The organism is Cupriavidus cauae (assembly GCF_008632125.1).
Taxonomy (GTDB): Bacteria; Pseudomonadota; Gammaproteobacteria; order Burkholderiales; family Burkholderiaceae; genus Cupriavidus; species Cupriavidus cauae.
On sequence record NZ_VWRN01000053.1, the window covers coordinates 112058 to 337278 of the forward strand.

A 225221-nucleotide genomic window follows, 5' to 3' on the forward strand; every position below is an offset into this window, starting at 1 on the left:
CGGCAGCAAGCGGTCCTTGTCGAACTGCTGCTCAAGTCCGTATTCGCGCTTCGACAACTCAGACCGCCGGTCCGCCAAGCGCAGCTGCTCCTGGTAGATCTCCTTGGTCAGAGGCCGGGCACGGTCATCCACTTCCTCAAAGAAGCGCTGCAGCTCACGCTCCATACCCGTTTCGACGAGTTCGTCGTGGGGCAGAAAGGTGCCCGCTTCGATGTTCGATATCCAGGCCCGGTCAGACAGGTTGGCAGACCCGATGTAGGCACCGGCATCCACCCACCAGATGATCTTGGCGTGCAGGATGTCGGGCACGAGCTTGCAGTCGTAGTTCGGGCTGGCCTTGTCGAGAAACCACTTCAACACGGCGGGATCGACAGCCACCGTGTGGTCGTAGCGGCCAAAGAACTCCAGGGGCTTCAGGTGCTGCGCGCAGGCCTCGAACAACTTCATGTTGTCGCGGCTGGCGTAAGCGACGGCCGCGCGAACGCGCGTGCAGGATTCAATCACCTCGCCCAGCAGGTTTTGTAGCAGTTGTTTGTTGAGCGGGCCGGCGATGAAGCGCATTGCAGCAGATCCTTTTGTTATTGCATCGTCATCGGGCATGACCGCTCGGTTTGCGGGAGAGCCGCTCAACGGATGCGCCATCTGCATCGCCTATCTGGCGTTGCTCGATCGTGCGCCAACCCGGGACATGTGCACTCATCAGCGCCTTGAACATCCTCCCGTGGTTCGCGTAACGCAGATGAAGCAGTTCATGAACGATGACGTAATCCTGGAAAGGCTCATCCTGGTCGAGCAAGTCAGTGGCCAAGGTGACGGTTCCCGCCGATGAACAGGAACCCCACTTCCTGCGCATCTCCTGCACCCGAACCACGCGGGGATTCACCTTCAACTTGACCGCCCAGGCCAGTGCGCGGCGTCGCAAGTCCTGCGCCGGGTACAGGGACGATTTCATTCGCCACCCTCCGTGAGCAGCAAACGCACAACGAGATCGACGACCCGTGCCCGCTCGTCCTGCGCCAGCGCGAGGAGGGGCTTGTAGAGCGACGCACGGAGCCGTCGCTGCTCGTCGGCGTTGACCGAGGCATTCGGGAAACGCCCGAGCAACTCTTCGGCATCCTTGGCCAGTGTCATGGGGTCGATGCCCGCTGCCTTGACGGCCGCATCCTCACGCAGTACCCAGGCGACTGCAAAGGCACGAGCAGACAGGCCGCTGTCGCGCGCCGCCTTCATGGCCGCTTCCTTCTCGGCAGCCAACGCCGCCAGTTGGTCCATCGCCGCCAGACCGGTCGTCTTGCGCTCTTCCAGATCCTTCAGGATGCGCTCGGCACGATCTTTCAGCGGTTGCAGCACCGGTGCTGCGGCAGGGTCCTCGTCAATCTCGTGCTGCAGACCGCGCACAAGGTTGAACACTTTGCCCTCATCGGTCCCATCCTCACTGCGCAATGACTTCAGGGTCGCCACATCAAAGGTCACGGTCTTGGTCAATCGTCCAAGACCATGTTGCTCGGCGCTTTCCTCGATCAGACGCCGCGTCTTGTAGGCCAGGTCAGCCACGAACCCGACTTTTTCGGCGTAAGCATTGCGCACGGCCGCATATAGCTGACTGAGCTGCTTGTAGGTCGCGATGTGGTCACGCAGCGCCGGGTCGGGCGAGAGGATCTCCCACAGCGCCTCGACCTCCTTGTAGCTCTCGAAGAAGGTCTTACGCGCCTCGGGCGTCAGGAAGCGTCCGAACACCAGGCGCTCCAGCCGCTCGTCGGGGGTGCCGCCGGCGTCTGACTCCAGGTAGTCCTTCTTGGCCTGCTCGATGCGTTGCAGGAAGTCCTGCAGCAGCACGTCGAGGTCCTCAATCACGCCGCTGACGTCGCTGGAATCGAACTGCAGCGCCTTTTTTAGCTCGCGCAGCACACCGACAAAGTCGACCACCAAGCCGACGCGCTTCTGCACACCGTTCGCGTCTACATAAGGCCGGTTCACCCGTGCAATCGACTGCAGCAGGACATGGTCGCGCATCGGCTTGTCGAGGTACAAGCAGTAAAGCGGCGGCGCGTCGTAGCCCGTGAGTAGCTTGTCAGTGACGATCAGGATCTTCGGGTTCTCGGTGGGCTTCTTGAACAGCAAGCGCACCTGCTCTTCGGCGTCGTCTGAGAGCTGCAACTCGGCCACCAGCGGCCGATCCACCACATCGGCGGAGTTCTCGGTATAGACCGGCGCCGTCCACTCGGGCGGCAGCAGCTTGTCCAGCGCCTTCTTGTACTTGGCACAGGCCTCGCGGTTCACCGCCACCACGAAGGCCTTGTAGCCCAAGGGCAGCACGTTCTCCTTGAAGTGCTCGGCGATGAAGGCCGAAACCTTCTCGATCCGGTCGTCGGCCGTGAGGAAGGTGCGCAGGCCGACCGCGCGGTCGAGCACCTTGTTCAGTTCCTCGACATCGGTCACGCCCTCGCTCTCGGCCAGCGCGAAGAACTCCTTGTCCAGCCGTTCGGCCGGCACCGTCATCTCGCTCGGCGCCATCACGTGCTTGATGGGCAGCGTGGTCTCGTCGGCGATGCTCTCGGCGATGGAGTACTTGTCCAGGTAGCCCAGCTCATCCTGCGTGCCGAAGATCTTGAAGGTGCCTTCGCCCTGCGAAGTGCGCGCGATGGGCGTACCGGTGAAACCGATGATCGTGGCCTTTGGCACGGCGGCCATCAGGTAGGTGCCGAGATCCTTGGCCACCGACCGGTGCGCCTCGTCGATGAACACGTAAACGTTGTCGCGCAGGCAGCTGTCTTTGCGGATAGCCTCGAACTTGTGGATCATCGAGATGATCAGGCCACGGAAGTCGGCATCCAGCAGGGACTGCAGTTTGGCCTTGTTGTTGGCCCTCTCGACCGCGATGTCCTGCTGCTGCATCTCGCCCAGCAGGCGCTCCACCCAGCCTTTCAACTGGCCTTCCAGTTCGGTGCGGTCCACCACCAGGATCACGGTCGCATTGGCGTAACGCGCCTTGTCCTCAAGGATCTGACGCGCCGCCGTCAGCAGCGTGAAGGTCTTGCCCGATCCCTGGGTGTGCCACACCAAGCCGCGTGTCTTGGCCGGGTCGGCGCAGCGGTCCAGGATGGCGTCGATGGCGCGCCGCTGGTGCTGGCGCAGCACAGACTTGCGTGTCTCGCCATCCTGCACGTAGAACAAGATCCAGTGCTGCAGCGTGCGCAGGAAGTCGGTCGGCTCGAAGAAGGCTTGCACCGCAAAGCGGTAGGTTTCCTCCGGCGCCTGTTTCCAGCGCGCCATGTCGCGCCGGTTGGCGTTCCAGGTCACGCCGTACCAGTAATCGAGCAGGTGCGTCACGTTGAACAACTGGGCCGTCGCCAGCAGCTCCGGCGTTTCGAGCTCGTAGCGGCGCAATTGCTTGATCGCGCGCTCGATGGCGTCGCCGTCCTTCGGGTTCTTGTGCTCGACGATCACCACCGGCACGCCGTTGACGACAAACATCACGTCGGCCCGGTTGCCTTTGCGCGCGGGCGGCTTGATCTTCCACTCCCAGGTCACATGGAAGACGTTGTCCGCGACGTGCTCGAAGTCGATCACCGTCACTGGTCGATGGCGCTTCTCGGCCTCATCGTACCACTGGCGTTCGCCGCGCAGCCAGGCCAGCAGCTCGCGGTTGCCCTCGATGGTGGCCGGCAGCGCGTCCAGGGTTTCCACCACCGAGCGCACAGCGTCGGCGGACAGCCAGGGGTTGAATGCCGCGAGCTTGGCTTCCAGCACGTCGCGGAAGAAGGTGGCGTGCCTCACAAGGGGTGGACGTGCGTTGACGTCGTCGACTTGCGAGCCGATGGCGGTCCGGCAGACGAAACCGATTACGCCACCTGCCAGATGTGCGGCAACGAGAAGATCCGCTACGTCCACATCATGGAGCATCCGGATCTGGACGAGCACTTCGACGTCGGGTGTGTCTGCGCCGGGAAGATGAGCGACGACTACGAGGGACCGAGGCGCCGCGAGGCAAGGCTGCGTAACCGGGCGGCGCGCCGGACCCGCTGGCTGCAGCGCAAGTGGCGGGTCTCCGCCAAGGGGAACAGCTTCCTCAACCTCGAAGGCTACAACCTGGTGGTCTATCCGACGAAGACGAAGCGCTGGGGCTTCAAGATCGGGGACCGATTCGGTCCGAGGACATACCCGACAGCCAACGAAGCCAAGCTGGCGCTGTTCGATGACTTCTGGGCGGCGACCCAGGATGATGACCGACTGTGGTCATCTGACTGATCTGCGGACGCGGGTTCAATTCCGCAAACGGGAATCGAACTGGCGTCCTGCACGATGCACTTGTCTGGTGACCCCGGCCGGGCAGAACTGGTAGGATTGTTGGCAGTTGGGGCTGGATTCCGCACCTTTCCGCAGGAGTTCGCAGCGGTTCTAAGGCGCTGAGTTACACAGGTTTGGCGCAGGGTTCCATCCCACCCAGACCCCGCAGGAGTTCGAATCTTTCCGCATGAACCCGCAGGAACCCTCACCAGCCCGCACGGCCTGATGCTAGGGCGTTGATTTTCAACAAATCGCTCGATCGATCCGCGCTTGCGGACTGCGGACTTCCAATGGGCCAGAAATCTGGCTCGTCCAGACGGCTCTCGGGACCGACACGTTGCAAACAGTCGGTACTTCTCGATAACTACCCGACGAATCGGAACATCTCAGCTCGCCCTAATGTTGCCCCTGCTTGCTGACGCAGCTTGGAAGTTCTGGCTGCAATATCGCCCCCCCAATCGCTGTGGAAGGTAGCTCCCTGGGCAAGTGCAATTGGAGGGGGACGCTGCGTAGGGCCGTGTGACCCCATCCTGCAGCATGACCTGATTGGGTCAAGGTCGAGTTGTCATGCAGGCAGTTTGGCTGCAAGCAGTTCGACCTTCTCGATATTGGGCGGAGAACTGAGCAAGGTCGCTGCGTTGGCGATCAAGGCCGCGGCGATCTGGCCGTTCAGATGTGCCTGGCGACCTGCCTCATCGGCAAAGGCATCGAACACACCAAACGTCGAAGGGCCAAACTTCAATGCGAACCAGGCAGTGGTGCCGGACTCGGCGTTGGCGAGCGGCAGTGCGCTGGCCAGGAAGTCGGCAAGCGCAGCCTCCTGGCCGGGTTTAGCTTCGAGGCGAACAAACAGGGCGAGCTTGGTCATGCTGTATTCCTTTGGGTAAATGGAAAAGTGGGTGAAGGGATCGAAGAGACTGCAGTCTAAGTCTTCATGACAGACATCTCTATAGGCAATAATGACAACATTGATATCATTATTGCCATGAAACTCCACCTCCTTGTTTGTGATGGCGTGTTTGATCTGGGGCTTGCGGCGCTCACTGACACAGTGGGCTTAGCCAATGCGATGGCGGGCTCGCTGCCACAGACTCCCGCGCACATAGAGCTCACGCTGGTGGGCGTGCGGCGTTGCATCCGAACTGCGCAAGGCTTGACGGTCCCCGTGGTCCCTGCGCATGGTGTGCCCGAACCAGACGTCGTGCTCGTGCCCGCGTTTGGAGACAAGATGCCTGACACGCTCTCGGCTCGTCTCACACGCCCCGATGTGCTCGACGCGGTCGCGGCGCTACAGCAGTGGTCCACCGCTGGCGCGCACCTTGGTGCCGCTTGCTCCGGTAGTTTCTTGCTTGCAGAGAGTGGCCTGCTTGATGGGCATCGTGCGACGACGTCATGGTGGCTGGGGCCGATGTTTCGGCAGCGCTATCCGAACGTCAAGCTGGACGAATCACGCATGATCGTGAACTCGACACGCTTCACCACCGCGGGTGCCGCTTTGGCCCACGTCGACCTGGCCTTGCGCATCATCCGGGGGCGCAGTCCAGCGCTGGCGGCCCTGGTGGCACGCTATCTGCTGGTCGAGGCACGCAGTTCGCAAGCCGAGTTCGTGATTCCCGACCACCTTGCACATGCCGACCCGATGGTGGAGCGCTTCGAGTGCTGGGCCAGAAGTCAGCTCGCGAAGGGGTTCTCGCTGGCCGAGGCGGCCAGCGCCGTGGGCACAAGCGAGCGCACCTTGGCGCGGCGGCTGCAAAGCGTTTTGGGCAAGACACCGCTGTCGTATTTCCAGGACCTGCGCGTGGAGCATGCCGTGCATCTCTTGCGCACCGGAAACGCGAGCGTCGACCAAGTCGCCGCACAGGTCGGGTACTCGGATGGGGTGACCCTGCGGGCCCTGTTGCGCCGCAAGCTGGGCCGGGGTGTCAGGGAGTTGCGACGCGGTGGATGACCAGAAGCGTTTGGTGTATGTACGGCTGGAGACCGCCGGGAAACTGACGCAGGCCAAACGGCGCATTTGGACCTGACAAAACTACTGCCCGCCACGGCGCGCAAGCTCCAGTTTGACCCCGGACAAAGTTTTGCTGGCAATGTCGTGGTTGAGCAAATCAATACCTTGATTGAGCAACGCTGTGCACTGACGATTCGGCGGCTCACCGACCCCGCCGCCGACAATGACGCAGCCGCCGAGCCCACCGTTTGAACTACCGTGCGGACACGGGTTCGATTCAGGGTTTGGGAATTGAACCGACATCCCATCGCAGACGAGTTTGATGCCCGTTTCCGGCGACTGAATCGCCCAGATGGCCGGCGGTGCCGCCGACGTTGCAAATCGTCGGTACTTGTCGATATCTACCGACGAATCGGAACATTTCTCAGCTGACACTGACCTGGGCCACCACGGTCTTGGTCGAGGTCGCCAGGCACGACTCCTCGTATGCCTCAATGTCGGCCTGCCGGTAGAGCACGCGCCCGCAGAGCTTCAGAAACTTGGGGCCGATCCCCGCGCTGCGCCAGCGCTCAAGGGTGGCCTCACTGATACTCCAGCGGGCAGCGAGTTGTTTTTGATTGAGGTGAGCGACTTCCATCTTGGTCTCCGTCCGAACGAGTTGGCAGGAGTCCATGAAGGCGCTGTTCCGGCCGCGAGCCAAGGCAATTCCAGGAAGTGCCGCTACTCGGGCAGATCATTCAGCTCGTAGCTGGTGCTACGCCCGCCGGCATCCGATTTGCGCAGCACGCCCCGCGTCAGCAGATCGTTGATGTCGCGCAGTGCCGTGTCCGGCGAGCATTTGGCGATGGCCGCCCACTTGCTGCTGGTGAGCTTGCCCTCGAAACCATCGAGCAGCTTGCTCAGCAATTTCACCTGCCGCTCGTTCAACGGGGTCGTCGCCCAGCGCTGCCAGAACCGCGCTTTCGTCAGGACAGCGTCCAGCGTGTGCTGGGCCTGGTCGACGGCGCGATGAAGCGTGTCGAGGAACCAGGCAAGCCACTCGGTGACATCCATCGACCGCTTCTGCGTCCTCTCCAGGATGTCGTAGTAAGCCTTGCGTTCGCGCTGGATCTGCGCCGACAAACTGTAGAAGCGTTGCGGGCTGCCATCGGCACGCGCCAGCATCAGATCGCCAATGGCCCGGGCGATACGGCCATTGCCATCATCGAATGGATGCAGAGTGACGAACCACAGATGGCCAAGGCCTGCCTTGAGCAGTGGCGGTTCGTTTGATGTGCCATTCAGCCAGTCGAGGAAGCGGCTGGTTTCGGTCTCGAGGCGATCGGCCGGCGGTGCTTCGAAATGCACCCGCTGGCGGCCGATGGGTCCGGACACCACCTGCATCGGGCCGGTGGCATCGTCGCGCCAGCCGCCGACGTTGATCTTGGAGAGCCCAGAATAGCCGGTAGGAAACAGTGCGGCATGCCAGCCGAACAGACGCTCACGCGACACCAGTGCCTGGCAGTTGGCGGTGGCATCAAGCACCATCTCGACCACGCCTTCGACATGCCGATCGACCGGAGCGAGCGCGCCGATGTCAACGCCCAACCTGCGGGCGATGGACGAGCGCACGGATTCAACGTTGAGCTGCTCGCCTTCGATCTCGCTGGTCTTGACTACGTCCTCGGTGAGCGCCGCGAGACTCGCTTGGTCACGCAAGGCCATGCCGACGTCAGCCAGACGCCCCATCAAGAGCCCTTGGGCACGACTGACCTCAGCCATGGGCTCGGCCAGCGCCGCCAGGTCGAAGCGCCAGTTTGGCCAGTCACTGGCCTGCCAGATGTATTTGTATTCGCCGCTATTCATGCGGAGATTATGGGCTGCAATCTCCGCTCGCGCAAGTCAATCGCCGCGCATTGTGCGGTGAATTTGGTCACCATTCGCCGCATGACGGATCGCCTTGCCCCAGGAATGGGTGTAAATGGGTGTGTTATTGGCTGTGGCAACGGACGCGGGTTCAGTTCCCGTTTCGAGAATTGAACTGGCCACGGAAAGCAGACGAGGTTGAGGCCGTATTCCGACTACCAATCAGTCCGAAAAACCTGCTTGATCGTCCACTGCCGAAGGGCGTACCGACTGGCTTTTCGATCGAGTTCGCACTGGTTCGCAGCAACCCGCAGCGCTTCGATTCCGTACTTTCAATAGTCGTTTGATACGGGGTACCATCCCACCTTCAAGGGACAAATGGCCGAAACGGTGGACTTTGGGCCAAAACCGGGGACATTTGTTCGGACTACGAAGTGGAATCGAACTGTTCTCTGTCCAGTTCCCGGGCGAGTTCATGCCATAGTGGCACGCGCGATGGCGGTGCAGGCTCTGGCTCCGTATCTGGTTGTCGGGGTGCTTTGGGCTCCGGCGGCCGTCCGACAGTGCTGTGGTTTTGCTCCCATTCCCAGAGGGCTTGCAGCGAGAAGCGGACGCTGCCAACCAAGGCCAGATGTGGAACCTGCTTCCTGGCACGGTATTCCGGGGTTGTGAACCAGTGTTTGGGCAGTCCGGTCGCCTCAATCACATCCTGGGCCGTGACGTAGAACGCCCCGGCATCTTCTTCCGTTTCAGGCTGTTCCTGCGGCCGAGTCACGACTTTGGGCACGCGTTCACCGTCACCAAGAATCGCTGACCAGTGCTGCGCGCTCTGTCGCTCGAAGCCGAGGATGTCGGCTTCGTGGTAACGGACATACTGGAACAATTTGTGCCAGGTGGGCCCTTCGTTGTCAGAACGCCAGCGTCGCAAGGTTTTCAGGCTGATCTTCCAGCGGGCGGCAAGCTGCCTTTCGGTCATCACGGGGTAATGCATCTTCTTCTCCAAGACTGATGCCCCCATGACAACGCTGTTCCTTGTAGAAGCCAAGCTCAGTGTTCGATGATTACCCTGCGGCCGTCTCCGCAATCAGCACGTCGGCCGGGATGCCCAGGCTCTTGTGCAGCCTGCGGATCATGGCCAGCGTCAACGGGCGCTTGCGGCTCAGGACTTCGTAGACGCGGTTGCTTTTGCCAATCATCGGCTCGAGATCTTTAACGGACAGACCGCTTTGATCCATCCGGAATTTGATGGCTTCTACTGGATCAGGCGCAGTGATGGGCACGTGCTTGGCCTCGTAGGCTTGCACCAGCGTGGCGAGGATATCCAGGCGATCCCCCTCCGGCGTGCCCAGATCAGGGTCGGACTCCATCAAGGCCGAAATCTCTTTAAGCGTGGCCTTGTAGTCTGTTTCGGTGTGGATAGGGCGGATGTCCATGTTTTCCTCCGTGGCCGGTCAGGCCATTTCAACGGTTTCTGCGTCCACTGCGTCGTACTCCTTGTGGGTGCCGACGAACTTCACGTAGACGATCTGCAACTTGTACGCAACGGCCACGATCAGCCGGTAATCATTGCCTTTGATGTTGAAGACCACGCGACGGTTCTTCAGCACGCTGGCGCTGCGGTACAGCGCCTTGATGTCTGCGGGCTGAGTCCAGGTCGCATTCGTTGCTTCCTCATACCAAGCCTTCAGCGGCTGCTCGGCGTCGGGATGGCGCTCCCAGAAGGCTCGAAGGGTGGACACAGCAATCACTCGCATTGGTCGGAGTTTAGTCCCATTTTGGGACTATTGCAACGGCAGGCTGGCCCAACAGGGGGTTCCCACGATGCAAAACGGCCATTTGATAGAGGCGAGCACCCTCAAGATCAGTGCTTTTCTAAAGAACCTCATATGCGGGCGCGGGTTCGGTTCCGTATTCCGCCACCAGTATTCCGTCCGACGACATCCGCAAATCGATGTCCTGAAACCCGCGACAGCGCAAGCTCCGCGGGTTTTTGTTTTTCAGCTTTGCGGACCCAAACCATCCAGATCGACGGAGCGATGGCATTATCGCGGCAATCACTCTTCACATTTCATCGAAGCAGAGCGAAACCGATGACCGCCTTCCACCCCGTCCCCCTGCAATACGCCAGCCGCCTGATCAACCATGGCCCGACCGTGCTGGTCACCAGCAGCGACGGCAGCCGCCGCAACGTGATGGCCGCCGCCTGGTCGATGCCGGTCGAATTCACGCCGCCGCGCATTGCGATCGTGATCGACAAGCGGACCTTCACGCGCGAGCTGGTCGCGGCCAGCGGCAGCTTTGGCATCTGCATCCCCGGCGCGGCCGCCATCGATATGACCTACGCGGTGGGCAGCGCCACGGGCCGCGACGTCGACAAGTTCGCGCAGTTCGGCATCGCGGCCATCACCGGTCCCGAGCTTGGTCTGCCGCTGATCGAAGCGGGCTGCAGCGCGTGGATGGAGTGCCGGCTGATTCCGGAGGCGCATACCGAGGATACCTACGACACCTGCTTCGGCGAGGTCGTGGCCGCGGCCGCGGATCCGCGCGTGTTCGCCAATGGCCGGTGGAAGTTCGATGCGGGCAACGAGGCCCTGCACACGATCCATCATCTGGGCGGCGGCAATTTCGTGCGTTCATCCTCGACAATCGTCGCCAAGCCGATCGGCTGACCCAATCGCTCGACCGAACCCGAGCGCGATCGTGTTTGCCGCCAAGCCAGTCGCCAGACCGATACCCTGAGCCGAACGCGAGCGCGATCGGGATCGCCGCCCAGCCGACTGCCCGAACCAAACCCTGAGCCGAACGCGAAGCCGAGCGCGATCGTTCAGCGCTCCTTCCCCGCCCGCGACGGGCGCATCGGCGCCCGCGCCCCCAACGACCGCAACGATAACGACGCCGCCTGCCGCACCGCGCGCGTGACGGCGTCGAGCGCCGGCGAGCGCAGCCGCCATCGGTGCCAGTACAAGGGCACGTCCAGATGCCGGCGCGGCGCAAATTCGGCGAGCGTCCCGTGCGCCAGCGGCTCGCGCACGAAGGGCTCGGGCATCATGCCCCAACCGAGCCCACGCTGGGCAAACGCGACGAAGCCGGCGGTCGAGGGCACGTAGTGAATCGGCGGCATCGGCTGCTCGGCATCGGGCCCGATCAGCAGCGCGATGAAGCGCGCCTGCAGCGCATCCTTGCGATTGAAGGCGAGCATCGGCGTGCGCGACAGGCTGGCGGCGTTGACGCCCTTGGCAAATGCCTGCGCGATCAACAGCGGCGAAGCCACGGCGAGATAACGCATGATGCCGAGCGGTTCGACCGTGCAGCCCTGCACCGGCTCGGCGCTGGCGCTGACCGCCGCCATCACCACGCCCTCGCGCAGCAGCGTCGCCGAATGGTCCTGGTCTTCGACGCGCAGATCGAACACCATCGCGGGCTCGGCCGGCAAGGCGTCGAAGCTGGCGGGAAACCAGCTGTCGAGCGAATCGGCATTGACGGCCAGCGGCACGCGCAGCGGCATCCCGCTCGTGCCCCGCAGGCCATTGCCATCGGCATCGCCCAGTTCGGCCAGCGTTTCCGCTTCCAGCAGCGCCAGTTGCTCGGTATAGCGCGCCAGCGTGCGGCCGGCCGCGGTCGGCTGGCAGGGGCTGCCTCGTTGCAGCAGCACCTGGCCGAGCCGCTCCTCGAGCTGGCGCATGCGCTGGCTGATGGCCGAGGGCGTGACATGCAGGCGCCGGGCCGCGGCCTCGAAACTCCCTTCCTGCAGCACGGCGGCGAAGGCGGCCAGCTGGCCGTTGTCGATTTTCATCATTAGTGTTTCTAATCCAGGACAAGGAAGTTTAGTTTTTCTTTTGACCACGGCAAAGCTAAGGTGAGGGCCTTCCAACTTCCCGGTCCCCTCCCGATGAAGATCGACATGCCCCTGACGGCCGGCTTCCTCTCCAGCCTGGCGCTGATCATCCCGATCGGCGCGCAGAACGCCTTCGTGCTGCGGCTCGGCATCCGGCGCCAGCATCGCCTGCCGGTGGCCCTGCTGTGCGCCACCTCCGATGCGCTGCTGATCGGCGTCGGCATCGCCGGCCTCGGCGCGCTGCTGCACGCGCATCCCGGCTGGCTGACGCTGACGCGCTATGGCGGCGCGGCCTTCCTCGCGGTCTACGGCCTGATGGCGGCACGCCGCGCCTTGGATGCCGGCAAGGTCGAGCTGCAGGCCGCGGCCCCATTGCCGCTGGCGACCGCGCTGGCCACCTGTCTTGCCTTCACCTTCCTGAATCCGCACGTCTATCTCGATACCGTGGTGCTGCTCGGCGCGCTGGCGAGCCAGCATGGCAGCGATGGCCGTTGGTTCTTCGGCCTCGGCGCCGCGCTGGCGAGCCTGTCGTGGTTCCTCGCGCTGGCCTACGGCGCCGGACTGCTGGCGCCGCTGTTCCGCCGGCCGATGGCATGGCGCTGCCTCGACGGCGCCATCGCGGCGGTGATGATGGGCCTGGCGTTGACGCTGGTGCTGGGCTAGCGAGGGCGACCACAAGACCGGCAAAGGCGCTTCCCCGCTTTCAATGCGGCCGAATTCTGCGTTGCACAAATTTGTGCGATGTAACACGGAACTCACTTTCGCCGCGGCTGGACGAAGAGTTGTTCCGCCGTACGGCACCGCGACCGTGGTGCACTGATGCAGTGCACTACGACATCGACTCGCCCGCAGTTCACGCTGGCGCAGTGCACGAGGTCCTCGGCGGCCGTCACCATGCCAACCGTCCGCCAGCAGGGAGCCACCATGGAAGTCGCCAAACGCCTGATGCTAGAGAACCGCGCCTGGGCCACCGAAGTGTTGTCACGCGATCCCGACCGCTTCAAGCGTCTGGCGGTGCGCCAGGCGCCGGACGTGCTGTGGATCGGCTGCTCGGACAGCCGCGTGCCCGCGGAGCTGATCACCAATGCCGACCCCGGCGATCTGTTCGTGCACCGGAACATCGCCAACCTGGTGTGCGAGGACGACCCCAATCTGATGAGCGTGCTGCAGTACGCGCTCGAGGTGCTGCGCGTGGGCAACGTCATCGTCTGCGGGCATCAGGGCTGCGGCGGCGTGCGTGCGTCGCTGGCGCGCGTGCCGGAGCTGCCCCACGTCGATGCGCGGCTGGACAAGATCCGGCAGGTCTATCGCGCGCATTGCGGCGAACTCGATCGCCTCGACAACGACGACGCGCGCACCGCGCGGCTGGTCGAACTCAATGCGATCGCGCAGGTGCGCAAGCTGGCCGGGATGCCGCTGGTGCGCAAGGTGTGGGACAGCGGCCGCGCGCTGCGCCTGCATGCGTGGATCTACTCGCTGGAAACGGGCCTGCTGGAAGAGCGCCTGTGCCTCGATGGCACCGACGCCGACGCGTCCCCGGAACCGCTGGCGGCCTGACACATTGGCGCGCTGACGCCGCCCCAAATACAGAGCACACAGGGTCTACGAAACGCTGCAGCAACTCGCTGTTGCCGCGGCGGCATCGTCGTCCCACCGTCGTCGTCGCGAACGCCGGACCCGGCGGCTGACATCGAGCCGCTCGGCCCCGCGTTCGTGGCGGCGATGAGCCACCCTTTCGTCCAACCCTCCATCGCATCGACCCCTATGAACACGGCGCCCCCTACCCCGACCGTCTCCATCCCGTCCTTGCGCGACGCCTATCTGCGCCACCTCGGCCGCGACATTCCCGCCGGCGTGGTGGTATTTCTCGTTGCCCTGCCGCTGTGCCTGGGCATCGCGCTGGCCTCCGGCGCACCGTTGTTGTCGGGCCTGCTGGCCGGCGTGATCGGCGGCGTGGTGGTCGCCATGCTGAGCGGCTCGCAGTTGAGCGTCAGCGGCCCCGCGGCCGGCCTCGTCGTGATCGTCGTCGGCGCAATCTCGACGCTCGGCGGCTTCTCCGCCTTCCTGGTCGCGGTGATGCTGGCCGGCGCGCTGCAGATCGTCTTCGCGTGGCTGCGCGCCGGCGATATCGCGGCACTGGTGCCGTCGGCCGTGATCAAGGGCATGCTGGCCGCGATCGGCCTGCTGCTGATCATCAAGCAACTGCCGGTCGCGCTCGGCCTGCCCTCGTCGGCGCCGCTGGACAGCCGGCTGGTCGACGAGGCGGGCCTGGCGGAGGCCGCTCAGCAGGCGCTCGGCATGGTGTCGGGCAGCAACCTGACGGTGGCGGCAGTGGCGCTGGCGATCCTGGTGCTGTGGGATACCGATTTCATCCGGCAGCGTCGCGCGCTGCGGGCTTTGCCGGCACCGCTGCTGGCGGTGCTGTGGGGTGTGCTGTACCAGCGCTTCGCCCTGCATGCGAGCCCCGATGCCGCGCTGGCTCCTGACCATCTGGTGCAGCTGCCGGCCATCGATGGTCCGGCGTCTCTGCTGGCCGAACTGGCGCGCCCCGACTTCTCGGCGCTGGCCAATCCCGATCTGTATGTGGTCGCGCTGACGCTGGCGATCGTCGCAAGCCTGGAGACGCTGTTGAGCCTGGAGGCCGTCGACAAGCTCGACCCGATGCGCCGCGTGGCGCCGCCCAACCGGGAGCTGTACGCGCAGGGCGTCGGCAATATGGTCGCCGGTCTACTCGGCGCGCTGCCACTGACCGCGGTGATCGTGCGCAGCTCGGCCAATATCAGCGCGGGCGGACGCACCAAGGTGTCGGCGGTCGTGCATGGCGTGCTGCTGCTGGCCAGCGTGCTGTTCCTGTCCGACCTGCTGCGCTGGATTCCGCTCGCGGCGCTGTCCGCCATCCTGCTGCACGTGGGCTACAAGCTGGCCAAGCCCGCGCTGTTCGTCGAGGCCTGGCGCAAGGGCCCGGCACAGGCGCTGCCATTCGTCGTCACGATCGCGGCCATCCTGGCCACCGACCTGCTGTTCGGCATCGCCATCGGCATGGCGGTGGGGATCGCCTTCACGCTGCGCCATCACGCGCGGAGCGCGATCTCGCTGACGCGCTACGAGGACTGCTATCTGCTTCGCCTGCACAAGGACGTGTCGTTCTTCCACAAGGCGCAGCTGCGGCGCCATCTGGCGAAGGTGGAAGCCGGCGGAAAACTGATCATCGATGCAACCCGTTGCGAGCGCATCGACCACGATATCCAAGAGACACTGACCGACTTCCAGCGTGCGGCGCGGGTCGCCGGCATCGATGTCACGCTGCGCACGCCGGGGCCGGCGTCGCGCCTGCCGGCGGCATTGGCCGCCGCCGGGTCGTAGCGGCCGCCCGCGTCGCGACGCTGGCGGCGGGCGGCGGGGGTGGTCGATCAACCGTCGATCAACCGTCGATCAACCGTCGATCAACGACGATCAACCGACGATCAGCCCACGATCAATCGGCCACCAAATCGGCCATCAATCGGCCTTGACCGGCTCGATCGACATCTCCTTGAGCTTGAGCTCGACCGCCTTGCCCTTGCGCGCGCGCTTGCCGACGTACGGCAGCAGGTTCGCGCCGGCCAGCTTCTGCGACGACGCCTTGCCGCCTCGGCCCTGCCCGGACACCATCAGTCCGGGGGCACCCACCGCGGCGACCTGCTGCAGCGTTTCCTTGGGCTCCAGCTCCATCAGGATCACGCCGCGTCCGCCGCCGGACAGCACCTTGATCTCGTCCAGCGCGATCAGCAGCAGGCGGCCGTTGCCGGACAGGCAGGCCACGTGCGTCGCCTCGTCGCCGATCGGCGCGGGCGCCAGCGGCGCGTCGCCATCGTCGAGCGTCAGGAAGGACTTGCCGCCCTTCTGCCGGCTGATCATGTCGCCGATCTTGCTCTGGAAGCCGTTGCCGCCGCGCGTGGCGATCAGCATGCGCTGCTCGGCCGTGCCGGCGAAGGTATGCGCGATCTGCGTGCCCGCCTGCAGCTCGACCAGCGTGGTCAGCGGCACGCCGTCGCCGCGGCCGCCGGGCAGGCCCGCGACCGGCACCGAGTAGACGCGGCCATTGGTACCGAACGCCAGCAGCACGTCGATGGTGCGGCATTCGAAGGTGCCGTACAGCGCGTCGCCCGCCTTGAAGGCGAACTGCTGCGGATCGTGGCCATGGCCCTGGCGCGTGCGCACCCAGCCCTTCTGCGAGACCACCACGGTGACCGGTTCGTCGATCACGCGCAGCTCGGCGGCGGCGCGGCGCTCCTCCTGGATCAGCGTGCGGCGCGGGTCCTTGTCGGCCGGGCTGTATTGCCTGGCGTCGGCCTCGATCTCCTTGATGATGCGACGGCGCATCATCGTCTCGGACTTCAGCAGCACGTCCAGGTCGGCCTGCTCTTCGCGCAGGTCCTTCAGCTCCTGCTCGATGCGGATCGATTCGAGCCGCGCCAACTGGCGCAGCCGGATTTCGAGGATGTCCTCGGCCTGGCGCTCGGACAGGCCGAACGCCTGCATCAGCGCCGGCTTGGGCTCGTCGCCCTCGCGGATGATGCGGATCACCTCGTCGATATTGAGCAGCACCAGCATCCGGCCTTCGAGGATATGGATGCGGTCCTCGACCTTGGCCAGACGATGCCGGCTGCGGCGGGTCACCGTCTCGAAGCGGAAGGCGATCCATTCGCGCAGGATCTCGATCAGGCCCTTCTGCCGCGGACGCCCGTCGGTGCCGATCATCACCAGGTTGATCGGCGCGCCCGACTCCAGGCTGGTATGCGCGAGCAGCGTCTGCGCGAACTCCTGCTGGTCGATGTTCTTGCTCTTGGGCTCGAACACCAGCCGCACCGGTGCATCCTTGCCGGACTCGTCGCGCACCGCGTCGAGCACGCCCAGCATGGTCTGCTTGAGCTGCAGCTGTTCCGGCGTCAGCGACTTCTTGCCGGCGCGCACCTTCGGATTGGTCAGCTCCTCGATTTCCTCGAGCACCTTCTGCGCCGAGGTGCCGGGCGGCAGCTCGTTGACCACCAGCTGCCACTGGCCGCGCGCCATGTCCTCGATGATCCAGCGCGCGCGAACCTTCAGGCTGCCGCGGCCGCTCTCGTAGATCTGCGCGATATCGGCCGGCGAAGAGATGATCTGGCCGCCGCCGGGATAGTCGGGGCCCGGCATCAGCGCCAGCAGCTCGGCCAGCGTGATGTTCGGATTGCGGATCATCGCCACCGTGGCCGCCGCGACCTCCCGCAGGTTGTGCGGCGGGATTTCGGTGGCCATGCCGACCGCGATGCCGGACGCGCCGTTGAGCAGCACAAAGGGCAGCCGCGCGGGCAGCAGCCTGGGCTCTTCCATCGAGCCGTCGTAGTTCGGCGCGAAGTCGACCGTGCCCTGGTCGATCTCGTCGAGCAGCAGCCGCGCGATCGGCGTCAGCCGCGCCTCGGTGTAGCGCATCGCCGCCGCGCCGTCGCCGTCGCGCGAGCCGAAGTTGCCCTGGCCGTCGATCAGCGGATAGCGCAGCGAGAAGTCCTGCGCCAGCCGCACCAGCGCGTCGTAGGCCGACTGGTCGCCGTGCGGGTGGAATTTGCCGAGCACGTCGCCGACCACGCGCGCCGACTTGACCGGCTTGGCGTCGGCGCGCAGCCCCATCTCGTGCATCGCGAACAGGATGCGGCGCTGTACCGGCTTCTGGCCGTCGGCCACTTCCGGCAGCGCGCGGCCCTTGACCACGCTGATCGCGTAGTCGAGATAGGCCCGTTCGGCGTAATGGGCGAGCGTCAGCGAATCGGCCGGCTCGTCGGGTTGAAACGTAATGTCTTGTTGTTCCATGGATGCTCAATACCTGCCGTCGGCGGCCGTCAGATGTCGGCCACGACTTCGTTGCCGCGTTCCTCGAGCCAGTTGCGCCGCTGCGCGGCCTCGCCCTTGCCCATCAGCATGTTCATCACGCCGACCGTCTTCGGCAGGTCGTATTCGCCCAGCGCCACCGGCAGCAGCCGGCGCGTGTCGGGGTTCATCGTGGTCTCCCACAGCTGCTCGGCGCTCATCTCGCCCAGGCCCTTGAAGCGCGAGATCTGCCACGCGCCTTCCTTGACGCCGTCCTTGATCAGCTTGTCCTGGATCGCCTCGAGCTCGCCGTCGTCGAGCGCGTACAGCTTCTGCGCGGGCTTCTTGCCGCGCGCCGGCGCGTCGACGCGATACAGCGGCGGGCGCGCGACGTAGACGTTGCCCTGCTCGATCAGCTTGGGGAAATGGCGGAAGAACAGCGTCAGCAGCAGCACCTGGATATGCGCGCCGTCGACGTCGGCATCGGACAGGATGCAGATCTTGCCGTAGCGCAGGTTCGACAGGTCGGGCTCGTCGTCGGGGCCGTGCGGGTCCACGCCGATCGCCACCGCGATGTCGTGCACCTCGTTGTTGGCGAACAGGCGGTCGCGCTCGGTCTCCCAGGTGTTCAGCACCTTGCCGCGCAGCGGCAGGATGGCCTGGAATTCCTTGTCGCGGCCCATCTTGGCCGAGCCGCCGGCGGAGTCGCCCTCGACCAGGAACAGCTCGTTGCGCGACACGTCGGTCGATTCGCAATCGGTCAGCTTGCCGGGCAGCACGGCCACGCCGGAGCCCTTCTTCTTCTCGACCTTCTGCGCGGCGCGCGTACGCGCCTGGGCCTGGCGAATCACCAGCTCGGCCAGCTTCTTGCCGTAGTCGACATGGTGGTTCAGCCACAGCTCCAGCGCCGGGCGGCTGAAGGTCGAGACCAGCCGCACCGCGTCGCGGCTGTTCAGCCGTTCCTTGATCTGGCCCTGGAACTGCGGGTCCAGCACCTTGGCCGACAGCACGAAGGAGGCGCGCGCGAACACGTCCTCGGACATCAGCTTGACGCCCTTGGGCAGCAGCGCGTGCATCTCGATAAAGCTCTTGACGGCCTGGAACAGCCCCTCGCGCAGGCCGGACTCATGCGTGCCGCCGGCCGGCGTGGGAATCAGGTTCACATAGGATTCGCGCACCGGCGCGCCTTCCTCGGTCCAGGCCACCACCCACGAGGCGCCCTCGCCCTCGGCGAAGCCTTCCTCGCCGGCATTGGCGTCGGGATCGGCGAAATGCTCGCCCTCGAACATCGGGATCACCAGCTCGGCGCCGCTGCCTTGCGCCAGCGCCTCGATCAGATAGCCCTTCAGGCCCTGGTCGTACTGCCAGGTCTGCACGGTCGGCTCCTGGCCGCCGCTCTTCTCGATGACCAGCGTGACCTTGACCCCGGGCAGCAGCACCGCCTTGCTGCGCAGCAGCCGCTGCAGCTCGGCCAGCGGAATCGTCGCCGAATCGAAGTACTTGGCGTCGGGCCAGACCTGCACGCGCGTGCCGTTCTTCTTCTCGCCGCGCTCGATCTTGCGCGTGGTCAGCGGCGTGGTCACGTCGCCGCCGGAGAAGGTCAGCGTGGAGAAATTGCCGTCGCGCCAGACCGACACGTCCAGCCGCGTCGACAGCGCATTGGTCACCGACACGCCGACGCCGTGCAGGCCGCCCGAGAACGCGTAGGCGCCGCCCTTGCCCTTGTCGAACTTGCCGCCCGCGTGCAGCCGCGTGAAGACGATCTCGACGACCGGCACCTTTTCCTCGGGGTGGATGCCGACCGGAATGCCGCGGCCGTCGTCCTCGACGCTGACGCTGCCGTCGCGATGCAGGGTGACGACGATCTCGCTGCCGAAGCCGCCCAGCGCCTCGTCGGAGGCGTTGTCGATGACCTCCTGCACGATGTGCAGCGGGTTATCGGTGCGGGTGTACATGCCGGGTCGTTGCTTGACCGGCTCCAGTCCTTTCAGGACGCGGATGGAAGATTCGCTGTACTGACTGGGTTTGCTCGCCATGGAGTCGTTACGAAAGTGGGAATCGCGGCCGTCGGACATCCGCATCGGGAGGGCCGGCCAGGCCGGGCAGCCTGCATTGTAATGGAACGCCGGCGCCGCCAATCCCGTATCAAGCGGGGAATTCTGCCCCTTCCGGCGCGGCCGGCGTGCCTGCTTGCGGCCGCGGCGGACCCTCGCCCGCGCGTCCGCCGCGTCACCCCGCCGGCATAAAACCCTGGCCGGCCGGGTGAATTTCGCGACGGCCGACGCGCGTTTTCGATGCGGAGTACACTCGCCAGCACGATTGCCCGGCAGGGCAAGTCGACGGCGACGACCAAGACAACAAGCACAACAACGACAACAGCAATACCCTCCGAACCGAGCCCGACAATGCCAAGAAAAGAACTCTCCCTGACCACCGTGCTGATCTGCGGCGGCCTGCTCGTCACGCTGTCGATGGGCATCCGCCACGGCTTCGGCCTGTTCAACCTGCCGATCACGCAGGCGCACGGCTGGAGCCGCGAAACCTTCGCCTTCGCGCTGGCGCTGCAGAACCTGATGTGGGGCGTGGCGCAGCCCTTCGCCGGCGCGCTGGCCGACAAGTTCGGCTCGGTCAGGGTGATGCTGGTCGGCGTGGCGCTCTATGTCGCCGGGCTGGTGGTGATGGCGCTCGCCTCGAGCGGCACGGCCTTCGCCTCGGGCGCCGGCATCATGATCGGCATCGCGCAGGCGGGCACCACCTACAGCGTGGTCTACGGCGTGATCGGTCGCGTCGCCAGCCCCGAGAAGCGGGTCTGGGCGATGGGCATCGCCGCCGCGGCCGGCTCGTTCGGCCAGTTCCTGATGATCCCCGTCGAGCAGGGTCTGATCTCGGCCATCGGCTGGCAGAACGCGCTGTTCGTGCTGGCGGTGATGGCCTGCATGATGCTGCCGCTGGTCGTCGCGCTGCGCGAACCGCAGCAGGGTGGCGGCACCTCGGGCTTCCAGCAGACCATCGGCCAGGCGGTGAAGGAAGCGTTCGGCAACCGCAATTTCCAGCTGCTGACGCTGGGCTACTTCGTCTGCGGCTTCCAGGTGGTCTTCATCGGCGTGCACCTGGCGCCGTACCTGAAGGACCGCGGCTTCACCGATCCCAAGGTCGCCACGGTGGCGCTGGCACTGATCGGCCTGTTCAATGTGTTCGGCACCTATACCGCCGGCGCGCTGGGCCAGCGCATGCCCAAGCGCTATCTGCTGTCGTTCATTTATCTGAGCCGCTCGATCGTGATCGCCGCCTATCTGCTGCTGCCCCTGTCGGCGTTCAGCACCTGGGTATTCGCCGCGATCATGGGCGCGCTGTGGCTGTCGACCGTGCCGCTGACCAACGGCATCATCGCGCAGGTGTTCGGCGTGCAGTATCTGTCGATGCTGTCGGGCGTGGTGTTCTTCTCGCACCAGATCGGCAGCTTCCTGGGGGCGTGGCTGGGCGGCTATCTGTACGACCGCACCGGCGCCTACGACATCGTCTGGGGCATCGCGATTGCGCTCGGCGTGGTGGCGGCCCTGGTCAATCTGCCGATCCGCGAGCAGGCGCTGGTGCGCCCGCGGGCGGCGGCCGCCTGATCATGACGACCCGCGCGCTGCGGATCATGGGCGCCGCCACGCTGGCGGCGGCGCTGGTGCTCGGCTTTGTCGGCTATCTGCAGCCGGGGTTCATGGTCGACCTGACCAATATGGTGCTGGCGTGGTGCGGGTAGGCAATCGAGGCGCCGATTACCGTCTCGCCACTCTTCCGCAAGCGTGAGAGAGTCAGCGGAGACGGCGTTCCCTTGGGTCCTGCCCTAGCCTTCTCCGCGGCTCTTCGCCTCCAGCACTTCCCAGCGTTCCAGCGCTTCCAGCAGCTCCATCTCGATCTCGTCGAAGCGCGCCGCCAGTTGCGCGGCGCGCGGCGGATCGCTGGCGTACAGCGATCCGTCCTCGAGCTGTCCGCCGATGGTCTTCTGCTCGGCCTCCAGCGCGGCGATGCGCTCCGGCAGCGCGTCCAGTTCGCGCTGCTCCTTGTACGACAGCTTGACGGTCCGATTGGCGCCGCGCGCGTCGCGGCCCGCGGTCTTGACGGCTTCGTCGCCGCCGGCGGCCTTGCCGGTATCGTTGCCCTTGCCGGTGTCAGCGCCCTTGCGTTCGGCGCCCTTTTGGGTCGGTGCAGGCGCCTGCGCGGCCGCGCCGCGCTCCGACTGCCGGACCCAGTCCGAATAGCCCCCGACATATTCGCGCCAGCGGCCCTCGCCCTCCCATGCGATCGTCGAGGTCACCACGTTGTCGAGGAAGGCGCGGTCGTGCGACACCAGGAACACGGTGCCGCCGTAGTCCTGCAGCAGTTCCTCCAGCAGCTCAAGCGTCTCGATATCGAGGTCGTTGGTCGGCTCGTCGAGCACCAGCACATTGGCCGGCCGCGCGAACAGCCGTGCCAGCAGCAGGCGGTTGCGCTCGCCGCCGGACAGCGACTTGACCGGCGAACGAGCACGCTCCGGCGCGAACAGGAAATCGCCCAGATAGCTCATCACGTGCTTGCGCTGGCCGTTGACCTCGACCCAGTCGCTGCCGGGGCTGATGGTGTCGGCCAGCGACGTCTCCAGATCCAGCTGCGTGCGCATCTGGTCGAAGTAGGCGACCTGCAGGTTGCTGCCGTTCCTGACCACGCCGGCGTCGGGCGCCAGTTCGCCCAGGATCAGCCGCAGCAGCGTGGTCTTGCCCGCACCGTTGGGGCCGATCAGGCCGACCTTGTCGCCGCGCATGATGGTGCCGGTGAAGTCGCGCACCACGGTGCGGTCGCCGAAGGACTTGGTCACGTCGATCAGTTCGGCGACGATCTTGCCCGAGCGCTCCGCCTGCGAGACCTCGAGCTTCACATTGCCCTGCACCTCGCGCCGCGCCGCGCGTTCCGCGCGCATCGTCACCAGCCGCTGGATGCGCGCAACGCTGCGCGTGCGGCGCGCCTCGACGCCCTTGCGGATCCAGACCTCTTCCTGCGCCAGCAGCTTGTCGAACTTGGCCTGCTCGACCTGCTCGGCGGCCAGCATCTCGGCCTTGCGCGTCTGGTAGGCGGCGAAATTGCCAGGGAAGGACACCAGCTTGCCGCGATCGAGCTCGACGATGCGCGTGGCGACGCGATCGAGGAAGGCACGATCGTGGGTGATCAGCAGCACGCTGCCGCGAAAGCCCAGCAGCAGATCCTCGAGCCAGCGGATCGCTTCGACGTCCAGGTGGTTGGTCGGCTCATCGAGCAGCAGGATGTCGGGCTCGGCCACCAGCGCCTGCGCCAGCGCCACGCGCTTGCGCGTGCCGCCGGACAGCGCGTCGACGCGCGCCACCGGATCGAGCCCGAGACGCGCGAGCGTCGTCTCGACGCGCGTGCGCAGTTGCCAGGCATCGGCCGCGTCGAGCTCCGACTGCAGCCGATGCAGTTCGGCCAGCGTCGCCTCGTCGTGATGCTCGGCCAGCCGGTTGGCGGCATGTTCATAGGCGACCAGCAGATCGTGCGCGGCGCCCATGCCCTGCGCGACCGCATCGAACACCGTGATGTCGGCCGCGAACTCCGGTTCCTGCGGCACGTAGGCGGTGGTGATGCCCTGCTGGCGCGCGATCAGCCCGTCGTCGGGCGCGGCCAGGCCGGCCACGATCTTCAGCAGCGAGGACTTGCCCGAGCCGTTGCGGCCGATCAGGCCGACACGTTCGCCGGCCTCCAGCGAAAAGTCGGCGTGGTCGAGCAGCGCCACGTGGCCAAAGGCAAGCTGGGCATCGGAAATGGAGAACAGGGCCATGACTGCGAAGGAAGAGCGAAGGAAGGAGGCGCGGGATGAAGGGTCGCGAGCGCCGAGGCGGGCACGAAGGACGCGGCGTCAGCGTGGCACGGCCCGCATACGGCCGGATCGGCGGCGAGCCGGCATTGTAGAGCATGGCGCCGCGACGGCGCGGTCCCTCGCCGACGGACGGCCAGTGCGGACGTCCAACGCGGACGTCCAACGCGGACGGCCAGCGCGGAAGGCTAGCGCGGACGGCTAGCGCGGCATCGCCGGCAGCCGCAAGCGGGCCTGGGCGCCGCCCTCCGGCCGGTTGCCCAGCGTCAGCTCGCCACGGTGGAGCAGCGCCACCTCGCGGGCGAAGCACAGGCCCAGCCCGGTGCCCTTGTCGCGACCGCCCGGCCGCGGCAGCGAGTAGAAGCGCTCGAACACCCGCGGCAGCGCGTAGTCCGGGATGCCGGGACCGTTGTCCGCCACCGTCACGGCGAGCACATCGCCGTGTTGGCCGTGGCCGCCATGGTCGCCGTGGCCGCCGCGCTCGCGGCGCAAACCCAGCGCGACGGTACTGCCTGCCGGCGCGAAGTCGACCGCGTTCTCGACCAGATTGGCGAGCGCCTGCCGCAGCAGGAACGGATCGCCGAGGACTTCGGCGGACCCGGCATCGGCCTCCACATGCGGCGACAGCACGACGCCGCGCTGCCGCGCGCGCGGCTCCAGCTCGGCCGCCAGTTCCGCCAGCAGCGGCGCCAGCGCGACCGGCCGCGGCGCCTCCAGCTGCTGGCGCTGCTCGACCTCGGCCAGCGCCAGCAGCTTGGCGACCATCTCGGCCAGGCGCCGCGCCTGGTTGTCGATATTGCCGACGAAGCGGGCGCGGTCGGCAGCCGGCATGTCCTCGCGCAGCAGTTCCGCCGCGCCGCGGATCGCCGCCAGCGGGCTCTTCATTTCGTGCGTCAGCGTGTGGATGTAGTGCTCGACGTACTGCTTGTCCTCGAGCCGCAGCCGCATGGTTTCCATCGCCCGGCCCAGCTCGGCCAGCTCGCCGGCCCCGGACAGCGGCATCGCGGCGCGCTCGCCGGCCGCCACCGCGCGCGCATAGCGCCGCAGCCGGCGCAGGCCGTTCGCCAGCCACAGCGTGCAGGCCAGGCCGATCGCCGCCGCCACGCCCATCAGCAGCAGCCCGTGCAGCAGGATCCGGTGCTGGCTGCGCGCGATGACCGGCGCCATCACCGCGTTGGGCTTGGCCACCGTCAGCACGCCCAGCAGGCGCTCGCCATCGCGGATCGGCGCCGCGACGTACATCACCGTGCTGCCGTCGTCGTCGGGATCGCTGCGCGTGCTGCGCGCGCCGTACTTGCCGCGCAGCGTCAGGTAGACGTCGTTCCAGCGCGAATAGTCCTGGCCGACCGCGGTGCCGGCCGAATCGAAGCGCACGATGCCGTCGGTGTCGGTGACATAGACGCGATAGCCGATTTCGCGCTTGCGCAGGCCCCACAGTTCGGCATCCAGCGGCGCGTCGCGCAGGCCGGTCAGCTGGCGCGCAAACGCGCCGTCGGCGATGCGGCCCTCGCGCATGTCGTCGACCGCCAGCGCGGCAAGCGCGTGCGCGGTATCGATCAGCGTGTCCTCCATCGCCTGGCGCACGCCCGGCTTGACCTCCTGCACGAACACGCGCAGCGTCAGCCAGGCCGCCAGTCCGACGATCAGGAAGAAACCCAGGAAGATGCGCAGGCCAATCCGCACGCGTGCCGGTCCCGCTCAGATCGCCAGCGAATAACCCATGCCGCGATGGGTGCGGATCGGGTCGTCGTCGCCGGCCGCGCGCAGCTTGGCGCGCAGCGTCTTGATGTGGGTGTCCACGGTGCGGTCGCTGGTGTCGAGCGCATCGTCCCAGACCAGGTCCATCAGCTGCGCGCGCGAGTAGATGCGGCCCGGATGGTCGGCCAGCAGCGCGAGCAGCCGGTATTCGTAGCGGGTCAGGTCGAGCCACTGGCCGCGGTAGGCCAGCCGGGCGCCGTCGCGATCGTGCACGAACGGCGGCGCGGTGTCCTGCGCGGCCTTCTGCGCGGGGACTGGCGCCGCGCCCTCGCTCCGTCCGCGCATGCGACGCAGGATCACGCGGACGCGCGCCGCCAGTTCGCGCGGCGAGAACGGCTTGACCACATAGTCATCGGCGCCGATCTCCAGCCCGACGACACGGTCGATCTCCTCGTGGCGCGCCGTCAGGAAAATCACCGGCACATCGGAAAAGGTCCGCAGCGTACGGCAGACCTCGAAGCCGTTCAGGTCCGGCAGGCCCACGTCGAGGATCACCAGGTCGACCGGCTGCGCGCGCAAGCGGGCGATCGCCTCGCTGCCCAGGGCGCAATGCTCGACCTGCATGCCTTCCGTGCGCAGCGCATAGAGGATCGTATCGGCAATGGCGGACTCGTCGTCGACTACCAGGATCGAGGGGACATGCGTGGCGTTGGCTTGCATGGAAGGGCTTGCAGGCGGCTGCGGCGGAAAATGGGAGGCGGGAAGCGGGTCCGTCATTCTAGTCGAGCGCGCCGACGGGGGCCCCGCCCTGCCGCTGGCGCCGGCGATGGAAGTAGAGCCGCTGCGCGGCCCAGCGCAGCGGCCGGGAATACAGCATCCACTCGAACAGGCGGTCGGACTGGCAGCGGTCGAACAGCCAGCGCAGCGCGCGCTTGGCGCGAAAGCGCGGGGTTGCGCGCGGCACGGACCGCTCGGGCGCCGGCCCGCCCTCGCGCAGATGCGCGGCGATGGCCGTGCCGATCGTCTCGCCGTGCTCCCACGCCGAATGGATGCCACCCGCGGTGACCGGCGACACCACGCCGGCCGCATCGCCGGCCAGCAGCACGCCGTCGCGGCCCAGCGGCAGCACCGGTCCGCCGCAGGGAATCAGGCCGGCGCGCGTCGAGGCCGGCACCGCGTCGTCGGGCACGTCGAGCAGATGCCGCACGCGGGCGAGAAAGCCTTCGATATCGGGCGTACGCGGACCGCGTCGACGGCGCCGCAGCGCCAGGCCCATCTGCACGCCGGTGGGCGTCTGCGCAGCCCAGCCGAGATAGCCGGGCGCAAAGCGCTTGCCGACGAAGCAGTGCAAGGCCCCCGGCTCGGGCAGGGTCAGGCCGTCGAATTCGTACTCGATGCCGTACAGGAAGTCGCGCGGGCCCGGCAGGCCAAGCCAGGCCGCCACGCGCGACTTCGCGCCGTCCGCGCCGACCAGGTAGCGAGTGCGGCCGATGCCAGGAATGCGCCAGCGATCGCCGTCGCGCATCGCCTGCACGAACGGCGTGCCGAGGTGCACCGTCACGCCATGCCGCACCAGTTCGTCGACCAGCCAGCGCATCAGTGCCGGGGTATCGGTGGTCAGGAAGTAGTAGCCGGGCGCGTCCAGCCGCAGGCTGCGCAGCGCCGGCGAATAGAGCCGGACCTGCTCGACGCGGCGGAAGCAGTGCGCCGGCGCGCGGCCCAGCCAGGTGCGCTCGGCCGCCTCCTTGACGACGATGCCGGTGGTATGGAGCTTCGCGCCCGGATCGCGCTTGCGCTCGAGCACCGCCACGCGCAGGCCGGCGCGCGCGGCCGCCAGCGCGCAGGCGGCGCCGGCAAAGCTGGCGCCGACGACGATCACGTCGTAGTCGGTCATGCTCGATGCGAGCGGAAAGACGGTGCGTGCGGAGTCCGAAGCGGAGGCGGAAGCCGGGCCGCGAGCGGAAGCAGGGTCGGAACCAACAGCGGGGTCGGAAGCGGAATTCGGGACGGACACTGCGGGACGGGATGGCATCATGCCGGGCTCCTGTTGCGTCGGTGACAGGCAGCGCAGTGTCGCGGGCGAATGTGAAGGCGGCGTGGGGTTTATGTGTGGCGGGAAGCCACCGAGGTTCCGCCGGTGCCGATCGCCGGCCCATAAAAAAGAACAGCCCGCGACATAGGCGGGCTGAAGAGTCTCTCCTCGGTGCCCTGCTCCCAAGGCACGGCCTCACTGTATCGGGACGGCGGCGCTCGCTCCAGTCGGACAAATCCGTAAGGGAAAACGCCTGTAGGCCGGCGGCGGTCCCCTTCCCACGTCGACGGCGGCCCGCAGCGCCGCGTCGACGATGCCCCGCGCTCGTGCGAAGATGTCGCCCTCAACGCACTGCAGGCCCGGTCGCCAGCGCATCCTTGCATTCCGGTTGCCGTGACCAACGCCGCTGGTTGCCGATCTCCGCGACGCCGGTTGTCCACCCCGATATGCGACCGGCCGCACCGACCGAACCGAATCGCCATGCCCTCCGCCACGCTCAAACTCACCGATCTTTCCGTTTCGGCTTTCGTCGCCGGACTGGTCGCCATGCTGACCGGCTACACCAGCTCGCTGGTGCTGATGATCCAGGCCGGACAGGCCGCGCATCTGAGCGACGCGCAAATTGCCTCGTGGATCTGGGCGCTGTCGATCGGCATGGGCGTGACCACCATCGGGCTGTCGCTGCTCACGCGCGTGCCGATCGTGATCGCATGGTCCACGCCGGGCGCGGCGCTGCTGATCGCCAGCCTGCCGGGCGTGCCGTACGCCGAGGCGATCGGCGCCTTCCTGCTGGCCGCGCTGCTGATGACGGCCGCCGGCCTGACCGGCTGGTTCGACCGGCTGATGCGCGCGCTGCCGGCCAGCATCGCGGCGGCGCTGCTCGCCGGCATCCTGTTCCGCATCAGCATCGACGTCTTCGTGCAGGCACAGCACCAGACGCTGCTGCTGTTGCCGATGTTCGCGGCCTATCTGCTGGGCAAGCGCTGGTGGCCCCGCTATGCGGTGCCCGGTGTGCTGGTGATCGGCGTAGCGCTGGCCGGCGTGCTGGGCCAACTGCATTTCGAGCAGTTCCACTTCGCGGTGGCTGCGCCGGTGTGGACCACCCCGGCGTTTTCGCTGCAGGCCTTCGTCAGCATCGCGATTCCGCTGTTCATCGTCGCGCTGGCATCGCAGAACATTCCCGGCCTTGCCGTGCTGCGAGCCGACGGCTATCACGTCAAGGCGTCGCCGCTGATCACCGTGACGGGCCTGGCCTCCGCGGTGCTGGCACCGTTCGGCTCGCACGGCATCAACCTCGCCGCGATCACGGCGGCCATCTGCACCGGCAGCGAGGCGCACCCGGACCCGGCGCGGCGCTACACCGCGGCGGTGGTCTGCGGCATCGGCTACCTGGTCGCCGGCACGCTGGCCGCCAGCATCGCGGCGCTGTTCGCCGCCTTCCCGCAGGCGCTGGTGATCGCCGTCGCCGCGTTCGCGCTGCTCGGCTCGATCGCCAGCGGCCTGACCACGGCGATGCAGAACCCCGGCGAGCGCGAGGCCGCGCTGCTGACCTTCATGATCACGGCGTCGGGCATGACGCTGGCCGGCATCGGCTCGGCGTTCTGGGGCGTGGTGGGCGGGATCGTGGCGCTGTGGGTGCTGCGGCCGCGGCAAGGCCGTTGAACGTCAAGCCCATCGTGGCACGTCACGGCTGGCCGGACGCGTAAGACAACGGCGCATCCGATCCCACCACGCCCTCTTCTTGATAGCTTTCGTCGACTCAGCACAAGCGCACGATCCCTTGGCGATTTAGCGTAGTAGCAAAAATCTTGTTCAACGTATTTTTTGCTACTACAATAATCCATGGAAATCGAGTTCGACTGCGCGAAGGACAGCAGGAACGTGTGCCAGCACGGCATATCGTTGGCCGACGCGGGGCTGATGGATTTCGACAAGGCGTTGATTGCAATAGACGACCGGAGGCAATACGGCGAAACGCGCTACATCGCTTACGGCCCCATCGGGGCCCGCCTGCACTGCCTGGTCTTCACCATACGAGGCGACACGCTGCGGGCCATCAGTCTACGCAAGGCCAATTTCCGAGAGGTGCGAGACTATGAACAGGAAATCTAAGCTGACCCTGCCGAGCGCCGACGAGGACGCGGCGATCGCGCGTGGCATCGCGGGCGACCCAGATGCGGTCGAACTGCCTACCGAGCGAATCAAACGCATGCGGCCCGCTCGTGAAGTGTTGGCCGAAGTGCTTGGCGAAGAAAAGGCCGAGTCACTGACCAAGCGGCGCGGACGCCCTGCGCTGCCGGCTGCCGAACGCAAGGTCAGTCAAACACTGCGGCTCGACCCCGACGTTCTGCAGGCGTTCAAGGCCACCGGCGAAGGCTGGCAAACCCGTATCAACGATGCGCTGCGCGCCTATGCCAAGTCTCATCGAATGCTGCCGCGAGGATGCTGATCCCCGCATGACATTACGAGACCAATATCTGCAATCGGTCCTGGCTTGGGCAGGCGCCACGGACGCGGTGCTGGCGTTGATCCAGACCGGTTCGCTGGCACGCCAGGATGATTCCGCGGACGAGTATTCGGACCTCGATATCGAGATCATTTCGCCTGACTCGGATACCTTGGCCAGGGACGACGATTGGCTACACCGGATTGGTCCGCTGATCACGGTGTTGCGTCTCGAAGCCGGCAGCGATCAACCGTGGCCGACGCGGCTGGCGATATACCAGGGCGGCGTCAAGATCGACTTCACCGTCGCCGGCATCGAACGCCTGCGTCGAATGACCGCTCCAGACGGTCTGGACGACCTCTATGCGCGCGGCTATCACGTCCTCCTCGACAAGGCGGGGGTGGCCGCATCGCTGCCGCCTCCGCCATACCGCTTCCCTGTTGAACCTCTGCCTTCACAGCGGGAATTCCAGACGAGTGTCGAAGAGTTCTGGTTCGAGGCATTTCATGTCCCGCGCTATCTGGCGCGTGGAGAACCATGGCTGGTCAAGCAGCGCGACTGGACGATGAAGACGCTGCTGCTGCGCATGGCGCAATGGCACGCGCAGGCGCTGCATCCGGGCCAGGTCGATGTCTGGCACAACGGCCTGCGCATGGACCAGTGGGCCCATCGCGATACGTGGCATGCCATACAGCAGATATTCGGACGTTTCGACGCCGCGGACGCACGACGCGCCTTTGAAGCGACGGTCCGGCTGTACGGGCGCCTGGGACGAGAAGTGGCGGAGCGCGCGGGCCTGGAATATCCAGAAGCCTGCGAAGATCAGATCCAGGCGCTGAATCGGGCGGTGCTTGAGGCCGCGAACTAGCGCTTCGTCACGTCGCCCGCGAACGACTGGATCTTCCGTGTCGGGCCCGACACGATCAGCAGATCGCCGGGCAACACGCGCGTGCTCGGCGTGGCGTGCTGGAAGTCCTCGTTGGCGCGCTTGACGCCCACCACGGTGACGCCCGACTTCTCGCGCACGCCGGATTCCGCCAGCGTCTGGTTGTGGGTCGACGCCGGCGCATGGACCTTGGCGATGGCGAAGCCGTCGTCGAACTCGATGAAATCCATCATGCGCCCGGTGATCAAGTGCGCGACGCGCTCGCCCATATCGGCTTCCGGATAGACGACGTGATGCGCGCCGATGCGCTGCGCGATCTGCCCGTGCTCGGCCGACATCGCCTTGACCCAGATGTCCTTGATGTCCAGTTCGGTGAGCGCCATGATCGTCATCAGGCTGGCCGCAAGGTCCGAGCCGATGCCGACGATGGCATGGGCGAAGTCGGCCACGCCGAGCTGGCGCATCACGTTGACGTTGGTCGAATCGGCCTGCACCGCATGCGTCAGGTAGTTGCCCCAGAGCTGCACGGGCTCCGCATCCTTGTCGAGGCCCATCACGTCGTGGCCCAGACGCATCAGCGACTGCGCGACCGAGCTGCCGAAGCGGCCCAGGCCGATCACGACCACGCTGTCGCCCTTCGAGAAGGAGAACTGCTCGGTAAACAATCTAGCCAACAATTGGGTGCTCCTCTGGATAGCGGAACGGCATGCGGCGCTCGCCCAATACCAGCGATGCCGCCAGCGTGATGGTGCCCACCCGGCCGGCATACATCAGCAGGATCAGCGTCAGTTGGGCCGGCACCGGCAGATCGCCGGTGATCCCCGTGGACAGGCCGGTCGTTCCGAAGGCGGCGATGACCTCGAAGATGATCTGATCAGTCGGCACGTCGGTCGTGCGCAGCAACACCAGTGTACCGAGGGTGACCAGCGCGCTGCCGAGCACCAGCACCGTGATGGCCTGGCGCTGGGCCGAGGCGCCGAGTCTGCGGCCGTATGCCTCGCAGTCGCTTTGCCCGCGAATCTCTGCGATCACCAGCAGGACCAGGATGGCGATCGTGCCCACCTTGACACCGCCGGCGGTGCTCGCGCTGCCGCCGCCGACGAACATCAGGAAGTAGTGCAGCGCCCACGTTTCGGGCGTCAGCAGGCTGATGTCCAGGGTATTGAAGCCCGCTGTCCGTGCCGCGACCGAGGCGAAGGCCGCGGACAGCAGCTTGTCGGCGGCGGACATCGGGCCCAGCGTATTCGGATTGGTCCATTCGAACAGCAGCACCCCGGCGAAGCCCATCGCCAGCAGTACCGCCGTGCCGGCAAGGGTCAGCTTGGTATGCAGGGACCAATGATGCGGGCTGCGCGCCTTGCGCCGGACATCGTGCAGCACCGGGAAACCGATGCCGCCGACCACGGTCGCCAGCATCACCGGAATCAGGATCAGCGCATCGGCGGCATAGCGCGTCAGGCTGTCCGCATGGATCGAAATGCCGGCATTGTTGAAGGCGGACACCGCATGGAACAGTCCGCTCCACACGGCATCGCCCCATGGCAGGTCATGCGCATGGCGAAGCCGCAGCGTCAGCAGCGTCGCGACGATGGCCTCGGACGCCAGCGTCACCGCCAGCACCAGCCGCGCCACGCTGGTCACGTCCCCCATGCCCAGCGAGCGCGTCTCGACCTGCGTGATCAGCCTGGTGCGCAGCCGCAGCGAGCGGTTGACCATCAGCCCCAGCAGGGTGGCTGCAGTCATCATGCCGAAGCCGCCGATCTGGAACAGCACCAGAATCACGGCCTGGCCGAAGCCGGACCAGTAGGTACCGGTGTCGACGACCACGAGGCCCGTCACACAGACGGCAGAGACCGCGGTGAACACGGCCGTCAGCCACGGCACGGGCCGCCCGTCCGCCTGGGAAATCGGCAGCACCAGCAGCAGCGTGCCGGCCGCGATCGCCAGCAGGAAGGCCAGCGCGACGACGCGTGGCGGATGCGCGATGGATTTCATTGGTCGGCCATTGGCGAATCGACGGTGCGGGTCTCGTGCATGCAGGACATCGCTTGTTGTTGTCCGTCCATATTGTCGACTCCGTGAGGGCACTTCACCACGGCGCCAGGGCCTGTTTCCGCGCTACGGCAAGAGCGCCGCCGATTCTACAGGCCCTTTCGCATCGAACCTCCATGGTCATGCTGCCCCGCCATGCAGGCAAGCACCTCGCTCACCATTGCGACCTTTTTACCGTTGCCACCGTTGCCACCGTTGCCACCGTTGCGCGCGTGGTTGTAAGCCGCATTGGCGCGGATGACAAGGCTCGTTAATCACCGTTGCAAAATCGAACAGAATGTCAGACGCCTCGCCGCTACAGTGAACCTTCCCTTGCCTGTAGGCGTTTTATGGAGGTACACGAATGAAGCAACATCTGGCGAAATCCCTGTTGATGGCTGGCGCGATGATCGCGTCGTACCCGCTGCTGGCGCAGCAGTCCCAGCCGATGCAGTCGACTCAGCCGATGCCGGCCGCGCAGACGATGCAGCCGATGCAGTCCGCCCAATCCTCGCCATACGCGCCATCCGCGCCGTCCGCGCAACCCCCCCAATCGATCCAGTCCGCGCCCGCCGCGCAGGCGATGCCGTCGGCTCAGCCGATGCAGGCGATGCCCGCGGCAACGTCGCCGGCTCAAGCCGCCGCACCGGTTGCCGGCGACCCGTACGCGCAAGCTGCCGCCCCCGCTGCTCAGCCGGCCATGGCGCCCGCCGATCCCACCCTGGTGCGCAGCACCGACCCTGCCATCGATCCGGCCAGCATGAGCCTGCCGCGCGATGCGCTCGGCACGCGCCTGGGCCAGCGCAGTCTCTTCCTCGACGGCGCCTGATCGTCGCAGGCCATTCCAGTCGTGCCGGACGCCGCCGCTCGGCCATCGGAGCACGAGCGGCGTCCGGCTTCCGGCGTCGCGGGCGCAGGCGCGAAGCGCCAAGCGCGAAGACGCGACGTGTAGGGGGGCCGCCAAGCGCGGAGATGCAACGCGTGGGGACCGCCAAGCGCGGAAATCGCGAAGCGCGGCTGATGCGAAATCGAATGGGGAGAGTGGTCCCGCCGACAGGAATCGAACCTGTATCTAGCGCTTAGGAGGCGCTCGTTCTATCCATTGAACTACGGCGAGCGGATAGCCGGGCATCGCTGCGACGCCCTGGGATGCGGCCACCGCTGAACCGGTGCAACCGCGCGCGCGGCCATTGGCCGAGGCAGGGGCGGAGTATAGCAAAGTCACTTGGCGGGGGGCGTCTCGCCGGCACCCGGAAATGTGCGATTTCGCGCCCGGAGCCGCGTCGGAGGTGCGATTTCACGCGCGGAACCGCGTCGCGGGGGCGATGTCGCGCGGCGGAGCCGCGTCGTCGAACCGACCCTCGCAGAAATGAAAAGCCCGCCAATGTCCTGGCGGGCTGGCTGCGGACGGGCCGGGCAGTCTAGGTCGACGCTGGCGGCATCGCCACAAGCCACGGTGCAGGTCCTCTTCCTCATGGTTCCGCCGATGTCGCGGCCGCCCATCCGGACCACCCGGACAGTCGGAGGAAGAAGGCGCTGGCGTGCATTGCGGAGATGCCGATGGCGAACAGCGAGGCACTCGCTGAAGACGGCCATCGGGTGGGAGGGTTGTCCGCATCCGTGCCGGCACTTGGTGTCGACACTGCGAGTATAGGGCGGGGGTTCGGGGATGCAAGAGACGTGGACTCGTGACGTGACTCGCGACCTGCCGGCGTCCGTGCCGATGTCCGCCCGAAGGCGCTTGCAGACAATATTTTCGCAGCGCAGCAATATTTTTCGACTTCTGCTAGAATGCGCCCCGTGAGTTCGCAATGCGAGCCGTGCACCCGCCGACCAGCCCCCAAGGCCAGAGGCGATGCCGCTTCCGCTCTCAAGCTCTGTCGCTCGGTTCTCCGGTCGTTTGTTTCAAGTCTTCGACCACACCCGCCGCTTGCCAGAACGCCATCTCACTTGACGCCGCCTCGTCTCCGATCCTGTTGAACAGCCTCGTCGCTGTTTGCCTGCCAGGGACCCGGCTTCCGGTCTTGCACCGGTCGCCCCCTGCCTGCCGCCGTACTGCCAGCTGAGTCTGTCGTCACGGCCTTCCGATTGGCGCCGAAGCCTTTTTAAGACTTTGCACTGCGCCCACCCTCTTGCCGATGGCAGGGGTGCCATGCATCAAGACCCTTACGACATGACCCAGCACGAATTCCGTGCGGAGCAGCCTATTGCCTCCGCCAACGATATTTCCAATACGACCGCGCCGAGCCCGCTGGACCGCCTGCAAGCGATCCTCGAGCCGCAGGACGCACCCGAAGCCGCCGCCTCGGCGGCCGACGGTTTCGCCGCGCTCGGCCTCGATGCCGCGATCCTGCGCGCCCTGACCGAACTGAACTACACCGTGCCGACCCCGGTGCAGGCCCAGGCCATCCCGGCCTTCCTGGCCGGCCGCGACCTGCTGGTGTCGAGCCAGACCGGTTCGGGCAAGACCGCCGCCTTCATGCTGCCGGCGATCCAGCGCATTTCGGAGCGTCCGGCACCGAACCGCCCGCGCGCCGACGAGCCCATCAAGCGCATGAAGGGCAAGCGTCCCCGCCCGGCCCCGGCCCAGCCGTCGCTGCTGGTGCTGACGCCGACCCGCGAACTGGCGCTGCAGGTCACCGAAGCCGCCGCCAAGTACGGCCGCCATCTGCGCCGCATCATCTGCGCGAGCATCCTGGGCGGCATGCCCTATCCGAAGCAGCTGGCGATGCTGTCGAAGATGCCGGACATCCTGGTGGCAACGCCGGGCCGTCTGCTCGACCACATCGACGCCGGCCGCATCGACCTGTCGCAGCTCGACATGCTGGTGTTCGACGAGGCCGATCGCATGCTGGACATGGGCTTCTCCGACGACATCGACGCGATCGTCGCGGCGACGCCGGCCACGCGCCAGACGCTGATGTTCTCGGCGACGGTCGACGGCCGCATCGCGCAACTGGCCGCGCGCCAGCTGCGTGACCCGCAGCGCATCGAGATCGCCGCGGCGCGTGCCGACCAGAGCAACATCGAACAGCGCCTGCACTTCACCGACGACATGTCGCACAAGGAGCGTCTGCTCGACCATCTGCTGCGCGACGCGTCGCTGAAGCAGGCGATCGTGTTCACCGCCACCAAGCGCGACGCCGATTCGCTGGCCGAGCGGCTGTCGGACACCGGCTTTGCCGCCGGCGCGCTGCACGGCGACATGACCCAGGGCGCGCGCAATCGCACGCTGACGGCGCTGCGCCGCGGCAATCTGCGCGTGCTGGTGGCCACCGACGTGGCCGCGCGTGGTATCGACGTGCCCGACATCACCCACGTGGTGAACTTCGATCTGCCCAAGCAGGCCGAGGACTATGTGCACCGTATCGGCCGTACCGGCCGCGCGGGCCGCTCGGGCGTGGCAATCAACCTGGTCAACCACAACGACGCCTTCCAGTGGAAGCGGATCGAGCGCTTCACCAACAACCGCATCACCGCTTCGGTGATCGAGGGCCTGGAACCGCGCCGTACGCCCAAGCCGCGCGCCGGCTTCGGCGGCAAGCCGGGCGGTGCCCGTCCGGGTAACGGTGGCGGCGGCTATCGCGGCGGCGAGCGCAAGTTCGGCGGCGGCGAGTCGCGCGGTTACGGCAACGGCGGCGGCAACGGGGGCGGCTATCGCGGCGACCGCGAGCAGGCGCCCCGCAGCTTCGGCGGCGGCGAATCGCGTGGCTACGGCGGCAACACTGCCGGCGCCGCTGGCAACGGCAATCGCCCGTTCGGCGAGCGCAGCTTCGGCGACCGTCAATATGGCGACCGTCCGTTTGGCGACCGCAAGCCGGCCGAGCGCAGCTTCGGCGATCGCGACGGCAATCGTGGCGGCAATCGCGACGGTGCCCGCAGCTTCGGCGATGGCAACCGCAGCAGCTACGGCAATCGCCATGGCGGGAACGGCGGCGGCTACGGCGGCCAGCGTCAGGGCCAAGGCCAGGGCCGTTCGCGCTTCTCGCGTTAAGCCGGATCGGGGCTCGGCCCCGAGCCGAAAGAAAAGGACGTCTTCGGACGTCCTTTTTTCTTTGCGGAAGCGCCAAACAAAAACCCGCGCCCGCGTCCTCACGCTGCGCGGGTCGTGTTGCGGCGGGCCGATATGTTGGCCGCCTGTTGGTTGCAATCAGTCGCTACCGCTCGCGATCGGTGGCTTCGTTGGCGTCGGCGCCGTGGCGCGCTATTGCACGCTTATTGCCCGCTCATTGCCCCGTCACGACGCGGGCGATGGTGCCGTTGCGGGTCGAGACCAGCAGGAACTCGTTGCCGATGCCAACCCACTGGTGCCCCTTCGGTGGGCGCTCCAGCTGAAACGACTTCCAGTCGTCGATCACGTACTGACGGTCCCGATAGGCGGTCGGCAGGCGATCGCCCTTCTTCCATTGGCCCGGCGCATAGGCATACGGCGAAGCCGAAGGTCCCGGGCCGCCGGGCGCCATGCCGGGAGGCATGCCGCGCGCGTCGCGCGCCGACGGACCGCCGCGCTCGCCGGGTTGAGCGGCTGGTCCCGACGGACCGCCCATCTGGGAGCTACCCCGTTGCGAACCGCCCATCTGCGAGCCCGTCTCCGAGCCGCCCGTCTGCGGCCCGCCCATCTGCGAGCCACCCCGCTGGGACCCGGGTTGGTCCGCCGCGCCTGTGCCGTATCCGCCGGCACCGGCCGAGCCGCCACCGGAGCTGGACTGCGCCAGGCCAACCGATGAACCGAGCACGCCCGCGGCCACCAGCAAACCCATCAACATGTGGTTCCTCTTCATCGAGATCTCCTTGTTGGTTGGGACAGCGATGGCAAGTTACACCCGGGGGCGCGAGGCGGCAACGCAGCTTTGTATCTGGATATTTCGCTTGTGCGGCCTAAGAGACGCGCGGCAACAAGCCCGCGTCGGCCGTATCCGCAGCCGCTACAGGAAGCGGTCCAGCAGCTTGCGGCTGGCCTTGTCCAGCGAATCCAGGCTGCGGATCAGATAGTGGATGCCGTGGCTGTCCGAGATCAGCAGCGTGGTGCCCGCCAGCCGGCGGATGTCCTCCTCGCCGCGCAGCACCAGCCGCGTCGGGCCCCGATCGGTCTCGACCTGCCAGGTGCTCGGCGTGGCGAAGGTCGACACGCTGACGATGCGGCGGATCTCGGGCATGAACTCGCGTCCGGCCAGCTCCTCCTCGACGATCGCGCGCACGGGCGCCGGCAGGTCTTCGAGCCGCTCGATCCAGGCCAGTTCGTGGCCATCGGTGCTGACCAGCGCGATGCCGTCGTCCGGCGCGGTGATCGGGAACGCGCGCACGGCCACCACGCCTTCATGCACGCCGCCGTCCGCGGTCCTCATCACGAGACGGCCGAAGGGATTGCGCGACAGTTCGAACGGGAATGCGACCGCAGTCGTCGATTCGCTTGCTTGCATGATCGGACTTCCTTATTGCACGACCACGGCGCCGGCCGTGACATGGGGCGCGACGGTATTGACCTCGACCGGATCGTCCGGGTCGGTATCGACGTTGCGCGCCTGCGCCTGGTACAGCTTGTAGTAGGCGCCCTCGCGCGCCATCAGCTCGTCGTGCGGGCCGACCTCGACGATGCGGCCGCGGTCCATCACCACCAGCCGGTCGGCCTTTCGCAGCGTCGACAGGCGGTGCGCGATGGCGATCGTGGTGCGGCCCTGCACCAGGTTGTCGAGCGCCTTCTGGATTTCCTTCTCGGTCGCGGTATCGACCGACGAGGTCGCTTCGTCGAGGATCAGGATGCGCGGATCGATCAGCAGCGCGCGCGCGATCGAGATGCGCTGGCGCTCGCCGCCCGACAGCGCCTGCCCGCGCTCGCCGACCAGCGAGTCGTAGCCGTGCGGCAGCCGCAGGATGAACTCGTGCGCATGGGCGGCGCGCGCGGCGGCGATGATCTCGGCGCGCGTCGCATTGGGCCGCCCGTAGGCGATGTTCTCGGCGATGGTGCCGAAGAACAGGAACGGCTCCTGCAGCACCAGGCCGATATGGCGGCGATAGTCGGCCACCGCGAGCGAACGGATATCGACGCCGTCGACGCGGATCGCGCCCTCCGACACGTCGTAGAAGCGGCAGATCAGATTGACCAGCGTGCTCTTGCCCGAGCCGCTGTGGCCGACCAGGCCGATCATCTCGCCCGGACGAATCTGCAGGTCGAGCCCGCGGATCACCGCGCGGCTGCCGTAGCGGAAGCCGATATCGCGCAGCTCGATCGCGCCGCGGACCTGCGGCAGCTGCGTGGGCCGCACCGGCTCGGGCACGCTCGATACGTGGTCGAGGATGTCGAAGATCCGCTTGGCGCCGGCCGCGGCCTTCTGCGTGACCGAGACAATCCGGCTCATCGAGTCCAGCCGCGTGTAGAAGCGGCTGATATAGGTCAGGAAGGCGACCAGCACGCCGACCGTGATGGCATCGCGCGAGACCTGCCAGATGCCGAAGATCCAGACCACCAGCAGGCCCACCTCGGTCAGCAGCGTCACGGTGGGCGTAAACAGCGACCACACCGCATTGACGCGGTCGTTGATCGCCAGGTTGTGCCGGTTCGCCTCGCGGAAGCGCTCGACCTCGCGGCGCTCCTGCGCGAAGGCCTTGACCACGCGGATGCCCGGGATGGTGTCGGCCAGCACGTTGGTGATCTCGGACCAGTTGCGGTCGATCTTCTCGAAGCCATGGCGCAGCCGGTCGCGGACCTGGTGGATCATCCATGCGATGAACGGCAGCGGCACCAGCGTGACCAGCGCGAGCCAGGGGTTGATCGAGATCAGGATGACCGCCGTCATCACGATCATCAGCACGTCGGTGAAGAAGTCGAGCAGATGCAGCGACAGGAAGACGCAGATGCGGTCGCTCTCGTTGCCGATGCGCGCCATCAGGTCGCCGGTGCGCTTGCCGCCGAAATACTCGAGCGACAGCTTCAGCAGGTGTTCGTAGGTGGTGGTGCGCAGGTCCGCGCCGATCCGCTCGGACACCCGCGCCAGCAGATAGGTGCGCGCCCAGCCCAGGCTCCAGGCGATCAGCGCCGCGCCCAGCAGGCCGCCCAGATAGAGCCGCACCAGGCCGTAGTCGATCGGCACGCCGTTCTGGTAGGGGATCAGCACCTTGTCCATCAGCGGCATGGTCAGGTACGGCGGCACCAGCGTGGCGCCGGTCGACAGCAGCGTCAGCACGAAGCCGGCGAACAGCTGCATGCGGTACGGCCGCGCGAAGCGCCACAGCCTCAGCAGCGCCCAGGTCGACGGCGGCGTCTCCAGTTCGCGGCTGCATTGGGGGCATTCGTCCTCGCCCGGCGGCAGCGGCGCGCGGCAGGTCGGGCAGACGCCCTCGACCTCGATGGCCTCGCGCGCGGCCGCGCCGGCGGCCAGACGATCGCGCTGGGCATTGAACGTGTCGAGCAGGCGCAGCGCGGCGGGATTGTTGCCCAGCGTGTAGTGCCAGGCGGCCAGCCGGCCGCTGCGATCCTGCAGCTCCAGCGTGCCGACGCCGGCGTGGTCGCCATGGTGCAGCGTCAGTTCGGCGCCGATGGGCCATTGCCGCCAGCCGCCCTGCCCGTTCCCCGCGTCCTGCGCGTTGTCCCTGGCCAGCACGCGGCGATCGGTGACAACCACCACGCCTTCTGTAAAATGCAGCCGCCGGTCGAGATCGACCTCCAGCCAGGCCAGCACCGTTTCAGCGGGCATGCCTGGGCGGGAGGCGAGTTCGGCCTCCAGCGAGACGCGCCAGGGGTCAGGCAGCGTGGGGGTCGATGATACGGAGGTGGCAGCAAGGGTCATGGTCGGCACAGCGGGCGTCGTTTCGTCGGGCTGCGCGAGCATGGCGCAAGCGGTCGGCCGACGGTCGAAACGACATGTCTTGATACAAATAAAAATGGCGGGCGCTGCCGGAATGCCGATATGTCGCAGACAATTCGGCGCAAGTGCGGTGCAAGCGCGGCGCAAGTATACATAAGCCACATCCGCGCGGCGGCGTCTGTCGCGGCGCACAAACGCTTTTTCGTCGGGAAGTCAACCAGGTCTACGCTGTAACGTTATTGAAAGGTTAGACTTCCGCCCCACGGGCGCATCGCCCATGCCTCAAGCTAATTCAATGAAGAAAAAGGACATTGAGATATTCGATGTCATGTCGCTGCGCGGCCCCAATATGTGGACATATGGGCCGGTGCTGGAGGCGTGGGTCGATATCGGAGAACTGGAGGAATACCCCTCCAACAAGATCCCCGGTTTCTACGAGCGCCTCTCGGCCTGGCTGCCTTCGCTGATCGAGCACCGGTGCAGCATCGGCGAACGGGGCGGCTTCCTGCAGCGGCTGAAGGAAGGCACCTGGCCCGCCCACATCATGGAGCACGTGACGCTGGAGCTGCTGAGCCTGGCCGGCATGCCCGGCGGCTTCGGCAAGGCGCGCGAGACCCCGCTGGTGGGCGTCTACAAGGTCATCGTGACGGCCTGGGACGAACGCGTGGCGCGCGCCGCGCTGTTCCTCGCGCGCGACCTGGTGATGGCCGCGATCGAGGACCGCGCCTTCGACGTCGACGCGGCGGTGGACGAACTGCGCGGCCTGATCGATCGCCACTGGCTGGGCCCGAGCACGGCCTGCATCGTCTATGCCGCCGACGACCGCCGTATCCCCGCGCTGCGCCTGTCCGACAGCAATCTGGTCCAGCTGGGCCATGGCGCACGCCAGCGCCGCATCTGGACCGCCGAGACCGATCGCACCAGCGCCATCGCCGAAAGCATTTCGCGCGACAAGGACCTGACCAAGTCGCTGCTGGAATCGTGCGGCGTGCCGGTGCCCGAGGGCCGGCTGGTGCAGAGCGCCGACGACGCCTGGGAGGCCGCCGAGGAGATCGGCGTGCCGGTGGTGGTCAAGCCCTACGACGGCAACCACGGCCGCGGCGTGTTCACCAACCTGATCAGCCGCGAGGAAGTGCAGACCGCCTATGCGGTCGCCATCGAGGAAGGCAGCGGTGTCATCGTCGAGCGCTTCGTCCCCGGCAACGAACACCGCCTGCTGGTGGTCGGCGGCCGGCTGGTGGCGGCGGCGATGGGGGAATCGGCGAGCGTGGTGGGCGACGGCAAGTCGACCATCGACGAGCTGATCGAACTGCAGATCAACTGCGACCCGCGCCGCGGCAACACCGAGGATCATCCGCTGAACCGCGTGCGGCTCGATTCGGCCGCCCGTCTCGAACTGAAGCGCCAGGGCTTCACCGCGGAGTCGGTGCCGCCCGAGGGCCGCCATGTGCTGATCCAGCGCAACGGCAACGTGGCGTTCGACGTCACCGACCGCGTCCACCCGAGCGTCGCCGCGCATGCCGCGCTGGCGGCGCGCGTGGTGGGCCTGGATATCGCCGGCATCGACCTGGTGGCCGAGGACATCTCCCGCCCGCTCGCCGAACAAGGCGGCGCGATCGTCGAGGTCAATGCCGGCCCCGGCCTGCTGATGCATCTGAAGCCCGCCGCCGGTACGCCGCGTCCGGTGGGCCGCGCCATCGTCGATCATCTGTTCCCGCCCGCGGCCGACGGCGACGCCCCGGCCGACGACGGCCGCATTCCCGTGGTCGGCATCACCGGCACCAACGGCAAGACCGTGGTCGCCAAGCTGGTCGCGCGCCTGCTGCAGCTGTCCGGCCGCCATACGGGCCTGGCCTGCAGCGACGGCCTGTATCTGGATCGACGACTGGTCGAAGGCGGCGATCGCGCCAACTGGGAGGCCGCCACCCGCGTGCTGAAGAACCGCGCCGTCGAGGCGGCCGTGTTCGAGAACGACAGCGGCACGATGCTGTCCGAGGGCCTGGCCTACGATCGCTGCCTGGTGGGCGTGGTCACCAATATCGATACCCCCGACCACCTCGGGCACTACTACATCGAAGACGCCGAGAAGATGTACAGCGTGTTGCGCACGCAGGTCGACGTCGTGCTCAAGCACGGCGCCGCGGTGCTCAACGCGCGCGATCCGCTGGTGGTCGAGATGGCCGAGCTGTGCGACGGCGACGTGATCTTCTTCGGCGCCAGCGCCGAGCTGCCCGCGATCGCCCAGCACCGCGCCGCCGGCAAGCGCGCGGTGTACGTGCGCGACGGCCGCATCGTGCTGGCCACCGGCAACAGCGAGCTGCCGCTGGCCGACGTCGCGGCGATTCCGCTGACCTATGCGGGCCGCGTCGGCTTCCAGATCGAGAACGTGCTGGCGGCGGTTGCCGCGGCGTGGGCGCTGGGCATCTCGCACGAGCTGATCCGCGCCGGCGTGATGACCTTCGACGTGGGCCAGCTCGACGTGCCGGGCCGCTTCACGCTGTTCGAGCGCAACGGCGCCACGGTGATCGTCGACGACGCGCACAACGCGCCGGCGCTCGAGGCACTGGCCAAGGCGCTGGACCGCTTCCCGTCCGAACGCCGGCTGGCCGTGTTCGGCGCCGGCGTCGACCGCCGCGACGCCGACCTGATCGAGCAGGGCAAGGCGCTGGGCGCCGCCTTCGATCGCGTGTTCCTGTGCGAAGACCGCAGCGTCACGCGAAAGTTGCCCGACAGCGAGGCGCGCGCGCTGCTGAAGAAGGGACTGTACGAAGGCCGCCGCGTCAACAAGATCATCGACCAGGGCAGCCGGCGCGAGGCCGTCGAGGCCGCGCTGTCGCAGCTGGTGGCGGGCGATCTGCTGGTGCTGCAGGCCGACGAGGCCGACATCGGCACCACGCTGGACCAGGTCCACCATTGGCTGGGCCAGCCGGCCCGGCGCGGTTGACCGGCCGGCATCGATGGTCAGAGGCAAGGCGCCGAGGCTCCGACACTCTGAAGCGCTGAAGGATAGAACGGTCGCCTGCCGCGGGGTCGCGCCCCGCCCGGCCGGCGACCGACCGATAGGAAACTGATTGATGGAAGTCTCACGCATCCGCGCGCTGCGCGGTCCGAACCTGTGGTGCCGCCACACCGCGATCGAAGCGATCGTCGCGTGCCCCGACGAAGCCGGCACGATCGAGGACCTGCCGGGTTTCGAGGAGCGCCTGCGCGCCCGCTTCCCCGACATCGGCCCGCTGCGCCCCGACGATGCGCACGGCGATGCCTCGCTGGCCCATGCGCTCGAATGCGCGACGCTGCGGCTGCAGGCCGCCGCCGGTTGCCCGGTGACCTTCAGCCGTACCTCGCCCACCGTCGAGCCCGGCACCTATCAGGTGGTGGTGCAGTACAGCGAGGAAGAGGTCGGACGCCTCGCGCTCGATCTCGCCCAGCAGCTGTGCCGCGCCGCGCGCGACGACACGCCGTTCGATCTGGACGGCGCGCTGGCCCGCCTGCGCGAGCTCGACGAGGACGTGCGCCTCGGACCGAGCACCGGCTCCATCGTCCATGCCGCGATCGCGCGCGGCATCCCCTATCGCCGCCTCACGCAGGGCAGCATGGTGCAGTTCGGCTGGGGTAGCCGCCAGCGGCGCATCCAGGCTGCGGAAACCGACATGACCAGCGCGGTCGCGGAATCGATCGCGCAGGACAAGGAGCTGACCAAGAGCCTGCTGCATGCGGCCGGCGTGCCGGTGCCGCAGGGCCGCTCGGTGTGCAGCGCCGAGGAAGCCTGGCAAGTCGCGCAGGAGATCGACGCGCCGGTGGTGGTCAAGCCGCGCGACGGCAACCAGGGCAAGGGCGTGGCCGTGCGCATCCGCACGCGCGAGGAAGTGATGGCGGCCTATGAGGTCGCGGCCGAGATCAGCAGCGACGTGATCGTCGAACGCTATATCCCGGGGCACGATTTCCGTCTGCTGGTGGTCGGCAATCAGCTGGTCGCCGCGGCCCGGCGCGATCCGCCCCAGGTCATCGGCGATGGCGTGCATACCGTGCGCCAGCTGGTCGACGAGGTCAATCGCGATCCGCGCCGCGGCGAGGGCCACGCGACCTCGCTGACCAAGATCCGCTTCGACGATATCGCGCTGGCCACGCTCGCCAAGCAGGGCCTCACCGCGGAATCGGTGCCGCCCAAGGGCACGCGCGTGATCCTGCGCAACAACGCCAACCTGTCGACCGGCGGCACCGCCACCGATGTCACCGACGACGTGCATCCCGAGATGGCGGCGCGCGCGGTGGCCGCGGCGCAGATGGTCGGCCTCGACATCTGCGGCGTCGATGCGGTCTGCGAGACCGTGCTCAAGCCCTTCGAGGAACAGGCCGGCGGCATCGTCGAGGTCAATGCCGCGCCGGGCCTGCGCATGCATCTGCAGCCGTCCTACGGCAAGGGCCGCGCGGTCGGCGAGGCGATCATCTCGACGATGTTCGCCGACGGCGACGACGGCCGCATTCCGGTGGTCGCGGTGTCGGGCACCAACGGCAAGACCACCACGGTCCGGCTGATCACCCATCTGCTGGCCGGCAGCGGCCTGCGCATGGGCATGACCGGCACCGACGGCGTCTACATCAACGGCCAGCGCATCGACACCGGCGACTGCAGCGGCCCGCGCAGCGCGCGCAACGTGCTGATGCACCCCGACGTCGACGCGGCCGTGTTCGAGACCGCGCGCGGCGGCCTGCTGCGCGAGGGGCTGGCGTTCGACCGCTGCGATGTCGCGGTGGTGACCAATGTCGGCGAAGGCGACCACCTCGGGCTGTCCTATATCAGCACGGTCGAAGACCTGGCAGTGCTCAAGAGCGTGATCGTGCAGAACGTCTCGCCGCAGGGCATGGCCGTGCTCAACGCCGCCGATCCGATGGTCGCGCGCATGGCCGACGCCTGCCCCGGCGCGGTGACCTTCTTCGCCCGCGATGCCGAGCACCCGGTGCTGGCCACGCATCGCGCGCAGGGCAAGCGCGTGGTGTTCACCGACGGCGGCGATCTGGTCGCCGCCGAGGGCGACACGCAGGTACGCATCGCGCTGAAGGACATCCCGCTGACGCGCGGCGGCAGCATCGGCTTCCAGGTCGAGAACGCGATGTCGGCGACCGCGGCCGCGTGGGCGCTGGGCATCGACTGGTCGGTGATCCGCCGCGGCCTGGCGACCTTCGTCAGCGACGCCGCCAGCGCGCCGGGCCGCTTCAATCTGTTCGACTACCGCGGCGCCACGCTGATCGCCGACTACGGCCACAACCCGGACGCGATCCAGGCGCTGTGCAACGCGATCGAGACGATGCCGGCGCGCCGCCGCATGGTGGTGATCAGCGGCGCCGGCGACCGCCGCGACGAGGACATCCGCCGCCAGACGCAGATCCTCGGCGGCGTATTCGACGACGTGGTGCTGTACCAGGACCAGTGCCAGCGCGGACGCGCCGACGGCGAGGTGCTGGCGCTGCTGCGCGAGGGGCTGGAAGGCGCCACGCGCGCCAGCGCGGTCGAAGAGATCCGCGGCGAATTCCTCGCCATCGACACCGCGCTGGGCCGCCTGCAGCCGGGCGACCTGTGCCTGATCCTGGTCGATCAGGTCGAGGAAGCGCTGGACCACATCGCGAAGCGGATCGCGGAAGCCGCTTGAGGGGTTGGCGCTCTCCCCCGAGCGGGAGAGGGCTGGGGAGAGGGCAATTGCGCCCCGTCTCCCCTACCCCGCCTCAATGCCGCCCCGGCAACGACAACCTGCGCTCCAGCAGCCGCTGCACGAACGACAGCAGCGTGCTCAAGACCCAGTAGATCGCCGCCGCGGCCAGGTAGAGCGGCAGCGGCTGGTAGGTCGCGGCAATCAATTCCTGCGTGGTGCGCAGCAGTTCGGTGACCGTGATGACCGACACCAGCGAGGTGTCCTTGATCAGGCTGATCAGGCTGTTCGACAGGCTCGGCACCGCGATGCGCAGCGCCTGCGGACCGACCACGTAGCGCAGCGTCTGCGCCGGCGTCAGCCCGAGACTATAGGCCGCCAGCCATTGCCCGCGCGAGATGCCCAGGATCGCGCCGCGCATGCTCTCGGACAGATAGGCGCCGACGTTCAGGCTCAGCGTCAGCACCCCCGCCGGGGTCGGTTCGAGCGCGATGCCGATGCCCGGCAGGCCGTAATACACCACGAAGATCTGCACCAGCAGCGGCGTGCCACGCATCACGCTGACATAGACGCGCGCGATCGCCCGCAGCACGCGGTTGTGGCCGATCCCCATCAGCGCGACCACCAGCCCGATCACCAGCCCGAAGGCCATCGACGACAGCGCGAACTTGATGGTCAGCACCATGCCTTGCAGCAGCACGGGCAGCGAATCGATTACCAGTTGGAGGGATGGCATGGCAGGCGGGATCAGGGGCGCAAGTGGCCGCGCAAGAGAGCGCGCAAAGTCGGAATCATAAAGTGGTGCCCCAAAAAACAAAACGGCAGTGCGATTGCACTGCCGTCTGCCTTTCGGCGATCCGTCGGCTTACTTGACCGGCTTGGTCACGTCCGCGCCGAACCACTTGACCGACAGCCTGGTCAGCGTGCCGTCCTTGCGCAGATCGTCGAGCGCGCGGTCGATGGCCTGCGCGAACTTGGGGTTGTCCTTGCGGTACGGGATCGCGACCTCGGTATCGCCGCCCTGCACCACCGCGCCGGCGCGCAGCGGCAGATTCGACGTCTTGATCAGGTAGTTGACCATCAGCCGGTCGTTCAGCGCGGCATCGACACGCTGCGCGGCCAGGTCGCGCAGATATTCGGGCGCGCCGGGATACGTCTTGACGTCGATGCCCGCCACCGACTTGGCCAGCTCGTTGTAGTTGCTGCCGAGGCTGACGCCCAGCCGCTTGCCCTTCAGATCCTCCAGCGACTTGAATTCGCGCTTGTCGTCCTTGCGCTGGATCAGCTGCGCGGCCGAGTAGACGTAGGGCTTGGAGAAATCCAGCACCTGCTTGCGCTGCGGCGTCACGTTGACCTGATTGACGATCACGTCGAACTTGCCCGCCTGCAGGCCGGCGATGATGCCGCTCCATTCGGTGGTGACGAACTCCGGCTTGACGCCCAGCTTGCCGGCCACCGCGCGCGCGACGTCGACGTCGAAGCCCTCGAGCTGGTTGTTGGCGCCGCGATAGCCGAACGGGGGATAGGTGCCCTCCAGGCCGATCTTCAGCACGCCGGCCTGCTTGACGTTGTCGAGCAGATCGGCGGCATGGGCGCCGGCCATCGCCATGGCGAGCAGCGGCGCCGCGATCAGGGGGCGAATCCAGCCAGCGGGAAACCAGGTCATCGAGTTCTCCAAACGAAGTTGATGGACGGCATGATAGTGCATGCGCCTGACGGCGCTTCGGCAGCGTTTCGGTAGCGCTTCGGCACGCCATGCGTACCGGCACAGAGTAAGTCAACCGCTATCGAATCAAAAATAACAATTTATTATGGCTATATAACGACCGATCCAGGCGGCGTTCCGTTCTCATTGACAGTCCGCATCGGCCTGCACCATCATCGAAGCGCCCCTCCGGCCTCAAGCCACCGGCCCCTGCCGCCATCGCCATGTTCGTCCTGATCCTGCTGCTGCTGATCCTGATCAGCGCCTTCTTCTCGATCTCCGAGATCGCCCTGACCGCCGCGCGCCGCACCAAGCTGCAGACGCTGTCCGAGCGTGGCGACCGGCGCGCGACCAAGGTGATGCTGCTCAAGGAGGAGCCGGGCAACTTCTTCACCATCGTGCAGATCGGCGTCAATACCGTCGCCATCCTGGCCGGCGTACTGGGCGAGAAGCATCTGTCGGACTTCGCCTTCGCGCTGCTGTCGCCCTATTTCACCGACACGGTCGCGCAGCGCATGGCCAATATCGGCTCCTTCCTGCTGGTCACGCTGCTGTTCATCCAGTTCGCCGACCTGATTCCGAAGCGGATCGCGATGAGCTTCCCCGAAACGTGCGCGCTGGCGGTGATCGGGCCGATGCTGTGGCTGCTGAAGGTCCTCAAGCCGCTGGTCTGGCTGTTCAACGCCGCCGCCGACGCCGCGCTGAAGCTGCTCGGCCTGCCGACCAAGGCCGTGGAGCAGATCACGTCCGAAGACATCGCGGCGATGGTCGATGCCGGCGCCGAGGCCGGCGTGCTGCTCAAGCACGAGATCCATCTGATCGAGAACGTGTTCGAGCTCGACTCCAAGAGCGTGACGGCGATCATGACGCCGCGGGACGAGGTGGTGTACCTCGCGCTGGACGAAAGCCCCGACAGCCTGCGGCGCAAGCTGGTCAAGTATCCGCACGCGCAATATCCGGTCTGCGACCACGACCTGGACGACGTGCAGGGCTTCGTCGAATCGCAGGACATCCTGCGCTCGATGCTGGCCGACGAGGCGGATTCCGCGATCGCCAACCTGGCGCGGCACTACGACAAGAACGTGCTGGTGATTCCCGACACGCTGACGCTGTCCGAGGCGATGACGCGCTTTCGCGAGATGCACCAGAGCTTCGCGGTGGTGATGAACGAATACGGGCTGGTGGTCGGCATCGTCACGCTCGACGATATCGTCGGCGCGCTGATGGGCGACATCCTCTATTCGTCGGAGGACGAGCAGATCGTGCGGCGCGACGAGGACTCGTGGCTCGTCGATGGCGTGACGCCGCTGGTCGACCTGAAGAAGGCGCTCGATCTCGACACGCTGCCGGCAGAGGACTATGTCGACACCGCGGCCGGACTGGTGATCTACACGCTGAAGCGCATCCCGAAGAAGTCGGAGTTCATCGAGACCGCGGACTACCGCTTCGAGGTGCTCGACATCGACCACCACAAGATCGACCAGCTGCTGGTGTCGCGGCTGCCGGCGGGGCGCGGCACTGGCACTGGCACTGGCACCGGCACTGGTACTGGCACCAGCACCGGCAGCGCCGCTGGTCCTAAGCCGGCGCAGGCATCGCCGCAGCCCGTGGCGCCGGCGGTCGCGCCGCCGGCCGGTCCGGCGGCCGATCCAGCCGCGCCGGACTCCGCTCCATCTCCGGCCTCGGCCCCGGCGCCGGCACAACGGGCACGGCCTTAGCGGCGTCTCGATAGCGCTCCACGTTGTGGGGCAGATGATAGACCGCGACCCAGGCGCCCGCTGCCAGCGCGGCCGCCGCGGCGACGCCGGCCAGCGGCGCCGGCGACAGCCTGGCCGGCACATGCAGCGTCAGATAGGCGGTGGCCAGCATCACGATCCACGCCATGCCGAGCGCGTAACCGGCCACCACGTCCGACAGCCAATGCATGCCCAGATAGAGCCGCGACAGGCCGATGGCGACCACCACGGTCGCCGTCACCGCCAGCACCGGAATGCGCACGCGCCAGGGCTGCCGCACGCAGAGCAGGAACGCCAGGAAGCCGTAGGTGACCATGCTGCTGGTCGCGTGGCCGCTCGGAAATGAAAACGACTCGACGCCGCCGTAGATGCTGGCCGGGCGGCCGCGCGCCAGGCCGTACTTGAGCACCAGCACGCAGGCACGCGCGCCGATCAACGCGATCGTCCAATAGATCGCGGCGGCCCACGCGCGGCGCCACGCCAGCCAGCCGAACACCGCGATGCCGATCGCCACCGCGATGCGCGCGCCGCCGAATTCCGTGATGGCGGTCATCGCGACGTCGAGCCAGTCCTGCCGGCCCTGCTGCAGCCACGCGAACACCGCCTGGTCGACCCGCACCAGCGGCGTTTCCGCGGCCACCGCCACCGCAAGCCAGATCAGCAGGCCGCCGCTGCCAAGCAGCACCGCGGCCGCGAGCACGACCAGCAGGATCTCGGCGACCTCGCGCTCCAGCAGCTTCAGCACCCGCGGCCAGCGCTCGCCAGCCCGCGCGTGCAGCGCATCGCGCGCGACGTGCCGCAGCGAATCGAGCAGCCGTACCACCGGATGGATCAGCACCAGCGCGATGCGGACCAGGCAGAGCCCCAGCACGGCCAGCACGACGAACAGCAGCAGGCCGCCGATCAGCAGGCCGGGCGTGGGCTGCTCGAAGCGCAGCCAGGCAGGCCAGGCCGCGATCAGCTCGTCCATCGTGGCCTCTGGCTCGTGCTCGATCTCGTGCTCGATCTGGTGCTCAATCTCGTCATCCGTTTCGTCGCCATTGGTGGCATGGGCAGGTTCCGTGTTTTCGTAATTCTCGCGGCAATGACCGTGTCATCCGGGCCGGGTACAACACCGCGTCAATCCGCATGATAGAACGCGCGCCGTGCGGATCGCGCCCGCGCCGCCGGGTCGCGCCCACGCTGCCGGGTCGCTCGCGCCCGCGCCGCAATCAGGCAGCGATCGCACTGAACTCACGCTTGAAAAATTTGCAGTGGCCGCGCCGGCACGAAGCCGTTAGGCTATGCAGCGAGCGCGACGAGGAGACAACCCCGATGCCCCGCGACGATACCCCACCCCTGCAGCATCTGCATCCCAAGCTGCGCCAGGTCAGCAACGGCAGCGAGCCGGTCAACCAGCTGCGCGCGCAATATTCGCAATGCGTGGTGACCCGCAAGTCCGCGCTGCCCGAGCCGGCCGAGCGACGGCTGGCGATCGAGCAGCAGGAACGCGACCGCTTTGCCGCCGGCCTCAGCGACTACAGTTGCCTGACCGTGCATCGCGGCCGCGTGACGCGTCCCAAGCAGCAGGCCATGCCGGTGGCCGACGACGTCTTCATCAACGTGATCGTCGAGACCGAGCCGCGCGAGCCGGGCGCACCCGACGATACCGAGCACGTGCTGCGCGCGATCGACCGCATGCTGGCCGAGGCCGGCCATCGTCGCCGGCCCGGGCAGCAGCCCGCCACGCCGCTGCTGCATCGGCGCAATTTCATCGCGGCCACCGTGCCGATCTCCACGTTGCGCGGTCTGGCCGCGCTCGAGGGCGTGCGCTACGTGCACCGCAGCGAAACGCTGTCGCTGCGGCTGCCGCGCCCTGATCGCGGCCCGGCCGCAGCGGCGGCGATCGCACCGACGCCGCGGCGCGTCGCGGTCGATGGCCAGGCGCAGAGCGGCGCCGGCGTGCTGATCGGCATCATCGATGTGGGCGGCTTCGATTTCTCGCATCCGGATTTTCTCGATGCCGACGGCAATACGCGCTTCCTGTCTATCTGGGATCAGGGCGGCGATTTCCGCCCGCCGCCGCAGGCCTTCGGCTATGGCGCCGAGCTGACGCGCGAGCGCCTGAACGCGGCGCTGCAGGCGGCGCGCAAGGGCGGACCGCCCGCCACCGAGCTGGAGCGCCAGTCGCAGCAGGAGCCCGGCTCGCATGCGACCCATGTCGCCAGCATCGCGGCGGGCAACCAGGGCCTGTGTCCCGGTGCGCTGATCGCCGGCGTGCTGATCAGCGTCGAGCCGCCCGGCGACGACTATGCCGCGCGGCGCTGGACCTTCAGCGATGCCTCGCGCATCGTCCATGCGGTCGAATATCTGCTGGCCGTTGCCGAGCGCGAGGGCCTGCCGCTGTCGATCAATATCAGCCTGGGGACCAACGGCGGCTCGCACGACGGCGCCAATGGCACCTGCCGCTGGCTCGACGCGTTCCTCGCCACGCCGGGCCGCGCGATCTCGATCGCGGCCGGCAATGCGGGACAGGAGCGTCCCACCGACGAGGACCGCTTCGGCTGGATCATGGGCCGCATCCATACCAGCGGCAAGATCGCGGCCAAGGGCCTGACGGTCGAACTCGAATGGATCGTGGTCGGCGACGGCATCGCAGACCTGTCCGAGAACGAGCTGGAGATCTGGTACGGCGCGCAGGACCGCTTCACGGTCTCGGTGCAGCCGCCGGGCTCCACCGAGTGGTACGAGGTCGCGCCGCGGCAGTACATCGAGAACCGCAGGCTGCCTGATGGCACCGTGCTGTCGGTCTACAACGAGCTCTACCATCCGTCCAACGGCGACAACTACATCGGCGTCTATCTGTCGCCCTTCCTCGATGCGCGCGCCTATACGCCGATCACGGCCGGCGTGTGGAAGGTGCGGCTGCATGGCGACGAGATCCGCGACGGCAGCTTTCACGCATGGATCGAACGCGACGATCCGATGGAGCTGCAGCGGCGGCGGGAGCTGGCGGCCTACCGCTTTCCGTCGTTCTTCGCCGAGGCGACCAACGTCGATTCGCATTCGATCAATTCGCTCGCCTGCGCGCATTGGGTGATCGGCGTGGCGAACGCCGACGCGGAGCAGGCACGGGTCCATATCTCCAGCAGCCAGGGGCCGACCCGTGACGGGCGCAACAAGCCCGACGTCTGCGCGCCGGGCACCGGCATCGTCGCCGCCAACGGCTTCGTCGAGGGCGGCGGCTGGGTCGCGATGACCGGCACCAGCATGGCCAGTCCCTATGTGTGCGGCGTCATCGGGCTGATGCTGGCCGCCAAGCCGACGCTGACGGCGGCGCAGTGCCAGGGGATCCTGCGGCGCACCGCGCGGCCGTTGCCCTCGCACGACTACGCCTGGCGCAACGACGCGGGCTACGGCCTGATCGACCCGGTCGCCGCGATCGAGGAGGCGCGCGCCTTCGACGAGCGCCGCGAGCGGCGTGACCCACCAGCGCGGAGGCGCGCATGAAGATCCGCCTGTTCCAGTCCTATCAGGGCGACTGCCTGCTGATCGAGGCGGCGTCGGGCCATCGGATGCTGTGCGATGGCGGCACCGGCGCGGCGATGCGCGATTTCGTCGCGCCGTCGCTGGAGCGGCTCGCGCGCGACGACGCCATGCTCGATCTGGTCTACGTCTCCCATATCGACGACGACCATCTGGGCGGCATTCTCGCGATGCTCGAGGCCGCGCTCGAATGGAAGGTCTACGACTACCACGCCGAGCGCGGCGATCCGCCGGCCAAGCCGGCGTCGCGCCGCGTGCCGCGCATCGGCGCGCTGTGGCACAACGCCTTCCACGACCAGATCGGCGCCAACGCGGGACCGATCCACTCGCTGCTCGCGGCCAGCGCGCGGGCGTTGCGGGCCAGCCACGTCGAGCCGCTCGAGGTGCTCGGGCGCGAGTACGCCCGCATTGCCAACTCGGTGCCGCAGGCGCTGCGGGTGTCCCGGCTGGTCAAGGCCGACCTGCTCGATATTCCGTTGAATCCGCCATTGGGCGAGGTGGTAACGCCGGCGTCGGCGTCGGCGTCGGCGTCGGCGTCGGCGTCGGCCGGCAAGCTGATCATCGCGCGGCCGGATGCCGCCGCGCAGGCGCTCGGCTCGCTGCGCATCCGCGTGCTCGGCCCCACCGCCGCGGAACTGAAGCGGCTGCGCGAAGGCTGGAACCACTGGCTGCGCGATCCCGCCAATCGGCTGCGTGCCCAGGCCATCCGCGACCGCTACGCCAGCGGCTTGCTGGCGATGGCCGGCGGCCGGGCCGACGATCCGTTCGACCTGCGCGAGTGGGAGGGCACGCCGTCATACCAGGGCGTCACCACGCCGAATATCGCGTCGCTGATCCTGCTGGTCGAAGAGGAAGACCGTCGCGTGCTGCTGACCGGCGACGCGCATCCCGACATGATCCTGGCCGGGCTGAAGCAGGCCGAACTGCTGCGCGATGGCGCGCTGCACGTCGACGTGCTGAAGGTCCAGCATCACGGCTCCGAGCACAATATGTCGCCGGCGTTCTGCCGCACGGTGTCGGCCGACCATTACCTGTTCTGCGGCAACGGCGCGCATACCAACCCGGAGCTGACCGTGCTCGACGCCCTGCTGGCCGCGCGCGTCGGCTCCGCCGAGCAGCGGGCACGCGCGCCGGAGGCCGAATCGCGGCCCTTCACGTTCTGGTTCAATACCACCGCCGCGGCGCAGACCCAGCAAAGCCATATCGCCCACATGGAGCGGGTCCAGCGTTGGGCCGACGCCGCGCTGCGCAAGCACGGTCCGCGGCTGCGGGTGCGCTTCGTCGAAGGCGCCTACGCCAGCCTGACGCTGCGCTGAGCGGCAGCATCGGCGCGGCCATGTCGGTGCGCGATCCGGCGGCTATTTGAGAGCGTGCTCGAAGGCGACCGCCGGCGCGGACAGGCGCCGGTCCAGTTGCCCCGCCAGTTCCTGCGCGGCCTCGGCAAAACGCTCGCGCAGCTGCTCGGCCAGGCTGGGAATGCCGCGATGGCTGGCGCGCAGCATCTGGATCTCGAAGGCCATCGCCGGCTGGATCTCGTGCAGCGAGACCGCCTGCGGATCGCTGCCGAGGGCGGTGTACTGGTCCAGCAGCGCCACGCCCAGCCCGCTCTCGACCAGCTTGCGCGCCAGCGAATAGGTCTGGACTTCCAGCGTCGAGCGCGGCTCCAGCGCATTGCGCGCCAGCAGCTGGCGCACCATCAGGCCAAGCGAGCTGTGATCGTCGTAGCCGATGAAGGCGCGGTCCATCAGCCTGGCCATCGGCAACGGCGTGCGCCGCGTCGCCCCGGACAGCGGCTGGCCGCGCGGCACTGCCAGCAGCATGCGGCCTTCGGCGACGGTCTGCGCGGCGATCGCCTCGTGCGGCGGCGGCGCGAAGGCGAAGCCGATATCGATCTGGTTGCGCAGCAGGCCCTGCACGATCTCGTCGGTATGGTGGGTCAGCACCTGCACCTGGGTGTCGGGATGACGGGCGCAGAAGCGCTGCAGCGCCGGCACCAGCAGCGGATCGGCCAGGCTGGGCGTCGCCGCCACGCGCAGCCGGCCGGCGCCCTTGTGGCGCAGGCTCTCGGAGACCCGCCGCACGCGGTCGATCTCGCCATATAGCCGCTCGACATCGCCGTACAGCGCGGTGGCCTCGGGCGTCGGCCGCAGCCGGCCCTTGGCGCGGTCGAACAGGCGGAAGCCGAGCGAGGCCTCCGCATGCTGCAGCACGCGCGTGACCACCGGCTGCGAGACATGCAGCAGCCGCGCCGCCTCGCTGACGGTGCCGGTCAGCATCACGGCGCGGAAGATCTCGATCTGTCGCAGGCGCATGGGAATTCCGGGGGGCCGGGCAGGGTATAGCCGAAAGACATATTCTGGCACGTCTTCGCATTGGGCAGCCGGGCCGCCCTGCTCTACCCTTGCGGGATCGCAAACCGGTAGGGACGGATACGGCAATGAAGGTGGTGATCACCGGCGCCGGCGTGGTCGGCATGGCCACCGCCTGGCAACTGGCCAACGACGGCCATGAGGTCACGGTGCTGGAGCGGCGCGACGGCCCGGGGCTGGAGACCAGCTTCGCCAACGGCGGCCAGCTCAGCTACAGCTATGTCGCGCCGCTGGCCGGTCCCGGCGTGCTGTCCAAGGTGCCGGGCTGGCTGCTGCGACGCGACGCACCGCTGCAGTGGCGGCCGCGGCTGGACCCGGCCCAATGGCGCTGGCTGGCCGCCTTCGTCGGCGCCTGCAATGCCTCGCGCAGCGACGCCACCACGCGCAAGCTGCTGCGGCTGGCCTTCCATTCGCGCGACCGCATGCGGGCCTTGCTGGACGAGCACCAGATCGACTTCGATTTTGCGCGGCGCGGCAAGCTGATCGTCCATCGCGACGCCGCCAGCTTCGATGCCGCGCGCCGGCTGCTGGACTTCCAGGCCGGTCTCGGCAGCGAGCAGCACGCGCTGGACCGCGACGCCTGCGTCGCGCTGGAGCCGGCGCTGGCCGGCATCCGCGACCAGATCGCCGGCGCCATCCATACGCCCAGCGAGGAGGTGGCCGATTGCCACCGCTTCTGCGTCGGGCTGGCCAATCTGCTGCGCCAGCATCCCAATGTGTCGCTGCGCTTCGGCACCGCGGTGCGCGCGATCGAACGCCAGGGCGACGCGGCCCGCGGCGTACATACCGACAACGGCTTCGAGGCCGCCGACGCAGTGGTTCTGGCGGGCGGCATCGGCAGCGCGACGCTGCTGCGCCCGCTCGGGCTGCGCGCGCCGCTGTGGCCGCTGAAGGGGTACAGCATCACGGTACCCGTCGGCACCGGCGCGCAGGCGCCGCATATCAGCGTCACGGACTTCGCGCGCAAGATCGTCTATGCCCGCATCGGCAACACGCTGCGCGTGGCCGGCATGGCCGACCTGACGCGGCCCGATACGCGGATCGACGAACGCCGCGCCGCGACGCTGCTGGACGAGACCCGCTCGGTATTCGGCGGCATCGCCGGCGACCGTCCCTTGTCCGACCTGCAGCCCTGGGCCGGGCTGCGCCCCGCCACACCGAGCGGCCTGCCGCTGATCGGACAGTCGCGGCTGCGCAACCTGTGGCTCAATATCGGCCACGGCGGATTGGGGTTTACGCTGGCGATGGGCAGCGCGGGCCTGCTGGCGGATACGATGGCGGGGCGGCCGCCCGCGGTCGACCCCGCGGACTACAGCGCAACGCTGGCGTAGCGCCCGGCTGCGGCGCGTACGGACACAAGAGCGGAACGAGGAGCCGCCGCTTGCACGGCCCTTGCCAGCAGCACAATCGATGTCGCGTTTCAACAAGAGCCGTTCCACAACCAAGGAGAGCCTGACCATGAAACTGCCTACCGCCACCCGCATCGCGCCACGACCGGCGCGCCGTTCGCTGCGACCCGCGCTGGCCGCGCTGCTGACCGCCGCGCTCGCTTGCGGTGCGTTCGGCACCATCGGCGCCGCCCATGCCCAGCAGAACGACACACTGGCCAAGATCAAGCAGAACGGCGTGATCACCCTGGGCCATCGCGAGTCGTCCATCCCGTTCTCCTATACCAATGGCCGCGAGGTCATGGGGTATTCGCACGAGATCATGATGGCGATCGTCGACAAGGTGAAGACGCAGCTGAACATGCCGAACCTGCAGGTGCGGATGATCCCGATCACCTCGCAGAACCGCATCTCGCTGATGCAGAACGGCACCATCGATCTCGAATGCGGCTCGACCACCAACAACCTCGAGCGCCAGAAGCAGGTGGGCTTCACCAACAGCCTGTTCGTCTACGGCATCCGCATGCTGGTGCGCAAGGACGCCGGCGTGAAGGACTTCGACGACCTGAAGGGCCGCAACGTGGTGACCACCGCCGGCACCACCGGTGAACGCCTGCTGGTCAAGATGAACGGCGAGAAGGCGATGAACATGAACCTGACCGGCGCCAAGGACCACGGCCAGGCCTTCCTGATGCTGGAGTCCGGCCGCGCGGTCGCGTTCGTCATGGACGAGCCGCTGCTGTACGGCGAACTGACCAAGGCCAAGAATCCGGGCGAATGGACCGTCGCCGGCACGCCGCTGCAGACGGAAAACTACGCCTGCATGCTGCGCAAGGACGATCCGCAGTTCAAGGCCCTCGCCGACGGCGTGATCGCCGACCTGATGAAGTCGGGCAAGGCCGAGCAGCTGTACAAGAAGTGGTTCCAGTCGCCGATCCCGCCGCGCGGCATCAACATGAACTACCCGCTGTCGGCCGAGATGAAGGACCTGTTCGCGAACCCGAACGACAAGGCGTTCCAGTAAGCTTCTCGGTCCCTGGCTGAAAGAAGTCCGCATCGGCGCGCACTGCCGATGCGGACTTTTCTCATTGTGGGCACGCCTCCATCCGAAACGTAAAGTGCGTGCATTTTTCAGAAGCTTCGATGTGGCGCGATCGGCAAGCTACGCAGGTCTCAACCCCAGCATTGCCGATCATGGTTCCGACTTACGACTCTTGCTACAAGCTGCTGTTTTCCGCCCCTCAATTGGTGCGCGAACTGATTACGGGATTCATTCCGGTCGACCGGCTGCACAGCCTTGACTACGACACGCTGGAGCGAAGGTGTCTTGTTGCTGCCCGAATTGGTCAACCTGATGGAGGTCAATATGAGCCTGGTGCTATCGTTGCATACCTACCGGCAAGCCGGCGTGCTCGAAGGCAAGCTGGAGGGCAAGCAGGAAGGTGAAGCGCATGTGCTGCGGAAAGTCCTGGTCCAGCGCTTCGGGCCGCTCCCGCCGGATATTGCGTCCCGAATCGCCGTCGCCAGCCCGGTGCAACTGGAAGCATGGGTCGACCGTCTCGGCGCCGCGCAGTGCCTCGATGACGTCTTTGAGGATCCGAACGGAGAATCGAGAGACGTCTGACGAGTGAGATGCCTCGTCAGGCGGCGTGGGCTCGGGCTGAGCGCTCGGGCAAAGCAAATCGCATCGCCCAAAAACAAAAACCCCCGAAGGCAGGCCTTCGGGGGTTTTGCACTACTGGCGGAGAGGGTGGGATTCGAACCCACGGTACCGTTGCCGGTACGCCTGATTTCGAGTCAGGTACATTCGACCACTCTGCCACCTCTCCTGAACTGGTCGCGTTGCGGCGAAACCGAGATTATAGAGAAGTCAAAAACAGACTGCAAGAGGGTCGGCGCCTTTTTGCGCATGACTTCCTGCTCGCGGCTTCGCCGGCTTCAGGCCTCCGGTTCCAGCCGCGTCAGGCCGCCCAGATACGGCTGCAGCGCGGTCGGCACCGTGACCGAACCGTCCGCGTTCTGGTAGTTCTCCAGAATTGCCACCAGCGTGCGGCCGACGGCCAGGCCCGAGCCGTTCAGCGTGTGCACGAGCTCGGGCTTGCCCTGGCCGGCGCGGTAGCGTGCCTGCATGCGGCGCGCCTGGAAGTCGCCCATGTTCGAGCAGGAGCTGATCTCGCGATAGGTGTTCTGCGCGGGGATCCACACTTCCAGGTCGTAGGTCTTGGTGCTGCCGAAGCCCATGTCGCCGGTGCACAGCACGATGGTGCGGAACGGCAGGTCCAGCTTCTTCAGGATCGCCTCGGCATGGCCGGTCAGCTGCTCGAGCGCGTCGAACGAATCCTCCGGGCGCACGATATGGACCAGCTCGACCTTGTCGAACTGGTGCTGGCGGATCATGCCGCGCGTGTCCTTACCGTAGGAGCCCGCCTCCGAGCGGAAGCACGGCGTATGGGCGACGAAGCGCAGCGGCAGCTCGTCGGCCGACGCGATGGCGTCGCGCATCAGATTGGTCAGCGGCACCTCGGCGGTCGGAATCAGGTAGTAGTTCTCGATCCGCTCGCCGCCGTCCGCGCCCTCGCCGCCCACCTGGCGCGGCACCTTGAACAGGTCGTCCTCGAACTTGGGCAGCTGGCCGGTGCCGCGCATCGACGCCGCATTGACGATATACGGCACGTACATCTCGGTGTAGCCGTGCTCGAGCGTATGGGTGTCGATCATCAGCTGGACCAGCGCGCGATGCATGCGCGCGATGCCGCCGCGCAGTACCGCGAAGCGCGAGCCGGTGATCTTGGCCGCGCTCTCGAAATCGAGGCCGAGCCGCTCGCCCACGTCGACGTGGTCGCGCACCGCGAAGTCGAAGCTGCGCGGCGTGCCGACGCGGCGCACTTCGACGTTGTCGTTTTCGTCCTTGCCGACCGGCACGCTGTCGTGCGGCAGATTCGGCAGCGACAGCATCAGCTGCTGCAGCTGGGCCTGGATGTCGTCCAGGCGCGCCGCCGATTCCTTCAGCGTGTCGCCGATACCGCCGACCTCGGCCATCAGCGCCGATGCGTCCTCGCCCTTGCCCTTGGCCATGCCGATCTGCTTGGACAGCGTGTTGCGGCGGGCCTGCAGTTCCTCGGTGCGGGTCTGCAGTTGCTTGCGCTCGCTTTCGAGCGCCTGGAAGGCGCCCAGGTCGAGTTGGAATCCGCGCGTGGCGAGGCGTTGCGCCACGGCGTCGAGGTCTTTGCGGAGCAGCTGGATGTCGAGCATGTTTGCGGGAAAAGCGTGCGGTCGGAGCGATCGGAGCGATCGGGATGCGGCAGGCATGCCGCCGAACCGCACATTTTACTGCACCGCGACAGGAGCCGGCCGCAGTACCGGCCTGCGGCTCGCGGCCCGCGGACCACGACCGCGCTAGCCGTCGCCCTCGTCCGCCTTGCCGCCCTTGGCCGCCACCTGGCTCTTCTGGCGCCGGTGCCAGGCGTCGTCGAGCTCGCGCAGATGGCGCAGCTTGTCCGAGATCTTGCCCTCCAGGCCGCGCGGCGTGGGCTGGTACCAGCCCTGCGCCTTCAGGTCGTCGGGGAAATAGTGCTCGCCGGCGGCATAGGCCTCGGGCTCGTCGTGCGCGTAGCGGTAGGCATGCCCGTAGCCCAGCTCCTTCATCAGCTTGGTCGGCGCATTGCGCAGATGGACCGGCACCGCGCGCGACTTGTCCTTGGCGACGAAGGCCCGCGCCGCGTTGTAGGCGTTGTAGCCGGCGTTCGACTTGGGAGCGACCGCCAGATAGATCAGCGCCTGCGCCAGCGCCAGTTCACCCTCGGGCGATCCCAGGCGCTCGTAGGTCTCGGCCGCGTCCAGCGTCATGCGTGCCGCGCGCGGATCGGCCAGGCCGATGTCCTCCCACGCCATCCGCACGATGCGGCGGGCCAGGTAGCGAGGATCGGCGCCGCCGTCGAGCATGCGGCAGAACCAGTACAGCGCCGCGTCGGGATCGGAGCCGCGCACCGACTTGTGCAGCGCGCTGATCTGGTCGTAGAACGCATCGCCGCCCTTGTCGAAGCGGCGCAGGTTCTCCGACAGCGCGCTGCCGAGCAGCGCCTTGTCGATCGTCTGCGCGCCGGCGGTACGCGCGGCCCGCGCGACGATCTCGATATTGTTCAGCAGCTTGCGGCCATCGCCGTCGGCGGACGACACGATCAGCTGCAGCGCCTCGTCGTCCCACGCCACGCCGCCCAGCGCCTCGCTGGCGCGCAGTGCAAGCTGGCGCAGCTCCGCGTCGTCCAGGCTCTTGAGCACATAGACCGCGGCCCGCGACAGCAACGCGCCATTGACCTCGAACGACGGGTTCTCCGTGGTCGCGCCGATGAAGGTGAACAGGCCGCTTTCCACATGCGGCAGGAAGGCGTCCTGCTGGCTCTTGTTGAAGCGGTGGACCTCGTCGACGAACACCAGCGTGCGGCGCCCGTGCGCGCGGTATTGCTCGGCGCGCTCGACCGCCTCGCGGATGTCCTTGACGCCCGACAGCACCGCCGACAGCGCAATGAACTCGGCGTCGAAGGCATCGGCCATCAGGCGGGCCAGCGTGGTCTTGCCGACCCCGGGCGGCCCCCACAGGATCATCGAATGCGGCTCGCCCGATTCGAACGCCACGCGCAGCGGCTTGCCCGGGCCGAGCAAGTGCTGCTGGCCAATGACCTCGTCGATATTGCGCGGGCGCAGCCGTTCGGCCAGCGGTTGTCGGGAAGCGTCGGAGGGTTCGGAAAACAGCGAGTCCGGCACGGTGGTCAGGGCTTGGGTTTCAGTGCGGGCGGCGCGCGGGTTGCGGTACAGATGTCCGTGCAGGTCGGCGCAGGTGTCGGTGCAGGTGTCGGTGCTCGTCACCAAGGCACGTCACCAGGCACGTCTCCGGGCACGTCTCCGGGCACGGCTCTGTGCGGGCCGCGCGGCCAGCCAAAGCGCCAGTGTAGTGCATCCGTACGCAACGCCGCCTGGCAGCGCCGAGGCCGGCGCCGCTAGCGCGGAAATGCCACCACGTCGTCGACCTCGACGCGGATGCCGATCCAGTCGCCGACGCCGTGGTCGTGGTGCGACGGCGCCAGCGACAGCACCCTGCCGCCGCTGGCCAGCCGCAGCGTGTAGAGGATCTCGGCGCCGCGGAAGGCCTTGTGCAGGATCTGCGCGCGCAGCGCGCTGGCATCGTCGTGCAGGATGTCGTCGGGGCGGATCAGCACATCGACCTCGGCCACGCCGGGAGCCACGCCGAGGCCATCGCGGCTATGCAGGGTCCCGAGTTCGCAATCGAGCTGCCCCGGCGCGGTCACGCGGGCGGGCATCAGCACGCCCTGCCCGATGAAATCGCCGACGAAGCGCGTGGCGGGCTTGTGATAGAGCTGGTGCGCCGTGCCCCACTGCTCGATCGCGCCGGCATGCATCACGCCGATCTCGTCGGCCATCGCGAACGCTTCGAGCTGGTCGTGCGTGACCAGGATCGCCGTCGCGCCCTGGGCCTTCAGGATCGCGCGCACCTCCAGGCTCAGGCGCTCGCGCAGGTCCACGTCGAGATTGGAGAACGGCTCGTCGAGCAGCAGCAGCTCCGGGCGCGGTGCCAGCGCGCGGGCCAGTGCTACGCGCTGCTGCTGGCCGCCGGACAGCTCGTGCGGAAAGCGCGCGCCGGCGCCGGCCAGGCCGACCAGCTCCAGCACTTCGGCGACGCGCTCTTTCCTGGCCTGCCGGCTCTCCCGATGCAATCCAAAGGCGATGTTGTCGGCGACGCTCAGATGCGGAAACAGCGCGTAGTCCTGGAACACCATGCCGACGCGCCGCCGTTCGGGCGGCACCGCCACGCCCGGCGCCGAGACCAGCTGTCCGTCCAGCACGATCCGTCCGGCACGCAGCGGCTCGAAGCCGGCGATGGCACGCAGCACGGTGGTCTTGCCGCAGCCGCTGGGGCCGAGCAGGCAGCCGATGCTGCCGCGCGCCAACGAGAACGACAGGTCGTCGATGACGATCTGGCTGTCGAAGCCGTGGCGGATGTGCTCGACCTCCAGTACGAGATCGGCCGGCTGGCTGGCAGCGGCGGGCTCGGCAGGCGTGGCGGTCGCGGCAGGCGTGGCGGTCGCGGCAGGGGTGGCATCGGCACCCGGCGAGGTAGCGGACGCTGGACTGGCCGGGGGCGTCGCTGCGGGCGTGACCGCGGCGGCGTCGGTATCGAGATCGAAGGCGGACATGCGAATCATTATAAGTATCAGCAACGCCGGAGCGGCGGTTGATAGAATGCCCCAGCCGTGCCGCCTGCGGCACCCCTCCCCAGCCGATCGCCCGCATGTCCCTGCTCCATCCCGCCCGATTGCCCGATAGCGACCATGCCGTTGCGGCACGGCGCGGACGGCGGCTGACCGCGATCCATCCGCTGTCCTTCGCGGCCGGCCTGGTGGCCCTGCTGATCGCGGTGCCGATCCTGGTGGTGGCGGCCAGCCTGCTGACGCCCAGCACCGAGACCTGGCATCACCTGGCCGACACGGTGCTGGGCGAATACATCGCCAACACGCTGTGGCTGCTGGCCGGCGTCACCGTCGGCGTGCTGCTGCTGGGCGTGCCGACCGCGTGGCTCGTCTGCACGTACCGCTTTCCCGGCCGCGGCCTGATGGAATGGGCGCTGGTGCTGCCGCTGGCGATGCCGGCCTACGTGATCGCCTACGCCTATACCGACGCGCTGCAGTTCGCCGGGCCGGTGCAGAGCTGGCTGCGCGCGCTGACCGGCTGGGGCGCGCGCGACTACTGGTTTCCGGACGTGCGGACGCTGGGCGGCGCCATCGTGCTGTTCTCGCTGGTGCTCTATCCCTACGTCTACCTGACCGCGCGCGCCGCCTTCCTGCAGCAGACGCTGAACACGCTGGAGGCGGCCCGCCTGCTCGGCCATGGGCCCTGGCGTAGCGTGCTGCGCGTGATGCTGCCGCTGGCGCGCCCGGGCATCGCGGCCGGCACCGCGCTGGCGCTGATGGAGACGCTGGCGGACTTCGGCACCGTCGCCTATTTCGCGATTCCGACCTTCTCGACCGGGATCTACCGCGCGTGGTTCTCGCTCGGCGACAAGAGCGCCGCCGCGCAGCTGTCGGCGTGCATGCTGGCCTTCGTGATCGCCATCCTGGTGGCCGAGCGCATCTCGCGCGGGCGGGCCCGCGTGCATGGCGGTCAGCGCCGCCTGCCGGCGTATCGGCTGACCGGCTGGCGCGGCGCGGCCGCGCTCGGCACGTGCGCGCTGCCGGTGTTGCTGGGCTTCCTGGTGCCGGCGCTGATGCTGTTCGAGATGGCGTTCACCGACGGCGACGCGCAGTTCGGCCCGCGCTTTGTCGGACTGGTGCGCAACAGCTTCGTGCTGGCCAGCGTCACCGCGCTGGCCGCGGTGCTGATCGCGCTGGCGATCGGCTATGCCGGCCGGCTCGGCCGCGGCTGGCCGATGCGGGCACTGCTGCGGCTCTGCGGCATGGGCTATGCGCTGCCGGGCTCGGTGATCGCGGTGGGCGTGCTGGTGCCGGTGGCGCGGCTCGACAATGCGATCGCCGGCTGGGTCGAGCAGTTGACCGGCGTGTCGCCGGGACTGCTGCTGACCGGGGGCATCGCCGCGCTGGTCTACGCCTATCTGGTGCGCTTTCTCGGCGTCGCGCTGCAGACCGTCAATGCCGGGCTGGCCAAGATCACGCCCAGCATGGACACCGCGGCCCGCAGCCTCGGCCACGGGCCGGCCGCGACGCTGCGCCGCGTGCATCTGCCGATGCTGCGCGGCAGCCTGCTGACGGCGGCGCTGATCGTCTTCGTCGACGTGATGAAGGAATTGCCGGCGACGTTCGTGATGCGCCCCTTCAATTTCGACACGCTGGCCGTGCAGGCCTACAACCTCGCCGCCGACGAGCGGCTGGCCGAGGCCGCGACGGCCTCGCTGGTGATCGTGCTGGTCGGGCTGATCCCGGTGATCGTGCTGTCGCGCCAGATCCGCCGCAGCGCGCAGGACTGAGCAACCGCGCGCAGTCCGTTGGGCGCAGTCCGTCGGTAGCGTACCTGCATCGGTGCAGGTGGGCTGACCTCCTCTCGATGCCGAATTAAAGACCGCCGCCATTTCCGCCGATATCCCGTGAATGCGAAGCTGGGCCGCGCAGGCGGCCCGCTTTCCTCGAACACGAAGGGCGGGAGTCGTATGCAAATTCGTTACCGGATGCTGGTCTTCAAGATGTCGCGCCTGGCCAGCCAGAACAAGCTGACCGCAGTGCAGGAGATCGGCTTCGCCACCGAGCTCGCCGAACTGGTGGTCAAGGAAGGCATCGCCGAGCGCGTGGTGCAGGAACTGTTCGACGATGAACATCCGCAACTGCGCCGCATCGCCATCAATGCGATCCGCCGCACCGGCCGCTTCGACGTGCCGGGATTGCAGTCGGCGCTGCTGCGCAGGTTGTCCGATGCCGAGCCGTGGCTGCGCCACGATGCGGTCTGGGTCATGCAGGAAGCAGCGATGGATGGCGGCCTGGTGCGCGCAGGGCTGCGCCGGCTGGCCGGCGCCGTGCAATTGCCGCAGGACGCGGTACGCGCCAAGTCGAACCCCGGGGATGCGCTGTTGCAGGCCCAGGTGCGCGCCCGGCAGGCGCTCGATGCCTTGCTGAAGAAGGATGCGCAGGCCGCGCTGGCGGCGTTGCGGGCCACGCTGGCGACGTTCGCCGCGCTGAATCAGGAGCCGTATGGCAGCGGCACGGTGGGCCAGATGAACCTGGCGCGGCGGGAACTGCAGCGCCGCATGGCCAGGCGGGCGCTGTCGAGCAGCACGCGGCTGACGTTCCGCCGCGTCGAGGGGCCGGACGGCAAGACGGGCTTCGCGGAGAGCGCCAGCACCGCCGGCTCCGTTGAAGGCGGCGGCGCGAGCGACGATGCGGCCGGCGGCGATCCGTCGTGAGGACCGGCGCCGGCCGCGCCCTTGCGCCGGCGCTTACTTGAAGCCGGCCTTGTCCGCCAGCTTCTGCGCAACCGGCTGATACTTGCCGAGCTCGGCCACGTTGATGCGGTCCGCCTTGAAGCTGCCCAGCGCTTCCAGCGCCGGGTTGGCGACCTTGACGCTCGGCACCACCGGCCATTCGTTGTTGCCGTTGGCGAAGTAGGCCTGAGCCTCGTCGCTGGCCAGGTACTCCAGGAACTTGACCGCCGACTCCTTGTTCGGCGCGTGCTTGAGCATGCCGCCGCCCGAGATGTTCATGTGCACGCCCTGGCTGTCCTGGTTCGGCCAGACCACGCCGAGCTTGTCCGCGACCGCCTTGTCCTCGGGCTTGGTCGACTTCAGCAGGCGCGCGATGTAGTAGGTGTTCGAGATCGCCAGATCGCATTCGCCGGCGGCCACGGCCTTGAGCTGGTCGGTGTCGCCGCCCTTGGGCGTGCGCGCCAGATTGGCCACCACGCCCTGCGCCCAGCGCTCGGTCTTCGCTTCGCCGTCATGCGCGATCAGGCTGGAGATCAGCGACAGGTTGTAGACGTGGCCGCTGGAGCGCGTGCACAGCTTGCCCTTCCACTTCGGGTCGGCCAGGTCCTCGTAGGTCTTGATGTCGCCCGGCTTGACGGTGTCCTTGTTGTAGGCGATCACGCGGGCGCGCGCCGAGAAGCCGAACCATTCGCCGTTGGGATCGCGGAAGTTGGCGGGGATGCGCGACTCGAGCACCTTCGACTTGACCGGCGCGAACACGCCGGCCTGCTGGGCACGCCACAGGCGGCCGATATCGACGGTGATGAAGACGTCGGCGGGGCTGTTGGCGCCCTCGCTCTTGATCCGCTCGAGCAGCGGGTCTTCCTGCCCCTCGATGCGATTGATCTTGATGCCGGTCTGTTTGGTGAAGTTGCTGTACAGCGCCTCGTCGGTCTGGTAGTGCCGGGCCGTATAGAGGTTCAGCACCTTTTCCTGAGAGCCCTGGGCCATCGCGGCCAGGGGAATCGACGCGGCGCTGGCCGCCATGGTGAGAGCTGCCGCCGCGGGCAGCAGACGACGAAACACGTACATGGACTCCTCCGGGCTTTGCGGTTGCGCCGCTGGCCGAATGCCGGCGGGCGAGCGCAAACAATAATGATTCCCGTTTTCGGCGTCAATGTCGGTTTCCCCGCGTGGAACGGCCGCGACAGGGGCGTCCACGGGCGGGAATATCACCAGGCCGGAATGGTCCGCCCCGGCATGCTCACGGCTCAGCCGCTGGCGCGAGATACCAACGCGCCGACCGCATCGGCCGGCAGCGGACCGTGGCAGCCACGTTCCCCGCCGCGCCGCTGGGTCACCAGCCAGACCCGGCCCGGCTGGCCGGTCGGCCGCAGCAGCCAGGCGTCGCCGCGCGCCGCGCCCGGCAGCTCCTCCAGCACGCCGCTGCGCTCGGACTGCAGCATGGTCGCGCAGTCGCGCGCGGAGGCGGCCGTGGCGGCGAGGAAATCGGGGTTGGTCAGCACCTCGGCCAGCGTGGTGTCGGGGGCGCGCAGAAAGGCGTCGATATCGAACTGCCGGCTGGCGCCCGCGGTCTTGCCGCCGGCGCAGGCGCCCAGCGTCAGCAGCGCGGCCAGCGCCGGCACCAGGGCCGCGCGACGCAAGGTGGCGGGCCTCATTGGCGGATCACGTCGGCGCCCTTGGGGACGCTGAAGCGGAAGGTGTCGGCAGGCAGCGACGGGTTCTTCTGCATCGCCGAGAAGGTCAGCAGCGTGGTGTTGCCGAAGGCGTCGCGCAATTCCATCGCTTCGAGATTGCCGGCCTTGAAGCCGATGCCGATCCGCTCGAACTGCGTGTCCTTGGCCTTGGGCGTCAGCTCCAGCCATTCGATGCCGTCGCGGGTCGGGCCGTCCTTGACGACGAAGCTCTTCTCCAGATCGTTGCTGCCGAACAGGATCGCCGCCGGGCTCGAGCCCAGCGCGGCGTCGAGCTTGCGCTCGGTGACCTGGTTCAGGTCCTTGTCGTAGATGTAGAGCGTCTGGCCGTCGGCCTGCAGCAGTTGCTCGTAGGGCTTGGTATAGCGCCAGGCGAACTTGCCGGGGCGGGAGAAGACGAAGGTGCCGCTCGAGGTGCCGGTGACGCGCATCGCCTCGCCGGTGCCCTTGACCTGGCGCTGCGTGAATTCGCCGCGGGCGCTCTTGACGGTGGTGACGAAGGTCTTCAACTGATCGGTGGCGGCGGCTTGCGCGGTGGCCGGGGCCAGCGTGGCCCATGCCAGGGTGGCGGCGGTGCCGATGGTGGCAAGGGCGGACGCCAGTACGCGATTTGGCATGCAATCGATCCTTGTGTTGGTGAATCGCGACGATTCGCTTTGATTCGCGTTGATGCGGGACGACTTGCGACTTCCGACCTACGGTTCACGGGCGCGGAAGCGTCGCGTGCGCCGTGGCCTGTCCGCATGATGTGTCGGTTAGAGCGAGGGACCGGCGGTGGATTCCGTCCGCGGCCGTCAGCAAGCGTGACAGGCGTAACGGCATATTACCCGCCGGCCGGCGCGCTACTCCTCGCGCGCGGCGGCGCCGCCGCCGGGTGCCAGGATGTCGCGGTTGCCGTTGCCGGACATCGCCGACACCAGGCCGGCCTTCTCCATGTCCTCGAGCAGGCGCGCGGCCCGGTTGTAGCCGATGCGCAGATGGCGCTGCACCAGCGAAATCGACGCGCGGCGATTCTTCAGCACGACCTCGACCGCCTGGTCGTACAGCGGGTCGGCCTCGCCGCCACCGCCGATGCCGGCACCGCCGCCCAGCCCGTCGACACCAATCTCGCCGTCGACCAGGCCGCCCTCGAGAATGCCCTCGATATAGTTCGGCTCGCCGGCTTCCTTCAGCTTGTCGACCACGCGGTGCACCTCGTCGTCCGAGACGAAGGCGCCGTGCACGCGCACCGGCAGGCCGGTGCCCGGCGCGAGGTACAGCATGTCTCCCATGCCGAGCAGCGCCTCGGCGCCCTGCTGGTCCAGGATCGTGCGCGAGTCGATCTTGCTGCTGACCTGGAACGAGATCCGGGTCGGCACGTTGGCCTTGATCAGGCCGGTGATCACGTCGACCGAGGGACGCTGCGTCGCCAGCACCAGATGGATGCCGGCCGCGCGCGCCTTCTGCGCGATCCGCGCGATCAGCTCCTCGACCTTCTTGCCGACCACCATCATCAGGTCGGCCAGCTCGTCGATCACGATCACGATCATCGGCAGCTTGTCCAGCGGTTCCGGCGCATCCGGCGTCAGGCTGAACGGGTTCGGGATCTTTTCCTCGCGCGCCGCGGCCTCGTCGATCTTCTTGTTGTAGCCGGCCAGATTGCGCACGCCCATCTTGCTCATCAGCTTGTAGCGGCGCTCCATTTCGCCGACCGCCCAGTTCAGCGCATTGCCGGCCTGGCGCATGTCGGTGACCACCGGACACAGCAGATGGGGGATGCCCTCGTAGATGCTCATTTCCAGCATCTTCGGGTCGATCAGGATCAGCCGCACGCTGTCGGCCTTGGCCTTGTACAGCAGCGACAGGATCATCGCGTTGATGCCGACCGACTTGCCCGAGCCCGTGGTACCGGCGACCAGGCAGTGCGGCATGCGTGCCAGGTCGGCGACCACCGGCTTGCCGGCGATGTCCTTGCCGAGCGCCAGCGTCAGCTGCGAGGCGCTCTCGTTGTAGACCTGCGAGCCGAGGATCTCGCCCAGGCGCACCGCCTGGCGCTTCGGATTCGGCAGTTCCAGGCCCATGTAGTTCTTGCCCGGGATGGTCTCGACCACGCGAATCGACACCAGCGACAGCGAGCGCGCCAGGTCCTTGGCGAGGTTGACGATCTGGCTGCCCTTGACGCCGGTGGCCGGCTCGATCTCGTAGCGGGTGATCACCGGGCCCGGATAGGCGGCCACGACCTTGACCTCGACGCCGAAGTCCTTGAGCTTCTTCTCGATCAGGCGCGAGGTGAATTCCAGCGTCTCGGCGCTGACGGTCTCCTGCGACACCGGCACCGGGTCCAGCAGCGACAGCGGCGGCAGGTCGGCATCCTGCAGGTCGGCGAACAGCGGCTGCTGCTTCTCGCGCTCGACGCGCTCGTGCTTGGGCACCGCCTGCGGGCGCACGATCTGCACCGGCGCCGCCTCCTCGATGCGCACGCGCTGGACCTCGACGGTCTCGGTGCGCTCGACCTTGGCGGCCTCGCCGATGATGCGGTCCTGCTTGCTTTCGCGGCGCGCCTTGAAGCCGAGGAAGGCGGTCTCGACGAAGCCGCCGACCTTCTCGCAGACCGACAGCCACGAGAAATGGAAGAACAGCGACAGGCCGATCGCCAGCATCAACAGCAACAGCAGCGTGGCGCCGGTAAAGCCCAGCGCGGTCTGCAGCCAGCCGCCCAGCAGATCGCCCAGCACGCCGCCGGGCGCGCGCGGCAGCGCCTCGCGCAGCGGATACATGCGCACCGCCTCCAGACCCATGCTGGCGGCCAGCGTCAGGCCGAAGCCGATCCAGCTGACCACCACGCCCTGGCGCGCCTCGCCGACCTGGTCGGGGAACTCGGCGGTCAGCACGCGCCAGCCGCGCCAGCAGCGGCGCACCAGCAGCACGCCGAGCCAGTAGGCCGAGAAGCCGAAGATGAAGAACAGCACGTCGGCCATCCAGGCGCCGACGCGGCCGCCCAGGTTATGGATCTGCGCCACCTGATTGGCGTGCGACCAGCCCGGATCGGCCTTGCTGTAGCTGGCCAGGATGCACAGGAAGGCCAGCGTCGCGGCCAGCAGCAGGAACCAGCGCACTTCTCCCAACAGCTTGCCGATGCGGGAAGGCAGGACGGAGGGATCGGTGCGGGTGGTCGTGGTGGTTCTGGCCATGCGTGGGTACGGATCGCGGCGCGGCACGGCGCCGTACGGAATTGCGGTGGCGGCATTTTACCTCCCCCGCAGGCTATCGCCGCCATTGGAATTTGCAACAATGCGCCCACGCCGGTCCACTTATAATGCGGGTTTTCGATTACCCATGCCGGCGCGCCGCGCACGCCGGCCACAGGAACGCATCATGGCCAAACACGCGAAAGTGCTGATTCTCGGTTCCGGTCCCGCCGGCTACACCGCCGCCGTCTACGCGGCGCGCGCCAACCTGGAGCCGGTGCTGATCACCGGCCTGGCCCAGGGCGGCCAGCTGATGACGACCACCGACGTGGAGAACTGGCCCGCCGATCCGAACGGCGTGCAGGGCCCCGAGCTGATGCAGCGCTTTCTGGAGCATGCCGAGCGCTTCAACACGGAAATCGTGTTCGACCACATCCATACGGCCAAGCTGACCGAGCGTCCGATCCGCCTGATCGGCGACGCCGGCGAGTACACCTGCGACGCGCTGATCATCGCCACCGGCGCCTCGGCGCAGTATCTGGGCCTGCCGTCCGAAGAGAATTTCATGGGCCGCGGCGTGTCGGCCTGCGCGACCTGCGACGGCTTCTTCTACAAGAACCAGGAAGTGGCGGTGATCGGCGGCGGCAATACCGCGGTCGAAGAGGCCCTGTACCTGTCGCATATCGCCAGCAAGGTCACCGTGATCCATCGTCGCGACAAGTTCCGCGCCGAGCCGATCCTGGTCGACCGCCTGCTGGCGCGCGAGATGGAAGGCCGCGTCGAGATCGTGTGGAACACCGTGCTGGACGAGGTGCTGGGCGACGAATCGGGCGTGACCGGCGTGCGCATCCGCAATGTGCAGAGCGGCGCCACCGAGGACCGCAAGCTCGCGGGCGTATTCGTCGCGATCGGCCACAAGCCGAACACCGACCTGTTCGTCGGCCAGCTCGAGATGAACAACGGCTATATCGTGACCAAGAGCGGCCTGTCGGGCGACGCCACGGCCACCAACATCCCGGGCGTGTTCGCCGCCGGCGACGTCCAGGACCACGTCTATCGCCAGGCCATCACCAGCGCCGGCACCGGCTGCATGGCCGCGCTCGACGCGCAGCGCTACGTCGAAGCGCTGAAGTAAGGTCGTTCCGGCTCGCCGCCAGGCGAGCCACCGGCGGCGCCGGATCGTGTTACCTTGCCGGTTTCACGGTCCTGCCCGCCGCCCCGCGGCGGTGCCGCTTTTCCATCATGAAGCACGGTGCCAGCAAATCCGGCCGCCCTGCCGGTTCTTCCCCCATTCCCGCCCGTACCCGCCTTGGCCTCGACGATCTGGCACGCCTGCGCGACCAGATGAAGGCCGATGCCGAGCGCCGCGAGGCCGATCGCCTCGCCGCCGAGGAAGCCGCGCGCCAGGCGGCCGCCGAAGCCAATGTGTTCCGCAACAGCATCGGCAATGTCCAGACATTGCGCGATCGCAACCGCGTGACGCCGCCGGCCAGGCGGCCCGAGCCGGTACCGGTGCAAAGCCAGCTCGACGACCAGGCGGTGCTGGCGGCCTCGCTGTCGGATCAGTTCGATGTGGAAAACCTGCTGGAGACCGACGACACGCTGTCGTTCCGCCGTCCCGGCATCGGCAACGACGTGATTCGCAAGCTGCGGCGCGGCGAATGGGTGCCGCAGGACCGGATCGATCTGCACGGACTGCGCCGCGACGAGGCGCGCGAGGCGCTGGCCGAATTCCTGCGGCGGTGCGTGCGGCGCGGCGTGCGTTGCGTGCGCGTGATCCACGGCAAGGGCAACGGCTCGCCCGACAAGCAACCGGTGCTCAAGGGAAAGGTGCGCAGCTGGCTGGTGCAGAAGGAGGAAGTGCTGGCCTTCGTGGAGGCGCGTGGCGCCGAGGGCGGCTCGGGGGCCTTGATGGTGCTGCTGCGCCAGCCGTATGCGTGATGGCCGACTGGCGCGCCTGATCGAACGCTGACCTCGCTGCCCTGTCCCGGACCTCTCTTCCGGACCCCTCTGCCGGGTCTCTCTTCCGGCCCTCTTCCCGCGCCTCCCGCCAGCGGGAGAGGGAGAAGCCCATCGAGGCAGCGAGTCTTCCCGCCTTACACCGCCGCTTCGTCCTGCTCGCCGGTCCGGATCCGGATCACGCGTTCGATCTCGGTGACGAAGATCTTGCCGTCGCCGATCTTGCCGGTGTGGGCCGCCTTGACGATCGCGTCCAGCACGGTATCGAGCTGGCTCTCGGCCACGACCACCTCGATCTTGATCTTCGGCAGGAAGTCGACCACATACTCGGCGCCGCGATACAGCTCGGTGTGGCCCTTCTGCCGGCCGAAACCCTTGACTTCGGTGACCGTCAGGCCGGTCACGCCCACGTCGGCCAGCGCCTCACGCACTTCGTCCAGCTTGAACGGTTTGATGATGGCGGTAATTTGCTTCATGTCGGCCCCCTTTCTGTCGTGATTGATTGATGCAAGATTCTAGCCCGCGCGGCGCGATGGCGCGCCAAAGCGGGCTGGGGATCACCCCTTGTCGTGTCGATTGCCGGCCTTCGCGGCCGCCTTGCCGTTGCGGTTGCCGTTGCTGCCGTTGCTGCTGTTGCCGACGCCGTTGCGCGCAGGCGCGGTGTCCGGAATGCGGTCCAGTTCGGCCAGCCACGCGGTCGACTCGCTGTCGCTGGGCGCGCGCCAGTCGCCGCGCGGCGACAGCGAACCGCCCGAGCCCACCTTCGGCGCATTCGGAACGCACGAGCGCTTGAACTGGCTGGTGCGGAAGAAGCGATCCAGGAAGATGCGCAGGTTGCGCTTGATGTCGGCCAGTTCGTACTGGTTGCGCGCGACATGGGCCTCCTCGGGCCACTGCCCTGCCTCGCGGTCGCCCCAGGCGTGCAGCGCCAGGTAGGCCACCTTCGACGGCGTGAAGCCGAAGCGCAGCGTGTAGTACAGGTTGAAATCCTGCAGCTCGTAGGGCCCGATCACGCTCTCGGTCTTCTGGCCCGGCTTGTCGTTCGAGTCGCCCGGCACCAGTTCGGGGCTGATATCGGTGCCCAGCACGTCGAGCAGCACCTCGGTGCCGCCCGCACCGATCTGGCCCGTTTCGGCGACCCAGCGCACCAGATGCGAGATCAGCGTCTTCGGCACGCTGGCATTGACGTTGTAATGCGACATGTGGTCGCCGACGCCATAGGTGCACCAGCCCAGCGCCAGCTCGCTGAGGTCGCCGGTGCCGATCACGATGCCGTTGTGGTGATTGGCCAGCCGGAACAGGTGGTTGGTGCGCTCGCCGGCCTGCACGTTCTCGAAGGTCACGTCGTAGACCGGCTCGCCGTCGGCGAACGGGTGGCCGAGGTCCTTGAGCATCGCCAGGCAGCTCGGCCGGATGTCGATCTCGCGCGCGGTGCAGCCGACCACTTCCATCAGTCGCCTGGCCTGCTGCAGCGTGCGGTCGCTGGTGGCAAAGCCAGGCATCGTGAAGCCGAGGATATTGGCGCGCGGCAGGCCCAGCCGGTCCATCGCCTTGGCGCAGACCAGCAGCGCATGCGTCGAATCGAGACCGCCGGACACGCCGATCACCACCTTCGAGATGCCGGTGGCCGACAGCCGCTGCACCAGCGCCTGCACCTGAATCTGGTAGACCTCGTTGCAGCGCTCGTCGCGCCGCCTGCGGTCGGCCGGCACATAGGGGAAGCGCTCGACGCGGCGTTGCAGCGGCAGATCGCGGTCCTCGTCGACGCCGAGAACGAAGCCGACCGTGCGGAACTTCGCCACCTCGCCGGCATGGCGGCGCACCGAGTCGCCGAACGTGGTCATGTGCATGCGCTCGCGCGAGAGCCGCTCCAGATCGACGTCGGCGAAGATCATGTGCGAGTCGTCGGCGAAGCGCTCCGATTCGGCCAGCAGTTCGCCGTTCTCGTAGACCAGCGCCTGGCCGTCCCAGGCCAGGTCGGTGGTCGATTCGCCCTTGCCGGCCGAGCTGTACAGATAGGCCGCCAGGCAACGGGCCGATTGCTGCGACACCAGCTGATGGCGGTAGCCGGACTTGCCGATCACGATATTCGATGCCGACAGATTGACCAGCACCGTGGCGCCGGCCAGCGCGGCGAACGACGACGGGGGGATCGGTACCCAGACGTCCTCGCAGATCTCGACATGGAAACGCAGCAGCGGGATGTTCTCGATCTCGAACAGCAGCCCGGCGCCGAACGGCACGCGCTGCCCGAGCAGGTCGATCTGCTCGACCGTGGCGCAGTCGGCCGCGCTGAACTGGCGCGCCTCGTAGAACTCCCAGTAGTTCGGCAGAAAGCTCTTGGGCACCACGCCGCGCAGCTGGCCGCCGGCGACCACGACCGCGCAGTTGAACAGCAGATGCTGGACGCGCAGCGGCATGCCGACCACCAGCGCGCACGGCAGCGTGCGCGAGGCCTCGACGATCTCGCCGAGGGCGCGCTCGCAGGCGTCGAGCAGGGTCTTCTGATGGAACAGGTCGTCGCAGCTGTAGGCCGACAAGCCCAGCTCGGGGAAGGCCACCAGCGCGGCCCCGGCGTCGGCCGCCTCGCGGGCCAGCGCGATGGTCTGCTGTGCGTTGAAGTCGGGATCGGCGACCTTGCAGCGCGGCACGCCGACCGCCACGCGCACGAAGCCATGGGAATACAGATTGAAGAATCGGCTCATCTCGAACACCCTTGTTGTGCGCAGGGCCGGCATGGCGCCGGACAGGCCGGACAGATGCAATTCGCGGCCACGGGCGATAATGCGACGTCGGCATCCGCCCCGCATCCACCCGCATCTACTTTCCAGCCGCCGGTCCCGCGGACCTCGGCAAGGCACACCGTGAAAGCAAGCAAGTCCATGCCATCCCACGCAGGCAGCGCCGCCATGCAGGCGGAGCGACCCGAGAATTATCGCACGCGTATCGTCGAGAACCTGGCCGACATCGCGCCGGCCGAATGGGACGGTCTGCTGGCGCGGCAGCCCGGCCGCACGCCCTTCCTGCGCCATGCCTTCCTGCATGCGCTGCATGCGAGCGGCAGCGCCAGCGACGACACCGGCTGGAGCCCGCGCTATCTGACCTTGTGGAAGGACGGCGGGGACGTCGCCCATGGCGAGCGCCTGGCCGCCGCGATGCCGCTCTACGCCAAGGCGCACTCGTACGGCGAGTATGTGTTCGACTGGGCCTGGGCCGATGCCTATGCGCAGAACGGCCTGGAGTACTACCCGAAGTGGCTGTCGGCGATTCCCTTCACGCCGGTGCAGGGCACGCGCCTGCTGGCCGAGAACGCGGTCTCGCGCGAGCTGTTGCTGCAGGTCGCGCTGACGTTGGCCGAGCAGAGCCAGCTGTCCTCACTGCATGTGCTGTTCCCCGACGAGGCGGAGGCCGCGCTGATGCAGCAAGCCGGCATGATGATGCGCCACGGCGTGCAGTTCCACTGGACCAATCCCGGCTATCCGGACTTCGACGCGTTTCTCGCCACGCTTTCGCAGAAGAAGCGCAAAAACATCCGCGCCGAACGGCGCCGCGTCGCCGAGGCAGGCATCGCGTTCCGCCATCTGCGCGGCACGGAGATCGGCCCCGACGACTGGCGGCTGTTCCATCGCTGCTATCGGCAGACCTATCGCGAGCATCGATCGACGCCGTATCTGAACCTGGATTTCTTCGAGCGCATCGGCGCGGCGATGCCCGAGCATCTGCTGCTGGTGATCGCGCGGCGCGACGGGCGCGACATCGCCGCCTCGCTGCTCGTCTATGACGACGATCCCGCGGTCAGCACGCTGTACGGCCGCTATTGGGGTGCGCTCGAACATCATCCCTGCCTGCATTTCGAGACCGCGTACTACCAGCCGCTGGCCTTCTGCATCGAACACGGGATCCGCACCTTCGAGGGCGGCGCGCAGGGCGAACACAAGATGGCGCGCGGCTTCCTGCCGGTCGCCACGCGCTCGGCCCACTGGCTCGCGCACCCGGCCTTCGCCGATGCGGTCGAACGCTTTCTCGCACGCGAGCGCGCGGGCATCGATGCGTATCTGGATGAATTGAACGACAGGACGCCGTATGCAAAGACGGCGGAAGGTGGCGGGGCTGGCTAGCCAGGTGTTCCCCTTCTCCCGTGTGCGGGACAGGATCGGGGGAGAGGGAAAGGCAAGCTGTTCTGCCCAACGCCGTCAGCGCTTGCCGACGCCCTATACCTATACCCTCTCCCCCAGCCCCTCTCCCTCAGGTGGGAGAGGGGAGCCAGCCATCGCGGTGTGCGTGCTGGCGCGGCAAGCGAACCCTCAAACCTTCGCCGCCACCCACTCGCCCACGCCCGCCAGCGCCGCCGGCAGCTTCGCCGGTTCGGTGCCGCCGGCCTGGGCCATGTCCGGACGGCCGCCGCCCTTGCCGCCGACCTGCTGGGCGACGAAGTTGACCAGCTCGCCGGCCTTGACCTTGCCGGTCGCGTCGGCGGTGACGCCGGCGATCAGGCTGACCTTGCCGTCCTGCACCGCGCCGAGCACGATCGCCGCGCTCTTGAGCTTGTCCTTGAGCTTGTCCATCGTCTCGCGCAGCGTCTTGACGTCGGCGCCTTCGAGCTGGGCGGCCAGCACCTTCAGGCCCTTGATCTCGATCGCTTGGCTGGCCAGCTCGTCGCCCTGCGACGCGGCCAGCTTGCTCTTCAGGCGCTCCAGCTCCTTCTCCAGCGCGCGCACCTGGTCCTGCATCTGGCCGATGCGCGGCACCAGCTCGCTCGGCTGCGCCTTCAGCGCGGCCGCGGCCTCGTTCAGGCGCGAATCGAGCGACTGCAGATAGTGCAGCGCGTTGTCGCCGGTGATCGCCTCGACCCGGCGGATGCCGGCCGCGACGCCGCCTTCGACCACGATCTTGAACAGGCCGATATCGCCGGTGCGGGCCACGTGGGTGCCGCCGCACAGTTCCTTCGAGCTGCCGATCGACAGAACGCGCACCTCGTCGGCGTACTTCTCGCCGAACAGCGCCATCGCGCCGCTCTTGACGGCATCGTCGAACGGCATCAGCTCGGCGCCGGTGGCCTCGTTGCGCAGGATCTCGGCGTTGACGATCTCCTCGACCTCGCGGATCTGCGCCGCGGTCAGCGGTGCGTTGTGCGAGAAGTCGAAGCGGGTCTTGTCGGCGTCGACCAGCGAGCCCTTCTGCTGCACGTGGCTGCCCAGCACTTCGCGCAGCGCCTTGTGCATCAGGTGGGTGGCCGAGTGGTTGCGCATCGTGCGCGCGCGGCGCAGGGCGTCCACCTCGGCCGTCACGGTGTCGCCGACCTTCAGCGCGGCGCCGCCGAGCGTGCCCTGATGGCCGAACACATCGGCCTGGACCTTGGTCGTATCGGCCACCGCGAACACCGCGGCGCCGGCCTTCAGTTCGCCCTGGTCGCCCGCCTGGCCACCCGACTCGGCGTAGAACGGCGTGTGGTCGAGCACCACCACGCCGGTCTGGCCCGGTTGCATGACATCGACCGAGGCGCCGTCGACATACAGCGCGACCACCTTGGCGTCGTTGAGCGCCAGCTTCTCGTAGCCGTGGAAGGTCGTCTTGGCGCCGGTGTATTCGAGGCCGGCGGCCATCTTGAACTTGCCGGCGGCGCGGGCCTGCTCGCGCTGGCGCGTCATCGCGGCGTCGAAGGCGGCCTCGTCGACCGAGACCTGCTGCTCGCGGCAGACGTCCTGCGTCAGGTCCAGCGGGAAGCCGTAGGTGTCGTGCAGCTTGAACGCGAGCTCGCCGTCCAGCATGTTGCCGCCCTTGGCCTTCAGGTCGGCCAGCGCCGCATCGAGAATGCTCATGCCGTTCTCGATGGTTTCGAAGAAGCGCTCTTCCTCGGCCTTGAGCACCTCGACCACGCGCGGCTCGGCCTCGGCCAGCTCCGGATAGGCCTCGCCCATCTGCGCGACCAGGTCGGCCACCATCTTGTGGAAGAACGGCGTCTTGCGACCCAGCTTGTAGCCGTGGCGGATCGCCCGGCGCACGATCCGGCGCAGCACGTAGCCGCGACCCTCGTTGCCCGGAATCACGCCGTCGACGATCAGGAAGGAGCAGGCACGGATATGGTCGGCGATGACCTTCAGCGAGTTGTTGGCCAGATCGTCGGTGCCGGTCTCGCGCGCGGCGGCGCGGATCAGTGCCTGGAACAGGTCGATCTCGTAGTTGCTGTGCACGTGCTGCAGCACCGCGGCGATGCGCTCCAGGCCCATGCCGGTGTCGACGCAGGGCTTGGGCAGCGGCGTCATGTTGCCCTGCTCGTCCCGGTTGAACTGCATGAACACCAGGTTCCAGATCTCGATGTAGCGGTCGCCGTCCTCTTCGGCCGATCCCGGCGGGCCGCCCCACACGTCCGGACCGTGGTCGTAGAAGATTTCCGAGCACGGGCCGCAGGGGCCGGTGTCGGCCATCTGCCAGAAGTTGTCGGACGCATAGCGCGCGCCCTTGTTGTCGCCGATCCGCACGATGCGCTCGACCGGCACGCCGACTTCCCTGGCCCAGATGTCATAGGCCTCGTCGTCCTCGGCATAGACCGTGACCCACAGCTTCTCGGCCGGCAGGTTGTAGACCTTGGTCAGCAGCTCCCATGCGTACTGGATCGCCTCGCGCTTGAAGTAGTCGCCGAACGAGAAGTTGCCCAGCATCTCGAAGAAGGTATGGTGGCGCGCGGTATAGCCGACGTTTTCCAGGTCGTTGTGCTTGCCGCCGGCGCGCACCGAACGCTGCGACGAGGTCGCGCGCGAGTAGGGCCGCTTGTCGGTGCCGAGGAAGACGTCCTTGAACTGCACCATGCCGGAGTTGGTGAACAACAGCGTCGGATCGTTGGCCGGCACGAGGCTCGACGAGCGGACCACGGTATGGCCCTTCGATTCGAAGAACTGCAGGAACTTGCTGCGGATGTCGGAGACTTTCATGTTTGGGGCAAGGCGTCCCCGCATGGACATCGCAGGGCGCAGTCGGATTGGATTTGCAAACCGTTGATTATACGGGGAACGCGGCCGCAACGGCAGGCTGGACCGGCGGTTGCGGGCGCGCCCCGGCGGCCTGCGCGCCATGCATGCGACACCGCTGCCGCGGTCCCGGGATGTGCCTCCGGCGACCCGCCGGTGGTACAGTGCTGGCTGTCCGGGCCGGCGGCGGCCCGCCCGCCTGCGCGCCGGTGACGTCTGGTTTTGCCGGGGCCGTCTCGCCGGCTCGCTTCACCGGCCCGCTTCAGGGGCCCGTGCTGCCGGCCCGGTTCCGCGGGCCCGTCCGGCGGGACCGTTCCGCCGGCCAATGTCGCCGCCCTGCCCGATTCGCCGTCCAGCCGCCTCACCGATACCGCCTGATATTCCCATGGGAGCTTTAAGCCACCTCCGCGTTCTCGACCTGACCCGCGTGCTCGCCGGGCCCTGGTGCGCCCAGAACCTTGCCGACTTCGGCGCCGACGTGATCAAGATCGAACGGCCCGGCGCCGGCGACGACACCCGCACCTGGGGCCCGCCGTGGCTGCAGGACGAGTCCGGCCGCGACACCGCCGAGGCGGCCTACTACCTCGCCGCCAACCGCAACAAGCGCTCGGTGACCTGCGACATCAGCACGCCCGAGGGCCAGCAGCTGGTCCGCGAACTGGCGGCGCAGAGCGACGTGGTGCTGGAGAACTACAAGGTCGGCCAGCTGAAGAAGTACGGGCTCGACTATGAATCGCTGAAGGCGGTCAAGCCTGACCTGATCTACTGCTCCGTGACCGGCTTCGGCCAGACCGGCCCCTACGCCGCCCGCCCCGGCTACGACTTCATCATCCAGGGCATGGGCGGCTTCATGAGCCTGACCGGCGAGCGCGACGACCTGCCCGGCGGCGGCCCCCAGAAGGCCGGCGTGGCGATCTCCGACCTGATGACCGGCCAGTACGCGACCATCGCGGTGCTGGCCGCGCTGGCGCACCGCGACCGCACCGGAGAGGGCCAGTACATCGACATGGCGCTGCTCGACGTGCAGGTCGCCATGCTGGCCAACATGAACACCAATTACCTGGCCAGCGGCGTCGCGCCGAAGCGCTGGGGCAACGCGCACCCGAACATCGTGCCGTACCAGACCTTCCAGGCGGCCGACGGCTGGATCATCGTCGCGGTCGGCAACGACGGGCAGTTCCGCAAGTTCGTCGAGGCCGGCGGCCGGCCCGAGCTGTCGGCCGATCCGCGCTTCGCCACCAATCCGCAGCGCGTGGCCAACCGCGACACGCTGGTGCCGATCCTGGCCGAGATGGTCAAGCCGCGCACGCGCGCGCAGTGGATCGCCGATCTGGAGGCGGCCGGCGTGCCGTGCGGCCCGATCAATACGCTGGACGATGTGTTCGAGGACGCCCAGGTCAAGGCGCGCGGCCTGCGCGTGGACTTGCCGCACCCGAGCGCGGGGGAGGTCAAGCTGGTCGGCAGCCCGATCAAGATGAGCGCCACGCCGCCGCAGGCGGTCCGCCACCCGCCGCTGCTGGGCGAGCACACCGATGCGGTGCTGGGCGAGATGCTCGGCTATACGCCGGAGCGCATCGCCGAGCTGCGGGCCAAGGGCGTGCTGTGACGGGCCGATGTCGCCTGGAATGACGCTTTGGAATGACGCTTGGAATGACGAGTAGAACGACGGATCGATCGGCGAGTTGATCGACAAGTCGATCGACGTATTGCGATGAATGACGAGGCGGCGGCCAAGGGGCCGGCCGTCGCCCGCACCGATTCCCCAACCCCTTCCCCACCCTGAACCGAGCCGGAGTACCCATGCAGATCGATGCCTTGCTCGCTTTTCTCCACTTCCTGTCCATCTTCGCGCTGATCACCTTCCTGGTCGCCGAGGCCGTGGTGCTGCGGCCCGGCATCACGCCGGCGGCGGTGCGCCGGGTCGGCATCTACGATCTGCTGTACTTCGGCTCCGCGATGGCGGCGCTGGCCACCGGCCTGCTGCGGCTGTTCTATGGCGCCAAAGGCGTCGAGTTCTATCTGCCCAACCCGTGGTTCCACGCCAAGATGACGGTGTTCGTGCTGATCGCGCTGTGCTCGCTGCCGCCGACCTTCCGCTTCCGCCGCTGGCGCGCGCAGGCCGCCGGCCAGGCCGGCTTCGTGCCGTCCGACGCCGAACTGAAGGCGGCGCGCCGCTGGGTCATGGTCGAAGCGCATCTGCTGATCCTGCTGCCCCTGTGCGCCGTGATGATGGCGCGCGGGCTGGGTATCCGCGGCTGAGTTCCGGCGCTCGCCCTGCCGAGCACGGGACCACGAAGACAACCAGGGTCACCAAGACCATCAACACCACCCAGACCATACGAGGCGCCGGCGGACCCGCCGCGCCCACCGATTCCCAACCTGCTGACTGGCTACCATGTTCAAGACCTTCGCCGCCAACGCGCTGAGCGCGGCCGCCCTTGTGGCGTCCGTCGGCGCCGCCCTGTTTGCCGCCCCGGCGGCCGCGCAACCGCCTGCCGCCGCCTGGCCGAGCAAGCCGATCCGCTTCGTCGTGCCCTATCCGGCCGGCGGCCCGCTCGACACCGTCGCGCGCGCGATCGGCGACAAGCTCAAGGACTCGCTCGGGCAGCCCGTCGTCATCGAGAACCGGCCCGGCGCCGGCGGCAACCTCGGCGCCGACTACGTGGCGCGCCAACCGGCCGACGGCTACACCATCGTGATGGGCGCGGTGGCAACGCACGCGATCAACCCGACCCTGTTCGCGAAGATGCCGTACGACCCGATCAAGGACTTCACGCCGATCACGCTGGTCGCGGACGTGCCCAACGTGCTGGTGATGCATCCGGGCAAGGCGGCCGAGCTGCATATCGAATCGGTGCGCGACCTGGTCGAATATGCGCGCAAGAACCCCGGCAAGCTCGACTACGCGTCCGGCGGCAACGGCAGCGCCGGTCATCTGTCGGGCGAGCTGTTCAAGAGCCTGGCGAAAGTCAGCATGGTCCATATCCCCTACAACGGCGCCGCGCCGGCCCAGCTGTCGGTGCTGTCCGGACAGACCGACCTGATCTTCGACAACCTGGCCTCGGCCAGCGCCAATATCAAGGCGGGCAAGCTCAAGGCCTTCGCCGTGACCACGCCGGCGCGCGCCAGCGCCGTGCCGGAGCTGCCGACCATCGCCGAAGCGGGCAAGGGCCTGGGCCTGGAGAGCTTCGACATCTCGACCTGGTTCGGCGTGTTCGCGCCGGCCAACGTGCCGCGCGACATCGTGGACCGCCTCAATCGCGAGATCGTCGCGATCCTGAAGACCGACGAGATGAAGGCGCGCATGGCCCGCATCGGCGCCCAGCCCGCGCCGACCACGCCCGAGCAGTTCGGCGCGCTGGTGCAGCGCGAGCTGAAGAAGTACGCGCAGATCGTCAAGGCGTCGGGCGCGAAGGTGGACTGACGTGGGCTGACCTGGACTGACGCGTCCGCGTCGATTCACCCGGCTGGCGCAATCGCGGCCCGCTGCCTGTCATGGGCAGCGGGCCGTTTCCTTTTTTGACAGGTGGGCTTCCGCGCGGACCGGTTTAACAATGTTTGCGCAAGCTGCGACGCGGTCTCTCCCATACCTTGATGCCACGCCACCGCGGACGCGCGCCTGCATCGAGACAACCACCAGGGAGACATCGTGAACGCCGGCCACATCGACTTCGACATGCCGCTGCCCCCTGCCGCCTGGCACTGTACCTATCAGGTGCGGTGCGGCGCCGATGGGACGCTGGAGCTCGGCAGCAGCTTCGGGATGGCGCTGCGCGCCGGGTTCCACCGCCTGTTCCGTATCGGCAAGACCAGTGCCGACGCGGCACGCAACCAGGCGTCATGGCGCGCGCTGATCGCGGCCATCGAGCGGCGCGGCGGCGCCGCGGTGCGCGAACGCCTGTGCCGCGCCAGCCTGGCACTGCCTGGCGACCGCGTGCCCGGGCTGACGATCGCCGACCGGATCGAGCGCGGCACCTATCTGTCGCACGCGGCGCTGCAGCAGGTGTTCGTGCTGTTCCGGCGCGCCGTGTCCGTGGACCGGGCCAATCAACGGCTCTATGCCGAGCTGATGACACCGGCCGCCACCTCGTCCTCGGCGACACCGCTGTACGCGATGCTCGATGGCATCAGCCTGGGGTTGAGCGAGACCGCCGGCGCCGGTGCGCCTTGTCCGTTTCCGGCGACGCGCGCCTACGTCGCCGAACAGCTGAAGCTGGGGCTGCAGGCGCAGACCGCGCGTGCGCGCCGCCGCGATCCGGCCTTGCTCAAGTCCGCGCTGGCCAGCTGCGCCCCTGAACTGGCGGGCCCGAACAACGTCGCTGGCCGCGACCGATGGCTGCGCGAATACGATCGCCGCCTGCGCTCCGGACCGATCCAGCATGCGGCGATGAATTCCGGCGAACGCAGGACCTGCGACCGGGAAGCCGCGGTAGCGGGACTGCTGGCCGAGCTGCGGTACGGGGAACTGATGCGCGACCTGAAGCAGAACGAAGCCCGCCTCGCCCAGGAGCGGTCGCGGCTGGCGAGCGCTGCCGGCAACGCCGAGGGGGAAGCAGTCCGGCACGGCACCGCGGCGCCGGATGCGTGCAACGCCGTCGACGCTGGCGACGACACGCTGTCAGGGCTGCTGGCCGCGCGCACCAGGCTGCTCGCCGAACTGAAGGAGCGCGAGCTGTACGACGTGCTGCGCCGCTGCGATGGCGAGCTGGCATGGAACCCGCTCAACCAGGACGTGCCGCACATGCGCGCGCTGATGCAACGCCGTGCCCAGGCGCGCGCGCAGCTGGACGGCGACCTCGCGGTGCTGAAGCAGCGCGACCTGATCCGGGCCGATCTCGTCAAGGGCCTGTGCCAGGCCGTACGCCAGGAAGTCGATCGCCATACCGCGCGCGGCGAGCGCATGGACGAGTCGGGACTGTTGCGCATCGTCGATGCGAAATTGTCGGCGCCGGCCTATTTGCGGCAATTTCTCGTGGCCCGCAACCTGCAATATCTGCATGACCTCGGCCACGGCCATGATCGTGCCGCAGCCATCGCCGTGCTGGTGCGCGCCAGCGATCGGCACCCCTTTGACGAGGCCACACGGGGCGAACTCGACAGCAGCGACTTCCAATGGCTGTCCGCCGCGCTCGATGCAGGCGAAACCAATGCCGTGCCGCTCGACTACCGGCCCATGCTGACCGGCGCCCGCAAGCTGTTCGCACGCTTTTTCTACCAGCGCTGGCCGATCGCGGACATCTGCAACAGCGTCGCGGCCCTGCTGGACGACTTTGCGGAAGACCACATGCACGCGCTGCGCCAGAGCGCCAGCCATCCAGCGATCCCCCTGGAGACACGCTGGCAGGCCGGCGTGCATGCGCTGCGCGACTGCATCCGCAGCGGCGAGCTCGGGCCGCCCGATGTGATCGGCACCATCTTTCCCGCGATCAAGCCGTTCCTGCGCGAACGGCACAGGGTGATGGACCATGTGCGCCGCGAAATCCTGCTGGCCGAAGCCAGGCTGGAGGAGTTGCGCGGCCTGTATCCCGCGCTGGCGGACTGGACCGCCAGCGTGCCGGCCGGTGCGGTGGCCGCGACGCTGCTCGACCTGGCCAGCATCCAGGTTACCGGCCGGCTGATGAACGCGCACAACCGGCGCCTGGAGGCCAGGCGTCAGCAAGACACCGGACAGCAAGAGGAGCGGCTCGCGGTCGAGATCGCCCGCAGGCTGAACGCCTCTCTGCAGGAATGGTCCAGCCTGCGCGACGTGTATCGCGCCCGGATGGCCGATCACGGCATGGACGACCCCGAAGCGGACAGCCAGGTAGCGCCCCCTTCCGAGGCGCTCGAACACGGCTTCCTGCAGCAATGGGACCAGGCCGACCGGCATGCCTCGAGGACATTCGGCGAAACCGCCAATGCGCTGGAAAACCGCCTGGACGCCAACATCGCGCAGCTGCGCCAGCGATCGGTGGCGAAGATGGTGGATGCCAAGCGGGATATCGAGCGGGCGCTGCGCGACGCGATCGAGGGCAGCAGGTCCAGGGCCGGCATGCTGGAAACGGTCTGCGATGTGCTCGAGCGCGCCGGCACGCTGTTGCCGCGCTGGCTGGCAGCGATGAACCCCCACGGCGAGATCGAGGCGAACAACGCCACGCGCCGCAAAGCGCTGGCGTTGCGCGAGGCGGCGGCGCGCGCTGTACCGCTGATTGACAGGATACGGCGCGAATATGTCGAGCCGCTCGTCGATACCGGCGATCTGCCGGACGCCGTTGCCGCGCCATACCGGGAGGACATCCAGGCGGTGCACCGGTCCCTGGATGCCCTCGCCCATTCGCTGCAATGGGTGGTCTCGGCGATACGCATCGCCGGCATGGAGGCGCCGGCCCCGCATCGCGAGGCACGCGAAGCCCGCGATGCCGGCAAGGTGGACCCCTCCAGGCTCCAACTGCAAGGCAGCAAGCTCCCCGTCAGCAAGATCGTGCTCAACCTCTATCGCGGCAAGTTGCCCCCCGTGCTCGGCTGGACGGTGCAGCAGTTGGTCAACATAGGGGCCCTGCGCTGACCCACTGGCTATTGCACTGCGCTGGCCTGCCGCGGCAACCTCAACCCCACCTGCACGATCCGGCCATCCTCCATGCGCACCGCGGTCAAGGTCAGGCCCGCAATCTCCACCGTGTCGCCCTCCACCGGCGGCGTGGCGAAGGCGTTCAGCATCGCGGCCTCCAGCGTCGACGGATACTCGCCCGGCGTCAGATCCCGCGTGCCATACAACCCGGCCACATCGCGCAGCAGCGCGTCGCCCGACAGCACGAAGTCATGCGGCACCTGCTGCCATGCCGGTGCGCGCTCCGGCGTGCGGAACAGCCGGGCCAGCGTCGGCACGCTGCTCGCCGGCGCCAGCACCGAAACCGTATCGCCGGCCTGCAGAACGGCCTGCTCGAGCGGCAGCAACGCCTCGCCGCGGGCCACGGTCATCAGTCGACAACGCGGCGGCAATTCGACGCGGTCCCCGCGCACGCCGGTTACCGCGGACTCGGGCTCGACCTCGAACTGCATCAGGTCCATCGCCGGTGCGCGCGTGCCGTGCAGGCGTTCGCGCGCCAGCGGCTCGGGATACGCGGGCCGCAGCACCCGGCCGAGCCGCGCGGCCAGCGGCACCGTCGTTCCCTGCAGCAGCAGGCTGGCCAGCACCACGGCAAAGGCGATGCGGAACAACAGGCCGGCGTCGGGCATGCCTTGCAGCAGCGGAAACAGCGCCAGCACGATCGGCACCGCGCCGCGCAGTCCCATCCAGGCAATGAAGCCCTTCTCGCGCGCGTTGAAGCGGAACGGCAGCAGCGAGATCCAGACCGCGAGCGGGCGGGCCACCAGCATCAGGAACAGCGCCACGGCCATCGCTGGCACCGCCACGTCCCAGATCCGGTGCGGCGTCACCAGCAGGCCCAGCAGCAGGAACATCGCCGACTGGGCCAGCCACGCCATGCCATCCATCGCCCGCATCGCGTCCGGGCTCACGGCGCGGTCGCGGTTGCCGATCAGCATGCCGGTCAGATACACGGCCAGAAATCCGCTGCCGCCTGCGGTCTGCACGATCGCAAACACCATGGCGCCGCCCGAACACAGCAGGATCGCCTGCAGGCCTTCTGCCACCCGAATGCGCTCCAGCACATTGGCCAGGCAATAGCCCAGCGCCAGGCCCATCGCGCCGCCGACGCCGAACTGCACCAGCAACCGCCACAGCAGCGCGCCACCGCTCAGCCCTGCCGGCGCATGGATCCACTCGATCAGCGTCAGCGTCAGGAAGATCGCCATCGGATCGTTGATGCCCGATTCGATCTCGAGCACGCTGGCGACCCGCTCCTTGAGCCGGACGCCGCTGCTGTTGAGCAGCGAGAAGACCGCGGCCGCGTCGGTCGAGCCGACGATGGCGCCCAGCAGCAGGCCGAGCTTCCAGTCGATCTCCAGCACCCAGGCCGCGAACAGGCCCACCAGCCCGGTGGTCAGCAGCACGCCGACCGTCGCCAGCGCCAGCGACGGCCGCAACGCGACGCGAAAGGTCGCGTACTGCGTGCGCAGCCCGCCATCGAGCAGGATCACGGCCAGCGCCAGATTGCCGACCAGAAAGCTGAGCCAGGTATTGGAGAAGCGGATGCCGCCCGGGCCGTCGACACCGGCCAGCATGCCGACCAGCAGGAATACCAGCAGAAACGGCACGCCGATGCGCGAAGAGAAGGCGCCGACGACGATGCCGAGGGACATCACCACGGCGCCGATCAGGATCACGTGTTCAATGCTTTCCAAACTGGCCCTTGCAACGATTACGGTGGAGGAGGCGGAGACAACCACGCGGCGACGCACCGGCGCACTGACGCACGACGCACTGACGCACTGGGCACTGGTGCAGCGGCGCTGCGGGCGCAGAGGCGCACAGGCGCACAGGCGCACAGGCGCACAGGCGTGACAGCGCAGCATGACGGCCGCCGCGCCGCCGATGATAGCCGACGGCCATGTCGGCCCCCCTTGGCCCGGCGCATCCCCGTCCCGCGCGATGCGCGGGACCGCCTCTGCGCGGACCTAGGGAGATACCCTCACATTGACCAAGTTTGCAGACATCTGAAAGGTCGCTGAAAGGTGGCCCCCTTACCTTCCCCCTGCCTGCGGACGGGGAGGGTGCCGCGCGTGGTTTCGTTGCACCGCACAAACGCTGCAACGGCCCGTCGCGACGCCATGAGACCAGCGCATCGACGCGCGGCTCACAGCACCGCAAGCGCCAGTTTTGTCAAATCGAGGAGAATCATTTTGCGCATACGTAGCCAAAAGGACTTTGCCTCCGGCCTGATGTTCATCCTGGTCGGATTCGGCTTTTCCTGGGTCGCTCGCGGCTATTCGATGGGAACTGCCGCGAAGATGGGTCCGGGGTATTTCCCGTTCTGGCTCGGCGTCGTGCTTGCCCTGCTGGGCGTGCTGGTGCTGATCGGATCGATGTCCAGCAAGGGCGAGGGCGATGAACTGGCCCGCTGGGATATCAAGCTGTTGCTGTGGATCCTCGGTTCGGTGGTGCTGTTCGGCCTGCTGCTCAAGCCGCTGGGCATGGTGCTGTCGGTGATCGTGCTGGTGCTGGTGTCTTCGATGGCCAGCCACGAGTTCACCTGGCGCGGCGCGATCCTGAACACCATCGTGCTGGTGCTGATCAGCATGGGCGCCTTCGTCTACGGCATCAATCTGCAGATGCCGGTGTGGCCGGCCTTCATTACCGGCTAAGGAGCGCCAGATGGAACTGCTAACCAACCTGGGCATCGGCTTCTCGACCGCCCTGACCTTCCAGAACCTGGCCTACGCCTTCCTCGGCTGCCTGCTCGGCACGCTGATCGGCGTGCTGCCCGGCCTGGGACCGCTCGCGACCATCGCGATGCTGCTGCCGATCACCTACACGCTGCCGCCGGTGGCCGCGCTGATCATGCTGGCGGGCATCTACTACGGCGCCCAGTACGGCGGCTCGACCACCGCGATCCTGGTCAATCTGCCCGGCGAATCGTCCTCGGTGGTGACAACCATCGACGGCTATCAGATGGCGCGGCGTGGCCGCGCCGGGGTGGCACTGGCGACCGCGGGCATGGGTTCGTTCTTCGCCGGCTGCGTGGCCACGCTGATCCTGGCCGGCTTTGCCGCGCCGCTGTCGGAACTGGCCTTCAAGTTCGGCCCCGCCGAGTACTTCTCGCTGATGGTGCTGGGCCTGATCGGCGCGGTGGTGCTGGCCTCGGGCTCGCTGGTCAAGGCGATCGCGATGATCGTGCTGGGCCTGCTGCTGGGCCTGGTCGGTACCGACGTGAACTCGGGCGCGGCGCGCTTCTCGTTCGACGTGCCGGAACTGACCGACGGCCTGAACTTTGTGGCCGTGGCGATGGGTATCTTCGGCTTCGCGGAAATCATCGCGAACCTGGAGCAACGCGAAAAGCGCGAGACCTTCACCGACAGCATCACCAACCTGTTCCCGACCAAGGAAGACTTCAGGCGCATGATCCCGGCGGTGCTGCGCGGCACCGTGCTCGGTTCCGCGCTGGGCATCCTGCCGGGCGGCGGCGCCTCGCTGGCTTCGTTCGCGGCCTACACGCTGGAGAAGAAGTCGTCGAAGTATCCGCACGAGTTCGGCAAGGGTGCGATCGAAGGCGTGGCGGGTCCCGAGTCGGCCAACAACGCCGCTTCGCAGACCTCCTTCATCCCGCTGCTGACGCTGGGCATTCCGCCCAACGCGGTGATGGCGCTGATGGTCGGTGCGATGACGATCCACAACATCCAGCCGGGTCCGCAGGTGATGACCAGCAACCCGCAGCTGTTCTGGGGCCTGATCGCCTCGATGTGGATCGGCAACCTGATGCTGATCATCCTGAACCTGCCGCTGATCGGCATCTGGGTCAAGCTGCTGAAGGTGCCCTACCGCTTCCTGTACCCGGCCATCCTGACGTTCTGCTGTATCGGCGTCTACTCGGTCCAGAACACCACCTTCGACGTGTTCCAGACCGCGGCCTTCGGCGTGGTGGGCTATCTGTTCCTGAAGCTCAAGTGCGAACCGGCGCCGCTGCTGCTCGGCTTCGTGCTCGGACCGATGATGGAAGAGAACTTCCGCCGCACGCTGCTGCTCTCGCGTGGCGAGTTCACGGTATTCTTCACCCGTCCGCTGTCGCTGAGCCTGCTGATCGCCGCCGCGATCCTGGTGCTGATCGTGGCCCTGCCGTCGATCAAGGCCAAGCGCGAGGAAGCGTTCCAGGAAGAGTAAGAAGCAACACGCAACACGTGAAACGGGGTGCCAGCCGGCACCCCGTTTTTTTTTGGGGGGGTCGGGTCGAACGCCCCCTAGCGCGGCTCGCAGAACAGCGCCGCGCAGGCGGCCCGGATCGCCTCGGTGATGTGCCGGCGCGAATGATCGCGCCGCTCCAGCATGCCGATGGTGCGCCATACCGGCTCGCCGCCCGCCTCCAGTGGCAGCACCCGCAGCGCCTCGTCGTCGCGCCAGCGCGCCCGCTGCAGCAGCGGCACGACCGTCACGCCGACCTGCTGCCGCACCAGTTCGACCAGCGCCTCGATCGAATTGAGTTCGAGGAATTCATTGACACGCAGGTGCGCGCGCCGCAGGGCCCGCTCGACCAGCATGCCGGTCAGCTGGGTCCGGTCGAAGCGCAGGAAGGCCTGGCCAGCCAGCGCCTGGCGCGCGTCCGTGGCGGCGCTGCCGGCGGCGGCGATCGCCACCAGCGGCTCGCGATACAGCGGCGTCCAGCGCAGCGCCCCCGCCAGCCGGCCCGGCCCCTCCACCACGATCGCCGCATCGAGCTCGCCTGCCTCGACCAGCGTGGCCAGCTCGATCGACTTGGCGCCGACCAGCCGCACGTCCAGCGCCGGATGCTCGGTCTTCATGCTGGCCACCACATGCGACAGGCCGCCCATCACCGACACCACGGCGCCGACGGCGACCGCGCCGGCCATCGCCTCGGGCGTCTCCGGCGCGGCGCGCATCTCGTCGTACAGTGCCAGCAGCTGTCGTGCGCGCGGCAGCAGTTCCCGCCCGCCCGCGTTGAGCACCACCACGCGGCCGGTCCGGTCGAACAGGTCGCGCCGCAGTTCGCCCTCGAGCGCGCGCATCTGCAGGCTGACCGCCGCCTGGGTCAGCGCCACATGGCCGGCGGCGGCGGCGAAGGAGCCGTGCTCGGCGACGGCGACGAAAGTACGAAGGAACCGGATGGTGCTCATAAAGTAAGAGGGAAGCAGGTCAACGCGGGGCCGGCAGGCCGGATGCAGCCCGGGTCTGGCGTAACGGCCTTAAGCAAAACTTGAGAAGCAAGCAAGAAATATTAGCTTTCATTATGTAAAGCTGCACGGAATAATGCGCCATCGGCCGGCCCGCCGGCATCGAACCGACAACGTTCACGGAGATTGAAGATGACATCCTGGCTGCGCCTGCTGGGCACCAGCCTGGCGGCGACGCTGGCCTTTGCCGCCGCGCCCGCCCTGGCCGAGAGCTATCCCGCCAAGCCGATCCGCCTGATCGTGCCCTTCCCCGCCAGCGGCGCGACCGACCTGCTGGCGCGCGCCATTGCGCAGAAGGTCGGCGCCAACCTCGGCCAGCAGGTGGTGGTCGACAACCGGCCTGGCGCCGGCGGCGCGATCGGCTCCGACATGGCCGCCAAAGCCCCGGCGGACGGCTACACGCTGCTGATGGCCACCAGCAGCACGCATTCGATCGGACCGCATATCCATCCGCGCCTGCCGTACAACGTGCAGACCGATTTCACGCCGATCGGCCAGGTCGCCAGCGCCACCAATCTGCTGGTGGTGTCGAACCATCTGCCGGTGAACAGCGTCAAGGAACTGATCGCCTATGCGAAGGCGCATCCCGGCGAACTGAACTACGCGTCCAGCGGCAACGGCACCGTGGTCCACCTGATGGCCGAAGCCTTTAGCGCGCAGGCTGGTGTCCAGCTGACGCACATTCCGTACAAGGGCACCGCGCTGTCGATCGCCGACCTGATCTCGGGCAAGGTGCATATCCTGTTCGACAGCATCGTCACCGGCCTGCCGCACGTGCGCGACGGCAAGCTCAAGGCGCTGGCGGTGACCAGCCCGAAGCGCTCGTCGCTGGTGCCCGACGTGCCGACCGTCGGCGAATCGGGCCTGCCCGGCTTCGTCAGCGAAACCTGGTTCGGCATCTATGGCCCGAAGAACCTGCCGGCCGACCTCGTTACCCGCCTGAACGCGGAGTTCAACAAGGCGATCCAGGCGCCGGAGGTCAAGGAACGGCTGGCCAAGCTCGGCGCCGAGCCGGTCGGCGGCACGCCCGCGCAGTTCGCGTCGGTCGTCAGCAAGGAAAGCGCCCGCTGGGGCAAACTGATCAAGGACCGCAACATCACCGCGGAATAACGCCAAGACCGAATAACGCCAAGAGACAAGAGACACGCCATGCAGACCTTCGACTGGACCAATCCCTACCCCTCCGTGCGCATTCCGCTGTTCGCGCGCAACGTGGTATCGACCTCGCACCCGCTGGCCGCGCAGGCCGGCCTGCGCATGCTGCTCAAGGGCGGCAATGCGATCGACGCGGCAATCGCCGCCGCCGCCGCGATCACCATCGTCGAGCCGGTCTCCTGCGGCCTGGGCAGCGATGCCTTCGCGATCCTGTGGGACGGCAAGCAGCTGCACGGCCTGAACTCGTCGGGGGTGGCGCCGGCCGCATGGAATCCCGAGTACTTCCGCAACAAGTACGGCGAGGAAGGCAATGGCATCGCCAAGCGGCCGATCCGCGGCTGGGACAGCGTCACCGTGCCCGGCGTGGTGGCTGGCTGGGCCGCGCTGCACGAGCGCTTCGGCAAGCTGCCGTTCGCCGACCTGATGGAGCCGGCCATCGAGATCGCCGAGCGCGGCTATGCCGTGCCGCCGATCGTCGCGCACAAGTGGGCCGCCGCGGTGCCGGACCTGAAGGACCAGCCGGGCTACGCCGACACCTTCATGCCGAACGGCCGCGCGCCGCATACCGGCGAGAAGTTCGTGATGAAGGCCGCCGCCGAAACGCTGCGCCGCATCGGCGCCAGCGGCGGCCGGGACTACTACGAAGGCCGGATCGCCGAGCGCATCGCCGCCTTCAGCAAGGAGTGCGGCGGCGCGATGACGCTGGCCGACCTGCGCGACTACCGTCCGGACTGGGTCGAGCCGATCCGCAAGTCCTATCGCGGCTACGAGATCCACGAGATTCCTCCCAACGGCCAGGGCATCGCCGCGCTGATGGCGCTCGGCATCCTGGACAACTTCGACGTCGCCAACCTGCCAGTCGATTCGATCGACTCGCAGCATCTGCAGATCGAGGCGATGAAGCTGGCGTTCGCCGACCTGTACCGCTACGTGTCCGACCCGCGCAGCATGGAAGTCACGCCGGAGCAGATGCTCGACGACGCCTACCTGAAGTCGCGCGCCAGGCTGATCGACATGAAGCGCGCCACGCATTTCGACTTCGGCATGCCCAAGGTCGGGGGCACCATCTACCTGACCGCGGCCGACGAGAACGGCATGATGATCTCGTTCATCCAGTCGAACTACATGGGCTTCGGCTCCGGCGTGGTCGTGCCCGGCACCGGCATCAGCCTGCAGAACCGCGGCGTCGGCTTCTCGATGGATCCGAAGTCGCCCAATGTGGTGGCCGGCGGCAAGCGCCCGTTCCACACCATCATCCCGGCCTTCATGACGCGCAACGGCCAGCCGGTGATGAGCTTCGGCGTGATGGGTGGCGACATGCAGCCGCAGGGCCATCTGCAGACCGTGGTGCGCATGCTCGACTACAAGCAGCAGCCGCAGGCGGCCTGCTGCGCGCCGCGCTGGAAGGTCAACCGCGACTTCACGCTGGACGTCGAGGCCACCATGAACGCTGCCACCGTCGCCGGCCTGAAGGACCGCGGCCACCAGCTCAAGTCGGTGGCCGACCCGTACATGGACTTCGGCTCGGGCCAGTTCATCTGGCGCCTGTCGGAAGACCCCGAGCACGGCTATGTCGCCGCCAGCGACAGCCGCCGGGACGGGCAGGCGGTGGGCTTCTGACGGTCCCCCGCTCTCGCTGTCCCCTGGACACTCATTGCGCCGGCTCCATGCCGGCGTTTTTTTTGCTTCCCGACAATGCCTTGTGTATTCAAATCTCTCCATGTATAAACGATGTTGAAACATTCCCACCACGACCCGATACTTGCGCCACAGGAGGCTCAAATGGCCAAAGCAGCCAGACTGACCATCCAGAAATGGGGAAATAGCCTTGCCGTCAGGATCCCCTCCGCGGTAGCGAGGTCGGCGCGCTTTGTAGAAGGACAGGAGGTCGAGGTGCAGGTGGAAGAGGTGGGAGTGACCGTCAAGCCTGTGGGAAAGCGGGCCATGACGCTTGACGAGAAGCTGGCCTTGTTTGACCCGGCCGTCCACGGCGGAGAAGTCATGGTGGCGCCACCGGTCGGTGCGGAGGCGATGTAGCGATGCCGAAGAGCGCGTGGGTACCCGATCGCCGCGATATTGTGTGGATCGAATGCAGCCCGCAGATCGGGCGGGAAATGAAAGACCGACACCCGTTGCTCGTCTTGTCGCCACGGGCGTTCAATGAAAAAACCGGCCTGGTCATCGGCTTGCCGATGACGACGGCCGCCTACAACGAGACCAACCCGTTTGCCATCAAGCTCGAAGGTGTCGGCAAGCTGTCGGCCTACATCCTCGCGCATCAGCCAAAAACCTTCGACTGGCGCGGCCGGCACGCCAAGCCCCATCCCTGGAAGCAGGCACCGCCGGATGCCTTCGCGGCGGCGTGCGAGCAATTGAATCAGATCGTCTGTCTGTGCGGCTGATGCGAGGATGGGAACTGGCCTGATGCCGGGCTAGCGAACTGTATATGGCTCGGGCGCGCCATCGTCCTACACTGGCACCCTGTCCCTACCCGATGCCACCGCCATGTCCAGCTACGCCTTCCGCCTGCTCAATGTCTTTGCCGAATCGACCTTCGGCGGCAATCCCCTGTGCGTGTTCGAGGACGGGCGCGGGCTGGACGACGCGACCATGCAGGCGCTGGCGCTGCAGTTCAATCTGTCCGAGACGACCTTCATCCTGCCCTCGGAGCGGGCCGACGCGATGGTGCGGATCTTCACGCCCGGCTACGAGATGCGCTTCGCCGGCCATCCGACGCTGGGCACCGCGCATGCGGTACGGGCGCTGCGCGGCACCGGCGATGCGCTGACGCTCGAGTTCAAGGCCGGCCTGGTACCGGTGCGCGCGCACGGCGATGTCTGGACCTTCACGGCGCCGCATCGCGGCCAGCCAAGGACCGCGCCGGCGCAACTGCCGGATGCGGAAGTGGCCGCGCTGCTCGGGCTGCGAGCCGATGATCTGGCCGGCTCGCCGATCTGGGTCGATACCGGCGCCGACCAGCTGCTGGTGCCGCTGAACAGCCCGGACGCCGTGCGCCGCGCGGCGCCCGACGGCAGCCGCCTGGACGCCTGGCCAGCCAGCAGCCTCGGCCGCAAGACCGCCTATCTGTTCGCCTTCGACCCGCAGCAGCCGGGGCGCGTGGTAGCGCGCTACTTCTTCACCAAGCAGGGCGGCGGCGTGGCCGAGGACCCGGGCACCGGCTCGGCCTGCGCCAACCTGGGGGGCTGGCTGCTGGCCACCGGCCATGCCTTGCCGGCCCGCTACGAGATCGCGCAGGGCGACCTGGTCGAGCGGCCCTGCCGGCTGCGGCTGGAGGTCGATGCCGACGATGGCGAGGGCGCGATCCGCGTCGGCGGCCGCGTGATCGAGATCGGCCGCGGCACCGTCACGCTGTAGACTTGCCGTTGCCGCGCACGGCGTCCAACGCGCACGATCCACCCGATCCGCCGCACTGCGCCCAACGCGCACGGTCCACCCCGTTCCGCCCTGCTCTTCCACCTCGCTCCGACCGCCAATCCGCCATGACCGACCACACCATCACCACGCTGGCAGACCTGGAAACGCACTACGGCAAACCCGCGCCGGCCTCGCTGGCCAAGGAAGTCGATTACCTGCACCCGCACTACCGCGCCTTCGTCGAGGCCTCGCCGTTCTGCCTGCTGTCGACGGTGGCCGACGGCATGGCCGAATGCTCGCCGCGCGGCGACGCGCCGGGCTTCGTCAAGGTGCTGGACGACCGCACGCTGCTGCTGCCGGACCGCCGCGGCAATAACCGCATCGACAGCCTGCGCAACATCCTGGCCGACCCGCGCGTCGGCCTGCTGTTCCTCGTGCCGGGCGTCGACGAGACGCTGCGCGTGGCGGGCACGGCGACGATTTCGACCGATCCCGAGCTGATCGCCCAATGCACGGTCGACGGCAAGGCGCCCTCCACCGTGCTGCTGATCGCGATCCGCTCGGTGTTCTTCCAGTGCGCCCGCGCGCTGGTGCGTTCGCGCCTGTGGTCGCCGGAGGCGCAGATTCCGCGCAGCGCGCTGCCGAGCACCGGCACCATCCTGGCGACGCTGAGCCGCGATGCGATCGACGGCCGCGCGTACGACGCCGAACTGCCGCAGCGGATCCGCCAGACGCTGTACTGAGGGCCGTGGGGCTTGGGGGCCGTGGGGCTTGGGGGCCGTGGGGCCGTGGGGCCTCGAAGCCTCGAAGCCCCGGGGTCTCGGGTCTCGGGGTCTCGGGGTCTCGGGGTCTCGGGGTCTCGGGGTCTCGGGGTCTCCGGGTCTCGGGGTCTCGGGGTTGCGGGTTCTCGGCGGCGTGGCGGCGCGCGTCTCGGGGCCGCGGGACCGCGCGAGCGAGGGGCGCAAGACCACACCTGCCCCATAACCCCGTGTTAAGCCGGTGCGATAAAACGGCATACGACATGGGGAGTGGCGCTCCTTACACTGGGCCTTGCCCGTGCGCTCCACCGTTCGAGCGGCACGCGGCGGGAGGCCCATGAACGATATCGTCGACCTGCTCGAGACCCGGGCCCGCGAACAACCGGATCGGCTGCTGCTGGCCTGGGAGCCATTCGAAGGCCCCGCGCGCGAATGGACGCGCGGCGCATTCCTCGATGACGTCCGCCGCGTCGCCGGCGGACTGGCCCGGCGCGGCGTGCGGCCCGGCGATCGCGTGCTGCTGCATGCCAACAACTGTCCCGAATTCCTGCTGACCTGGTTCGCCTGCGCCTGGCGGGGCGCGGTGTGCGTGGTGCTCAATCCCAAGTCGGCAAGCGACGAGCTGGCCTTCTTCGCCGACCACACCGGCGCGGTCGGCATCGTGACGCAGCGCGGCTTGCCCGGTACGCCTCCTTCCCTCCATTCCGGCGCTCACCACCTTCGCTGGCAGATCGTCATCGATGCGGACGATGCCGACCATGCCCACGATGCGGACGATGCCGACCATGCCGACGATGCGGCCCATGCAATCGGCTTCGAGTCGTTGCACGATGCCCCGATCGAACGCGCGCGATTGGACTCGCTTGCGCCCGGCAGCATGATGTTCACCTCCGGCACCTCGTCGCGCCCGAAGGCCGTGGTCTGGTCGCGCGCGAACGCGCTATGGGCGGCGCAATTGTGTGCCGCCGGCATCGGCCTGCTGTCCTCCGATATCGTCCTGATCCCGCTGCCGCTCTATCACGTCGTGGGCCTGGCCTGGAGCGTGCTGCCGGCCCTGCAGGCAGGCGCGGCCATCGTGCTGCAGCCGCGCTTCTCGGCGAGCCGCTTCTGGCCGATGGCGCTGGCGCGGCGCTGCACCTTTGCCCCGCACGTCCAGTTCACCAGTGCGGCGCTGTTCCGCCAGCCGGTCCCGCCGGCCCACCATTTCCGGCTGTGGTGCAACTCGGTCTGGCTGCCGGACCACGAGCGGCATTTCCGCGTGCCGATCCTCGGCTGGTGGGGCATGACCGAACTGGTCGCGCCCGGCATCCTGGGACGCGCGAACCGGCCGGTCGCCCCGGGCGCCATTGGCCTGGTCGCACCGGGCTATGCGGCCCGGATGGCAGACAGCCACAGCATGTCGCTGGCGCCGGGCGAGGTCGGCGAGCTCGAGATCCTCGGCGAGCGCGGGCGGACATTGTTTGCCGGCTACTTCAACGACGAGGATGCCAACGCGGCCGCCTTCACCGCAGACGGCTGGTTCCGCACCGGCGATCGCATGAAGGTTCACGCCGACGGCTCGATCCAGTTTCTGGAGCGGGCGCGCGATGTGATCAAGTGCGGCGGCGAAGGCGTGTCGCCGGCGGAAGTCGAACGCGTGGTCCGCGCGGTGCCGGGCGTGGCCGACGTCTCGGTCGTGGGCCGCGCGGATGGCGCGATGGGCGAGGTCGCGGTGGCCTTCGTGGTGCCGGCCGATCCGAACGCTGCCACCGAAGCGTTGTCCCGCGCGATCGACGCGGCGTGCCGCGCGCAGCTCGCCGGCTTCAAGGTGCCGCGCGAGATCCGGTTTCTGGCCAGCCTGCCGCTGGTCGGCATCAACAAGGTCGCCAAGGGCCAACTGCGCCGCCTTGCCGCGCGGACCGACACCGACACCGACACCGACACCAGCACCGGCACCGGCACCGGCACCGGCACCAGCAGCACCGGCACCGGCACCGGCACCGGCACCGGCTCCGGCACCGACACCAGCACCGGCACCAGCAGCACCGGTACCGGCTCCGGCTGCGGCACCAGGACCGTGACCGACGACCGCGACCGCGATTTGCCAGCCCGAGCCAAAGGAGGCCCAGCATGAAAGCCATCGTCACGCTCCTGTCCATGATGCTGGCCTGCGGCGGCTCGGCGCTGGCCGAGGAGTTTCCAACGCGCACCGTCACGCTGGTGGTGCCGGCCGCGCCCGGCGGACCGAGCGACGCGCTGGCGCGCACGCTGGCCGAGAAACTGAAGACCACGCTCGGCCAGAGCGTCGTCACCGAGAACCGCGGCGGCGCCAACGGCACCATCGGGGTCAACTCGGTGGTGCGCAGCAAGGCCGATGGCCATACGGTGCTGTTCTCGGTCGACGGGCCGCTGACCACCATTCCGGCGCTGATGCCGGACACGCCCTACGATGCGTCGCGCGACCTGATGCCGGTGGCGATCGTCGGCGATGGCGGCGACGTGGTGCTGGCGGTGCCGGCGGATTCGCCCGCGAAGACGGCGCAGGAACTGGCGGCGCTGCTGCGCCAGCGGCCGGACAAGGCCAACTATGTATCGTCCGGCGCCGGCTTTCCCAGCCATGTCGTCGGCGAACTTTACAAGCGCGAGGCCAAGGCATCGGCCCAGCATGTGCCGATGAAGGGTGCCGGCGCGGCGATGGTGGAACTGCTGTCCGGCCGCTACAGCTTCTCGTTCCCGCCCGCGAGCCTGGCGATCTTGCAGCAGAAGGCCGGCAAGATCCGCGTGCTGGCCGTGGCGGGCGAGCGCCGCAACACGCTGTTCCCGGACGTGCCCACGCTGGCCGAAGCGGGTTACCCCGATATCGCCGCCCCCGGCTACTGGATCGCGACCTATGTGCCGGCCGCCACGCCGCGCGCGACGGTGGAACGGCTCGCGGCCGCCATCCGCGGCGTCACCCACGCGCCGGACTTCGCGCCGCTGCTGCAGGCGCAGGGCATGGTCGCCTCGGACCTGTCGCCCGAGCAGATCCGCGCGCGCGTGCAGCGCGAATCCGCATACTGGCGGCGGACCATCGAGCAACTGAACATCAGGATGGAATGAGGCGGCGATGGCCAGTCCCATCGATTTCTATTTCGACTTCATCTCGCCCTACGGCTACTTCGGCTCGACGCAGATCGATGCGCTCGCGGCCCGTCATGGCCGCACCGTGGTGTGGCGCCCTTTCCTGCTTGGCGTCACGGTGGTCAAGATCATGGGTCTGAAGCCGCTGATGGAGACGCCGCTGAAGTCGGACTATCTGCGGCTCGACAAGCCCCGCATGGCGCGGATATTGGGCGTGCCCTTCGTCCAGCGCGATATGCGCGGCGTCAGCTCGGTCAAGGCCTCACGGGCCTTCCTGGCACTGGACGAACGCGATCCGGCGCAGGCGAAGCGCTTCGCGCAGCGGGTCTTCGCCAGGCTGTGGGCGCGCGGGGAGGACATCACGGATCTCGACGCGGTGCTGGAGGAAGCCGCGGCGGTCGGCGCCGATACCGGCTGGCTGGCGGCCGAGATCGCCTCGCCCGAGGGCAAGCGACGGCTCGAAGCGGCGGTGGACCATGCCGTTGCGCAAGGCGTCTTCGGCGCGCCCTTCTTTATCGTCGACGGCGAGCCGGTGTGGGGCGTCGATCGGCTGTGGCTGGTGGAACGGCTGCTGAACAAGTCGGCCTGAGAACCGATGCTGGAAGTGCGGGGGCTCAAACGAGGCCTGAAAGGAGACCTCAAACGAAACCACAAGCGGGGCGTCAGGCGAGGCCTCAGCCCGCCGCGCTGCGCGCCTTGCCCTTGGCGGCGGCCGCGGCCGGGGCCCGCTCGGGCCGCGCCCGGATGCCCTCGACCAGCGTACGCACCATCGCATCGGCCAGGCGCTCGCGCGCGTGCTCGTCGGCATCGGCCTCGGGGCGATACCAGATCAGCGACCACTGGATGCCGCCCAGCAAGGTCTTCACCGCGATCGACAGATCGGCATCGGCGGCCAGCGAGCCATCGCGCCTCGCCGCCGCGGCCTGGTCCTTGAACAGACGCTCGAAGCGGTCGCGGCTCGCGATCAGTTCGTCCAGCGTCTGCCGTTGCGACGGCGTGGTCGCGCCGAAGCGATGCATCTGCACGCCCTGCGCCACCACGCTCTCGAAGGTATGGTGTTCAAGCACGGCAACCGCATGCGCGCGCAGCATCGCCGCCAGCACGGTGACGCCATCGCCCTCGACCTTGCGGGCAGGCTCCACCGCTTCGAACAACAGCCGCATGCCTTCGCGATGCACCTCGAAGAACAGGTCGATCTTCGACGCGTAATGATGGTAGATGCGTCCCTTGGTCGCGCCGAGCCGCCGCGCGACGTCGTCGATGCTGGTGGCATGGAACCCTTGTTCCATGAAGCATTCGGCGGCCTGGTTCAGGATTTCCTGCTTGCTTGGGGTCATGCCGCCCCTCCCCGGGCGATATCGCGAAACAGTTCTCTGGCGTAGCGGCGGAAGTCCACCTCCAGCGTATAGCGCGCCGAGCCGACGAAGCGGCGCGACACGTAGCGCCGATGGGCATCGATCTCCGCCATCATGCCGTGCGGGCCCGGCAGCCGCACCTCGTTGGCGAGCACCGCGGCCAGCCATTTGCCCTGGATCTCGACCAGCGGAATGGTCGGGCCGATCGGCTGCACCAGCCCGAGCAGGAACAGCCCGTGCCGCCCCGGCGGCATCATGCGGCGATAGAGTTCCGCCTTGCCGTCCGCGACCTCGAACACCTGCCGATCGAGAAACGGAAAGCTGGCCCGATAGCCGGTGGCGTGGATGATCGCATCGACGGCCTCGCGCGTGCCGTCCTCGAACTCGACATGGTGGCCATCGAGCCTGCGGATGTTCGGCTTGATGCGGATCCAGCCATGACCGCAGTACGGGATCAGCTCCTGGCTCAGCGTCGCATGCTCGCGCCAGATCTCGTGGCGCGGCCGCGGAATGCCGACGCGCGCCTGGTCGCCGGTGGCCAGATATGCCAGCCAGCGCACCAGCGTGCGCGTGACGCGCGTCGGCAGATGCAGGCGCCGCGCGAAGAAGGCCGACCAGCGATCGGTCGGATGGCCCATGATGTATTTCGGCATGATCCACGCGCTGCGCCGCGTCGAGATCCATGTCCGCTTCGCCGACTTGCAGACGTCGACGGCGATGTCGACCGCGGAATTGCCGATGCCGACGATCAGCACGTTCCTGTCGCGGAACGGCTCGGCGGTGCGGTAGTGATGCGAATGGATCTGCTCGCCGGAAAACGCGCCGTCGAAGCTGGGCCAGCGCGGGTCCCACAGATGGCCGTTGGCGACGATCACCGCGCGATAGCGCCGGCTGCTGCCATCCCCGAGCGTGACGCGCCAGCTGCCGTCGCCGGCCGGCTCCACGCGCTCGACCCGCGTGTTGAAGCGGATATGCGGCGGGATGCCGAAGCGCTCGGCATAGGCTTCCAGATATTCGATGACCTCGTAGTGCGACAGGAAATCCGGATAGTGGTCGGGGATCGGGAAATCGGAATAGCCGAGGTTGGTGCGGCTGGTGTCGATATGCAGGCTGCGATAGGCCGACGACATGCCGTTGTCGTTTTCGTAGCGCCACATGCCGCCGATCTTCGAGCCCAGTTCGAAGCAATCGAACGCGATGCCCTTCTCCTTCAGCGCCTTGGCGGCGGTCACCCCGGACGAGCCCGCGCCGACGATGCAGACCGGCAGCGCGGCAACCTCGGGCGACAGCCGCTCGTCGAAGCGCATCGGGGTGTCGGCCTGCCGCTCCTGTTCACTGGTGGAGAGCGGGCCGCTGCGGCGGAATCCGATCGCGGGGTTCCTCATGCCGTCCCCTTGCCGCGCAGGGACGCGCCGAGGTTGGCCCCGAGGTTGGCTCCGACGTCGGCTCCGACGTCGGCCCCGCGGTTGGCCCCGAGGTCGGCCCCGAGGTAGGCGCCGAGAATCGCGTCGAAATCGGCATCGGCATGCAGGCCCAGCGCGCTGGCCCTGTCCGACGTGAAGGCCCGCGGCCACCCGTCGACCACCCGCTGGAGCGTGGGGTCGGGCTCGTAGCGGACCCGCGCCGCGGCTTCATCGCCGGCCACGCGACGCAGCGCGGCGACCATCTCCGCGACGGTGATCGACAGCGACGGCAGGTTCAGCGCCCGGTCGTGCGGCAGTCGTTCCGCCGGCAGATCGTGCATGGCGATCAGGGCGCGGGCCACGGCCTGCGCCGACGCCACCGGCATCCGCGTGTCCGGATGCAGGCCGCAGACGACATCGCGGCCGGCCAGCGGCTCGCGCACGATCGCGGCGATGCGGTCGGACACCGCCGGCGATGGCGCGCCGTCGCGGATCAGCACGATCGGCAGGCGCAGCGCGCGTGCGTCGACGCGGCCGCGGCGGCTGTAGTCGGCCAGCAGCAGTTCGGCGATGGCCTTGTGCGTGCCATAGGTCGTGTCGGGCTCGGCGCGCAGGCCATCGCCGACCGTCGCGGGCAGGTCGCCGCCGAAGACCGCGATCGAGCTGGCCAGCACCAGCCGGGGCGGCTTGCCGAAGCCGGCGATCAGCTCGCGCAGGGCCTCCACATGCAGGCGATAGGCGCGCGGCTCGTCGGCTTCGGCCTCCAGCGTCAGGCTGGCCGCCAGATGGAACACGCTGTCCGGCGCCAGGGCCGCCAATTGGGCCGCAAAGCCGGGCTCGGCCAGGTCGCCGCGCAGCACCGTGCGCCGGCACGGCGCGTCGCCGGCCAGCGGCACATCGGCCCGGTCTGCGAGCACCAGTTCCTCGATCCGGCACGGCGTGCCGCCGGCGTCGGCCAGGCTTCCCCGCGCGATCAACGCGCGTAGCAGCGCGGTGCCGATAAAGCCGGCCGCGCCCGTGATCAGAACCCGCATGCCTTTGTCTCCTTGTCGTCGTTTGTTGTCTTTCTTCTGGTCGTTCTTGTCGAAGGTCCGGCCTTCCTTGCGAGAACATACTACTCGGTAGGTTTTAGTGCGTCAAAAAAATACCGACGCGGCATGGCGCAGCGTCGGCAGGGAAGGACTGTGGCCGCGGGGCCGCGGCCGCGACCGGGATCGGACCGGCCTGGACCGGACGGAACCGCCACCGCACGCAAAAAGTCTGCAGGATTTCAACCGCCTATCTGGCCCCGCCGCGCGGCAGCCACTCCGCCGCGTCGCTGCCCAGCGGCACGGACGGCTGCTCCCAGCGCGCCGGGGTTTCCGACAGCTGCGCGGCGTGGCGCACCGTGGTCAGCATGCCGAAACCGGACGGCACTGCTTCCAGCAGGTCGCTGATGTCGTCGATGCGCTGATCCGGCGCCTGCAGCCCCTCCTCGATCCGCCCCAGACCGCGCAGCCATTGCGCGGTCTGCGCCAGCGACACGCGCACGTGCCAGCTGCCGCCCTCGGTGGCGCGCCGGTGCAGCGCCGCCATCGCTCCCACCGCCAGCAGATAGCCGGCGGCGTGGTCGAGCACCTGGGCGGGCAACGGGCGCGGCGCGTCGCTGCCGGCGGCGCGGGCCTCGGCATCGTTGAAGCCGGTAGCGGTCTGCACCAGCGAATCGAAGCCGCGCTTGCCCGCCCACGGCCCGACATGGCCATAGGCCGACAGCGAGACATAGACGATGCCCGGCCGGGCGCGCGCCGCCGCCTCCGGGCCGAAGCCCAGCGCGGCGAGCCCGCCGGGCCGGTAGCCCTGCAGGAAGACATCGGCGCCGTGCAGCAGCTTGTGCAGCGTGTGCTTGTCGTCGGCATCGCGCAGATCGAGCTGGCAGGAGCGCTTGCCGCGGCCGGTGTCGATCACCAGCGGCGCGATCGACGGCAGATGCGGCGCGGTGACCAGCAGCACGTCGGCGCCATGCGCGGCCAGCGTACGGCCGGCGACCGGGCCGGCGATGATCCGCGTGAATTCGAGCACGCGCACGCCCGACAGCGGGCGCGCATCCTGCGCCGGCAGGTCCGGCAAGGGCATCGGCGGCGCGTCGCCGATCCGCTCGATCACGACCGGCGGCAGCTCGCGCAACGCGGCCGCCTGCGGATGGCGGTCCCACTCGTCGAAGCTGCGCATCGCCGCGACCACCAGGCCCGCATCGGAAGCGGCGGTCTCGAAGGCCTCGGCGTCCCATTTGCCCAGCGCAGCCTGCACCTCGTCCTTCTGGTTGGCGCAGCCGAGCAGGCGCAGCACGCCGTCGCGGTGATGCAGGAAGTTGGTGTGCAGCCGGACCCAGCGGCCGTCGCCGCAGCGATAGGCGCCCGCGATCTTGTCCCACAGCTCCGGCGCGGGGCCGCCGTCGACGCGCAGATAGCGTTCGCTGCGGAATTCCGCGATGGCGTGGCGCATGTCCACGGCGACCTGCTGCCAGCGGCCCGTGCGCTGCTGCCACAGCGCGGCGGCGGCCAGCGCGGAAGCGGCCAGGCTGGCCTGCGCGGCGGTGCCGACCGCGAACGACGACGGCAGCACCGGTTCGGCGCCGCTCAGCCGCGCCTGCGCAAGGGCGGCCTCGGGCAGGCCGGTGACGCGCCACAGCGCGGCAAGGGTGGCGGCGGGATCGGGCGATGGCATGGCGCTCCTCGTGAACGATGGGGGTGGGATGGCAATGCGATGGCGACGGTGGGGTCGGCACATCGAATCGGCAAATCGAATCGGCAAATCGAATCGGCAAATCGAACCGGTGGCTGCAGCGCGGGCGCGCGCGGCCGGGCCGCTTCGGGATGCACAGGAACTCCATGCTAGCGCGCCGCCCAAGATTGCGCGCGCGGCGGATGCGCCGGCACGGTAAAATCACCGGTTCCCGCCAACCTGCCGGGCCCTCCGGGGCGCCGGCGCGCTGGCCCGGCGCAAATCTGCGCCGTTCCTTACCACGAATTCGAATCCGCCCTGTAGCCGGCCGCGCGACCCGCGGCCCAACCTGGCCAAACCATGAGCCACGACCCGAAAGCCCAAGACAGCACGCCCGCCGCCTCGAACTTCCTGCGCAGCATCATCGACCAGGATCTGGCCGCCGGCACCTACGCCGGCCGCACCGACGCGCAGGGCCGGCCGCTGCCCGCCGTGATCACGCGCTTCCCGCCGGAGCCCAACGGCTATCTGCACATCGGCCACGCCAAGAGCATCTGCCTGAATTTCGGCCTGGCGCGCGACTACGGCGGCCGCTGCCACCTGCGCTTCGATGACACCAATCCGGTCAAGGAAGACACCGAGTACGTCGATTCGATCATCGACGCGGTGCACTGGCTCGGCTTCAGCTGGGACAGCAACGATGCGCAGGGCGGCCCGCAGGCCCACCTGTACTACGCCAGCGACTACTTCGACCAGCTGTACGCCTTCGCCGAGAAGCTGATCGAGCGCGGCGTCGCCTATGTCGACAGCCAGAGCGCCGAGCAGATCGCCGCCAGCCGCGGCAACTTCGCCGAGCCGGGCACGCCGTCGCCCTACCGCGACCGCAGCGTCGAGGAGAACCTGCAGCTGTTCCGCGACATGCGCGCCGGCAAGTACGCCGACGGCGAGCACGTGCTGCGCGCGAAGATCGACATGGCCGCGCCGAACATCGTGATGCGTGACCCGGTGCTCTACCGGATCCGCCATGCGCACCACCATCGCACCGGCGACAAGTGGTGCATCTATCCGATGTACGACTTCACGCATTGCATCTCCGACGCGATCGAGAACATCACGCACTCGCTGTGCACGCTGGAGTTCGAGAACAACCGCCCGCTGTACGACTGGGTGCTGGCCCAGCTGCGCGATTGCGGCCTGCTGCGCGAGCCGCTGCCGCATCAGTACGAATTCGCCCGGCTGAACCTGACCTATGCGATCACCAGCAAGCGCAAGCTGCTGCAGCTTGTCAACGAGGGCCGCGTCGACGGCTGGGACGATCCCCGCATGCCGACCATCGTCGGCATCCGCCGGCGCGGCTATACGCCCGAATCGATCCAGCTGTTCTGCGATCGCGTGGGCGTGGCCAAGTCGGACAGCTGGATCGACATGAGCACGCTGGAAGGCGCGGTGCGCGACGACCTCGATGCGCGCGCGGCGCGCGGCGTGGCGGTGCTCGATCCGCTCAAGCTGATCCTGGACAACTACCCGGAAGGCCAGAGCGAGGAGTGCTCGGCGCCGGTCCATCCGAAGCAGCCCGAGCTGGGCAAGCGCGTGTTCCCGCTGTCGCGCGAGCTGTGGATCGAGCGCGAGGACTTCAACGAGAACCCGCCGAAGGGCTATTTCCGGCTGTTCCCGGGCAACAAGGTGCGGCTGCGCTACGGCTACGTGATCGAATGCACCGGCGTCGACAAGGACGCCGACGGCAATGTCGTCGCCGTGCACGCGAACTACCTGCCGGACACCAAGAGCGGCACGCCGGGCGCGGACAGCGTCAAGGTCAAGGGCAACATCCACTGGGTCAGCGCGCAGCACGCGCTGCAGGCCGAGGTGCGGCTGTACGACCGGCTGTTCAATGACCCGCATCCGGATGCCGGCGGCAAGAACTTCCTCGATGCATTGAACGCGGACTCCAAGCGCGTGGTCACAGCGTATCTGGAGCCGGGCCTGCGCGAGGCCCGGGCCGAGGACCGCTTCCAGTTCGAGCGGCACGGCTATTTCGTCGCCGACCGCGTCGACAGCCAGCCGGGCCGCCCGGTCTTCAACCGCATCGTCGGACTGAAGGACAGCTGGGGCAAGTAATTGCCGCGGCCCACGCCGGCGCGCCGAGGAATCGGCGCCCGGCGCCATCTCCAACCCCAAACTTCATCATGCAGACCCTGACCTTCCCGCTGGACCGCGAGCACATCGCGCTGAACGATCTGCTCAAGCTGGCCGGCGTGGCCGACAGCGGCGGCGCCGGCAAGGCGCTGGTCGCGGCCGGCGAGGTCGCGGTCGACGGCGTGGCCGAATCGCGCAAGACCGCCAAGATCCGCGCGGGCCAGGTGGTGACGTTGCCTGGCGTGACGATCCGGGTGGTGGCGGCCTGAGGGCTGCTTGGGAGCCGAGCGCTGCTCGAGACCACCCGAGGGCCGCTCGAGGGCCGCTTGAGCGCCGCTCGAGGACCGCTCGAGGACCGCTCGAAGAGCACTCGAGGGCAACTCGAGCGCTGCTGGAGCAGGATCCGGGCACCACATAAGCGCCCCATCGGGCGCTATCTCGCTACGTGACCGCCGGCGATGCGCCGACGACAGAACCAAAGGACAACGCCATGCCGATCGCTTTCTGGTGCGTGCTGATCGCCGGCATCCTGCCCATCGTCACGGTGGGCATCGCCAAATGGGGCGCGCCCGGCTTCGACAACCACGATCCGCGCGCCTGGCTGGAGCGGCAGACCGGCCGCGCCCGCCGCGCGGACCTCGCCCACCGCAACCACTTCGAGGCCTTTCCGCTGTTCGCCGCCGCGGTGCTGTGCGCCAGCCACCTGCAGGCGCCGCAGGCGCGCATCGACGAGCTGGCGGTCGCATTCATCGTGATCCGCGTGCTCTACACCGTCTGCTACCTGGCCGACCGCGCCACGCTGCGTTCGCTGTGCTGGACGCTCGGCTTCCTCTGCGTGCTGGGCATTTTCCTGCTGCCCGTGCTGGTGCCCTGAAAGAGACCGTTGACTTCTGTCACAGGTCGACCCGGCGACACCTGAAATCCCGAAATCTTCTGTAGAATCAGCGCTTTGCAAAATTTGGCCCCGGCTCTTTCGCCTGGGTGCGACGGGACGGGGAATCATGATCGGGATTGGACTGGGGGATGTGGTGGCGGCTTCGCTCGCTGCCGCAGGGGCGTGCTTGATCTGCAGCATTCCGCGCGATTTTGTCGGCCATCTGCGCAACTTCCCCGGCTGGGTGATGCGCACCTACGGCCGCCGCGCCCTGGTGATCCCGGTGCTGGTGATGCTGGTCGTCGGCCGCCTGGTCGAGCTCGGCGTCAACGGGCAGATCGACAGTCCCGCCGGGCAGGCGATGGTGATCGCCGCCGCCTTCCTCGCGCTGGTGATCGCCTCCGCGGTGCTGCGCTTCTACTTCAGCGATTACCGCAAGTCACGCTGACCGCCGCGCCGCGCCGCGCGTGCGGAGCATCCCGCGCGCGGGCGCCGTCGATTCCGCAGTCGATCCCGCTGCGGTTTCCTTTGCCGCCTTCTCTGCCGTTTGTGCTGCGGTGTCGGCTGCTGGTTCCGGCACCCTTCCCTTCCCGCTTCCTCACCATGCCATCCGCACCGTCATGCAGGCGGTGATCGGGTAACATGCGCGCTTTGCCGGCCGTGCCGGGCATCCTGCCCGCGCCATCGGCCGGCGCGCCGCCTCCCTCTTCCCCCATGGCCCTGAAGTCCACCATCTGCAAAGCCGAGCTGTCGATCTCCGATATGGACCGGCATTACTACGGCACCCACGCGCTGACCGTCGCGCAGCACCCGTCCGAGAACGACGCCCGCATGATGGTGCGGCTGCTGGCGTTCGCCTGCGAGGCCAGCGAGACGCTGACCCTGACCCGCGGGCTCGACGAACCCGACGAGCCGGACCTGTGGGAGCGCAGCCTGACCGGCGAGATCGAACACTGGATCGACCTGGGCCAGCCCGACGAGACGCGGCTCAAGCGCGCCGCCTCGCGCGCCGCGCGCGTGACCGTGTTCGCCTACCAGCCCGCCAGCGCGCGCGAATGGTGGAAGGGCATCGCGGGCAAGGCCGGCAAGCTGCGCAACCTGACCGTGCATGCGGTGCCGGGCGAGGCGGTCGACGCGCTGGCCGGCATGGCCCGCCGGGCGATGCGGCTGACGGTGACGATCCAGGACGGCGAGATCTGGTTCAGTGACGACGAGCGCAGCGTGCAGCTGCGCCTGGATACCTGGCAACGGGCCGACGCCTGACGCCAGACGCCAAACCCCTCAACGCTTGCGAGTACACTGCCGGCTCGGCAGCACCGCGCGCGCCAGCCATGGCCGCGCGGCCCCGTGCGCCGAATCACCACGCGCATCGCGGCCCCTAGGGCCGCGCCGCGCAGTCACACAAAGGAAAGACCGATGATCACCACTCCTTCCGGCCTGCAATACGAAGACACCGTGACCGGCCAGGGCGCCGAAGCGACCGCGGGCAAGCACGTCACCGTCCATTACACCGGCTGGCTGTACGAGAACGGCCAGGCCGGCCGCAAATTCGATTCGAGCAAGGATCGCAACGATCCCTTCGTGTTCCCGCTGGGCGCCGGTCATGTGATCCGCGGCTGGGACGAAGGCGTGCAGGGCATGAAGGTGGGCGGCACGCGCCGGCTGGTGATTCCCGCCGACCTGGGCTATGGCGCACGCGGCGCCGGCGGCGTGATTCCGCCGAACGCCACGCTGCTGTTTGAAGTGGAACTGCTGGCCGTCTGAGGCGGTTGACGCTCCAGAAAGACTGAGCCGGCAGGCCGGCTCAGAAGCCGATCGACGCGTTGCCGACGTCGACGCGGACCCGATCGCGGCCCAGGATATGCGCGGCATGCCGCGCGTACTCCCGGGCCCAGTCCGGATCGCCGGTGAAGCGCTGCTCGCCCGAGAAGCGCGCCACGCTGAGGATCTTGTCGATGACCAGCACCTTGCCCACCGGGCTGGAAGCCTGGCAGTCGAGCTCCGCATACTCCCGATCGAACCAGCGCCAGCCGGCATCGTCGCTGATGCCCGCAAGTTCGGTATCGCCGATGGTGAACTCGAATTCCTTGCCGGTGCCGAAGGCCACCGTAAGCGTTCGCGCCATAGTCCATCCCTCCTGGTAGTTGGCAGCCATTGTAAGGACGGCGCAACATCGGCCGCCACCCCGCCGGCAGCGGGTGGCGCCGTACCGTTGCCCCACGCCGACATCCCACCGCCATGTGGTGTAGCAAGCCTCCCGCTGCCCGGCTTTGCATTATGCTTGCACCATGGCCATCACCCGACAAGATCTCGAAGCGGACCGGCTGCGGACCACGCTGGGCGGTACCCCGGTGGCTTCCTCGCTGCTGTCGGAAGACGCGCTCGAGCGCTCGTTGCGCTCCACGCTCGATCACCGGCCCGACCAGCCGGACATGCACGGTGACGTCTGGCTGTTCGGCTACGGCTCCCTGATCTGGAACCCGATGGTGGTGCACACCGAGCGCCGGCTCGCGACCGTGCACGGCTATCACCGCGGCTTCTACCTCTATTCGCGCATCAATCGCGGCACCTGGGACAACCCCGGGCTGGTGCTGGGCCTGGACCGTGGCGGCAGCTGCCACGGCATGGTGTTCCGCATCCCCAGCCATGTGGTCGAGCAGGAATTCCGCGTGCTGTGGCGCCGCGAAATGATGACCGGCGCCTACCATCCGCGCTGGCTGCGCGTGAAGCTCGATGGCGAGGCGGCCCCGCAGCGGGCGCTCGCCTTCGTGATGAACCGCGCCCACGAGGCCTATGCCGGCCGCCTGCCCGACGAACGCGTGGTCACCTGCCTGCGGCGCGCCACCGGCCTGTACGGCCCGGCGCGCGACTATCTGCACCAGACCCTGCTGGGCCTGGCTACCCACGGCGTCGACGATCCCTATCTCGGCCGGCTGTGGCGGCAGATCCAGGCCGCCGACGCGGAACCGGCCGGCGAGCCGGCCGCGGACAGCGAACCGGCCAACGCCGCCTGAACCGGAGACCGCCATGCCCGCCCCCGCCGCTCGAGCCCGCCGCCTGATGGTTGCCGAAGCGCTGGGGTTGTCGGGGCTGCTGCTCGGCGGCGCATTGCTGTCGGGGCCGGCCGGCGTGTCGATGGCGGCCCGTCCCGGTTCCTCCGCTCCGGCCTCGCCGTCGTCCTCGCCGCGGCCCGCCACGCAGCCGGGCAGCGCGGGCCGGCCGCACAACGCGCTGAGCGCGCTGAACCGCAATCTGCTGACCGCCGCCTCGCTCGGCGACGCGGCGCTGGTGCGCAAGCTGCTGGGCGCCGGCGCCTCGCCGCATGCCGCCGACGAGCGCGGGCGCACCGCGCTGCTGCTCGCGCTCTATCAACGGCATGGCGAGGCCGCCCGCGCGCTGATCCACGCGGGGGCCGATGTCAATCACAAGGACGACCAGGCCAACAGCGCCTTCCTGCTGGCCGCCGCCAGCGGGCAAGTGGAGCTGGTGCGGCTGACGCTGTCACACGGGGCCGATCCGCACAGCACCGACCGCTATCGCGGCACCGCGCTGACGGCGGCCTCGCAGCATGGCAACCCCGAGGTGGTCAAGCTGCTGCTGCAGGCCGGCGTGCCGGTCGATCATGTCAATGCGCTGGGATGGACCGCGCTGCTGGAAGCCATCGTGCTCGGCGACGGCAGCGCGCGCTACGAGCACGTGGTGCAGCTGCTGCTCGATGCGGGCGCCGACGCCAACCTGGCCGATCGCGACGGCGTCACCCCCACGCGGCATGCGCGCGAGCGCGGCTACAAGACGATGGTGAAGATGCTGATGCGGGTGCGCGGGCACTGAGCGGCCGGGCAGGACGCGCCGCCCCGCCTTGGCGCCGCGCGCCCTCAACCCAGGCGCGCGTTCTCCGCTTCCTGCAACTGGCGCCACATCACCTTGCCGGTCCCCGACTTCGGCAGCGCGTCGACGAACTCGACCACGCGCGGGTACTTGTAGGCGGCCATATTGTCCTTGGCCCAGGCGATGATGTCGTCCGCCGTGGTCTTGCCCCTGGCGTGCGCCTTCAGCACGACCACCGCCTTGACCGTCTCGCCGCGATAGGCGTCGCGCGTGCCGATGATGCAGGCCTCCTGCACGTCCGGATGCTTGTACAGCAAGTTCTCGACCTCGGCCGGCCAGACCTTGAAGCCCGACGCGTTGATCATCCGCTTGAGCCGGTCCGTGATGAAGAAATAGCCCTCCTCGTCCATCCGGCCCAGGTCGCCGGTGCGGAAGAAGGTCTTGCCCTCGAACTCGATGAAGGCCTCGCGCGTCGCGTCCGGCTTGCCCCAGTAGCCCTTGAACACCTGCGGGCCGCAGACGATGATCTCGCCGACCTCGCCCGGCGGGAGCTCCTTCAGCGTGACCGGGTCGACCACGCGTGCGTCGGTGTTGAAGGTCGGCACGCCCAGGCACTGCAGCTTGGGCCGGTCCGCCGGATTGCTGTGGGTCGGCGCCATCGTCTCGGACAGCCCGTAGCCCTCGAGATAGTTCAGGCCGAACTGCTCGCGCAGCCGCTCGGCGATCGCCTGCGGCATCGCCGCCCCGCCGCCGCCGATATAGCGCAGGCTCGACAGGTCGAACTCGGCCAGGTTGGGGCTCGCCAGGAAGTCGATCACCATGGTCGGGATATTGGTCCAGTGCGTGACCTGGTAGCGCGAGATCAGCCGGCCCGCCACCTCGCGGTCCCAGCGCGGCAGCATCACCACCGTGGCACCGCTGTAGATCGGGCCGTTCATGCCGTACTGCATGCCGGTCACGTGGAACAGCGGCAGCACCGACAGGATCACCGACTCGGCGCCCGAGCCCGACCAGGTCGAGCCGCCGACCACGTTGTGCATCACGGACCGATGGGTATGGATGCAGCCCTTGGGGAAGCCGGTGGTGCCCGAGGTATAGGGCATCACCGCCATGTCGTCGGGACCGGCGGTATGCGGGCCGGGCTGGTGGCCGGCCGCCAGCGCGTCGCGCCAGGCCACGGCGCCGGCGGGCAACGCATGCTCGGCGGTCAGCCAGGCCGGCGGCGCGTCCTCGGGGTGCTCGTGGCGCTCGGGCAGCGCATCGGCGTATTGCGTCACCAGCAGATGCTGCAGCTGCTGGTCCTGCGGCAGCTCGGCGTTGGCGGCCGCGGCGCCGCCGGCCAGATCGGCCGAGCAGATCGCCACGCGGGCCTGCGCGTCGGTGATGTAGTGCTTGAATTCCTCGGCCCGGTTCATCGGATTGACCGGCACCACGACCGCGTCGGCGCGCAGGATCGCGTAGTAGCTGACGATGAACTGCGGGCAATTCTGCATGTACAGCAACACCCGGTCGCCCTTGGCCACGCCGGCCTCGCGCTGCAGCCAGCCCGCCAGCGCGGTGGCCTGCGCCTCCAGTTCGCGGAAGGTGATGGCCTTGCCGAAATAGCGGATCGCGGCCTTGTCGGCATAGCGGCGCGCCGACACCTCCAGATTGACCCACAGCGAGGTCTCGGGCAGCACGATGGCGGTGGGCGCCCGCTTGGGCCAGAACTGGAAATGCGGGCGCGCGGCGGGCTTCTGGGTCTGCATGCGTTTGTCTCCTGAGCGGTCTTTGCAACCGGTTCTCGTGCGTCGTTGCCGAGCCATCGTTGTCGAACGACGGGCACCGGCGCTGCCGCGGCCGGCAAGCAGCCCCGGCGGCGAATCGTCAAGCAATATAACCGAACGACCGTTCTATTTCCAAGGGGGTAGATTCCCGCAAGCGGGGTTGAGATGAGCGGCGCCGTCCCCACATCCACACAAGGAAACGGCCGTGCGGCGCGATTCCGCGCCTTGGGCCGAATCATGCGACCCGCGAGTCCCGGCGACTCCCAAGGATTTCCCGGGACTCCCGCGGATCCACGCGATATCAGGCGAATTCACGAACAGCGAGGCAAGGAATGAGCGACGTCACCCTGCAGAACTTCGACCACGACGTGATTGCGCTGTCGCGCAGCGTCCCCGTGCTGGTGGACTTCTGGGCGCCATGGTGCGGACCGTGCCGCACGCTGGGCCCGCTGCTGGAGAAACTCGAGCGCGAGGCCGGCGGCAAGTGGAAGCTGGCCAAGATCAACGTCGACGAGAACCAGGAGCTGGCCGCCCACTTCGGCGTGCGCAGCATTCCCCATGTGGTGGCCTTCGTCGACGGCAAGCCGGTCGACCAGTTCATCGGCGTGCTGCCCGAATCGGGCCTGCGCGAGTTCATCGCGCGGGTCACGCCGAACCCGGGCCAGATCGCGCTGCGCGAGGCGCGCCATGCGGCCGCCGCCGGCAATCGCCAGATCGCGCGCGAGGCCTTCCAGGCCGCGCTGGCCTTCGATCCCGGCTTCGACGAAGCGCGCCTCGACTACATTGCCTTCCTGCTCGACGGCAATGCGCTGGAGGAAGCCGAGGCCCAGTTCGGCATGCTGACCCCGCGCGCGCCGCAGCAGGATGCCTACGCCGCGCTGCAGACCCGGCTCGAGGCAATGAAGGGCCTGGGCGACCTGCCCGACGAGGGCACGCTGACCGGCCGCATCGCCGCCGACCCCGCGGATCTGCGGGCGCGCCTCGATCTGGCCCGGCTGCTGATCGCCCGCCGCCAATACGAACCGGCGCTGGAGCAGTTGCTGGCGATCGTGCGCACCGACCGCAGCTTCGAGGACGATGTCGGCCGCAAGACGATGCTGTCGGTGTTCGAGATGATGGGCGACACGCCCGAGGCGGTGTCGCGCTGGCGCCGGCAGTTGAGTGCGGCGTTGAATTGAGGTGGCGCGGCCGAGAGGGCGCGGTTGCGCTCTCTCCCGGCCCTCTCTCCCGGCCCTCTCCCCCCGGCCGTCTCCCCTTACCCCGCCGGCCCCTCCACCAGCGTAAAGCCGTTCTGCCGCATGTAGGCCACCATCGCGGCGTCCTGCTTGCGCACGTGCAGCGCGAACCAGCCGGGCAGTTCCGCCACCAGGCGGCGCCCGGTCTCGAAGTCCCCTTCCTGCTCGACCTTCGCGCGGACCTTGCCGACGATCTCCAGCATCTGCCGGTGCTCGCCGGCATGGCATTGGCGCGGGCCGAAGTTCATCGCCTCCATCCACGCTTCCTCCATGTCGAAGTGGTAGCGCGTGTGGTCGATCCACTCGTCCAGCGCGGCCAGAAAGCCCTCGTCGCTGGCGCGCTGGGCGGCCTGCAGCAGCAGCACGAACTCCGCATGGGTATGGTCGGTGACGGGCTCGCCCAGATGCAGGTCGGCCGGCAGCGCGCTGCTGTCGAGATCGGGCGGCGTGGCCGTGGAGGCCGGGGAAGCGAAAGCGGGAGCGGAAACGGTCATGAAGGCGATCGGTTATGCTGCGCGGAATGCCCGAAGGCACAGGGATACGCGCAAGGATACCGAATCCCGCGCCCGGCGCCCGCGTGGACTCCGCTGGTTGCCCGCGTCGTCTCCGCAGGCCGCCCGCTTCGTTCCCGCTGGCTCCCCGCTTCGTCTGCAGAGTTGCCAGTTGGTTGCCCGCCAATCTTCCTCCCTGCTTCCTCGCCCGCTCCCCTTCGATGCCAAGACTGATCTTCTTCTGCGGACATGCCGGCACCGGCAAGACCACGCTGGCCCATCGCCTGATCGGCCCGCTGATGGAGGCCACCGGCGAACCGTTCTGCCTGCTCGACAAGGACACGCTGTACGGCCGCTACAGCGCCGCCGCGATGGGCGCGCTGACCGGCGATCCGAACGATCGCGACAGCCCGCTCTATCTGCAGCATCTGCGCGATCCGGAATACCAGGGCCTGCTCGATACCGCGCGCGAGAACCTGGCGCTGGGCATCAGCGCGATCGTGATCGGCCCGCTGTCGCGCGAGATCCGCGAGCATCGCCTCAGCGACCCGCAGTGGCTCGCGCTGCCGGCCGGCACCACGGTGCGTGTGGTCTGGGTCCATCTGCCCGAGGACGAGGCGCACGCGCGCATCGTGCGGCGCGGCAATCCCAACGATGCCTACAAGCTGGCGCACTGGGAGGACTATCGGCAGCGGCGTTTCATGCCCGATCCGGCCGAGTATCCCGAACTGATCTACTTCGACAACCTTGCGCCCGGCGAGGCGGAGGTGGCGCGGCTGCTCGACGCGCTGCGGGCCTGAGCGCACGAACTCGTCGCGAAGGGGGACAACGGCGGTTGCCGGGCGATATCGCAGGTATCGGTGCCGCCGCGCCCATCTTCCCGGCCCATCTTCCCGGCCCATCTTCCCGGCCCTCTTCCCGGCCCCTCTCCCGCAAGCGGCGAGCGGAGAAAACCGCCAGCCGTTGGAACCGGGCCGGTCAGCCAGGCTGCGCGATTGCGCTCAGCGCCACCGATGCGGCGACGAAGCCGAACACCGCGGTGACCGCCACCGACGAGCCGAAGCCCGCGCAGGCCAGCCCCTGCGGCCCCTGCCGCGGATGGGCGGCGTCGGCAAAGGGCGCCTCGTCGATTTCGCAGGCCTGCTGCTCGGGCTCGGGATAGCGCAAGGGCTCGTCGGAATACACCGCCGGCAGGCCGAACGGCTTCTTCGGGTCGCGCGGCAGCCCCCATTGCTTGCGCAGCCCGGCACGGACCTTGGCCAGCAGGGGGTCCTGGATGGTGCGCGACAGGTCGGCCACGCGCACGCGGGTCGGGTCGAGCTGGCCGCCCGCGCCGCCGCAGGTGACGATCGGCAGCCGCTGGCGCCGGGCCCAGCCCAGCATCGCGATCTTGACCTTGACCGCATCGATCGCGTCGATCACGTAGTCATGGCCGGCCAGCAGCGCCTCGACGTTGTCGGGCGTGACGAAATCGTCGACGGGCCGCACCCGCACGCGCGGGTTGATCTGCAGCAGCCGCTGCGCCATCGCCTCGACCTTGGCGCGCCCATACTCGTCGCCCAGCGCGTGGATCTGCCGGTTGGTGTTCGACGGGGCGATATGGTCGAGGTCGATCAGCGTGATGCGCCCCACCGCGTTGCGGGCCAGCGCCTCGGCGGCCCAGCTGCCGACCCCGCCGATGCCGACCACGCAGATGCTGGCCGCCTCCAGCCGCGCCAGGCCATCGGCACCGTAGAGGCGAGCCACGCCGCCGAAGCGCCGGTGGTAGTCGTCGTCCTCGGCGCTGTCATGCGGCAGCGCGGCAGGCAGTTCCGCCAGCGCCTGCGCGGCGGCGGGATCGTCATTGCGGTCGGGGCTGGCGTCGGCCCGGAAGTCGGAGCTGGAGGCAGCCCGGGAGTCGGCCCGGGTTTCGACCGGGGAATCGCTCCGGGAATCGACCCGGGAGTCGGCCCGGAAGTCGGCCCGGGAGTCTGCGTTAGGGTCGTCGGCCATCGAGGACTTCACCATCGGCTTGGACCCGCCTGCCGAAGCGATGCGAGCACGGCGGCGGGCAAAAAATGCGAAAAGCGCGGGCATCAATGTCAGTCGCATGCCGACAGGAGGGCCCGGCGCGCAACTATACAATAGCCGCAACGTGGTACGTCAGCCGCGCCAGCGCACCGGTCCGGTTCGCGCGTGCGCCGGCCAGGAGCCCCTCATGTCGATGCGCCGCCAGGCCGTGCTGTGGAGTGTGTTGACGCCCTTGGTGTTGATTGCGGCGGTGGTGGCCTTCGTGCTGCTGTTCGACTGGAACCGCCTCAAGCCCTGGCTCAACGAGAAGGTCAGCGATGCCATCGGGCGCCCGTTCGCCGTCAACGGCGACCTGATCCTGACCTGGCGCCGGCCCGAAGGCGAGAGCGGCTGGCGGCGCCTGGTGCCGTGGCCGCGGCTGTCCGCCCGCGACATCACGATCGGCAACCCCGACTGGACCCAGCAGCCCAATCTCGCCACCGCGCGGGAGCTGGTGTTCCTGCTGCGCCCGCTGCCGCTGCTGGCGCGCGAGATCTCGCTGCCGACCATCACCATCGATGGCCCTTCCGTCGCGCTCGAACGGCTGGCCGACAAGCGCAACAACTGGACCTTCCCCACCCGCGAAGACAAGGAGCCATCGCAATGGCACCTGGAAATCGGCGAGGTGGTGCTGACGCGCGGCCATCTGGCGCTGAACGATGCGGCCAGCAAGATCGAGTTGCGCGCGACGCTCGAGACCATCGGCGATGCCGCGCTGTACGACAAGGACCGCGACGGACCCCTCGCGCCGTCATCCGCACCGACCTCCGCACCGACCTCCGCACCCTCGTCCGCGCCGTCCGCATCGGCGGCCCCCGCGCGCGGCGCGAGCGTGCCCACCGCGACCGGGGCTTCGGCGGCCGCGGCCTCGGCGGCAGCGGCCAACAGCAAGGGCGAACCGGTCTACGGCATCCGCTGGCGCGCGGTCGGCCATTACAACAAGGCCACCATCAACGCCAACGGCAAGGCCGGCGCGGTGCTGAACCTGCGCGACGCCAGCCGGCCCTACCCGCTGCAGGCCGATGTGCGCGTCGGCAGCACCCGCGCGCAGATCGAGGGCACGCTGACGGAGCCGGCCCGGCTCGCCGCGCTGGACCTGATGCTGCAGCTGTCCGGCGAGAGCATGGCCGACCTGTATTCGCTGACCGGCGTCGTGCTGCCCGAAACCCCGCCGTATCGCACCAACGGCCGCCTGACCGCGACGCTGCGCAAGGGCGCGTCGGTCTATCGCTATCAGAACTTCACCGGCCGGGTGGGCGGCAGCGACCTGGGCGGCACGCTGACCTATACGCAGCGCGAGCCGCGCCCGCTGCTCGCCGGCGAACTGGTGTCCAGGCAGTTGCGCTTCGAGGACCTGGCGCCGCTGATCGGCGCCGACGCCAAGCCGGGCCAGGCCGCGGCGCGCAGCCCGGTGCGCCAGCCGGCCGACAAGGCGTTGCCGGTGGCGCCGTTCCGCACCGAGCGCTGGGACGATATCGATGCCGACGTGCGCTTCACGGGCCAGCGCATCATTCGCGACGTCGACCTGCCGATCAACAATCTGCAGACCCATATCGTGCTGCAGGACGGCGTGCTGAACCTGAAGCCGCTGAACTTCGGCGTGGCCGGCGGCACCCTGAGTTCGATGCTCCAGCTCAATGGCAAGCGCACGCCGATGGGCGCGACCATCGACATGACGGCGCGCCATCTGAAGATCAAGCAGCTGTTCCCCAACCTCGAATCGATGCGCGCCAGCATCGGCGAGATCAACGGGGCCGCCAAGCTGTCGGCCACCGGCAATTCGGTGGCGGCGCTGCTCGGCTCGTCCAACGGCGAGGCGCGGCTGCTGGTCGAGAACGGCACCATCAGCAAGTTCATCCTCGAGGCGATGGGGCTGAACGTCGGCAGCGTGATCATCGCCAAGCTGTTCGGCGACAAGCCGGTACAGATCAACTGCGGGGTGGCGGACTTCACCTTCACCAACGGCATGGGCCGCGCCCGCACCTTCGTCATCGACACGCAGGACGCGACCATCACGGCCACCGGCGTGGTGGACCTGTCCAGCGAGCGGCTGGGCCTGACGATCAACCCCGACTCCAAGGGCATGCGCGTGTTCTCGCTGCGCTCGCCGCTGTATGTCGGCGGCACGCTGAAGGACCCGCGCGTCAGCCCGGACATCGGCGTGCTGGCGCTGCGGGCCGGCGGCGCGGTGGCGCTGGCGCTGCTGGCGCCGGTCGCCACGGTGCTGCCGCTGATCGATCTGTCGCCAGCCGAGGACAGCCAGTGCGGCAAGCTGCTGGCGGAGCTGCGCAAGCGGCCGACCGCGCCGCCGCCGGGCAAGACCTACCGCGATCGCCGTGCCCCGGCTTCGGCTGCGGCGGCTCCCACGGGCCAGGCGCCGGCGGGCGGCAACGAGCCGGAGCCGCGCCGCCAGAATCCCGCCGCGCCGGCCGCACCGTCGCCCGGACCCAACAGAACGCCGATGTACCAGGGCGGCTGACGCGCTGCCCGACGCACTTCGACCCGCTGGTGCGTCGTCCACCGATGCTCCAGCGCAACACTCGCGGACCAACGCCCCGTTTCTGTGCACCAAAACCTAAAAGACCGTTGCACGCTGTCAACAAGCGTCCCATAATTAAATGGCCATTTACATGGAGACGCCCAGCGGTAGCGGCGCCTCGATGCACAACACCACGCTGTAAACGGATGGCAATTTGCAGGTGGCGCCCGTCAGGGCGCGGCCTGTTGCGGGGCGCGGCGCATGCCGCCCCCCGTTCGTCTTTTCCCGGTTGTTCCGGTCTGCCGTTTCACCCCCTCCGCTCCGGTCCTTGCACGAATGACGCCGTATTCCGCCGCCGCCATGCCGATCAGTGTTCTGATCGCGCTGACGGTGTGCAACCACGTGGCGTTCAACGCCAGCCGCGTCGTCGTTTCCCTGTTTGCCATTTCGCTGAAGGCCTCGACCATCACGCTCGGCGTGCTGATGTCGCTGTACGCGCTGCTGCCGATGCTGCTGGCGATCCGCGCCGGGCGCCGCATCGACCAGATCGGGCCGCGCCGGCCGATGACCGCGGGCTCGCTGATGGTGGTCGGCGGCACGCTGCTGCCGGCGATCTGGCCGAGCGTCGCCGCGCTGTACGCGTCGTGCGCGCTGATCGGCGTCGGCTTCATGCTGGTCCAGGTCGCGATGCAGTTGCTGATCGGGCAGCTGTCGACCGACGAGACCCGTCTTCGCAACTACACCTGGCATGCGCTGGGGCTGTCGGTATCGGGCACGCTGGGCCCGGTGGTGGTCGGCTACGTGATCGAGCACGCCGGCTATCGCCCCGCCTTCCTGCTGCTGGTCGGCGTCGCGCTGATCGGTCAGATCGGCCTGCGGCTCGTCCATGACCGCCTGCCCGCGCAAGGCGCCGGCGCCGCGCGCCAGGCCGCGCTCGACGGCAGCCGCGGCTCCGCGCTGGATCTGCTGCAGGTGCCCGAGCTGCGCGCCGTCTTCGTCGCCAGCGCGGTGCTGTCCGCCGCCTGGGACCTGCATGCCTTCCTGATCCCGATCCAGGGCACGCGCGTCGGCCTGTCGCCCTCGTCGATCGGCTGGGTGCTCGGCGCCTTCGCCATCGCCACGCTGGCGATCCGCATCGCGATGCCGCTGGTCACGCGCCATCTGTCCGAATGGAAGATCATCCGCGGCGCGCTGCTGGTCGGCGGCATCGCGTACCTGCTCTATCCCTTCGTCTCGACGTTCTGGCTGATGTGCTGCCTGGCGTTCGTGCTGGGCCTGGCGCTGGGCAGCGCCCAGCCCAACGTGATGAACATCCTGCATAGCGCGTCGCCGTCGGGCCGCGCCGGCGAGGCGCTGGGCCTGCGCTCGGCCGTGCTGAACACCAGCCAGGTGGTATGGCCGCTGACCTTCGGCGTGGTCGGCACCGCGCTGGGCATGCTGCCGATCTTCTTGTCGATGGCTGGCGCGATGGGCGTGGCCGGCTACTATTCGCGCGGACAGACGCGCAAGCTGCCGCCGCCCGCCGCCTGAGGCCGCTTCAGGTCGTAGCGCGGTTGAAACACGGTCGGAGCGCGGTTGAAGCCTGGCTGGAGCGCGGCCCGGGCCGGCTCGCGGGCCGGGATGCCTTCGCTATACTCCAGGCATCCAGATCCGCTTGTCGACCGCACGCAAGACGCTGTGCCGACGCAATCGGAGACCCGTTCAGGAATCTTCAGCCATCCCCGCCGCGGCCATGCCGCTGCCCTTCCCGCCATGACGCAACTCGCCGATCTCCGTCGTACCTATGTGCTCGGTTCCCTCACCGAAGCCGATGTCGCGCCCCAACCCATCGCGCAATTCGAACGCTGGTTCGAGGAAGCGCTGACCGCCAAGCTGCCCGAGCCGAATGCGATGACGCTGGCCACGGTCGACGCCAGCGGCCAGCCCTCGGCCCGCATCGTGCTGCTCAAGGGCATCGACGAGCGCGGCTTCACCTTCTTCACCAATTACGAGAGCCGCAAGGGGCTGGAACTCGCGGTCAATCCGCGCGCCGCGCTGCTGTTCCACTGGGTACAGCTCGAGCGGCAGGTCCGCATCGAAGGCGCCGTCGAGAAAGTCAGCGACGCCGAGAGCGATGCCTACTTTGCCTCGCGGCCGCTGGGCTCGCGCATCGGCGCCTGGGCGTCGGCGCAGAGCCAGGAGGTCAGCGACCGCGCGCTGCTCGAACAGCGCGAGGCCGAGTTCCGCCAGCGCTTCGGCGAGAACCCGCCGCGGCCGCCGCACTGGGGCGGCTATCGCGTGGCGCCGACGCGCGTCGAATTCTGGCAGGGCCGCCCGTCGCGGCTGCACGATCGCATCGCTTATCTGCGCCAGCCCGACGGCAGCTGGCGCATCGCGCGGCTGTCGCCGTGAGGTCGCCTGAGGTCGCCTGAGGTCGCCGAGGATCGCCTGAGGTCGTCCTGAGGATCGCCCGACGGCGACCCGAAGCGTCGCCGTGGCGTGGCCTCGATGGTCCTCATCGGGCGCGCACCGTTTTGCCCCTGTCATTGATATGGGGTCTAGGCAGTGCACTGCACACCTGCGCGGTTTGGCGTATAAAGTGAAACGCCAGACGCACCAGGCAGCGGGCTCTGGCGTTGGGTATGGCACAGCCTGATATATCGGAAGGCCAGGCCGCCCACAGCTGTGGTTGGAGCGCTGTTCGTTCGGAAATATGCCGCCATTCATCAGGAGGAAAGCCGCATGTTTTTCAAGCAAGCACTGGACACGCAACTGGAGCGCTGGGTCGCGGAATTGCGCGACAAGGCCAACCTGCCCGTCAAGCTGCGGCTCTGGAATGGCCACGAATACGCGCTGGGCAACTTCGAACAACCGGCGGTCACGCTGACCGTGCGCGAGGCCGGCGCGCTGCCGCTGCTGCTGACGCCGACGCTGGACAACCTCGGCGAGGCCTACGTCCAGCAGAAGATCGATCTGGAAGGCAAGCTCGCCGACATCATCGCGGTCGGCTACGGCTTCTCGCGCGCCACCACGCAACTGGCCGGCAGCACGCTGGCCCGCGTCGCGCAACGCTTCACCCATACCAAGCAGGAAGACAAGGCGTCGATCGAATACCACTACGACGTCTCCAACGACTTCTACAAGCTGTGGCTGGACCCGAACATGGTCTACTCCTGTGCGTACTTCGAGCACGGCACCGAGGACCTGGCCACCGCGCAGCTCAAGAAGATCGACCACATCCTGACCAAGATCCGCCTGCAGCCGGGCCAGACACTGCTCGACATCGGCTGCGGCTGGGGCGCGCTGGTGCTGCGCGCCGCGCAGAAGTTCGGCGCGCGCTGTGTGGGCATCACGCTGTCGGAAAACCAGTTCGCGCTGGCCACCGAACGGGTCAAACAGGCCGGGCTGTCGGACCGCATCGAGATCCGCCTGCAGGACTATCGCGATGTCGGCGGCACCTTCGACCGCATCACCAGCGTCGGCATGTTCGAGCATGTCGGCAAGGAAAACCTGGTCACCTACTTCAGCCGCATGTGCGAGCTGCTGGCCGACGACGGTATCGCGATGAACCACGGCATCACCTCGCCCGATCCGGACAGTGGCAAGGTGCCGATGGACGGTGCCCAGTTCATGGACCGCTACGTGTTCCCGCAGGGCGAGTTGCCGCACATCAGCATGGTGCTGCATACGCTCGCCAAGGGCGGCCTGGAGGCCTACGACGTGGAGCTGCTGCGCCGGCACTATGCGCAGACGCTGCGGCACTGGGCCGAGAACTTCGAGACGCACGGCGAGACCATTCGCGCGATGGTCGGCGAGAAGAAATACCGCATCTGGCGCGTCTATCTGGCCGGCTGCGCGCAGGCGTTCGACAGCGAGAAGATGTCGATCTACCAGGTGGTCTGCCACAAGGCCACCCAGCCGTCGAGCACGCTGCCCTGGTCGCGCCATTACATCTACGACAAGACGCTGGATTGAGGCGGCCGGCATGACGCCAGGCTTCGCTGTGCGCGCTGTGCGCGCTGGCTTCGCTGATCTTCGCTGACTCGCTGACTCGCTGACTCGCTGACTCGCTGACTCGCTGACTCGCTGACTCAATCAGGCTCGACTGAACCACCTTTGACTGAAGACCTGTTCGGCGACCCGGTGTCCGAAAAGACATCGGGTCGCATCGTTTCTCCCGCCGCCCCTGCCGGCCCCGCGACGCCGGCCGCGGCCGCGGCGGCCACCAAACCGGCCCGGCGCGGCAAGACGGTCCAGCCGGTTGCCGCCTCGGCCGAACTGGCGGCGCTGGCCGCCCGGCTGCCCGCCCATCTCCACCTCGGCACCTCGACCTGGTCCTACCCCGGCTGGAAAGGCCTGGTCTACGACGGCGACTACAGCGACAGCCTGCTGTCGCGCAAGGGCTTGAGCGCTTATGCCGCCCATCCGCTGCTGCGCGCCGCCGGCGTCGATCGGGGCTTCTACGCGCCGATTCCGCTGGCCGACTATCTCGCCTATGCGGCCCAGGTGCCCGACGATTTCCGCTTCCTGGTCAAGGCGCCCGCCAGCGTCTGCGATCCGTGGCTGCGCGCGAGCAATGGCGCAGGCCGGCTCGCCAACGCGGCGTTTCTCGATGTGGAGATCGCCGTCCGCGATTTCATCGCGCCGGCCACCGCGGGGCTCGGCGCCAAATGCGGGCCGCTGCTGTTCCAGCTGTCGCCGCTGCGCGCGATGGCGGCCGATGCCGCGGGCTTTCTGTCGCGGCTCGACGCCTTCCTGTCGGCGCTGCCCGCGCTCGACCCGGCGCAGACGCCGAACGCCTGCTATGCGGTCGAGCTGCGCGACCCCGAACTGCTGACGCCGCGCTTCATCAAGCTGCTGCGTACGCATGGCGTGCGCTTCGGCTGCGCGGCGCGCGACCGCATGCCGCCGCTGGCGCGCCAGGCCGCGGCGCAGGCGCTGCGCGACGAGGACGAGCCGGGGCCGCTGGTGCTGCGCTGGCTGCTGCATGAGGGCTACGGCTACGAGCAGGCCGAGGCGGCGTTCGAGCCGTTCGACCGGCTGCGCGCGCTCGATCCGCAGACGCTGGCCGCCGCGGCCGACCTGGCGGTGCGCACGCTGCAGGCCGGGCAGCCGGCCTATCTGATCGTCAGCAACAACGCCGAGGGCTGCGCGCCGCTGACGCTGGCGCGGCTGGCGGAGGCGATCGCGCAGCGGCTGGACGTCTAGCCTCCGCCACGGCCGCCTGTGCCTCCGCTGCGGCCGCCTGTGCCACTGCCGCGGCTGCCGCGCTTGCTGTCGCTGCCGCTGTCGCTGCCAAGGTTGCCGGCGTCGTTGGGCCCGCCGCAGTCGCTTTTGCTGCCGCTGTCGCTGCCGACTCTGCGCCGTCGCTGCGGTGCCGCCGCTGCTGCGCTTACTGTGCCCGCAACCGGTGCGCGAAACTCTTGCGGAACTTGGCGACCTTCGGCGAGATCACGAAGGCGCAGTAGCCCTGTTCGGGATGATTGCGGAAGTAGTTCTGGTGATAGGCCTCGGCGCGCCAGTAGCGCTGCGCCGGCTCGAGCTGCGTGACCAGCGGCCCGTCGTAGAGCTGGCGCGCGGCGATGTCGGCCATCACCTGTTCGGCGGTCGCGCGCTGCGCGTCCGAGTGGGTGTAGATCACCGAGCGGTACTGCGTACCGACGTCGTTGCCCTGGCGATTGAGCGTGGTCGGATCGTGGATCGCGAAGAAGATCTCCAGGATCTCGCGATAGGAGATCACCGACGGATCGAACGACACCCGCACCACTTCGGCATGGCCGGTATCGCCGCTGCAGACCTGCTCATAGCTGGGATCGTCGACATGGCCGCCGGTATAGCCGGACTCCACCGCGGTCACGCCTTCGACCTGCTGATAGACCGCCTCCAGGCACCAGAAGCAGCCGCCACCGAGCGTGGCGATTTCGGTTCGATCTTCCATGGATGCTTACCCGTTGGATGCGCCGCAAGGCGCGATCGAACGATGATACCCGCCGCGCTCAGTTCATGCCGCCGCGGCCGCCACCGCCACTGCCCACACTGCCGACACCGGCAGCGCTGCCACCGCTCGCGCCACTGCCGCCGCTGCCAGCACTCGCGCAGCTGCCGCCACTGCCATCGCTGGCGCCCCGCGCCACCTCCAGCGTCGCGCGCAGCTGCGGCTTCAGGACCTTGCCGAGCGCGCTCCTGGGCAGCGCGTCGAGCAGCACCACCTCGCGCGGCAGCTTGAAGCGGGCGATGCGGGCGGCCAGCGTCTCGCGCAGCCGTTCGGTCGCCAGCGCGGCGCGGTCGGCGCCCGGCGCCGGCACGATGACAGCGACCGGCACCTCGCCCCAGCGCGGGTCGGGCAAACCCACCACCGCGCATTCGGCCACGCCGGGCAGCGCGACCAGCGCGTTCTCGATCTCGGCCGGATAGATGTTCTCGCCGCCGGAGATGATCATGTCCTTGCTGCGGCCTACCACCTCGATGCAGCCGTCGGCGTCGCGATGGGCGAGATCGCCCGAACGGAACCAGCCGTCGACGAAGCCGGGATGGAAAGGCTCGCGCCAGTAGCCCTGCATCAGATTGCTGGCGCGGATGCAGATCTCGCCGACCTCGCCGTCGGCCACCTCCTTGCCATCGCGGCCGAGCAGCCGTACCTGCGCCTCGGGCTGCGGCCAGCCGGCATAACCGGGCCGCGCCATCGCCTCGTGCAGGCGCAGCACGATCGAGACGGGGCCGGTCTCGGTGGCACCGTAGACCTGCCCCAGCGGCACCCCGCGCGCATGGAAGGCGTCGATATAGGCGCGGGGAATCGTCGACGAGCCGGCCATCACGCCGCGCAGCACGCCCAGATCGGCATCAGCCCAGCCGGGATGTTCGAGCACCGCGCGCAGCGTGGCCGGCACCATCAGCGACAGCGTCGGACGCGCCTGCGCGAGCGCCTCGAGCCAGGCGTCGGGCGTGAAGCGCTCGTGCAGCGTCACCTGCGCGCCGAGCAGCAGCGCCGGTACGGTCTGGATGCACAGCCCGCCGACATGGAACATCGGCAGCGTCGACAGGACATGGTCGGTATCGCGCATCTCGTGGGCCCACCAGCTGGCGCGCGCATTGGCCAGCAGTGCGGCCTGCGTATGCAGCGCGCCCTTGGGCTGGCCGGTGGTGCCGGAGGTGTAGACCAGCAGCAGCGGCGTGTCGTCGGGCATCGGGCCGATCGGCGCGTCGATGGGCTCCGGCGGCGCCGGGCTGTCGATCAGGCGGTCGATATGGGCGTGGCGCACGGCACTGCGCCGGCCAGCCGCGCCGGCTTCATCCGCAACTGCCCTCACCACGGCACTGGCGACTTCACCGGCAACTTGACCGGCGACTTGACCGGCCACTTCGCCCGCAATTGCACCAGCGCCCTCATCTGCGACCGCCCCTTCGCTGGCGCGCGCGACCGCGGCCGCGACATCGGCATGCGCATCGTCATGAAAGATCGCCCGCACGCCGGCATGCGCGGCGATCGCGGCGAGTTCGGGCACCGCCAGCCGGTAGTTCAGCGGCACGAAGATCGCGCCCAGCCGCGCGCAGGCGAACAGCAGCGCCAACTGCAGATCGTGGTTCAGGCACAGCGTCGCCACGCGGTCGCCTCGCCCGACGCCCCAGTCGGCCAGCAGATGCGCGGCGACGCGTTCGATGCGGCTCCACAGCTTGGCATAGCCGATCGTGCGGCCACGGAAATGCAGCGCCGGCCGTTGCGGCTGCGTGTCGGCCAGCGCGTGCAGCGGCCGCAGCAGCGCACCGACGCTGGCCGCATCCAGGTGCGGCCGCCCTCCGCAGGCGCCGCTCATTCGTCGCGCTCGCCCGGTTCGTACAGCGTCTCGCGACCCATGCGGTCGAGGACCAGCTCCGCGGTCCACGGCAGCATCAGCGCGCCGCAGCGCGAATCGCGATAAAGCCGTTCGAGCGGCAGGTCCTTGAGCATCGACTGCCCGCCGCAGGTGCGGATCGCCAGCCGCGCGATATCGTTGGCGCCTTCCATCACCGCGTAGTGCGCCGCATAGAGACGCATGCGCTGGTCCTTCGACGGATTGGGCCGCGCCTCGTGGATGACGCGCCAGAACAGCGAACGCATCGACTCGAGCTGGATGCGCATCTGCGCCACCGCGATCTGCTTGGTCGGATACATGCGGCGCTTGACCGGCGGCTGGCCCGGCACCTCGCCGCGCAGATATTGCACGGTGAAGTCGTAGGCGGCCTGCGCCACGCCGAGATACGTGGGCGACAACGTGAAGAACATCGCCGGCCAGGTCTGCGCGGCCTTGTAGTAGACGCCGCGCGGCATCAGCTGCTCGTCGTCCGGCACGAACACGTCCTTGAGCAGCAGCGTGCGCGAGACCGTGCCGCGCATGCCCATCGGGTCCCAGTCGCCGGTCACGGTCAGCCCCTCGGCCTTGCCGGGCACCGCGATATAGAGCGTGTCGCGCATGTCGGGATGATGGTCGCCGCGGTCCTCGGTGCACAGGATGCCGTAGTAGTCAGCCGCGCCCGACAGCGAGGCGAAGATCTTGCGGCCGTTCAACAGCCAGCCGCCCTCGACCTTGCGCGCGGTGGTGCCGAACGGCGCCTTGCCGGCCGCGGCCGCCGAGCCTTCCGAGAAGGGTTGCGCGTAGACCGCGCCGTCCTTGACCACGCGCGAGAAATGCAGCTCGCGGCGGACCGCGTGTTCGGCGCGCTGTTCGTCGGTCATCGCGATGCCATCGGCCAGCATGCCCGTCCACATGGTCGAGCAGATATGCATGTTGTAGGTCAGCGCGGTGGCGCCGCAGAAGCGGCCGATCTCCGCGCCGATCATGCAGTAGGTCGCGAAGTCCGCGCCCTCGCCGCCGAACGCGCGCGGCACGCACAGCGCCAGCAGGCCGGCCTCGCGCAGGTCGTCATAGTTGGCGAACGGGAAGCTCGCCTCGCGGTCCCATTGCGCCGCGCGCGGCGCGAAGCGTTCGCGGCCGAGCCGGTTGGCCAGCGTCAGCAGGCGGACCTGATCGTCGGTGAAATCGGCCTCGCCGACAGCGGGAACGAAGTCCAGGGGCATGATGGTGTCTCTCGTGGTCAGCTTGTTGTGCGTCGGGCGCGTTCGTGCGTTCGTGCGTTCGTGTGTTCGTGTGCTCGTGCGTCCGTGCGTTCGTGCGTTCGTGCGTTCGCGTTCGTGCGTTGGTACGTCGGTACGTTCGGTGCGATGGTGCGTGCCGGCGATGTCCCGGTCGACGTCAGCGGACCGGGAAATGCCGCGCCAGGAAATCGAGCACGGCCTCGTTGAAGCGCGCCGGCCGCTCCATGCAGGCCAGATGGCCGACGCCCGGCAGGCAGCGGTACTCGGCGCCGGGAATGCGCGCCGCCATCCGTTCCATCACGGCCGGCGCGGCATTGGCGTCGTGCTCGCCGGCCAAGGCCAGCACCGGCACCGCGATGCCGGCCAGCGCGGCGCGCTGGTCGAACCGCACCAGCGCATGCAGCGCGGCGCGATACGTGTCGGGCGGCACCTCCGCCATCACGCGCGTGGCGAAGGCCACCGCGTCCGCCGGCGCATCGGGCGCAACCATGCCCCGCACCAGGCCGGCGGCCATCTCGGCCATGGTCCGGCCCGCGTCGAGCGGCGCGGTGCGGGCCGCGACGAAGTCGCGCTGCCAGTCGCCGTCGGCCTTGCCGAAGGCCGGCGAGGTGCCCGACAGCACCATGCCGCCGATCGCCGCGGGCATCGCCGCATAGGCCTGCTGCGCGACCATGCCGCCCATGCTGTGGCCAAGCAGCACCACGCGGCGGCCGGCGCCGCGCTCGGCCTGCAGCACCGGTGCCAGCGCGGCGGCGAGGCCGGCGAAGTCGTACGGGGCGATCGTCGCGCTGTCGCCGTAGCCGGGCATGTCCCAGGCGACGGCGCGGTAGCCGGCTTCGGTCAGGGCATCGAATTGCGCGGGCCACGCGGCCTTGCCGCCGCCGATGCCGTGCAGCATCACCACGGCGACCGGGCCGTCGCCGCGGGCCACGGTGGCGATGCCGTTGGGGTGGCGGATCAGGGAATCGCGGTTGGATTCGCGATGGGAGTCGGAGGGGGGCATCGAGGCTCCTTGCGGGTGTCGGCGTGTCGGCGTGTCGGCGTGTCAGCGTGTCGGCGAGTCAGCGGGTCCGCGCGCCAGCGGTTCAGCGTGCCATCTCCGCCAGCCGCCCCTGCTCGACCTCGGCCACGCCGTCCAGCGTCACCGTGCAGCCGCGCAGCGGCAGATCGAAATGGCCCAGCGTATGGCGGCCGGCCACTTCGTTGGCGCCGGTCGAATAGAGGAAATTGCCGGCAAACGCGCGCAGCTCCGTGCCGTTGCAATCGCGCCTGTCGTAGAAGGTCAACGCGTCCCAGCGCGCCTGCGGGTTCATGCCCCAGCCGACATGCGAGACCGCGTAGGCGTCCCGCGTGCCTTCCTTGTCGGCCCAGGCCGCGTAGTAGCCGCGCATCATGTCGGCATCGACGCCGTTGCCCTCGATGCCGACGATGTAGTCGCGCTCGACATGGCAGACGACCGTATCGCGCAGATAGGTCTTGAAGGTCAGGTTGACGTCGCCGGGCGCAAGCACCAGCGTGCCATCGACCTGCCCCGTGGCGGGGAACGCCAGGCACAGTCCGCCCGGCCAGTGCGCGACCTGGCCCGGCTTGTTGCAATAGCCCCAGACCCCGCCGACGCGCGCGCCGGCCAGGCCGATGCGCAGGTCCGTGCCGGCGCCGGAGGTCACGCGCATTTCGGCGGCACCGCGCAGCCGGCGCATCGCCGCGCGCACGCCGGTCTCCAGCGCGGGATCGGGCACGCAGCGTTCGAGGATTTCGGGATGTTCGTTGCTGATCATCAGCAGCCGCGGCACCACGCCGTCGGCGCCCTGCAGGATCCGCGGCAATTCCGGCGCGTGCAGCAGCCCTTCGACGGTGCAGTCCAGCACCAGGTGGCAGCGCGACAGCGCGGCGATCACCGGCTCCAGTTGCTGCAGCGCATCGCTGGCGCCGGTCGAGCGCACTGGAGCCGGCGCCTGCAGCCCGGGGGTCGGCACCCGCACGCGGATCGGGGTCGCGCCCAAGGACTGCACCGCCAGTTCGGCCAAGTCCACGATGACTTGTCGGGATTGCGACTCCGCTACAATGCCGACAACTTCACCCGCGGAAAGCGCGCACAGCTCCAGCGTCCGGCGAAAGGCCGCCAGCCAGCGGTGTTCGATCTGCTCGACGAGCATGACACTCCTCCTCTGCTGCTGATTGAGGCCGGGCCTGCCCCTCGGTGTTCCGCGGCGTTCGCAGCAAAGTCCTGCCTTGCCGTTTGCGATCCCGCGCCGTGTTTCTTCGCTTGTGTTTTTTCGCCCGAACTTCTTCGCCCGAATTTCGTGGCCGGGTTTCCTGGCCGTGTTTCTTGGCTTGTGATTCTGCGTTCTGCGGCAAATAATATATGAAATTTCATGGAAATCAGCGGTACCCGACCTATGGGATTTCCCGACGCCAACCCGCCTGACGGGAACCTGAGCCCGCACGGCCAAGCCGCCGCGCCGGACTTCGACGCCCTGCATTTCCGCCGCGCGCTGTCGCAGTTCGCCACCGGCGTGACGGTCATCACCACGCGCGCGATGCGCCAATCCCCGGCCGATCCGCCCTTCGTCGGCATCACCGCCAGCTCGTTCAATTCGGTTTCGCTCGATCCGCCGCTGGTGCTGTGGAGCATGGCCAACCGCGCCAACAGCCTGCCGATGTTCCGCGGCGGTTCGCACTACATCATCAACGTGCTGGCCGCGACCCAGCTGGACCTGTGCCAGCGCTTCGCCACGCTCAAGGGCGACCGCTTCGCCGGCGTCGACTACCGGCTGTCGGCCAATGGCCTGCCGATCCTCGCCAATGCGCTGGCCTGGTTCGAATGCCACAACCGCAGCCGCTACGACGAGGGCGATCACGTGATTTTCGTGGGCGAAGTCGAGCGCTGCGGCATCCACAGCAGCGGCGGCCTGCCGCTGGTATTCCAGGGCGGCGCGTTCTCCACCACCAGCCCGCTGCGCGACTGATCGCCCCGCGCGCTTCTCCGCCCCCGGCCCAACGTGACCATGCCCTTCGTCGACGGCTACCTGCCCTATCTGCTGGCGCGCGCCAGCCATCTGGTTTCGGGTGAATTCCACCGCAAGGTCGAACTGGCGGGCCTGAGCGTGCCCGAATGGCGCGTGCTGGCGACGCTGGCCGACCGCGACGTCTGCACGGTCGGCACGTTGGCCGATATCACCCTGACCAAGCAGCCGACGCTGACCAAGCTGCTCGACCGCATGACGGCCGACGGCCTGGTCGAGCGCCGCCGCGACGGCGCGCCCGATCGGCGCCAGGCGCTGGTGTCGATCACCGAGCGCGGACGCGAACGGGCCCGGCCGCTGCTGGCCCAGGCCGCGGAACACGAGGCCCAGGTGCTGGCCGCCTTCGGTGCCAGCCAGGGCGACCAGCTGAAGGAAACGCTGCGGCGCCTGATCGCGCTGCACGCACGGCGGTAGGCACGCGGCTGGCTGATCGCGCCGCGCGCGCGGCGGCAGGCGCGCGCCTTCGCCGCGCCGGGCGGGCTAACCCTGCCCGCGCGGCTGCACCAGCTCCAGTGGCGAGCCCTCGGTCTTGATCCGCTGCAGCACGATGTTCGAGCGGATGTCCATCACGCCCGGCGTGCGATAGAGCCGGTTCACGATGAAATCGGAGTAGTGCTTCAGGTTGCGCGCCTGCACGCGCAGGATGTAGTTGCTGTCGCCGGTGATCACATAGGCCGACAGCACTTCCGGCCACGATTGCACCGCCGCGTTGAACGTGTCATGCCAGCCCTCGACCGCCGGCCGCATCGACACCTGCACGATCGCTTCCAGCTCCAGCCCCAGCCGCTCGGCGTCGAACCAGGCGCGATAACCGCCGATCACGCCACTTTCCTCCAGCAGCCGCACCCGCCGCAGGCAGGCCGAGGGCGACAGCGCGACGCGCTCGGCCAGGTCCTGGTTGCTGATGCGGCCGTTCTGCTGCAGGCAGGTCAGGATGCGCAGATCGATGGGGTCGAGCGTCATTTCGCAGATCCTTTCGCAATGTGTTCGATTTATCGAATTCTATGCGAATTTCGGCTCAACCAGCCGTCGAAATAGCAAGCCTCTTTCCCGAAATCTTGACTATCATGCCGGGATCGGCGCCACCGCCGCCTGATGCTATGCCGGCCTTTTGCTGTCCCCGGCCGATGGCTTTACCCGCCTCCCGCATTACCGGCCTGTCGCTTTATCGCCTATCGCCCTATCGGCCCATCGCAAGCCCCTCACCGCGCCCCAATGTCCGACGCCCTTTCGACCTCCCCGACCACGGCCCGCGCGCTGTGGGACATCAGCCCCCCGCTGTCGCCGGCGACGCCGGTGTGGCCCGGCGACACGCCGTTCCAGCAGCAGAGCGCCTGGCAGATGGACGAGCAATGCCCGGTCAACGTCGGCCGCATCACGCTGTCGCCGCACACCGGCGCGCACGCGGATGCGCCGCTGCACTACGCGGCCGACGGCGCGCCGATCGGCGAGGTGGATCTGGACCCGTACCTGGGCCCCTGCCGGGTGATCCATTGCATCGGCGCGGCGCCGCTGGTGCGGCCGGAACAGGTCGCGGACGCGCTCGACGGCGTGCCGCCGCGCGTGCTGCTGCGCACCTATCGCAGCGCGCCGCTGACCGAATGGGACCCCGACTTCTGCGCGGTGGCGCCGGAAACCATCGCGCTGCTGGCCGAACGCGGCGTGCGCCTGATCGGCATCGACACGCCGTCGCTGGATCCGCAGCAGTCCAAGACCATGGATGCGCACCGGATGGTGCGAACGCATCGGATGGCGATTCTCGAAGGGCTGGTGCTCGACGCCGTCGCGCCCGGCGACTACGAACTGATCGCGCTGCCGCTGCGCCTTGCCGCGCTGGACGCCAGCCCGGTGCGGGCGGTGCTGCGCAGCCTGTCCTGAGGGCCGACCGCCCCGGCGTCCCCGCCTTTCCGCATCTGCGCACCGATCGCGACCGCCGCTGGCGGCGATCGCCAAACCATCATCAAGGAAGCCATGACCGCAACTACCCGCGAGCAATGCCTGTCGCTGGACCGGCAAGACCCCTTGCGCCCGCTGCGCGACGCCTTCGCGCTGCCCGACGGCGTGATCTATCTGGACGGCAATTCGCTGGGCGCCCGCCCGCGCGCGGCCGCCGCCCGCGCCGCTCAGGTCGTCGAGCAGGAATGGGGCGAAGGCCTGATCCGCAGCTGGAATACCGCCGGCTGGTTCGAACTGCCGCAGCGCCTGGGCAATCTGCTGGCGCCGCTGGTCGGCGCCGGCGAGGACGAGGTCGTCGTCACCGACACCACCTCGGTCAACCTCTTCAAGGTGCTGGCCGCCGCGCTGCGCGTGCAGGGGCTGCGCAGCCCGGCGCGCAGGGTGATCGTCTCCGAGCGCAGCAATTTCCCGACCGATCTGTATATCGCCCAGGGCCTGGCCGATCTGCTGCAGCAGGGCTATTCGCTGCGCCTGGTCGACAGCCCCGACGAGATCGACGCGGCGGTGCGCGACGATACCGCCGTGCTGATGCTGACCCACGTCAACTACAAGACCGGCGAGATGCTCGACATGGCGGCGCTGACCGAACTGGCGCATGCGCGCGGCGCGCTGACGGTCTGGGACCTGGCGCATTCGGCTGGCGCGGTGCCGGTCGCGCTGCGCGAGTCCGGCGCGGACTACGCGGTCGGCTGCACCTACAAGTACCTGAACGGCGGCCCGGGCTCGCCGGCCTTCCTGTGGGTCGCACCGGCGCTGCGCGACGCGTTCTGGCAGCCGCTGTCGGGCTGGTGGGGCCACGCCGCGCCGTTCGCGATGGAGCCCGACTACCGCCCGCGCAGCGGCGTCTCGCGCTTCCTGTGCGGCACGCAGCCGATGACCTCGCTGGCGATGGTCGAATGCGGACTGGAAATCTTCGGCCGCACCGACATGCAGGCGCTGCGCGCCAAGTCGCTGCAGCTGACCGATCTGTTCATCGCGCTGGTGGAAGCGCGCTGCGGCCACCATCCGCTGACGCTTGTCACGCCGCGCGAGCACGCGCGCCGCGGCAGCCAGGTCAGCTTCGCCCATCCGCAGGGCTATGCCGTGATGCAGGCGCTGATCGAGCGCGGCGTGATCGGCGACTACCGCGAGCCGCGGATCATCCGTTTCGGCTTCACGCCGCTCTACACTGGTTTTGCGGACGTCTGGGATGCGGTGGAAGTGTTGCGCGACGTGCTCGACAGCGGCGCCTACGAAGCGGCGCGCTTCCAGACGCGCACGGCGGTGACCTGAGCAGCGAGCGAAACGATGACCATGGAATCGAAGAACATCAAGGCCGGGCACGGCGGCTGCCCGATGTCGGGCGGCGGGGCGCACCAGGGCGAAATCTCGCGCGCGGGCGGATCTCCATCCGAATCTCCATCCGGCGACAAGTCCGCTTCCGGGGACAAATGGCATGGCGCGCAGCTCGACATGCGCCAGCAGATGAGCTACGGCGACTATCTGGCGCTCGACCAGATCCTGAACGCCCAGCATCCGCTCTCGCCCGACCACAACGAGATGCTGTTCATCGTCCAGCATCAGACCACCGAGCTGTGGATGAAGCTGATGCTGCATGAGCTGCGCGCCGCGCGCGAGGCGGTGCGGCGCGACGACCTGCCGCCGGCGTTCAAGATGCTGACGCGGGTGTCGCGCATCATGGACCAGCTGGTGCAGGCGTGGAACGTGCTGGCGACGATGACGCCGCCGGAGTATTCGGCGATGCGGCCCTATCTGGGGATGTCGTCCGGCTTCCAGTCGTTCCAGTATCGCGAGATCGAATTCATCCTCGGCAACAAGAACGCCGCGATGCTGCGCCCGCATGCACACCGTCCGCAGCACCATGCGCTGGTCGAGGAGGCGCTGCGCACACCGTCGCTGTACGACGAGGCGATCCGGCTGATGGCGCGGCGCGGCTTCGCGATCGACGCGGCCTGCCTCGAGCGCGACTGGACCGAGCCGGCCGGCTACAACGCCTCGGTCGAAGCCGCCTGGCTGGAGGTCTATCGCAAGCCCGAGGCGCACTGGGAGCTGTACGAGCTCGGCGAGAAGTTCGTCGATCTCGAGGATGCCTTCCGCCAATGGCGCTTCCGCCATGTCACCACGGTGGAACGCGTGATCGGCTTCAAGCGCGGCACCGGCGGCACCGAGGGGGTCAGCTATCTGCGCAAGATGCTCGACATCGTGCTGTTCCCCGAACTGTGGAAGCTGCGCACGGACCTGTGATGGCGATCGCTCGCTGAGCAGCCCCGGCGACCCGAGCGACTCGGATGACCGGGGCGGCCTCTGCGGCCGGCCGGCCCGGCCACCTCAGCGGCCCGGCGGCCCGGCCACCTCAGCGGCTCAGCGGCCCGGCCACCTCGGCTGCTCAGCGGCCCGGCCACCTCGGCGGCTCAGCGGCTTCGGCCGCCTCGGCCGCCTCAGCGGCCCGAGCAACCACATCGGCCGGGACGCCGCCGCGCTCAGCGCGCGGCGCCCTCCGACAACCGCGCCGCCAGCGCGCGCAGCGCCGGGGCCAGCGTCTCGTGGAAGACCGCCTCGTCGACGCTGCCATACGACGCGCTGCAGCTCAGCATGTGGATGTCCTTTTCGCCGATCGGCCGGAACGGCACCGCGCAGGCGTGGATGGCGGGATGCCAGTCGCGGAACGAGGCCGCGTAACCGCGCTGCTCGGCCTCGGCCACCGCCGCCCGCATCGGCGCCTCCTGCGCCTTCCATTGCTCGGGATAGGCCTGCGCGAATTCGGCCAGCAGCCGTTCCCGCTTCGGCCCGGGCAGCGCCGCCAGATAGGCCCGCCCCATCGAACTGGACACCAGCGACAGCCGCGATCCGACCCCCAGACCCAGCATCGAGCCGGCGTCGTTACGGATCGACTCCAGATAGATCACCTCGAGCCGCTCGCGCTTGCCGAGCGACACGGACACGCCATGGGTCTGCGCGAACGCCAGCATGTGCGGCCGCGCCAGCGCCACCACGTCGGAAGCCGACAGATAGGCAAAGCCCAGCGCCAGCACGCCGGCATCCAGCGCGTACTTGCCCAGGCTGTCGTCGTAGCGCAGATACCCCAGTTGCACCAGCGTACCGGCCAGGCGGCTGACGGTCGCCTTCGGCAGCCCGGTGCGGCGCACGAAGTCCTGGTTGCCGAGCATCGACTCGCCGGTGCGAAAGCACCGCAGCAGCTCCAGGCCGCGGGCCAGCGCGGTGACGAAGTTCGGGTCGCTCTCGCGCGCGGCGCGCTCCGACCCGGGCTCGGTGGCCTTGGTGGCCTTGGTGGCCTTGGTGGCCTTGGTGGCCTCCGCGGCCGGAGGGCTCTTTGCGGCCGGGGTGGCTGCGGCGGCCGCATTCCCGGTGCTGGCGGCGGAGGAAAGCACGTCGGAGTTGGCCACGGCGGGCTCCTGGTCGAAAGGCGGTGAACGAAGTCGGGAGGCCCGGGCGGGCTGTTGCCGGCCGGACGCTTTGCGCTATACTAACGCATCGGAACACGGTTCCGCAATGCGGAACCTTAAAACGAGACCGGCAGCGCCCCGCCAGCCGGTCCGCCGCGCCCGATCACCCATTCCATTTCAAGTTCAATCACGCTGACCCGCGTTCACCGCTCTACCGAAGGAGACCTCGATGGCCGCCAACGCCGAATTCCACTGGGCCGACCCGCTGCTGCTCGATCAGCAACTGACCGCCGACGAGCGCATGGTGCGCGACGCCGCCGCGGCTTACTGCCAGGACAAGCTGATGCCGCGCGTGCTGGAGTCGTTCCGGCATGAAAAGACCGACGCGACCATCTTCCGCGAGATGGGCGAACTCGGCCTGCTCGGCCCGACCATTCCCGAGCAGTACGGCGGCCCCGGACTGAACTACGTCAGCTATGGCCTGATCGCGCGCGAGGTCGAGCGTGTCGATTCGGGCTATCGCTCGATGATGAGCGTGCAGTCGTCGCTGGTGATGGTGCCGATCTACGAATTCGGCAGCGAGGCGCAGAAGCAAAAGTACCTGCCCAAGCTGGCCACCGGCGAATGGATCGGCTGCTTCGGCCTGACCGAGCCGAACCACGGCTCCGACCCCGGCTCGATGGTGACGCGCGCGAAGAAGGTCGACGGCGGCTACGAGCTGAGCGGCGCCAAGATGTGGATCACCAACTCGCCGATCGCCGACGTGTTCGTGGTGTGGGCGAAGCTCGCCGACGATCCGCAGAACGGCGGCAAGGAAACCATCCGCGGCTTCATCCTGGAAAAGGGCTGGAAGGGCCTGAGCGCGCCGGCGATTCACGGCAAGGTCGGCCTGCGCACCTCGATCACCGGCGAGATCGTCATGGACCAGGTGTTCGTGCCGGAAGAGAACCTGATGCCTGGCGTCAGCGGCCTGAAGGGTCCGTTCACCTGCCTGAACTCGGCCCGCTACGGCATCGCCTGGGGCGCGCTGGGTGCGGCCGAATTCTGCTGGCATACCGCGCGCCAGTACACGCTGGACCGCAAGCAGTTCGGCCGCCCGCTGGCCGCGACCCAGCTGGTGCAGAAGAAGCTGGCCGACATGCAGACCGAGATCACGCTGGGCCTGCAGGGCTGCCTGCGCCTGGGCCGGATGAAGGACGAGGGCACCGCGGCGGTCGAGATCACCTCGATCATGAAGCGCAATTCGTGCGGCAAGTCGCTCGACATCGCCCGCGTGGCGCGCGACATGCTGGGCGGCAACGGCATCTCGGACGAGTTCGGCGTGATCCGCCATGTGGTCAACCTCGAGGTGGTCAACACCTACGAGGGCACGCACGACATCCACGCGCTGATCCTTGGCCGCGCGCAGACCGGCATCCAGGCCTTCTTCTGAACGGCTCCGGAATGACCCCGGCCGAGCCAGTGCGCACGGCCCAATAAAAAGGCCCGGCTGTCGCCGGGCCAAAGCACACTACCAAGGAGACGACGGGCGAACCCGTCGGTACGACACCGTTGGCGCCGCGCCGGCCCCGCTTGCATCGCGCGGGGCGGCGCGGCGTTTCTCGTTTCTGGTTCTCGCTTCTGTTTATCGCTGCGGTTTCCCGCTGCGTTTATCGTTGCGGTTTCTCGCCGCGATTCTTGCGCTGTTTCTCGTGCAGCCGATGGCTTACTGCTGCTTGTCCGGCTGCGGCGTCATCCGCAGGTACGGGCGCAGCGCCTTGTAGCCCTTCGGGAACTTCTGCTTGATCACCTCTTCGTCCTTCAACGACGGCACGATGACCACGTCCTCGCCCTGCTGCCAGTTGCCCGGCGTCGCCACGCTGTGCTTGTCGGTCAGCTGCAGCGAATCGATGACGCGCAGGATCTCGTTGAAGTTGCGGCCGGTGCTGGCCGGATAGGTAATGATCAGCCGCACCTTCTTGTTCGGATCGATCACGAACAGCGAGCGCACCGTCAGCGTCTCGTTGGCGTTCGGATGAATCATGTCGTAGAGCTCGGACACCTTGCGGTCGGCGTCGGCCAGGTCGGGAAATTGACCTGGCAGCCCTGGGTGTCGTTGATGTCCTCGATCCAGCGCTGATGGGACTCGACCGGGTCTACCGACAGCGCGATCGCCTTGACGTTGCGCCTGGCGAACTCGTCCTTGAGCTTGGCCGTCAGTCCCAGTTCGGTCGTGCAGACCGGGGTGAAGTCCGCCGGATGGGAGAACAGCACGCCCCAGCTGTTGCCCAGCCATTCATGAAAGCGGATGCGGCCTTCGCTGGAATCCTGTTCGAAGTCCGGCGCAATGTCGCCTAGCCTGAGTGCCATGGTTGCCTCCTTGCCTGTCGGTCGTCAGTGGTCTGTCGGATGTTGCTTGCCTCCGGGCCGCCAGCGCCCGGACTCAGACCAGTCTATTCCGATTGCGGTGAGACACAAACAAATATAAAGTCACTACAACATCACGCGAAGTCATTTGCCGAATCGATGGTCGAAGGCTTTGGCGTGACGCCGAAACCCGCCGCCACCTCGCGATCCGGGGACGCGCCGGACGGGCGCGCGACGCCCGACGGCGTGCCGGCCGATAAAAACCGCTCAGGTTTGCATCGCGCTGCGCCGATGTCCTACATGACTTGTAGGACTCGCTGTCTTGAAACCATTGCAGACCGCCGCATATCCTAGGAAATGCTTGGACCGCAGCAAGGCGAAGACACCCTACGAGAGCGAGGAAGGCCAACATGCAACTATCCGAAACAACCGCCCGCAACCAGGAGAAACTGATGAGCGATGTCAAAACCGTCCTGTCCGATGCCGAGGAACTGCTCAAGCAAGCCGCCTCGACCACCGGCGAGAAGGCCGCCGAACTGCGCGAGCGTGGCATGGGCCTGCTGAAGCAAGCCAAGGAAAAAGCGCAGGATCTGCAGGACGCCGTCGTCACCAAGAGCAAGGCCGCGGCCCGCGCCACCGACGACTACGTACACGACCATCCCTGGCGCGCGGTCGGCATCGCCGCCGGCGCCGGTCTGCTGATCGGCCTGTTGCTGAACCGCAAGTAAAACCAGCCGGTCGGGCCGCTGGACCCGCAACCTGCGGGTTCCCGCGCCCGACCGCGACTTGCCGGCCTGCGCGCCGGCGCCCTTCCGGAGCACCCCGTTCGCGGGCGCTCCCGGCGCGCCGATCGCGCAGGCCCCCTCCTGCCGGGTGCCGCAACGCGGCGCATGACGACACTCCAATCAGCGGAACCGCATGACCGACGACACCTCCTCACCCAAGTTACTGGACTCGCTGCGCACGCTGGGCAGCTCGGTGGCGGCGATGGTGCAGACCCGGCTGGAACTGGCCAGCGTCGAACTCTCCGAGGAAAAATCACGGCTGTTGCGCATGGCGCTGCTGGCGCTGGTCGGCCTGGTGTTCTTCGGCCTCGCCCTGTTCGCGCTGACAGGCCTGGTCGTGCTGCTGTTCTGGGACAACTACCGGGTGCAGGCGCTGGGCGCGGTGATCGTGGTCTATCTGCTGCTCGGCGGCGGGTGCCTGCTCGCCGCGCGCAATATCGTTCGCCATTCCCCGCCGATGTTCGAAGCCACGCTGGCCGAAATCGACAAGGACCGGGAGAGCCTGCGCCAATGACCCCGACCCCCGCTCCGACTCCGATTCCGTCCCCTTCCCCGGCCCCGACCGCGGGCGCTGCGCCGGTCCCGGCGCCAACACCATCCGCGGGATCGTCCGCCGACGCCTACGCCGCGCCGTCGGCCACGGCGCTGGACGAAGCCGGCCTGCCGCCGATGCCGCCGACCGGTGTCGGCGCGCGGACCGCGCGCTCCGAACCGCCGGCACGCCGGCGCACGGCCCGCGAAGTCCGCTTGCCGCTGGCGGTCCGCAAGGAGTTGCTGATCACGCGCGCGGCGCTCGAGCGCTACGACTGCGCGCAGTCGCTCGCCGACGTGCGCGCCAGCGTCCGCAACATCGGCCGAATCGGCGCCTGGTTGCCGCGCATGGCGCGGCCGCAGTCGATGTGGAAGCTGCTGGGCCTGGCCAAGGACTATCCGATCGTGGGATCGGCCCTGTCGCTGGCGCTGCCGTTGATGCGCCGCGTGCCGGTGCTGCGCTGGGGCTGGAAGCTGTCCAAGCTGGGTGCCGTCGCCGGCGCCGGCTATTGGGCCTACCGGACCTGGCAGCAGGCGCGCTCGCAGACGCCCGAGGGCAATGTCCCCGCGCCGAGCACCGCCCGCGGCGACGCCGCCGCGCGCACCGATACCGGTTTTCACGATCCGCTGGTACGCTGAGCCGTCGCGCCCGCCGCGGGAAGCCCGATTGCACTGGCATCCGCGCGGCAACCGGGCGCGGGCCCGCCCGCGCATCGCCCATTCATCGCGTGTCTTCGACACCTCGACACCTCGACACTGAGCCGCCATGCACCAGAAGGCCTTCTACATCCTGTTGGCCATCGTCACCATCGCCTTCTTCTGGGTGCTTCAGCCGTTTTTCGGCGCGGTATTCTGGGGCGTGATCCTGGCGATCATCTTCACCCCGCTGAACAATCTGCTGACGCGCAAGATGCGCGGCCGCGCCAACCTGGCCTCGCTGATCACGCTGCTGCTGTGCCTGCTGGTGGTGGTGCTGCCGATGTTCCTGGTCACCGCCTCGCTGCTCAATGAAACCACCGCGGTGGTGCACCAGATCCGCTCCGGCCATATCAATTTCACCGCCTATTTCGAACAGGCCGTGGCGGCGCTGCCGTCGAGCCTGAACTCGGCGCTGACCCGGCTCGAGCTGAACGACGTCGCCTCGATCCAGGAAAAGCTCGCCACCGCGGCCGGACAGATCAGCCAGTACCTCGCCACGCAGGCGCTCAGCATCGGCCAGAACACCTTCCAGTTCGTCATCAGCTTCGGCGTGATGCTGTATCTGCTGTTCTTCCTGCTGCGCGACGGCGCCAAGCTGACCCGGCGCATTCGCCTGGCGCTGCCGCTGAGCGAGGAGCACAAGCAGATGCTGCTGCTGAAGTTCACCGGCGTGATCCGCGCGACCATCAAGGGCAATCTCGCCGTGGCCGCGCTGCAGGGCCTGCTCGGCGGCGTGCTGTTCGCGGTGCTCGGCATCCAGGGCGCGGTGCTGTGGGGCGTGGTGATGGCGGTGCTGTCGCTGCTGCCGGCGGTCGGCGCGGGGCTGATCTGGGGACCGGTCGCGATCTATTTCCTGCTGACTGGCGTGCTGTGGAAGGGCATCACGGTGATCGCGTTCGGCGCGCTGGTGATCGGCGCCGTCGACAACGTGCTGCGCCCGATCCTGGTCGGCAAGGACACCAAGATGCCCGACTGGGTGATCCTGATCTCGACGCTGGGCGGCATGGCGCTGTTCGGCATCAACGGCTTCGTGATCGGACCGCTGATCGCGGCGCTGTTCATCGCCAGCTGGGACCTGTTCGTGTCGATGCGCGAGACCGAGTCGAACACGACGACGAAGACCCCGCCCACCCCGCCGACCCAGCCTCCGACGCCGAGCCGCTGAAAGCCTTGCCTTGCCCGGCCGCAACGGTCGGGTCGGGACACCATGCACGGCTGGGACCAGTACGCCCGGGACACCATGCGCCATGCAAAAAGGGCCTGTGACTTGCGCCACAGGCCCTTCTTCAATACTTGGTGGGTCGTGCAGGATTCGAACCTGCGACCAACGGATTAAAAGTCCGCTGCTCTACCGGCTGAGCTAACGACCCGAAAAAACCGAAGCCGCGATTATAGTCATTGCTGACTGATCATGTCAACGGCACTGCCCTTGGCGGCGTCGGCATGGCCGTTCAGACCATCTTCTCCAGCCGCCACATCTGATAGCGGAACGCCAGCACGGCGCCGAGCAGGATGCCGGCCAGCGCGATGAAGGAACCGATCGCCAGCGTCGACACGCCGGACAGGCCCTGTCCGATCGTGCAGCCCAGCGCGGTCACGCCGCCCGCGCCCATCAGGATGCCGCCGACGATATGGTTGGCGACGTCCTCGGCGTTGCCGAAGCCTTCCCAGCGGAAGGTGCGCGAGGCCAGCGCATAGGCCGCCGCGCCGGCGATCACGCCGATCACGCTGACGATGCCGACCGTCAGCACCTTGCTCTTGTCGCTGAACATCATCAGCCAGTCCAGCGTATAGGCATACGGCGCGACGAAGCTCAGGCTTTCCATGCGGCCGCTGTTGGTGGCGACGAACACCTCTTCGAGCGTGTTCGGATCTTCCGGCACGAAGCCGAGATGGCCGGACACGTACCACATCGCCACGATGATCAGGCCGACCGCGATGCCGCCGAGCAGGTTGTCGAAGGTGCGGAACCCCTTGCCGGCCAGCGCCCACAGCGACAGCACGCCGCCGAGCAGCAGTCCCAGCACCAGCTGCAGCGTGCCGCGCGACAGGCCGGTCTGCGCCAGCAACGACGGCAGGTCCTGCGAGGTCGGCAGCTGCATCGCGACGGCGTCCACCGTGTTCACGCGGATCACGCCGAACAGGCCGCGCAGCGTCATATAGGCCGACAGGCCCAGGAACACGAACACCACCAGCGACTTCAGGTTGCCGGCGCCGATCCGCACCAGCGTCTTGCTGCCGCAGCCCGAGGCCAGCACCATGCCGAAGCCGAACAGCAGCCCGCCCACCAGCGCCGACAGCCAGGCCAGCTTGTCGGCCGCGTAGATGGTCCGCGCCGGATCGATCAGACCCGACCACGCCAGCACGCCGGTGCCGATCATGGCGACGCCGATCGCCAGCACCCACATGCGCATGCGAGTCCAGTCGCCCATGTTGACGATGTCGGAGACGGCGCCCATGGTGCAGAAGTGCGTGCGCTGCAGGACCGCCCCGAACAGGAAGGTCAGGGCGAAGGTGCAGACCAGCACGGTGCGCGTCAGCGCGGGGACGTCGATTTCAGGCATGGCGGATTGCCGGTGGCAGGACGGTAAGGGATAGGCGGAACAGGCGGAAAAGCCGGAAAAGCGGGACCGCGGCGAGCAGCATCACGCGGCGTTCTGGTAACGGGTAGGATCGGGCACGCCCGCGGCCTCGAAGCCCGCGCGGCGGATCCGGCAGGAATCGCAGACGCCGCAGGCGCGGCCCTGCTCGTCGGCCTGGTAGCACGACACGGTCATGCCGTAGTCGACGCCGAGCCGGACCCCGGCCTGGATGATCTCCGCCTTGGTCATGTCGATGATCGGTGCGTGGACGCGGATGCGCTCGCCCTCGACGCCGGCCTTGGTGGCCAGATTGGCCAGCGCCTCGTAGGCCTGGACGTATTCCGGACGGCAGTCGGGATAGCCCGAATAATCCACCGCATTGGCGCCGAAGAACAGGTCGCGGCCGCCAATCGCCTCGGCCCAGCCGAGCGCCAGCGACAGCATGATGGTATTGCGCGCCGGCACGTACGTCACCGGGATACCGCCCGCCGCGCCGTCGGTCGGCACATCCAGCGCGTCGTCGGTCAGCGCCGAGCCGCCGAAGCGGCGCAGATCGAGATCGACGATCTCGTGCCGCTTCGCGCCCAGCGCCGCGGCGACACGCTTGGCGGCCTCGAGCTCCGACGAATGCCGCTGGCCATAGCGCATCGACAGCGCATAGGTCTCGAAGCCCTGGGCATTGGCCATGGCGAGCACGGTGGCGGAGTCCAGACCGCCGGAAAGCAGGACGATTGCGCGTTGGGTCATCTCGGGGCGGCGCGTGCCGGGTAGCGGCGAAGGACCAGCAGGCCTTCGCGGTATATCGGGGAACCCGTTATTTTAGCGCGACCACGAAAAAAGGCCCGCTTGCGCGGGCCTTGGCACCTGGGACGCCGGCGTCGCCGCCTCGAGAATCGCTCGACTTCGGCGCTCGACTTCGGCGTTCGACTTCGGCGCTGTACCTCGGCGCGCCTTGCTGCTTCGGCGTGCCTTACTTCAGCGTCTTCAACCGGTTGCTGGCCGCCTGGGCGCCCTCGGTGCCGGGATACTTGGCCACCACCTGCTCGAGCGTCTTGCGCGCCGCCGCCTTCTGGTTCGATTCCAGCTGGTTGTTGGCGATGGCGATCATCGCGTCGGGCACCTTGGGGTGCGTCGGATTGGCCTGCACCATGTTCTGCAGCACCGTGATCGAGCCGCGGTAGTCGCGCTGGGCATACAGCGAATTGCCCAGCCAGTACTGCGCCAGCGGCAGGTACGGGCTCTGCGGATACTTCTTGATGAAGGCCGAGAAGTTGGCGCCGGCGCCCTTGAAGTCCCCGGTCTGGAACTGCTTGAGCGCGGCGTCGTACTCTGTCTTCTCGCCCGGTTGGGCCAGGCCCTGCTGGCCTTCCACGGTGACCTGCTGCGGCTCGAACTTCTTGAGCCGCGCGTCCAGGTCCGCGTAGTAGTCCTTCTGCTGGCGCTGCAGATTGGCGACCTCGTTCTGCAGCACCTCGTTCTGGCCCCGCAGGCGCGCCACTTCCTGGCGCATCCCTTCGAGCTGGTTCTGGATATCGATCTGGGCCCGGCTGTTCTGGTCGATCCGCTGCGAGGCAGTGGCTTGGAAGCCATTGAACTGCTCTCGCAGCGTGATGATGGCGCGACGCGCCTCGTCATCGTCGAAGACACCGGCCTGTGCCTGGGCGGCCGGCAACAGGCCGGCACAAACTGCGGCGACTAGCCACGACAGAGTAGAGACGCGTGCTTTCATGGATCGACTTTCTTCAGCGCGGGATCAACGGATCGAAACGAATCCAGACGGGAATCAATAGACGATGTCGGCGCGGCGGTTCTCGGCCCACGACGCTTCGTCATGACCCAGCGCCTTGGGCTTTTCCTTGCCCAGGCTCACGGCCTCCATCTGGCTCTCGGGCACGCCCATGGTCGCCAGCGAACGGCGCACCGCCTCGGCACGCTTCTGGCCCAGCGCCAGGTTGTACTCGCTGGTACCGCGCTCGTCGGTGTTGCCCTGGATCAGGATGCGGCGGCTGCGGTTGCCCTGCAGGTACTTGGCGTGCTCGTTCAGCATGCCCTGGTATTCCGGCTTGACGCTGTAGCTGTCGAAGTCGAAATAGACGCTGCGGCGGGCCAGCGGGCTGTTCGGGTCGTTCAGCGGATCGCGCGAGACGTCGACCGGCGCGACGGCGCGCGGATCGGTGGTCGAGGTGCCGCCGGTGCCGGCACCGGCCTTGGCGGAGTCGTCGAGCTTGACGCCCGACGAGCAGGCGCCGAGGGTCAGCAGAACGGCGATGGCGAGAGACTTGGTGATCATGTTGGACATGGTAGGAGGCTCCTGTTTCTGTTATTGCATGAAGGGGCCCCAGGACGGCTCGCGAACCTCGCCGGACTGGAGCGACAAAACCTGCTTGGTACGTCCATCGGTCGACACCGCCGCCAGCACCGCGCGACCGCCGACGCGAGTGGCGTAGAGAATGTACTTGCCGTTTGCGGCGAAGCTGGGCGCCTCGTCGTTGGCCGTGTCGGTCAGCGCGGTGACATCGCCGCTGCCCAGGTCCATCAGCTGCAGCTTGAAGCCGCCGCCGCGGCTAATGTACGCCAGTTGCTTGCCGTCCGGCGAAACCCGCGGGCTGACGTTGTAGTTGCCCTTGAAGGTCACGCGCTGGGCCGCGCCCGACTCCTCGCCGGCGGCCGGCATGCGGTAGATCTGCGGCGCGCCGCCGCGGTCGCTGGTGAAATAGATATGGCGGCCGTCCGGCGAATACTGCGGCTCGGTATCGATCGCGCTGCTGCGGCTCAGGCGGCGCAGCCCCGAACCGTCGGCACTGACCTGATAGATCTGCGTATTGCCGTCGCGCGACAGCGCCAGCGCCAGATGGCGGCCGTCCGGAGACCATGCCGGGGCGCTGTTGTTGCCCTTCTGGTTCGACACCAGCGTGCGGCGGCCCGTGGCGAGGTCATGCACATAGACCACCGGCTTCTTCGCCTCGAACGAGACATAGGCCACCTTGGCACCGTCCGGCGACCACGACGGCGAGATGATGGGCTCGTTGCTGGTCAGCGCGACGCGCGAATTCTGGCCGTCGGAGTCCGAGATCAGCAGCTGGAAGCGGTTGCCGACGCGCGAGACGTAGGAGAGCCGGGTCGCGAACACGCCGCGCTCGCCCAGCAGCTTCTCGTAGATATAGTCGGCGATCTTGTGCGCGGTCACGCGCAGCTGGTCCTGGCCGACGGTAAAGGCCAGGCCGCCCAGGCTGGCGCCCTTGACGGTGTCGTACAGGCGGAAGCGGACCTCGTAGCGGCCGCCGCCGGCCGGCGTGACGCTGCCGGCCACGAAGGCGTCGGCGCCGCGGGTCTTCCAGCCGGCCAGGTCGACGTTGGCGGTTTCCGGGACGGTGGCGCCGGCCACGTCGACGTTGCGGAAGCGCCCGCTGCGCTGCAGGTCGGCGCGGATGATCGCCGTCAGATTGGTCGGCGCCGCGCCTTCATTCTGGAAGTTGGCGACGGCAATCGGGAACTGGCTGGAGCCGACGCCGGAGATTTCGACGTTCAGCTGCGCGTGGGCCGTGCCCATCGTCAGCATCATGGCCAGCGCCATGGTGATCCAGGCGAGTACGGCCGCACGGACGGTGCGCCGGTTGGCGAGGGGGTTGGCTGGGGTGCGTTGGCGGAGGGCCAAAAGCGGTCGCATGCTGCTCCTCTATCTATATCGAGATCGTCAATCGATGCATCGGACGCGTCGGCAACGGCGCGCGGAGCGAGGCGCCGCCGGGCCGCGCCAGGCAACCGTCGATGGTAGCCAGCCGCCCGGCGGCCAGCGATCCCGGTTGCACTATGTTGCAAATCATACGCTTCCCTGCCTCAGTCCTTGGGCCGGAAAGTGATCGTGAAGCTGGACGGCGCCTTGCCGTTGTCGTCGCGCGGCAGCGGGTCGGAACGCTCGACCGCGCGCAGCACGGCGTTGTCCCAGGCCGAATTGCCGCTGGACTTGGACAGGCGGGCCGACAGCAGCGAGCCGTCCGGCGCCAGCGACACCGACACCACGGCGGTCGGGTTGCCCTGCACGTCCTCGGTAAAGACGATGTTCGGCTTGACCCGGCGGCGCACCTTGTCGGCGTAGCCCGGCGAGGCGCGGCCGCCCGAACCGGCGTTGTCGGAGGTGCCGCCGCCCGAGCCGCTGCCGCCGGCCAGCGCCTTCAGGCGGGCCAGTTCGGCCTGGCGCTGGGCGTTGGCGGCGGCCTCGCGCTTGGCCTTCGCCTCCGCGTCTGCCTTCGCCTTCGCCTTGGCCTCGGCGTCCGCCTTGGCCTTCTTCGCCTGCTCTTCCTTGCGCTCGGCCTGTTCCTTGCGCTTCTGCTCCTCGGCGCGCTGCTGGTCTTCCTTGCGCTGGGCCTCCTTGCGCTGTTCTTCCTTGCGCAGGGCTTCCTTGCGCAGGGCTTCCTTGCGCTGCGCCTCGCGCCGCTCGGCCGCCTCGCGTTCCTCGCGCTCCTGGCGCGCCTTGAGCTCGGCCTGCTTGCGCGCGGCCTCGCGCGCCTCGGCTTCGCGGCGCTTCTGGCGCTCGAGCGCGATGTCGGCGTCCTCTTCGGGCTTGGGCTGCGCCACGGGCGCCGGCGGCGCCGGCGTCGGCCGGGGCTGGGGCGGCGGCGGCTCCGGGGCCGGGGTATCGGGGACTTCCTCCCACAGCTCGGCTTCGACGCCGGCGGGGGTGCTGATCTGCCAGTTGACACCGTAGTACAGCACGATGGCCAGCAGCAGATGCATGAAGAGCGCCAGCAGGAAGGAGCGCAACGTGCCGCGTTCCTTGACCGGCTGATACGGATAGGAGTCGGCGGTCTTCATGGGAAAGGCTAACGGCAAGGTTCCGGGCGACATCCGGTCGTCATCCAGCGGTTACTTGGACTTGACCATCAGGCCGACGCGCTTGACGCCATCGGCCTTCAGTTCGGACATCACGTCGAGCACCGCCTCGTACTTCACCGCACGGGCGGCGGCGATCACCACCGGCTGGTCCGGGTTCTCGTTCTGGCGCTGGTGCACGAAGTCCAGCAGGCCCTTGGTGTCGAGCTTGCGCTCGAACGAGGCGCCCTCCGGGCTCTTGCCGCGCGCGGTCAGCGTGCCGTCCTCGTGCACGGTGACGACGATCGGCGGGGTCTTCTGCTGCGGCGTGGCGTCGGCCACGGTCGGCAGGTCCACCACGGCGGGGCTGACGATCGGCGCCGCCACCATGAAGATGACGAGCAGAACCAGCATCACGTCGATATACGGCACGACGTTGATGTCGGCGCTGGCCCGGCGGCGCGAGCCGCCGCGGCGCTGAATGGCTGCCATGCTGCGCTTCTCCTTGGCCTGGCCTTCAGCGGGTCTGCCGCTGCAGGATGTTGAGGAATTCTTCCATGAAGCTCTCGAAGCGGATCGCCAGCCGGTCGATCTCGGTCGCGTAGCGGTTGTACGCGATCACGGCCGGAATCGCCGCGAACAGGCCGATCGCGGTGGCCACCAGCGCTTCGGCGATGCCGGGCGCGACCGAGGCCAGCGTCGCCTGCTGGACGTTGGACAGGCCGCGGAACGCGTTCATGATGCCCCAGACCGTGCCGAACAGGCCGATGTAGGGGCTGACCGAGCCGACCGAGGCGAGGAACGGCAGGTGGGACTCGAGCACGTCCATCTCGCGCTGGTAGGCGGCGCGCATCGCGCGGCGGGCCGCGTCGAGCAGCGCGCCGGCGTCGTTGCTGCGCTCGCGCGCCTTCAGGTATTCGCCCATGCCGGACTCGAAGATCCGCTCGAGCGCGCCGGTGCTGTGCCGGTTGTTGGCTGCGCTGTGATACAGCGCCTGCAGGTCGCCGCCCGCCCAGAAATCGCGCTCGAAGCCCTCGGTCTGGGTGCGCGCGGCGCGCAGCGCCATGTGCTTGCGGAAAATATAGGTCCAGGAGAACAAGGACATGACGACCAGCAAGGCCATCACGGCCTGCGCCAGGAAGCTGGCGTGCATCACCAGCGTAAGGATCGACATGTCTTGCGTGACGGTCACGGGATTCATCGAGCGGTCTTGATGGTTGCGAGGACGGATGCGGGAATCGGCGCCGGGCGGAAGCTGTCGCGGTCCACGCATCCCACCCGGATCGTGCCCGCGGCCAGCATCAGCGGCCCGCGCCACGCTTCCTGGGCGAATTGGACCGAGGCCGGCCCGACCCGTTCAATACGGGTGCGGATCTCCAGCAGGTCGTCCAGCCGGGCGGGCGCATTGTATTCCACCGCCGTGCTGCGCACGACAAAGACCACGCCCGATTCGTCGGCGAGGGCCTGCTGCTCGATACCGAGCGAGCGCAGCCATTCGGTGCGCGCACGTTCGAAAAACTTTAGGTAGTTGGCGTAGAACACCACCCCGCCGGCGTCGGTGTCTTCCCAGTAGACGCGCAGCGGCCATACGAAATTCGTCATGGCCGCGATTGTAACGGACGCGGGCGCGGCTTCGGTGTCACACGGCGTCCGACAACGCAACGCCGGGCCGTCCTACAGACGGGCGGGCCCCTTCCGGCCCGCCAGGCCCGTCCCCAAGCACGTCCCAAGCCCCGTCCCAGGCGGCCTGGCCGGCTTGCGGCGAGCCGGGGCCTCGCGTAAACTCCGGCCAACCATTCCACCTTGCGCGACTGGCGAAGTCAGTGGGTACTACCACGAGGAAGCGCAAGATCTCTGGCGCCAAGCCACCGGAAGCGGTCCGAAGCCAGGGCGCGACGCCCGGCCCCGGCCCCTTGCGATAGCCGCCGCGCCTGCCGCTCGCCTGGGCCAGCGAATGGGAAGCAGGGTGCGCCCTGCGCCGCCAGTCCCGGGCCCCCGCCCAGGCCGGCGACGCGGTTCGCATGCGTCTTCCCCGCGCGCCCTACCGTCGTTCCGTTCCCGTATCCTTCGGTCAATCCGCCGTCATTGCACGGTTTTCACCGATCCTTCTACAGACGAGTTTTCGCCATGTTCGAACGCAGCCGCTACACGATCGACCAGATCGATCCCGAACTCTGGTCCGCCATCCAGCAGGAAAATCAGCGCCAGGAAGACCATATCGAGCTGATCGCCTCCGAGAACTACACCTCGCCGGCCGTGATGGCCGCGCAGGGCTCGCAGCTGACCAACAAGTACGCCGAGGGCTATCCCGGCAAGCGCTACTACGGCGGCTGCGAATATGTCGACGTCGTCGAGCAGCTCGCGATCGACCGCGTCAAGCAACTGTTCGGCGCCGAGGCCGCCAACGTGCAGCCGAACTCGGGCTCGCAGGCCAACCAGGGCGTGTTCTTCGCCGTGCTCAAGCCGGGCGACACCATCATGGGCATGAGCCTGGCCGAAGGCGGCCACCTGACCCACGGCATGGCGCTGAACATGAGCGGCAAGTGGTTCAACGTGGTCAGCTACGGCCTGAACGCCGACGAGGACATCGACTACGGCGCGCTGGAAAAGCTGGCCCAGGAGAAGAAGCCGAAGCTGATCATCGCCGGCGCGTCGGCCTTCTCGCTGCGCATCGACTTCGAGCGCATCGCCGCCGTGGCCAAGTCGGTCGGCGCCTATTTCATGGTCGACATGGCGCACTACGCCGGCCTGATCGCCGCGGGCGTCTACCCGAACCCGGTGCCGCACGCGGACTTCGTCACCACCACCACGCACAAGAGCCTGCGCGGCCCGCGCGGCGGCGTGATCCTGATGAAGGCCGAGCATGAGAAGGCCATCAACTCGGCGATCTTCCCCGGCATCCAGGGCGGCCCGCTGATGCACGTGATCGCCGGCAAGGCGGTCGCGTTCAAGGAAGCGCTGTCGCCGGAGTTCAAGGCCTATCAGCAGCAGGTCGTCAGGAACGCCCAGGCGCTGGCCGAGACGCTGATCGCGCGCGGCCTGCGCATCGTCTCGGGCCGCACCGAGAGCCACGTGATGCTGGTCGACCTGCGCGCCAAGCAGATCACCGGCAAGGAAGCCGAGAAGATCCTGGGCGACGCGCATATCACGGTCAACAAGAACGCGATCCCCAACGATCCGGAAAAGCCGTTTGTCACCTCGGGCATCCGCCTGGGTTCGCCGGCGATGACCACGCGCGGCTTCAAGGAAGAGGAAGCCCGCCAGGTCGCCAACCTGATCGCCGACGTGCTCGACAACCCGCACGATGCCGACAACATCGCGCGCGTGCGCGAGCAGGTTGCGGCGCTGACCAAGCGCTTCCCGGTCTACGGCTGATCGGCCGTCGCCGCGCGCGGCCGCTTCGGCGGGCGGCGCGCGGCCGCTCAACCTCCGCCTCCAGGTGGTCCGATGAAATGTCCCTTCTGCGGTCACTCCAATACCCAGGTGCTCGACACCCGCATGTCCGAGGAAGGCGATACCGTGCGCCGGCGCCGCCGTTGCGAGGCCTGCGATCGGCGCTTCACCACCTATGAGCGGATCGAGCTGTTCTTTCCGGCCATCGTCAAGAAGAACGGCAGCCGCGTCGATTACGCGCGCAGCAAGCTGAAGGATTCGATGCGGCTGGCCCTGCGCAAGCGGCCGGTCTCGGCCGAGGCCATCGACGAGGCGATCGCGCGCATCGAGGAAAAGCTGCTGGCGCTGGGACAGAAGGAAATCCCGAGCAGCCAGGTCGGCGAACTGGTGATGCGCGAACTGCGCAAGCTCGACAAGATCGCCTATATCCGTTTCGCTTCGGTGTACCGCAGCTTCGAGGACGTGTCGGAGTTCTCCGACGTGCTGGCTGAAGTCAGCTCGACCAACGGCAAGCGCTGAGGCGTTGCTTCGCGGCGGCGTGAGGGTGTTGCGGTTAGTCGGTGTTTGTCGATGCTTGTTGCGGTTGCCGCCGTTGCGGACGGTGTCGCCCGCTGTTGCAATCCTTGTCGAATCCTCCACGGTTCGAAACCTTATCCCCGCTCGCTGACGATTAATCTGGTCCCCGCTTGTCACGCACAGGACCAGAGCGATGGTTGCGATCCCTTCGGCGGCTTCGGCGTTGCCGACCGCTTCAGCGTTGTCGGCGGCTTCCGCGTTATCGAGCGCTTCGGCGTTTTCGACGGCTTCGGCGTTGTCCGCCGCTTCCGAGTTATCGACGGCTTCGGCGTTGTCCGCCGTTTCCCGGCTATCGACCGCTTCGGCGCCTTCCGGCACCGCAACTGCCGGCGCCCTTCCATGGCGCCCCGATTGCCGCCCCCCTTCTTGCCCTTGTTTGACTGACCGCCGGCGCCGCCACCGCGGCTACCTGCTGCTCGAAGCGCTGGTCGCGCTCGCCGTGCTCGGCATCGGCCTGCTGCCGCTGGCCGGGCTCGCCCCGACGGCGCTGCAATGGTGGCGCGAGCCCTTGCGGATCGGCCAGGCCCTGCGCCTCGCCGCCGAGGGCGCCGAACTGGCGGGGCTGGCGGGACCGGATGCCCTGCCGGATCCCGCCCGGCTCCCCGCGCTCGCGCGGACACCGGGCCTGCCGCCGCCACGCTGGTGCGCCTCGGTGCCGGCCGACGCGGCGCAATCGAGCTGTCCGGCCGGCCACCGCGTCGTCGTGGTCGGTCCGTTGCCGCCGGAGCCCCGCATAGGCAGCCGGGCCGATGCCGCCCAGCCCCGGACCGCGTTGCGCGCCATCGCGCTGCGGTTGCGGCCATGAGTACGACGGCTGCAACCATGAGCGCGGCGGTCGTCGCCCCGTGTGCAATCGGATCGAGCGTGCGCGGCAGCGCCGGTACGCCATGGCAGTCCGCGGCGACGGCCGGATGGTCGCTGGTCGAGGTGATGGTCGGCCTGCTGCTGGGCGCGCTGGCGAGCAGCGCGGCGGTGACGGCTTGGCTCACCATGCGATCCGCCTATGTCCTGGCCGCCGAGCAACGCGAACTGGAGCAGCGCGGCGGCGCCCTGCTGGAGGCGATTGCCGGGCTGCTGCGCCATGCGGGCTGGCATCCGGCTCCGACCGCCGCCCTGCCTCCGCCGCTGATCGGCCGCGACGACTGCGGCCAGCCGACGCTCGGCGACGCCCTGAGCTGCGGCAAACCCGGCGTCGCCGGCAGCGATGCGCTGCTGATCCGCTTCGGCGGCGACCATCCGTTTGGCGATCCGGCGGTGCCCGACCGCTACCTGTACGACTGCAGCGGTTACCCGGTCTCCATCGCGGTGGCCGCTACGGAAACCGCAGGGGCCTCGTCGCCGCAGGCGGCCGGCTACCTGACCGCCAACCTGCTGTACGTGGCCAACGACGCCGACGGCGAACCGCAATTGCTGTGCCGCTATCCCGGGCGCCGCGATGGTGGCAGTGGCAGCAGTAGTAGCGGTGGCGGTGGCGGTGGCGGTGGCGGTGGTGGTGGTGGTGGCGGTGGCGGTGGCGGTGGTGGCGGTGGTGGCGGTGGTGGCGGTGGTGGCGGTGGCGGCATTGGGGGCAGCGGCGGCACGACGTGGAGCACGGGCGCACTGGCCCGCGGTGTCGAGACCCTGCAGCTGCGCTATGGCGTCGACCGCGACGGCGACGGCCGCGTCGACACCTTCCTGCGCGCCAGCGAACTTGCCATCGGCGGACCGGATGCGTGGCGCAAGGTGTTGGCCGTGCAGATCGCCCTGGTGCTGCGCAGCGGGGCTGGCATGCCGGGCACGGCCGCGACGCCCTTGCCACTGCTGCCGCCACGCACGACTGGCGAGCAAGGCGACGATATCGCGTTTATGCCCCGCTCCCGGCCCACCGCTTCGCGGCGAGTGTTCGCCACCACGGTGTGGCTGCGCAATGCGCCGTTCTGTGCGGAGTCGACATGCTGAGATTCGACGACGATGCGATGCCGCCGCCAGCCGCACGCGGCGCCATCACGCTCATTTCCGTAGTCGTGCTGTCGACGATGACCCTCGCGCTGGCCGGCGCGCTGTTCGTGCTGCTCCTGGCCGGACATCAGGCGATCGGCCAGCGGCTGGAGCGCGAGATCGCGTTCCGCGGCGCGGAGGTCGCGCTGCGCGATGGCGAGCGCGATCTGCGCAGCGCAACTGCCGCCATTGCTGGGACTGCTGCGCCTGCTGCGACTGCTGCGCCTGCTGCAGCTGCTGCAACTGCTGCAACTGCTGCAACTGCTGCAACCGCTGCCACAGCTGCGACTACCGCCAGCCAAGCGCTCGCCGGCCACAACGATCGCCTCGCCTCATGGCCTGCGCCCGGCCATTGCGGCACGCAGGCGCAGCGCGGCCTGTGCAGCCCTGCCCCCGGGCAGCCCCCGCCGTGGCGGGCTTGGATGGACCAGGCCCTGCCCGCGGACGGCATCGGAGTGCCGATCGGAAACGTAACCGGTGCAACCCTGCCGCTCATCCCGCCGGAGATGGCCGGCGCGACCACCGTGCCGCGCTATCTGATCGAACGCCTGCCGCCGAAAAGCGCCGGCGGATCGGCGCCCGCCGGCGTGCCGGCGCAGCGCTATCGCATCACCGCACTCGGTCAGGGACGCGATCCGGCCGCGCGCGTCGTGCTGCAGACCGAATGGATCGAACCGGAACGGATCGATCCGCCTTCACGGCGTGGAGCGGCAAGCCAGCCGGAAGGCGGCCGCGTCCGGCGAATCGGTTGGCGCGAACTCGTCCCGCCATATCCGTCATGACGTCATGCCGCGTCATGAGGCCGCCATGAGGCGCCATGAAGCCCATGACCCTCCATGAGGTGCCGTGACCCTCCAGGGAGCGCCGTCACCCGCGATGACCCTCCGTGACCCCGCCGCCACCGTCCATGACCGCCAACCGCACCACCGCCTTCACGCTGATCGAGCTGCTGGTCGTGATCGTCATCGCCGCCATCGTCGCCGGCATCGCGGCCACCAGCTGGCATCGGCACCTGCAGCGCAGCTGGCGCGCGCAGGCGCGCACCGCGATGATCGCGGCGATGCTGGACCTGCAGCGCCACGCGATGGCCCGCGGCAGCTTCGCCGACGACAGCGGTCGCGGTCCCGCGGGACGCTGGCCACAGTGGGTCCCGCCGCCGCCTGCGCGTCCGCACTACCGGCTGGCGGCGCTGCCCTGCACCGCCGCCGGCCAGCGCGACGCCGACCTCGACCGCTGCATCGAACTGCACGCCTTCCCGCAATGGCCCGACGTCACTTGCGGCACGCTGATCCTGCGCAGCAGCGGCGAGTGGCTGGTGGAATCGCAGGACCAGGCGGGACCCGTACCATGGCCGGAGGGCTGCTGAGCGTCCGCGGCGGCGAGCGCGGGCGGCACCCCGCACGCTCGGCGGGCGCCACACTGATCGAATGGCTCGCCGCGATGGCGATCACGGCAACGCTGGCCGCTGCCGGCTACCCGTCCTATCGCGACGCGCTGGAGCGGCAGCAGGTGCGCCTGGCCGCCGACCTGCTGGCCGCCTCGATCGAGACGGCGCGCGAATTCGCGCTGGCCAGGCGCAGCACGGTTCTGCTGGCGCCGCAGCCCGGCTTCTCCGACTTCTCGCGCGGATGGCATATCGTCGCGAGGGAGGCCCGGGTGGCGGACGGGGCCACCGGGGCCACCGGGGCCACCGGGGCCATCGGAGCCACCAGGGCCAGCGGGGCCAGCGAGGCCACAAGGACCAGCCAAGCCCCCGACGCCCCGGTGCTGTCATCGGTGGGCCTGGCCGCCGCCTGCCTGCGCGTCGCGCTGCGCGCCACCGACGGCGGCCGCGCGCTGCGGCTGGCTCCTGTGGGATACTCTCGGTCGGAACGTGGCGGCTTCTATGCAGCCACCTTTACCCTGCGCTGCGGCCATGCGCAGCGTCAGGTCAGGCTCGGCGCGCTGGGCCGCTTGCGCATCTGTACGCCCGGGCACGACGCCGACTGCGACAGCCGCATCGACAGCGAGCCCTGAGCCGCAGACCGGCCACGACCTCGGCCCGGCATGCCGGGCCGATTTAGCCCGACCGACTTGGCCGACCGACTTGGCCGACCGACTTGGCCCGACCGACTTGGCCCGACCGACTTGGCCCGACCGACTTGGCCCGGCCGACTTGGTCCCAACCGAGTCAGCCAGCCCGACCACGCCACCCACGCCAGTCAAGACAACCGGCAGGAAAACCGCTTACTCATGTTCTCCGAAACCGATCACGCCGCCATGCAGCAGGCCCTCGCGCTCGCCGCGCGCGGCATGTTCATCACCACGCCGAATCCGCGCGTGGGCTGTGTGCTGACCAAGGGCGGCAAGGTGATCGGCGAAGGCTACACGCAGCCCGCGGGCCAGGACCACGCGGAGATCCAGGCGCTGAAGAACGCCGCCGCGCGCGGCATCGATCCCGCCGGCGCGACCGCCTACGTCACGCTGGAGCCCTGCAGCCATTTCGGCCGCACGCCGCCGTGCGCCGATGCGCTGGTGCGCGCCGGCGTCAAGCGCGTGGTCGCGGCGATGGAAGATCCGAACCCCACGGTATCGGGCCGGGGCCTGCAGCGGCTGCGCGATGCCGGCATCGACGTGCGCTGCGGCCTGCTGGAGAAGGAGGCGCGCGACCTGAACATCGGCTTCGTCTCGCGCATGACCCGCGGGCTGCCGTGGGTCCGCGTCAAGGTGGCGGCCTCGCTCGATGGCGGCACCGCGCTGCACGACGGCACCAGCCAGTGGATCACCGGCCAGGCCGCGCGCGACGATGGCCATGCCTGGCGTGCGCGCGCCTGCGCGATCCTGACCGGCATCGGCACCGTGCGCGACGACGACCCCCAGCTGACCGTGCGTGCCATCGACACGCCGCGCCAACCACAGCGCGTGCTGATCGACTCGCGCCTGGAGGTGCCGCTGGACGCGCGCATGCTGACGCCGGACACCGGCGAGTTCGCCAAGCCCGTGCTGGTGTTCTGCGCGATCGACGATCGTGCGCGCCGCACCGCGCTGGAGGCGCGCGGCGCCGAAGTGGTGGTGCTGCCCAACGCGCACGGCAAGGTCGAGCTGCGCCGCATGCTGGAGGAACTGGGCCGGCGGGGCATCAACGAGCTCCATGTCGAGGCGGGCTTCAAGCTCAACGGTTCGCTGATCCGCGAAGGCTGCGCCGACGAACTGCTGGTCTATCTGGCGCCCCGGCTGCTCGGCGACGCGCAGGGCATGTTCAACCTGCCGCCGCTCGCCCGCCTGCAGGACGCGCCGGCCTTCCGCTGGCACGATGTGCGGCAGATCGGCGACGACCTGCGGCTGATCGCGCGCCGCCATCCGGCGGGCTGAACGGCACGTCTCGCTGCGGGCTGCTAGCATGCCGCTTTCTCCTTGCTTTCTCCTTGCTTTCCCCTTCGCTTTCCCTCCCTGCTGACCAGACCATGTTTACTGGCATTGTGGCGGCCGTCGGCCGCATCGACTCCGTGACGCCGCTGGGCGACCAGAACACCGACAACGCCGGCGTCCGCCTGCGGATCGACGCCGGGGGCCTCGACCTGTCCGACGTGCAGATCGGCGACAGCATCGCCATCCAGGGCGCGTGCATGACCGTGGTGGCGCTGCAGCCGGGCCGGTTCGAAGTCGAGGTCTCGCGCGAGTCGCTGGACAAGACCACCGGCCTCGCGCAGCCCGGCCGGGTCAATCTGGAAAAGGCGCTGCGCCTGGCCGACCGGCTCGGCGGCCACTTAGTCTCCGGCCATGTCGACGGCCTGGGCGAAGTCACCCATTTCGCGCCGGTCGGCGAATCGCACGAGCTGCGCGTGCGCGCGCCGCGCGAGCTGGCGCGCTATCTGGCCTACAAGGGCTCGGTGGTCGTCAATGGCGTCTCGCTGACGGTCAACCGCGTGACCGACCACGCCGACGGCTGCGAGTTCTCGATCAACCTGATTCCCCATACGATCGAGGTGACCACGCTGCAGGACCTGCGGCCCGGCGCCAAGGTCAATCTGGAGATCGACCTGATCGCCCGCTATGTGGAGCGGATGCTGAGCGCCGAGGGCAAGCTGGGCTGAACGCCCGCTGGCGGGCACGCAGGGCTGCCGGGGCCGGATTGCCCCGTCCATCGGCGGGCCCATCCCTGGTCCATCTCCTTGCTATCCCCGCGGCCATCCCCCGGGCCATCCCCGCGGCCATCCCCGCCGCCATCCCCGCGGCCATCCCCGCGGCCATCCCCCGGGGCCATCCCCGAGGGCCATTCCCGGGCCGGCTCCGACCGGGCGCCTCGGGCGAACGCAGCCCCCGGCGCCCCTTGCCCCCGGCCCGCATCGCGTACAATGCCGGGTTAAACCGCGCGCCGCCCCGGCGCGCCGCAGTCGCCCCACGGGCCTCGCCCGGGGCCGCCCCGCCAGACTTTCCTTTGCCTACCTCATGACGATCGCCCCAACCGAAGACATCATTGCCGAGATCCGTGCCGGCCGCATGGTTATCCTGGTCGACGAGGAAGACCGCGAGAACGAGGGGGATCTGGTGCTGGCGGCCGATTTCGTCACGCCCGAGGCCATCAACTTCATGGCCAAGTACGGCCGCGGCCTGATCTGCCTGACGCTGACGCCCGAGCGCTGCCGCCAGCTGGAACTGCATCCGATGGTCAGCCGCAACGGCACCCCGCACGGCACCGCCTTCACGGTGTCGATCGAGGCGGCCGAGGGCGTGACCACCGGCATTTCGGCGGCCGACCGCGCCCGTACCGTGCAGGCAGCCGTCGCCCGCGACGCCAAGCCGAGCGATCTGGTCCAGCCGGGCCACATCTTCCCGCTGACGGCCCAGCCCGGCGGCGTGCTGATGCGCGCCGGCCATACCGAGGCGGGCTGCGACCTGGCCGCGCTGGCCGGCGTGACCCCGGCCGCGGTGATCTGCGAAATCATGAAGGACGATGGCACCATGGCGCGCCTGCCGGACCTGATCGAATTCGCCGAGCTGCACGGCCTGAAGATCGGCACCATCGCCGACCTGATCCACTACCGCAGCCGCACCGAATGCATCGTCGACCGCGTCGGCGAGCGCACCATGCAGACCCCGTACGGCACCTTCCGCAGCATCGCCTACCGCGACAAGCCCAGCGGCCACGCCCATCTGGCGCTGATCAAGGGCGACCCGCAGCGCGACCGCGAGACCCTGGTGCGCGTGCACGAGCCGCTGTCGGTGCTGGACCTGCTCGAGGTCTCGCGCACCACCCACTCGTGGACCGTGCCGGCCTCGCTGGAGGCGATCGGCGCGGCCGACAGCGGCGTGATGGTGCTGCTGAACTGCGGCGACAGCGCCGAGCGGCTGTTCGCGCAATTCAGCGCGCTGGACGAGCCGCAGACCCGCGCCCCGCGCAAGCCCGACCTGCGCACCTACGGCATCGGCGCGCAGATCCTGCGCGATGTCGGCGTCGGCAAGATGCGCGTGCTGGCCTCGCCGCGCAAGATGCCCAGCATGACGGGCTACGATCTCGAAGTGACCGGCTACCAGCCGATGAACGGCGACAACGACTGAGCGTCCCCCCAATACCGGCGGCCGGCCCATCCCGGGCGCGGCCGCCCACCGAACCCTGGAGAACGATATGGATCACGGTTTCTACCCGAGCAACCTGGACGGCGAAGGCCTGCGCATCGGCATCGTGCAGGCGCGTTTCAACGAGCCGGTCTGCGACGAGCTGCGCGAGGCCTGCGTGGCCGAGCTGGAAAAGCTGGGCATCGAAGGCGAAGACACGCTGGTGGTGACGGTGCCCGGCGCACTGGAAATCCCGCTGGCGCTGCAGAAGATGGCCGAGAGCGGCCAGTTCGACGCGCTGATCGCGCTGGGCGCCGTGGTGCGCGGCGAAACCTACCACTTCGAGCTGGTTTCGAACGAGTCGGGCGCGGGCATCACCCGCGTCGGCCTGGACTTCAACCTGCCGATCGCCAACGGCATCCTGACCGTCGATACCGACGCCCAGGCCCATGCCCGCACCCGCGAGAAGGGCCGCGACTGCGCCCGTGCCGCGGTCGAGATGGCGAACCTGGTGGCGGCGCTCGATTCGCTGCGCGGCCAGGACGACGAGGACGAGGACGACGATGAGTGACGCAGCACAGGGCGGCAAGCCTGCCGCCAAGTCCGGCCGCTCCGACGCCAAGGCGCCGCCCAAGAGCGCGCGCCGCCGTTCGCGCGAACTGGCGCTGCAGGGCCTGTACCAGTGGCTGCTGAACCGCAACGACATCGGCGCGATCCAGGCCCATCTGCACGACGCCCAAGGCTTCAACAAGGCCGACCGCGAGCATTTCGACGCGCTGCTCAATGGCGCCGTGCGCGAGGAAGAGCGGCTGACCGCCGCCTTCTCGCCGTTCCTGGACCGCACCGTCGAGGAACTGTCGCCGGTCGAGCGCGCCGCGCTGCTGATCGGCAGCTACGAGCTGGTGCATTGCATCGACATCCCGTACAAGGTCGTCATCAACGAGGCCGTCGAGCTGACCAAGACCTTCGGCGGCGTCGAGGGCTACAAGTACGTCAACGGCGTGCTCGACAAGGTTGCCGCGCAGGTGCGCGCCACCGAGGTCGCCGCCCGACGCTGACCGGCGCCCCGCCCCGCGGCATGCGCCGGACCGACACCCGCCCAGGCGGGTGTTTTCATTTCCGGCGATGATCGCGGGAGTGCGCCACACCGCGCCGGACCGCACCGCCCCGCGCCACGACGGCGCACCGCCTTACCCACCGATTCCAAGTTACCGCCATGGACCCACAGCGCCTCGCCACTGCCTCCCGCCTCGCCAACATCCGCGCCTTCCACGTGATGGAACTGGCCAAGCAGGCCGCCGAGCTCGAACGTGCCGGCCGGCACATCATCCATATGGGCATCGGCGAGCCCGACTTCACCGCGGCCGAGCCGGTGATACGGGCGGCGGAAGCGGCGATGCGTCGCGGCGTGACGCAATACACCGGCGCGCTGGGCATCCACGCGCTGCGCGAGGCAATCGCGGGCTACTACAAGACCGCCTACGGGCTCGATATCCCGGCCCGCCGGGTGATCGTCACCGCCGGCGCCTCGGGCGCGCTGCTGCTCGCCTGTGCGGTGCTGGTGGAGATCGGCGCCGAGGTGCTGATGCCGGACCCGAGCTATCCCTGCAACCGGCATTTCGTCGCGGCCTTCGACGGCGTCGCCCGCATGATCCCCAGCGGCCCCGCGGCGCGTTTCCAGCTGACCGCCGACCAGGTGCGCGAACACTGGACCGAATCGACCCGCGGCGTGCTGCTGGCCTCGCCGTCGAACCCGACCGGCACTTCGATCCTGCCCGACGAGCTGGATCGCATCCTCGCCGAGGTGCGGCAGCGCCGGGGCTTCGCCATCGTCGACGAGATCTATCAGGGGCTGTCGTACGACGGTCGGCCGGTGTCGGCGCTGTCGCTCGACGACAATGTCGTCACGGTCAACAGCTTCTCCAAGTACTTCAACATGACCGGCTGGCGGCTCGGCTGGCTGGTGGTGCCGGACGCGCTGGTGGCCGACTTCGAGAAAGTCGCGCAGAACCTGTTCATCTGCGCGTCCGCGGTGGCCCAGCACGCGGCGCTGGCCTGCTTCACGCCCGAGGCGCTGGCGATCTACGACGAGCGCAAGGCCGAGTTCCAGCGCCGGCGCGACGCCATCGTGCCCGCGCTCGAAACGCTGGGCTTCGGCGTGCCGGTCAAGCCCGATGGCGCCTTCTATGTCTACGCCGACTGCCGCGGCGTCCAGCACCCGGCCGCCGGCGATTCGGACCGGCTGACGCAGGCGATGCTGCACGATGCCGGCGTGGTGCTGGTACCCGGCCTGGACTTCGGCCCGCATACCGCGCGCGAGTGCATCCGCATCTCGTACGCGACATCGATGGCCCACATCGAGGAAGCGATGCGGCGGCTCGGCAAGCTGTTCGGGAAATAGAGATAGCGATAGGGCAATCGCGACGGCGGGCCATCGAGCCCGCCAAAACAGCCCGCCAAAACGAAAGCGGCGCAGCCAACCAGGCTGCGCCGCTTTTCTTGACCGCGCGCTTTCGACCGCGCGCCTTCTACCATGCGCGGACCCGCCGCGCCGGCATCAGGCCTTGCGGGGCGTCTGCGCCGCCTCCAGCTCGAACTTCTCCGGCTCGGGCGTATGCTCGGCCTGCGTCTTGGTCGACGACGGACCCGGCAGCGACTCGGTCGCGTCCGGCGTCGCCGCCGGCGCGTTGCCGCGGATGCCCAGCACCTGGCGCAGCTTCGCGCGCTCGGCCAGCACCTTGGCGCCGTAGCCGCCATCGGTGGCCGTGGTGGCGCCCACGTAGTACTTCAGGCCGCCTTCGATCGAACCGGCGCGGGCGATGCAATCCTTCAGCACCAGCGCACCGATCTTGATGTTGGCGTAAGGATTGAGCGCGGCCGCGACGCCGCCGACGTGCTCGTACTTGTCTTGGTGGACCTTGGTCATGACCTGCATCAGGCCCTGCGCGCCCACGCCGCTCTCTGCGTACGGATTGAAGCTGGACTCGATCGCGATCACGCCCAGGATCAGCAGCGGATCGATACCGACCTCGCGGCCGGTCAGATAGGCGGCCTTGACCAGTTGCGCGGTCGCCTGCGCGGCCACGCGGTACTTGCGCGCGATGTACTCGGCCACCGCGGCCTGTTCGCGCGCGCTGGCCAGCGCGCTGCTGTAGCGCGCGTCCAGGGCCACGCGCTGGGCCGGGATACGGGCCGCCAGATGGGCGACCGACGGCACCTTCGACTGGCTGGCATTGGCCCACTCGCCGACGCCCGACACGCTCGGCAGACCCACCCCCGCCACGGCCGGCACTGCGGCGCCGCCCGCCGGCACCGCTGGCACCTTCACCGCCGGCAGCAGCTTGGCGGCCGCCACGTCGGCCGTGCTGGCATGCACCGGCGCCGACGCGGTCGCCGCCTCCAGCAGGATGGCGGGCGCCTCGTTGCCGGCCAGCATGCCGGCCAGCGCGGTGCGCCATTCCTGGCTGACCGACAGCGAAATACCGGCCACTACCGCGATCAGACCCGCGCTGTTCAGCGCGTATTTCAACGTTGCGCGACCGCTGCGCAGTGCGCGGCCCGCGACCGGATGCGCGAGACGAACCTGCAGGGCACGCCGCACACCGGGAACCGGTTGCCTGAAGCGGACCTGCAACGCCCGCCCGACACCGGGAAGATGAAGGGTTTTCCAACCACTCATGCTTACCTCCATGCGCCGCCGGCTCCCGGTCCTGCAGGGCATTCGCCCACGCATGGCCGTCCACTGGCAACGTAGTCAAGTAAGGATGTCGCACCGCCTTGCAGGGGCGATCGGCATCTGTTGTTGGTGGGCGCTCCCCAAGCGCCCAGCGATTAGCAGAGGAGGCTCTTGGGGTAGCCTGCCCTGCTGCGAAGACTCAAGACGCGCCGGTCATTGCCGGCGGTGATCGGAGGGACCTCCCTTGTAGCGGTCCGCTCTGGTTGATCCAACGTGGTGATCTGCGTTACACCCCTTGACAGGATCGAAAAGTTCGTTGTTGCAACGCAGCACACCTTTGAGCAGACGCGATTGTAAAAACCGTTTTATATCGAGTCAAGAATTAAAGAACGAAAAACAATTCCTTTTTGTTATAACGAATCCCCGCTACGGTGGGGTGAAAGAATCACTCAGCTGGCCGCAATCGTAGTGCTGGCCTAGGATGTCCGGCCCTGCTCGTCCGCCTGTCTTTCAAAAAAACTTACAATTTGCCGGTACGCTGTGCCGCAAAATTTTTCTTCGGAAGCGGTCGAATATGGACCGCACTTCACTCAGATTGACGCTCCGACGAGCGTGGCGCTCTCGCCGCGCCCCTCGCCCAACCACAAATTCCTGATGCAATACAAAGACTTGCGCGATTTCATCGGTCAACTCGAACAGCAGGGCGAGTTGCGGCGCATCGCGGCGCCGGTGTCACCCGACCTCGAAATGACCGAGATCTGCGATCGCCTGCTGCGTGCCGAAGGGCCCGCCGTGCTGTTCGAGAAGCCCGCGCGCGGGGCCACGGCAGCCGGTGAGGCGATTTTCGACATGCCGGTGCTGGCCAATCTGTTCGGCACGCCACGCAGGGTCGCGTTGGGCATGGGCGCGGAATCGCTGGCCGATCTGCGCGACATCGGGCGCGTGCTGTCGGCGCTCAAGGAGCCCGAGCCGCCGCGCGGCCTGCGCGAGGCCGGCAAGCTGTTCACGCTGGTCAAGTCGGTCTGGGACATGGCGCCGAAGAAGGTGTCGAGCCCGGCCTGCCAGGAGATCGTCTGGGAGGGCAATGACGTCGATCTGGCGCGCCTGCCGATCCAGAAGTGCTGGCCCGGCGACGCCGCGCCGCTGATCACCTGGGGCCTGGTGGTGACCAAGGGCCCGCAGAAGAAGCGGCAGAACCTGGGCATCTACCGCCAGCAGGTGATCGGCCGCAACCAGGTCATCATGCGCTGGCTGGCGCACCGCGGCGGCGCGCTGGACTTCCGCGAGCACGCATTGGCCAATCCGGGCAAGCCGTTTCCGATCGCGGTCGCGCTGGGCGCGGATCCGGCCACGATGCTCGGCGCGGTGACGCCGGTGCCCGATACGCTGTCCGAATACCAGTTCGCCGGCCTGCTGCGCGGCAGCCGTACCGCGCTGGCCGGCTGCCTGACGCCGACGCTGTCCGAGCTGAGCGTGCCGGCCTCGGCCGAGATCGTGCTCGAAGGCCATATCCAGCCCGATCCGACGCATCCGTCCGGCTACCAGCACGCGCTGGAAGGTCCGTTCGGCGACCACACCGGCTACTACAACGAGCAGGACTGGTTCCCCGTCTTCACCATCGACCGCATCACGATGCGGCGCGATCCGATCTATCACTCGACCTACACCGGCAAGCCGCCCGACGAGCCAGCCGTGCTCGGCGTCGCGCTGAACGAGGTGTTCGTGCCGCTGCTGCAGAAGCAGTTTCCCGAGATCACCGACTTCTATCTGCCGCCCGAGGGCTGCAGCTACCGGATGGCGGTGGTGCGCATGAAGAAGCAGTACGCCGGCCACGCCAAGCGGGTGATGTTCGGCGTCTGGAGCTTCCTGCGGCAGTTCATGTATACGAAGTTCATCGTGGTGGTCGACGACGACGTCGACGTGCGCGACTGGAAGGAGGTGATCTGGGCGATCACCACGCGGGTCGACCCGACGCGCGATACGGTGCTGGTCGACAACACGCCGATCGACTACCTGGACTTCGCCTCGCCGGTGTCGGGGCTCGGCTCCAAGATGGGCATCGACGCCACCGACAAGTGGCCCGGCGAAACCACGCGCGAATGGGGACGTCCCATTCAGATGGATGCGGCGATCAAGACCCGTGTCGACGGCATGTGGGAGACGCTGTTCGAACGGCCGGCCGGCGGTTGAGGGCCGAGGGCCGAGGGCCGAGGGCCGAGGGCCGAGGGCCGAGGGCTGAGGGCTGAGGGCTGAGGGCTGAGGGCTGAGGGCTGAGGGCTGAGGGCTGAGGGCTGAGGGCTGAGGGCTTGGGGGCTTCAGGGCTTGAGGGCTTGAGGTGCCCGAGACCCTGAGCGTCCGGCGCCCTCGGGCGTCCTGGACGCGGCCGCCGCCATCCCCAGCTATCATCTGCAACCAGAACTGATTACAGGAGACCACGATGGCCAATGCGCTAGACCGAATCCAGGACCGTGCCCTAGTCCGCAGCCAGTCCTATGTCAACGGCGAATGGGTCGGGGCCGACAACGGCACCACCTTCCCGGTGATCGACCCGGCCAACAACCAGGAACTGCTGCAGGTCGCCAACCTGGGCGCCGCCGAAACCGAGCGCGCGATCGCCGCCGCCGAGGCCGCCTGGCCGGCCTGGCGCGCGAAGACCGCCAAGGAGCGTGCCAACCTGATGCGCCGCTGGTTCGATCTGCTGATCGCCCACGCCGACGACCTGGCCGCGCTGATGACCGCCGAACAGGGCAAGCCGCTGGCCGAATCGAAGGGCGAGGTCGTCTACGGCGCGTCCTTTATCGAGTGGTTCGCCGAGGAAGCCAAGCGCGTCAGCGGCGACGTGCCGGCCTCGACCTGGGCAGACAAGCGGATGGTGGTGCTGAAGCAGCCGATCGGCGTGTGCGCGTCGATCACGCCGTGGAACTTCCCGATCGCGATGATCACGCGCAAGTGCGCGCCCGCGCTGGCCGCCGGCTGCACCATCGTGGTCAAGCCGGCCGAGCAGACGCCGCTGTGCGCGCTGGCGATGGCCGAACTGGCGCACCGCGCCGGCATCCCGGCCGGCGTGATCAATATCGTCACCGGCGATGCCGACCAGTCGATCGCGATCGGCAAGACGCTGTGCGCGTCGCCGGTGGTGCGCCATCTGTCCTTCACCGGCTCGACGCCGGTGGGCCGCATCCTGATGGAGCAATGCGCGCCGACGGTCAAGAAGATCGCTCTGGAGCTCGGCGGCCACGCGCCCTTCATCGTGTTCGACGATGCCGATATCGATGCCGCTGTCGAAGGCGCGATCGCGTCCAAGTACCGCAATGCCGGCCAGACCTGCGTCTGCACCAACCGCTTCTATGCGCACGAGTCGATCTACGACGAGTTCGTCGCCAAGCTGGCGCGGCAGGCCGAAGGCCTGCGCGTGGGCAACGGCTTCGACGCCGGCGTGGCACAGGGTCCGCTGATCGACGACCAGGCGGTGCAGAAGGTGCGCCAGCATATCGACGACGCGACCTCGCGCGGCGCCCGCCTGCTGACCGGCGGCAAGCTGGTGGAAGGCCTGGGCTCGGGCCGCTTCATCGCGCCGACCGTGCTGGCCGACGCCACCCCCGAGATGCTGATCTCGCGCGAGGAAACCTTCGGCCCCGTGGCGGCCGTGTTCAAGTTCCGCGACGAGCAGGAAGCCGTGGCGCTGGCCAACGCCAGCGAGTTCGGCCTCGCCTCGTATTTCTACAGCCGCGATATCGGCCGCGTCTGGCGCGTGGCCGAGCAGCTCGAATACGGCATGGTCGGCATCAACACCGGCCTGATCTCGAACGAGGTGGCCCCGTTCGGCGGCGTCAAGCAGTCGGGCCTCGGCCGCGAGGGCTCGACCTACGGCATCGACGAGTACCTGGAACTGAAGTACCTTTGCCTCGGCGGCATCTGACCCGTCCGACCGCCTCGCGGGCGCCGACGGCGCCCGCCCCCACCCCTTGAGCCATCCAGGTCCCGCGCAGCCATCGGCACGCGGGCGCAAACAACAAGGCAGAGGAGGAGACATGACGACGCTGGAAGAAGGCAAGCTGGTCTGGACGCCGTCGCCGGCGGTGCGCGAGCGCGCGCGGCTGACGGCCTTCATGCGATGGCTGCGCGAAACGCGCGGCCTCGCGTTCGACGATTACGACAGCCTGTGGCGCTGGTCGGTCACCGACATCGAAGCCTTCTGGGACGCGATCCGCGCCTACTTCGATGTCCGCTTCGACACGCCGGCCCGCCAGGTGCTGGCGCGCCGCGAGATGCCGGGCGCGCGCTGGTTCGAGGGCGCCAGCCTGAACTATGTGCAGCAGGTCTTCCGCCATGCGGGCGAAGGCGCGGCGCGCCAGCGCGCCGCGATCCGCCATGCCGGCGAAGCGCAGCCGCTGGCCGAATTGAGCTGGGACGCGCTGGAGTCGCAGGTCGCGGCATTGGCGCATACGCTGCGTCGGCTGGGCGTCGGCCGCGGCGACCGCGTGGCGGGCTATCTGCCCAACATCCCGCAGACCATCGTCGCCTTCCTCGCCACCGCCAGCGTCGGCGCGGTCTGGTCCGGCTGCGCGCCGGACATGGGTCAGGTCGCGGTGGCCGACCGCTTCCGCCAGATCGAACCGAAGGTGCTGATCGCCGTGGACGGCTACCGCTACGGCGGCAAGGCCTACGACCGCGCGCCGGTGGTGGCGCAGCTGGTCGACGCGCTGCCGTCGCTGACCGACCTGATCGTGGTGCCGCTGCTGGGAACGCCGGACGAGGTACCGACCACCGCTTTGGAAACTGCGCGGGCAACTGCGCTGAAAACTGCGCTGGAAACTGCGCCGGAAAGCGCCCCGGGCAAGGCGAGCGCGCTGCGCCGCCATCGCTGGCGGGACGCGCTGGCGCATCAGGTGCCGCTGCAGATCGACAGCGTGCCGTTCGACCATCCGCTGTGGATCGTCTATTCGTCGGGCACCACCGGCATGCCCAAACCCATCGTGCACGGCCACGGCGGCATCGTGATCGAGCAGCTCAAGCTGATGGCGTTCCACAACGACCTCGGCCCGGACGATGTCTTCCACTGGTACAGCAGCAGCGGCTGGATCATGTGGAATGCGCAGGTGGCCGGGCTGCTGCTCGGCAGCACCATCGCGATCTATGACGGCAATCCGGCCTGGCCCGACGCCGGCGTGCTGTGGCGCTTTGCGCAAGCCGCCGGCATCACGGTCTTCGGCGCCGGCGCGGCGTTCTTCACGGGCGGCATCAAGGCCGGCGTGGTGCCGTCGCGCGAGGCCGACCTGAGCCGCCTGCGCGGCATCGGCTCGACCGGCTCGCCGCTGCCCGCGGAAGCCTACGACTGGATCTACCGCAACGTTCGCGACGACATCTGGCTGGCGCCGATGTCCGGCGGCACCGACTTCGCGGGCTCCTTCGTCGCCGGCTGCCCGCTGCTGCCGGTCTACGCCGGCGAGATGCAATGCCGCTGCCTCGGCGCCAAGGTCGAGGCCTTCGACGAGGCCGGCCAGGCGCGGATCGACGAGGTCGGCGAACTGGTCTGCACCGAGCCGATGCCATCGATGCCGCTCTACCTGTGGGGCGACACCGACGGCAAGCGCTACCGCGACAGCTATTTCGATACCTACCCTGGCGTCTGGCGCCACGGCGACTGGATCAAGATCACCTCGCGCGGCGGCGCCATCATCTATGGCCGCTCGGATGCGACCATCAATCGGCACGGCATCCGCATGGGCACCAGCGAGCTGTACCGCGTGGTCGAGGAACTGCCCGAGGTGCTCGACAGCATGGTGGTCGACCTCGAATATCTCGGCCGCGATTCGTACATGCCGCTGTTCGTCGTGCTGCGCGAAGGCATCGCGCTCGACGACAGGCTGGTCGACACGATCCGCGCGCGCATCCGCGAGGCGCTGTCGTCGCGGCACGTGCCCAACGCGATCCTGCAGGTGCCGGGCATTCCGCGCACGCTGTCGGGCAAGAAGATGGAGGTGCCGATCAAGAAGCTGCTGCTGGGCCACGACCCGGACAGGATCGCCAACCGCGACGCGATGGCCAATCCGGACACGCTGGACTGGTACTTCGATTACGCGCGGCGTTACCTGAGCGAGACGAGCGCCGCGACGGCCTAGCGCATCGAGGGCGGGTGCGCCGTGCCTTGCCGCGCCCTCCCTCGCCCTGCCCTGGCCAGCCCCGCCGCGCCGCGCCTGCAGCGCCGAGCCCTTTCGTGGCCGTGCCCTGCCGTGCCGGTATCATGCGCCATCGCCCCGCCCGTTTTATCGCACGACCATGCCCAGCACTCCGAGGTTTCGCTTCCAGGACCAGGACCTGATCCGCATCGGCGACGAGCACAACGCCCTGCTGCTCGCGCCTTGGGCCGGCGGCCGCCTGGTGCGCTGGATCCATCGCGGCACCGACATCCTGTACTGGCCCGACGACGCCGACTGGTCGCGCCCGGCGAAGATCCGTGGCGGCAATCCGCTGCTGTTTCCCTTTATCGGCCGCCATTTCGTCGACGGCCAACCGGGCCAATGGCGCGATCGCAACGGCGTGGTCCGTGCCATGCCGCAGCACGGCTTCGCGCGCGACCTGCCGTTCGAGATCGCCGAGTGCGATCCGGCGCGTTCGATCACGATGGCGTTGACAGATTCGGACGGGACCCGCGACGCCTATCCGTTTTCGTTCCGCTTTGAAGCGAGCTACCGGCTGCTGGAAGACGGACTCGAGGTCGCGCTGGTAGTGCGCAATACCGGCACCGAGCCGCTGCCCTTCTATGCGGGACACCACTTCTATTTCGCCGTGCCGCACGCCCTGCGAGGCCGGTGCCGATTGACGATGCCGCCGGCCGAACGGTTGCGCCAGCGCGCCGACGGCAGCCTGACCGCGACCGAGCCCGGCGAAGGGGTCTACGCGCTCGACGACCCGCGCTTGCAGGACACCTTCCACCGCTTGCATGCGCCCGTTGCCGGAACGTGCGAGCTGGCGATTCCATCGGCCGAGGGCAGCGGCACGGGCCGCACGATCCGCATCGATCTCGAGGCCAACCGTGGGGCCGTCCCCTGGCAGGCCGTCACGACCTGGAGCGAACGCGAGGATTCGGACTTCTATTGCGTCGAGCCGTGGCTGGCCCTGCCCGATGCGATTCATCGGCCAGGAGAAACGCGATGGGTCGCGCCTGGCGACAGCACCGAAGCCGTTTGCCGGCTGCTTCCGACCTAGCCGCCTTGCGCGCGCAGCCGGATCGCGCATAAAATGGCCGCCTCACGCGGGCGTCGTATAATGGCTATTACCTTAGCTTCCCAAGCTAAAGACGTGGGTTCGATTCCCATCGCCCGCTCCACTTCAGCTTTCCATGGTGTTCCAAGGACGTCCATGGAGTGTTGCAAGTCATTGTCACGGTTCGGCTTTTCCAGAAAAGCCGTTCCAGTGACGTCCAGCGAAATCCACTGACGGCCGGCCCAAACTGGTACAAAAAGTGGCCCAAACAATGCGCGAACTTCCCCTGCCGCATTGTTGCTGGAGGAGCCGAGGTCCGATGGGAAACATGGCACTCAACTCGCTTTCATGGAGTTGGGATCATGCTTTCAGACCTCATGGCCCGGCAGGCCAAGTCCACCGGCAAGCCATACGCACTGGCCGACTTCGACGGCCTCTATCTCTACGTTTCCGCCATCGGCACCAAGGCTTGGCACTTCCGCTATTCGTGGTTTGGCAAGCGTGAGCGCATCACCCTAGGCAACTATCCGGCGCTTTCCCTGAAGGACGCCCGTGCACTTCGCGATGAAGCCCGCTCGCTGCTCGCCAAGGGCGTCAATCCCCACAGCGAACGCAAGCGCAAGCGGCACGCGATCGTCCTGGCCGGCGAGCACACCTTCATGGCCGTCTACGAGCAATGGCTGGCCCATCGCCGGCTCTCGCTGGAGGAAGGACGGCAGACCAGCCTGGAACAGATCGGGCGCGTCTTCAAGAAAGATGTGTTCCCCTCGCTACGGCACCTGACCATCTACGAAATCACCCGCGCGCACCTGCTGGACATCATCGGCAAGGTGGAGAAGCGCGGCTCGCTGTCCGTGGCCGAGAAGCTGAGGACCTGGTTCACCCAGTTGTTCACCTACGCCACGGTGGCGATTCCCAACATGGGCGATAACCCGTCCAGGGACCTGGAAGTGGTCGCGCTGCCGTTGCCGCCTGTCGAACACAACCCGTTCCTGCGCATGCACGAGCTGCCGGTTATGCTGCAGACACTGCGCAAGTACCGCGGGCGCCTGAACACGCAGTTGGGCATCCGGCTGCTGATGCTCACTGGTGTGCGCACCGGCGAGCTTCGCTTCGCCACGCCCGATCAGTTCGACCTCGACCGGGGCCTGTGGGTCATCCCGGTGGCCAGGCTCAAGCAGCGCGCGCTGCTGACCAAGAAGAAGCGCAAGCGTCTCATCGACATCCCGCCCTACATCGTGCCGCTGTCGGTGCAGGCGCAGGAGATCGTTCGCCACCTGTTGGACCAATGCAAGCCTGCCCAGGTCCATCTCATCCCAGGCGACTGGTGCCTGAAGAACCCGATCAGCGAGAACACGCTCAACGCCGCGCTCAAGCGCATGGGCTACGAGGACCAGCTCACGGGGCATGGCATCCGGGCGACGATCTCGACGGCGCTGAACGAACTCGGCTACCCGAAGAAATGGGTGGATGCCCAGCTATCGCATGCCGATCCAGACAAGATCAGCGCGACCTACAACCATGCCGAATACGTCGAGCAACGCCGCGTCATGATGCAGGACTGGGCTGATCGCCTGGACCTGTTCGAGCAGAACCAGGTCGAGGTTGCCAGCCGGCATCTGACCATCACGCTCCAGGGCCTGCCGACCATCGCCGGCCAGGCGGCCGTGCAGCCGCCGGTGGTCGACCTCACCGCGCCGCAGCTGATCGTGACCGCGCCGACGTCCAACCAACCCGAAGCGCCGGCATCGGTGCAGCGGCTGTCGGCCGTGCGCATGCCCGAGTACGCGCGGCCGCGCCTGTCGGAGGTGCAGCGCGGACGCCTGCAGGTGCTGGAGACCTTCGAGGCGCCGCACAACCTCTCGGTGGCGGACTACGCCAAGCTCGCGGGCAAGTCGCGCCGCTGGATCACCTACGAGATCCAGGCCGGCAACCTGCTGTCGATCCACATGGGGCACCGCGGGCAGCGCGTGCCAGACTGGCAGCTCGATCCGCTCAAGCGCAGGCTGGTCCAGTCTGTCCTGAAGCAACTGCCACGGGGCGTCGACACCTGGGACATCTACCACGCACTCCTGCGCTCGTACGAGGCTCTCGGGACACGGCCGGCCATCGAAGCCGTCAACCCAACGAACCTGCACCTTGCCGCGCGGCTGGTGGCCGCACAGTGCATGCAGGCGAGCGAGCCAGTCGTGACGACAGAGTTCCCTGAGCAGGTCCGGCAAAGCGTGCAGCGGCTGGTGCGCGAAGCCGTCGCTGCCGACGCCGCCGAAGTGGCGCCCGGAGACTGATCAAGCCAGGGGCGCGCCGAAGTTCGGTCAGGCGCTTGCCTGGAGCGCGTGGAAGAACGGCTCCAGGCGGGCGCTGCCCGTATCTCGACGGCTCAGGAAGTACGTGGTGAGCGTCAGCGCGCCCTCTTGCAAGGGACGCTGGACAACGCCAAGGGAACGATGGCCCTCAATGCGGGTGGCGGGTGCCAAGCAGACACCGTAGCCGGCGGCCACCAAGGTCATCATCAACCCGAACGATGTGGCCGTCGTGACGGCCGAGGGGACGACGCCGGCGGCCGTCAGCAGTGAGTCGATTTGCCCACAGTAGCCGACACAGTCGCGCCCATCCAGGGCGATCCAATGGTGGTCGGCCGCCTGCTCCAGGGACACTGACGCGAAGGCCAGCAAGGGGTGATGGGCCGACACGGCCAATGCCAGCGCGTCGCGCCAGACGGGTCGGACTTCGATGCCTTCAGGTGCTGCGGGCGATTGGCAGAGGCCTGCCTCGAAAGCCCCCGCGAGCAGTCCTCGATGCTGATCCTCCAGGCGCTGTTCGTGAAGACGAATCGGGTTGTCCGGATGACGCCTACGATGTTCTGCCATCGGTACCGACAACCGGGGATAGGCCAAGCAGTCCGACAAGGCAATGTTCAAAGAATCGGAAGCGATCATCGTGTCACCTGCACAACGCCGACACTGGAAAAAACCGCGTGCTATCGGCCAATGAGATAAGTTTAACGTGGTTTAAATTCGCGTGAAACGTGACGCTTCTGTTGATGCAGAAGCGATCAGTGCAACGCGGGAGACCTGCGGGAACAAGAACCTATGAAAGCGAGCCAGCGCGCGCTTTCGGCGTTGCCGTGCGCGAGGCACGGTCCGCGAAGGCGCTGGCGCAGGAGGTGCTGGCGGAACAGGCGGGTATCGCGCGATCGCACATGGGCAAGATCGAGCGCGGCGAGCACATGCCCACGCTAGTGTTGATCCTGCGGATCGCGAAGGGGCTGGGTTGCTCGGCCGCGGCACTGATGGCTGCGACCGAGGCGCAACTGTCCGAAAAACAGGAAGACGCTGTCTAGGTCGGCGTTGCGTCTCTCGCCTACAACGAGGTAGTACGCAGGCGCCGCATTGCCGTCAATGATTACCTATCGATAGACGGGATGGCGACGGCACAGATCCGCCACCTGCTGTCTTACTCGATCCCGCACGGCCATTAATCCAACACCACCGGTTTCCAATGCATCCAGCACGTCGCACAACCAGCCGGCCAGTTGCTCGCACTCGGCCACGCCGAAGCCGCGCGTGGTCACGGCGGGCGTGCCGATGCGCACGCCAGAGGTCACAAACGGCGAACGCGGGTCGCCCGGCACGCTGTTCTTGTTGGTGGTGATCCAGGCATCGGCCAGCGCCGCGTCCGCATCCTTACCGGTGTAGGGCCTGGCGGACAGGTCGATCAGCATCAGGTGATTGTCGGTACCGCCCGAAACGATTTTGTGGCCGCGCTGCTGGATCACCGCGGCCATGGCGCGAGCGTTCGCCACCACCTGGCGCTGGTAGGCCTTGAATGCAGGTTGCAGCGCCTCCTTGAACGCCACCGCCTTGGCGGCGATAACATGCATCAGCGGCCCGCCCTGGACGCCGGGGAATACGGCGGAGTCGAGCTTTCTGTAAAGGCCCTCGTCCTGCCCTTTCGAGAGAATGATACCGCCACGCGGGCCGCGCAGGGTCTTATGGGTGGTGCTGGTGACCACGTGAGCGTGGGGCAACGGGTCAGGATACTCGCCTGCCGCCACCAGGCCGGCGACATGGGCCATGTCCACCCAGAAGATGGCACCCGCCCTGTCGGCGATGGCGCGCATGCGTGCCCAGTCCTTGTGCCGCGAATAGGCGGAGAAGCCGCCGATCAGCAGTTTCGGCCGTGCCTGCATCGCGATGCGCTCCATCTCGTCGTAGTCAATCAGCCCGGTTTGGGGGTCGAGTCCATAAGGCACGATCTTGTAATGGCGGCCGGAGAAGTTGGATGGGTTACCGTGGGTCAGGTGGCCACCCTGAGCCAAGTTCATGCCCATCACGGTATCGCCGGGATTGGCCAGCGCCAGAAACACGGCTGCGTTGGCCTGGGCGCCGGCATGGGGCTGGACGTTGGCCCAATCACAGTCGAATAGCACCTTGAGCCGCTCGATGGCTAAGCGTTCGGCCACGTCCACATGCTCGCAGCCGCTGTAGTAGCGCTTGCCTGGGTAACCCTCGGCGTACTTGTTGGTGAACACCGAATTCTGGATGGCCATCACCAAAGGGCTCGCGTAGTTCTCGGAGGCGATCAGTTCGACATGATCCTCCTGACGGCGCGCTTCGTGGTGGACTGCCAGGGCAAGTTCCGGGTCGAAATCGGCGAGGGCAACAGAAGTGTCATACATGGTGTGCGTCCTGGTCGGGCGGATAGCGGTTGGGGTTGGACGTCATACGGTGATGTCCATCGGCTGAGTCGGAACAGACCAAACCTCGCAATCAACCAGGTCCGATGAAAGCAGGCGCGCTACACGCACCACGATGTCGTCAATCTGACGCTCGTCGCAAACGAATGGTGGCAATAGCCTGATCACGGTGTCTCGGGTCACGGTGATGAGCAGGCGCTGCTCAGCCAGCGCGCGCCCAACTAGTTCCTTGCAGGGCCGGTCCAGTTCGATACCCACCATCAGTCCCAGGCCGCGAATGGCGAGGACGTGCGGGTGACCTGCCAGCGCCTTGCGCAGGCCCACCAGCAAGCGAGCGCCCAGCACCATGGCGCGCTCGGGCATCCTGTCACGGGCCATGATGTCGAGGACGGTGCAGGCCACCCGGCAAGCCAGCGGATTGCCGCCGAAGGTCGAGCCGTGCTGGCCCGGCGAGAACAGGTCTGCCGCAATACCGCGCGCCAGGCACGCGCCGATGGGAAAGCCATTGCCCAGCGCTTTCGCCAGGGTCACCACATCCGGTGAGATGCCCGCGTGCGCGTATCCGAACCACGCGCCGGTGCGCCCCATGCCGGCCTGGATCTCGTCGAGCATCAGCAACCAGTCCCTCTGGTCGCACAAAGCGCGCAGTTCGCGCAAGTATTCGGCACTGGCCACCCGAATGCCACCCTCGCCCTGTACAGATTCGATCAACACCGCCACGATGTCCGGGGATTGTTCTGCCGCCTGGCGTACCGCGCTGATATCACCGTAGGGAGCACGCAGAAAGCCAGGCAGCAACGGCCCGAAACCCTGCTGGTTGGCCGCGTTGTCCGTGGCGGCGAGCGTGGCCAGCGTGCGGCCATGGAAGGCGTTGCCCATGACTAGGATCTGCGGTCGTGCCACCTGCCTGCGATGGGCATGCAGCCTGGCCAGCTTGAGGGCGGTTTCGTTGGCTTCCGCACCCGAGTTGCAGAAGAAGGCGCTTTCCATCCCGGTCAGCGCACACAGGCGTTCCCCCAACTGCTCCTGCCAGTCGATGCGGAACACGTTGGAAGTGTGCAGCAGCGCCCCGGCCTGTTCGGCGATGACGGCCGCGATTTCCGGGTGGGCATGACCCAGGCTGGTAACCGCGACACCGGCAATGGCATCTAGGTACTCCACGCCCTGCTCGTCCCAGAGCCGCGCGCCGTTACCGCGCACGAATGAGACAGGTTGGCGGGCGTAGGCGCGCATCAGGTGAGGGGCGGTCGTCTGCATGGGAGATTCCTCGAATTCGGCACGGTTGGCGTAACCGTCAGTCCGTGTGTTGAAAGCCTCGGTCATCACTTCACCCTCTCGTTTGCAGGCGTAGGCGTAATGACCGATGTACGTACCCGCAGCAGCACCCGCCCGTTGAGCACAGCATGCGCCGCCAGCCCTAGCACCAACCCCCAGAACGCCCCGCCAATGCCCAGCAAGGTGATGTTGGCGGCGGCCGCCAGAAACGTGATCAGTGAGGCTTCCCGGGTCTTGGCATCGGACATGGCGGTGGCTAGGCTGCCGCCGATCGTCCCCAGCAGGGCCAGGCCCGCCAGCGTGGTGATGAAGGTCGCCGGGAAGGCCATGAAGACCGCGGCCAGCGTCACCCCGAACACGCCGATCAGAACGTAGAACACCCCAGCGGCCATCCCCGCGATCCAACGCCTGGACGGGTCTTCGTGTGCCTCCCGGCCCGTGCAGATGGCGGCGGTGATCGCCGCGATGTTGAAGGCGTGCGAACCGAACGGCGCCATCAGCAGCGAACCCAGGCCCGTGATGGTCACGATGGGGTTGGCGCTGGTCTTGAAGCCGTCATTGCGCAATACCAGCATGCCCGGCATGTACTGCCCGGTCAGGGTAATGAGGAACAGCGGCAACGCCACGCTCAACAAGGCGTTGAGCGAGAACGCGGGCATGGTGAACACCGGCGCGGCCAGTTTCAGGCTCAGTCCCGACAGATCGACGCGGCCCTGCGCCAGCAGGAATACCAATCCCAGCACCAGGATGCCCACCACCGCATAGCGCGCGGAAAAGCGCTTGAACACCAGATAGGCGGCGATCAGCAGTCCCGCCAGCAGCGGATCGACGCTCAAGCCGCCGAAGGCGCCAGTGCCGAATTGCAGCAGGATGCCGGCCAGCAGCCCGGCAGCCACGCCTGGCGGTATCAAACGGATAACGCGCTCGAACCAACCCGACAGGCCCAGCAGCACAAAGGCGGCAGCCGAGATCAGGTATGCCCCGACGGCCTCGGCATAAGGTGTGGTTGCCAGTGCTGTGACCAGAAACGCCGCTGCCGGCGTGGACCAGGCGGTGATGATCGGTTCGCGGGATACCCAGCTCAAAATGATGCCTGTCACGCCCACGCCAATGGAAATCGACCACACCCACGAGGCCGTCAGCTCCGGGCTCAGGCCCGCGACCTTGGCTGCCTGGAACACCAGGATGAAAGTGCCGCCATAGTTGACGATGACCGAAATCAGTCCGGCCACGACGGGATGGGTGAGATCGTTCCAACGAACGGGCGAAGCTGAAGGATCCGACGGCATGATCTGAATTGGGCTCCTGGCATGGGGATGAAATGACCATGAGACGATAGACTTGTAATGGCATGATGTTCCCTACCAATTTCTAGATGAAGTACCTACCAATTGTTCAAGCATGCCCAACTTGAATCCGTCAAAGCCTGGCTCGGCGACCCCGCGCACGGCGCCTTGCCCCTGCATGCACGGGTACAGCGGGCCATTCGCCAGTTGATCCTGGATGGCGCGCTCGATGTAGGCCGCCCCCTGCCCGCGTCGCGCGCGTTGGCGAAGTCGCTGGGGGTGTCCCGCGACACGGTGGAGTCGGCCTATGGCCAGTTGCACGCCGAAGGTTTCATTGAGCGGCGGGTCGGCAGTGGCAGCTTCGTGTCCGAGCAGGCCCGGTGGCTGCCCGGGCGCGGCAGACCACGGCGCACGAGCGTGGATCGCAAGGCACCCCTGCGCCTGAGCCGGCGCGGCGATGCCATGCTCCAGGGCGGCGGCGTGCGCGACTTCCTGATGTCGCGCCCCTTCGCGCCCGGCGTGCCGGAGACGCGCAGCTTTCCGCTGCCAACCTGGGAGCGCTTGCAGCGGCAGGTGTTGAAGGAGTACGGCACCCTGGCGCTGCTGCACAGCCCACCGCAGGGCATGGAGCCGTTGCGACGCGCCATTGCCGCCTACGTCAACCTCGAACGAGGCGCGCAGGCCACACCCGAGCGCGTGCTGGTGCTGACCAGTTCCCAACAGGCCATGACCCTGTGCGCCACCGTGCTGCTCGATGCTGGCGAGCGCATCTTCATCGAAGACCCCGTGTACCACGGGGCGCGCAAGGCATTTGACGCCGCCGGGTTGGATTGCGTGCCCGTGCCGATGGATGACCAAGGCATGCAGATAGCGCACCTGCTGGCAAAGGCGCAGACCCCTTGCAATGCCGCCCGGGCGGTGTTCCTGACGCCCTCGCACCAGTTCCCAACCGGGGCTACGCTGGCGTTGGACCGGCGCCTGGCCGTCATCGAATGGGCCCGCCAGCACCAGGCTTGGATCATCGAGGACGACTACGACAGCGAATTCCACTACGAAGGCAAGCCCACCGCATGCGTACAGGGGCTCGACCCCCACGGCCGCACGATCTACATCGGCACCTTCACCAAGTCGCTGTTCCCCGGCCTGCGCATCGGCTACATGGTGCTGCCGGAGGCTCTGGTGTCGGCCATGACCGTGGCCCGCACCCTGCTGGATGGGCACAGCGCACCGATCCCGCAGCTCACCCTGGCTCGCTTCATCGAGGGTGGGCATTTCGGAGCCCATGTGCGAACCATGCGGGCCGTCTATGCGGAACGCCGCGATGTGCTGGCGCAGCTGGTGCGCCAGCACCTGGCCGACTTCGTGGAGCCCAGAGTGCCCGCTGGCGGGATGCAGATGCCTTGCGTGTTCATCCGCGACATTCCCGAGCGCGAGGCGGTGGAATCGGCACGGCGGGTCGGCATCGACCTGCTGGGGCTGACCGCGCTGCATGCATCGCGCAGCCATGCATCGGGCAGGGATGGGGCTGGTTTCCTCATGGGATTTGCTGCCCATGCACCCCATGAACTGGAGATCGCTGTCAAGAAGCTGGCAAGCGTGCTGCGTGCGCTGTGTCGCCGATCATCATGAGGCGGCGCTGGCGCCTTTCGTGCTGCTAGCTCCGCGTCAGGGACAGGTAGGGGTTGTCCGGCGGGACTTCCGCGAACAATGCCGAAGGCGCCGCCAACAGATAGCCGTGCAACCGCCGCGACTTGCGCGGCCCGGTGACTTCGCAGGTCCAGATGTTCAGGCCGCTGTCCTGTTTGCGGTGCAGCCCCAGCTTCTCGAAGCGCTTCTGCACCCATTGCCAGTCGTGCAGATCGTCCTGTCGGGCCAGCGCCTGGATCTCCGGATGTTCCTGCACGTAGCGCTGGAAGACGCCGGGGCTGACCAGGTACGCCGTGCCATCGACGGTATGCACCAGTGCCTTCGCATCGTTGATGATGAGCTTGCGCGACTCGATGCCTTGCCTGAGCCAGGCGATGAAGGCTTCCCCGGACGGCGTGGCCTTCGCGGGAGCCGGCATCGTGGCAGGACCGGTCAGCGCCGAATGGGTCACTGTCACAGTTGCTCCGGCGGATGGTGACGGCGGTTCCGCGCCGGCGGACGATGCACCGGCGGTGGCTGCGCCGGATGCATCGAGCATCGACAGCAGATCGGAGACCGGGTCCGCGAGCCCGGCCGGGGAATCCGCCACCCCAGGGGGCGGTGAGGTGGCCGGGATGCCGTCGGAGCCCGGCGCTGCCTCATCGCCAGGGAGGGGCTCTTCCGTCGTGACCGTGCCGGCGAACGGTGCGGGACGCTCGCCCGACTCCCAGATCAAGGCCGGCGACAGGCGCAGGAAGGTAAAGCTGTGCGACCAGCCGGTGCCGCTCGTGACGGTCGCCCGCCAGATCGCCTTCCCATCCGGGGCGGGCTGCACGATGCCATGGTCCTGGAGCACCGAGAAGACGGCGGTGTTGTTCGATGGGATGCCTTCGATGCCCTGCGACAGGAGATGCGCGCGCAGTTTGTCGCTGACCGTCTTGCTGACGAGCCAGAGTGCGTCCTGGGTCAGCCATCCATCCGACGGGCCGCCGGGCTGGTTCAGCTTGAACTCCTCGCGCAGCAGGTAGCGCAGGCCATCCAGCAGCTTGCGCTGCAGCGCATGCTTCGGCGCCGCCATGGCCCTGGCCGGATCACCGCCGAGCGCCAGGGCCACCGATGCCTGGTCGGCCTTGACGACCAGCTCGCCCAGCGTGCCGGCATGCTCGTACTGGCCCGCCAGCACGTACAGCAGCGCCGACCACAGGTCCTGGTAGTCGCTCAGCCAGTCGAGGATGCCGGCATCGAGCACACGGGTGTAGAGCAGTCCCGTGGCGGCGCCATGCAGCCGGTACTCGCGATCCGTCCGGTAACGAAAGCGGTACGGCTGCCGCAGCGGCCCGTGCCAGGGGTGCCAGACCAGGCCATCGGCCTGCTCGACGTGCAGGTCGACCGCGATCTTGCCAATGTCGTGCAGCAGCGCGGCGTAGGCGGTCCCGGCGGTCCAGGCCTCGGCTTGCGCGGCCTGGGCCTCCGGCGAGGCGCCGGCCGGAAGCAAGTGGGACTGCCTCAGTTTGAGCGCGTAGGCCACGATCTCCAGGCCGTGGTCCAGCATGCCGCCCGGCCAGGCATGGTGATGCGCCTCCGAGGCCGGGAACTGCTGGACCAGTTCGGCGTAGCGCTCCAGCGGCGCCAGGTACAGCGAGCGGAACTGCCGACGCGACAGCGAGGTGCGCTGCCAGATATGTTCCAGCAGCCGCCGCCGGTGCGGCTCCGCCAGCAGCGATGTGGCCGACTGCGGTGGCGTCAGCCCTTTGGCAGGCTCGACAGGTGGTGGCGCGGCGGCAGCGGCCAGCGGCACCCGTTTGCGCTGGAACAGCGAAAGCATGGCGACATCCTGGTGATGGGCTGGCCGGAGGAGCCTTTTGGCCTTTTCGGGTAGGGCCTTTCCCCTTGAGGCCATTCCCTTGCTCCATCCCCAGCCCTTTGGCCTTCGACAAGCCCTTTGATATAGGGGCAGTCGGCTTCGTGTGCCGCAATCAATGCGGAGCCGGTGCGCTCCAGGATCGGGCGGAACAGGCACTGTGTTTTCACCGGATCAGGCCGTTTCAACCGGCGCTGAAAGCGCAGCAGGCCCTGAAACCCCTGCGCCCGAAGGCATGCTTGTCGAGAATGAAGTAAGGAAGTAAGATTTCCTTTGAAACTTACGGAGACCTCCCATGCTTGCCAAGCTCACTTCGAAAAATCAGATCACGCTGCCCAAGGCGGCCGTATCCGGCGTGGATGCGGCGGAGTACTTCGACGTGACTGTCGAGGGCGGCCGGATCATCCTGACGCCCGTGCGGGTCCAGAAGGCCCAGGCCGTGCGCGAGAAGCTGGAGCAACTCGGGATCACCGAGCAGGACATCGAGGATGCCGTGGCCTGGGCACGGCAGTGATGCGCAGGGTCGTCCTCGACACCAACATCGTGCTGTCGGCGCTGATCTTCAGTGCCGGACGACTGGCCTGGATACGCCAAGCCTGGCAGCAACAGCAGTTGCAGCCGCTGGTCTGCCGGGAGACGGCCAGTGAACTCCTGCGCGTCCTGGCCTATCCCAAGTTCAAGCTGTCGACCTTGGAACAGCAGGAGTTGCTGGCGGACTTTCTGCCCTACGCCGATGTGGTGGAACTGCCGGCGCCATGGCCAGACCTGCCGGTCTGCCGCGACGAGAAGGACCAGGTGTTCCTGGTGCTCGCGCATGTCGGCAAGGCGGATGCGTTGATCACGGGGGATGCGGACATTCTCGCCATGCGAGAGGACTTTCCCGGCTTGATCATGACCGCCGAAGCATTCGCGGCGCGGCAGGCATGAAGGAAACCGGCACGGCCTTGCCCAACGACCGTGGAACGACCATGAGGTAGCCAACCATGAAGCACACCGCACGCATGACCACCGCAGCGCGACTCGGCCGCTGGCTGGGCGGTGTATGGGGCGGTTGCCTGCGCGCGGAGCGTCGGGTGCATCAATGGCTGATGGCGCAAGGACTGCCGGCGGGCGGTGCAGCGGTGCTGATCTGGGGGGTCAAGCTGGCGACCCTCGGCGTGTTGCTGTATGTCTCGGTGTGGGCGGCGCTGTTGCTGGTCGCTCTCGCTGTGGCAGCCAGGATGGCGGAGCAAGCGCCGCAAGGTGACGATGATTTCCTCGGACGCAAGGCCGAAGAGCTGGATCATCGCGAAAGCCTTGCCTACGACCCCATCAACTACAGCGATGACCCAGATCCACGATTCGAAGACGATTGAACCGGCGGTTGGAGCTATTTCTGCTTGGCCGCACCGATCATCAAGCCGCCGCCCCTGCCACCGGCTTGTCCGGCATCCCGCGTGCCAGTACTCAATCCTTGAAGCACGTTGCCTGCACGGATACCAGCCCAGGCCAATGCCGCCACCCAGAACGTGGGCAAGATCAAAAACATCGTGGCCATCACGAAGTTCAGCAGCATGTCTCCGAAGGTGTTGTTGAGGCCCACCAGCGGATCGAAGTTCGTGTGCGGCCGGTTCCAGCCCCACCCCCAGCCGTAGAGTGCATCGAGGATCGTCGAGTCGATCCAGCGGGCGAGCTGAAACCAGAATTCGGTGAAGAACAGCGCGAACTGCACCACGCTCACCGTGACCACGGTCTTGAGGTCATAGGTGCCGGTCAGCATCACCAGCGGGATGCAGATGACCAGCGCCATCTTGAGCAGGGACAGCACCATCGGCAGCGCCTGCCGCACCACGTCCATCGCCGGGAAATAGCCCAGTGATCCGACGGTCAGCCCCACGTCGCTGGCGGCGCGGGTGACGATATTGGGCAGCGTCATGTCGATCTGGCCACCGTAGTCCGTGTAGACCGCCCCCTGGTTGAGCTTCTGCTGGCGAGGGCTTGCGACGGCGCGGATCACCGAGTCGTTGACCTCGGACTGGCTCAGGAAGCCCGCCCAGCCGACCAGTCGCGTCAGCAGGCTGGGATCGACCTGGGCCAGCAGTCGTGCCCGCAGGCCGTGGTCGCCGTCGGACCACCACTGCCGGCAGGTCGGGTAGCCGCCCCCGCCGGGCACCTGGGCTAGGCCGGCGTCGCGCGTGGCGTCGAACGGCCAGGCATCGCGCGGAGTCCTGGAGCGGTAGCTGTCGTAGAAGCCGGCGGTGCCGACGAAGTAGCTGGAGCCGATCCAGGTGACGTCGTGCATCTGCTCCTCGCTCAGGCTGGGCCGGGTCATGAACAGCTTGGCGCGGGCGGGGCCGTAGCAGTCGCGGGTGAAGTCGCTGATCTCCTGGGCCAGCACCGGGTCGTCGATGCGGGTCGCGTCGATGTCCATGCGGATCTGCCGCAGGTCGGTGCCGCAGGGAATGGCCGCGACCGAGGCGCCGGTGATCGCGCGCGAGATCGCGTGCATGGCGAACCACCACACGGGCACCTTGGCCGATTGGTTGTTGATCGTGCTGAACGATTGCGACCAGCCGGTATCGGTCGGATCCGGGAAATTCACCTGGCACTGGGTCGAACGCGAGCGGTCGTACTTGATGGTGTTGAAATCGACATCAATGAAGGGAATGCCCGCGAACATGATCACCACGATGGCAACGAAGACGCGGTTCTCGATGCGAGCCGAGGACAGCACGCCCTTGTTGCCTTCGTCCGCGCCTTCCGCGCGGGCCTTCAACCATTCCTGGATGACGATCGCCAGGAACGGGATGGCGAACACACCGCTGGCGACCAGCACCGACCAGATGCCGTTATGGACCACCCAGGACACCAGCGTCAGGTAGTACTCCAGGTAGTCGGTGGTGTACAGCGTCATGGCGAACCTCGCGCTACCGTGCCTGCATCAGCAGGCTGGCTTCCAGTACGATCACGGCGACGATGGCCGCAACCTCCGCGCGCAGCAGCCGCTGCCCGGCAGCGCGCTCCGGTTCCCGCGCCCGCAGGCGACGGCGCATCCAGAGCCAGCCCCAGGCGGTGGCGGCGTAGAGCAACAACCGCCAGGCCAGGAAGGCCCCGGATTGCGCCGCCATCCATGCTTGCCAGCTGTCGATGCCGCCCGCGATGCGGATGCCGATCACATTGACGGCGGTCGCGGCGATCAGCAGCGACACCGCCCACACCAGCACCAGGATGGCACGCTGGTTGGACAGCCAGCGCAGGCGCCACCTGCCGGCGCTCATGGATGGCTTCCGCCGGACGGCGGCCGCTGCAGTTCATCGACGCGGTTGCGCACCGGGTCACCCTCGTAGATGCCACGCGCACCGGCGGCGCGGGTGCTGTGGCGCTGGATGATCGCCATCGGCGAATTGCTGGCCAGTTCGCGGCGCAGTTCCAGCTCTGCCTTCAGGTTGTGAATCTCGCGATCGAGGATGTCGCTTTCGTGGGTGATGGCCTTCTGGGCCAGTTCGTTGGCGGCCACGTTGGGCTCCTTGCGCCCGGTCAGCAGCGTGCGTTGCAGCAGCAGCGCCTTCTCCAGCACGCTGGACAGCGCAACCTCCGAGGCCAGGCGCCGAGCCAGGATGTCCTGGTCCGTCTCGTCGCGCAGTGCCTCGATCACGCCACGGGTGATGGGCAGCGACGCGCTGCTCGCAGCCAGCAGGTTCTGCGCCGTGGTTGGACGGCTGCCGGCGACCAGCTCCTGCAGGGCCTGCAGCTTGTCCTCGTATTCCTCCTGAATCAGCGGGGTCAGGCCAACGCCCGGCGTGGTGACGGTCTTGGTGCATGCATCGCAGGTGCGCTGTTCCTGCTCGCCCAGCACGCGAATGGCCCAGGCTGCGGCGGCATCGGGCGAACTCCAGGTCTGGCATGCCAGGTTGCCGCTGCAACTGGCTTGCGGAATCGAACTGGCATCGCCGACGCCACGGCCATTGAGCAGGTTGTAGCCGGCGCGGGTCACGTCGCCGACCACACGCACCGGACTTTGGCCCGCGCCGCCAGCGTTGTCTCCGCCGACCCACGGCACGCCATTGTTGCCACGGTTCGCCTCGGCGTCGTCGATCGCTGAGACCGCATCGGTGCTCGCGACGGCCTGCTTCAGCGCCATGCCTTCGGCGAGCTGGTCCCAGCCGAGCTGCCCACCCGCCATGTCGGCCATGCGGTTGGCGATGGCACGGCAGGTCAGCTTGCTGCGATCGAAATCCAGCCTGGCTTGCAGCACCCCATTGGTCAACAGGTTGTACAGCCCTGGATCGGCGCGCTGGATGATCAAGGCGGGCAGCGACGCCACGGCAGCGGTGGCGTTCTGGATCACCGAGGACATGATGGCCTGGAAGCCATTGGTGATGCCGTTCAACTGGTTCTGCAGCGTGGTGGTGATGCTCATGTCGCCACAGATCAGGTTGCTGTTCCAGCCGACGCCAACGCCGATGGAGTGCATGTTGGCCGCACCGCTCATGGACACCGCGCGGCCGCCCCCAATGCTGTAGAGCACGTCGTCGCCTATCACGCTGCCTTGATGCTGGACGCCGTACTCGTTGACGCTGGTCTGCGCCCCGGCGCTGGAGTAGCACAACGCTGCGACAACGGCCAATGCGACGTACAGAAATCGACGGGCGCTCGGAAATGAAGTCGTCATGGCATCGGGTCTCACAGGAAATCGACGCTGCCGAGGAACACCTGGCCGCGGCGCTGGCAGCAGCTATAAGGACGCCACAATGCCCAGGCGTAGTCGCCTTGCCGGGCCTGCACCTTGGCATTGCCGTGGGGGAATACCGCGCAACTGCTGGACAGCGTGGGGGTCAGCTCCTGCCACTTGCCCGTGGCGGCATCGGTTTCCATCAGGGCGCCGGCCGGCCAGTAGCCATCGCGCGAACTGGCGAGCAGCGGTTGGTAGACGTGGATCTGGTTGCGGCGCGTCACGATGTCACCCGCGCGCTGGGCGACCACGGCTGCGGCCTTGTGGTCATCCACCTGGTGCAGGAAGCCGCCACGCGGATAGACGTTGCCCCAGAGATTCATGGCCGTGCGCGTGCCGATCTCGCGCCGGCCGGGAATCAGTGCTTCCGGATACAGCGCCTCGGGGATGTTGTAGCGCCATGCCAGCGTGTCGAGCGTGCTCAGCAGATAGGGCATGAAGGCGGTGCCGGCGCCCTCGCAGGTGTAGCCGGACGCGCTGGCGAACTGGCTGAACACATGGCCACCGGGATGGCCGATGACGTCGGCGTTCTTGAACTTCGCCAGGTTGTTCTCGTGATCCTCGTTGGTGGTGCCGTCGCCGCCGGCCTTCGCGGTCGGGTTCGGCAGGCTCATCGCCCGCACCCCGACCCAAGGGTTCTCGCCGGTGTTCGAGTAGCTCGACACCACGGCATCCGGGATGTAGTGGCGCACCTTGACCGAGGTGCGCACGGTGCATCCCGTCCAGGTGCAATAGAGCCAGTAGCAGATGCCGGTGACGCGGTACTCCAGGCAATCCGGCGACAGGGTGGAGGCCACGATGGTGGCGGTGTTCAGTGCAAAGGACGATGCGGAACACCCCAGCAGCAGCGCTGCGATGGCCAACCGCTGGCGCCGGGATGGTGCGAACGGACGCCTCGTCATGGCTGCGTCCTCCGGTATTGGTCGATGCGGGAAACCGCACGGGCCACGTCCGTCTCGCCATAGACCACGTATCGGCGATCCACCACGATGGCCGGAACCTTGGCGACGCCAAGGCTCCAGGCATCGGCAACGCCCTGGTAGGCGGTGCCGATCCTTCGCTGCAGGTCTGTACCGCCCAGCTTCAGGCGTTGCTGGACGATGGCGCTGGCGCGCTCAGGATCGGTGGGCAGGTTGTCGGCCAGCTCCGCTTCGAGCACCGCGGCCGCGTCCAGGATGAGGTGTCGGTCAGCCTGGCCAAGGACCGAGTGGTGGGAGTCGGTAACGACCCATACTTCCGCAGCAGCCGCTCGGGTGGCCAACGCCAGGATAGCAATGCCCGCAGCGAGCCATGCTGAGCGAGCACGGGCGGCTTGAGGAGCAGCGCGAGGGTCCATGAGACAACACCGGAGGGAAGCCAATCCGGTGACAGTCGAACCGAAACCAGGCCTCGACGCGACAAACAAAGCGGAGACCACCTTGCCCCGTTTTCACCATCCCTGTCCGCCCCGACTCGCTGATCGGACCTGCGCGCTTGCCAAAAGCTGACTGTGTGCAGTGGATGGGTATGGGCCAATCCGGTCTCGTGGCCAAGCTGTTCACACCGGACGCCGACGTGGCTTGACTGCTGACCGAGATTGATCTCGGCGATGACAATGACCACGCATTTGGTCTTTGCGATCTGGGCCTGGGACGCCGGAAATCGGCTGGGTCAGTCTGGGCGAACTGGCGACGGTGCTCGGCCGGCTGGGCCTGCCGATCGAACGCGACCCGTGGTTCCGTGCCGAGGAGCGATTGAGCGCCTGTGCGCGCGATGAGCGGCTGGCCGGGCGGATCGTTGTTTGACGCGGCCATTGGATCGTCGCAAGGCGTTCCTGTCCACTACGTTGAATCAGTGCAACGCCTTTTCGCCCGGGCGCAGCGTCAAGACGCGCACACCGCTCGCAGTGACGGCCACGGTATGCTCGAACTGAGCCGACAATTGCCCGTCACGCGTGACGACCGTCCACCCATCGACCTCTGTTCGGACGGCGGACCGCCCCTTGTTTACCATCGGCTCGATGGTAAACACCATCCCTTCCCGAAGCGCCAGACCCGTTCGCGGTTTACCCCAGTGCAGCACTTGCGGCTCCTCGTGCATTTCACGGCCGATGCCGTGGCCACAGTATTCCCTGACGATCGAATAGCCATTCCTGCGGGCATGCCGCTCGATGGCGTGGCCCACGTCGCCGAGCGTGGCGCCTGGGCGGACGGCCTGGATGCCTTTCCACATCGCTTCATAAGCCACTTGCACGAGCCGCTTCGCCTGGTGTGACACCTCGCCGACCAGATAGGTCTTGCTGGAATCGGCGATGTAGCCGTTCTTCTCCAGCGTGATGTCGAAATTGACGATGTCCCCGTCCTGCAGAATGTCCTTGGCGGAAGGAACGCCGTGGCAGACCACATGGTTGCGGGAGGCGTTGAGCGCGTAGGCGTACCCGTATTGCCCTTTGCTGGCCGGGCGCGCTTTGAGTTCATAGACGATGAAGTCATCGACTAGATCGTTGACCTGCATCGTGGACATGCCGATCAGGTTCAGCCGATCAAGATGGCTGAACACCTGCGCCAAAAGCTGGCCTGACTCGGCCATCAGCGCGATTTCTTCTGGGCGCTTGGTCATGCCGACCCCATCTTGATGGGTTGCGCCACAACGCCTGCGGCCCGCAGCTCACGGGTGACGATGTCGTTGAAGCTCAGTGTCGGGTTCATTTCGCACAGCATGCCGATCCTGATCCAGAAGGCCGCCTGCGCATTGATTGACCGGCACGATACCGCGCTGGCCTTGCGCAGTTGGTCATGCAGATCGTCGTCGATGTTCACGATACCCATGTGCTTTGATCTATATGAAACATATATGAATCATATAGTCTGGCTAGCCAATGGTGCAAGTGAGCTGATGACGTGACTAAAGACGGGGGCATTGATGTCTGGGCCTCCCCGGCCAAGGAAGATGACCGGTCGCGCTGTCGTGCTTTGCATCGAACCCCCTTCGGGGCTTCGCCCCTGTCGGGCTTCCATCGTTCCCTCGCTTCGCTCGGCTAGCACCTTCGGCCCCGCTTCCTGTTTCTGCCCTACGCTCCGCTTGCGTGCGGTTTGGCAGACAGGGCGGCCGTTGCCATGTCCAGCAGTTTTCTCCGACCTATCACCTGTCGACGACAGTAGCCCGCGCCCGTGTCGTCGCGTGCTCATCGACAACGGTGCACGTGAGTACGCATGCTGCAGGGCCGCGTTCGGATCAGCATCCAGGGCAACCGCCGCAAGTTGGTCTCGCCTTCAGCAGCGATGAATCGCTTCGAGAACGAAGTCGGCCCGCTCGGCCACACTGGCGCGCGGAAGCAACCTGACTTCGTAGCCGAGTGCCCGGTAGGTTGCATCCAGGTGGGCGTATTCCGCCTCAGCCTCGGGAAAACCGTGCCGCCGCGCCTCGTCTGCGCAATAGATGTCCGGCCAGGGCGGTGCGAGGAACACGAGCCGCCCATAAGGGCGGGATTCGCCCAGACTTTGCGCCAACGGTACCCCGTAGAGTCGTTGAAGCGCTGCAGCGGCGTCGATCAACCCTCGGTCGAAGAAGACCGGACCAGCGTCCCGTGCCGCGCCTTCGAGATCCATGGCGGCGACGCGCAGCGCCTCCCGCAGAAAGGCCGCCATGTCGGTCCATGGCAAGGCGTTGCCGCCCTGTCGAATCTGCTCGGCGATGATCCTCCGCCCGGGTTCGGCGACGGTCGCATGACCACGCCGCCGCAGCTCCCCGAGCAAGGTCGACTTGCCGCCGCCGGAGCACCCCGAAATGACCACCTGAGATGGCATCGGCGTCATGTCAGGGTTTGCTTCGACCAGCAGACGGTTTGTCAATTCACTTGTCATCATTGGTTTTGCCGAAGAGACAGGCCCCACGCAACGGTGGCGCTAAGCATGCCAAAGGCGCAGACACCGGCCCATCCATGCGCAGTGAAGGCCCACCCGCCTGCAGCAGCGCCGAAGGCCCCGCCAAGCAGCATCGCGCCCATGAACACGGTGTTCAGCCGGCTGCGCGCACCCGCGTCCAACGCATAGACCATGGTCTGGTTCGCCACCTGGGCTGACTGCACGGTCACGTCGAGCAAGAAGATGCCGAGGACGAGTGCAGGGATCGATGAGCCACCCAGGTACAGCACGGCAAATGCCGTTGCGGTTCCCACCGCGCCTGCATGGACGACTGCGCCGTGTCCGCGCCGGTCGGCAAAACGGCCAGCCGCCGGTGCAGCCAACGCGCCGCACACGCCGACCAGCGCGAACAGGCCGGCGGATACCGCGCCGAGCTGCAGTGGCGGCCGCTCCAGCCAGAGCGCGAACGTTGCCCAGAAGCCGATCATGCTGGCAAACAGCAGGAACTGGACTGCCACAGCCTGGCGCAAGGAAGCGTGCTTGCGCACCAAATGCCACATCGACAGCAGCAATCGTCCATAGCCGAGATCGGAGGACGGCGGCACCACCGGCAGCGTCCATGCCAGCCGAAAGCCCAGTACCAGCATCAGTGCCGCAGAAAAACCGAAGACGGACCGCCAGCCCCAAAGCTCGGTCATCCAGCCGCTCACCACACGGGCCAGCAGGATGCCGATCAGGATGCCGCCCGTCACCACGCCGAGCACCTGCCCCTTTCGGTTGGAGGGCGCCAGGTGGATGGCCAAGGGAACCAGTTGTTGCGCCACGGTGGCGCACAAACCCACGGCGAGGCTCGCCAGTGCCAATTGAACGAAGCCGGAGGACGCGGCTGCCAGCGCCAGGGAGAGCACCAGCGTCGCCAGCGTTCGCAGGATGAGCGACTTGCGCTCCAGGCGGTCACCCAGTGGTGCCAGGAACAGCACGCCCAGGGCATTGCCCGCCTGGGTGAGCACGGGCAGCCAGGTCACGGTCCCCGCAGAGAGCGCGAACTCCCGGCTCAATTCGCCGAGAAGCGGCTGGTTGTAGTAGCTGTTGGCCACGGATGCGCCCGCCGCCAGGGCAATGGTCCACAGCAGATGGGAGGGCAAGGCTGACGTGGCAGGCATCGGTGCGGCACGCGATGCATCGCCGGGGTGACCTGGGATATTGCTCATTCAAGGGGTCCGGCCGTATCAACTCTCGGCTTGCGGACAAGCTCTCACCAGTTCGGGCGATCCGTTCCCGGCGGCACTGACGGTCGCGCATAGCCGGCCGGTGTTCGCGCCATTTGCGCGCTGGGGCGCACGGCGCGCAGCAGGCCGAAGCCGGAGACTTCGTCGGCGAGCCAGGGGCTGAGGTCCGGCCTGCCGGCCCGCAGCCCCTCTTCGATGCGCCCCAGCCCGCGCAGCCAGTGCCCGGTCTGCGCCAGCGACACCTGCACGTGCCAGCTTCCCCCTTCGCGCGACTGTCGCCACAGCGCGGCGGCGGCGCCGAAAGCCATCAGGAAGCCGCTGGCCTGGTCGAGGATCTGCATCGGCAGCGCGCGCGGCTTGCCGTCGCCCGCCGCCTCGCCCTCGGCGTGGTTGAAGCCCATTGCCGTCTGCACCAGCGAATCGAAACCGCGCCGGTCGGCCCAGGGCCCTTGCGTGCCGTAGGCGGTCAGCGACACGGCGACGATGCCGGGCCGGCGCGCGGCCAGGGCCTCGGGCGAGAAGCCGAGCGCGGCCAGGCCGCCGGGCCGGTACCCCTGCGAGAACACGTGGGCGTCTTCCAGGAGCTGCCACAGCGCTTCGCGCCCGGCCTCGCTGCGCAGGTCGATGTGCGCCGAGCGCTTGCCGCGGCTGGTTTCGGCAATAGCGGCGATGTTGGGCAGGTTCGGTGAGTTGACCAGCATCACGTCCGCGCCGAACGACGCCATCGCCCGCCCACCGACGGGGCCGGCCAGGATGCGCGTGAGGTCGAGCACGCGCAGGCCGGCGAGCGGCCGCTCATCGGCCGCCAGGGGCGGCAGTGCACGCGGTGGCGCATCGGCGATTCGGGTGATGGTCATCAGGGGTTGCGAGGCCACCGCCTGACCCTGGGGCGTGGCATCCCACTCGGCGAAGCTGCGCAACGCCGTGGCCACCAGCGCGTGGTCGGCCGCGGCCTGCTCGAAGTCCAGCGCCTTCCAACCCCGCAGGGCCTGCTCTGCGTCGGCGCGTGTGGCAGTTGCGGGGTCCAGGCCCAGCAGGCGCAGCGCGCCATCGCGGTGGTGCGGGAAGTTGGTGTGGACACGCACGTGGCCATCGGCGCAGCGGTACAGGCCGGCGAACGGGTCCCACAGCTCGGGCTCCTGGCCGTCGAGCGTGAACCAGCCGGTGCATTCGGCGGCGGCGTGGGCCATGTCCACGGTGACACGCTGGCGCGGAGCACCCCGCTCATGGCCCAGTTCGCAGGCGGCGAGCGCAGCCGCGGCAATGCTGGTCTGCGCGGCGGTGCCGACGGCGAAGGACGAGGGAAACACCGGGTCGCTGCCCGTCAGCGCGATCCCGGCCAGCGCCTGCGGCGGCAGCCCGCCCAGCGACCAGAGCGCGGTCAGTGCATCAAGTGGATTCATCGAATGGACTCCTCACAGAAAGTTCGCCAACTGAATCGACACAGCGCCTCGTTGGTCGAGCCGGATTGGCAGATCCAGGCGGGTGGCAGGGTCGGTGCCACGTTGTCCGCAAACGCAGCAGAGCGCGGAAAGCAGCATCGCCCGCCATTGGCGATGCCGGGGAGCGCCGTGCTGGCACAGGCATGGGCGTCGCACGCCCGCTGCAAGCGATCCATCATGCACCCGCCTTCAGCCCGAAGTACGCAGAGAGCGCCAGGCCGGTCGCCACGATCGTCCAACGCAGCGCCAGCGGCGGAATCCAGCGCGCCAACCGCGCGCCGGCATAGCCTCCCAAGATCGCGCCCAGCAGGACCGCACTGCCTTGCGCCCAGGCGATGGACCCGGTGGCGACGAAGAGCATCACCGCGGCACTGGTCACAACGGTAGCCATCGCATTCTTGACGGCGTTGGCCTCCTGGACATCGCGCACACCCAGCAAGGTCAGGATCGCCATCAGCATGATGCCCAGGCCGGCGCCGAAGTAGCCGCCATAGAGTGCGGTCAGAAACTCCGCCCCCGCAGCCGCCAGGTGCGGCACCTGACCGCGAGCATGCCGCTCGATGGCCTGGCGCAGCCAGGGTCCCAGGGCGAACAGCACTGTCGCGACGAGGATCAGCCACGGCACCAGACGGCTGAACTGTGCATCTCCGGTGAACACCAACAGTGTGGCGCCCACCAGCGAACCGGCACCGACCACGGGCAGGCTGCGCCGCAACGCGGCGCGGTGGCGCCCGAGTTCGCTGCGATAGCCGAGCAGGCTGCTCGCATGCCCCGGCCAGATCGACACCGCGCTGGTGGCGTTGGCCACCACGGGTGGTACGCCGGCAGCCAGCAGCGCGGGAAAGGTGAAGAATGTGCCGCCGCCGGCCACCGCATTGCAGATGCCGCCGATCATGCCGGCACCGGCCAGCAGCAGGAAGGTTCCGATGTCCATGCCGCTCGCACCTCAGCTCGTCGGCCTGGACAGGGCCAGACGCAGGCCAAACCCCATCAGCGCCAGGCCGGTGAGCGCATCGAGCGAGCGCATCACCGTGGGCCGGCGCAGCCAGCGTGCCAGGGGCCGCGTGGCCAGCACCAGTGCGGCGAACCAGAGCAGTCCCATCGCGGCGTGGATGCCGGCCAACAGCACGCTGAACCCGACCACCGGCACGTCGGCGGGAACGAACTGTGGCAGGAGGCTCACGTAGAACACCCCGACCTTGGGATTGAGCAGATTCGTCAGCAGACCGCGCAGGAACCAGCGCTCGCCACTCACGAGCGGCGGATCGTCTGCGGGCAGCGTCGGCCGGCTCTTGAGCGCGCCAGAGAACAGCTTCCAGCCGAGCCAGAGCAGATAGGCCGCGCCCGCGATCTGCAGCAGGGTGTAGGCGAGTCGGGAGACCGCGAGCACCGCGCCGAGCCCGAGGGCCGCGATCAGTCCCCAGATCAGCACGCCGGTCACGATGCCGCCGCCCGCCCTCATCGCCTTGCGCCCCCCTTCCACAGCCGCCGTGCGAAGTACCAGCGCCGTGTCCAGGCCGGGGGTCAAGGTGAGCAGCAGCGCCGTCAGCGTGAAGCCCAGGATCGCAGTCGATGGATCCATTGGGGGATCTCCGTCAGAGCACAGACAAGTCCAGTGACTCGCTGTACGTCGTCGATTCGATGGTCTTGACGATGGCCTGGCCGCAGATCACTGCGCCACGCGCCGGGTCGTAGGTCAGGCTCGGCTCGCCATACAGCGCCCAGCCGCTGTTCAGGGCCGCGGTGACGCGGTGGCAGAACGCAGCGTCGTCGATGCCGGTCAGGTAGCGGTACGCGAGCATGCTCATGCTCCCGGTCGATTCGATGCCGGCATCTGGACGCGCAGCCCCGCGCCGAATGCCTGCAGCAGATGCCAGCCGGTGTCCCAGTCGCCCACGCCGCTGGCGGCATTGATGTGCCCGAGGGCGCCGACTTCCACGCATCCCGCTGCCCAACCCATGGCCATGTGCCGGGCGTGCTCCGGCGAGCCATAGGGGTCGTCGCTGCTGGCGACCACCAGTGCGGGAAACGGCAGGGGGTCGGTCGGTGGCGGGCCGAACTCGCTCGCCTCGCCCGGAAACGCCGGTGCGCCGGGGTCAGGGACGGCAACGAGGAAGGCGCCCCGGACCTGGGCGATCCGATGCTGGATGTCTTCCCCGATTCCCGGCCGCGATGCCCAGTGCGCGACGAGCAGGCACGACAGGCTGTGTGCGACCAGGACGACGGGCGCGCCGCACTCGTCGATGGCCGCATCGAGTGCCTGCAGCCAGTCGGCCAGGTCCGGCCTGTCCCAGTCGGCAGGCTGGAATCGCCGGCCATGCTCCTGGCGCGACGCCCAGCGCGTCTGCCAATGCTCCGGCCCGGAATTGCCGATACCGGGAAGCATCAAGAGGCGAACGGTCTGAAGGTGGCTCATGGTGGCGTGCGCGGATATCCGGAGTGACGTTGTCTGGCTGGAAACCTTAAGACCGATGCGTCGAATTGCCGAGTGAGAAGGTCTCAGCAAACGTCGAGAAAAGCTCAATGGTCAGCTCGAATGGCCTTGGCTATCGTCGAAGTGCACTTCCTTCACAACCGACGAAGAAGCCCCCCCGAGTTCGCCATGTCCGATATCCCGCTCCTGATTTCCTACGTCCTGGCGGCCTGGCTGTCCATCCTTACGCCCGGCCCGGCCATCCTGCTGGCGATGCGCAATGGCGCTCGCCAGGGCGTGGTCGCGAGCCTGTGGTCGACGCTGGGCAACATGTTGGGGTTGCTCGTGGTTTCCGCGGCGGCCGCGTGGGGCGTCGGCCTGTTCCTGCTTGCCTCCGCTCACGCGATGACCGCACTGCGGCTGGCCGGCGCCGCCTATCTGGCGTACCTCGGTCTTCGCCTGCTTGTGCAGGGCAGACACACGCGGTCGCCGGACGCCGATGCTCATGACGCAGGGCCGGTGCAGGCCTTCGCGCTGGCGAAGGAAGGATTCCTGGTGGCGACATCCAATCCGAAGTCGATGCTCTTCTTCACCGCCTTCTTCCCCCAGTTCATCCGGGCCGACCAGGCTCTCATCCCTCAGTTCATGGGCCTGACCGCGATCTTCGTGATCCTCAGCGGCGCCACCTTGACCGGCTATGCCGCCATTGCAAGCCGGGTGCGAGGAGCATTGGGCACTTCCGTCTGGCGCCAGCGCTGCACGCGCCTGGCGGGGATCGGCTTCCTCGGATTCGCCGCATGGATTCTTTTGTGGAGACCGTCGAGCGGCGCCAAGGCCCTGGCCGCGTGATTCGTCCCCGGCCACGCGCACGCAACCGAGCACAGGCGGTGCGACCGAACCTGGAGAAGCGATGAACAAATCCTTCCTGCAAGTCGATGTGTTCACGAGCCAGCCGCTCAGCGGCAACCCGGCTGCCGTCGTGTTCGATGCCGACGACCTCGATGCGCGGACCATGCAGCGGATCGCGCGCGAGATGAACCTATCCGAGACGGTCTTCGTGCTGGCCCCGGAATCGCCAGATACCGACTATCGGGTGCGCATCTTCACGCCCTCCAGTGAGCTGCCGTTCGCCGGGCACCCCACCATCGCCACTGCGAGCGCAGTGCGTGCGCACCGTGGCGACCTGGCCGATGCAAGTCTGCTGCGGCAGGCCTGCGGCATCGGCATCGTGCCTGTCGAAGTCGTTCCGACCGAGGGCCCGCCGATCTACTGGATGACCCAGGCCAGCCCGCAGTTCCGCAACACGGCCATTGGTCCTGGGGAAATGTCGGCCCTGCTGGGCTGCGATGCGAACATGCTGGCCGCGATGCCGGTGGAAGTCGTCTCCACCGGCATCCCGTGGCTGATCGCCGAGCTGCGCAGCGTCGCAGCCCTGGCGTCGCTGCGTCCCGACCTGCCTCGCATCGCCGAACGTTGCCGCGCATCGGGTGCCGTCGGCGTGACCGTCTTTGCCGAACACGAGGCCGACGCACCGGTACGCTTGCGCCTGCGCACGTTCGCGCCAGGCGAAGGCGTTGCCGAGGACCCCGTCTGCGGGTCTGGAAACGGGTGTGTCGCGGCATTCCTGGCAAGGCACCGGCACGCATCGGCTCTCCAGGGTGGCTACCTTGCGGAGCAAGGCATCGAGATGGGACGCGATGGTCTGATCCACGTCGAATGGACCCGAAACGGCGACGAACTGACGGTGCGCGTCGGTGGCCAGGCCGTGACCGTCGCCAGCGGCACCCTGCATCTGTAGACGCGGCGGCACGTTCAGCCTCTCGGTCGCCCATGGCTTGCCATGACGCCTGCGCGGCGTCCCCGACGAAGGCCTGCGCCGCGACGAACGCGGTTGCGCGGGGCTAGATCGGATCGACGGCGGGACTGTCGTCGCGCGAGAGCATGGCGCGTTCGATGAAGTGCTGCAGCGGTTCCGAGGGCTCACTGTCCGGCCGCAACAAGTAGGTGGTCATGCATGCCGACGGGTCCGACAGGGGCCGCGCAATGACCTCGGGATGACGGCAGACCGAAATCTGCGCCGCCGTGGCGAAACCCAGTCCGTAGCCCGCGGCCACCAGCGTCAGCATCAATTCCAGTGTCGCGACCCGCTCTGCGATCCGGGGCTGGATGGCGGCCGTCCGGAGCAGCCGTTTGATCTGCCGGTACGCACCCTCGCAGGTTTCCGGGTGGCACTTGATCAGGGGATAGCGCAGCAGTTCATCCAGAGGGACCTGCCTGAAGGCCAGCAAAGGATGGCGCGTCGGAATGGCCACCAGGATGGGATCGGACCAGACCGCCTCGCACAGGATGCCCTCTCCAGCCTCGTCAGACTGCGCAAACCCGGCATCGAAAGTGTCGTCGCGCAACCCGCGCACTTGCGATGCGAGCGGCGTCTCGAACAGGCGGATTTCCACATCGGGCTCCTCCTCCCGGCACAGGGCCAGGAGTGCCGCGAGGCGTGTCTGCGCGATACCGTCCGACAGCGCGAGGCGCAGCATGCCGCGATAGCCCGTGGCGGCGGCCCGGACGTTGGTTCGTGCCTGTTCCAGCACCGCGAACACGCGGCGGGCATCTTCCAGCAGGACCTGGCCCGCCCAGGTGAGCTGGGTGCCGCGCCGATTGCGCTCGAACAGCGTGGCGCCGAGGTCAGACTCCAGCTCCCGGATGGTGCGCGACAGCGGAGACTGCTCGATATGGAGCCGCACCGCCGCACGCGTGAAGTGCAGTTCCTCGGCCACTGCCACGAAACAGCGCAGGTGTCGCAGCTCCATCGCGCCACCTACGCGTACATGAGGCCGGGAGCTTGATTCACGCGAGCGGCTCCTCGGGCGCCGTGCCAGACAGCAGCGCCGTGATCGGCAAGGGTTGGAACAAGAGCTCGCGGCCGAGGACCTTCAGGCCGCCAGGACCGCTTTCGAGCAATCGGCGCTCTTCGCGCGCGACGAACAGTTCGGTGCGATAGCCATCGCATTCGGGAAGTCGCTGTAGCAGGTCGCGGATCGCGTCGCCCGCCCAGGGCGTTTCGCTGTCGAACTGACCCAGCAGCCGGCTATGCCGGGAAATCACGAGGCGGTAGGCATTCATGGCCGGACGCTCCCGGCCATAGCGTGGATGGCCATTTCCTCCCAGCCCAGGCGCCGGGTGCGGGTCAGTTGCTCGGCGGTTTCGCCGCAGGCGCGCTCGACGGCCTGAGGCATCTCTATGCCAAGCAGGCAATGGCCGGTCAGGCGCGCGGCGAAGTAGTCGCCGGCCCCTTTCACCACGCAGGGCACGTGGGGATGCTCGAAGAGGCGCGATACCCCCTCTCGCGTCTCCAGCAGCGTCTGGACGACGGCGCTTTCAGGATCATCCTGGACACTGGTCACCACCACCCATTGGGTGGGGCCGCGCAACAGCGCACGGGCAGCCTCGCGGCAATCCGCCAGACCCTGCAGCGTTCTGCCGGTGACCTGTTCCAGCTCGAACCGATTGGGGACGAGGCCGTGGGCTTCTGGAATCAGCAGCGTGCGCCAGGCCTCGGCCATGCCAGCCGCCGCATACACGCCTTGGTCGTAGTCGCCAATGACCGGATCCAGGTGCAGGCGCAGTTGCGGGTGGCGCTCGCGCATCGTCGACCACCAGGATGCGAGGATCCGTGCCTGCGACGGCGCGCCGAGGAAGCCGACCTGCACAACGCGAGCGCACGCGGGGATGCCGCGCGCCTCCAGGTCATCCAACCAGCCAGCGAACCACGCGTCGGGCACCGCACCGCCATGGACCGAGGGATAGTGCGGGGTGTTGCTGAGCAGCGCGGTCGGCACCGCGGTCGTAAGCAGCCCGCAGGCTTCCAACGCGGGAATCGCCGCGTTGTTGCCGACCCGCCCGTAGACCACCTGGGACTGGATGCTGATGACATCGATGGGCACAGGTTGGGTCACCGTCATTCAGGACGCCCCCCCGTGTCCTGCTGCCGGTCCAGCCACGCGCCGATCGTGCGGTGGGCCGCAGCCTTCAGCGTTGCCCCATGCCGCTCGGCATCCGCGCGCAGCGTGCGCGGATCGACGCCGGCCTGGCCCAGCTCGCAGCAATGGCCGACCAGCCAGCGTTCGATTCGGCTGGCATCGGCTTCCAGGTGGAACTGCAGACCCAGCACCCGGTTGCCGACCGCGTAGGCCTGCTGCACGCAGCTTTCGGTGCTCGCCAGCAGTTCACTGCCCTCAGGCAGCTCGAAGCGGTCGCCGTGCCAATGCAGCACCGGCACGCCGGCCAGCGGTGCCAGCACCGAGCGGCGGCCCGCATCCGTCAGCGTCAGCGCGCCGAAGCCGATCTCCTTGAAGCCCATGGGGGCGACGGCGGCGCCGAGCAGGCGCGCGATCAATTGCGCGCCCAAACAAATGCCGAGCAGCGGCCGGCCGCTGGCCAAGCGCCGTTCGAGCAGACGCAGTTCGTCGGCAAGAAAGGGATAGGCCCGCTCGTCGAAGGCGCCGATCGGCCCACCCAGTGCAATGAGAAGATCGCTTGCCGCGGCCTCCTCACCGGCCAGGTCGTCCGTCGCGGGGTCGAGGTAGCGCACGTCGAATCCACGCTCGCGCAGCAGCGGTTCGAGCGTGCCGAGGTCTTCGAAATGGATGTGGCGCAGGGCCAGGGCGGTCTTCATGCGGTCTGCTCCGATGCGGTCGATGTCGCAGCCCGGTCGTCGTCGGGCCAGTAATGGCTGTCCGGCGTCGCGCGAGCGCCAAAGATGGCCTGGCCGACGCGCACGACGGTGGCGCCTTCCTCAATGGCCAGCTCGAAGTCGCCGGACATCCCCATCGACAGTTCGTCCATGCCGATGCCCGCCGGCGCCTCCTGGCGCAGCCGATCACGCAGTTCGCGCAACAGCACGAAGCAGGGACGGACCCGCGCCGGATCGGCCGACAGCAGCGCCAGTGTCATCAGGCCTCGCACGCGCAGGGTGGAGAAGCCCGGCAGCGCCCGGACGAAGCCGGCCACCTCGGAAGGCGGCAAGCCGAACTTGCTGGCCTCGCCCGAGGTGTTGACCTGCACGAACACATCCAGTGCGCGCCCTTCGGCTTGCAGGCGACGGTCCAGCGCCTCCGCCACACGCAGGCTGTCCAGGGCCTGGAACTCGGTGGCGAAGCGTGCCACGACCTTGGCCTTGTTGGTCTGCAGGTGGCCGATGACCGACCAGCGCAGGTCGGCGAGATCCACCATCGCTTCGGCCTTGCGCTGCGCCTCCTGCACCTTGTTCTCACCCAGGTCGCGGCAGCCGGCGGCGTAAGCCAGACGGATGCGCTCCTCCGGCACGGTCTTGCTGACCGGCAGCAGGCGCACATCGGACGGATCGCGTCCCGCGCGGGAGCAGGCATCGGCGATGCGCCGATGCACCGCCGCCAGATTGCGCCGAAAGTCCTCGACGCTGTGTGCGGTGGGCCAGGGATGCGTCTGCGCGTTCATGGACAAGGGGTTCTCCGTGCTGCTAACATTGTCATAGGACAAAATATACATTGTCACGGGACAAACGGGAATGGCAGAAAAGACCGCATCGGACATCTTCGAGCGCATTCGCCGCGAGGCACATGCGGGCCAGCTTGCCGCGGGCCAGACACTGCCGTCCGTGCGCGAGATGGCCGATCAACTGGGCGTCAACCGCAACACGGTCGCCGCCGCGTACCGGAAGCTGGTGGCCGCAGGCATTGCCGAGACGCTGGGGCGCAACGGAACGGTGATCCGGCCAGCGGCGCGTCTCGGTGAGCAGGAGGGCCTGCAGCCCGGCTCGGCGCTGGCGGATCTGGCCAGCGGCAATCCGGACCCGGCCTGGCTGCCCGATCCATTGCAGGCGCTGGCAGCCAGCGGCTACCGGCCCGCGCTGTATGGCCAGCCTGTACTCGACCCAGCACTCGAACGGCTGGCGCGGCAGTGGTTCGGAGCGGATCTCCGGGAGGGTGACGGTCTGGTGCTGGCGCATGGTGCGGTCGATGCGATCGAGCGTCTGTTGGCTGCCTACCTCGTCGCCGGCGACAAGGTGGCGGTGGAGGACCCGTGCTTCCTCGGCAGCCTCAACATCCTGCACAGCACGGGCCTGGCAGCGGTGCCCGTGGCCATGGATGCGCACGGCATGCGCCCGCAGGCGCTGGAAGCGGCGCTGGCCAATGGCGCCCAGGCGGTGCTGTGCACACCAAGGGCGCAAAACCCCACCGGCTGCGGCCTGAGCGAGCAGCGCGCCCGCGAACTGCGCCGCGTGCTCGCCCACCATCCGCACGTGCTGGTGATCGAGGACGACCACTTCGCCTTGCTGGCCGAGACGCCGTACTTCTCTATCGCGCCCGCGGCCACCACGCGGCGGGCGCTGGTGCGCTCCGTGTCCAAGGGCTTCGGCCCGGACCTGCGGCTGGCCTTCATCGCTACCGATGCGGGGACCGCCGCAAGGCTCGGCATGCGACTGGCTCCCGGCACGACCTGGGTCAGCCACCTGCTGCAGGCGGCCGTGCGCGGCCTGCTCGGATCCGACGCGGCCACGGCGCGCCTGCATGCGGCCAAGACCGCCTACGCCATGCGTCGCAAGGCCCTGATCGATGCACTCGGCGCCGTGGGCATCGCCGCCAGGCAGCCCTGCGACGGGTTCAATGTGTGGATTCCGTTGCCGGAAGACCGTGACGTTCACCGCACCGCGCAAAGCCTCGCACGCTGCGGCTGGGCCGTGCGAACCGGCGATGCCTTCGCGATCGCGCCCGCGGCCCCCGCGCTGCGAGTCACGGTCTCGACGCTCGAACCCGGGGACGCGGCGCGCTTTGCCGCGCAACTGCGCGACTGTCTGGGGCGTGTATGAAGCCAGTCTGCATGGCATCGTGCCTGTCCTCTCGCGGGTCCGTCTGCGTACCGGTCCATGGCGCGCTACGGCGCCTGCAAGGCGGAGGCGACGCGAGCGGGCCACGGGCGCCGTTCCAACAAGCCGGTCTCCCGTTCCCGCAGCGTCCGGCCGACCTGGCTCGCCTCGGTCACGGACGCGCGAAAGTCCCGGATCAGTTGTCGCGTCACCGGCCCCACGGGCCATTCGGTGGTCGCCGCATCCTCGACCAGCGCCACCACCGGCTGCAGTTCGACCGAGGTGCCGGCGGTGAATACCTCGGAGGCGGCGCGCAGTTCGTCCAGCGTCACGGTCCGCTCCTCGACCCGCAGCCCGCGCTGGCGCGCCAGTCCCATCACGTGCCGCTTGGTGATGCCGTCGAGGAAGCAGGTCGGCAATGGGGTCACCAGCACCCCGTCATGGACCATCAACAGGTTGGTTGCCGTGGTCTCGGCGACCCGGCCTTCGCTGTCGAGCAGCAGTGCGTCGTCGCAGCCCGCCGCTGCGGCGGCATGGCGCGCAAGGGTACCGATCATGTACAGCCCCGAGCACTTGGCCGCGGTGGGTGCGGTGTCAGGACGGGGACGCCGCCAACTCGCCAGCTGCAGCCGGATGCCTTCCTCGGCGCGGCCCTGGGACGCCGCCGTGGGCCAGTCCCAGGCCGCGATCGCCACGTGGATGCGGGCGCGCGGCGAAGCGATGGAAACACTCTCCGCGCCGCGCCAGGCCACCGGGCGGATGTAGGCGTCGTCGAGCTGGTTGGCCCACAGCACCGCCTCGATGGCCTGTGTCAGTTCGCCTTGCGACCACGGCAGGTGGTAGTCCAGCAGCGCGGCGGACTGCTGGAAGCGTTCCAGGTGAGGCGCATTGAGGAAGACATGACCGCCATAGGCGCGCATGCCCTCGAAGACGGCCCCGCCCATATGCAGCGCATGCGTGAGCACGTGCAGGCGCGCCTCGCGCCAGGGCAGCAGCTCGCCATCGAGCCAGATCAGGCCATCGCGATCGTCAAGGGAATTGAGCATGGTGCGCACCGCTGTACAGGTTGTCGATGGCGTAAGTGTGCGGCCGGTTCGCCGTCGGCACGAGTGAGCAAATCTCAGACGATGCTGAGTTTTGGTCCTCGTGTCGGCGAGCGTGGAGACGACGATTTCCGGTTTAATGAGTCCATGAACGACCAATGACTTCCAGGAGGGTGAATCCCCCATGCGCATCCCTGTCCCGTTGAATGCCTTGCGCGCCTTCGAGGCTGCGGCGCGCCATCTCTCGATCAAGGACGCGGCCCTGGAACTGGCGGTCACCCCCTCGGCGGTCAGCCACCAGTTGCGCACGCTGGAGGACATGCTCGGCGTCGAACTGCTGCGCCGCATCGGTACGCGGCTGGAATTGACCAGCGCCGGCCGCCGGCTGGCACCTAGCCTCAACGAGGGTTTCGCCCTGATCGCCGAGGGCGTGAGCAGCTTGCGCGAGGAGCGGCGCGACGGGCCCCTGCGCGTGAACATGCTGCCGACCTTCGCGACCAACTGGCTGTCGCCCCGCCTGAGCCTGTATCCGTTCGAGCGGCGCGGCTTCTCGCTGGACATCTCCACCACGCAGGACGACGTGGATCTGGCCGCCGGCGTGGCCGATGCCGGCATCTGGTATGGCGACGGCCAGTGGGCCGGCCTGCAGGCCGACCTGTTGTTCGAGGCCACCATCGATCTGTACGCGCGCCCGGGCTTTGCCACCGGCTCGCGCCGGGAACGCCTCAAGCAGGTCGCGCGCGCCAACCTGTTCGTTTCGCGGCATTGCCTCACTTGGCAGCGCTGGATGGACAGCCTGCCCGGCGGGCCGTTCGAGCCGGCTGTCGTGACCCGCGTGGATTCGGGCGGCCTGACGATGCAGGCGGCCGCCGATGGGGCTGGCGTGTCGATCGCCGTCTGCGAACTGGCCGAGAGTGCCGTCCGGCTCGGACGCCTGGCCTCGGTCTTCGACCACCCCGTGAGCGCGGGTGTCGGCTTTTGGCTCGTCTATCCCGAGGCGCTATCCGAGGATCGACGGCTGGACAACCTGCGCGGCTGGCTGCGCGAGCAATGTCAGTCGGAAAGCGGAACTCGGAACCCAGAAGCGCGGACAGCATAGACACGTATGAATACCGCATATCCGAAAGACCAGAAAGCACCGCCGGATGACGATGTGACGCTTCGACGGCTCGTTGCCCATGACGCCGTTGCGCTTGCCTCCCTGCTGGCCGCCTATGGCGACGAAATGCGCCACGGGCAAGGCGCCGGGGCGAATGCACTGGCTCATGCCAATGCCTTGATCGCCGATCCGATCGCGGAAGTGCTGGGTGGCTTTCTCGGCGACGAACTTGTCGCGTTCGCGGTGTTCTTCGATCTGCCCGAGGCGATCTCCGGAGGCCGGTCGGGCCAGCTCGACGACCTGTACGTCCTGCCCGCCGCGCGCGGGAAACGACTCGCTCAGCGGCTCATCGCGGCCATCGCCGATATCGGTCGATCACGCGCCTGGATCCATCTGCGCTGGCTGGTCCCCGAGGACAACCCCGACGCCATCCGGGCCTACGCGCGCTTCGCCGAACCCGCCGGCTGGAAGAGCTACGTGCTTTGGCTGGCCGGTAGCGAGCGGTGGTGAAGCCATGAACAACCTGCAGCAGGTCGATTGGTCGCGCCTTCCGCAGCCGGAGGATGATGGCGGCGCCCGCCACCTGACGGGCATGCGCCTGCCCACGCTTGAACTGGCATCGACGGATGGTGGCCGTGTCGATCCTTCGCGCCTGCGCGGACGCACGGTGCTTTATCTCTTCCCGATGACGGGCCGGCCAGATGTCGCACTGCCTCCAGGCTGGGACGAGATTCCAGGAGCACGGGGCTGCACCCCGCAATCCTGTGCCTTCAGGGATCATTTCGCCGAACTGAAGTCCTTGGGCGCCGCCCAGTTGTTCGGCGTGTCCACGCAGGACACCGCGTACCAATGCGAGGCGGTGGCGCGCCTGCACCTGCCTTTCCCGTTGCTGTCCGACCATCGCCTTTCATTCGCAACCGCGCTCGGTCTGCCGGTCTTCGAGGTGCAAGGCCTGGCGCTGCTCAAGCGACTGACCCTGATTGCGCGCGATGGCGTGATCGAGCATGTGTTCTATCCTGTGTTCCCGCCGGACCGGAATGCCGACGATGTCGTCGCGTGGTTGAGGCAACAGCCAGCCACTTGACCTTGGCCAGTCAGCGACACGATCAGCGCTCATGGTCGTGCGAAGTTCTCGTCAGGTCCCGCTCACCCGCAGAAGGACCACTGCTCCAACCACACCCACAGCAGTTCCATCGACAGCCAGGCGCGAAACACCAGCACGCCCGCAGCCAGCAGCACAGCCAGCGGTGCCCAGCGCCTGAACCATTCGCGGCCTTGCCTCATGAAGCCGCCAATCGTGGATCGGCGCGAACGATGGTTCTGTCGTCGATCGGCCAGTGCAGAACCGTCGCCAGCAGGCCCAGCGCAATCGCCAGCAGCCAGATGCTCAGGTACGACCCAGTGGCCTCGAACATGCGGCCACCAAGCCAGACACCGAAGAATGATCCCAACTGGTGGCCGAAGAAGACGAAACCGAACAATGTGGTGATGTAGCGCACGCCGAAGATCTGAGACACCAGGCCATTGGTCAGCGGAACCGTCCCGAGCCAGAGGAACCCCATCACTACAGCGAACAGGTAAACGCCCCATGTGCTGAGCGGCAGCAGGACGAACAGGGCCATCGCCACCGTGCGCGCCAGGTACAGGCCTGCAAGCAGGTACTTCCTGCGCAGCGTGCCACCCCAAAGCCCCAGCAGGTAGGTACCGGCCACATTGGTCAGCGCAATGATCGCCAGCGCGGCGACGGCATCGGTGGCGGCCAGGCCCCGGTCCAGCAGGTAGGCTGGGAGATGCGTGGCGATGAAGGCGAGTTGGAAGCCACAGGCCAGGAAGCCCAGGTTCAGCAGCCAGAAGCCGCGGTGGCGGAAGGCTTCACCGATCGCCGCCTTCATCGACAGCTCCGAGCCAACCGCCGCGTTCGAGATGCTTGCGTCGCGCATCGGGAACGCCAGCGGCAGCAGCAACGCCATGACCACAGACAGAATCAGCAGCGCACCCGTCCAGGCCCAACCGCCGATCAAGGCCTGCGCAACCGGGACCATGGCGAACTGCCCAAGGCCACCGATGGCGCCGGCCAGCCCCAGTGCCCAACTGCGGCGCTCAGCCGGCACGAGGCGGCTGAGAGCGCCGTAGATCGCACCGAATGCCGTGCCCGACAGCGCGATGCCGACGCACACGCCAGCGCCCAGAACAAAGGCCACGTGGCTGTGCGCCTGAACCATGAAGAAAAGCCCCAGCGCATAGAACACGAGTCCGCCCGCGATGACCTTGGCCGAACCGTAGCGGTCGGCAATCATCCCGGTGAAGGGTTGAGCGAGACCCCAGGTCAGGTTCTGCACCGCCATCGCGAAGCCGAACATTTCGCGCGACCAGCCGCGATCCATCGTCACCGGCAGCAGAAACAAGCCTTGCACATGCCGCACACCGAGGGCCAGACCCATGATCAATCCTCCGGCCAGGATCGGAATCCAGAGCGAATGACGCCCGTTTGCCGATGCTGTCGAGGGGGCGAGGTTCGTGTTCATGTCGTGGCTCCCGCTGCTTGCGGATCGTCCGCAGGTCGATGCTTCAGTGCGCCGAGGGGGCGGGTCGGTGGCTCGCCGGTGCGCAACCAGTCCAGCGCCAGGGGCCACAGCGCCTCGCGGAAGCGCTCGTGGAAGAAGGCGAAATGGCCGATTTCGGCCTGCTCGATGGCCGCGGGAGCCAAGCGCAGGTGATGACGCTCGCTGCCGGTGTAGTAATCCAGCAGGCGGTCCAGCGCCGGGACCGTGCCGAACGGATCGTCCTCGATGCCCAGCGCCAGGATCGGTGCGCGCACCTGGCCGAAGCGCCGTGCCAGCATTTCGGCTTCGGGCTCGCCTTCCAGTGTCTCCCGGCCGCGGCGCACCGTGCCCTCGAAGCGGGGACCCATGCGCGCCCAGTCCAGCGCCACGCCCTTGGGCGTGTCCTCCATCCATCCCAGGCGCTTGGCCGGCACGTAGCCAAGCACCCGCGCCAGCAGCGGCATGGCCACGTGCCAGCGCAGGAACATGGCGCGGCGCGCGGCGGGCGCATAGTCGCGCCAGTAGGCGTACTGCGCCCCCATGGTGAAGATACGCCGCACGCGGTGTGCGGACGCGGCCAGCCCGATCACGAAGCCCCCGGCGGAGTGGCCGACCACGTCGATCGGCTGGCCGGGGAATCGCCAGGCGAGGTACTGCAGCACACCCTCGAAATCGTGCTGCCCCCAGTCGATCCAGTCGGCCTGCAGCCGACGCAGCCCACGGTGTCGCGATTCGCCGATGCCGCGGTAGTCGTAGGTCACCACGTCCCATCCGTGGCTGTGGAGCCAGTCGGCAAAGCGCGCGTAGTACCGGCAGCGCACCGAGGTAGCCGCGTTGATGACCGCGACTGGATGCGGGCGTCGTGGATCGCAGGGACGGCGCCAGGCGAATCCACCCAGGGCATAGCCGTCGGCGGCGCGAATGTCGATGGCCTCAGCCATTCACAGCGAGACCCTGGACCAGCAGCACCACGGCCTGCGCGCCGGCCTTGCGATCCTGGGCAATGCGTTGGTACTCGGCCGATTCCGCCCAGTCATGGAAGGCGGCCTCGTCGGGAAAGGACATGAGCACGAGCTTCTGGTACGGCCAGGTGCCTTCGATGGTGCGAGGCTGCTCGTCCGCGGCCAGCAGACGTCCCCGGTGGTTGCGGAACACCTCCATGAAGCGGGCCTGGTAGCGGTCGTAGGCGGTCCGGTCGTGGATGGTGAGTTGAGCAATGGCGAAAACGGTCATGACGCAGGCTCCTCGTCGCGATGGCGATCCGGTTTGGCGGCCGAGGCCGAATCGATGCGGTCGCCCTGTGTGCTGGGGCTGGAGAACACCAGAAAATTCACGTCCTCGTCGCCACCATTGGCGGCGATGTGGCGAGTGCCGGCCGGGACATGTACGCCTTGACCGGCTTCCAGCAACACGTCCTGGTCGGGCGTGCTCAGGCGCAGGTGGCCACCGAGCACGTAGAAGAACTGGTGCGCCCTGGCGTGCCAGTGGGGTGCCTCGGCGCCGCCTGCGGGCATCCATTCCTGCCGCACCTGCATGTGTTGCAGTTCCAGCAGTCGCCAGCCCAGGCAGACCCCACCCCAGTCATAGCGGTTGCCGTCGTCGGGCCGGACGGCGCGCAGCAGCGCCGTCATGGCGTGCCCTCCTCGGCGGGGACGCCGTGCAGGGCCTCGCCATGGACCTGCCGTCCATTCTCGAAACGCATGATCTCGCACATGCGCGTGCGCTTGCCGCCGGCCTGCGCCACGTAATGGACGACGACGGTCTGCGCCTCGACGTCGCAGATGGCCGAGATGAGTTCGAACCGCAGGTCCGGCCTGTCGGCGAGCGCGGCCAGCCAGTATCGGCGCAGCGCGTCCTTTCCTTGTACCCGCGTGCCACCGGTATAGGGCTGGGCCAGCGCGCTCACGAACAGTGCGTCGTCGGCGTAGGCGGCCAACACCGCCGGCACGTCGCGCCGGTTCCAGTCATCGATCCAGGCCAGCGCATGGGCCCGGAGTTGATCATGGGAGAGTGTCGTCATGGCATCACATCCAGAAGAGAAGAACGGTCAGGGCGGCCAGGGTCGCCATGGCACGATTGACCACGCGAGCGACGGCGCGGTCGCGCAGCCAGGGCCGCAGGCCGGCGCCGAAGACGGCCCAGACCAGCATGCAGGGCAGTCCGATGGCGGCGAACACCAGGCTGACCACCAGCAGGCGCAGTGCGTAGCCTTCGCCCGGCGGCAGGAAGGTGGATACCACCGTCACCGAGATCAGCCAGGCCTTCGGATTGACGAACTGGAAGGCCAGCGCCTGCATGAAGCCGATGGGCCGGCCGGCTTCGGTCTCCTCCAGTTCGGCCGCGCGCCACAGGCGCGCGGCCAGCCAGAGCAGGTAGAGGCTGCCCACGACCTTCAATGCGACCTGCAGGCGAGGTTCGAGGGCAAACACCGCACCGAGGCCGGCGCCGGTGATCCCGAGCTGCACCATCACGCCCGCGGGGATGCCCAGCAGGTGCGGCCAGGTTCGGCCCAGGCCGAAGAGCAGGCCCGAGGACATCAGCATCACGTTGTTGGGACCGGGCGTGATCGACATGACGAAGGCGTAGACGATCAGCGCCACGAGGGCGGTATGTTCCATGGGAGTTCGCTGGGACGGGGAGTACCGGGGCGTTGAGGGAAAGACGAGGCCCGTCCGCGAATTGATTCTGGGCCGGGCATGGCGTCGGCTCCAGCGAGAAATTTTCAGTCCCACCTGAGATATTCGCGCTTGGCCGCAAGCGTCATCGCGCAGCAGACTTCGCAGGTACTGCCCGGCGCTGCCGAATCGATGACGGCCCGGCACTTCGGGCGGTTCCTCGCAGGAGAACCCATGTCTTCCGATTTCATTCGATGCGCGTCGCACCCAGACGGCTATGCCGAGTTGGTCATCGACCGGCCGGCAGCCCGCAACGCCCTGTGCCGCTCATTGACCGACGCGATGGCCGCGCACCTCGACAGGCTGGCGGCCGACGCCGCCGTGCGGGTGGTCCTGCTGCGCGCCGAAGGCGAACACTTCGCGGCCGGTGCCGATCTCAAGGAGATGCTCGGCATCAGCGCGGAGCAGGCGCGCGCCACTGACTTCGCCGGTTGCTGCGCGCCGCTGGGCACGTTCCCCAAGCCCGTGGTGGCGCTGGCGCAGGGCTTCGCGCTCGGCGGCGGCTGCGAACTGGTCGAGATGTGCGACATCGTGCTGGCGGCCGAGAACGCCGTGTTCGGCCACCCGGAGGTTCGCGTCGGCACCATGCCCGGCGCAGGCGGCACCCAGCGCCTGCCGCGCCTGCTCGGCATGGCCAAGGCGCTGGACCTGCTGCTGACCGGGCGCCGCATGGACGCCCGGGAGGCCGAACGCAGCGGGCTGGTCTCGCGCATCGTGCCCCCCGACCATCTGCTCGAAGAGGGCCGCCGGCTCGCCGCCGACATGGCGTCGCTGTCGGGCGAGGTGCTGGTCCTGATCAAGCAGGCCGCGCGTGCCAGCGCCAGCCTGCCCATGGATGAAGGACTACGCCGCGAGCGGGCCGCCTTCCACCACACCCTTTCGCTGCCCGACCACGAGGAAGGCATGCGTGCATTCCTGGAGAAGCGGCCACCTCGATTCAACCCCCCTCTCCACTGCAAAGGAACCTTAGAACGATGACCCAAGCCGCCCCATCCTTGCCGCTCGATCCCCAGGTCGAGCGAATCGTCCGCGACAGCTTCGCCCGCCAGGGCCTGATGCACCACCTGGGCGCCGAACTGCACGAGGTTGCGCGCGGACGGGTCAGCATCCGGTTGCCGTTCCGCGAAACCCTCACCCAGCAGCATGGCTACTTCCATGCCGGGGGCACCAGCGCCATCGCCGACTCGGCCGGCGGCTACGCGGGCTTCACGTTGTTTCCACCGGACAGCTCCGTGCTGACCGTCGAGTTCAAGATCAACCTGCTCGCCCCCGCGCAGGGCGACTACCTCGAAGCGGTCGGCACGGTGGTGCGCTCCGGACGCACCCTGACCATCTGCCAACTCGAAGTTTTCGGCGTCACCGAACAGGGACGGGCCCAGGTGGCGCTCGGCCAGCAGACGCTGATCTGCCTGCAGGGCAAGCAGGATCGATGACGTTTCCGGTGTCCGCGCAAGGATGCGCCCGGCGGCCAGTACCGCCATTCATGAAGGAGAACCCATGACCTCAACCTCGACCCAAACCCTCGGGACCCTCGACACAACCCGCCGGCTGCGCGAACAGTCCACCGCTACCAAGGTGCTGGCGGTGCTGTTCGGCACCCTGGTGCTCACCGCGTCGTCCCACGTCAGCGTGCCTATGGTGCCGGTGCCGATGACCATGCAGACGCTGGCCGTCACGCTGGTCGGCGGCGCCTGGCTGGCCGCGATGGTTGGCGTGCAGAAAGCCATCGCCGTGGGCGTGGCCCCCTTCGTCCTCGGCGGCGTGCTCAAGTCGGTGCTTGGTGCAGCGCTGCTCAAGGCCATCGACAGCGGAACCCGCAAGGCGGCGCACCGATGACGCGCGTTCCGGCCCGGCCCGGTACATCACGATGAACGCCCTCGATGCGGAGCAGGCGCGGCGCTTTGCGCAGGCGTGGCTGCCCGCCTGGACCGGCAACGATCCCCAGCGGCTGGCTGCCTTCTATTCGGAGGATGCCTTCTATCTCGACCCTGCCGTACCCCAAGGGCTGCGGGGAAAGCCCGCGTTGCTGGGCTATTTCGAGCGCCTGTTGGCGCGCAATCCAGCGTGGGTCTGGACGCAGGTCGAGGGCATCCCCATGCAGGATGGCTTCCTCAACAAATGGCGCGCGGACATCCCGGTTGGCGGCGAGGTGTTGACCGTGGTCGGCGTATGCCTGGTGCAACTGGACCACGCGGGCAAGATTCGCCGCAACGAGGTGTATTTCGACCGCAGCGACTGGATGACCAGGATGGGAGCGGGATCGAAGCGGCAACAGGACGGAGGGCCATGAGCGAGCAGCGGGCAGGAACCAGTTGGTGGATTGGGATCTATGTCTTCGTGGTGGAGCCGGTGCTCCTGGTGTCGGGTCTGATACTGGTGCTTGCGTTGCTGTCATCCCTGCGCGCGGCCCCTGGCCCCGCCAGACTGGCTGCCACGGTCTTCCTCGTCACCTTCGTCATGGGGCTCATGGTCCTGGCCCGACAGTATGGACGCCGCCTGCGCTGGCGACGCAGGCACATGCCCTTGCCTCGCTTCCCGGCGACGCTGCGCATTCCCATCGCGCGCGCCGCGTGGTGGGAAGTGCTGGTCATGGGCATGGGGATCGTGTTCCCTCTGCTGGTCGTCGCGCTGCCGCCCCTCGTCAGGGACATCCACGAGACGGACCCTGTCGTGCTCCCCCTTGCGCTGGGCGGCGTCATCCTGGCCGTGGCGCTCACACGGGCGATCGTGCGAACACTCGTGCGGCGCTTGCGTCGCCTCGATCCACCCGCCGACCTCGTGGCCGATGCCCTCGGCCTCACGCGCGAAGGCCCCCAGCGGGTCTTCGTTCCCTGGCAGGCGATACGGGCCATCGAACATGCGAAGTTCCGAATCTGGAACTCGCACCTACACCTACTGGCGCTGAAAGTCGATGATCCGCATCGATATGGCCTGGACACCAGTCGCTTCCAACGGCTGATGCTCAGGGGCACCACCGACGAACGCGGCATGAACGTCGGGCTCGTCAACCTGAGCGGCTACATGCCTTCGCCATCGGACAGCGTGCGCGCCCTCCGCGACTACTGGGCCTCGGCGAGGCCATGACGGCGACCACGGACCGCCGTGCCGGCGGCGTCGGCGGCACCCACTGAACGAGCGTCCGGCCTGTCCGGCGATGCAACCAGATCGAGCGCCGACAGCAGCGCATCGCCCTCGACCGGACCGTGCAGCAGCAGCGATTTCCCGGTCAGGTCGTCGTCAAGCCGCACGGTGGGCGTGGCGTTGATACCGCTGCGCAGGGCCTCGTCGGCCTGCGCGCGAACGATGGCTGCAGGGCGATCGCTTTCCAGGCAGGCCCGGATGGCGGTCGTCAGACCTGGCCAGGCCTGATCGGTGGGCAGCCCCTGGCCATCGCCCCGGGTGTTCTGGTAGAGCCATGCGATGGCACCGAAGAAGGCCTCGTGGCCTTGCGCTTCGCCTGCGCACTCGGCCACGCGGGCCAGCCGACTCGCCTCGGGATCGTGCATCGCCAGCGGCAGGTGATGCCACCGCAGGCTGGCTTCGGGATGGGCATCGATCCAGGCCATCAGGGTCGGGTAGTAGGCCTTGCAGAACGGACACTCCAAGTCGGCGTACAGCGTCAGCGTGAAGCGCGCATCGGCTGGGCCGTGACGCCAGGGTGGGCCGGCCGGATGCGCCTGCGCGACCTCGGGCCACGTGTGCGGTGCCGGCGCACCGGGCGTGCGGTACAGGAGCCAGCCCAGCAGGCCGGCTACAAGGATGCCGGCGACCACCCAGGGCAGCCGTGGCATGCGCCCGGCGCGCTTGCGAATGGCCTGGGACCGGCTCGGCAAGGTGGTTCGCTTCGAGGACATGACACGCTCCGGTCATTTCGGCAGGAACAGCGGTGGCGATGCGATGCCACGCGCCTGGTCGATCTTCTCGGCCACCTTGAAGGCGGCATCCAGTTCGCCGATGCCGTACTGGCGCATGAGCTGGTAGCGCTCGGCCTTCTCTTCCGGTTCGGTTTGCGCAAGGGCCAGATAGAGGCTGGGCGGCACGGCGCGGAACAGCACTTCCATCGACTTGGACAGGATGACGCCCTCGCTGAACTTGCCCGCCTCCTTGCGCGCGGACAGCATCAGCGCCTTCTGCGCGGGCGAAAGTTCGCGGAACCGGGCGATCTTCTCCACCTCGTCGGGCGGCATCGACAGGCAGATCCACCACTCGATCATGTTGAGCATGGGCTCGGCGGCCTTGGGCAGGTCGTCGATGTTCTGCGTCGCCAGCCAGTACCAGGCCCCCAGCTTGCGCCACATCTTGGTGATCTTGACCACGTAGGGCGCGAGCAGCGGGTTCTTGGTGATGATGTGGCCTTCGTCGGTGACGTTGATGATCGGCCGGCCCAGGAACTGGTCGCGCTCGGCGATGTTGTTCACCGTGTTGATCAGCGAGATGTAGGCGATGGAGAGCTGCGCGTTGTAGCCCTCGCGCGCGAAGGTGGCCAGATCCACGATGGTGATGTCCGCCTCGGGCCAGGGCGTGCCCGGACGGTCGAACATCTCGCCGTCCGCGCCCTGGCAGAGCATGTCCATCGCGTCGGCCATCTCCAGCAGCCGCGCACGCCGGGCATCCGGCAGGTTGGCGTCGCGGGCGCGTTCGCGCAGCGCGTCGCGCACGTCGCGGGTCAGCACCGTGCGCGCCTGTGCCACGCAGCGCTGGGCGGCGTCCAGGATGCACTGGCGAATCAGGCTGCGGTCGGCGCGCGTCATACGCGCTTCCTCCTTGTCCTCGCCGCCGGTGATCATCAGCCGGGCGGTGATTTCGAGTTCGCCGAGTACGTCCCGCTGGTCATCCCCGTCGTCGGCCGGATGGGTGTCGCCGTCCTCGTCCAGGGCGTCGGCATCCAGCGTCTGCACCTGGCCCGGTGTATCGACGAGGCGCCAGGCATCGGCGAATGGCGCCAGGCTCACGCCCGCGCCGGGTGCCAGCTTCACGCGATGCACGCTCAGGCCCAGCCGAGCGGCGAAGTCACCGAACAGGCCAAAGCTGTTGCCGGCCTCGACGATGAACAACCTGGGCCGGTAGATCGCCGTGACCTGGTTGAGGATGTTGTTCAGCGTGGCGCTCTTGCCGGAGCCGGTGGGGCCGAAGAGGAACAGGTGGGCGTTCATCTGCCGGTCGAGCCGGTTCAGTGGATCGAAGGTGATCGTGCCGCCGCCCCGGTTGAAGAAGGTGATGCCCGGATGGCCGGTGCCCTGGCTGCGCCCCCACACCGGCGCCAGATTGGCCGCGTGCTGCGCGAACATCAGTTGCGTGTACCACTGCCGCTTGTCCGCCGCCGGGTCGAACAGACAGGGCAGCCAGCGCAGGTAGGTGTTGAGCGGGGCCACCTCGTCCTCTTCGCGCACCGGTTGCAAGCCCGCATTGAGCATGACATTGACCAGTTGCAGGCCGCGGGCGTCGAGCTGCGCCATGTCGCGGCCGCGCAGGTAGAACGCCAGCGTGCCCCGGTACATCTTGTGCGCACTGCCGATGAGCCTGCGGGCCTGCTGCACGTCCTGGCGCGCCTGTTCGCTGGCGAGCGTCTCGCCAACCGCCTTGCGGGCCAGGTGGTTGAGGTGCGCCTCCAGCACATCCTGCGGCGTGGCGACCAGGGTCAGGCACATCACCGTGTCCTCGGGCATCTGGTCGAACAGCGCGTTCATCGCATCGCCGCCCTTGCGCGTCTCGCCGGTCACGTGTCCGGTCGCGGGCGGCGAGCGCAGACGATCCATGACGATGGCCCGGTGCGGCATGCCGTCGAAGAACCACAGGCCGCGGGCGACATCCGAGCGCGGCTGGCCGAAGAACAGGCGTTGCGCGAAGTCGCCGCTGGCCAGTTCGATCTCGCCCTCTTCCTGTTCCTCCGGGTAGCGGGCGAGCGCGTAGAAGCGTTCCCGGTCTTCGGCCGTGCTGCCCAGCGCGCCGGGGTTCGGGTTGAACCAGCGCAGCAGCCAGTCGTGAATGTCCGCCGCGCCAAGGCGCCGGGCCTTGACGCCGGCATTCGCCAGGCCGCCGACCAGGCGGTCGCAAATCGTCGCCAGGGCCTGCTCGGGCGATTGCCCGCGCCGGACCGATGTGGCGTCCGGGGTGCGCCGATAAACCACCATGCGCACGCGCCGGGTCTGGCCGCGCCACGGCAGGCGTGTGACCGTGGTGTCCTCGAACAGGCCACCGGGCTTGGCGATCGCGCGCAGGTGGTGCCCGAAGAAGCGCAGATAGAACTCGCTGAACGCGCTGCCCTGCGCGCGTGGATGCAGGTACGCCCCCAGCGTGCGCAGGTAGTGGTCCCAATCGGCTTCGTCCTGCGCATAGAGCTGCACCACCCACGGGTTCTCGTCCAGTTCGTCGAAGGAGTCCTGCAGCGCGTTCTCCAGGGCATCGCGGGCCTGCCACAGCCAGGCGGTCTCGCGCCCTTCGGTACCGATCGGCTGTAACTCGAAGAACGCCGCCACCGATTGGCCATCTTCGAGCAGCATGCACCTCGTGGCCGGCAGGTACTCGACCCAGGGCAGCAGGTCGGCGAAGGACGGCGCCACGTCGTAGAGCGCCGCGTGGTCGGCCTGCGTCGCGGGTCGCCGATGATTCGACCCAAGGGCGGCGCCAGGTGCGTCGATGCCGTGTGCAGCGAGGCGGTCGACATGCCGCGTCCAGGCATCCGGCTCGATGTCGGCCTGGACTGGCCTGGAGGCCGGACGACGCGGCCACGGCAGTCGCCAGCCCATCAGTAGTCCTCCAGCCGCTCGCCGGGCATCGCGTACTGCACGCGCTGGTAGAGCGGGAAGACGGTGCTGTAGCCGGGTACCGGTACCGGGTCGGTGCCGGCCAGGTGCGGAAAGACGTACATGACCAGATCGGGGTTTGGCAGTCGATGGAACTGTCGCTGGATCTCGTTCGCTGCCGTGCGGGTGTAGGCCGCGTTCCGGGCGGGCGCCGCGAGGGTGTCAGCGTCGGTCAGCGGACGGCGCAGGTCCTGGCGTGCGTCGAGCAGCAGGCGGCCGGCCTGGCCGCCGCTATAGCCGCCAGTCTCGTGCTGCCAGACGTCCTGCATGGTGTGCTCGCCCCGAGGTAGCAGCTTTTCCGAGCTGGTGGCACAACCCGCGAGAACGGCGGCGGCGAGGAGGACAAGGGGGCGGTCAATCCAGGTCCGACGCATGCGCTTCTCCCATGAGGTGATTCACCCGGCGCCCCTTGGCGTCGTGGTCGATGGCGATCGGCTGCTCCAGGTGCACGGCCACCTTGGCGCCGGGCTGCACGTAGACCGCCGCGAAGGCCTGGCCGTAGAGCTTGTTGACCCAGTCGGCCATGTCGCGCACGCCACCAGCCAGGATGCGGCCCATGGCCTCGTTGCCCGAAATGCCGACCGTGCCCAGCGAACCGTTGTTGTTGGCGACCACGGCCACGCTGCCGTTGTCGGATTTGATGAGCGAGGCGGCGCCCGCGCCGGCCGCGGTGATCAACGCCTGCGATCCCAGGTACTGCTGGGCATTGCTGCGGCGCTCGCCCGAGACGCACGGGATGCCGTAGGGATCGCTGATCCAGCCCAGGCCATCCAGCAGACTGGTGCTGTTCTGGCTTCGACTGCGCTTGCCGTCGTCCTCCGGCACCGTGCGGATGGTGCCGTCGCTGAACACGAAGGTGATGGAACGGACCTGCCCACGCACGCACGAGAGCGTCCAGTCGCCCGAGGCCGTGCCGCTCACCACCGCACCGGCCACGTCGGGAATCTCGATGCCGTTGGCCGCCAGGTTGTCGGCCCCGATCAGCACCTTGAAGGGGAACGGGTCGTTGACGGTGCCGTCGATGGGGATGCGACCGATCAGCGCGGTCATGGCGACCGAGCCCATCAGCGTGGCATTGGTGGGCACCGTATAGACCGCCTGGGCGGTGCCGCCAACGGCCTGCGCCGTCCTGTCGCTGACGGCCTCCGCCGCGGCCGACAGCTCCGGCGAGGCCGGGCCGAAGCTGGAGGGAAAAGCGGGCAAACGCAGGCCGCCGGCCGAACCGTTCTTCGGATCGGACCGGGCGTCATCCGGTTCGATCCAGCGCATGCCGCCGTCCTTGAGCGGCCCGCCGTCATGCCCATCCAGTCCAAGGCCGATCGGCAGGTCGGCGGCATCGCCCTTGCCGGACAGCCCGTCCAGGCGGCGCTGCAATTCCTGCATCAGCCCTTGCGTCTGCTGCCGGTCGCTGGCGGCCTGGGTGCGCTCCTGTTCCAGGCGGCGGCGTTCGCTGTCGAGGGCGTTCTGGATGCGCTGGTCGATCGCACCCTCGCGGGTACGCAGGCGCTCGTTCTCGGCCTTGTGCTGGCGGTTGTCGCTCAGCGCGGTCTGCAGCTCGGTGCGGAGCTGCTTGACCTGCGCGACCAGGGTGGCGACGGTGTCGCGCGGGGTGTCGCCCGCGATGCCGAGCGCCTTCATTTCTTCGGGAGTGAGCTGCCCCGGAACATCCTGCTTGCCAGGCGCAGCGTCACTGCCTGAGAACAGCCTGGCACCGACGAACACCAGCAACAATGCCATCGGAATCAGCAGCCACTTCAACAGGGGATTACTCCTCATCGGACGTCCTCCCCGCAGCGGCGGCCGGCGGCAAGTTCGTGCCGGCATCGATGGGGCTGAGCACCGGCATCAGGGACTCGGCCAGGCCACGGCCGCGCGTGACCAGATAGACCACCGTGGTGTCGGTCGAAGCGCCCGCCGGCCCCAGGTCCGGATGCTGGAAGGTCGCGGCCACGAGGTCGCCTTGCAGCACCCTTGGATCGAGATCGATACGGTGAGGCGAGGTGTTGGTCAGGCGCACCGCGGTGACCCACTGGTCTTCGAGTCGCCAGGCCGCCAGCGCCCGCGCCTTCAGCGGCAGCGTTGGCAGCAGTGTGTCCAGCGCGAGCGGGCGCCGCAGCGGCACGCGCCCGATGCCGGCCACGGGCTCGACGGTGCGCAGCGGTGCGTAAAGGTTCTGCGCCGCGTAGCGCGTCAGGACAACGGTTATCGGCGTTTGCCGACGCCTCGCGGGTTGCGCTGCCTGGGTTGGACCGGCGGCAGTGTCACCGCTGGCCTCCGCGACGGCCTCCTGCAGGACGATGCGTACAGGCTCCAGCGGCTGCTCGCCTTCCCCGGCGTCCGTGGCTGCGATGTCGACCAGCACGATGGCGCCGGATTCCACGTCCTGCAGTTGCAGCCGCGTCGGCGCGATGGCCTCGCTGGCGCGCAGGTAGATGGCTCCACCCGCGCTCTGCACGCGCAGCCGCTCGCCCAGGCTCGGGGGCAGGCCGACACGCACGTTGCGGTCGATGAAGACCACGCGCTCCTGGCCGACGACCAGCGGGACGGCCAGCGGTAGCCGCTGCCAGCGCAGGATCTCGATGGCATGGCTGTCCGGCACCAGGCCGAAGCCGAGGGCCAGGCTCGCCACGATGGTGAAGACGTGGTGTTTCATGGGTTGCCTCCCTGCGAAAGGCCGCCGCCGGGCGTGCCGGACGGAGGCACTGCCGGCGACGGTGCCTCGATCCGCTGCGGCGCGCCGTCATAGCAGTCCAGCGCAAGGCCGAAGGGGTTGTGCTGGGGATCGACGTCCAGTCGCACCACTTTCAGCGGATAGCGCACCAGGGCCCGCTTGACCTGCTCGGCGCCGTAGTACTCGTCCGCGCTGACATCGAGCGTGACGATCCAGTCGCGGCTGGAAACCGTCTTCACCCGCATCGTGGGGTTGTCGCCAAAGCCGCGCCCCGGAATCTCGTAGATGCCGCGCACCCGCTGGCGCAGTTCGCCACTGCTGCGCCGGTGCTCGTAGTCCTGGCGCAGGAAGGCCTGGCAGGCCGGTGTGAAATAGGCCGACAGCGCGTGGAGGTTGCGCGGGTAGTCCTGTTCGCCATCCGTCGGCCAGCGCTGGACCTGCTGCCAGACGTAGAAGGCGAACGCATAGACATTCTCGGGCGGCACATCCCACCAGGCGCGGGTGCTGCCCGAGCGCAGATCGGGGGGCACGTGGATCGTCAGTTGCCTCGGCGCACTCCACCAGCCGAAACCGAGCAGCAGCACCACCACGAACAACGCACCGGCGCCCAGGCGCAGCGTGCGCACATGGGCCTGCAGGTGATGGACTTCGTTCCTGAAACGGCTCATGAGGCGGCTGCTCCGCGTGAGCGCCGGGTGGTCCAGTACCCCGAGCGCGTGATGAGACGGTGCCCACCGAGCCAGGACGCTGCCAGCGGATGGCACAGCGCCAGGCGCCACTGCAGTTGCCGGTACAGCCAGGTGTCCGGGCGGCCGCGCTTCTGCCGGCGCAGGAAGCCGCCACCACCGAACACGCCAGCCGCCACGCCGGCCACGATCAGGGTCGGCACCATGGCGACGCTGTGCGTGGCCCAGGCCAGCGGCACGCCGGCGATGAACCCCGCCACTGCGGACAGGCCGGCGCAGGTCCAGAGTTCGTCGGCGGTCAGGCCTCTCACCACCACGGGCTGGCGGTTCAGCCTGTGCGGCAGGAAGGTCACCAGCCCGTCACGCGCGATATCGTTCAAGGCCGTCATCGCCGCTCAGAGCACGCCGGTGGCCTTGGTCAGCAGCCAGATGCCGACCACCAGCAGGATCGCACCCACGGCCACGGTGAGACCGAACTGGCCCCAGGTGGCGCGACCGGTATGGATTTCCGAGTAGCGCGTATAGGCGTGGTAGCACACGCCGACGAACATCGAGGCGACCACGAGGAGCGCGACCAGCAGCACGATGTCGTAGCCGTAGTTCTGCAGCGTCTGCATGATGCCGCTGCCCTGTCCGCGCGAGGGGTCCTCGATGGTCGGCAGGCCCTGCGCCCGGGCCGCCAATGGCAAGCCCATCAGCGCCAGCGGCGCGAGGACGGTGGTGGCAGCGCGATGGGGAATCGGATGGGTCTTCATGGTGGTCGGGCCTTTCGTGGTGGTCAGGACAGGAGGAAATAGGTCAGCACCAGGTACATCGCGACGAAGCGCACGACGACACCCAGGAACTGGCGCTGGGACAGGCGCTGCTCGGCCCACCCGGTGTAGGCGGTACGCATCGCCCACACGCCCCACAGGAGCAGGACGGCGAACACAAGACCGAGCACCACCGTGGCCACGGCGGCGGGGGCGAAGCCGCCATTGGCCTGGAAGGCGCTGACCTGGGCGGCGTTCATTGGGGTGCCTCCTGGTCGGAGGGCGGGCTGGACTGGCGGTAGTCGCCGGACAGCTCGACCGGATCGCGTGGCTGGGCGCGCGGCGGCGTCAAGTAGTCCTGAATACCCGTCCGAACGCGCTGGAGGTCCTCGCGCAGGCGGGCATGGTCGAAGTGGTAGCGGGCGCGCTGCTGCGGAGCGGTATGGGCGGCGTGCTCGGCGAGGCGGTCGATCAGATCGAGCTGGCGCGCGAGGGTCGCCAACTGCGCATGCTCTGGGGAGGCATCGCCCGCTGACGCGGGCGCGGCATTGGTCAGCGCGACGGCTAGGACTAGGGCCAATGCCGGCGCGCGGCGGCAGTCGGTCGTTGGTTTGCCTGTGGTCGTCATCACGCCATTCCGCAGTCGTCTGGATGGCGGAATGCTGCGGTGGTCGGCTGGAACCTGCCGCAAACAATCGGAATCGGCAGGGTGCCGGATTTACGTTCGTGGTTGGCGTGGCGCGGTTGGGGTGCGGGAGCAGGAGAGCCGCACCCCGTCCGTAAATGGGTTCCAGGAGGGGGCTGAAGTGCCTAACTCACTCCCACAGGAAGGGAGTTCTCATTTGGTGGAGGTCGCCTTCGTTTTGTTCAGATTGGTGAGGCCTGCTCGCATTGCTATTGCAGGTTAGCAACTGCCGTCTTTGTGCTGCCGCCATGCTGGGTGATGCGTGGACGGCATTTGATTCTCACTGCGCCGCGGGTGAACGAGTCATCTGAGGCCTTGCTTGACCAAACATAGGCTTCGCCTGCACCGAGGTGACTCATTTTCTCGGAAGTCAACTCTCCGAGGGCGGCATTGGCCTTCTGGATATGCTTAAGCCAGGCTGGTGAGTTGAACTTGTGCATGATGATCTGTGAGGACAGCTCAATTAGAGAAACGGGAACCGATGGCGGGTCTTGGGACGCGACCATGATGCTGGTGCCTTTATGTCGCATTTCCCGAACCACTTCAACCAATCCGGAAACTAGATCATCGTTCTCTATGTACTTGTGGGCTTCGTCAAATACCACGAGCTTGTTAAAGGCACCTCCTTGGTAAGTGGCTTCCGAGAAAATCTGCAACATCACCACGAACAGACCGAGCGCTTCATCCTTTTCAATGTACTCGTCACGCAGATCCACAATGATCAAGCGGCCCGGACGGATCAGGTCTTGAAGCCGTTGGTTATCGTTGATGTATTCACTGGCGAACAGCAGGCGCGTCTGGGCCAGCTCCTTCAGGTGATCGGACAGGCCAGAGTTATCAATGCCTGCTCGTAGGGCGTCCAAGGTCAGGTTGTCGCGCAGCCCCCTCATTATGAGATTGATCTGGCGCATGTACATGCTCTGGCTGCCAATCGCACCCATCAGGAATTTCCAGTGGGCGGCCTTAAGCTCGGAGGCAGAGAAAGCAATCGGCTTAACCTCGATATCCGGGTATTCGGCCCGGCGATCATCCACCTTGTTCGCAGGGGTAAGAATCAGCACATCTTTCAGCGCTTCTGGGTTGGCCTTGTAACGTTCGCGAAGGACGCGAATCTCCTCATCCACCGAGTTCGAATTGATCATCGAGGTAAACTCCGGCGCATAATCCTGCGTCGGGCTGTAATGGAAGATGACCGTGGCAAGCGGGCTTGGCAGCACGTTGATATGCTGGAACGGCATGGAGGCCATCTCGATCACCGTTCCAAGTGTGTAGCTCTTGCCGCCGCCTTGAACCCCAAAGAGACTGATCGTGTGGGTGTGGTTGAGATCTAGCGCGACCTTTCTACCGGAGACCTCTCCGAGTAATCCGTACTGAGGCGAGTCGCCATTGACGCCGAGCATGATGTCATAGCAGGCCTCTGCTTGAGGCACAGGCTCGGACGCCGGGTGCCCTCCATGCTCTGGTTCAGCATGCGCTTCCGGTACGGCAGCCACGGCAGGTTGTTCGTCATCCTTTTCGACTTCCGAAGCGATAGAAGACGGAGGGGTTGGCTCGACAGGGCTCGCCTGTTCTTCTGCCTCTTGGTGAGCAGGCGCAGGTGCTCCCTCTGCGGCCGGGGGTGCTGGCGCGGTGATTGGTACCTCCGGATCATCGTCCCAGAGCTCATCCACCGTCCAGGACGTTGACCGCGCTCTCTTGGGTGCGATAAAGGCCGCTGTCTCAAGTTTTGGCACGTTCGGTATGAACTGCTCGCTAAGAAGGTGCATGGTCGGTTCTTCCTCAATCTCGACGGAAACAGGCTTGCGGCAGTTCTCCAGTAAGGCGCGAATGAGATCCTTACCGATGCGGTGGAATTCAATGCCAACCTCGTTGTCGGGGGCCTCGGTTCCGGTCTTGTCGAAGTCGAAGATCAGGGCGCAGCGTCTGAACTGAAGCGAGTAGCCCTGCTCGATGGATTCAAGTAGCCCTCGTGCTTCCTGCGCAGCAGTCGCATCAAAGATCCCGTAACGTAGTGAGCGCTCTAGATAGAAACGAAGGATCTGAGCCAACTCCCGGCTCTTGAGCAACCTATCCGGCCGGTCGGGCTTCTTTAAGGCCGGGTCAAAGTGGCGCTGGAGGATGCGCTCGCTCTGATTGATCTGGGCGGAAATCCGTTCCTTCAGTTGGTTGAAGGCCGCAAAGTCGCCCACTTGCGAATAGCATTTCACCTCGACCAGGTTGCAAGTGATCGTTCTGGTGTTCAAATCCAAGTCGAACAATCCCAAGTCGGTGCGTTGCAGACTGATTGCATCATTGACATCGTCTGACTCACCGCTTGAGCGGTAAAGGTCCGTGTGCGCATCCAACGGCACAATGACCTGATTGCTCAATGCGCCCTGATATTCGAGGTAGAGCCGAGCCAAAGCCAGACCAAGTGCCTCCGCCTGTTGTGTGCGAGCAGAAATCAGCTTGAGCGCTAGTTGACCGGACAGCGACCGCAGATTTGCCAGGATCTGAACCGACTGCTCGCCGTCGGCGGACAAGCCATGCTCAAGCAGCACCGGCTTCAGCATCGCCTCCAGTTCATCGTTCGAGCGCGACGAGATGATCAGGTTGTGTGTCGCCTGGGAGCTGGCTCCCGGCACATAGTCAATCAGATAGTCCGGTCTGTTCTTCCGGCCGCCATGGTCGAAGAACTCAATCCCCATATTTCGGTCGATGGTGAACACCCAATCGCTGATCTGGTGAACCTCGTAGATCAGTTCTCGTTGGGCCACATCGAGGCCAAGGGTCACCACAGGCACAGCTTTGAAGCTGGCACCAGAAGCAGCAACCGCTGAGGTAGCAAAGCAGAGGTGCCGGCTCAGGGACGACAGCAAATCGAAGCACGCCGCATGGTTGTCCGCGCCGAGGGAGCGCCCGACAATCGGCCGCTTGTTCCAGAAGGTTCCCGAATCGTCATCAACGAATTCAGTGTCAAAGTCCTGTATCAGCCCATGCAGTGGGGTCACGCCCATCGGCTTCTCTGCAATGGAAAGCTCCTCGGCGGGAAACACATCCAGAAGAACACTGATGTGGGCCGGGAACTCCTTGGAATTTGCATGGAATTCATTCAGGGGGTGCTTGGCCAAGTTCAGTTTGGAGAACAGATGGCTGCCCGTTGAGGTCGCAAATGCGTCGGCGGCCTCGTTTACCGTGGCTCCGGGACGGACCATCGACTCAAGAGCCTCGCCCAAAACAGGTGAGTCGGGATCGGTGGTAAAGAGCCGCACGTCATAGCGCAAATCGGCATGCTCGCGCTTCTGCTGGAGCGATAGCAGAGCCTCCGCAATCACCGATCCGGCCCCAGGGTTGAAGATGTTCAGTGATAACTCTCGAACATAGGGATGCTGAGAGAGATAGCGCTCGATCTTGTCCGCAATGACTTGTCCGGAAATATCTGATCCCGCCG

At 67.9% G+C, this 225221-nt stretch carries 208 protein-coding genes, 4 tRNA genes and 3 pseudogenes (2 of these 215 running past the window's edge); 106 read left to right on the top strand and 109 right to left on the bottom strand.

Annotation, left to right across the window (positions count from 1 at the left end; all coding sequences use genetic code 11):
• The 3 genes in view from F1599_RS26680 to F1599_RS19535 are tightly spaced (at most 28 nt apart) and all read right to left on the bottom strand, a layout consistent with a single transcriptional unit that may run on beyond the window.
• Positions 1-561, bottom strand: partial view of a phospholipase D family protein gene (locus F1599_RS26680; protein ID WP_150084177.1) — the 5' portion only. Its footprint begins 792 nt before the window's first position; only the first 561 of its 1353 coding nucleotides appear in the window; its start codon is at positions 559-561; the stop codon falls past the left edge of the window.
• Between the two features lie 28 nt (positions 562-589).
• Positions 590-952: a M48 metallopeptidase family protein gene (locus F1599_RS19530; RefSeq protein WP_011479396.1), complete on the bottom strand. Its 363-nt coding sequence runs from the start codon at positions 950-952 to the stop codon at positions 590-592.
• Positions 949-3921, bottom strand: a complete 2973-nt coding sequence (locus tag F1599_RS19535; protein WP_223819768.1) for a type I restriction endonuclease subunit R — start codon at positions 3919-3921, stop codon at positions 949-951. Before F1599_RS19535 ends, F1599_RS19530 begins: the two co-directional genes overlap by 4 nt.
• A 30-nt stretch (positions 3922-3951) precedes the next feature.
• Here F1599_RS19535 and F1599_RS26310 point away from each other — a divergent pair, with 30 nt between their 5' ends.
• Entirely contained in the window at positions 3952-4248 is a 297-nt protein-coding gene (locus F1599_RS26310; RefSeq protein WP_223819769.1) for a hypothetical protein, read from the top strand.
• Between the two features lie 604 nt (positions 4249-4852).
• On the opposite strand, the gene F1599_RS19545 is transcribed toward F1599_RS26310, so the two are convergent.
• Complete coding sequence (locus F1599_RS19545) at positions 4853-5155, bottom strand: putative quinol monooxygenase (RefSeq protein WP_003291558.1); 303 nt, start codon at positions 5153-5155, stop codon at positions 4853-4855.
• A gap of 66 nt (positions 5156-5221) precedes the next feature.
• On the opposite strand from F1599_RS19545, the gene F1599_RS19550 reads away from it, so the two are divergent.
• Positions 5222-6235 (top strand): GlxA family transcriptional regulator, encoded by a 1014-nt coding sequence (locus F1599_RS19550; protein WP_150084180.1) that lies wholly within the window; start codon positions 5222-5224, stop codon positions 6233-6235.
• A gap of 66 nt (positions 6236-6301) precedes the next feature.
• Positions 6302-6487 carry a hypothetical protein gene (locus F1599_RS19555; RefSeq protein WP_037031229.1) on the top strand — a complete coding sequence of 62 codons (186 nt, stop codon included), beginning with the start codon at positions 6302-6304 and terminating at the stop codon, positions 6485-6487.
• A gap of 172 nt (positions 6488-6659) precedes the next feature.
• On the opposite strand, the gene F1599_RS19560 is transcribed toward F1599_RS19555, so the two are convergent.
• The 5 genes from F1599_RS19560 to F1599_RS19580 all read right to left on the bottom strand — a co-directional run bounded on the left by F1599_RS19560 (position 6660) and on the right by F1599_RS19580 (position 9834).
• A complete protein-coding gene (locus tag F1599_RS19560; RefSeq protein WP_041357364.1) occupies positions 6660-6872 on the bottom strand; it encodes a helix-turn-helix transcriptional regulator in 213 nt (70 codons plus the stop codon).
• A gap of 83 nt (positions 6873-6955) precedes the next feature.
• Positions 6956-8080 carry a Fic family protein gene (locus tag F1599_RS19565; RefSeq protein ID WP_150084181.1) on the bottom strand — a complete coding sequence of 375 codons (1125 nt, stop codon included), beginning with the start codon at positions 8078-8080 and terminating at the stop codon, positions 6956-6958.
• A gap of 427 nt (positions 8081-8507) precedes the next feature.
• Positions 8508-9071, bottom strand: coding sequence for a MerR family transcriptional regulator (locus tag F1599_RS25965; RefSeq protein ID WP_190286412.1), 564 nt, complete (start codon positions 9069-9071; stop codon positions 8508-8510).
• 70 nt (positions 9072-9141) lie between these two features.
• Positions 9142-9513, bottom strand: a complete 372-nt coding sequence (locus F1599_RS19575; RefSeq protein WP_066690583.1) for a helix-turn-helix domain-containing protein — start codon at positions 9511-9513, stop codon at positions 9142-9144.
• Positions 9514-9531: 18 nt separating this feature from the next.
• A complete protein-coding gene (locus F1599_RS19580; RefSeq protein ID WP_128313642.1) occupies positions 9532-9834 on the bottom strand; it encodes a type II toxin-antitoxin system HigB family toxin in 303 nt (100 codons plus the stop codon).
• 336 nt (positions 9835-10170) lie between these two features.
• On the opposite strand from F1599_RS19580, the gene F1599_RS19585 reads away from it, so the two are divergent.
• Positions 10171-10749, top strand: a complete 579-nt coding sequence (locus F1599_RS19585) for a flavin reductase family protein (RefSeq protein ID WP_150084182.1) — start codon at positions 10171-10173, stop codon at positions 10747-10749.
• Positions 10750-10904: 155 nt separating this feature from the next.
• On the opposite strand, the gene F1599_RS19590 is transcribed toward F1599_RS19585, so the two are convergent.
• Positions 10905-11876 carry a LysR family transcriptional regulator ArgP gene (locus tag F1599_RS19590; RefSeq protein WP_317845758.1) on the bottom strand — a complete coding sequence of 324 codons (972 nt, stop codon included), beginning with the start codon at positions 11874-11876 and terminating at the stop codon, positions 10905-10907.
• 105 nt (positions 11877-11981) lie between these two features.
• Here F1599_RS19590 and F1599_RS19595 point away from each other — a divergent pair, with 105 nt between their 5' ends.
• From F1599_RS19595 to F1599_RS19605, 3 genes are all read left to right on the top strand, one after another.
• Entirely contained in the window at positions 11982-12578 is a 597-nt protein-coding gene (locus F1599_RS19595; RefSeq protein ID WP_223819770.1) for a LysE/ArgO family amino acid transporter, read from the top strand.
• Between the two features lie 261 nt (positions 12579-12839).
• Positions 12840-13472, top strand: coding sequence for a carbonic anhydrase (locus tag F1599_RS19600; RefSeq protein WP_150084184.1), 633 nt, complete (start codon positions 12840-12842; stop codon positions 13470-13472).
• A 207-nt stretch (positions 13473-13679) separates the two neighbouring features.
• Positions 13680-15278: a SulP family inorganic anion transporter gene (locus tag F1599_RS19605; RefSeq protein WP_223819771.1), complete on the top strand. Its 1599-nt coding sequence runs from the start codon at positions 13680-13682 to the stop codon at positions 15276-15278.
• Between the two features lie 135 nt (positions 15279-15413).
• On the opposite strand, the gene parC is transcribed toward F1599_RS19605, so the two are convergent.
• Both parC and F1599_RS19615 read right to left on the bottom strand, forming a co-directional pair.
• A complete protein-coding gene (gene parC / locus F1599_RS19610; RefSeq protein ID WP_150084185.1) occupies positions 15414-17738 on the bottom strand; it encodes a DNA topoisomerase IV subunit A in 2325 nt (774 codons plus the stop codon).
• Positions 17739-17767: 29 nt separating this feature from the next.
• Positions 17768-19771 carry a DNA topoisomerase IV subunit B gene (locus F1599_RS19615; RefSeq protein WP_149317872.1) on the bottom strand — a complete coding sequence of 668 codons (2004 nt, stop codon included), beginning with the start codon at positions 19769-19771 and terminating at the stop codon, positions 17768-17770.
• Between the two features lie 369 nt (positions 19772-20140).
• Here F1599_RS19615 and F1599_RS19620 point away from each other — a divergent pair, with 369 nt between their 5' ends.
• Positions 20141-21352: an MFS transporter gene (locus tag F1599_RS19620; protein WP_149317871.1), complete on the top strand. Its 1212-nt coding sequence runs from the start codon at positions 20141-20143 to the stop codon at positions 21350-21352.
• 2 nt (positions 21353-21354) lie between these two features.
• Complete coding sequence (locus F1599_RS26480; RefSeq protein WP_255650847.1) at positions 21355-21486, top strand: hypothetical protein; 132 nt, start codon at positions 21355-21357, stop codon at positions 21484-21486.
• A gap of 84 nt (positions 21487-21570) precedes the next feature.
• On the opposite strand, the gene F1599_RS19625 is transcribed toward F1599_RS26480, so the two are convergent.
• From F1599_RS19625 to F1599_RS19640, 4 genes are all read right to left on the bottom strand, one after another.
• Positions 21571-23550 (bottom strand): ATP-binding cassette domain-containing protein, encoded by a 1980-nt coding sequence (locus tag F1599_RS19625; RefSeq protein WP_150084186.1) that lies wholly within the window; start codon positions 23548-23550, stop codon positions 21571-21573.
• 237 nt (positions 23551-23787) lie between these two features.
• Entirely contained in the window at positions 23788-25269 is a 1482-nt protein-coding gene (creC, locus tag F1599_RS19630) for a two-component system sensor histidine kinase CreC (RefSeq protein ID WP_150084187.1), read from the bottom strand.
• Positions 25270-25284: 15 nt separating this feature from the next.
• Positions 25285-26004, bottom strand: coding sequence for a two-component system response regulator CreB (gene creB, locus F1599_RS19635; protein ID WP_150084188.1), 720 nt, complete (start codon positions 26002-26004; stop codon positions 25285-25287).
• Between the two features lie 58 nt (positions 26005-26062).
• Positions 26063-27178 carry an NAD(P)/FAD-dependent oxidoreductase gene (locus tag F1599_RS19640; RefSeq protein WP_149317867.1) on the bottom strand — a complete coding sequence of 372 codons (1116 nt, stop codon included), beginning with the start codon at positions 27176-27178 and terminating at the stop codon, positions 26063-26065.
• 618 nt (positions 27179-27796) lie between these two features.
• On the opposite strand from F1599_RS19640, the gene F1599_RS19645 reads away from it, so the two are divergent.
• From F1599_RS19645 to F1599_RS19660, 4 genes are all read left to right on the top strand, one after another.
• Positions 27797-28978 (top strand): benzoate/H(+) symporter BenE family transporter, encoded by a 1182-nt coding sequence (locus tag F1599_RS19645; protein WP_150084189.1) that lies wholly within the window; start codon positions 27797-27799, stop codon positions 28976-28978.
• A 180-nt stretch (positions 28979-29158) separates the two neighbouring features.
• On the top strand, positions 29159-29428 hold the full coding sequence (locus F1599_RS19650) for a BrnT family toxin (RefSeq protein ID WP_150084190.1): 270 nt from the start codon (positions 29159-29161) through the stop codon (positions 29426-29428).
• Complete coding sequence (locus F1599_RS19655; protein ID WP_187829159.1) at positions 29412-29765, top strand: BrnA antitoxin family protein; 354 nt, start codon at positions 29412-29414, stop codon at positions 29763-29765. Before F1599_RS19650 ends, F1599_RS19655 begins: the two co-directional genes overlap by 17 nt.
• 7 nt (positions 29766-29772) lie before the next feature.
• Positions 29773-30630: an aminoglycoside 6-adenylyltransferase gene (locus tag F1599_RS19660; protein ID WP_150084191.1), complete on the top strand. Its 858-nt coding sequence runs from the start codon at positions 29773-29775 to the stop codon at positions 30628-30630.
• Here F1599_RS19660 and F1599_RS19665 read toward each other — a convergent pair.
• On the bottom strand, positions 30627-31322 hold the full coding sequence (locus F1599_RS19665; protein ID WP_149318021.1) for a potassium channel family protein: 696 nt from the start codon (positions 31320-31322) through the stop codon (positions 30627-30629). The genes F1599_RS19660 and F1599_RS19665 overlap by 4 nt on opposite strands.
• Positions 31315-32643: a TrkH family potassium uptake protein gene (locus F1599_RS19670; RefSeq protein WP_150084192.1), complete on the bottom strand. Its 1329-nt coding sequence runs from the start codon at positions 32641-32643 to the stop codon at positions 31315-31317. Before F1599_RS19670 ends, F1599_RS19665 begins: the two co-directional genes overlap by 8 nt.
• A 400-nt stretch (positions 32644-33043) precedes the next feature.
• Here F1599_RS19670 and F1599_RS19675 point away from each other — a divergent pair, with 400 nt between their 5' ends.
• Complete coding sequence (locus F1599_RS19675; protein ID WP_150084193.1) at positions 33044-33508, top strand: hypothetical protein; 465 nt, start codon at positions 33044-33046, stop codon at positions 33506-33508.
• Positions 33509-33721: 213 nt separating this feature from the next.
• On the opposite strand, the gene F1599_RS19680 is transcribed toward F1599_RS19675, so the two are convergent.
• Positions 33722-33796: transfer RNA gene (locus tag F1599_RS19680), tRNA-Arg, on the bottom strand.
• Positions 33797-34852: 1056 nt separating this feature from the next.
• On the opposite strand from F1599_RS19680, the gene F1599_RS19685 reads away from it, so the two are divergent.
• Complete coding sequence (locus F1599_RS19685; protein WP_150084503.1) at positions 34853-36673, top strand: DEAD/DEAH box helicase; 1821 nt, start codon at positions 34853-34855, stop codon at positions 36671-36673.
• Between the two features lie 232 nt (positions 36674-36905).
• Here the strand turns inward: F1599_RS19685 and F1599_RS19690 are convergent, their stop codons facing one another.
• The 3 genes from F1599_RS19690 to F1599_RS19700 all read right to left on the bottom strand — a co-directional run bounded on the left by F1599_RS19690 (position 36906) and on the right by F1599_RS19700 (position 40463).
• Entirely contained in the window at positions 36906-37460 is a 555-nt protein-coding gene (locus F1599_RS19690) for an RcnB family protein (RefSeq protein WP_223819772.1), read from the bottom strand.
• Between the two features lie 144 nt (positions 37461-37604).
• Positions 37605-38099 (bottom strand): cyanophycin metabolism-associated DUF1854 family protein, encoded by a 495-nt coding sequence (locus F1599_RS19695; RefSeq protein WP_150084194.1) that lies wholly within the window; start codon positions 38097-38099, stop codon positions 37605-37607.
• A gap of 12 nt (positions 38100-38111) precedes the next feature.
• Positions 38112-40463 carry a cyanophycin metabolism-associated ABC transporter gene (locus tag F1599_RS19700; RefSeq protein ID WP_149317861.1) on the bottom strand — a complete coding sequence of 784 codons (2352 nt, stop codon included), beginning with the start codon at positions 40461-40463 and terminating at the stop codon, positions 38112-38114.
• Positions 40464-40776: 313 nt separating this feature from the next.
• Between F1599_RS19700 and cphA (F1599_RS19705) the strand changes: the two genes are divergently transcribed.
• Both cphA (F1599_RS19705) and cphA (F1599_RS19710) read left to right on the top strand, forming a co-directional pair.
• On the top strand, positions 40777-43425 hold the full coding sequence (cphA, locus tag F1599_RS19705) for a cyanophycin synthetase (RefSeq protein WP_150084195.1): 2649 nt from the start codon (positions 40777-40779) through the stop codon (positions 43423-43425).
• Between the two features lie 130 nt (positions 43426-43555).
• Positions 43556-46129, top strand: coding sequence for a cyanophycin synthetase (cphA, locus tag F1599_RS19710; protein WP_149317859.1), 2574 nt, complete (start codon positions 43556-43558; stop codon positions 46127-46129).
• A gap of 73 nt (positions 46130-46202) precedes the next feature.
• Here cphA (F1599_RS19710) and F1599_RS19715 read toward each other — a convergent pair whose 3' ends face one another.
• Together F1599_RS19715 and F1599_RS19720 are read right to left on the bottom strand one after the other, a co-directional pair.
• Positions 46203-46862: an amino acid ABC transporter permease gene (locus F1599_RS19715; RefSeq protein WP_149317858.1), complete on the bottom strand. Its 660-nt coding sequence runs from the start codon at positions 46860-46862 to the stop codon at positions 46203-46205.
• A gap of 129 nt (positions 46863-46991) precedes the next feature.
• Positions 46992-47735 (bottom strand): transporter substrate-binding domain-containing protein, encoded by a 744-nt coding sequence (locus tag F1599_RS19720; RefSeq protein WP_223819806.1) that lies wholly within the window; start codon positions 47733-47735, stop codon positions 46992-46994.
• Between the two features lie 320 nt (positions 47736-48055).
• Between F1599_RS19720 and F1599_RS19725 the strand changes: the two genes are divergently transcribed.
• Positions 48056-49549 (top strand): hemolysin family protein, encoded by a 1494-nt coding sequence (locus F1599_RS19725; RefSeq protein WP_223819773.1) that lies wholly within the window; start codon positions 48056-48058, stop codon positions 49547-49549.
• A 148-nt stretch (positions 49550-49697) separates the two neighbouring features.
• Here F1599_RS19725 and F1599_RS26550 read toward each other — a convergent pair.
• Positions 49698-50537, bottom strand: a pseudogene (locus F1599_RS26550) (phosphatase PAP2 family protein); the annotation flags it as partial.
• A 15-nt stretch (positions 50538-50552) separates the two neighbouring features.
• Here F1599_RS26550 and F1599_RS25970 point away from each other — a divergent pair.
• The 3 genes from F1599_RS25970 to F1599_RS19740 all read left to right on the top strand — a co-directional run bounded on the left by F1599_RS25970 (position 50553) and on the right by F1599_RS19740 (position 54408).
• Positions 50553-50699, top strand: a complete 147-nt coding sequence (locus F1599_RS25970; protein ID WP_190286413.1) for a hypothetical protein — start codon at positions 50553-50555, stop codon at positions 50697-50699.
• Between the two features lie 182 nt (positions 50700-50881).
• Positions 50882-53056, top strand: coding sequence for a S8 family peptidase (locus F1599_RS19735; protein WP_190286414.1), 2175 nt, complete (start codon positions 50882-50884; stop codon positions 53054-53056).
• Positions 53053-54408: an MBL fold metallo-hydrolase gene (locus tag F1599_RS19740; RefSeq protein ID WP_150084198.1), complete on the top strand. Its 1356-nt coding sequence runs from the start codon at positions 53053-53055 to the stop codon at positions 54406-54408. Before F1599_RS19735 ends, F1599_RS19740 begins: the two co-directional genes overlap by 4 nt.
• A gap of 42 nt (positions 54409-54450) precedes the next feature.
• On the opposite strand, the gene F1599_RS19745 is transcribed toward F1599_RS19740, so the two are convergent.
• Complete coding sequence (locus F1599_RS19745; protein ID WP_150084199.1) at positions 54451-55404, bottom strand: LysR family transcriptional regulator; 954 nt, start codon at positions 55402-55404, stop codon at positions 54451-54453.
• 125 nt (positions 55405-55529) lie between these two features.
• Between F1599_RS19745 and F1599_RS19750 the strand changes: the two genes are divergently transcribed.
• From F1599_RS19750 to F1599_RS19760, 3 genes are all read left to right on the top strand, one after another.
• Entirely contained in the window at positions 55530-56792 is a 1263-nt protein-coding gene (locus F1599_RS19750) for a D-amino acid dehydrogenase (RefSeq protein ID WP_150084200.1), read from the top strand.
• A 127-nt stretch (positions 56793-56919) separates the two neighbouring features.
• Complete coding sequence (locus tag F1599_RS19755) at positions 56920-57873, top strand: glutamate/aspartate ABC transporter substrate-binding protein (protein ID WP_150084201.1); 954 nt, start codon at positions 56920-56922, stop codon at positions 57871-57873.
• A 303-nt stretch (positions 57874-58176) separates the two neighbouring features.
• On the top strand, positions 58177-58473 hold the full coding sequence (locus tag F1599_RS19760) for a DUF4351 domain-containing protein (protein ID WP_150084202.1): 297 nt from the start codon (positions 58177-58179) through the stop codon (positions 58471-58473).
• A gap of 115 nt (positions 58474-58588) precedes the next feature.
• On the opposite strand, the gene F1599_RS19765 is transcribed toward F1599_RS19760, so the two are convergent.
• From F1599_RS19765 to F1599_RS19780, 4 genes are all read right to left on the bottom strand, one after another.
• Positions 58589-58678, bottom strand: a tRNA-Ser gene (locus F1599_RS19765).
• A 109-nt stretch (positions 58679-58787) separates the two neighbouring features.
• Positions 58788-60101 carry a serine--tRNA ligase gene (serS, locus tag F1599_RS19770; RefSeq protein WP_149317849.1) on the bottom strand — a complete coding sequence of 438 codons (1314 nt, stop codon included), beginning with the start codon at positions 60099-60101 and terminating at the stop codon, positions 58788-58790.
• 144 nt (positions 60102-60245) lie between these two features.
• On the bottom strand, positions 60246-61610 hold the full coding sequence (locus F1599_RS19775) for a replication-associated recombination protein A (RefSeq protein ID WP_150084505.1): 1365 nt from the start codon (positions 61608-61610) through the stop codon (positions 60246-60248).
• A gap of 233 nt (positions 61611-61843) precedes the next feature.
• Positions 61844-63058, bottom strand: coding sequence for an ABC transporter ATP-binding protein (locus tag F1599_RS19780; protein ID WP_150084203.1), 1215 nt, complete (start codon positions 63056-63058; stop codon positions 61844-61846).
• Between the two features lie 95 nt (positions 63059-63153).
• Between F1599_RS19780 and F1599_RS19785 the strand changes: the two genes are divergently transcribed.
• Positions 63154-64842, top strand: a complete 1689-nt coding sequence (locus tag F1599_RS19785) for an ABC transporter permease (protein ID WP_150084204.1) — start codon at positions 63154-63156, stop codon at positions 64840-64842.
• Between the two features lie 180 nt (positions 64843-65022).
• Complete coding sequence (locus tag F1599_RS19790; protein WP_223819774.1) at positions 65023-65769, top strand: hypothetical protein; 747 nt, start codon at positions 65023-65025, stop codon at positions 65767-65769.
• Positions 65770-65802: 33 nt separating this feature from the next.
• Here the strand turns inward: F1599_RS19790 and F1599_RS19795 are convergent, their stop codons facing one another.
• From F1599_RS19795 to F1599_RS19810, 4 genes are all read right to left on the bottom strand, one after another.
• Positions 65803-66858: a Fe(3+) ABC transporter substrate-binding protein gene (locus F1599_RS19795; protein ID WP_149317846.1), complete on the bottom strand. Its 1056-nt coding sequence runs from the start codon at positions 66856-66858 to the stop codon at positions 65803-65805.
• Positions 66859-67037: 179 nt separating this feature from the next.
• Positions 67038-67445, bottom strand: coding sequence for a hypothetical protein (locus tag F1599_RS19800; RefSeq protein WP_150084205.1), 408 nt, complete (start codon positions 67443-67445; stop codon positions 67038-67040).
• Positions 67442-68098 (bottom strand): outer membrane lipoprotein chaperone LolA, encoded by a 657-nt coding sequence (gene lolA, locus F1599_RS19805; RefSeq protein ID WP_150084206.1) that lies wholly within the window; start codon positions 68096-68098, stop codon positions 67442-67444. Before lolA ends, F1599_RS19800 begins: the two co-directional genes overlap by 4 nt.
• Positions 68099-68323: 225 nt before the next feature.
• Entirely contained in the window at positions 68324-70651 is a 2328-nt protein-coding gene (locus tag F1599_RS19810) for a DNA translocase FtsK (RefSeq protein WP_149317843.1), read from the bottom strand.
• Between the two features lie 184 nt (positions 70652-70835).
• Between F1599_RS19810 and trxB the strand changes: the two genes are divergently transcribed.
• On the top strand, positions 70836-71783 hold the full coding sequence (gene trxB / locus F1599_RS19815) for a thioredoxin-disulfide reductase (protein WP_150084207.1): 948 nt from the start codon (positions 70836-70838) through the stop codon (positions 71781-71783).
• 107 nt (positions 71784-71890) lie between these two features.
• The gene (locus F1599_RS19820) at positions 71891-72589 is read left to right on the top strand and encodes a Smr/MutS family protein (protein ID WP_149317841.1); all 699 of its coding nucleotides are present in this window, start codon (positions 71891-71893) and stop codon (positions 72587-72589) included.
• A 155-nt stretch (positions 72590-72744) separates the two neighbouring features.
• Here F1599_RS19820 and glnK read toward each other — a convergent pair whose 3' ends face one another.
• Complete coding sequence (gene glnK / locus F1599_RS19825; protein WP_006578394.1) at positions 72745-73083, bottom strand: P-II family nitrogen regulator; 339 nt, start codon at positions 73081-73083, stop codon at positions 72745-72747.
• An 81-nt stretch (positions 73084-73164) separates the two neighbouring features.
• Positions 73165-75312 (bottom strand): NAD(+) synthase, encoded by a 2148-nt coding sequence (locus F1599_RS19830; protein WP_223819775.1) that lies wholly within the window; start codon positions 75310-75312, stop codon positions 73165-73167.
• A 177-nt stretch (positions 75313-75489) separates the two neighbouring features.
• Here F1599_RS19830 and F1599_RS19835 point away from each other — a divergent pair, with 177 nt between their 5' ends.
• Positions 75490-76725 (top strand): GNAT family N-acetyltransferase, encoded by a 1236-nt coding sequence (locus F1599_RS19835; protein WP_223819776.1) that lies wholly within the window; start codon positions 75490-75492, stop codon positions 76723-76725.
• Positions 76726-76911: 186 nt separating this feature from the next.
• On the opposite strand, the gene alaS is transcribed toward F1599_RS19835, so the two are convergent.
• Positions 76912-79536, bottom strand: coding sequence for an alanine--tRNA ligase (alaS, locus tag F1599_RS19840; RefSeq protein WP_150084208.1), 2625 nt, complete (start codon positions 79534-79536; stop codon positions 76912-76914).
• 421 nt (positions 79537-79957) lie between these two features.
• On the opposite strand from alaS, the gene F1599_RS19845 reads away from it, so the two are divergent.
• From F1599_RS19845 to F1599_RS19860, 4 genes are all read left to right on the top strand, one after another.
• A complete protein-coding gene (locus F1599_RS19845; RefSeq protein WP_149317839.1) occupies positions 79958-81178 on the top strand; it encodes a CaiB/BaiF CoA transferase family protein in 1221 nt (406 codons plus the stop codon).
• 194 nt (positions 81179-81372) lie between these two features.
• Positions 81373-81831 carry a DUF2214 family protein gene (locus F1599_RS19850; RefSeq protein ID WP_149317838.1) on the top strand — a complete coding sequence of 153 codons (459 nt, stop codon included), beginning with the start codon at positions 81373-81375 and terminating at the stop codon, positions 81829-81831.
• Positions 81832-81967: 136 nt separating this feature from the next.
• The gene (locus F1599_RS19855) at positions 81968-82996 is read left to right on the top strand and encodes a Bug family tripartite tricarboxylate transporter substrate binding protein (RefSeq protein WP_149317837.1); all 1029 of its coding nucleotides are present in this window, start codon (positions 81968-81970) and stop codon (positions 82994-82996) included.
• A gap of 225 nt (positions 82997-83221) precedes the next feature.
• Positions 83222-86116, top strand: coding sequence for a hypothetical protein (locus F1599_RS19860; RefSeq protein ID WP_150084209.1), 2895 nt, complete (start codon positions 83222-83224; stop codon positions 86114-86116).
• A gap of 8 nt (positions 86117-86124) precedes the next feature.
• On the opposite strand, the gene F1599_RS19865 is transcribed toward F1599_RS19860, so the two are convergent.
• On the bottom strand, positions 86125-87855 hold the full coding sequence (locus F1599_RS19865) for a potassium/proton antiporter (RefSeq protein WP_150084210.1): 1731 nt from the start codon (positions 87853-87855) through the stop codon (positions 86125-86127).
• A gap of 498 nt (positions 87856-88353) precedes the next feature.
• Here F1599_RS19865 and F1599_RS19870 point away from each other — a divergent pair, with 498 nt between their 5' ends.
• Both F1599_RS19870 and F1599_RS19875 read left to right on the top strand, forming a co-directional pair.
• Entirely contained in the window at positions 88354-88815 is a 462-nt protein-coding gene (locus F1599_RS19870; RefSeq protein ID WP_006578403.1) for a tripartite tricarboxylate transporter TctB family protein, read from the top strand.
• Positions 88816-88825: 10 nt separating this feature from the next.
• Entirely contained in the window at positions 88826-90328 is a 1503-nt protein-coding gene (locus F1599_RS19875) for a tripartite tricarboxylate transporter permease (protein WP_149317834.1), read from the top strand.
• Positions 90329-90405: 77 nt separating this feature from the next.
• Here F1599_RS19875 and F1599_RS19880 read toward each other — a convergent pair whose 3' ends face one another.
• Positions 90406-91296, bottom strand: coding sequence for a LysR substrate-binding domain-containing protein (locus F1599_RS19880; RefSeq protein WP_149317833.1), 891 nt, complete (start codon positions 91294-91296; stop codon positions 90406-90408).
• A gap of 189 nt (positions 91297-91485) precedes the next feature.
• Between F1599_RS19880 and F1599_RS19885 the strand changes: the two genes are divergently transcribed.
• From F1599_RS19885 to F1599_RS19925, 9 genes are all read left to right on the top strand, one after another.
• A complete protein-coding gene (locus F1599_RS19885; protein ID WP_149317832.1) occupies positions 91486-92463 on the top strand; it encodes a Bug family tripartite tricarboxylate transporter substrate binding protein in 978 nt (325 codons plus the stop codon).
• 39 nt (positions 92464-92502) lie between these two features.
• A complete protein-coding gene (ggt, locus tag F1599_RS19890; RefSeq protein WP_149317831.1) occupies positions 92503-94128 on the top strand; it encodes a gamma-glutamyltransferase in 1626 nt (541 codons plus the stop codon).
• A 162-nt stretch (positions 94129-94290) separates the two neighbouring features.
• The gene (locus tag F1599_RS19895) at positions 94291-94545 is read left to right on the top strand and encodes an AbrB/MazE/SpoVT family DNA-binding domain-containing protein (RefSeq protein ID WP_150084211.1); all 255 of its coding nucleotides are present in this window, start codon (positions 94291-94293) and stop codon (positions 94543-94545) included.
• Between the two features lie 2 nt (positions 94546-94547).
• Positions 94548-94910, top strand: a complete 363-nt coding sequence (locus F1599_RS19900; RefSeq protein WP_150084212.1) for a type II toxin-antitoxin system PemK/MazF family toxin — start codon at positions 94548-94550, stop codon at positions 94908-94910.
• A gap of 103 nt (positions 94911-95013) precedes the next feature.
• A complete protein-coding gene (locus F1599_RS19905; RefSeq protein WP_150084213.1) occupies positions 95014-95883 on the top strand; it encodes a PhzF family phenazine biosynthesis protein in 870 nt (289 codons plus the stop codon).
• 125 nt (positions 95884-96008) lie between these two features.
• On the top strand, positions 96009-96626 hold the full coding sequence (locus tag F1599_RS19910) for a pyridoxamine 5'-phosphate oxidase family protein (protein ID WP_149317827.1): 618 nt from the start codon (positions 96009-96011) through the stop codon (positions 96624-96626).
• Between the two features lie 352 nt (positions 96627-96978).
• Positions 96979-98754, top strand: coding sequence for an AMP-binding protein (locus tag F1599_RS19915; RefSeq protein ID WP_150084214.1), 1776 nt, complete (start codon positions 96979-96981; stop codon positions 98752-98754).
• Entirely contained in the window at positions 98751-99719 is a 969-nt protein-coding gene (locus tag F1599_RS19920; RefSeq protein WP_150084215.1) for a Bug family tripartite tricarboxylate transporter substrate binding protein, read from the top strand. Before F1599_RS19915 ends, F1599_RS19920 begins: the two co-directional genes overlap by 4 nt.
• 7 nt (positions 99720-99726) lie before the next feature.
• Positions 99727-100329 carry a 2-hydroxychromene-2-carboxylate isomerase gene (locus F1599_RS19925; protein WP_150084216.1) on the top strand — a complete coding sequence of 201 codons (603 nt, stop codon included), beginning with the start codon at positions 99727-99729 and terminating at the stop codon, positions 100327-100329.
• An 85-nt stretch (positions 100330-100414) separates the two neighbouring features.
• On the opposite strand, the gene F1599_RS19930 is transcribed toward F1599_RS19925, so the two are convergent.
• From F1599_RS19930 to F1599_RS19945, 4 genes are all read right to left on the bottom strand, one after another.
• Entirely contained in the window at positions 100415-101077 is a 663-nt protein-coding gene (locus F1599_RS19930) for a TetR/AcrR family transcriptional regulator (protein WP_150084217.1), read from the bottom strand.
• Positions 101074-102480 (bottom strand): flavin-containing monooxygenase, encoded by a 1407-nt coding sequence (locus F1599_RS19935; RefSeq protein ID WP_190286415.1) that lies wholly within the window; start codon positions 102478-102480, stop codon positions 101074-101076. Before F1599_RS19935 ends, F1599_RS19930 begins: the two co-directional genes overlap by 4 nt.
• Positions 102477-103532 (bottom strand): NAD-dependent epimerase/dehydratase family protein, encoded by a 1056-nt coding sequence (locus F1599_RS26325; protein ID WP_150084219.1) that lies wholly within the window; start codon positions 103530-103532, stop codon positions 102477-102479. The genes F1599_RS19935 and F1599_RS26325 overlap by 4 nt, the downstream gene beginning before the upstream one ends.
• 244 nt (positions 103533-103776) lie before the next feature.
• Positions 103777-105201 (bottom strand): CoA transferase, encoded by a 1425-nt coding sequence (locus F1599_RS19945; RefSeq protein ID WP_149317819.1) that lies wholly within the window; start codon positions 105199-105201, stop codon positions 103777-103779.
• A gap of 357 nt (positions 105202-105558) precedes the next feature.
• Here F1599_RS19945 and F1599_RS19950 point away from each other — a divergent pair, with 357 nt between their 5' ends.
• From F1599_RS19950 to F1599_RS19975, 6 genes are all read left to right on the top strand, one after another.
• Complete coding sequence (locus tag F1599_RS19950; protein ID WP_150084220.1) at positions 105559-107316, top strand: glutamine--tRNA ligase/YqeY domain fusion protein; 1758 nt, start codon at positions 105559-105561, stop codon at positions 107314-107316.
• 68 nt (positions 107317-107384) lie between these two features.
• The gene (locus tag F1599_RS19955) at positions 107385-107603 is read left to right on the top strand and encodes an RNA-binding S4 domain-containing protein (protein WP_149317817.1); all 219 of its coding nucleotides are present in this window, start codon (positions 107385-107387) and stop codon (positions 107601-107603) included.
• A 221-nt stretch (positions 107604-107824) separates the two neighbouring features.
• On the top strand, positions 107825-108208 hold the full coding sequence (locus F1599_RS19960; protein WP_149317816.1) for an MAPEG family protein: 384 nt from the start codon (positions 107825-107827) through the stop codon (positions 108206-108208).
• 127 nt (positions 108209-108335) lie between these two features.
• Complete coding sequence (locus F1599_RS19965) at positions 108336-108656, top strand: hypothetical protein (protein ID WP_149317815.1); 321 nt, start codon at positions 108336-108338, stop codon at positions 108654-108656.
• Positions 108657-108922: 266 nt separating this feature from the next.
• Complete coding sequence (locus F1599_RS19970) at positions 108923-109471, top strand: YaeQ family protein (RefSeq protein ID WP_149318015.1); 549 nt, start codon at positions 108923-108925, stop codon at positions 109469-109471.
• 153 nt (positions 109472-109624) lie between these two features.
• Positions 109625-109972 carry an FKBP-type peptidyl-prolyl cis-trans isomerase gene (locus F1599_RS19975; protein ID WP_006578666.1) on the top strand — a complete coding sequence of 116 codons (348 nt, stop codon included), beginning with the start codon at positions 109625-109627 and terminating at the stop codon, positions 109970-109972.
• 40 nt (positions 109973-110012) lie between these two features.
• Here the strand turns inward: F1599_RS19975 and F1599_RS19980 are convergent, their stop codons facing one another.
• Positions 110013-110333, bottom strand: coding sequence for a hypothetical protein (locus F1599_RS19980; protein ID WP_149317814.1), 321 nt, complete (start codon positions 110331-110333; stop codon positions 110013-110015).
• Positions 110334-110496: 163 nt separating this feature from the next.
• Here F1599_RS19980 and F1599_RS19985 point away from each other — a divergent pair, with 163 nt between their 5' ends.
• Both F1599_RS19985 and F1599_RS19990 read left to right on the top strand, forming a co-directional pair.
• Positions 110497-111222 (top strand): gamma-glutamylcyclotransferase, encoded by a 726-nt coding sequence (locus tag F1599_RS19985; RefSeq protein ID WP_149317813.1) that lies wholly within the window; start codon positions 110497-110499, stop codon positions 111220-111222.
• 13 nt (positions 111223-111235) lie between these two features.
• A complete protein-coding gene (locus F1599_RS19990) occupies positions 111236-112039 on the top strand; it encodes an ankyrin repeat domain-containing protein (RefSeq protein ID WP_187829154.1) in 804 nt (267 codons plus the stop codon).
• A gap of 44 nt (positions 112040-112083) precedes the next feature.
• On the opposite strand, the gene F1599_RS19995 is transcribed toward F1599_RS19990, so the two are convergent.
• Complete coding sequence (locus F1599_RS19995) at positions 112084-113784, bottom strand: long-chain fatty acid--CoA ligase (RefSeq protein WP_149317812.1); 1701 nt, start codon at positions 113782-113784, stop codon at positions 112084-112086.
• Positions 113785-114134: 350 nt separating this feature from the next.
• Between F1599_RS19995 and trxA the strand changes: the two genes are divergently transcribed.
• A complete protein-coding gene (gene trxA / locus F1599_RS20000; RefSeq protein WP_150084221.1) occupies positions 114135-114980 on the top strand; it encodes a thioredoxin in 846 nt (281 codons plus the stop codon).
• Between the two features lie 77 nt (positions 114981-115057).
• On the opposite strand, the gene F1599_RS20005 is transcribed toward trxA, so the two are convergent.
• Positions 115058-115531, bottom strand: coding sequence for a bacteriohemerythrin (locus F1599_RS20005; RefSeq protein WP_150084222.1), 474 nt, complete (start codon positions 115529-115531; stop codon positions 115058-115060).
• Positions 115532-115749: 218 nt separating this feature from the next.
• On the opposite strand from F1599_RS20005, the gene F1599_RS20010 reads away from it, so the two are divergent.
• Positions 115750-116328 carry an AAA family ATPase gene (locus F1599_RS20010; RefSeq protein WP_149317809.1) on the top strand — a complete coding sequence of 193 codons (579 nt, stop codon included), beginning with the start codon at positions 115750-115752 and terminating at the stop codon, positions 116326-116328.
• Between the two features lie 178 nt (positions 116329-116506).
• Here F1599_RS20010 and F1599_RS20015 read toward each other — a convergent pair whose 3' ends face one another.
• Complete coding sequence (locus F1599_RS20015; RefSeq protein ID WP_223819778.1) at positions 116507-117520, bottom strand: tRNA threonylcarbamoyladenosine dehydratase; 1014 nt, start codon at positions 117518-117520, stop codon at positions 116507-116509.
• Positions 117521-117725: 205 nt separating this feature from the next.
• Here F1599_RS20015 and F1599_RS20020 point away from each other — a divergent pair, with 205 nt between their 5' ends.
• From F1599_RS20020 to F1599_RS20040, 5 genes are all read left to right on the top strand, one after another.
• Positions 117726-120056, top strand: coding sequence for an AsmA family protein (locus F1599_RS20020; RefSeq protein ID WP_150084223.1), 2331 nt, complete (start codon positions 117726-117728; stop codon positions 120054-120056).
• A 336-nt stretch (positions 120057-120392) separates the two neighbouring features.
• Positions 120393-121586, top strand: a complete 1194-nt coding sequence (locus F1599_RS20025) for an MFS transporter (RefSeq protein ID WP_149317807.1) — start codon at positions 120393-120395, stop codon at positions 121584-121586.
• Positions 121587-121808: 222 nt separating this feature from the next.
• Complete coding sequence (gene pdxH, locus F1599_RS20030) at positions 121809-122447, top strand: pyridoxamine 5'-phosphate oxidase (protein ID WP_150084224.1); 639 nt, start codon at positions 121809-121811, stop codon at positions 122445-122447.
• A 330-nt stretch (positions 122448-122777) separates the two neighbouring features.
• Positions 122778-124010: an SAM-dependent methyltransferase gene (locus F1599_RS20035; RefSeq protein ID WP_150084225.1), complete on the top strand. Its 1233-nt coding sequence runs from the start codon at positions 122778-122780 to the stop codon at positions 124008-124010.
• Between the two features lie 141 nt (positions 124011-124151).
• Entirely contained in the window at positions 124152-125243 is a 1092-nt protein-coding gene (locus F1599_RS20040; protein WP_223819780.1) for a DUF72 domain-containing protein, read from the top strand.
• A 184-nt stretch (positions 125244-125427) separates the two neighbouring features.
• Here the strand turns inward: F1599_RS20040 and msrA are convergent, their stop codons facing one another.
• The 5 genes from msrA to F1599_RS20070 all read right to left on the bottom strand — a co-directional run bounded on the left by msrA (position 125428) and on the right by F1599_RS20070 (position 131261).
• Positions 125428-125973, bottom strand: coding sequence for a peptide-methionine (S)-S-oxide reductase MsrA (msrA, locus tag F1599_RS20045; RefSeq protein WP_149317804.1), 546 nt, complete (start codon positions 125971-125973; stop codon positions 125428-125430).
• Between the two features lie 58 nt (positions 125974-126031).
• Positions 126032-127846 (bottom strand): class I adenylate-forming enzyme family protein, encoded by a 1815-nt coding sequence (locus F1599_RS26330; protein ID WP_223819781.1) that lies wholly within the window; start codon positions 127844-127846, stop codon positions 126032-126034.
• Positions 127843-129087, bottom strand: a complete 1245-nt coding sequence (locus tag F1599_RS20060) for an acyl-CoA dehydrogenase family protein (protein WP_150084226.1) — start codon at positions 129085-129087, stop codon at positions 127843-127845. The genes F1599_RS26330 and F1599_RS20060 overlap by 4 nt, the downstream gene beginning before the upstream one ends.
• A 175-nt stretch (positions 129088-129262) precedes the next feature.
• Positions 129263-130108 (bottom strand): alpha/beta fold hydrolase, encoded by an 846-nt coding sequence (locus F1599_RS20065; protein ID WP_150084227.1) that lies wholly within the window; start codon positions 130106-130108, stop codon positions 129263-129265.
• 82 nt (positions 130109-130190) lie between these two features.
• Entirely contained in the window at positions 130191-131261 is a 1071-nt protein-coding gene (locus F1599_RS20070) for a peptidase M29 (RefSeq protein WP_150084228.1), read from the bottom strand.
• 243 nt (positions 131262-131504) lie between these two features.
• Here F1599_RS20070 and F1599_RS20075 point away from each other — a divergent pair, with 243 nt between their 5' ends.
• Positions 131505-132074 (top strand): flavin reductase family protein, encoded by a 570-nt coding sequence (locus F1599_RS20075; RefSeq protein ID WP_149317799.1) that lies wholly within the window; start codon positions 131505-131507, stop codon positions 132072-132074.
• Between the two features lie 39 nt (positions 132075-132113).
• Positions 132114-132545, top strand: a complete 432-nt coding sequence (locus F1599_RS20080) for a MarR family winged helix-turn-helix transcriptional regulator (protein WP_149317798.1) — start codon at positions 132114-132116, stop codon at positions 132543-132545.
• 66 nt (positions 132546-132611) lie between these two features.
• Here F1599_RS20080 and F1599_RS20085 read toward each other — a convergent pair whose 3' ends face one another.
• A complete protein-coding gene (locus F1599_RS20085) occupies positions 132612-133094 on the bottom strand; it encodes an Lrp/AsnC family transcriptional regulator (protein WP_149317797.1) in 483 nt (160 codons plus the stop codon).
• A gap of 252 nt (positions 133095-133346) precedes the next feature.
• On the opposite strand from F1599_RS20085, the gene kynB reads away from it, so the two are divergent.
• The 3 genes from kynB (at position 133347) to kynA (ending at position 136331) form a co-directional block, all read left to right on the top strand.
• Positions 133347-134009, top strand: a complete 663-nt coding sequence (gene kynB, locus F1599_RS20090) for an arylformamidase (protein ID WP_150084229.1) — start codon at positions 133347-133349, stop codon at positions 134007-134009.
• A gap of 93 nt (positions 134010-134102) precedes the next feature.
• Positions 134103-135359 carry a kynureninase gene (kynU, locus tag F1599_RS20095; RefSeq protein WP_150084230.1) on the top strand — a complete coding sequence of 419 codons (1257 nt, stop codon included), beginning with the start codon at positions 134103-134105 and terminating at the stop codon, positions 135357-135359.
• A gap of 180 nt (positions 135360-135539) precedes the next feature.
• Positions 135540-136331, top strand: coding sequence for a tryptophan 2,3-dioxygenase (gene kynA, locus F1599_RS20100; protein ID WP_190286426.1), 792 nt, complete (start codon positions 135540-135542; stop codon positions 136329-136331).
• Positions 136332-136567: 236 nt separating this feature from the next.
• On the opposite strand, the gene F1599_RS20105 is transcribed toward kynA, so the two are convergent.
• Positions 136568-137302, bottom strand: coding sequence for an IclR family transcriptional regulator (locus tag F1599_RS20105; protein WP_149318010.1), 735 nt, complete (start codon positions 137300-137302; stop codon positions 136568-136570).
• Positions 137303-137720: 418 nt separating this feature from the next.
• On the opposite strand from F1599_RS20105, the gene F1599_RS20110 reads away from it, so the two are divergent.
• A complete protein-coding gene (locus F1599_RS20110) occupies positions 137721-138923 on the top strand; it encodes an acyl-CoA dehydrogenase (RefSeq protein WP_053821223.1) in 1203 nt (400 codons plus the stop codon).
• Positions 138924-139196: 273 nt separating this feature from the next.
• On the opposite strand, the pseudogene F1599_RS20115 reads toward F1599_RS20110, so the two are convergent.
• Positions 139197-139840, bottom strand: a pseudogene (locus F1599_RS20115) (peroxiredoxin).
• Between the two features lie 407 nt (positions 139841-140247).
• Between F1599_RS20115 and F1599_RS20120 the strand changes: the two are divergent.
• From F1599_RS20120 to F1599_RS20135, 4 genes are all read left to right on the top strand, one after another.
• Positions 140248-140565 carry a DUF883 family protein gene (locus F1599_RS20120; protein WP_315904136.1) on the top strand — a complete coding sequence of 106 codons (318 nt, stop codon included), beginning with the start codon at positions 140248-140250 and terminating at the stop codon, positions 140563-140565.
• A gap of 190 nt (positions 140566-140755) precedes the next feature.
• On the top strand, positions 140756-141136 hold the full coding sequence (locus F1599_RS20125; RefSeq protein WP_149317792.1) for a phage holin family protein: 381 nt from the start codon (positions 140756-140758) through the stop codon (positions 141134-141136).
• The gene (locus F1599_RS20130; RefSeq protein WP_223819782.1) at positions 141133-141792 is read left to right on the top strand and encodes a DUF3318 domain-containing protein; all 660 of its coding nucleotides are present in this window, start codon (positions 141133-141135) and stop codon (positions 141790-141792) included. The genes F1599_RS20125 and F1599_RS20130 overlap by 4 nt, the downstream gene beginning before the upstream one ends.
• Positions 141793-141919: 127 nt before the next feature.
• A complete protein-coding gene (locus tag F1599_RS20135; protein WP_149317791.1) occupies positions 141920-143017 on the top strand; it encodes an AI-2E family transporter in 1098 nt (365 codons plus the stop codon).
• Positions 143018-143146: 129 nt separating this feature from the next.
• On the opposite strand, the gene F1599_RS20140 is transcribed toward F1599_RS20135, so the two are convergent.
• From F1599_RS20140 to ybgC, 10 genes are all read right to left on the bottom strand, one after another.
• A tRNA-Lys gene (locus F1599_RS20140) sits at positions 143147-143222 on the bottom strand.
• A gap of 81 nt (positions 143223-143303) precedes the next feature.
• A complete protein-coding gene (locus F1599_RS20145; RefSeq protein WP_149317790.1) occupies positions 143304-144416 on the bottom strand; it encodes a YeeE/YedE family protein in 1113 nt (370 codons plus the stop codon).
• Positions 144417-144497: 81 nt separating this feature from the next.
• A complete protein-coding gene (gene queC / locus F1599_RS20150) occupies positions 144498-145181 on the bottom strand; it encodes a 7-cyano-7-deazaguanine synthase QueC (protein ID WP_149317789.1) in 684 nt (227 codons plus the stop codon).
• Between the two features lie 223 nt (positions 145182-145404).
• Positions 145405-146163, bottom strand: a complete 759-nt coding sequence (gene ybgF / locus F1599_RS20155; protein WP_149317788.1) for a tol-pal system protein YbgF — start codon at positions 146161-146163, stop codon at positions 145405-145407.
• A gap of 54 nt (positions 146164-146217) precedes the next feature.
• The gene (gene pal / locus F1599_RS20160; RefSeq protein ID WP_149318008.1) at positions 146218-146724 is read right to left on the bottom strand and encodes a peptidoglycan-associated lipoprotein Pal; all 507 of its coding nucleotides are present in this window, start codon (positions 146722-146724) and stop codon (positions 146218-146220) included.
• A gap of 30 nt (positions 146725-146754) precedes the next feature.
• Complete coding sequence (gene tolB / locus F1599_RS20165) at positions 146755-148008, bottom strand: Tol-Pal system beta propeller repeat protein TolB (protein WP_223819783.1); 1254 nt, start codon at positions 148006-148008, stop codon at positions 146755-146757.
• Between the two features lie 263 nt (positions 148009-148271).
• On the bottom strand, positions 148272-149246 hold the full coding sequence (gene tolA, locus F1599_RS20170) for a cell envelope integrity protein TolA (protein WP_150084232.1): 975 nt from the start codon (positions 149244-149246) through the stop codon (positions 148272-148274).
• Between the two features lie 51 nt (positions 149247-149297).
• Positions 149298-149735: a protein TolR gene (gene tolR, locus F1599_RS20175; RefSeq protein WP_149317785.1), complete on the bottom strand. Its 438-nt coding sequence runs from the start codon at positions 149733-149735 to the stop codon at positions 149298-149300.
• A gap of 25 nt (positions 149736-149760) precedes the next feature.
• A complete protein-coding gene (gene tolQ, locus F1599_RS20180; RefSeq protein WP_023264902.1) occupies positions 149761-150444 on the bottom strand; it encodes a protein TolQ in 684 nt (227 codons plus the stop codon).
• On the bottom strand, positions 150441-150845 hold the full coding sequence (gene ybgC, locus F1599_RS20185) for a tol-pal system-associated acyl-CoA thioesterase (protein ID WP_149317784.1): 405 nt from the start codon (positions 150843-150845) through the stop codon (positions 150441-150443). Before ybgC ends, tolQ begins: the two co-directional genes overlap by 4 nt.
• Before the next feature lie 525 nt (positions 150846-151370).
• On the opposite strand from ybgC, the gene glyA (F1599_RS20190) reads away from it, so the two are divergent.
• From glyA (F1599_RS20190) to F1599_RS20255, 14 genes are all read left to right on the top strand, one after another.
• Positions 151371-152618 carry a serine hydroxymethyltransferase gene (gene glyA, locus F1599_RS20190; protein WP_150084233.1) on the top strand — a complete coding sequence of 416 codons (1248 nt, stop codon included), beginning with the start codon at positions 151371-151373 and terminating at the stop codon, positions 152616-152618.
• A 72-nt stretch (positions 152619-152690) separates the two neighbouring features.
• The gene (gene nrdR, locus F1599_RS20195) at positions 152691-153155 is read left to right on the top strand and encodes a transcriptional regulator NrdR (RefSeq protein WP_149317782.1); all 465 of its coding nucleotides are present in this window, start codon (positions 152691-152693) and stop codon (positions 153153-153155) included.
• Between the two features lie 51 nt (positions 153156-153206).
• Positions 153207-153596: a hypothetical protein gene (locus tag F1599_RS25980; protein WP_190286416.1), complete on the top strand. Its 390-nt coding sequence runs from the start codon at positions 153207-153209 to the stop codon at positions 153594-153596.
• Positions 153589-154017 carry a prepilin-type N-terminal cleavage/methylation domain-containing protein gene (locus F1599_RS20200; RefSeq protein ID WP_190286417.1) on the top strand — a complete coding sequence of 143 codons (429 nt, stop codon included), beginning with the start codon at positions 153589-153591 and terminating at the stop codon, positions 154015-154017. Before F1599_RS25980 ends, F1599_RS20200 begins: the two co-directional genes overlap by 8 nt.
• 17 nt (positions 154018-154034) lie before the next feature.
• Complete coding sequence (locus tag F1599_RS20205; protein WP_190286418.1) at positions 154035-155150, top strand: PilW family protein; 1116 nt, start codon at positions 154035-154037, stop codon at positions 155148-155150.
• Positions 155144-155971 carry a pilus assembly protein gene (locus F1599_RS20210; protein ID WP_150084236.1) on the top strand — a complete coding sequence of 276 codons (828 nt, stop codon included), beginning with the start codon at positions 155144-155146 and terminating at the stop codon, positions 155969-155971. The genes F1599_RS20205 and F1599_RS20210 overlap by 7 nt, the downstream gene beginning before the upstream one ends.
• 125 nt (positions 155972-156096) lie before the next feature.
• On the top strand, positions 156097-156555 hold the full coding sequence (locus tag F1599_RS20215; RefSeq protein ID WP_150084237.1) for a prepilin-type N-terminal cleavage/methylation domain-containing protein: 459 nt from the start codon (positions 156097-156099) through the stop codon (positions 156553-156555).
• Positions 156537-157205 carry a pilus assembly FimT family protein gene (locus tag F1599_RS25985; RefSeq protein ID WP_223819784.1) on the top strand — a complete coding sequence of 223 codons (669 nt, stop codon included), beginning with the start codon at positions 156537-156539 and terminating at the stop codon, positions 157203-157205. Before F1599_RS20215 ends, F1599_RS25985 begins: the two co-directional genes overlap by 19 nt.
• A gap of 216 nt (positions 157206-157421) precedes the next feature.
• Entirely contained in the window at positions 157422-158540 is a 1119-nt protein-coding gene (gene ribD, locus F1599_RS20225) for a bifunctional diaminohydroxyphosphoribosylaminopyrimidine deaminase/5-amino-6-(5-phosphoribosylamino)uracil reductase RibD (RefSeq protein ID WP_149317777.1), read from the top strand.
• A gap of 92 nt (positions 158541-158632) precedes the next feature.
• Positions 158633-159262 carry a riboflavin synthase gene (locus tag F1599_RS20230; RefSeq protein WP_150084238.1) on the top strand — a complete coding sequence of 210 codons (630 nt, stop codon included), beginning with the start codon at positions 158633-158635 and terminating at the stop codon, positions 159260-159262.
• Positions 159263-159617: 355 nt separating this feature from the next.
• The gene (gene ribBA / locus F1599_RS20240; protein ID WP_150084240.1) at positions 159618-160727 is read left to right on the top strand and encodes a bifunctional 3,4-dihydroxy-2-butanone-4-phosphate synthase/GTP cyclohydrolase II; all 1110 of its coding nucleotides are present in this window, start codon (positions 159618-159620) and stop codon (positions 160725-160727) included.
• 67 nt (positions 160728-160794) lie between these two features.
• Positions 160795-161295 (top strand): 6,7-dimethyl-8-ribityllumazine synthase, encoded by a 501-nt coding sequence (ribH, locus tag F1599_RS20245; RefSeq protein WP_149317774.1) that lies wholly within the window; start codon positions 160795-160797, stop codon positions 161293-161295.
• Complete coding sequence (gene nusB / locus F1599_RS20250; RefSeq protein WP_149317773.1) at positions 161288-161782, top strand: transcription antitermination factor NusB; 495 nt, start codon at positions 161288-161290, stop codon at positions 161780-161782. The genes ribH and nusB overlap by 8 nt, the downstream gene beginning before the upstream one ends.
• Positions 161783-161940: 158 nt before the next feature.
• Positions 161941-163125: a pyridoxal phosphate-dependent aminotransferase gene (locus tag F1599_RS20255; RefSeq protein WP_150084241.1), complete on the top strand. Its 1185-nt coding sequence runs from the start codon at positions 161941-161943 to the stop codon at positions 163123-163125.
• A gap of 156 nt (positions 163126-163281) precedes the next feature.
• Here F1599_RS20255 and F1599_RS20260 read toward each other — a convergent pair whose 3' ends face one another.
• Entirely contained in the window at positions 163282-164403 is a 1122-nt protein-coding gene (locus F1599_RS20260) for a lytic transglycosylase domain-containing protein (protein WP_149317771.1), read from the bottom strand.
• 651 nt (positions 164404-165054) lie between these two features.
• On the opposite strand from F1599_RS20260, the gene ubiD reads away from it, so the two are divergent.
• From ubiD to F1599_RS20290, 6 genes are all read left to right on the top strand, one after another.
• Complete coding sequence (gene ubiD, locus F1599_RS20265) at positions 165055-166590, top strand: 4-hydroxy-3-polyprenylbenzoate decarboxylase (RefSeq protein WP_150084242.1); 1536 nt, start codon at positions 165055-165057, stop codon at positions 166588-166590.
• A 247-nt stretch (positions 166591-166837) separates the two neighbouring features.
• Complete coding sequence (locus F1599_RS20270) at positions 166838-168319, top strand: NAD-dependent succinate-semialdehyde dehydrogenase (protein ID WP_150084243.1); 1482 nt, start codon at positions 166838-166840, stop codon at positions 168317-168319.
• A 112-nt stretch (positions 168320-168431) separates the two neighbouring features.
• Entirely contained in the window at positions 168432-170522 is a 2091-nt protein-coding gene (locus F1599_RS20275; protein ID WP_150084244.1) for an acetoacetate--CoA ligase, read from the top strand.
• Positions 170523-170679: 157 nt separating this feature from the next.
• Positions 170680-171609 (top strand): aldose epimerase family protein, encoded by a 930-nt coding sequence (locus F1599_RS20280; RefSeq protein WP_150084245.1) that lies wholly within the window; start codon positions 170680-170682, stop codon positions 171607-171609.
• A gap of 46 nt (positions 171610-171655) precedes the next feature.
• Positions 171656-171730, top strand: a tRNA-Gly gene (locus tag F1599_RS20285).
• A 238-nt stretch (positions 171731-171968) separates the two neighbouring features.
• Positions 171969-173894, top strand: coding sequence for a tyrosine-type recombinase/integrase (locus F1599_RS20290; RefSeq protein ID WP_024889553.1), 1926 nt, complete (start codon positions 171969-171971; stop codon positions 173892-173894).
• 27 nt (positions 173895-173921) lie between these two features.
• On the opposite strand, the gene F1599_RS20295 is transcribed toward F1599_RS20290, so the two are convergent.
• Positions 173922-174545: a LysR family substrate-binding domain-containing protein gene (locus tag F1599_RS20295; RefSeq protein WP_150084246.1), complete on the bottom strand. Its 624-nt coding sequence runs from the start codon at positions 174543-174545 to the stop codon at positions 173922-173924.
• Between the two features lie 104 nt (positions 174546-174649).
• Here F1599_RS20295 and F1599_RS20300 point away from each other — a divergent pair, with 104 nt between their 5' ends.
• Positions 174650-174949, top strand: coding sequence for a helix-turn-helix domain-containing protein (locus F1599_RS20300; protein ID WP_024889555.1), 300 nt, complete (start codon positions 174650-174652; stop codon positions 174947-174949).
• Positions 174950-175015: 66 nt separating this feature from the next.
• On the opposite strand, the gene glyA (F1599_RS20305) is transcribed toward F1599_RS20300, so the two are convergent.
• From glyA (F1599_RS20305) to F1599_RS20315, 3 genes are all read right to left on the bottom strand, one after another.
• The gene (gene glyA / locus F1599_RS20305; RefSeq protein WP_150084247.1) at positions 175016-176287 is read right to left on the bottom strand and encodes a serine hydroxymethyltransferase; all 1272 of its coding nucleotides are present in this window, start codon (positions 176285-176287) and stop codon (positions 175016-175018) included.
• A gap of 42 nt (positions 176288-176329) precedes the next feature.
• On the bottom strand, positions 176330-177562 hold the full coding sequence (locus F1599_RS20310; RefSeq protein WP_150084248.1) for an aspartate aminotransferase family protein: 1233 nt from the start codon (positions 177560-177562) through the stop codon (positions 176330-176332).
• Positions 177563-177627: 65 nt separating this feature from the next.
• On the bottom strand, positions 177628-178869 hold the full coding sequence (locus F1599_RS20315; RefSeq protein WP_150084249.1) for a benzoate/H(+) symporter BenE family transporter: 1242 nt from the start codon (positions 178867-178869) through the stop codon (positions 177628-177630).
• A gap of 102 nt (positions 178870-178971) precedes the next feature.
• Between F1599_RS20315 and pdxR the strand changes: the two genes are divergently transcribed.
• Positions 178972-180495, top strand: a complete 1524-nt coding sequence (pdxR, locus tag F1599_RS20320) for a MocR-like pyridoxine biosynthesis transcription factor PdxR (RefSeq protein ID WP_150084250.1) — start codon at positions 178972-178974, stop codon at positions 180493-180495.
• A gap of 25 nt (positions 180496-180520) precedes the next feature.
• Here the strand turns inward: pdxR and mobH are convergent, their stop codons facing one another.
• Positions 180521-182317, bottom strand: a complete 1797-nt coding sequence (mobH, locus tag F1599_RS20325; protein ID WP_150084251.1) for a MobH family relaxase — start codon at positions 182315-182317, stop codon at positions 180521-180523.
• 331 nt (positions 182318-182648) lie between these two features.
• Between mobH and F1599_RS20330 the strand changes: the two genes are divergently transcribed.
• The 3 genes from F1599_RS20330 to F1599_RS20340 are packed head-to-tail and all read left to right on the top strand — an operon-like array spanning position 182649 to position 183708.
• The gene (locus F1599_RS20330) at positions 182649-182867 is read left to right on the top strand and encodes an AbrB/MazE/SpoVT family DNA-binding domain-containing protein (protein ID WP_150084252.1); all 219 of its coding nucleotides are present in this window, start codon (positions 182649-182651) and stop codon (positions 182865-182867) included.
• A complete protein-coding gene (locus F1599_RS20335) occupies positions 182867-183280 on the top strand; it encodes a putative toxin-antitoxin system toxin component, PIN family (RefSeq protein ID WP_029578099.1) in 414 nt (137 codons plus the stop codon). The genes F1599_RS20330 and F1599_RS20335 overlap by 1 nt, the downstream gene beginning before the upstream one ends.
• A gap of 56 nt (positions 183281-183336) precedes the next feature.
• Positions 183337-183708 carry a DUF3742 family protein gene (locus F1599_RS20340; protein WP_024889561.1) on the top strand — a complete coding sequence of 124 codons (372 nt, stop codon included), beginning with the start codon at positions 183337-183339 and terminating at the stop codon, positions 183706-183708.
• A 14-nt stretch (positions 183709-183722) separates the two neighbouring features.
• On the opposite strand, the gene F1599_RS20345 is transcribed toward F1599_RS20340, so the two are convergent.
• Genes F1599_RS20345 through F1599_RS20365 form a run of 5 tightly spaced genes read right to left on the bottom strand, consistent with a single transcriptional unit; the run spans position 183723 to position 188400 of the window.
• The gene (locus tag F1599_RS20345) at positions 183723-185246 is read right to left on the bottom strand and encodes a conjugal transfer protein TraG N-terminal domain-containing protein (RefSeq protein WP_150084253.1); all 1524 of its coding nucleotides are present in this window, start codon (positions 185244-185246) and stop codon (positions 183723-183725) included.
• A gap of 13 nt (positions 185247-185259) precedes the next feature.
• Positions 185260-185610, bottom strand: a complete 351-nt coding sequence (locus F1599_RS20350; protein WP_029578102.1) for a hypothetical protein — start codon at positions 185608-185610, stop codon at positions 185260-185262.
• Entirely contained in the window at positions 185607-187004 is a 1398-nt protein-coding gene (locus F1599_RS20355; RefSeq protein ID WP_150084254.1) for an integrating conjugative element protein, read from the bottom strand. The genes F1599_RS20350 and F1599_RS20355 overlap by 4 nt, the downstream gene beginning before the upstream one ends.
• A gap of 11 nt (positions 187005-187015) precedes the next feature.
• Positions 187016-187966 carry a TIGR03756 family integrating conjugative element protein gene (locus F1599_RS20360; protein WP_150084255.1) on the bottom strand — a complete coding sequence of 317 codons (951 nt, stop codon included), beginning with the start codon at positions 187964-187966 and terminating at the stop codon, positions 187016-187018.
• Complete coding sequence (locus tag F1599_RS20365; RefSeq protein WP_150084256.1) at positions 187963-188400, bottom strand: TIGR03757 family integrating conjugative element protein; 438 nt, start codon at positions 188398-188400, stop codon at positions 187963-187965. Before F1599_RS20365 ends, F1599_RS20360 begins: the two co-directional genes overlap by 4 nt.
• Positions 188401-188588: 188 nt before the next feature.
• Here F1599_RS20365 and F1599_RS20370 point away from each other — a divergent pair.
• A pseudogene (locus F1599_RS20370) lies at positions 188589-188848 on the top strand (DUF2958 domain-containing protein); the annotation flags it as partial.
• A 46-nt stretch (positions 188849-188894) separates the two neighbouring features.
• Here the strand turns inward: F1599_RS20370 and map are convergent.
• The 9 genes from map to F1599_RS20415 all read right to left on the bottom strand — a co-directional run bounded on the left by map (position 188895) and on the right by F1599_RS20415 (position 195993).
• Positions 188895-189662, bottom strand: a complete 768-nt coding sequence (map, locus tag F1599_RS20375) for a type I methionyl aminopeptidase (RefSeq protein ID WP_020649374.1) — start codon at positions 189660-189662, stop codon at positions 188895-188897.
• Positions 189659-189871 carry a ParD-like family protein gene (locus F1599_RS20380; protein WP_020649375.1) on the bottom strand — a complete coding sequence of 71 codons (213 nt, stop codon included), beginning with the start codon at positions 189869-189871 and terminating at the stop codon, positions 189659-189661. The genes map and F1599_RS20380 overlap by 4 nt, the downstream gene beginning before the upstream one ends.
• A gap of 444 nt (positions 189872-190315) precedes the next feature.
• Entirely contained in the window at positions 190316-190909 is a 594-nt protein-coding gene (locus F1599_RS20385) for an AAA family ATPase (protein ID WP_223819785.1), read from the bottom strand.
• Entirely contained in the window at positions 190906-192117 is a 1212-nt protein-coding gene (locus F1599_RS20390; RefSeq protein WP_150084257.1) for an MFS transporter, read from the bottom strand. The genes F1599_RS20385 and F1599_RS20390 overlap by 4 nt, the downstream gene beginning before the upstream one ends.
• Before the next feature lie 44 nt (positions 192118-192161).
• Positions 192162-193538: a CoA transferase gene (locus F1599_RS20395; RefSeq protein WP_029578106.1), complete on the bottom strand. Its 1377-nt coding sequence runs from the start codon at positions 193536-193538 to the stop codon at positions 192162-192164.
• A 214-nt stretch (positions 193539-193752) separates the two neighbouring features.
• Positions 193753-194511 (bottom strand): sulfite exporter TauE/SafE family protein, encoded by a 759-nt coding sequence (locus F1599_RS20400; RefSeq protein ID WP_029578107.1) that lies wholly within the window; start codon positions 194509-194511, stop codon positions 193753-193755.
• 12 nt (positions 194512-194523) lie between these two features.
• A complete protein-coding gene (locus F1599_RS20405) occupies positions 194524-195159 on the bottom strand; it encodes a LysE family translocator (protein ID WP_150084258.1) in 636 nt (211 codons plus the stop codon).
• Positions 195160-195172: 13 nt separating this feature from the next.
• Positions 195173-195385 carry a DUF1737 domain-containing protein gene (locus F1599_RS20410; protein ID WP_197700139.1) on the bottom strand — a complete coding sequence of 71 codons (213 nt, stop codon included), beginning with the start codon at positions 195383-195385 and terminating at the stop codon, positions 195173-195175.
• The gene (locus F1599_RS20415) at positions 195382-195993 is read right to left on the bottom strand and encodes an RBBP9/YdeN family alpha/beta hydrolase (protein WP_029578110.1); all 612 of its coding nucleotides are present in this window, start codon (positions 195991-195993) and stop codon (positions 195382-195384) included. Before F1599_RS20415 ends, F1599_RS20410 begins: the two co-directional genes overlap by 4 nt.
• A 186-nt stretch (positions 195994-196179) precedes the next feature.
• On the opposite strand from F1599_RS20415, the gene F1599_RS20420 reads away from it, so the two are divergent.
• Together F1599_RS20420 and F1599_RS20425 are read left to right on the top strand one after the other, a co-directional pair.
• Positions 196180-196839: a LysE family translocator gene (locus F1599_RS20420; RefSeq protein WP_029578111.1), complete on the top strand. Its 660-nt coding sequence runs from the start codon at positions 196180-196182 to the stop codon at positions 196837-196839.
• Positions 196840-196900: 61 nt separating this feature from the next.
• Positions 196901-197788 (top strand): PhzF family phenazine biosynthesis protein, encoded by an 888-nt coding sequence (locus F1599_RS20425; protein WP_029578112.1) that lies wholly within the window; start codon positions 196901-196903, stop codon positions 197786-197788.
• Positions 197789-197891: 103 nt separating this feature from the next.
• Here the strand turns inward: F1599_RS20425 and F1599_RS20430 are convergent, their stop codons facing one another.
• Genes F1599_RS20430 through F1599_RS20450 form a run of 5 tightly spaced genes read right to left on the bottom strand, consistent with a single transcriptional unit; the run spans position 197892 to position 201465 of the window.
• The gene (locus F1599_RS20430; RefSeq protein WP_029578113.1) at positions 197892-198800 is read right to left on the bottom strand and encodes a LysR family transcriptional regulator; all 909 of its coding nucleotides are present in this window, start codon (positions 198798-198800) and stop codon (positions 197892-197894) included.
• A 37-nt stretch (positions 198801-198837) separates the two neighbouring features.
• Positions 198838-199113, bottom strand: a complete 276-nt coding sequence (locus tag F1599_RS20435; protein WP_024889575.1) for a hypothetical protein — start codon at positions 199111-199113, stop codon at positions 198838-198840.
• Positions 199110-199952, bottom strand: a complete 843-nt coding sequence (locus tag F1599_RS20440; RefSeq protein WP_150084259.1) for a PfkB family carbohydrate kinase — start codon at positions 199950-199952, stop codon at positions 199110-199112. The genes F1599_RS20435 and F1599_RS20440 overlap by 4 nt, the downstream gene beginning before the upstream one ends.
• Entirely contained in the window at positions 199949-200665 is a 717-nt protein-coding gene (locus tag F1599_RS20445) for a glutamine amidotransferase (RefSeq protein ID WP_024889577.1), read from the bottom strand. Before F1599_RS20445 ends, F1599_RS20440 begins: the two co-directional genes overlap by 4 nt.
• Positions 200662-201465 (bottom strand): YggS family pyridoxal phosphate-dependent enzyme, encoded by an 804-nt coding sequence (locus F1599_RS20450; protein ID WP_032959113.1) that lies wholly within the window; start codon positions 201463-201465, stop codon positions 200662-200664. The genes F1599_RS20445 and F1599_RS20450 overlap by 4 nt, the downstream gene beginning before the upstream one ends.
• Before the next feature lie 70 nt (positions 201466-201535).
• On the opposite strand from F1599_RS20450, the gene ptsJ reads away from it, so the two are divergent.
• The gene (ptsJ, locus tag F1599_RS20455) at positions 201536-202837 is read left to right on the top strand and encodes a MocR-like B6 salvage transcription factor PtsJ (protein WP_150084261.1); all 1302 of its coding nucleotides are present in this window, start codon (positions 201536-201538) and stop codon (positions 202835-202837) included.
• 65 nt (positions 202838-202902) lie between these two features.
• On the opposite strand, the gene ilvE is transcribed toward ptsJ, so the two are convergent.
• Positions 202903-203880: a branched-chain-amino-acid transaminase gene (gene ilvE / locus F1599_RS20460; RefSeq protein ID WP_009463302.1), complete on the bottom strand. Its 978-nt coding sequence runs from the start codon at positions 203878-203880 to the stop codon at positions 202903-202905.
• A 181-nt stretch (positions 203881-204061) separates the two neighbouring features.
• On the opposite strand from ilvE, the gene F1599_RS20465 reads away from it, so the two are divergent.
• From F1599_RS20465 to F1599_RS20475, 3 genes are read left to right on the top strand one after another with little or no spacing between them, the layout of a single operon-like run.
• Positions 204062-204976 carry a LysR substrate-binding domain-containing protein gene (locus tag F1599_RS20465; RefSeq protein ID WP_029578117.1) on the top strand — a complete coding sequence of 305 codons (915 nt, stop codon included), beginning with the start codon at positions 204062-204064 and terminating at the stop codon, positions 204974-204976.
• 6 nt (positions 204977-204982) lie between these two features.
• Complete coding sequence (locus F1599_RS20470; protein ID WP_029578118.1) at positions 204983-205486, top strand: GNAT family N-acetyltransferase; 504 nt, start codon at positions 204983-204985, stop codon at positions 205484-205486.
• Between the two features lie 4 nt (positions 205487-205490).
• Positions 205491-206060 carry a peroxiredoxin gene (locus tag F1599_RS20475; RefSeq protein WP_029578119.1) on the top strand — a complete coding sequence of 190 codons (570 nt, stop codon included), beginning with the start codon at positions 205491-205493 and terminating at the stop codon, positions 206058-206060.
• Between the two features lie 62 nt (positions 206061-206122).
• Here the strand turns inward: F1599_RS20475 and F1599_RS25990 are convergent, their stop codons facing one another.
• From F1599_RS25990 to F1599_RS20505, 7 genes are read right to left on the bottom strand one after another with little or no spacing between them, the layout of a single operon-like run.
• A complete protein-coding gene (locus F1599_RS25990) occupies positions 206123-206260 on the bottom strand; it encodes a hypothetical protein (protein ID WP_153962035.1) in 138 nt (45 codons plus the stop codon).
• Positions 206257-207501: an MFS transporter gene (locus F1599_RS20480; RefSeq protein ID WP_223819786.1), complete on the bottom strand. Its 1245-nt coding sequence runs from the start codon at positions 207499-207501 to the stop codon at positions 206257-206259. Before F1599_RS20480 ends, F1599_RS25990 begins: the two co-directional genes overlap by 4 nt.
• Positions 207498-208460, bottom strand: a complete 963-nt coding sequence (locus tag F1599_RS20485) for an alpha/beta hydrolase family protein (RefSeq protein ID WP_029578121.1) — start codon at positions 208458-208460, stop codon at positions 207498-207500. Before F1599_RS20485 ends, F1599_RS20480 begins: the two co-directional genes overlap by 4 nt.
• Positions 208453-208752: a DUF1330 domain-containing protein gene (locus F1599_RS20490; protein WP_029578122.1), complete on the bottom strand. Its 300-nt coding sequence runs from the start codon at positions 208750-208752 to the stop codon at positions 208453-208455. The genes F1599_RS20485 and F1599_RS20490 overlap by 8 nt, the downstream gene beginning before the upstream one ends.
• Positions 208749-209150, bottom strand: coding sequence for a cupin domain-containing protein (locus F1599_RS20495; RefSeq protein ID WP_009463320.1), 402 nt, complete (start codon positions 209148-209150; stop codon positions 208749-208751). Before F1599_RS20495 ends, F1599_RS20490 begins: the two co-directional genes overlap by 4 nt.
• The gene (locus tag F1599_RS20500; protein WP_009463322.1) at positions 209147-209539 is read right to left on the bottom strand and encodes a nuclear transport factor 2 family protein; all 393 of its coding nucleotides are present in this window, start codon (positions 209537-209539) and stop codon (positions 209147-209149) included. The genes F1599_RS20495 and F1599_RS20500 overlap by 4 nt, the downstream gene beginning before the upstream one ends.
• 4 nt (positions 209540-209543) lie before the next feature.
• The gene (locus F1599_RS20505) at positions 209544-210119 is read right to left on the bottom strand and encodes a LysE family translocator (RefSeq protein WP_223819787.1); all 576 of its coding nucleotides are present in this window, start codon (positions 210117-210119) and stop codon (positions 209544-209546) included.
• A gap of 249 nt (positions 210120-210368) precedes the next feature.
• Between F1599_RS20505 and F1599_RS20510 the strand changes: the two genes are divergently transcribed.
• The 5 genes from F1599_RS20510 to F1599_RS20530 all read left to right on the top strand — a co-directional run bounded on the left by F1599_RS20510 (position 210369) and on the right by F1599_RS20530 (position 213278).
• A complete protein-coding gene (locus F1599_RS20510) occupies positions 210369-211172 on the top strand; it encodes an enoyl-CoA hydratase/isomerase family protein (RefSeq protein ID WP_150084263.1) in 804 nt (267 codons plus the stop codon).
• Positions 211169-211627, top strand: a complete 459-nt coding sequence (locus F1599_RS20515; protein WP_024889590.1) for a PaaI family thioesterase — start codon at positions 211169-211171, stop codon at positions 211625-211627. The genes F1599_RS20510 and F1599_RS20515 overlap by 4 nt, the downstream gene beginning before the upstream one ends.
• A 64-nt stretch (positions 211628-211691) precedes the next feature.
• Positions 211692-212030 carry a hypothetical protein gene (locus F1599_RS20520; protein WP_029578125.1) on the top strand — a complete coding sequence of 113 codons (339 nt, stop codon included), beginning with the start codon at positions 211692-211694 and terminating at the stop codon, positions 212028-212030.
• A gap of 31 nt (positions 212031-212061) precedes the next feature.
• A complete protein-coding gene (locus F1599_RS20525; RefSeq protein ID WP_020649409.1) occupies positions 212062-212484 on the top strand; it encodes a nuclear transport factor 2 family protein in 423 nt (140 codons plus the stop codon).
• Positions 212481-213278, top strand: a complete 798-nt coding sequence (locus tag F1599_RS20530) for a hypothetical protein (RefSeq protein ID WP_020649410.1) — start codon at positions 212481-212483, stop codon at positions 213276-213278. Before F1599_RS20525 ends, F1599_RS20530 begins: the two co-directional genes overlap by 4 nt.
• On the opposite strand, the gene F1599_RS20535 is transcribed toward F1599_RS20530, so the two are convergent.
• The 11 genes from F1599_RS20535 to mads8 all read right to left on the bottom strand — a co-directional run.
• Positions 213254-214048, bottom strand: a complete 795-nt coding sequence (locus F1599_RS20535; RefSeq protein WP_150084265.1) for a DsbA family protein — start codon at positions 214046-214048, stop codon at positions 213254-213256. The genes F1599_RS20530 and F1599_RS20535 overlap by 25 nt on opposite strands.
• Before the next feature lie 12 nt (positions 214049-214060).
• The gene (locus F1599_RS20540; protein WP_029578128.1) at positions 214061-216940 is read right to left on the bottom strand and encodes a conjugative transfer ATPase; all 2880 of its coding nucleotides are present in this window, start codon (positions 216938-216940) and stop codon (positions 214061-214063) included.
• Positions 216940-217371, bottom strand: coding sequence for a TIGR03751 family conjugal transfer lipoprotein (locus F1599_RS20545; RefSeq protein WP_027350534.1), 432 nt, complete (start codon positions 217369-217371; stop codon positions 216940-216942). Before F1599_RS20545 ends, F1599_RS20540 begins: the two co-directional genes overlap by 1 nt.
• Positions 217352-218773: a TIGR03752 family integrating conjugative element protein gene (locus tag F1599_RS20550; protein WP_150084267.1), complete on the bottom strand. Its 1422-nt coding sequence runs from the start codon at positions 218771-218773 to the stop codon at positions 217352-217354. The genes F1599_RS20545 and F1599_RS20550 overlap by 20 nt, the downstream gene beginning before the upstream one ends.
• Positions 218763-219650, bottom strand: coding sequence for a TIGR03749 family integrating conjugative element protein (locus tag F1599_RS20555; protein WP_150084269.1), 888 nt, complete (start codon positions 219648-219650; stop codon positions 218763-218765). Before F1599_RS20555 ends, F1599_RS20550 begins: the two co-directional genes overlap by 11 nt.
• Positions 219647-220336 carry a PFL_4703 family integrating conjugative element protein gene (locus F1599_RS20560; protein WP_150084271.1) on the bottom strand — a complete coding sequence of 230 codons (690 nt, stop codon included), beginning with the start codon at positions 220334-220336 and terminating at the stop codon, positions 219647-219649. Before F1599_RS20560 ends, F1599_RS20555 begins: the two co-directional genes overlap by 4 nt.
• Positions 220333-220743: a TIGR03750 family conjugal transfer protein gene (locus tag F1599_RS20565; RefSeq protein WP_150084273.1), complete on the bottom strand. Its 411-nt coding sequence runs from the start codon at positions 220741-220743 to the stop codon at positions 220333-220335. Before F1599_RS20565 ends, F1599_RS20560 begins: the two co-directional genes overlap by 4 nt.
• Positions 220744-220749: 6 nt before the next feature.
• Positions 220750-221049, bottom strand: coding sequence for a TIGR03745 family integrating conjugative element membrane protein (locus F1599_RS20570; RefSeq protein WP_425570197.1), 300 nt, complete (start codon positions 221047-221049; stop codon positions 220750-220752).
• Positions 221050-221132: 83 nt separating this feature from the next.
• A complete protein-coding gene (locus F1599_RS20575) occupies positions 221133-221366 on the bottom strand; it encodes a TIGR03758 family integrating conjugative element protein (protein ID WP_009463356.1) in 234 nt (77 codons plus the stop codon).
• Positions 221363-221734 (bottom strand): integrative conjugative element protein, RAQPRD family, encoded by a 372-nt coding sequence (locus F1599_RS20580; RefSeq protein ID WP_150084275.1) that lies wholly within the window; start codon positions 221732-221734, stop codon positions 221363-221365. Before F1599_RS20580 ends, F1599_RS20575 begins: the two co-directional genes overlap by 4 nt.
• Before the next feature lie 266 nt (positions 221735-222000).
• A protein-coding gene (gene mads8, locus F1599_RS20585; protein ID WP_150084277.1) for a methylation-associated defense system ATP-binding protein MAD8 crosses the window boundary here: on the bottom strand, positions 222001-225221 show its 3' portion. Its footprint extends 2239 nt past the window's final position; only the last 3221 of its 5460 coding nucleotides appear in the window; the start codon falls outside the window, past its right edge — the gene reads right to left on this strand; its stop codon occupies positions 222001-222003.

Bases quoted from the DNA above. Each gene is read 5' to 3' on its own strand.
- F1599_RS19530 (WP_011479396.1), bottom strand. From the start codon at position 952: ATGAAATCGTCCCTGTACCCGGCGCAGGACTTGCGACGCCGCGCACTG.
- F1599_RS26310 (WP_223819769.1), top strand. From the start codon at position 3,952: ATGAGCGACGACTACGAGGGACCGAGGCGCCGCGAGGCAAGGCTGCGT.
- F1599_RS19545 (WP_003291558.1), bottom strand. From the start codon at position 5,155: ATGACCAAGCTCGCCCTGTTTGTTCGCCTCGAAGCTAAACCCGGCCAG.
- F1599_RS19550 (WP_150084180.1), top strand. From the start codon at position 5,222: ATGACAGACATCTCTATAGGCAATAATGACAACATTGATATCATTATT.
- F1599_RS19560 (WP_041357364.1), bottom strand. From the start codon at position 6,872: ATGGAAGTCGCTCACCTCAATCAAAAACAACTCGCTGCCCGCTGGAGT.
- F1599_RS19565 (WP_150084181.1), bottom strand. From the start codon at position 8,080: ATGAATAGCGGCGAATACAAATACATCTGGCAGGCCAGTGACTGGCCA.
- F1599_RS25965 (WP_190286412.1), bottom strand. From the start codon at position 9,071: ATGCATTACCCCGTGATGACCGAAAGGCAGCTTGCCGCCCGCTGGAAG.
- F1599_RS19575 (WP_066690583.1), bottom strand. From the start codon at position 9,513: ATGGACATCCGCCCTATCCACACCGAAACAGACTACAAGGCCACGCTT.
- F1599_RS19580 (WP_128313642.1), bottom strand. From the start codon at position 9,834: ATGCGAGTGATTGCTGTGTCCACCCTTCGAGCCTTCTGGGAGCGCCAT.
- F1599_RS19585 (WP_150084182.1), top strand. From the start codon at position 10,171: ATGACCGCCTTCCACCCCGTCCCCCTGCAATACGCCAGCCGCCTGATC.
- F1599_RS19590 (WP_317845758.1), bottom strand. From the start codon at position 11,876: ATGATGAAAATCGACAACGGCCAGCTGGCCGCCTTCGCCGCCGTGCTG.
- F1599_RS19595 (WP_223819770.1), top strand. From the start codon at position 11,982: ATGCCCCTGACGGCCGGCTTCCTCTCCAGCCTGGCGCTGATCATCCCG.
- F1599_RS19600 (WP_150084184.1), top strand. From the start codon at position 12,840: ATGGAAGTCGCCAAACGCCTGATGCTAGAGAACCGCGCCTGGGCCACC.
- F1599_RS19605 (WP_223819771.1), top strand. From the start codon at position 13,680: ATGAACACGGCGCCCCCTACCCCGACCGTCTCCATCCCGTCCTTGCGC.
- parC (WP_150084185.1), bottom strand. From the start codon at position 17,738: ATGGAACAACAAGACATTACGTTTCAACCCGACGAGCCGGCCGATTCG.
- F1599_RS19615 (WP_149317872.1), bottom strand. From the start codon at position 19,771: ATGGCGAGCAAACCCAGTCAGTACAGCGAATCTTCCATCCGCGTCCTG.
- F1599_RS19620 (WP_149317871.1), top strand. From the start codon at position 20,141: ATGCCAAGAAAAGAACTCTCCCTGACCACCGTGCTGATCTGCGGCGGC.
- F1599_RS26480 (WP_255650847.1), top strand. From the start codon at position 21,355: ATGACGACCCGCGCGCTGCGGATCATGGGCGCCGCCACGCTGGCGGCG.
- F1599_RS19625 (WP_150084186.1), bottom strand. From the start codon at position 23,550: ATGGCCCTGTTCTCCATTTCCGATGCCCAGCTTGCCTTTGGCCACGTG.
- creB (WP_150084188.1), bottom strand. From the start codon at position 26,004: ATGCAAGCCAACGCCACGCATGTCCCCTCGATCCTGGTAGTCGACGAC.
- F1599_RS19640 (WP_149317867.1), bottom strand. From the start codon at position 27,178: ATGACCGACTACGACGTGATCGTCGTCGGCGCCAGCTTTGCCGGCGCC.
- F1599_RS19645 (WP_150084189.1), top strand. From the start codon at position 27,797: ATGCCCTCCGCCACGCTCAAACTCACCGATCTTTCCGTTTCGGCTTTC.
- F1599_RS19650 (WP_150084190.1), top strand. From the start codon at position 29,159: ATGGAAATCGAGTTCGACTGCGCGAAGGACAGCAGGAACGTGTGCCAG.
- F1599_RS19655 (WP_187829159.1), top strand. From the start codon at position 29,412: ATGAACAGGAAATCTAAGCTGACCCTGCCGAGCGCCGACGAGGACGCG.
- F1599_RS19660 (WP_150084191.1), top strand. From the start codon at position 29,773: ATGACATTACGAGACCAATATCTGCAATCGGTCCTGGCTTGGGCAGGC.
- F1599_RS19670 (WP_150084192.1), bottom strand. From the start codon at position 32,643: ATGAAATCCATCGCGCATCCGCCACGCGTCGTCGCGCTGGCCTTCCTG.
- F1599_RS19675 (WP_150084193.1), top strand. From the start codon at position 33,044: ATGAAGCAACATCTGGCGAAATCCCTGTTGATGGCTGGCGCGATGATC.
- F1599_RS19685 (WP_150084503.1), top strand. From the start codon at position 34,853: ATGACCCAGCACGAATTCCGTGCGGAGCAGCCTATTGCCTCCGCCAAC.
- F1599_RS19690 (WP_223819772.1), bottom strand. From the start codon at position 37,460: ATGAAGAGGAACCACATGTTGATGGGTTTGCTGGTGGCCGCGGGCGTG.
- F1599_RS19695 (WP_150084194.1), bottom strand. From the start codon at position 38,099: ATGCAAGCAAGCGAATCGACGACTGCGGTCGCATTCCCGTTCGAACTG.
- F1599_RS19700 (WP_149317861.1), bottom strand. From the start codon at position 40,463: ATGACCCTTGCTGCCACCTCCGTATCATCGACCCCCACGCTGCCTGAC.
- cphA (WP_150084195.1), top strand. From the start codon at position 40,777: ATGAAGAAAAAGGACATTGAGATATTCGATGTCATGTCGCTGCGCGGC.
- cphA (WP_149317859.1), top strand. From the start codon at position 43,556: ATGGAAGTCTCACGCATCCGCGCGCTGCGCGGTCCGAACCTGTGGTGC.
- F1599_RS19715 (WP_149317858.1), bottom strand. From the start codon at position 46,862: ATGCCATCCCTCCAACTGGTAATCGATTCGCTGCCCGTGCTGCTGCAA.
- F1599_RS19720 (WP_223819806.1), bottom strand. From the start codon at position 47,735: ATGGCGATGGCCGGCGCCCATGCCGCCGATCTGCTCGACAACGTCAAG.
- F1599_RS19725 (WP_223819773.1), top strand. From the start codon at position 48,056: ATGTTCGTCCTGATCCTGCTGCTGCTGATCCTGATCAGCGCCTTCTTC.
- F1599_RS19735 (WP_190286414.1), top strand. From the start codon at position 50,882: ATGCCCCGCGACGATACCCCACCCCTGCAGCATCTGCATCCCAAGCTG.
- F1599_RS19740 (WP_150084198.1), top strand. From the start codon at position 53,053: ATGAAGATCCGCCTGTTCCAGTCCTATCAGGGCGACTGCCTGCTGATC.
- F1599_RS19745 (WP_150084199.1), bottom strand. From the start codon at position 55,404: ATGCGCCTGCGACAGATCGAGATCTTCCGCGCCGTGATGCTGACCGGC.
- F1599_RS19750 (WP_150084200.1), top strand. From the start codon at position 55,530: ATGAAGGTGGTGATCACCGGCGCCGGCGTGGTCGGCATGGCCACCGCC.
- F1599_RS19755 (WP_150084201.1), top strand. From the start codon at position 56,920: ATGAAACTGCCTACCGCCACCCGCATCGCGCCACGACCGGCGCGCCGT.
- serS (WP_149317849.1), bottom strand. From the start codon at position 60,101: ATGCTCGACATCCAGCTGCTCCGCAAAGACCTCGACGCCGTGGCGCAA.
- F1599_RS19780 (WP_150084203.1), bottom strand. From the start codon at position 63,058: ATGTCCGCCTTCGATCTCGATACCGACGCCGCCGCGGTCACGCCCGCA.
- F1599_RS19785 (WP_150084204.1), top strand. From the start codon at position 63,154: ATGTCCCTGCTCCATCCCGCCCGATTGCCCGATAGCGACCATGCCGTT.
- F1599_RS19790 (WP_223819774.1), top strand. From the start codon at position 65,023: ATGCAAATTCGTTACCGGATGCTGGTCTTCAAGATGTCGCGCCTGGCC.
- F1599_RS19795 (WP_149317846.1), bottom strand. From the start codon at position 66,858: ATGTACGTGTTTCGTCGTCTGCTGCCCGCGGCGGCAGCTCTCACCATG.
- F1599_RS19800 (WP_150084205.1), bottom strand. From the start codon at position 67,445: ATGAGGCCCGCCACCTTGCGTCGCGCGGCCCTGGTGCCGGCGCTGGCC.
- lolA (WP_150084206.1), bottom strand. From the start codon at position 68,098: ATGCCAAATCGCGTACTGGCGTCCGCCCTTGCCACCATCGGCACCGCC.
- F1599_RS19810 (WP_149317843.1), bottom strand. From the start codon at position 70,651: ATGGCCAGAACCACCACGACCACCCGCACCGATCCCTCCGTCCTGCCT.
- trxB (WP_150084207.1), top strand. From the start codon at position 70,836: ATGGCCAAACACGCGAAAGTGCTGATTCTCGGTTCCGGTCCCGCCGGC.
- F1599_RS19820 (WP_149317841.1), top strand. From the start codon at position 71,891: ATGAAGCACGGTGCCAGCAAATCCGGCCGCCCTGCCGGTTCTTCCCCC.
- glnK (WP_006578394.1), bottom strand. From the start codon at position 73,083: ATGAAGCAAATTACCGCCATCATCAAACCGTTCAAGCTGGACGAAGTG.
- F1599_RS19830 (WP_223819775.1), bottom strand. From the start codon at position 75,312: ATGAGCCGATTCTTCAATCTGTATTCCCATGGCTTCGTGCGCGTGGCG.
- F1599_RS19835 (WP_223819776.1), top strand. From the start codon at position 75,490: ATGCCATCCCACGCAGGCAGCGCCGCCATGCAGGCGGAGCGACCCGAG.
- alaS (WP_150084208.1), bottom strand. From the start codon at position 79,536: ATGAAAGTCTCCGACATCCGCAGCAAGTTCCTGCAGTTCTTCGAATCG.
- F1599_RS19845 (WP_149317839.1), top strand. From the start codon at position 79,958: ATGGGAGCTTTAAGCCACCTCCGCGTTCTCGACCTGACCCGCGTGCTC.
- F1599_RS19850 (WP_149317838.1), top strand. From the start codon at position 81,373: ATGCAGATCGATGCCTTGCTCGCTTTTCTCCACTTCCTGTCCATCTTC.
- F1599_RS19855 (WP_149317837.1), top strand. From the start codon at position 81,968: ATGTTCAAGACCTTCGCCGCCAACGCGCTGAGCGCGGCCGCCCTTGTG.
- F1599_RS19875 (WP_149317834.1), top strand. From the start codon at position 88,826: ATGGAACTGCTAACCAACCTGGGCATCGGCTTCTCGACCGCCCTGACC.
- F1599_RS19880 (WP_149317833.1), bottom strand. From the start codon at position 91,296: ATGAGCACCATCCGGTTCCTTCGTACTTTCGTCGCCGTCGCCGAGCAC.
- F1599_RS19885 (WP_149317832.1), top strand. From the start codon at position 91,486: ATGACATCCTGGCTGCGCCTGCTGGGCACCAGCCTGGCGGCGACGCTG.
- ggt (WP_149317831.1), top strand. From the start codon at position 92,503: ATGCAGACCTTCGACTGGACCAATCCCTACCCCTCCGTGCGCATTCCG.
- F1599_RS19895 (WP_150084211.1), top strand. From the start codon at position 94,291: ATGGCCAAAGCAGCCAGACTGACCATCCAGAAATGGGGAAATAGCCTT.
- F1599_RS19900 (WP_150084212.1), top strand. From the start codon at position 94,548: ATGCCGAAGAGCGCGTGGGTACCCGATCGCCGCGATATTGTGTGGATC.
- F1599_RS19905 (WP_150084213.1), top strand. From the start codon at position 95,014: ATGTCCAGCTACGCCTTCCGCCTGCTCAATGTCTTTGCCGAATCGACC.
- F1599_RS19910 (WP_149317827.1), top strand. From the start codon at position 96,009: ATGACCGACCACACCATCACCACGCTGGCAGACCTGGAAACGCACTAC.
- F1599_RS19915 (WP_150084214.1), top strand. From the start codon at position 96,979: ATGAACGATATCGTCGACCTGCTCGAGACCCGGGCCCGCGAACAACCG.
- F1599_RS19920 (WP_150084215.1), top strand. From the start codon at position 98,751: ATGAAAGCCATCGTCACGCTCCTGTCCATGATGCTGGCCTGCGGCGGC.
- F1599_RS19925 (WP_150084216.1), top strand. From the start codon at position 99,727: ATGGCCAGTCCCATCGATTTCTATTTCGACTTCATCTCGCCCTACGGC.
- F1599_RS19930 (WP_150084217.1), bottom strand. From the start codon at position 101,077: ATGACCCCAAGCAAGCAGGAAATCCTGAACCAGGCCGCCGAATGCTTC.
- F1599_RS19935 (WP_190286415.1), bottom strand. From the start codon at position 102,480: ATGAGGAACCCCGCGATCGGATTCCGCCGCAGCGGCCCGCTCTCCACC.
- F1599_RS26325 (WP_150084219.1), bottom strand. From the start codon at position 103,532: ATGCGGGTTCTGATCACGGGCGCGGCCGGCTTTATCGGCACCGCGCTG.
- F1599_RS19945 (WP_149317819.1), bottom strand. From the start codon at position 105,201: ATGCCATCGCCCGATCCCGCCGCCACCCTTGCCGCGCTGTGGCGCGTC.
- F1599_RS19950 (WP_150084220.1), top strand. From the start codon at position 105,559: ATGAGCCACGACCCGAAAGCCCAAGACAGCACGCCCGCCGCCTCGAAC.
- F1599_RS19955 (WP_149317817.1), top strand. From the start codon at position 107,385: ATGCAGACCCTGACCTTCCCGCTGGACCGCGAGCACATCGCGCTGAAC.
- F1599_RS19960 (WP_149317816.1), top strand. From the start codon at position 107,825: ATGCCGATCGCTTTCTGGTGCGTGCTGATCGCCGGCATCCTGCCCATC.
- F1599_RS19965 (WP_149317815.1), top strand. From the start codon at position 108,336: ATGATCGGGATTGGACTGGGGGATGTGGTGGCGGCTTCGCTCGCTGCC.
- F1599_RS19970 (WP_149318015.1), top strand. From the start codon at position 108,923: ATGGCCCTGAAGTCCACCATCTGCAAAGCCGAGCTGTCGATCTCCGAT.
- F1599_RS19975 (WP_006578666.1), top strand. From the start codon at position 109,625: ATGATCACCACTCCTTCCGGCCTGCAATACGAAGACACCGTGACCGGC.
- F1599_RS19980 (WP_149317814.1), bottom strand. From the start codon at position 110,333: ATGGCGCGAACGCTTACGGTGGCCTTCGGCACCGGCAAGGAATTCGAG.
- F1599_RS19985 (WP_149317813.1), top strand. From the start codon at position 110,497: ATGGCCATCACCCGACAAGATCTCGAAGCGGACCGGCTGCGGACCACG.
- F1599_RS19990 (WP_187829154.1), top strand. From the start codon at position 111,236: ATGCCCGCCCCCGCCGCTCGAGCCCGCCGCCTGATGGTTGCCGAAGCG.
- F1599_RS19995 (WP_149317812.1), bottom strand. From the start codon at position 113,784: ATGCAGACCCAGAAGCCCGCCGCGCGCCCGCATTTCCAGTTCTGGCCC.
- trxA (WP_150084221.1), top strand. From the start codon at position 114,135: ATGAGCGACGTCACCCTGCAGAACTTCGACCACGACGTGATTGCGCTG.
- F1599_RS20005 (WP_150084222.1), bottom strand. From the start codon at position 115,531: ATGACCGTTTCCGCTCCCGCTTTCGCTTCCCCGGCCTCCACGGCCACG.
- F1599_RS20010 (WP_149317809.1), top strand. From the start codon at position 115,750: ATGCCAAGACTGATCTTCTTCTGCGGACATGCCGGCACCGGCAAGACC.
- F1599_RS20015 (WP_223819778.1), bottom strand. From the start codon at position 117,520: ATGGCCGACGACCCTAACGCAGACTCCCGGGCCGACTTCCGGGCCGAC.
- F1599_RS20020 (WP_150084223.1), top strand. From the start codon at position 117,726: ATGTCGATGCGCCGCCAGGCCGTGCTGTGGAGTGTGTTGACGCCCTTG.
- F1599_RS20025 (WP_149317807.1), top strand. From the start codon at position 120,393: ATGACGCCGTATTCCGCCGCCGCCATGCCGATCAGTGTTCTGATCGCG.
- pdxH (WP_150084224.1), top strand. From the start codon at position 121,809: ATGACGCAACTCGCCGATCTCCGTCGTACCTATGTGCTCGGTTCCCTC.
- F1599_RS20035 (WP_150084225.1), top strand. From the start codon at position 122,778: ATGTTTTTCAAGCAAGCACTGGACACGCAACTGGAGCGCTGGGTCGCG.
- msrA (WP_149317804.1), bottom strand. From the start codon at position 125,973: ATGGAAGATCGAACCGAAATCGCCACGCTCGGTGGCGGCTGCTTCTGG.
- F1599_RS26330 (WP_223819781.1), bottom strand. From the start codon at position 127,846: ATGAGCGGCGCCTGCGGAGGGCGGCCGCACCTGGATGCGGCCAGCGTC.
- F1599_RS20060 (WP_150084226.1), bottom strand. From the start codon at position 129,087: ATGCCCCTGGACTTCGTTCCCGCTGTCGGCGAGGCCGATTTCACCGAC.
- F1599_RS20065 (WP_150084227.1), bottom strand. From the start codon at position 130,108: ATGCCCCCCTCCGACTCCCATCGCGAATCCAACCGCGATTCCCTGATC.
- F1599_RS20070 (WP_150084228.1), bottom strand. From the start codon at position 131,261: ATGCTCGTCGAGCAGATCGAACACCGCTGGCTGGCGGCCTTTCGCCGG.
- F1599_RS20075 (WP_149317799.1), top strand. From the start codon at position 131,505: ATGGGATTTCCCGACGCCAACCCGCCTGACGGGAACCTGAGCCCGCAC.
- F1599_RS20080 (WP_149317798.1), top strand. From the start codon at position 132,114: ATGCCCTTCGTCGACGGCTACCTGCCCTATCTGCTGGCGCGCGCCAGC.
- F1599_RS20085 (WP_149317797.1), bottom strand. From the start codon at position 133,094: ATGACGCTCGACCCCATCGATCTGCGCATCCTGACCTGCCTGCAGCAG.
- kynB (WP_150084229.1), top strand. From the start codon at position 133,347: ATGTCCGACGCCCTTTCGACCTCCCCGACCACGGCCCGCGCGCTGTGG.
- kynU (WP_150084230.1), top strand. From the start codon at position 134,103: ATGACCGCAACTACCCGCGAGCAATGCCTGTCGCTGGACCGGCAAGAC.
- kynA (WP_190286426.1), top strand. From the start codon at position 135,540: ATGCGCCAGCAGATGAGCTACGGCGACTATCTGGCGCTCGACCAGATC.
- F1599_RS20110 (WP_053821223.1), top strand. From the start codon at position 137,721: ATGGCCGCCAACGCCGAATTCCACTGGGCCGACCCGCTGCTGCTCGAT.
- F1599_RS20120 (WP_315904136.1), top strand. From the start codon at position 140,248: ATGCAACTATCCGAAACAACCGCCCGCAACCAGGAGAAACTGATGAGC.
- F1599_RS20125 (WP_149317792.1), top strand. From the start codon at position 140,756: ATGACCGACGACACCTCCTCACCCAAGTTACTGGACTCGCTGCGCACG.
- F1599_RS20130 (WP_223819782.1), top strand. From the start codon at position 141,133: ATGACCCCGACCCCCGCTCCGACTCCGATTCCGTCCCCTTCCCCGGCC.
- F1599_RS20135 (WP_149317791.1), top strand. From the start codon at position 141,920: ATGCACCAGAAGGCCTTCTACATCCTGTTGGCCATCGTCACCATCGCC.
- F1599_RS20145 (WP_149317790.1), bottom strand. From the start codon at position 144,416: ATGCCTGAAATCGACGTCCCCGCGCTGACGCGCACCGTGCTGGTCTGC.
- queC (WP_149317789.1), bottom strand. From the start codon at position 145,181: ATGACCCAACGCGCAATCGTCCTGCTTTCCGGCGGTCTGGACTCCGCC.
- ybgF (WP_149317788.1), bottom strand. From the start codon at position 146,163: ATGAAAGCACGCGTCTCTACTCTGTCGTGGCTAGTCGCCGCAGTTTGT.
- pal (WP_149318008.1), bottom strand. From the start codon at position 146,724: ATGATCACCAAGTCTCTCGCCATCGCCGTTCTGCTGACCCTCGGCGCC.
- tolB (WP_223819783.1), bottom strand. From the start codon at position 148,008: ATGGCGCTGGCCATGATGCTGACGATGGGCACGGCCCACGCGCAGCTG.
- tolA (WP_150084232.1), bottom strand. From the start codon at position 149,246: ATGAAGACCGCCGACTCCTATCCGTATCAGCCGGTCAAGGAACGCGGC.
- tolR (WP_149317785.1), bottom strand. From the start codon at position 149,735: ATGGCAGCCATTCAGCGCCGCGGCGGCTCGCGCCGCCGGGCCAGCGCC.
- tolQ (WP_023264902.1), bottom strand. From the start codon at position 150,444: ATGAATCCCGTGACCGTCACGCAAGACATGTCGATCCTTACGCTGGTG.
- ybgC (WP_149317784.1), bottom strand. From the start codon at position 150,845: ATGACGAATTTCGTATGGCCGCTGCGCGTCTACTGGGAAGACACCGAC.
- glyA (WP_150084233.1), top strand. From the start codon at position 151,371: ATGTTCGAACGCAGCCGCTACACGATCGACCAGATCGATCCCGAACTC.
- nrdR (WP_149317782.1), top strand. From the start codon at position 152,691: ATGAAATGTCCCTTCTGCGGTCACTCCAATACCCAGGTGCTCGACACC.
- F1599_RS25980 (WP_190286416.1), top strand. From the start codon at position 153,207: ATGCTTGTTGCGGTTGCCGCCGTTGCGGACGGTGTCGCCCGCTGTTGC.
- F1599_RS20205 (WP_190286418.1), top strand. From the start codon at position 154,035: ATGAGCGCGGCGGTCGTCGCCCCGTGTGCAATCGGATCGAGCGTGCGC.
- F1599_RS20210 (WP_150084236.1), top strand. From the start codon at position 155,144: ATGCTGAGATTCGACGACGATGCGATGCCGCCGCCAGCCGCACGCGGC.
- F1599_RS20215 (WP_150084237.1), top strand. From the start codon at position 156,097: ATGACCGCCAACCGCACCACCGCCTTCACGCTGATCGAGCTGCTGGTC.
- F1599_RS25985 (WP_223819784.1), top strand. From the start codon at position 156,537: ATGGCCGGAGGGCTGCTGAGCGTCCGCGGCGGCGAGCGCGGGCGGCAC.
- ribD (WP_149317777.1), top strand. From the start codon at position 157,422: ATGTTCTCCGAAACCGATCACGCCGCCATGCAGCAGGCCCTCGCGCTC.
- F1599_RS20230 (WP_150084238.1), top strand. From the start codon at position 158,633: ATGTTTACTGGCATTGTGGCGGCCGTCGGCCGCATCGACTCCGTGACG.
- ribBA (WP_150084240.1), top strand. From the start codon at position 159,618: ATGACGATCGCCCCAACCGAAGACATCATTGCCGAGATCCGTGCCGGC.
- ribH (WP_149317774.1), top strand. From the start codon at position 160,795: ATGGATCACGGTTTCTACCCGAGCAACCTGGACGGCGAAGGCCTGCGC.
- nusB (WP_149317773.1), top strand. From the start codon at position 161,288: ATGAGTGACGCAGCACAGGGCGGCAAGCCTGCCGCCAAGTCCGGCCGC.
- F1599_RS20255 (WP_150084241.1), top strand. From the start codon at position 161,941: ATGGACCCACAGCGCCTCGCCACTGCCTCCCGCCTCGCCAACATCCGC.
- F1599_RS20260 (WP_149317771.1), bottom strand. From the start codon at position 164,403: ATGAGTGGTTGGAAAACCCTTCATCTTCCCGGTGTCGGGCGGGCGTTG.
- ubiD (WP_150084242.1), top strand. From the start codon at position 165,055: ATGCAATACAAAGACTTGCGCGATTTCATCGGTCAACTCGAACAGCAG.
- F1599_RS20270 (WP_150084243.1), top strand. From the start codon at position 166,838: ATGGCCAATGCGCTAGACCGAATCCAGGACCGTGCCCTAGTCCGCAGC.
- F1599_RS20275 (WP_150084244.1), top strand. From the start codon at position 168,432: ATGACGACGCTGGAAGAAGGCAAGCTGGTCTGGACGCCGTCGCCGGCG.
- F1599_RS20280 (WP_150084245.1), top strand. From the start codon at position 170,680: ATGCCCAGCACTCCGAGGTTTCGCTTCCAGGACCAGGACCTGATCCGC.
- F1599_RS20290 (WP_024889553.1), top strand. From the start codon at position 171,969: ATGCTTTCAGACCTCATGGCCCGGCAGGCCAAGTCCACCGGCAAGCCA.
- F1599_RS20295 (WP_150084246.1), bottom strand. From the start codon at position 174,545: ATGATCGCTTCCGATTCTTTGAACATTGCCTTGTCGGACTGCTTGGCC.
- F1599_RS20300 (WP_024889555.1), top strand. From the start codon at position 174,650: ATGCAGAAGCGATCAGTGCAACGCGGGAGACCTGCGGGAACAAGAACC.
- glyA (WP_150084247.1), bottom strand. From the start codon at position 176,287: ATGTATGACACTTCTGTTGCCCTCGCCGATTTCGACCCGGAACTTGCC.
- F1599_RS20310 (WP_150084248.1), bottom strand. From the start codon at position 177,562: ATGCAGACGACCGCCCCTCACCTGATGCGCGCCTACGCCCGCCAACCT.
- F1599_RS20315 (WP_150084249.1), bottom strand. From the start codon at position 178,869: ATGCCGTCGGATCCTTCAGCTTCGCCCGTTCGTTGGAACGATCTCACC.
- mobH (WP_150084251.1), bottom strand. From the start codon at position 182,317: ATGCTTTCGCTGTTCCAGCGCAAACGGGTGCCGCTGGCCGCTGCCGCC.
- F1599_RS20330 (WP_150084252.1), top strand. From the start codon at position 182,649: ATGCTTGCCAAGCTCACTTCGAAAAATCAGATCACGCTGCCCAAGGCG.
- F1599_RS20335 (WP_029578099.1), top strand. From the start codon at position 182,867: ATGCGCAGGGTCGTCCTCGACACCAACATCGTGCTGTCGGCGCTGATC.
- F1599_RS20340 (WP_024889561.1), top strand. From the start codon at position 183,337: ATGAAGCACACCGCACGCATGACCACCGCAGCGCGACTCGGCCGCTGG.
- F1599_RS20345 (WP_150084253.1), bottom strand. From the start codon at position 185,246: ATGACGCTGTACACCACCGACTACCTGGAGTACTACCTGACGCTGGTG.
- F1599_RS20350 (WP_029578102.1), bottom strand. From the start codon at position 185,610: ATGAGCGCCGGCAGGTGGCGCCTGCGCTGGCTGTCCAACCAGCGTGCC.
- F1599_RS20355 (WP_150084254.1), bottom strand. From the start codon at position 187,004: ATGACGACTTCATTTCCGAGCGCCCGTCGATTTCTGTACGTCGCATTG.
- F1599_RS20360 (WP_150084255.1), bottom strand. From the start codon at position 187,966: ATGACGAGGCGTCCGTTCGCACCATCCCGGCGCCAGCGGTTGGCCATC.
- F1599_RS20365 (WP_150084256.1), bottom strand. From the start codon at position 188,400: ATGGACCCTCGCGCTGCTCCTCAAGCCGCCCGTGCTCGCTCAGCATGG.
- map (WP_020649374.1), bottom strand. From the start codon at position 189,662: ATGACCAAGCGCCCAGAAGAAATCGCGCTGATGGCCGAGTCAGGCCAG.
- F1599_RS20380 (WP_020649375.1), bottom strand. From the start codon at position 189,871: ATGGGTATCGTGAACATCGACGACGATCTGCATGACCAACTGCGCAAG.
- F1599_RS20385 (WP_223819785.1), bottom strand. From the start codon at position 190,909: ATGATGACAAGTGAATTGACAAACCGTCTGCTGGTCGAAGCAAACCCT.
- F1599_RS20390 (WP_150084257.1), bottom strand. From the start codon at position 192,117: ATGAGCAATATCCCAGGTCACCCCGGCGATGCATCGCGTGCCGCACCG.
- F1599_RS20395 (WP_029578106.1), bottom strand. From the start codon at position 193,538: ATGAATCCACTTGATGCACTGACCGCGCTCTGGTCGCTGGGCGGGCTG.
- F1599_RS20400 (WP_029578107.1), bottom strand. From the start codon at position 194,511: ATGGACATCGGAACCTTCCTGCTGCTGGCCGGTGCCGGCATGATCGGC.
- F1599_RS20405 (WP_150084258.1), bottom strand. From the start codon at position 195,159: ATGGATCCATCGACTGCGATCCTGGGCTTCACGCTGACGGCGCTGCTG.
- F1599_RS20410 (WP_197700139.1), bottom strand. From the start codon at position 195,385: ATGAGCATGCTCGCGTACCGCTACCTGACCGGCATCGACGACGCTGCG.
- F1599_RS20415 (WP_029578110.1), bottom strand. From the start codon at position 195,993: ATGAGCCACCTTCAGACCGTTCGCCTCTTGATGCTTCCCGGTATCGGC.
- F1599_RS20420 (WP_029578111.1), top strand. From the start codon at position 196,180: ATGTCCGATATCCCGCTCCTGATTTCCTACGTCCTGGCGGCCTGGCTG.
- F1599_RS20425 (WP_029578112.1), top strand. From the start codon at position 196,901: ATGAACAAATCCTTCCTGCAAGTCGATGTGTTCACGAGCCAGCCGCTC.
- F1599_RS20430 (WP_029578113.1), bottom strand. From the start codon at position 198,800: ATGGAGCTGCGACACCTGCGCTGTTTCGTGGCAGTGGCCGAGGAACTG.
- F1599_RS20435 (WP_024889575.1), bottom strand. From the start codon at position 199,113: ATGAATGCCTACCGCCTCGTGATTTCCCGGCATAGCCGGCTGCTGGGT.
- F1599_RS20440 (WP_150084259.1), bottom strand. From the start codon at position 199,952: ATGACGGTGACCCAACCTGTGCCCATCGATGTCATCAGCATCCAGTCC.
- F1599_RS20445 (WP_024889577.1), bottom strand. From the start codon at position 200,665: ATGAAGACCGCCCTGGCCCTGCGCCACATCCATTTCGAAGACCTCGGC.
- F1599_RS20450 (WP_032959113.1), bottom strand. From the start codon at position 201,465: ATGAACGCGCAGACGCATCCCTGGCCCACCGCACACAGCGTCGAGGAC.
- ptsJ (WP_150084261.1), top strand. From the start codon at position 201,536: ATGGCAGAAAAGACCGCATCGGACATCTTCGAGCGCATTCGCCGCGAG.
- ilvE (WP_009463302.1), bottom strand. From the start codon at position 203,880: ATGCTCAATTCCCTTGACGATCGCGATGGCCTGATCTGGCTCGATGGC.
- F1599_RS20465 (WP_029578117.1), top strand. From the start codon at position 204,062: ATGCGCATCCCTGTCCCGTTGAATGCCTTGCGCGCCTTCGAGGCTGCG.
- F1599_RS20470 (WP_029578118.1), top strand. From the start codon at position 204,983: ATGAATACCGCATATCCGAAAGACCAGAAAGCACCGCCGGATGACGAT.
- F1599_RS20475 (WP_029578119.1), top strand. From the start codon at position 205,491: ATGAACAACCTGCAGCAGGTCGATTGGTCGCGCCTTCCGCAGCCGGAG.
- F1599_RS25990 (WP_153962035.1), bottom strand. From the start codon at position 206,260: ATGAGGCAAGGCCGCGAATGGTTCAGGCGCTGGGCACCGCTGGCTGTG.
- F1599_RS20480 (WP_223819786.1), bottom strand. From the start codon at position 207,501: ATGAACACGAACCTCGCCCCCTCGACAGCATCGGCAAACGGGCGTCAT.
- F1599_RS20485 (WP_029578121.1), bottom strand. From the start codon at position 208,460: ATGGCTGAGGCCATCGACATTCGCGCCGCCGACGGCTATGCCCTGGGT.
- F1599_RS20490 (WP_029578122.1), bottom strand. From the start codon at position 208,752: ATGACCGTTTTCGCCATTGCTCAACTCACCATCCACGACCGGACCGCC.
- F1599_RS20495 (WP_009463320.1), bottom strand. From the start codon at position 209,150: ATGACGGCGCTGCTGCGCGCCGTCCGGCCCGACGACGGCAACCGCTAT.
- F1599_RS20500 (WP_009463322.1), bottom strand. From the start codon at position 209,539: ATGACGACACTCTCCCATGATCAACTCCGGGCCCATGCGCTGGCCTGG.
- F1599_RS20510 (WP_150084263.1), top strand. From the start codon at position 210,369: ATGTCTTCCGATTTCATTCGATGCGCGTCGCACCCAGACGGCTATGCC.
- F1599_RS20515 (WP_024889590.1), top strand. From the start codon at position 211,169: ATGACCCAAGCCGCCCCATCCTTGCCGCTCGATCCCCAGGTCGAGCGA.
- F1599_RS20520 (WP_029578125.1), top strand. From the start codon at position 211,692: ATGACCTCAACCTCGACCCAAACCCTCGGGACCCTCGACACAACCCGC.
- F1599_RS20525 (WP_020649409.1), top strand. From the start codon at position 212,062: ATGAACGCCCTCGATGCGGAGCAGGCGCGGCGCTTTGCGCAGGCGTGG.
- F1599_RS20530 (WP_020649410.1), top strand. From the start codon at position 212,481: ATGAGCGAGCAGCGGGCAGGAACCAGTTGGTGGATTGGGATCTATGTC.
- F1599_RS20535 (WP_150084265.1), bottom strand. From the start codon at position 214,048: ATGTCCTCGAAGCGAACCACCTTGCCGAGCCGGTCCCAGGCCATTCGC.
- F1599_RS20540 (WP_029578128.1), bottom strand. From the start codon at position 216,940: ATGGGCTGGCGACTGCCGTGGCCGCGTCGTCCGGCCTCCAGGCCAGTC.
- F1599_RS20545 (WP_027350534.1), bottom strand. From the start codon at position 217,371: ATGCGTCGGACCTGGATTGACCGCCCCCTTGTCCTCCTCGCCGCCGCC.
- F1599_RS20550 (WP_150084267.1), bottom strand. From the start codon at position 218,773: ATGAGGAGTAATCCCCTGTTGAAGTGGCTGCTGATTCCGATGGCATTG.
- F1599_RS20555 (WP_150084269.1), bottom strand. From the start codon at position 219,650: ATGAAACACCACGTCTTCACCATCGTGGCGAGCCTGGCCCTCGGCTTC.
- F1599_RS20560 (WP_150084271.1), bottom strand. From the start codon at position 220,336: ATGAGCCGTTTCAGGAACGAAGTCCATCACCTGCAGGCCCATGTGCGC.
- F1599_RS20565 (WP_150084273.1), bottom strand. From the start codon at position 220,743: ATGACGGCCTTGAACGATATCGCGCGTGACGGGCTGGTGACCTTCCTG.
- F1599_RS20570 (WP_425570197.1), bottom strand. From the start codon at position 221,049: ATGGGCTTGCCATTGGCGGCCCGGGCGCAGGGCCTGCCGACCATCGAG.
- F1599_RS20575 (WP_009463356.1), bottom strand. From the start codon at position 221,366: ATGAACGCCGCCCAGGTCAGCGCCTTCCAGGCCAATGGCGGCTTCGCC.
- F1599_RS20580 (WP_150084275.1), bottom strand. From the start codon at position 221,734: ATGACGACCACAGGCAAACCAACGACCGACTGCCGCCGCGCGCCGGCA.